Origin of the sequence: Trichococcus paludicola (assembly GCF_003052295.1) — a bacterium.
GTDB classification, from domain to species: domain Bacteria; phylum Bacillota; class Bacilli; order Lactobacillales; family Aerococcaceae; genus Trichococcus; species Trichococcus paludicola.
In genome coordinates this window covers 57,672-288,357 of sequence record NZ_QBLC01000002.1, presented here as the reverse complement: position 1 = coordinate 288,357, position 230,686 = coordinate 57,672, and the positions used below count along the sequence as shown (strand labels likewise).

The following is a 230,686-nucleotide window of genomic DNA, read 5'->3' as shown; positions in this document are numbered from 1 at the left end:
CCTGACAAAGAGGTTTTCGGAACAGCGCAACTGTCCTACGATGTTTTGGCGGAAAGGTTCCGGGAATCAGCTTTTCTGCTGAAAGGCTTAACCATCACGCTAAAGGATGAACGAACCGAACAAAGCGATACTTTTTTCTTCGAAGAAGGAATCAAGGAATTCGTTACTTACTTAAATGAAGAAAAGGATACACTGCATGATGTCGTGTATTTCAACGGGGAAGCCGATGGAATCGAAATTGAGTTCTCATTCCAGTACAACGACGGCTATTCGGAAACGATCCTGTCATTCGTCAACAACGTCCGCACAAAGGATGGCGGGACCCACGAAACCGGTGCGAAGACAGCCATCACAAAAGCCTTCAATGAATACGCCCGAAAAATGAACCTGATCAAAGAGAAGGAAAAGAATCTCGAAGGCAGCGACGTCCGCGAAGGACTTTCGGCAGTATTGTCCCTGCGTGTACCGGAGAATCTGCTCCAGTTCGAAGGCCAGACGAAGGAAAAATTAGGCACGCCGCAAGCGCGGGCAGCCGTCGATAGCCTCATCAGCGAAAAATTGAGCATTTACTTGACAGAAAATGGCGAAACAGCCCAAATGCTTTCCAGGAAATCACTTAAAGCAAGAGAGGCCAGAAATGCAGCGCGCAAAGCCCGTGAAGAGACGCGGAACGGCAAAAAACGCCAAAAAAACGAATCGCTGTTATCCGGTAAACTGACGCCTGCGCAAAGCAAAAATCCGAAAAAGAACGAACTGTACCTCGTCGAGGGTGATTCCGCCGGCGGATCCGCCAAACAAGGGCGCGACCGCAAATTCCAGGCGATACTTCCGTTGCGTGGGAAAGTCATCAACACAGAACGCGCGAGCATGCAGGATATATTGAAAAACGAGGAAATCAACACGATCATCTACACAGTCGGTGCAGGGGTAGGTGCAGATTTCGACATTAAGGATTGCAATTACGACAAAATCATCATCATGACCGATGCGGACACGGACGGTGCCCATATTCAGATTTTGTTGCTGACTTTCTTTTACCGTTACATGAAGCCGTTGCTGGAAGCCGGAAAAATTTATTTAGCGCAGCCGCCCTTATACAAAGTATCCAAGGGTGTCGGCAAGAATGAAAAAATCCAGTATGCATGGACCGAAAAGGAACTGCAGGAAAAAATCGACATCATCGGCAAAGGCTATATTCTGCAACGTTACAAAGGGCTGGGGGAAATGAACGCAGATCAACTGTGGGATACAACAATGGATCCTGAAACCAGGACGTTGATCCGCGTGCTCATCGATGACAAGGCCCAAGCGGAGCGCCGGGTCACGACACTGATGGGGAATAAAGTCGAACCGCGAAGGAAATGGATCGAGAAGCATGTAGAATTTTCGATGTCCGACAATAAGAGCATTCTGGAGGAAGATATTGCGCCGGCATCCGACAGCGGGGAGGCGCATCTGCAGGATCAAGTGAAAAAAGAATCTTCAGATCAGCAGGCCGCTCATGATATAGAGCAAATTTCTTTAGATTTTGAAAGTGGTGAACAATAGTGGATAATCTGGAAATTAAAGAGCTGATGCTTGAAAACGTAATGGGAGATCGCTTCGGACGATATTCGAAGTACATCATCCAAGATCGTGCCTTGCCTGATATCCGCGACGGACTGAAGCCTGTCCAAAGGCGGATCCTTTATGCGATGGATGTTGCCGGGAATACTTCTGACAAAGGCTTCCGTAAATCGGCTAAAACAGTCGGGAATGTCATCGGTAATTACCATCCGCATGGCGATTCCAGTGTCTATGAAGCGATGGTTCGGTTGAGCCAAGATTGGAAGATGCGGGAAGTATTAGTCGAAATGCACGGCAATAACGGGAGCATGGATGGGGACTCAGCCGCTGCGATGCGGTATACCGAGGCCAGGTTGTCAAAAATCTCTGCGGAACTGTTGCGCGACATCGACAAAGAAACAGTAGACTTTGTGCTGAACTTCGACGATACCGATCAGGAGCCGACCGTATTGCCGGCTCGCTACCCGAATCTTTTGGTTAACGGCGCCACCGGCATATCCGCCGGTTACGCGACCGATATTCCACCGCATAATTTAGGCGAGGTCATCGATGCGACCTTGCATCTGATCGATCACCCTGAGGCGGAGCTCAAAGCGCTCATGAAATATGTAAAAGGACCCGATTTCCCTACCGGGGCGATTATACAGGGTTTGGATGGCCTGAAGGACGCTTATAACACTGGCAAAGGGAAAGTTGTCGTTCGTTCGCGCACCTCCATTGAGAGTATCCGCGGCGGCAAACAGCAGATCGTCATTTCGGAAATCCCTTATGACGTCAATAAAGCGACGCTTGTCAAGCGAATGGACGAAATCCGCATCAACCGCAAGATCGAAGGGATCGCCGAAGTGCGGGATGAATCAGACCGCTCTGGGCTGCAAATCGTTATCGAACTGAAAAAAGAAGCGAACGCGGAAGGGATCCTCAATTATTTGCTCAAAAATACGGATCTGCAAGTGAACTACAACTTCAATATGGTAGCAATCGACGAGCGTCGTCCGAAGCAGGTAGGCTTGCACCAAATACTGAAAGCCTATATTCGTCACCAGAAAATCGTCATCACCCGCAGGACGAATTACAGCCTGAAAAAGGCAGAAACGCGCCTGCATATCGTGGATGCATTGATCAGAGTCATTTCAATTCTCGATGAAGTCATCCAATTGATCCGTGACAGTAAAGACAAAAAGGACTCCAAACAGAATCTGATGAAGCAGTATGCATTTTCGGAACCGCAATCGGAAGCGATTGTATCCTTGCAGCTTTACCGGTTATCGAATACGGACATCACCGCCCTCCAGAACGAAAAACTGGAACTGAATGAGCAGATTGCGACTTACCACGAAATCCTGAAACAGGAAAAAACGTTGTACGCTGTGATGAAGACAGAACTAGCCTCAGTCAAAAAACAATACGCGAATCCTCGCCGGACTACAATCCAGCATGAAATCGAGGAAATCAAAATCGACACGGAAGTTCTCGTGCCTGTGGAGGAAGTCGTTGTCGTGATCACGAAAGAGGGCTACTACAAGCGCACCAGCCTGCGCTCATTTGGAGCCTCGACAATTGCCGAAATCGGCTTGCGCGAAGGAGATAAGCCGCTATTTGTCGGGAAAGCATCTACCCTTGATGCGATCGTGATGTTCACTAATAAGGGAGACTATCTTCATTTTCCGATCCATGAATTGCCGGAACTGAAATGGAAAGATACGGGTAATCATATATCCCAAAACATTCCCTTCGCTCCGGAAGAAAAAATCATCAGCGTAGAAATTCTCCCGAACAACAGTGAACCAACCGGGACAATCCTATTCGTGTCAAAAGAAGGCTACATTAAACAGACACTGATGAGCGACTTCCGGACTTTCCGGGGCTACAGAAACAAAAAAGCGGTCGCTATGAAGCTGAAGAGCGAAACGGATGCGATTGTCTCCATCCAACGCTTGGAGGATCAACAAAATTACGATGTTCTCCTTGTGACCCATTTCGGATTCAGCCTGCGTTACGCTGTGAATGAAGTAGGCATTATCGGTACGCGCGCCAGCGGGGTCAAGTCCATCAATCTGAAAGACGGAGACATTGTGGTCGGGGGTGCCGCCTTTAAAGAAGGTGATGAGGACTTCCCAATCCTTGTGGTCACGCAAAGAGGGAACATCAAAAAATTCAAATCCGGCGAAGTCCCAATTTTGGGCCGCGCGAAACGGGGATTGATGCTGCTTAAGGAATTGAAGGCCAAGCCGCACCGCATCATCTTTATGGATTGCAATCTAGCATTGCCTAACCGATATGCGATCCGCACCACAGTTGGGAATAGCGTTGTGGTGGAAAGCAAAGAAACACCTTTCAGTCCTAGGTATTCGAACGGCAGTTTCGCTATCAACGAGAAGACGGATGGCGAAGTATCGGACATCGAGAAAGAGTTTGATTTTTCACAAATTAGAATTTTCTAATTAACTGTTATAAACAAAAAGCCAAAACGGAAACTGTGTAATAATACAGTTTCTGTTTTTTTATGAAACAGATTTTTCATCAAAATAAAGGTTTCACTAACTAATCGGAAGCTCTCTTCGTTTTTTTAACTTCAAGAACGTTGTTATATCAACGTTTTTAAATATTTTTCGAAAAGTTTACAAAAAGTTCGAAAAAAAGATTGATAGTTGTTGCACTTTCATCTGTACGTGTTATAATATTCATGTAGAAACCTGTTACACATATCACAATGTGAAAGCACTTTATAGGAGGAATATATAATGGAACAATGGCAAGGGTTTAAAGGAAAAACTTGGAAAGAAGAAGTCGACGTAAGAGACTTCATCATCAACAACTTCTCTGAATACACAGGCGACGAAAGCTTCTTGGCTGGTCCTACTGAAACAACAACTCTATTATGGGATCAAGTTATGGATCTTACTAAGCAAGAAAGAGAAGCTGGCGGCGTATTGGACATGGATACTAAAGTTGTATCTTCCATCACTTCCCATGCAGCAGGCTACCTGAACAAAGAAAAAGAGCAAATCGTCGGTTTCCAAACTGAAAAACCACTTAAACGCAGCTTGATGCCTTACGGCGGTATCCGCATGAGCGAACAGGCTTGTGAAGAAGCTGGCTACAAAGTTGATCCAGAAGTTTCTATGATTTTCCGCGACTACAGAAAAACACATAACCAAGGCGTATTTGACGCTTACACTCCAGAAATGCGTGCAGCAAGAACAACCGGCGTCATCACAGGCTTACCGGATGCATACGGCCGCGGCCGCATCATCGGCGACTACCGTCGTGTAGCTTTATACGGTGTGGACTTTTTGATGCAAGACAAATTAAATGAATTCGCTAAAATCGGCGACGGCACGATGACTGAAGAAATCATCCGTTTGAGAGAAGAATTCAGCGAACAATATCGCGCTTTGAAAGAATTGAAAGAATTAGGAAACATCTACGGATTTGATATTTCCAAACCAGCAACAACCGCTCAAGAAGCTTTCCAATGGTTATACTTCGGTTACTTGGCTGCTGTTAAACAACAAAATGGTGCAGCAATGTCATTAGGTCGTACTTCAACTTTCTTGGATATCTATATCCAACGCGATCTTGAAAACGGAACATTGACTGAAGAAACAGCTCAAGAAATCGTTGACCACTTCGTAATGAAATTGCGTATGATCAAATTTGCACGTACGCCAGAATACCAAGAATTGTACTCAGGAGATCCACAATGGGTTACTGAATCAATCGCCGGTATGGCACATGATGGCCGCTCAATGGTCACAAAATCAAGCTTCCGTTTCTTGAACACATTGACTAACTTAGGCGCAGCTCCAGAGCCTAACTTGACAGTTCTTTGGTCAACTAGATTGCCTGACGGATTCAAAAAATACTGTGCTAAAATGTCTATCGAAACAAGCGCTATCCAATACGAAAATGATGACATCATGACTCTTGAATGGGGCGATGACTACGGAATCGCTTGCTGCGTATCCGCGATGAGAATCGGGAAACAAATGCAATTCTTCGGAGCGCGTGCTAACTTGGCTAAAACATTGCTTTACGCAATCAATGGCGGGATTGACGAAACTAAGAAAAAACAAGTTGGACCTAAATTGCAACCAATCACTTCAGAATACCTTGATTACGCTGAAGTTACTGAAAAATTCGATGTAATGATGGACTGGATCGTAGCTTTGTATGTGAATACATTGAACGTTATCCACTACATGCATGACAAATATTCATACGAATCATTGGAAATGGCTTTGCATGATACACACGTTGTCCGCACATTGGCAACTGGTGTGGCTGGATTCTCAGTTACAATCGACTCACTTTCTGCTATCAAATACGCGAAAGTTAAACCAATCCGCGACGAAAACGGCATTGCTGTTGACTTCGAAATCGAAGGCGACTTCCCTAAATATGGTAACAATGATGATCGTGCTGACCAAATCGGTATCGACTTGTTGAAACAGTACATGGGCAAAGTTAAGAAACACCAAACATACCGCAACTCTATCCCTACAACTTCTGTCCTTACAATCACTTCTAACGTGGTTTACGGTAAGAAAACTGGTAGCACGCCAGACGGACGTAAAGCCGGCGAACCATTCGCACCTGGTGCTAACCCAATGCACGGAAGAGATACTCACGGCGCTTTGGCAAGTTTGTCTTCAGTAGCTAAGATCCCTTACAAATATTCATTGGATGGTATCTCAAATACATTCTCAATCATCCCTAAAGCTTTGGGACGTGAAGAAGAAGTTCAAAAAGAAAACTTGACTGCAATGATGGATGGCTACATCGCTAAAGGCGGACACCACTTGAACGTCAACGTATTCAACCGTGAAACATTGCTTGACGCTATGGATCACCCAGAAAACTACCCACAATTGACGATCCGTGTTTCCGGATACGCTGTTAACTTCATCAAGTTGACTCGCGAACAACAAATGGACGTTATCAACCGTACAATGCACGAAATGATGTAATCTGCTTCAACTTGCATATTAATCGTATAAATTTAAACGGATGGATCATTTGATTCATCCGTTTTCTATCAAAGGGAGCGAAAGGTCGCTCTTTTTGATAGGAAATATTCCTTATGCGAGATACAATGAGATTAAGAAATAAACGACAGAGGAGTTTTTTTAAATGACTGAACCCTTAAAAGGATTTGTGCATTCAACAGAGAGTTTCGGTTCCGTTGATGGTCCCGGAATCCGTTTTATTATATTTATGCAAGGCTGCCGCATGCGTTGCCAATTCTGCCATAACCCGGACACCTGGAACATCGGTGGCGGCAATGAGATGACAAGCGACGAATTGCTGAACATGGCCTTGCAATACAAGCCTTTCTGGGGACAAAAAGGCGGCATCACCGTCAGCGGCGGCGAACCGTTACTGCAGATCGACTTTTTGATTGAATTGTTCACAAAAGCCAAAGCCCAGGGCGTGCATACGACACTGGACACTTGCGGCTTGCCGTTCACTTATGATGAACCATTCTTCAGCCAATTCAACAAACTCTTGGCTGTGACCGATTTGATCCTGTTGGACATCAAACACATCGACAGCGGGAAGCACAAAGAATTGACAATGTGGCCGAACGAAAGCATCATCGAATTGGCGAAATATTTGTCGGAAATCAATCAACCGATTTGGGTCCGTCATGTGCTGATTCCGGAACGGACAGACTATGATGATTTCTTGATCCGTCTGGACGCTTTCCTGAAAACATTGAAAAACATCGTCAAAGTGGAGATTCTGCCTTACCATAAAATGGGCGTCTACAAGTGGGAAACATTGGGAATCCCTTATCAATTGGACGGAATCGATCCGCCAACCGCCGAGCGCGTCGAAAATGCCAGAAAACTTCTGCATACGGAAGACTACAAAGGTTACTTGGATCTGTAAAATAATACTATTTTTAAAGGAAGAAAAGAGAATTGCCATTGCTCTTTTCTTCCTTTTTTATTATGATAAATTTAGACAATGGAAGAGAGAGTGAATTGAATGAACAAACTGTTAGTTTTTGGGCACCAAAATCCGGATACGGATGCGATCACATCCGCTATCGCATATGCTTACTATCTGAATCAAAACGGAATCGAAGCCGAAGCCGTTGCGTTGGGCCTGCCGAGTGAGGAAACAGCCTATGCTCTGAATCAATTCAAGACAGAGGCTCCGCGCGTCATCGCGACTGCGGCAAACGAAACGGATACGGTTGCTTTGGTCGACCATAACGAAGCGCAACAAAGCGTCAGCGACATCAAAGATGTTGAAGTGTATGCCGTCGTGGACCACCACCGCATCGCGAACTTCGAAACGGCCAACCCGTTGTATTACCGTGCAGAGCCAGTCGGTTGCACGAATACGATCCTTTACAAAATGTACAAGGAAAAGAACATCGCAATCCCAGCCGACATCGCCGGCTTGATGCTTTCTGCCATCATTTCCGATACGTTATTGTTCAAATCGCCGACCTGCACGCCGGAAGATGAAGAAGCGGCAGCAGCTTTGACGGAAATCGCCGGTGTTTCCTTGAATGAATATGGCCTTGCAATGCTTAAAGCCGGAACGAATCTGGACGATAAGTCGATTGCTGAATTGTTGACTTTGGACGCTAAATCCTTCCCTATGGGCGACAAAAACGTCCGCATCGCACAAGTGAATACTGTCGACGTTCAAGATGTTCTGAATAGACAAATTGAGCTTGTTACCGCCATGGAAGCTGAAAACGGCGCGCAAGGTTATGATGTCTTCTTATTGGTGATCACCAACATCATCGACAGCGATTCTGCTTTATTGGCTGTAGGTTCGCATTTGGGCACAGTCGAGGCAGCATTTGGTGTCTCGTTGAACCAAAATGTTGCGTTGCTGCCGGGCGTTGTTTCACGCAAAAAACAAGTAGTGCCGCCATTGACGGAAGCATTCTCGAAATAATCACTGCGAAAGGGCGGAGCTGCAACTCAGTTAATCTGATATGCATCTTCGCTCTTTTTTACACCATCATTAAGGAAAAGGAGGGGGTTGAGGACGTGAAAATTGGTGTATTGTCGGATCTGCATATAGACTCTAATGCGAAAAGGCTGGCGCCAGGGCAAACGTTTGACCATCTCTTGGCGGAGCTGCTCTATAATCAAGAAATCGACTTGCTGTTGTTGGCGGGGGACGTCTCTTCTGATTACCACGATACCTTTACTTTCTTGGATCGCATGCGTGACCATAACGTTTCGAAAATCCAATTCGTGCCCGGAAACCATGATTTCTGGTCCATCCGCAATCACGAAGAGGATACGGACCGCATCTATCAATTGTTCAAGGAACGGGATGAAAATCCTGTCGGAAATCCGTTTCTGATCGGGGATAAATGGGCAGTGGTGGGGAATCCGGGTTGGTATGATTATGGGTTCGCCAGTGACCGCTATACAATAGAAGAGTTTTCCAGGAAAAAGCTGAAAGTCGGCGGTTGGAATGACCGCCAATATGTGCATTGGTCTAAGGATGATCGCGCAGTTGCAGCAGCCATGCAGGAGGAACTGGAAAACGACCTGAAGGAAGTCAGCGACCGGAAAATAATCATGATGACACATGTTGTGACGCATCCGCAATTCGTCATCCCGCTCCCGCATAAGGTATACGATTACTACAATGCTTTTCTCGGCAACAAAAGCTATATGCAACTGTATGATCGCTACCCGATTACGCACAGCATCATGGGCCATGTCCACTTCCGGAAAATGCTGCATGAGAATGATACGACCTTCTATTGCGCCTGCCTAGGCAATGCGCGGCATTGGTATACGGAGGACCCTTACATCGAAATGGCTTATACAATGGAAGAAATCATGGTTGACATGTAAAGGGCAGCTTTCACTTGGTGATTCAGGGACCGGATTGCACCCAGCCTTTGAGAGAGGGTTATTGCTTTCCTTTTGGCAAAAATAAGTTATGCTTATCTTGTGGGCACGAACATATAGCACATTCAGAATACAACAAGTTAGAGGTGGGTTTCAATGAGAGCATTCGACTTGTCGGATAAAGGAGTATATACGCAAACGAAGGACTGGAAAGCGGCCGATTGGATTCATGTGGAGAATCCGAGCAGCGATGATGTAGAGGATTTAATGACAATTTTCGGCATTCCAAAGGACTACATCATGGATTCGTTGGACGAATATGAGATCCCGCGACAGGAGAAGGTCAAAAATGGGGGAGGGGACGATATTAATCTTCTGATCGTCCTCTTCCCAAAAATGCGATCGGTGCAGGAAAAATATACGGAGTATCATACGTATCCCCTATCGATCATAACTATCAATGGGACCTTGATCACGGTTTGCAAAGAAACGCCTTTCTTTATGACACGCATTATGAAGAACGAGTCCTTCAAAAATGAACCAGCAACAACGCAACAGCATATTATTTTATACATACTATGGGAATTGACGAAGAGTTTTGTTCACCATCTGAGGGAAATCGATGGCATCATCGAAGATCTGCAGATTCAAATAACCAGCGCCACCCATAATGAATACTTTTATAAGCTGATTGCCCTGCATAAGAGTTTGGTGTATTTTGAGACATCCATCAATAAAAATCATCCTTTGATAACAGAGTCCATCCATGAGGCGGTTTTAGGGGATGATGTACAAAGCCAGGAGTTGCTGCGTGATATCATCGATATCTCAAGCCAAGCAGAAGTGATGGTCACCGAATCAAGCAAAATGATCGATCAGCTGAGCGAAGTGTTTTCGAGCGTGATTACAAACAACTTGAACAACATCATGAAAGTTTTGACTTCGATCACCATCGTCCTGACAATCCCGACCATCATGGCAGGGTTCTGGGGCATGAATGTCGATCTGCCTTTTGAAAATCATCCCTGGGCGTTCGGCATCACTAGTCTGATCACAATCTTCATCTGTTTTTTAACGGTCTATTGGTTGAAGAAGAAAGATTACTTCTGAAATGGCGTGTGAATATTGATGAGTAACATCATTCTAAGCGTAGTCGGCAATTATTTCTGTCGGTTACGCTTTTTGCTGTACCATTTGGGTACAGGAAATCTGCCCGGGTTGGTATACTATAAGAGGGAGGTGATGCGAGATGGTGGAAGATTTTCAGGGATGGTTGGAGAGCTATGATTTAGAGAAACTCTTCAGCGACAAGAGGGATAGAGAAACAATCGACAAGGAAATGTTTCTCTTCGTCCGATCGAATGATTTTGACAACTACTTTTCTTATGACGGCGCATTGGGAGCGCTGTATGAAAAAGAAGGCACGCTATTGAGAATCTGGACCCCAACAGCCAAATCCGTGGAAGTTTGGATTTATGCGGACGCTTCCCTCAAGGGCAAATCAAAAAAAATATCGATGGTGCAGAAACCAAAGGGGATATTCGAGGCTTACCTGCCAGGTGATCAGCACGGTACTATTTATGTCTACAATATTTTGTTCCTGAACAATCATGAAACCATCACGGTTGATCCCTACGCCCGCGCTACGACGGTAAATGGAATAAAATCGGTCATTACGGACTTGCTCAGGACAAATCCGGTCGGGCGGGGGGGACGTCTGCCTGCCTTCGGTCTTCCGGAAGAATCAATCATTTATGAGCTGCATATTCGGGATTTTTCCATATCCGAAACGAGTGGGATCGTGAACAAAGGGAAATTCCTGGGTTTGACTGAACAAAATACAAAAAACCCCAGTGGGATAAGCACGGGTTTGGATCACCTGATTGATTTGGGAATCACCCATGTCCAGATTTTACCCATGTTCGATTATGCCACAGTCGACGAGGCGAATCTGACGAAACCGCAATACAATTGGGGCTATGACCCGCTGAACTATAATGTGCCGGAAGGCTCCTATTCCAGCAACCCTTTCGACCCATTCAACAGGATCATCGAATTGAAGGAAATGATTCAAACGCTGCATGCCAACGGTTTGAGGGTGATCATGGATGTCGTCTACAACCACGTCTACGATCCAAAAGATCAAGCTTTGGAAAGGTCGGTTCCGGGCTATTTTTACCGTTACGACGCCGATGGGGCGCTGGCGAATGGTACCGGCGTCGGAAATGATACGGCGTCGGAAAGACATATGATGCGCAAATACATCATCGACAGCGTAAAATACTGGGCAAACGAATACCATCTTGATGGTTTCCGCTTCGATCTGATGGGAATCCACGACTCGGTCACAATGAATGCGATCCGGGAAGCGTTGGATAAAATCGACCCGTCCATTATCCTCATCGGTGAGGGATGGGAAATGAGTACGCCACTCCCGGAGGACTTAAAAGCTTCCCAGAGAAATGCCCAAGCGATGCCAAGAATTGCCCATTTCAACGATTCAATCCGGGTAGCTTTGAAAGGCAGTGATTTGGGTGACGAAAAGGACAGGGGCTTCATCAGCGGCAAAAATTATCAGGAAGATCTACTGATCCGAAACATAAAAGGCGGCATGCATCTTTCCAGCCATAGCAATTTCATCGACCCTGAACAAGTCATCCAGTATGTGGAAGCGCATGATAATTTGACGCTTTACGATAAATTATTGCGGTCCAATCCGAATGACAGTGAAGAGGTGCGCATAAAAAGACACACATTGGCAACGAGCATTGTGTTGCTGGCGCAGGGGATTCCCTTTATCCATGGCGGACAGGAATTTCTAAGGACAAAGGAAGGGGTAGCCAACAGCTATCAGTCTCCCGATGAAATCAACCAGTTTGAATGGGAACGGATGACAATGTTTCAGCAATCAGTGGCCTACGTAAAAGGTCTGATTGCGCTGCGCAAAAGCGAGTATTTGTTCCGCATGCATACCCACGAAGAAATTGAAGCGCATTTCACACCGCTCAGCGAAAATTTCAATATCGTGGCCTTTGCTTTGCACGATGAAGACAAAAAGTATATCGTCGTTTTCAATGCGAATCAAAATGATACGTTTTTTCGGATGGAAAAAAGAAAATATGCCACCCTTGTTGAAGACAACCAGGTATTTTTGGATCGAAAGTTTGAAGCAGCCGTGATGGATACAGTTCTAGTCAAAGCTCATACGACCTCCGTATTTTATGCGGAAAACCAGAAAGAAAATGATATTTAAACAGGATTGTGTACGTATTTTTTTTGAAAACGATTAAATATCTCTTTATCATGCAAATATACCAACATTCATATATTAAATCAATGTTTCTTAATAAACAAATGTTCATACCTTGTTTTTGCCGTTTTGACAACATTTGGTTTCGCTTACAAATATTTTTAAATGTTCTAACATGACGTGTTAGATTCTCAATATATATCTAATATCCGTAAATATACTCAAGATAAGTGTAAATATGAATATGTTAATCTAAATTTAATCAATTTATTAAATTACCAAACTTGATTTTAATATCAGTCAGAACTATAATTAACCTTACTATAGAAATTATAGAAACAGTGGGAATGGGGGAAAAGAAATATGGGCAACAAGAAACTTTCATCTTTAGTGTTATTATCTTTAAGCTCCGCACTTGTATTAGCTGCATGTGGCGGAGAGGGAAGCACGGCCGATTCATCAGAGTCTGCAGGTGCAAAAGACAGCGATCAGGTGTTAAATCTGATTGAAAGCGCTGAAATCCCTACAATGGATTCTGTGCAAGCTACGGATACAGTTGCGTTTACTGCTTTAAGCAACGTAAATGAAGGTCTGTATCGCCAAGGTTTGGATGGAACGGTTGAATTAGGTATCGCAGCAGAAGATCCTACAGTCAGCGAAGACGGTTTGGTATACACTTTTACTATACGTGATGAAGCGAACTGGTCAAACGGTGAGCCTGTTACGGCAGAAGATTTTGTTTATTCATGGCGTAAATTGGTGGACCCTGCATCGGCTGCATCTTATTCATACATGATGGCAGGTGTTGTTGCCAACGCAACTGAAATTATCGATGGCGCAGTTGAGCCTGAAAAATTAGGCGTTAAAGCAGTCGATGAAAAAACGTTGGAAATCACGTTAGCTTCTCCAGTGCCATACTTCAAAGATCTTTTGACATTGGCTATGTTCTTCCCTCAAAATCAAGCTTTTGTTGAAGAACAAGGCGACCAATACGCCTTAAGCAGTGATGCTTTATTGTACAATGGACCATTTGTATTAGCTAACTGGGATGCAGCAAGCTTGTCATGGACGTATGAACCAAATGCTGAGTACTGGGATAAAGACGCTGTAAAATTGGATGCAATCAACGTAGAAGTCATCAAAGAAACTTCCACTGCTTTGAATCTGTATGATACAGACGCGATCGACCGTATGATTTTGACTGGAGAATACGTAACACAAAGAACCGGTGATGCTGAATTGCACACAATGCCGACTTCTTCAGTATTCTACTTGAAATTCAACCAACAAAGAGAAAATACACCGTTACTGAATGCTAATATCCGTAAAGCTTTAGCTATGGCTTTCGACAAAGAAGCATACGCTGATGTTGTCTTGCAAAATGGTTCTATTCCTGCAAATGGATTGGTTCCTGAAAAACTTGCTTTGGACCCATCAACAGGCGAAGATTACCGTGAACAAAATGGCGATCTTTTGACTTTCAACGCTGAAGAAGCTAAAACATACTTTGAAAAAGGTTTGGCTGAATTGGGTGTTGAGTCAATCACTTTGGAATTGTTGAGCGATGACACAGAAAATGCGAAACGTTCTTCTGAATTCCTGCAAAGCCAATTACAGACAAACCTGCCTGGCTTGACTGTAACATTGCGTAATGTACCTTTCAAAGTCCGTCTAGAAGCTGATACTGCCGGCGAATACGATATCGCTTTATCCGGATGGGGAGCAGACTACGCTGACCCAATCAACTTCCTGGAATTGTTCCAGACAGAAAACGGCAACAACAAATCAGGTTACTCGAACGCTGAATACGATGCTTTGATCGATGAAGCACGTACAAACGTGACTGACCTTGATGCAAGATGGGCTAGCCTGCTTGCTGCTGAAAAGATCTTGATGGAAGATGCGGGAATCGCACCTCTATATCAACGTTCTTATGCAGTTCTGCAAAAACCGTATGTCACAGATTTGGGCGAGCACTTAGTCGGTGCTGACTACTCATATAAATGGGCCTCAAATTCTGGAGCACAGAACGTGGATTAATTAAGGCAATAAAAAATCCATCTGGCATACATTCATGCCAGATGGATGTTTTATTTATAAAATATAATCCCAGAGACAGATCATGCTGATCCCCAACAATAACAGACCGATAGTCAAGATATTTTGATAACTTTTCCCGACGGAAGATGATAAAGCATGCGGATTCAATGGTTCTTTGAAGCCATCCTCCTTTGGATCTCTTCTGAGCGTTTTTCTGACGCTGTAGTGGAAGAAATCGAAACTTCCGGAAGCCAACACGAGGCCGGATAAACCGATAGTCAACAAAATACCCGCTATCATGAACAGGATGTTGGATGTTTCGGTCCAACTTAAGGATCCATATTTAATCAGTTGATATACCAGTGCACATATAAAAATGAATAATGAAACAAGTATGTTTTTTTTTGTGAAGTTCACTTATTTTGGCTCCTTTTTGTTTTCTCAATTTTAAATGTACAAAAAAAAGAAAGAAAACTCAATTAAAATATGATTTGATTTTGTGTTCATTTTCTTTTTTGTATATTTAAATATGATATACTATCAGGTGCTATTTACAAAATAACTAAATAATGGAGGATGACAAACGATGAAAAGTTATGCAAAGTACATCGGCAAGCGTATTTTATACATGGCAATTACTTTGTTTTTGATTGCATCGATAACTTTTTTTCTGATGAAAGCTTTGCCGGGTACACCATACAGTAACCAAGACAAGTTATCTGAGGAACAAATTTTTATCATGAATGAGAAGTATGGGCTGAATAAACCGATTATGGTCCAATACGCAGTCTACATTTTTGGACTACTACGTGGAGACATGGGTGTTTCATTCCAATTCAACAATACACCGGTTACGGATTTGTTGAGCAGCAGAATTGGACCCTCCATGCAATTAGGGCTTCAAGCAGTTATCATAGGAACGATCCTCGGTATTGTGCTGGGGGTAATCGCAGCAATGAGACAGGGTACTTGGGTGGATACAGTTGCCACTTTGACAGCCATTGTCGGCCGCTCGATCCCTAACTTTGTTTTTGCTGTTATTCTTCAATTGGTATTCGGCGTATGGCTGAAAATCTTGCCGATCGCACTATGGAATGAAGGCTTCCGTTCTTCGATTCTGCCTACGATCGCGTTGAGCATTTCACCTCTAGCCGATTCGGCCCGGTTCATGCGAACCGAAATGGTCGATGTCTTGGGCAGCGACTATGTCGAACTCGCGAGAGCAAAAGGCCTGAGCCGTTGGGAAGTCGCGTTCAAACACGGTATCCGTAATGCGCTGATTCCTTTAGTAACTATCATAGGCCCGATGACAGTCGGTTTGATGACAGGTTCGATGGTTGTTGAAAATATTTTTGCCATCCCTGGAATCGGGGAACAGTTCGTAAAATCCATCCTGACAAATGATTATCCGACAATCATGGGCGTTACGATGATGTATTCGACCATGTTGGTGATCGTCATTTTGTTGGTTGACATCCTTTATGGTATCATCGACCCTCGTATCAGAGTCGCTACAGAAGGAGGGGAATAAGAATGAGTGAAAATGAATTACGCAGTACAACAACTATGCCGACAGTCACGAAAGATCTTTTCGAAACGGCATCCGAGTCCAGTATGCAGGACAAAGAGAAAATCTCAGCGCCTTCCCTGAGCTTTATGGCAGATTCTTGGCGTCGTCTGAAAAAAAATAAAGTTGCCATGGTCAGTTTGATCATCTTGATCATCATCAGCATGTCCAGTTTGTTGGCTCCTGTCATCGCACCGCATGACCCGAATGCGCAAACGGTTCAGTACGCTAATATGCCCCCGAAGATTCCCGGTATCGACATCAATGGATTGAACGGAACCGTGAAGCAGAATGGCGTCGTCATCGATAAGTACGAGGCGTCCAACGTTCCTGAGGATGTTTACTATTATCTTGGTACAGACAGCTTGGGTCGCGATTTGTTGTCGCGTATCCTGTACGGGACTCGCGTATCTTTATTCATTGCTTTTATGGCAGCCTTTTTCAATCTTACCCTCGGTGTTGTCTATGGTCTGACATCCGGCTGGTTAGGTGGAAAAGTCGACAATATCATGCAGCGAATTCTTGAAATCCTTTCGGGTGTGCCTAACTTGGTAGTCGTTATTTTGATGTTGCTTGTTTTGAAGCCCGGCATTAGTTCCATCATTATTGCTTTGGCTTTGACTGAATGGCTTTCGATGGCGCGTGTCGTCCGCGCACAAACCTTGAAATTAAAAAATCAAGAATACATCCTGGCTGCCCGCACGTTGGGTCAATCACCGATGAAAATTGCATTCGGACACATTTTGCCTAACTTGGCAGGTGTCATCATCATTCAAGTTATGTTCTCTATTCCATCGGCTATCTTCTTCGAAGCGTTCTTGAGCTTTATCGGTATCGGTATTCCAGCTCCCAACGCATCGCTGGGTACATTGATCAACGATGGTTACAAGACATTCCGTTTCTTGCCGCATCTGATGTGGTATCCAGCCGGAATCATGAGCGTCATCATGATTTGCTTCAACTTGTTGGCTGATGGACTCCGTGACGCGTTCGATCCAAAAATGAGAGATTAGGAGGTAACCAGATGGAAAATATATTGGAAGTAAAAGACCTACAAATTACTTTTGATACCTATGCAGGTAAAGTAAAAGCTATCCGTGGCGTCAGTTTTGACCTGAAGCCAGGTGAAACATTAGCCATCGTTGGTGAATCCGGCTCTGGTAAATCAGTGACTAGCCGCAGCATCATGCGTCTATTGGCAAACAACGCCAACATTGAACACGGTCAAATCTTGTTCAAAGGCGAAGATTTAGTGCACAAAACCGAAAAACAAATGCAGAAGATCCGTGGTTCGGAAATCGCAATGATTTTCCAAGATCCGATGACTTCTTTGAATCCGACTCAAAAAATCGGCAAGCAGATCGCTGAACCAATCATCAAACATCAAAACATCAGCAAGGAAGAAGCCTATAAAAAAGCTGAAGAATTACTGCAGCTAGTAGGTATCCCAAGCCCTGCCAAAAGAATGAAGCAGTACCCACACCAATTCTCAGGCGGTCAACGCCAACGGATCGTCATTGCGATCGCATTGGGTTGCAACCCGGATATTCTGATTGCGGATGAACCGACTACAGCGCTTGACGTTACGATCCAAGCGCAAATCCTGGAGTTGATGAAGGATCTGCAGCAGAAAATCAAGACATCAATCATTTTCATCACCCACGATTTGGGTGTAGTGGCGAACGTCGCTGACCGTGTAGCCGTTATGTATGCCGGCAAAATCGTCGAAGTAGGGACTGTCGATGAAATTTTCTACAACCCGCAACACCCTTACACTTGGGGGCTGTTGAGCTCGATGCCTACATTGGACACTGCAGGATCGCTGTATGCAATCCCTGGAACACCTCCGGACTTGTTGGATCCTCCGACTGGAGATGCATTTGCGCCACGGAGTGAATATGCAATGAAGATCGACACCATGTACGATCCGCCATTCTTTCAGGTATCTGATACCCATTCGGCCGCTACCTGGTTGTTGCATCCTGACGCACCGTCTGTGAATCCTCCCCTAGGCATCATGAACCGACGTGCGACTTTCTCCGAAATGAAACTCGCACCATCCGATGAATTGAAAGTAATGGACACATCAGACAAGGAACAGGCTGTATTGCCTCACGGAAATGGCCCTGCCATCGATCCGAAAATCACTGAGAAAGGAGGACTGCTGTAATGTATGACTCAACAGGACAGAAAAAGATTCTGGAAGTAAAAAACTTGAAGCAATATTTCAACGTCGGCACAAAGAATGAAGTACGCGCAGTTGATGATGTTTCCTTTGATATCTACGAAGGCGAAACACTTGGCTTGGTAGGCGAATCCGGTTGTGGAAAAACGACAACCGGTCGTGCAATCATCCGATTGTACAACCCGACTTCCGGTGAAATCTTTTTCGATGGCACCGAAATCCATACGCTGCATGACAGAAAAGAGCAACTGGCTTTCCGTAAAGATATGCAGATGATTTTCCAGGATCCTTATGCATCTTTGAATCCCCGCATGAAAGTGCGCGATATTGTTGCGGAAGGTTTGAAGATCCATGGGCTTGCGACTACTGAGAAGGAAGTCGATGACCAGGTTGCGGAATTGTTGGATTTGGTCGGATTGAATAAAGATCATTCTTCCCGTTATCCGCATGAGTTCTCTGGCGGTCAAAGACAGCGTATCGGAATCGCAAGAGCCTTAGCGGTAAATCCAAAACTCATCATTGCCGATGAGCCCATTTCCGCGTTGGACGTATCCATTCAGGCGCAAGTGGTCAACTTGCTGATGGAATTGCAGAAAAAACAAAAACTGACTTTCTTGTTCATCGCGCATGATCTGTCGATGGTCAAGTACATCAGCAACCGTATCGGCGTTATGTACTTCGGCAAATTGGTCGAATTAGCGCCCGCAGACGACGTTTACAACAAACCTTTACATCCTTATACGGAAAGCCTGTTATCGGCCATACCGCTGCCGGATCCGGTCTATGAGCGCACCCGCACCCGCTTCACCTATGTCCCTCGGGAAGAGAATGGTGAGCCGGAAGCAATGAGGGAAATCGTTCCAGGGCACTTTGTATATTGCCGCGAGTCCGATGTTCCCGTTTTGAAAGAGAAATACGAAAATTATTGATACAAAAAGCCCGGAACTTGTTCTGGGCTTTTTTTGCCATAGAAAATTAATTAAATGAAGAAATGATGAAATTATTGTGATGATATTCCCCATTATTTATAGAATATCCGGATTATTTATAGTATAATATTAGAATACGAATAGAAAAAGGGGAGAGATACATGAGGAGATTGAAAAGTTCTTTCATTTTAGCTACAACAGCAGTCATCTTGGCGGCTTGCGGAGGAGACGGCGCAACGGACGACAGCACAGCAAACACAGCAGGTGAAGGCTCCAGTGGACAAGTAGTCAATTATACAGCGCCGACCGAATTGGCAACGTTGGATACAACACTGATGACGGACATCAACAGTTCAAATTATATCAGCCATGCGATTGAAGGCTTATTGAAAATCAATGCAGACGGAGAGCCTGTACCTGCAATCGCTGCGGAAGCCGGCACTGTTTCGGAAGATGGCCTGACTTATACTTATAAACTCCGCGATGATGCTGTCTGGTCAAACGGAGAGCCTGTTACAGCGAACGATTTCGTATTCGCTTGGCAAAGATTGGTGGACCCGGAAGCCGGCGCATCATACGCTTACTTGGCTGAGACCGTCAAAAATGCCAATGAGATCATGGCCGGAGAAATGGATCCTGAAGAGTTGGGCGTAAAAGCGGTTAGCGACACTGAAATCACAATCGAATTGACGCAGCCGACGCCATACTTCGAATCATTATTGGCGTTCAGCGCATTTTTCCCGCAAAACGAGGAATTTGTGACTGAAAAAGGCGATAAGTACGGAACAAGCAGCGAAAATGTTTTGGCTAACGGACCTTTCACTATCGAGAACTGGGACGGCACTGGCCTGACTTGGGATCTGGTGAAAAATGAAGATTACTATGCGGCTGACGAAGTGCAGTTGGAAGAAGTCAACGTTCAAGTAATCAAAGAAACGAGCACTGTTGTGAATCTTTTCCAACAAGGATCAGTAGACAACGCACAAGTGACTGGCGAATTGGTTAAACAATTGGCGACTGATCCTAACGTAGTCGTTCAGAAAAAAGCCCGCACGGCGTACATCGAATTTAACCACGACAATGTCTACCTGCAAAATGCGAAGCTGAGAGCTGCCATCGGACTTGTCATCAATCGTGATGAATTGGTCGATAGCGTCATCGGAGATGGTTCGACAGCAATCGGCGGCTTCCTGCCGGCTGATTTTGTCAGCAACCCTGCGACCGGCGAAGACTTTGCCGCTGAAGCCGGCTCTTATCTGGACTATGATCTGGAACAAGCAAAAACGCTTCTGGCTGAAGCGAAAGCTGAATTAGGCGTAGATGAAATCACGTTCTCCTTGGTCGGGGATGATGATGAAAAGAACAAAAAAATAAGCCAATACATCCAAGGCCAAATCCAAAACAACTTGGAAGGCATCACTGTAGAATTGCGCAATGTACCGAAGAAAAACCGTTTGGAATTGGCGAATCAAGATGAATTCGACTTGTTGCAGACCGGTTGGGGTGCGGATTTCGCCGACGCAATCAACTACATGGACTTGCTGTACAGCACATCCGCTTACAACGAGGGGCAATATGCGAATGCAGAATTTGATGCTTTGATCGATTCTTCAAAAACCACAAACGCAAACAACCCTGAAGCGCGTTGGGCTGACCTAATGGCTGCACACAAGCTGATTATGGAAGATGCAGCGATCATCCCACTGTACCAAGAAGCAGAAACACAACTCAGAAACCCTAACCTGAAGGGCATCATTTTCAATTCAGTGGGTAATGAATTTGACCTGAGCAGAGCGTATCTCGAAGAATAAGAATGTTCAGCACACACAAAAGGGCCGACTCCGTTGAGAGTCGGTCCTTTTGTGTGTTGTGCGGCCGCTGGTAACATCGCGCCGAACCAAATCAACAAAACAAAAAAACTGACGCAACCCACTCAAGTGGCTCACGTCAGTCTCTTTAGTTACTTCACAAGAATTGGTACGGATCAGATCAGGAATGAATACAGTTTGGAATTTTCGTTCACCGAAATGTAATGCGGATCGAATTTTTCGAGCCTGCTGAGCAGGCCTTCGATATCGTCCTTATTTTTCAACAAGATTCCGATCAGTACAGGTCCTTCGCTGCGGTGAACCTTTTTCGTATATTCGAACTTGGTGATGTCATCGTTACTGCCCAATATGTCATTCACGAATTCCTTCAACGCGCCGGCCCTTTGCGGGAAGTTCACGATGAAATAGTGCTTCAGACCTTTATAGAGTAGGGAGCGTTCATCAATTTCAGCCATGCGGTTGATATCATTGTTCCCGCCGCTGACGATACAGACAACCGTTTTGCCTTTGATTTCTTCTTTGTATTGTTCCAAGGCAGAAACGGAGAGTGCGCCGGATGGTTCCGCTACGATAGCTTGTTTAGTGTATAAATCGATGATGGTTCCGCAAACTTGTCCTTCAGGCACTAACAAAATGTCATCTACATTTTGTTGGCAGTGTCTAAAAGTCAAGTCACCGACAGTCGCTACGGCTGTCCCATCACAGAATTTATCAATATCAGTCAAAGTCGTCACTTTATTCGCATCAAGCGAAGCTTTCATGCCAGGGGCGCCCATGGACTCAACGCCGATGATCTTTGTTTCGGGCATGGCTTCCTTCATGTAGCTGCTGACGCCTGAAATCAAGCCGCCGCCGCCGATTGCCGCGAATACCATGTCAGCCGTTTCGCCTTCAGCAACGAGATCCTGGTGGATTTCCACTGCTAAAGTGCCTTGCCCGGCGATCACATTGCGATCATTGAAAGGTTCAATGAAAGTCAGATTGTGTTCATCCGCGTAGGCATGGGCGGCTTCATTCGATTCGTCGAAGGTATCGCCGATCAGTTTGATCTCAACATACTCTTTCCCGAAATAACGGACTTGGTCTATTTTTTGGGAAGGGGTTGTCGACGGCATGAAAATGGTAGCGTTGATGCCCAAATGATTGCATGTGTAAGCTACCCCTTGCGCATGGTTGCCGGCTGAGGCGCAGATTACTCCGGTCTCCGTTTCGGCTTCGCTCAGCTGCGAAATGGCATAATAAGCGCCTCTCAATTTGAAGGAACGGACGATCTGAAGGTCCTCCCGTTTCAAAAAGATGTTGGCATGATACTTCTGCGATAGATACGCATCATGCTGCAAAGGTGTCTGCTTGACCACGTTGCGCAGTACTTTATATGCTTTAAGCACGTCTTCTTTGTTCACTAACTCATCCGTCATTCTATCTGCTCCTAATCTATTGAATACAATGATGAAGAGAGAAGGCTTAAAAATAAGGATGCTCTCAACCTACACCTGATTCATTATTGTTGTTCATTCACGAAAGGCATCATTTTACGCAATTCAGCACCGACTGCTTCGATCTGGTGGCCTTGTTGCTCAGCGCGCATTGCGTGGAAGTCAGGGAAGCCAGCTTTGTAATCGTCAGTGAAGCGTTTAGCGAATGCGCCTGTCTGGATGTCAGTCAAGACGTCCTTCATGCGGTCTTTCACGTCTGAAGTGATGACGCGTGGTCCTGAAACGTAGTCGCCGTATTCAGCTGTGTTTGAGATAGAGTGGCGCATTTTTTCCATGCCGCCTTCGTACATCAAGTCAACGATCAATTTCAATTCGTGCAATACTTCGAAGTAGGCGATTTCTGGTTGGTAACCAGCTTCAACCAATGTTTCGAAACCAGCTTGAACCAAGTGAGTCGTTCCGCCGCATAGTACAGCTTGCTCACCGAACAAGTCAGTTTCAGTTTCTTCTTTGAAAGTTGTTTCCAAAACGCCTACGCGTGTAGCGCCGACTCCTTGTGCCCAAGCAAGAGCGATATCTTTTGCGTTGCCTGTTGCATCTTGGAAGACTGCGAACAAAGCAGGCACTGCCGATCCTTTAGCGAATTGACGGCGAACCATGTGGCCTGGGCCTTTTGGAGCAACCATGAATACATCGATATCAGAAGCAGGTGTAATCGTACCGAAATGGATGTTGAATCCGTGACCGAATGCGATGGCATTTCCAGCTTCCAAGTTAGGAGCGATTTCAGCTGCATAAACTTCAGCTTGCTGCTCATCAGGGATAAGGATCATTACTACGTCAGCTTGTTTTGTTGCTTCAGCAACAGAGAATACTTCGAATCCGTCTTCTTTTGCTTTGTCTGCAGATTTACCTGCACGGATTCCGATGATGACATCATTACCGTTGTCGCGTAGGTTTTGTGAATGTGCATGTCCTTGAGAACCATATCCGATAACGGCGATTTTTTTGCCCTCTAGTGCTTTTACTGTTACGTCTTGATCGTAGTATACTTTAGTCATATTGAAATGACCTCCTTATTTTTTTTATATTCTCAATGCTTTTTAAGCAATTTGATTCGGTCAGTAGGGTGGTGCGGTTGGTTGGGTTTATGCTCTTAAGCCTAAACGTTTTTCGGTGATGTCGGTTGCGCTGATGACGTCTACTTGTTTTTCCAACTGTTTCGTCAATAATTCAGCTGCTTCCAAGGTATCGAAGTTGAGGCCGACTGTGATCAAGGATACGTCGTAATCTTCCGTACCTGTCAGAGTCAAGGTATCGATATTGTATTGCGGCTTCAGGATAACTTGCGTGATGCGGTTCAAAACGCCGGGTTTATTCACGACTTTGGCTTGGATTAATCTTAGCATCGTCCTACACACCTTCCATTTCGTTATTTGGCCTGCCTGAAGCAACCATAGGGTATACCAATTCATCTTTGGAAATCAGGATATCCAAAACATAAGGACCAGGATAATTCAAGGCTGTCTGGATCGCTTCATCCACTTTATCGGGATCGGATACTCTCGCAGCTGTGATGCCGTAAGCATCAGCAAGTTTAACAAAATCAGGAGAATCCGGAAGCTCGGAATGAGAGTAACGGCCTTTGTAAAATTTGTTCTGCCATTGATGAACCATGCCCAGTACTTCATTATTCAGAATGAAGTACTTCACATTCAGCCTGTTGGCATTCAGGATCGCCAATTCTTGGTTAGTCATCTGGAAGCCGCCGTCGCCGACGAAGCAGACAACCGTTTTGTCAGGATAAGCCATTTGAGCGCCGATCGCTGCCGGAATGCCGAAGCCCATCGTTCCCAAGCCGCCGCTTGTCAGCAATTGCTTGCCGTACTTGAACGGGTAATATTGAGCCGCCCACATCTGATGTTGGCCTACATCGGTTACGACAATGGCTTCACCGTCCGTCAATTCGCCGACATACTCGACTACATGTTGCGGTTTGATGAACGTATCGGATTTTTCATAACGGAAAGGGTGTTGCTTTTTGTTGTCCATCACGTGGCTGAACCAAACAGAGTGGTCGGGCACTTCAGCCAATTTTGTGTCGTTCAGCATGATCAGAGCCAATCTGGCATCAGACAATACCGGGATATGCGTGTGCATGATTTTACCGATTTCAGCATTATCAAGGTCAACATGGACAATGACAGCATCGGGTGCAAAATTAGTTGGGTCGCTTGCTACACGGTCATCGAAGCGAGCGCCGAAGTTCAAGAGCAAGTCGCATTCCATCAAAGCCATATTCGAAGCGTAAGAGCCGTGCATACCGCCCATGCCCAACGCAAGTTCATGTTTGATAGGGAAGCTTCCCAGACCCAATAGCGTGTTTACAACGGGAATTTGGTAGTATTCAGCGAAAGCCAGCAATTCTTTCTCAGCTTTTGCATGGATCACGCCATGACCGGCCAAAATGATCGGTTTCTTGCTTGCTGCAATCGCTTCGTTCACTTTTGCGATCTGTTCCGGAACAGGCAGACATTCCGGTTTGTATCCCGGCAGATTTTTTTCGGGTTGATTGTAATCTTCGTAGGCGACTTCCTGGACACCGATGTTTTTCGGGATATCGATGACGATCGGTCCTTTTCTGCCCGTATTCGCAAGGTAGAAAGCTTCATGGATGATCCGCGGAATATCCTTGGCATCACGGATTTGATAGTTGTATTTCGTCACAGGTGTCGTCATGCCGATCATGTCCGTTTCCTGGAAAGCATCTTTGCCGATGCCTGCTTCATGCACTTGGCCGGTGATCACAATCAATGGAACGGAATCCATTTGAGCAGTCGCGATACCGGTCAAAGCATTTGTTGCGCCGGGCCCGCTTGTAACGATGCAGACGCCAGGTTTGCCGGTAGCGCGGGCATAGCCGTCAGCCGCGTGGACAGCGCCTTGTTCATGCCTTGTCAATACGTGATTCGATTCGGACTTGTAGAATTCATCGTAGATGTGAAGAACAGAGCCGCCTGGATAGCCGAACAGAACTTCAACACCTTCATTTTTCAACGCTTCAACAAGAAGGGTTACGCCTTTTTTTGTTTTAGTCTTCATTTCAGATTCCATTTTAATCTCCCCGTTTCTCGTTTTTCCTTTGTCCGTTTGCAATATGGATAAAAAAAAGCATCCTCATCAATCAATGATGGGATGCTTCATCCCATTTGATTACCACAAATAGGACTTAAACAATCTGCAAAAAATTTCTACAGTGTTTAACTCCTAGATCATTAAGACGATAATAATGTTTAGTGGATTCATCGTTTTCATATGGGATACCTGATTTCTATATGGATTTGTTATTGCTTAAGTGATTGATATAATCATATAAGATTTACATGAGAGTGTCAACGGTAATTTTCATATTATTTTCACTTATTTCTAATAATTGCCCAAAATGAATACGCTGGGTGATTCTTTTGTGCGGATCATCGTCTTGCCAAAAAGTCCCGCAAATCAGGGAGCTGCCTTTCCGAGGCGCGTTCGGCATACTGATAATAGGCATCCAGACGCTGCACATTACGTTCCATCCTGCCGATTGCAAGCTGGTCTGGCGCGATCACAAACGCCTTGCCTTCCTTTTCCAGTTGCTCAATCAACGCCATCGATCGGTTGTAGGCGATGTGCCGCTGTTCAATGGCTGCAATAATTTCGGGATAAGCCCGCAGATGGCGCCGGATTATGGCGCTGAAGCGCTGCTTTTCCTTGATGTAGCCACGCGGACGCGTCAGCAGGATCACGTGCTTTTGGTTGCCGTCTGCTATCGCTTTTTCGATCGGAAGCGAGTCGACGATGCCGCCGTCCAGATAGAATTTGCCGTTGATTTGGGTAGGGGGCATCAGCAAAGGCACCGTGGAGGAGGCCCTGATTTTGAGGCCCAACTCTGCACTGGTTGGGATGTCATCCTTATCGAAATAAACAGGCTTAGCGGTTTCCATGTCCGTCACGACGATCTTCATTGAAGCTGGATTTTGCTTGAATGAATCGAATTGAAAGGGAATATCGGTCGTGATTGCATCTTCATAAATATATTTGGTGTTGAAATATCCCTGCCCGTTGAGCAGATATTTCATTCCCGAAAAAGCCGGATTGGCGGCGATATCAACAAATGATGCTTTCGTGCGGACCAGGTCACGGCTGACATAATTGATGCCGTTGGCCGATCCGGAAGAGACACCGATGACATAATCCAAGTAGATTTCTTGACGCAGCAAAGTGCTGATGACCCCTGCGCAAAAGACGCCCCGCATGGCCCCTCCTTCTATGATCAAGGATACTTTTTCTTTATTCTGTTCCATACATTTTCCACCTCATTCTATAGTATAGATGACATTGCGGTGTGATGCGATGCTTTTCTCATTTTTTGTTGTGTAAGGTGTGTGGTGGCGAAAGCCTTTTCCGGATGGGGCAAATGTGGTATATTCGCACTAAAGGATGCCCAATAACCACAATACTATAGATGGGGTGATGTAATGATCAGATTCGACCACGTGAACGTCATTCGCGAAAACCGGAAAATTTTGAACGACATCAATTGGCAAGCAACCAAAGGCGAACACTGGGCCATACTCGGATTGAACGGTTCCGGCAAGACAACCTTGCTGCAACTGTTGAACGGCTATCTGTGGCCTAGCAGCGGCAAACTGATCGTGTTGGGCGAGACTTTCGGGCAAACGGCCATACCGGAATTGCGCAAACGGATAGGCTGGGTCAGTTCGGCGCTCCAACAACAGCTGAATCCCAACGACATCGCCGAACACATCGTCCTCAGCGGAAAGTTCGCTTCAATCGGCGTCTGGACCATCCCAACTGAAGCTGAAAAACAACAGGCGCTGGATCTCTTGATAAAATGCGGCGGAAAAGAACTGATCGGTTTTCGTTACGGCATCCTATCTCAAGGCCAACAACAGATCATTTTAATCGCCCGTGCTTTGATGGCCGAACCGGAAATCTTGATATTGGACGAGCCCTGCAATGGCCTTGATCTGTTCGCAAAAGAGAAACTTTTGAATGATATCCAGCGGATAGCTGATGAACCTGAAGGGCCGACGATGATTTATGTCAGCCACCACACCGAGGAAATCCTGCCGTGCTTCAAAAAACTGATGCTGCTGAAGGACGGTTCCATCCATAAGACAGGCAAAACAAGCGACTTGCTGAAAGAGGAAATCCTGAATGATTTCTATGAAAAACCGGTGCAAATAGTCCGCATGTCCAAAAACAGGCTGGCGGTCTTTCCTAAATGAAGAATTAGAGTGAAGAGAAGACAGCAGCGAAACCAATATGCAGATATTTGGTTTCGTTGCTGTTTTTTTCTGAATCTCCATGCCAAAAAAAAGATTGTGCGAAAAATATAAATGTTTCCCGTGAATCATCTCGAATGTAAATAAGAATATTGTTAGAAAGCCTTGTTTATCAAATTATCCCTGTACAAATCATGATAAAAAAAATACAATGTAAAAGTAAGTAAAAGAAGTGGGGGAGTAAGAATGAAAAAGAGAATAGGCTTAATATCTGCTTTAAGTATGTTTATGTTGTTATCCGGTTGTGGAGCGAACACGGACAACGCAGCAGACTCAAGTGTTGCTGTTGAAAGTGAGGAATCGATTGCTGCAAGTTCTGAATCAGTGGAGGCTGTGACAGGCGCATCAGAGGTTACCTATACTGATCCTGAAGAACTGAAGAAAAGCTATGATGTCATCATTATCGGTTCCGGCGGCGCTGGTTTGACAGCGGCTATTTCAGCGAAGGATGCCGGCCTAAATCCGGTCATCTTCGAAAAAATGCCAGTCCACGGCGGAAATACAATGAAGTCTTCCGCAGGCATGAACGCATCCGCAACGAAATTCCAAGCGGAACAAGGCATCGCAGACTCAAATGAATTATTCTATGAAGAAACATTGGCTGGCGGGAAGAGCACAAACAATCCCGAATTATTGCACTATCTTGTCGACAATTCCGCATCCGCCATCGATTGGTTGGACACAATGGGCATCACTTTGAATAACATCACCGTTACAGGCGGAATGAGCGTGAACCGTACGCATCGTCCATCCGATGGTTCAGCAGTCGGTCAATACTTGGTTAAAGGTTTATACGCGAATGTCATGGAACGCGAGATTCCATTGTTCGTGAATTCGGATGTAAAGGAAGTCATCGTGACCGACGATAAAGCAAGCGGCGTCAAAGTCGACTTCAACAACGAAGGTGAAATCACGGTTTCCTCTGATGCAGTCATCATCGCAACCGGCGGATTCGGAGCTGACTTGGAGATGGTCACAGAACTTGCACCTCAACTTGAAGGCTATGTCACCACCAACCAACCAGGATCGACAGGAGACGGCATCAAAATGGCGCAAGCTATCGGAGCCGCAGTCGTCGACATGGATCAAATCCAGATCCACCCGACCGTGCATCAGGAATCTTCTTACCTGATCACTGAAGCGATCCGCGGCGAAGGCGCTATCCTTGTGAATCAACAAGGCGAACGTTTCATCAATGAAATGGAAACCCGCGACACAGTTTCAGCAGCAATCAATGCTTTAGAAGAAGGCTATGCTTACCTTATTTTTGATGCAGGCGTGAAGGACCGTGTGAAAGCAGTCAACACGTACATCGAAAAAGGCTTTGTCCAATCGGATGAAACAATCGAGGCTTTGGCAGGTCAACTGGGAATCGACGGCGCAACATTAGCGCAAACATTGACTACATGGAACGAAACAGTCGCTTCTCAAGTGGATGGCGTGTTCAACCGTCAAACAGCCCTGAATAACCCGTTAGCCACGGCACCTTACTACGCAATCCAGATTGCGCCTGGTATCCACCACACAATGGGCGGATTGAAAATCAATGCCAACGCACAAGTCATCAGTACGGAAGACACTGTCATTGAAGGTCTTTACGCTGCCGGCGAAGTTACCGGAGGCGTACACGGCAGCAACCGTATCGGCGGCAATGCTGTAGCGGACATCATCGTATTCGGACGCCAAGCAGGGAATCAATCAGCTAGTTACGTCCAATCTAAGGAATAAATGAATCACCGATAACAAACAAGAACGGCAACCCAATCGCTGGGTTGCCGTTCTTGTTTTTTCTTTAGTTACTTTTGAGGATCACTGGTCGATTCCCAAAAACTGAGCCTCGTAGAGGCGACGGTAGGTTCCGTCCTGAGCCAGCAATTCCTTGTGCGAGCCTTGTTCGGAAATCCCTTGTTCATCGACGACGATGATCCTGTCGGCATGCTTGATGGTCGTCAAGCGGTGCGCGATGATCAGAGTCGTCCGACCTTTAGACAAGTTATCCAAGGATTCCTGGATGACTTGTTCGGTTTCGGTATCCAACGCGGAAGTCGCCTCATCCAAAATCAGGATAGGCGGATTTTTCAGGAACATGCGCGCAATCGAAAGCCGCTGTTTCTGCCCGCCGGACAATTTGACGCCGCGTTCTCCGATCATCGTATCGAATCCAAGCGGCATCTCCGCGATGACCTTGTCGAGATTGGCCATCTGGGCTGCTTGTTGGATTTCCGCATCGGTTGCGTCCAATTTCCCATAGGCGATATTTTCCCTGACGGTTCCCGGGAAAAGGAAGACATCCTGTTGCACGACGCCGATTTGGTTGCGCAAGGATCGGAGTGTCAGATCCTGGATATTGATGCCGTCGACAGTGATGGTCCCTTCCGTTGCTTCGTAAAAGCGGGGAAGGAGGTTGCACAAGGTCGTTTTCCCCGCGCCGCTTGGACCGACGAAAGCGACCGTTTCGCCGGCCATAATCTTCAGATTGATCCCATCCAACACTTTTTTGGAACCGTCATAGCCGAATGACACTTGGTTGTAGATGATATCGCCTTTCAGATGGCTCACTTCGATAGCACCGGGTTTATCCAGAATATCCGGGGTGCGGTCCAACTCTTCGGTGAAGCGTCTGAAGCCGGCGATCCCTTTCGGATAACTTTCGATCATCGTGTTCACCTTCTCGATCGGACGTACAAAGATGTTGGACAAGAGGATGAAACCGACGAACTCGCCGTAGGAAAGCTGGCCTTGGATCGTGTAGTAGGCTCCGAAGAACAGCGCGAACAGGTTGATCAGCCGGATTAGCAAATAATTATAGGAAGAACTGATGCCCATCATTTTGTAGAAGGCCATTTTGGAACGGCGATAAGCCTGGTTCAACCCCTCGAACCGTTTCGCTTCATAGGCTTCGTTTGCGAATGCCTGCACCACGCGGATGCCGCTGACAGATGCTTCAATCCCCGCGCTGAATTCCCCCAGCTCTTCAAAAATGCGGGTGTTGATCTTCGTCATTTTCTTGTTGAAAAAGACGAGCGCAATCGTAATGAAGGGAATCATGACGAAAGTGGCGATCGCCAACGGCACATGAATCTGCAGCATCAACAAAAACGATCCCAACAAGGTGATGATGGTGATGAAGATATCTTCGGGTCCGTGATGCGCTACTTCGGAGATTTCGAACAGATCAGTCGTCAGCCGCGACATCAATTTGCCGGTCTGTTGGTCATCATAGTAGCTGAAAGGCTGCTTCTGCATGTGGCCGTACAGTTCCCGGCGCATATCGGTCTCGATGTTGACCCCGAGTACATGCCCGAAATAGACGACGATATACTGCATCGCCGTGTTGACGATGTACAAAATCAACAGCCCCAGCGAAACCAAGAGGATCAGATTCCACTCCCCGGAAGGCAAAATGGAGTCAATGATGCTGTTGACGACGACCGGGAAAGAAAGTTCCAGGACAGCCGCCAAAATAGCGCAACAAAAATCAAGCATAAAAAGCTGCTTATAGGGTTTATAATAGCCGAAAAAACGTTTAAGCATAGGTACCTCCTCTAAAATCATTCGAATATAGTTATAACACAAATTATTTAGTTGCGGTATTATTTGTCCTCGAACTTAAGCATCAAGAATTCTATTAGCAGAATTGGAAATCGTGAGAATTTCAAATTAAGATATCTCTTTAAATTATATTGGTTCGGATTATTTTAGTGGTAAGATTATATTAAAATATTTTCAATAAAACTGTTTATAATATAATCTTAGTAAAGGTGGAGAAATAAATGGAAAAAGAATTTAGAACTATTACGTACAGTGCTGCTTTGAAAGATGGTGCTATGAGATTGAAACTAGATACTGGAAAAGGAAAGTTTATTCAAAAAAATGTTGAAGTAAAGGCAAATGTTAATCTAGAGACTGGGGAAGTTCATTTTTTCGTAGATAAAGCAGATTTGGATAAGTTATCTGAATAGTACAATATGAAGTTTAAATAGAAATAAATTCCATGACTTAGTTAAATTCACTTTCAAGAACAATTACAATAAAATATGTATAAAAAAGAGGCTAGGATTGAACTAGCTGAAATGAATATAAAAAGGTTCCAACCACTACTCTTCAGTGATTGGAACCTTTTTTTGAGGATTTTGGTACAACTTTGGTATACCATTTTGAAAATGGTATGCTTTCTTTTAATAAATTTCTACAACTGGAATCATGTATCTTCCGAATGGCGTTCGCCGACTTGGAAGTCGTCAGCATTTTCGAACATGTATTTCACTGTGATGGCTTCTTCGCCGGTCAGTTGTTTGAAATCATCCGTGAAGTTGTCCATCTTGCCTAGGCGGATAGCTTCTCCGAAAGTGACCATGCCTTCAGAAGAGAAGGGTGCTTCGGAGTCTTTTTTGAATGCACCTTCTGTTGTTCTCGGCACGCCCATTGCGTCAAAGATAGCGTAGTTTTCTTCATCAGAGATGGCTTGATAGCTGACGTTGTTGCCTGTCGCTTCATTGCCGTAATTCACGAAATCCGTGATGGTCATCAATTCAGGTCCGTTGATGTTCAAAACCGCATCGTGGTATTTGTCGGTAGCCAGAGCATGCGCAACCGCTTTGGCGCAATCCTTGCGGGAAATGTAGGCCATTTTGCCGTCAGCTTGGTTATTCTGCATCACGCCGCCCATTTTTACGAAAGTGAAGTAGTTGGTGACCATGGCTTCGGCATATTGGGAATTGCGCAGGAAAATATGATCCATTCCGACTTCATTGATGTAGTCCTCTGTGAAGATATGGTCGATTTTTTCGACGCTTGGGTTGGATTCGTCAGCCGCATTGACCAACGAAGTGTAAATGATCTGCTGAACACCGGCTTCTTTGGCTGCATCCACCACATTTTTATGTGCGTTTTGGCGTTTTTCGCCAACAAAAGGCATCGAAATCAATGCAACTTTATCGGCATTTGAGAATGCTTCAGCCAAGCCATCCTTGTGATTAAAGTTTGTGACGTGCGTTTCAATACCAAGGTCCGCATATTTTTTTAGGGCAGCCTCGCTGTATGCACAGAAAATCAGTTGATCTTTTTCAACCAAATCCAAAAGGTATTCCGCCGCCTGATTTCCTAGGTTTCCATCAACGCCTGTCAATAATAATTTACCCATATTTGTATCGTCTCCTGTCTGTTTTTAACTATCTTTATGATATGTGAAACAAAGAGCAAACTCCAATACAAAAAGCGAATGGGTTATTCGGAAATCGAATAATGCGCTTTGATGGAACGGATCAGCGCTTGGATAGCCGGCTTGGCATTGGCGGATAAATATCCCAAGACAATCTCGAAAGTATGGAAGGAGCCTTCAATCGGAATAATGCGGATTTCGTCTGAGGAGTAATTCAGATTGTAATTGTCCGGAAAGAAGCCAATCAGGTTTTCGGTCCGGATCGCGAACAGCTCGGTTTCGACATCATCCACAGTTTTGGCAATCTGCGGCTGATAACCGTCTTTTTTGGCATGCTGCAGCATCAGATCATAGGAGGCGCCGATGACGGAAGGGTCCAGCATGACGAGCGGGTGCTGATAAAGTTCATCAAGGGTAACCGACGTTTTGTCGAACAAGGGATGGCCTGCACTGACGACGGCCTGGTATTTACCAGCATACAAAGGCACTGTCGTGATGTCCTTTTTGCCCTCGAATTCGGAATCGAAAGCGATGGCCGCATCATAGATGCCTTTCACGAGATAATCGGAAATGTTCTTCAACAGGACTTTATTCAGATTCAGTTCGACGAGCGGGTTTTCTTTCCGGAAAGCCGGGATAACGGAAAGCAACGTCTGGATGTCCGTCATGGCTGAATATTCTATCGACAACGTTTCCCGCTGATTGGCCTGGAAATTGCGCATTTTCTGCTGCATGCTTTGGTATTGCTTCCACAGCACCAGCGCTTCCTCGTAGAAAAGCTGACCGGCTTCCGTCGGCTCGATCGGCGTCTTTTTGCGGTTGATCAAACGGATCTGGAACGTCTCCTCCAATGAAGCGACAGTCTGGCTGATGGTGGTCTGCGACACATAGTTCCGCTTGGCTGTCTCCGTGAAGCTGCGGCACTCAACCAAATCTATGTAGTATTTGATTTTTTCGATATTGATGCGATTCGCCTCCAATCAAAAATACTTCTGTCTGTAAAGTACCATATCCTACTGTTAAGAGGCAATCAGAGATTTTGACAAGAATGTGTCACGAATTCGAGTCTGAATGGAAGCGTACAGACAAATTTATTTCAACATAAGCGTTTCGCCTGTCATTTTTGGATGAGTGGCATATACTTACGGTAGTTATCGAGGAGGTATTCAAATGAAAATAGAACATATCGGTCTTTGGACTGCAGATTTGGAAAAAATGAAAGAATTTTACTGTGATTTCTTCAAAGCAACGGCAGGTGAAAAGTACCACAATCAGAAATCAGGCTTCCAATCCTATTTCTTGTCCTTCGCGGATGGTGCCAGATTGGAAATCATGCATCGCGAAGATGTGATCAAAGGTTCCCATACAAATGAAATATTGGGATTTGCGCATCTGGCCATCGCGGTCGGCAGCAAAGACATAGTGGATGCTTTGACGCAAAAACTGGTGGATGCAGGCTATCCCTTGTTGAGCCCGTGCAGAGTGACTGGCGACGGCTACTATGAATCGGTCATCGGCGATCCGGAAGGAAACAGAATCGAAATCACGATTTGACAATAAATTATGAGGTGAACTGAATGGATCTGAAAGCAATCGTTTTGGACATCGACGGTACGTTATTGAATGACCAGAAAGAAATCAGCCCGAGAACACGGAAATCGTTGTTGAAAGCGCAAGAAGCCGGAATCAAAGTCGTGTTGGCGTCGGGAAGGCCAATCTCCGCAATGGAGCGGTTCTCCAAGGAACTCAAAATGGAGCAGCACCACGGCCTGCTTTTGTCCTACAATGGGGCGTGCGTGACGGATTGCGCAACAAACGAGACTTTGTTCAGCCAAAGCATGTCCGACGAAGTGGGCATGGAAATTCTGGCGCATCTGGCGAACTTTGAAGTGAAGCCGATGGTCGCGCACAAGGACTACATGTACGTGAACAACGTCTACGACTGCATGATCACCGCACCGCCGCATGGATTGAAGAACATCATCGAGTACGAATCGCGCAGCGGCAATTTCAAATTGTGCGAAGTGGACAACCTTGCCGAGTTCGTCCATTTCCCCTTGCACAAAATCCTGGTCGCGGGGGAACCGGAATATCTGGAAGAAAATTGGAAAGAAATCATGCTGCCGTTCGAAGGACGCGTGAGCGGGTATTTCTCCGCGCCGTTCTACTTCGAATTCACCGACAAAGGCATTGATAAAGCCTTTGCGCTGGATAAATCCCTGCAACCGCTGGGGATCAGCAGCGAAAATGTCATTTCCTTCGGCGACGGAGAAAATGATACCTCGATCATCGCCTACGCAGGAGTTGGTGTCGCGATGGGGAATGCGATCGATGCGCTGAAAGCGAGCGCAAACGAAATCACGTTATCCAACAATGAGGACGGCATCGCGCACATGCTGGAAAGATACTTGTGAGAACAGAATATACCGAAAAGCCAGACCGCATCCTGAACTTTGGATGGGCTGGCTTTTTTCTACAGAGATATTACCCGGTGAGGAGCGCTTCGCCGGGTAATATCCGCTAAAATGAGGAATTCTTTTCCGGCGAGGGCAGTTTCACCGGGAATTATCAGCCAGATGAAGTCGGAATTACCAGAGAGGACTTTCTCACCGGTAATTCGTGTCCGTAGCGGTTGATCATGTTAGTTAAGAATTGTTTAAAAGAATAAATATTTATTGTAAAACAATAAATTGTAGACTAAACTAACAGTAACAAATCCAAATGAGGTGTTGAAGATATGAAACGAGAAACATTCTTTTTGAAGGCGGTCGTCGTTCTGATGGGGCTTCCGGTAGTGGCGCTATGCATTTTTATTATCCCGGAAATTGCGGCTTTCTTGGTCGAACTGGTCCCAAGCCTTATTTATTTGCAATATCCATTTATGATCGGACTGTACGCATCTGCCGGTATCTATTTCGTCGCCTTGTACCAAGTCTTTAAACTGCTGGGCTACATCGATAAGGACTTGGCTTTTTCCGATTTGACGGTGCACGTGCTGAAGAACATAAAACTCTGTGCAGCTGCGATCGGCGGGCTGTTCTTCCTGTTCATGCCGCTCATCTTTATGATGGGTGATATGGATGACGCTCCCGGTATCGTCTTGATCGGATTAATCATCATATTCGCCTGCATGGTGATTGCCGTATTTGCCGCTGTCCTTCAGAAACTCCTGCAAAATGCGATCGCAATCAAGCAAGAAAACGACTACACGATATGAGGTGTGCAAAATGGCAATAATCATCAATATAGACGTCATGTTGGCAAAACGAAAAATGAGCGTCACCGAACTGTCGCAGCACGTCGGCATCACGATGGCCAATCTCTCCATCCTGAAAACCGGAAAAGCGAAGGCAATCCGCTTCTCGACCTTGGAAGCCATCTGCAAAGCGTTGGACTGCCAACCCGGCGACATTCTGGAATACCGAGAGGACGCAGAAAAGTAGCGGTTCTGCGCAGCATGACCTGAAAATACAGGGGAAACCCTTAGTTCGATATAGTGCGAACATTCACAATCCGTGGTAAAATAGTAGAAAATAATGGAGGTTTACCATGGCTAGATACGAAGAACAACGCAATTTTCTGAAGTCGGATTTCAAAACATTCAGCGCGATCGAAACGGATAAACAAAAGGGGATTCCACAGCCGCCCATCGTAAAAGCTAACGACGCGGATGCAAAAATCGTGGACCTGCCTGCCGTCGATGGCGGGGTTGTGAAGAAGGAAAACATCTACGAAATCATCAAGGAACGAAGAAGCGTCCGCCATTATGCGAAAGATGCGCTCACTTTGGACGAATTGTCCTACCTTTTGTGGAGCACGCAGGCCATCACAGGCACAAACAGATCAGGCATCACTTTCCGCACGGTTCCATGCAGTGGCGGCACGCATTCGTTTGAGACCTATCTGTTCATCCTGAACGTGGACGGTTTGGAAAAGGGCGTTTACCGTTATTTGGCGGATTGCCACAAACTGCTGTACCTGAGCGAAGTCAACGACATCGATGAACAGGTCGACAAAATGACACTCGATCAGCCATTCGTGCCGAATTTCGCCAAACGCGCATCGGTCATCTTCTCATGGAGCTGCATCCCGTACCGCTCTGAGTGGAAATACGACATCACTGCCCACAAAAAGATCCTGATCGACATCGGTGCGGTCATGGAAAACTTGTACCTGACGAGCGAATCAATCGATGCCGGTACTTGCGCATTGGGCATCTACGACCAGGACATGGTGGACGAGCTGCTGCATTTGGACGGCGAAGATGAATTCACGATCTTCCTGGAGGCTGTCGGCAAGAAAGTGGAGAAGAAGTAGCATCAGAATTGAATATATGATCAGAAGTAGCCCGCCAAAAGCATTTTGGCGGGCTACTTCCGTTCCAAACACAGTGAGAAAAACCGCGAAAAGCATCTTGACGGGGTATCTCGTGTTGCCCTTGGACATTTTACCCCGCTAAATGGGCTTTCGCGGGGAAAGTCTTAGCACATTACATCAGCATAAAGGGAGCCATTTCTTTCGAACATGCCCTCGGCGAACGGGCAGCGAGGAATGATTTTTTTGTTTTCCTCCCTTGCCATTTCCACCACGCGATCAACCAATTGCGCGGCAATTCCCTGGCCACGGTAATCGTCATTCACATAGGTACGGTCGATGCTGATTTTACTGCTGTCTGCAGCAGAATAGATTATTTCGCAGATCAAGTTTTCGTTTTCGTCATATTTGTAGAAACGTGAGTCGCCGCTATCAAAGTTCATAGTGTAATCCCCTTTTAAATTTTTGATGTATTTCCGCCACTGAGTACCCTGTTTTGATTTCATAATATTCCTGCGGTTGATGCCCGTCAAGCGATTCGCCTTGAAAAGATAGTCTCGACGTAAGGCAACTTCCACTTGTAAATCATCGATGAAACGGTATACAATAAAAATATTGTACAGGGAATTAAATGTTATAATCGTTGAGTGCTAATCTCGGCATAGCTTTGTTCATAATTTCTTAATTTGTGGCGTGACCGACCATCCATGGTCGATTTTTTTATCAAGAAAGGGGAAATAATATGGTTTCGAAAAGATTTTATGCAGTTGTATTCACATCTTTGTTCGTTTTTAGCCATGCCTCACTAACTACTGAGGTAATGGCGGCCGAATCGCCAGCCCAAGCAGCAGCAACCCCGAATAACTCGGCCGATTTTCAGGATGTCATTGTACGGTTTAAAGACAAACCTGGTCAGGCGGAATTGCATGCATTTAAGGGGTTGGGTGGCGATGTCAGCAATGTTTTCACCATTATTCCTGCGATTTCCGGAAGACTTCCGGCGAAAGCCATCGAAGCCCTGAAAAATAATCCTCAAGTGGAAGTAGTCGAATTGGATTATGCCGTGCAGGCACTTGAATATTCGGCAGAAAACGAGCTTGGAAACAGTTGGGGCGCCGATCACATCAATGCCGATGCAGCTCTTGCATCCGGTTATTCAGGCGAGGGGGTCAAGGTTGCCGTTTTGGACTCCGGAGTGAATTTCAATCACTTCGACCTTCGGGATAACTTTGACTTTTCCGCAAATGAATTAGGATACGATTTTGTTTCGGATGATTTCTTCCCCGAGGATGTTTATGGGCATGGCACGCATGTAGCCGGCATACTTGCTGCAGCGAGCAACGGATTTGGGGTTGTCGGAGTTGCACCAGACGCACAGCTTGTAGCACTCAGAGTTCTGGATGACAATGGGGAAGGCACCGCAAGCAGGATCATCGAAGCCTTGCAGTGGATTCAGAATTACAATGCCGCGCATCCCGATTCACCGATACGCATCACAAACAACAGTTATGGCACCGGATCCAATTCGTCCCAGCTTGGGGCAGCATTTGATGTGTTGGCCAGCTCCGGGGTTCTGCACATAGGCTCAGCAGGCAACGACGGGCGCGCTGCGGGCAATGGCAATAATGTCAGTTACCCTGCTAATTATGAATCAGTGGTGGCCGTTGCGGCTCTCGACAAAACCAATCAGCGGGCCAGTTTTTCCAGCACGGGCTCGGACGTTGAAATAGCTGCGCCGGGGGTAGCCATTCTGTCGACATGGAAAGACGGTCTCAACATTGCGGGCCCGCTGCCGTTTTCGTTCGAAGGTTACGCAGGCGAGTACTTCAATGAAGCAAACGGAACCTCAATGGCTTCACCTCATGTTGCAGGAGTCGCAGCTTTGCTGATGGCATCTGATCCGAACTATACTGCGGAGGCAGTCCGCAACAAAATGAATCAGACGGCTTTGGATTTAGGGGATTCTGGGAGGGATAACCAATACGGTTACGGATTAGTGGACACTTCCTCAGCGCTGGGTATTGTGCCTGTTACCAATATGCCCCCTGTCGCGTATAACCAGGCGGTTCACACAACGAAAAACACTTCTGTAAATATCACGCTTGTCGCTGCAGATCCAGACGGCGATCCGCTGACCTATACGATTGCATCCGCTCCGGCAAACGGAACAGTCAGTGGGGCAGGACCAGATATCACCTATACTCCGAACATAGACTTCACAGGCGCGGATGCCTTTACCTATGAAGTGAAAGACACCGCGGGCGCAACTGCAACCGGAACGGTGACTATAAATGTTGCACCTGCAGCTGCAAGGACTGTGGATGTGCTTGTCGAGATGAGCGCCACTACCAGAAAAATAAACAAAATAAATCAGGTTTGGACTACAGCTAAAGTGAAGGTCATGGAAGCCGGAGCACAAGTAGCCGATGCAACTGTCACTGGCCACTGGGAAGAAGCAACATCAGGCCTCAATTCTGGTAACACCGGAAAAAGCGGGACGGTATCATTCACATCCGAAAAAGTGATCCAGTCGACTGAACAACAAACTTTCACATTTGTTGTCGACAGTGTCGTTATAGGCGATGCTGACTGTACGCTTAGCGGCCAGACGACAAATTCGATAACGAAATGATAGAGCGTCCAGCTATCCTTGATGGGGAATAGCTGGACATTCATAGCTACAATGCTAATAAAAAGACTTGAACCTTCACTTGCCGAAGGTTCAAGTCTTTTTTTCTGCGTTCAGCTGATACATTTTACCTAGAAAAATGGTCAAAACAGCATTTGGCTGTTCGGTAAAACCTATCAACTGTGTTCGATTCTCCATAATATTCATTTATTGGCAGTCATGATACCATATGTGAATAGAAATTCAATGGAAAAAATACGACAGAAAATTTCTGTTTTAATCATCTATTTACGAAAATAATATCTTGTTAAATTGATGTAAGCAAACAGTGAAAGCTGACAAAAGCGCTAAAGTAATCGTTTCTTCCTGAAAATATTGGGAAGTGTTTTTATTTGTGAGGTGATGATCAGAAACTGTAAAAAAAGCAAGAAAGGATTGGAGGTAAACAATGGATTGGGATTTTATAAGAAAGGCTATCCCCATGTATCAAGAAGCGGCCATCCTTGTGTTGCGCATTGGTGGGATCGGGATCATCTTTGCCTTTGTCATCGGCCTGATCATCAGCATCGTGCGTTATTATAAATTGCCTGTCTTATCGCAGGTTTTTGAAGGATACATCGAAATGTCACGGAATACCCCATTGATGATCCAGTTGTTTTTTCTGTATTTTGGTTTGCCGCAAGTAGGCATCCAGTTGAGCGCCGAAGTCTGTGGCATACTGGGGTTAATTTTTTTGGGAGGCAGCTACTTTGCGGAAGCGATACGAGGCGGTTTGGAATCCGTCCCGAATATTCAGATGGAATCAGCGTCTAGTCTGGGTTTGTCAAGCACTCAAACTTTCCTGTACGTTATTTTCCCGCAGGCGATAGCAAATTCCTTTCCCAGCATCGGCGCGAACATCATCTTTTTGCTGAAGGAAACTTCCGTGTTCAGCGCAATCGCATTAGCCGACCTGGTTTTTGTCGCAAAAGATATCATGGGATTGTATTACAAAACCAATGAAGCGCTATTCTTGATGGTCATAACCTATCTGGTGTTTTTATTACCGATATCCCTTTTGATCCATTTCATCGAAAGGAGGTTGCGCTTTGCAGGATTCGGGAATTAACATTTTATTTGAAGGCCAAAATCTGCAGCGGATCTTGGAAGGCCTGGGGCAAACCATTTTTATCGCAATCATATCAGTCGTGCTTTCATTCGTATTGGGACTTTTGGTCGGAATGCTCATGACAAGCAAAAATATCGTTGTTCGATTCGTCACAAGATTCTATCTCGAAGTCGTCCGGATTGTCCCCGTATTGGTGATGCTATATTTGCTGTACTTCGGCATTACACGTTGGACCGGCATTCATATTGATAACAGGGTGATCGCCATTTTCGTGTTTACCTTTTGGGGTACGGCTGAAATGGCCGATATCGTCAGGGCATCCGTCACTTCCATACCTAAAATCCAATGGGAAAGCGGCCAGGCATTGGGATTGTCTGCAGGGCAACTCTATGTGTATGTCATTATTCCCCAGACAGTACGGCGCATCGTTCCGCCGGCCATCAACTTGGCTACCCGAATGGTGAAGACGACTGCCTTGTTGCCGCTGATAGGGATTATCGAAGTCATCAAAGTCGGACAGCAAGTGATTGAAGTATCCGTGAAGGACTACCCGAGCGCGTCCTTCTGGATCTACGGGTTGATTTTCTTCCTGTACTTCATCGTCTGTTATCCGTTATCGAAATTATCCAAAAAACTTGAATTGAAATGGCAAGAGTAAGGAGGGGTGAAGAAACCTTGGAAAACCCAATATTAACGTTGAATCATGTAAACAAATATTACGGAGAAACGCAGGCCTTGGCTGATATCCAGTTGGATGTCGCTAAAGGAGAAGTTGTGACCATCATAGGCCAGTCAGGCTGCGGTAAATCGACTGCTTTGCGTTGCATCAATGGTCTGGAGGAAATCCAGTCAGGCAGCATCTTGCTGGATGGAAAAGAAATTGCCGCAGCAGGGACGAATTGGAAAGAAGTCCGGCAGAAAATCGGCATGGTTTTCCAAAAGTATGACCTGTTCCCGCACATGTCGGTTCTTGACAATGTCCTGTTGGCTCCTTTGAAAGTCCAAAAGCGCAAGAAGGATGAGGCAGTCGAAGAGGCCATTGCGTTGCTGAAACGGGTCGGCCTTGAAGATAAGGCGCACAGCTTCCCACGGCAATTGTCCGGCGGGCAGCAACAACGTGTTGCGATCGTGCGCGCGTTGATGACGCACCCGGAAATCATGCTCTTCGATGAAGTAACCGCAGCACTCGATCCGGAGATGATCAGGGAAGTACTGAATGTCATCCTCGATCTGGCAAAAGATGGCATGACCATGCTAATCGTCACCCATGAAATGGCTTTTGCAGAGGCAGTCAGCGATAAAATCGTCTTTATGGAAAAAGGGAACATCGTTGAAGTTTCAGACGATCCGGAAGCTTTTTTCAAGCAGCCACAATCGCAAAGGGCCAACGAATTCATCAACACATTCAGGTTTCAATAGAAAGACAATATAGAAAAAACATTGGAGGAATGAAGAATGAGAAACAAATTTATCAAATCTTTAGCCATATTATCAGCGATAGTGGGTCTAGCGGCTTGCGGCGCAGGCGCAACAAGTGATTCTTCAGAAGGCTCCGTTGCCAATATTGAAGATAAAACGACAGTGGACACAATCAAAGAAAATGATGTCATCCGCATCGGCGTTTTCGGCGACAAACCGCCATTCAGTTATGTGGATGCGAACGGAGATAACCAAGGCTTCGACGTTGAGGTTTCCAAAAAAATCGCAGAAGATCTGCTAGGGGACTCTTCAAAAATCGAATGGGTCATCACAGAAGCGGCAAACCGTGTGGAATATCTGGAAACAGGCAAGGTAGACCTGATGATGGCCAACTTTACCGTCACACCTGAACGTGCAGAAGTAGTTGATTTCGCCAATCCATATATGAAAGTATCCATAGGCATCGTATCCCCCGAAGGCGATGTCATCACTGATGTTTCCCAATTGGAAGGCAAACAACTGATCGTCAACAAAGGAACAACCGCTGAAGCTTACTTCAGAGAAAATTACCCTGATATCGAGCTGTTGGTCTATGAACAAAACACAGAAACGTTCCAAGCCTTATTGGATGGCCGTGGCGCCGCTTTGGCACACGACAACACTTTGATCTTCGGATGGATCAAAGAGAATCCTGGATTTGTGGCAGGTGTGGAAGCCATCGGAAACGAAGACACCATCGCACCTGCAGTAGCTAAAGGCGACACCGCATTGTTGGAATGGGTGAATGAAGAGATCGACACGTTGAATGAAAATGGCTTTATCGCAGAAGCATACGAAAAGACCTTAGCCCCAGCGTTCAGTTCTGATATTGATCCTGCATCCGTCCTGATAAATCAGTAAGTTCAAGAATTACAATTAGCTGATTAGTCAGCGATAAAAGTATTCTCAATACTCAAAAAGGTCGGGACTTCGGTTCCGGCCTTTTTGTATTTCTCATATATCGTGAAAATAAATCAGTTAATCTGTTTATATAAAATGAAAATATAGCAAATTATACTGAAAGTTAATTAGAATTCAAGAAAAAGTTGAATTTCAGACAATATTTCAGAAAAACGTTGTTGTTACAGTATAGAAAGCGGATTCTGTGAAAATTTTCCCGTTTGACATGTCGGGTGGACTCTCTATAATGAGGGATGTTGGTTTGGATGTCTTCTGATAATGAATCTATACAAACTACGTTAATTAGTTTCAGTACATTTGTTAGCTACCTGAAAAATTGCCTTCAAATGAAAACACATGTGAATAATGCCTCGCAAATGAAAGCGGTATTTCTGGTGTGGATAAATATAATTACATTACAGGTTGACTATATTCCCTGTAATAGGGTATATCCAGTTACAGATGGTGGTTTAATTTTTAACAACACAAAAATATAAAATTGTGAGGAGCGTTTTACTTTGTCGAAAAAATATATACGGATTATCATTGCCGGTATGCTGTTGATGCTAGGTGTAGGGATTCCGATGAATGGTTTGGCTTCATTTTTCAAACCCGTAACGGAAGCAACCGGATTTTCAGTTTCTCAGTTCAGTTTGGTGGGCAGTTTCCTTAATTTGACCGGAATTGTAGCGGTACCTTTAGTCACCAAATTTTTGCTGCCTAAAATTGGCTTGCGAAAAACCTCCATCCTGGGAGGAGTTTTCGGAGCGTTAGGATTCATCCTGCTGGCCAACGGAAAATCCTTGTTTGCATTCTACTTGGCGGCAGTCGTCATCGGCTTGTTCATGATGTCGTCGACAGCTATCGTTGCCGTAACGCTTGTGAATAATTGGTTCCGCAAAAGCCATGGCCTGGTTATGGGGCTCGTGGCTGCATCAATCGGCTTAAGCACAGCGATCACGAGCGCAGTTGTCCCGTCTTTTATCCAAAATTATGGTTGGGAAAAAGGATTCTTATTACTAGGCGGCATGTACGCTGTTGCTCTGTTCTTGGGCGCGTTCCTGTTGATCGGAAAACCCGCTGATGTCGGCATGTTGCCTTATGGCGTGACTGAAGATTCGCTTGCAGCCGAAGCAGAGCTAGCTACGAATGACTCTTCTTCGACTGTCATCAAGCACAAAGATACGGATATGACCTATGCGCAAGCATTGCGTTCACCGGTATTCTATTTATTGGCATTGTCATTCGTGTGTTTCGCAATGATTTCTACATTCACGCAACAAATTCCGATATTCTTTACGACAAAAGGCGCTACTGATGTTCAAGCGGGTATGATTCTGTCGATTGCGGCCATCGTCATGATCGCGTCCAAAATCATCATGGGCATCATCAGCGACAAGCTGGGTGCAACAAAAGCATTCTACATCTTCACGATTATCTACATCCTTGCATTCTGTGTCTTTGCCGCATCGGATAACATCACACTCCTGATCGGCGCAGCGATGATCTATGCAGTGAGCACAGGTGTTCCTGCCGTAATGAACCAATTAGTGACGTTTGAGGTTTTAGGCAAAAAGGAATTCACCGCTATCTGGGGCATCTTGTCTACAGCAAGCAGCCTAGGCTTGGCTCTAGGCGGCCCGCTGCTGGGATACTTCTATGATGCAAGCGGCAGCTACAACACGACGATCATCGTCAGCACCGCCTTCATGGTTGTATGCTTAGCATCGTTCTTCGCCGCAGTAACATTAAGAAAACGCGAGCTTAATAAGGCTTAATAGACTATTAATAATCAAAAATAAGGTCGGGACTTCGGTTCCGGCCTTTTTACTTATAAATTATTTAGTTGTTGCTCAATATGTCAATCATTGAGATAATTAAAATGTCATTAAGAAAAAATATCGTATAGCAACAAAATAGGCTGTTGTTGAGAGTCTATGATGAAAACTGAGGCAGAGGCGGAGTGCAAAATGAATAAGGATTGGGAAAAAATAAAGCGGTCAAAGGATGGTATTCCAACTTATGATTCACTTTATCCATACATATTATTGGTTTTGAAGGATAAATCTGAAAAAACGAATAAACAAATTTCGAAAGCAGTTTTTGAATTTTTAAACATTCCATCTGAAATTATTGGAATAAAATATCCAAAGTATCCTGATGCAGACGGCGTGCTTGAGAATCGATTCAGTTTTGCTCTAACTGATTTATATAGAGCAGGAGCTATCGCAAGACCCAGAAGGGCTACTTACACGATTACCGAATCTGGAATTAATTTATTGAGCAACAATAAGGATGCATTGACGAAAGACATTTTGAAAAGGACTCCCGAATATATAAAGTATGAAGAAGAGATGAATGTCAGAAATGAGAGTGACAACATTTTAGCCGATGAAGTCAATGATGAGGATCCCATTGATGAGCGCATCCGCATTATTGAGTTTGCAAAAAAAGTAAACAATGAAGTCGCTACAGAATTGTTGGACAAAGTTAGGAGCATCAACCCTTATTTCTTTGAAAAATTAGTAATCGATTTACTGGACACCATGGGCTATGTTGGACCTAATGGTAATGCGATGGTTACAAGTAAGTCAAATGATGGAGGTATCGATGGCATTATTAATCAAGATCCATTAGGCACGAATACTGTTTATGTACAAGCGAAGAGATATAAAGAAGATAACATCATTCAACGACCAGACATTCAAAGTTTCTATGGAGCTTTAGCGGGCATCAACGCTGATAGAGGCGTGTTTATTACAACTTCACGATTTTCCAAGTCGGCGATCGAGTATGCACTGCGTCAAGGAATTGTTCTTGTTGATGGCATTCAATTGACCGATATGATGCTGAAGTACAAGGTGGGTGTCCAAACGCATAAAAAAATAGAATTGCTTAAAATTGATGAAGACTATTTCGAGGAGAACAATCTTTATTAGGGGATAGTGACCTATGACATTCAAAAGGGGATGCAAATATGATTGCTGAAATTAAAGGCAAACTGTGGCAAACAGGCCATAATTTGAATGAAAGTTTAGAAGATAACCTAACTGGGAATTTTTTTGGAGCATTGAGGTACATCCCGTTTGATTTAGCATTGCGGAAAATATTATCAGGTGGAGTGTATCCAAGCAAAATAGGCGATCTAATTGGGAAAATTAGCGCTGACTTTTGGAGCGATAAAATAGAATTTTGGCCTTACGATAAAGAAGGCGAAATTGATGCTTTGCTGAATTTCGATGATTCGGTTATCGGTATCGAAGTGAAGTACGCAAGCGGGCTTTCCTCTGATGATGATATAGATAACTTTTCTATGATAGATAATAAATCCATCGAGGCGGAAGATAGCAAAAATCAACTTGTACGAGAGTCCCGGATCGTTTCAAGAAAAGGTGAAGGGAAAACGAAGATTCTACTTTTTATTGCAAACAGTGAAGCCTGCCGAAAGGTCTATAACAATGTAGTAACCCGGAACATTATCAGCAATGATGTTCAGCTGGCTTATATTACCTGGCAAAGCATTTTAATAGAATTGGAAAAATTAAAACTTGATGATCGGTATTACCAAGTTATTATCGACGATCTCATTTCCTTGCTGATGAAAAAAGGATTCGAAAGTTTCAAAGACATGCAAGTAGATTTTGATGTGGATATCGACCAAGAAAGGTTTTATTCATTATATGCAACAGATTCGCCAGATTCTGACTTTGAAACGAACAGCACGATTAAGGGGGCAAATACATTATGAACTCAGTTGATGAAAATATCCGGAATGCCTTTATTGCAGTACACGAGACTCATAATAATGTTAATAAACTTATGGAATATTGCCGTACCATTGCCGGTGAGAAAACTAACTACATAAGTGTCAATGGAAAATTTTTAAAGTGGCAGTCAAGCAGCAACTACTATGGATGGTGTATTGATGATTTTATTCTGTTGTTCCAAAGAGAAACTGATACAATGCTAAAGAATGGGTGGCGTGATGGTCCAATATACGCCATGGAGATCATGTTAAGTAATGATGAGGACCTCGAACAGCTGCCCACCATTTACTTGTCAAAATTCGAATATGAAGATATCGCCTCGTGGGAAAAGGAAACTTCACCTTCAAATCATCAGCATTTTTATTATCCCACAAAAGCAGAAGATATGGATATACAAATGATTGGAGAGGAAATATACTTAGCTACTCCCAAAATGAAAGAAACGGCAGATCAATATTATGCCGGAGTCAGAAAAGTAAGTTTCGTGCAATTACCATTGATGAGTGTAAATGCTGAAAATGTGGTAGAGACAATATTTGGTAATTTTGAGAAACTGTATCCGTTGAATTAAAGTAGCCAGAATTAACGTTAACAATTAAAGTTATACCAACAAATACGATTAGGTGCCTCTATTAATAATCAAATATAAATTGTGTGACAAGTAGAGTCATCATCCGACGAAGGTGATGGCTCTTTTATTGGTCTAGGTGTCTATCTGTTCCAACCATTAAGAACTTTGCCATTTTTTTATTCGCAGCATAGTGACATTTTCTCTAGGGGAGTCTGAGAATCCAAATGGAACATTTTGCAGTTACTATTTGCAAATTCCCTGATTGACTTAATACAAAGATTATTTTCCAATCACAGCCAGATGGGCGGGGAAGGATAGTTTTTCTGAAATACAAAAAAATCATGTCATGGCAAAGGGCGTAATCTTATTCTATGTCGATCCCGTAGATTCGGCAGAAAGTTCTAGGAGCTAAAATAAGATTGAATAAATGATGGAATATTGAGATAATGAAAAAAGACAATCAAGTGATATTGAGTGCCGGATGGGAGGGGTAGCATGGCCTGTCAAAGTGAATCAGCATTAGAAAACAAACTAATCGAACAACTAGTCTCAAAAGGCTACCAATGGGTACCGGAAGTCAGAAGCGAAGCAACGATGATTGCAAACTTCCGAACCATTCTGGAAACACGAAACAGCGCCAACTTTTGACTTTCGGGAAAACAGAAAGCCGTGAACCAAATAAAAGAAAAGCCAAGAGCGGTAGAAGTGAAAGCAAAGGAAGCTGCCTGTCTTGGTAAACCAAAGTTTGATTTTAGGAACAAAGAAATCATAAAGGGAATTTCAAATTCGTGAGTGGTGGGGTCATTTGGGTTTCGCATGTATAAATTGTGATATTTGTACTTATCGTTAAAGGTTGAAACGCCGAGACTTCAAAGAGATTTGAATTAAGTGCCTTGCATGATTATTTCAGAAAAGCAGAGGAGACGCTATGAGAGATAGAAGTGCGGTCAATACAATCAGAGGATACTTTTACCAATTTGATTATTCTATTATTAAGATTCTTGAGTTAGAAAATGCTTCAGATTCAATAATGATAGAGGGAATTGAAGATATTGACGTATCTTCTGCATCAGAAGAAACTGCAATACAGTGTAAGTACTATGAACATACAGAATATAATCATTCAGTGATCGCCCCGGCTATTAGATTGATGCTTGCCCATTTTAAAAAAGTTGTTGAAGGAAATGCAGTGCCGATAAATTATAGATTATACGGTTACTACAAATCAGGACAGGCAAAGCTGGATTTGCCAATTGATGTCGATTTTTTAAAAAACAATTTTCTGTCATATACTGAGAAAAAAGTTCCTCATAAAGTACATGAAGAGCTGGGGCTAACAGATACAAATCTGAAAGACTTTTTAGAAAAGCTGACTATTGATATAAATGCTCATAGTCTAGACAGTCAAGAATCTCAAGTAATGGAGTTATTGATTAAAGAGTTTTCGTGTAGCAAATCTGATGCAGAGGTATTATATTATTGCAATGCTCTTGCAAAGATCAGAAGCATAGCAATAGAACAAAATGATGCAGAACGCAAAATTACAAAATCTGAATTTGTGAAGGCTGTTAATGTTAAACAGCTTTTATTTAATGAATGGTACATTGCACTCAAAGGAAAACAAAAGTGGCTATCCCAATTGAGAACGCAGTATTTTTCAACCCTTAACGCCTCGCCATTTGAGAGATTTTTCTTAATAGAAGTACCACGTGCAGAGTATTCTCGCTCGTCTTTGAAGGAATTAATTCATATACTGCACAGAAAATGGGCAAAAATATCAAAACGAGAAAATCAGCCTTTTTGTCCATATTTATATATACACGGTATTGATGAAATTGAATTAGTTGAATTAAAAAAAGAGCTAGCTAGCGAGGAATTTTCCTTTGTTGACGGTTATGACTATATGGGTGCATCGTTTAATCCAAAATCAATTACTCGCACAGCCAATTTTCACAATCAAATCAAAATCAAGTTCATTAACTGCTTAGAAAATGTGCAAGATGTTATTAACATAACAGGGAAGACAAAGGAAATCTATCAATTTTATTTTTCAGAACCAATACTATCTGAAAATTACATTAACGTTAAACAAGTCGCAATCCAAATACAAGAATTTGTGGATATTAAGGGGGTAATATGATGATTAGTGAAGAAACCAAAATTAACGCAGAAGTGATTTCGGTCTACCCAGACAGAGTCAAAATATCAGTTGATAAATTAGAAGATTTCAAAATTGCTGAAGAGTCATTACGAGTCGGTTCTTATTTAAAAATATCGGATAATGAAAATGTAATGCTAATTGCGATAATAGAGAATTTTTCGATTGAAGTAAATGACAAGGGTGAAAAGAAATACTTAATCGAGGCAAATCCTTTGGGAGTTCTTAAAGATGGGAAGTTTATTCGTGGTGGTGATTCTATTGCTATACCTCCCAAAAAAGTCGAACCTGCGACGGAAGATGAAATAAACACAATTTACTGCAATGCATTTTCGGAACAAGAAAAGTTTGTATTCTCCTCATTGGCATCAAACGAACGGATCAGAATCCCGATAAATGGCAATAAATTTTTTAATAAACATATAGCGGTCGTTGGTTCTACCGGGTCGGGAAAGTCCCATACTGTAGCTACTATTATTCAAAAGGCTGTAAAGGCAAAGAATGGAGAATTTCAACTTAATAATTCACACGTAGTAATATTTGATATTCATTCAGAATATAAGTCTGCCTTTCCGGATGCTAACTTTATAGATATAAGCAATTTAGTTTTGCCTTATTGGCTACTAAATAGCGAAGAACTTGAAGAAATTCTTTTAGAAACTGGCGAACGTGACAATTACAATCAATCTTCTGTGTTCAGAACTCTGGTTACTGAGAATAAGAAGAAGCATAATCAAGGACAAACAAAAATATTCTACGATAGCCCTGTTTATTTTGACATTGATGAAGTCATAAATGCAATTAATAATTACAGAAATGAAACAGTAAATTCAAAGTGTTCTGACAGATATATGATTGATGACAATACATATACTATAATCGGTGGGAGTACTGATGTAAATTCGGGAATAAAAATGACAAGTTCAGAAAGAATAGCGATGTATTTTGAGGGTGAGCATGTTTTTCATCCTACAAAAAACCAAAACATCACAAAAGGTGACTATGCCGATGGAACTCTCGATAAATTTTCAATTCGTTTCCAATCAAAGGTATCTCAGGATAGACTAAGCTTCTTGTTTGGCCCTGAGTCTAAAACAGTAACGTTTGAAAAAATTCTACTTCAATTATTAGGGTATGCACCTGATAATCATGCAAACGTAACTTTGATTGACTTGAGCGGAGTTCCATTTGAAGTGTTAAGCATAACTGTTTCGTTAATTTCTAGAATTATTTTCGAATACGGTTACTTTTATAAACGATTGAGAAATCGCGCAAAACCTGAAGAAAAGATAAATAATGATATCCCGATTCTCTTGGTTTATGAAGAAGCACATAAATATGTTCCTAATAGTGATTTATCAAAGTATCGATCGGCAAAACAATCAATTGAAAGAATAGCCAAAGAAGGACGAAAATATGGTGTGACACTATTATTAGCAAGTCAAAGACCGTCAGAAATTTCAGAAACTATTTTTTCTCAATGTAATAATTTTATTGCTATGAGATTGACGAATCCAAACGATCAAAATTATGTAAAAAAACTTTTGCCGGACACTCTCGGGAAACTAATTGATAAAATGCCAACATTAAAGGCAGGGGAAGCGCTATTAGTAGGAGAAGCCATTATACTTCCTTCAATTGTTCAAATAGATGAATGTGAAAATCCACCTTCGTCAAATGATATACCGTTTTGGGAACTGTGGAAAGAAGAATGGAAGGATCTCGCTATAACAGAAATCAAAGCAGAATGGAGAAAGTGAGCAAACGGTAATTAATAGCTCAACTTTCGCACTTAAAAAATCTATTTAACCCTTTGATATATCAACGTTTTTAAAGAATTAAATATCAAAAACGTACGCAAAAAGACACCTCTCTTTGGTAAAATGTAGTTACCACACAACACATACGAAAGAGGGATGTCTTATGGCTACTATTTTACCAGAAAATCAAATCAATCAGGAATTTAATTCTTCCGTTCATCAATTTTTTCGCGATCAGAAACTGGGAACATTATTGAATCAATCCAATATCCGGAAAGAAGCGGGCATCTCACCGGTCATGCTGGTCCAGTTCATCTTTTCATTGGTCCTTCATAAGAAAAATTTGTATCGGACATTGGAATCCGGACGGGAGCCAGAGGCTCCTGCCAAGGATGCGGTTTATCGCTTGCTCAACAACGCAACCTATAATTGGCGAAAATTTCTTGTGCTACTGAGCCGGAATGTCATTACCCAGAAATTGTTCCTGCTTGTCTCAGAAAACCGCGAGCGCGTCCTGATTTTGGACGAGTCTTTATACAGCCGTGCGCGAAGTAAATCAGTCGAGATGCTTGCGCTTGTTCATGATCATACCACTGGGAAGTTCGTCCGTGGCTTTCGCATGCTGACTTTTGGGTGGTCAGATGGAAACACTTTTGTGCTGCTTGCCTTCTCTTTGTTGAGCTCAGAAAAACAAACGAACCGTTTCCAGGAAATCAATCCCACCATAGACAAGCGCACCGTGGGCTACAAGCGTCGGAAGGAAGCCGTCAAAAAGGCGACGGAAGCGCTGTTCGACTTGCTTGATGATATAAATCCGCTCCAACTCTGCGCTCAAACGTTACTTTTCGACAGTTGGTTCGCATTTCCAAAAGTAATCAAGCGCGTGGTTTCGGAGTATCCACTTCAGGTGATCTGTATGCTGAAACGCATGCACCGCGTATATTACACGTATGAAGGACAAAAGTAGTTGTATCAGATTGTGCGCAAAAAACGTGGTCATGCCAAGATTCTCGCATCTGTTGTCGTCAGATTAGGACTGGATGATAATGAAAAAAGAAATTCAAGCCCGTATTGTCTTCGTGCGTGATCGAAACCGCTCCAAGAATTGGCTTGCACTCTTGTCCACGGACATCAACCTGCCTGAAGAAGAAATTGTACGTCTCTACGGCAAACGCTGGGATATCGAGTGTTTCTTCAAGGTGGCAAAGTCACAGCTGGTGCTAGGAAAAGAGTTCCAATGCCGCAGTTACGATGCGATGGTAGCCCACAAAACGATTGTCTTCACCCGTTACATCATGCTTGCCCTTCGGATACGCGAAGAACAAGATCCCAGGACCATTGGACAGCTGTTCTTCGCGTGTTGTTTGTGATGAGCTGGAGGACATCCGCTTTGCAGAGGCAATTCTATTAATATTGGACTGTCTGAATGCTTCCCTGACGGAAGAACCTGTCTTGTCCGAAAAAATGGTGCAGTCCCTTCTGGACAGAGTTTTCGATAATTTTCCAGCTTTCTTGAAACGAGCATTTCCTCAACCGGAAAAGCAACTTCCAAGTGCTTTAGCGGCATAATATTATAGCTGAAAATGTTGATGTATCAAGTCTTGATGGTCTTTTTTAGTGTTCGAAAGTTGAGTTACTTACCCTTAACCTCAATGCTTCACCAAACTATTATGGTAAAATATCCATATTTACATACACGAACAGGAGGCGATCCGATGGGGTTGCAGTTTATTTTAGGCAAGGAATCAGCGGACAAGAAACAAGCAATATATGAGCGGATTTCGGGGATCATGACGGAGGAGCCGGATGCCGAGGTATTTGTGCTGGTTCCGGAGCATGCGAAGTTTGAGGCGGAGATGTCGATCCTGGAAAAGCTTTGGCAATTCGAGGCATTCCGGGATCAGGACATGATGGGCTCAATGAATCTGCAGACGTTCAGTTTCAGCCGTTTGGCGTGGTATTTGCTGAAGAAATCGCCTATTTTCCAACAGCAGCAATTGTCGGAAGCCGGCCTCAGCATGCTGGTGCGGAAGATTCTGATGGACAAGGAACAGGAACTGATCCTTTTCCGCCGGGAAGCCAACAAAGAAGGCTTCATCAAGCAGCTGACCGATCTGTTTCTGGAGCTGCGCAGCGGCCGCATCGAAGAGGAAGATTTGCAGGGGATTTTGGTGAATCAAGCCGAATCCGGCAACGAAGCCGATTTCCAGCTGAAGCTGACGGAATTGAAGGAGCTTTACCATGCCTTCAACGAAGCGCTGCTGGACAAGTACCTCGAAAAGGAAGTCATCCTTGAGGCGCTGGCCGGCGTCATCGAAACGCTTGATATGCAGAACACCTATGTCTTCATCGATGGCTTCTACCGTTTCACGGCCCGCGAACTGCAGATCGTCACAACGCTGCTGCGCTCCGCAAAACAAGTCACGATCACGTTGGCGCTGGACAAAGCCTATGTCAACGAACCACCGGCCATGCATCAGCTGTTCTATACGGCCGGATCGACGTATCACACGCTCTATCATTTGGCGCGCAGTCTGCGCGTACAGGTCATGAAGGACCACTGGATTGCGAAAGACACGGACGGCTACAAGGATGCGCTTTTGACCCTGGAGAATTATTGGATCGCGTCCACCGATGCGACAGCCAACAAAGTCCAAGGCTCGTTCGAGCTGACTGCCGACCAGAAGGAAGATATCCGGGTCTGGGGCTGCGAAACGAAACAGGCGGAAGTTTTTCACGTGGCCAACGAAATCAAAAAACTGGTCGCCGAGGACGGCTACCGCTACAAAGATATCCTGATTTTGGCGCGGACGGTCGAAGAATACGAAACGATGGTGAAGCCGGTCTTCGACAAAGACGGGATGGACGTTTTCTACGACAAAGCCGACGCAATGAAGCACCATCCATTCATGGACTTCATCGATGCGCTGTTCCGCATCCGCCGCCATCATTGGCGCTATCCGGACATCATGCGCTTGCTGCGCACGGAACTGTTGACGCCGGCCAACCACGACAATCCGGCAGGGATTGAGGAAACCGCGGCAGCCGTGCTGCGCTTCCGCGAGCAGGTCGATGTGATCGAGAATGTCTTGCTGGCATACGGCTATGAAGGCAACAGCTGGCTTTCGAAAGATGACTGGTATTTCGCGACATTCAGGGACGAGAACGGCAACAACAACCAGAGCACCGAGGACAGGCGGATGCAGGACACTTCCAACGAGGTCCGCAATTATCTGAGGGATCTGCTGCTGCCGTTCTTCCAGAAGATGGCGAAGGCCAAAACCGGCCGGGAAGCGGCGAGGAACCTGTATAATTTCCTGATCGCCGCCAAAGTTGACAAACAGATGCTGTTCTGGCGCGATGAAGCATTGGCGCAGGGGGACCTGATCCAAGCGCGGCAGCAGGAACAGATCTGGAAAGTTTTCCTGAACCTGTTGGACGAATACGTCGAAATTTTGGGGGACAGCCCCTTCCAGGCGGCAGCTTTCCATGAGATTCTTTTGACCGGTTTCCAGAACGCGACTTTCAGCTTGGTGCCTCCGAGCATCGACCAGGTCGTCTTCTCGAGCATCGAGGGGGCGCGCTTCGAGCCGGCCAAGGTGGTCTTCCTGATGGGGATGACCCAGGACCATATGCCTGCGCAGAAAGAAAATAAATCGCTGCTGACGGAAGAGGACCGCGAGCGGCTCAGCGGTTCGTTGAATAATAATGAAGAGAAGTATCTGCACCCGACGACCTCCGAATCGATGGCCGCCGAACCGTATGTGGCTTACCAGGCTTTCCTTTCGGGGACTGAGAAGGTCATCTTCAGCTATCCGATGAGTGCAGACGACAGCAAGAAATCGCCGAAGATTTCGCCTTATGTGTCGCGCGTAGCCAATGCGCTGCAGATCCCTGTCGAAATCAAGCATCAGGACATCGCCGATGCGGAGGACACGACGGCCTTCCTCGGCAGCAAACAACAGAACATCAGCCAATTGGTTCATCTGCTGCGCCACCAACGCGCGACGAACGAGCCGGTGCCGACGCTGTGGAAATACATTTTGGCCTACATATCCAAGGATCCGCAAGCCAAACGGATTATGCAGCAGGTGTTCGCCAGCCTCTGGCACAAGAACGTGCCGAGCAAGCTGACTGCGCCGGTTGCCGAACAGCTCTACGGGAAAGAGCTGTATCTGTCGGTCTCGCAGCTCGAACGCTATTTCGAAGATCCGTACAGCCATTTTCTGCAATACGGCCTGAAGCTCAAGGAACGGGCGAAATACGAGCTGTCCGCTGCCGGTACAGGCGAATTCTTCCATGAAGCCTTGGAAAAGATCGTCAACCAGCTGAAGAGCAGGCTCATCGATACCGCTGACCTGAGCGAGGAGACGGTCAAACAGATTGCCGATGCCGTCCTGGATGAGCTCTACGGGAGTGAAAAATTCAAAATTCTGAGGACCTCCAACCGGATGGCCTTCATCCGCGACCAATTAGGCGAAACGATCCAGAAGATGGCTTGGGTGCTCAACCAGCACAGCCGACGGACGGCGCTGAAGAACATCCGTACTGAAGCGGTCTTCGGGCAAATGGGCGGCGAACAAATGCTGGACGGGTTGGACATGCCGCTGAACAACGGCGGCACCCTGCATATCCGCGGAAAGATCGACCGGATCGATCTGGTGAATGCCGGGGATGCGAATTACCTGACCATCCTCGACTACAAATCGAGCGCGCACAGTTTCGATTTCTCCGACGCTTACTACGGCTTGGCGATGCAGATGATCACTTACTTGGATGTGGCTTTGCTGAACGCCGACAAGCTGTTGGCCGGGAAAACCTTGCCGGCAGGTGCCTTTTACCTTCACGTCAAGAACCCGTTCATCAAGCAGAACAGTTTCATGACGCTCGAGGATTACCAAAAGACGATCATCACCGATTACAAGCTGAAAGGGCTGTTGCTGAACGACACGGCCGTTTTGGACCTGATCGATCCGTCTGTCGAAAGCGGTCAGGCTTCGGAGATCTTCACCTTCAAAAAACTGAAGGCAGGCAACCTAGGAAAAAATGACGATTTGATCACACTGGATGATTTCAACCACCTGATCGCCAAGAACCGGGCAAACATGGTGGAAGCCGGCGACAAGATCCTTTCCGGCGACCTGAAGCTCGACCCAATCAAGGAACGGCCATATACGCCGACAGTCAGCGGGCCTTACCGCGCCATTTCGCAGTTCGACAACACACTGCCGGAGAACCGTTACCGCAAATTCAGCAAGTTGACGAAGGATGAGGTCTTTTCGAAGATCAAGGAAGAACTGAATGGGCATGATGGGAATAATCAAGAATCCAACGAGGAAGGGGAGGAGCAATGATGACGGGCATACCGGCACGCACACCCAATGAAAAATTCACGGAAACGCAATGGCAATCGATCTACCAGACCGGGGACAACATCCTCGTCTCCGCCTCGGCAGGCTCCGGCAAAACGACGGTCCTGATTCAGCGGATCATCGAAAAAGTGAAGAGCGGAACGAACGTCGATGAACTGCTCGTCGTCACCTTCACCGAATCGGCAGCCAAGGAAATGAAGGAGCGGATGACAAGCGCCATCCAGACCGCCATCAACGAAGCCCAGTCGCAGGAACAATACCTGCACCTTATCAAGCAGCTCTCGCTGATGCCGCAGGCGAACATCTCCACGATCCACGCCTTCTGCCTGAAGGTCATCCAGCGCTATTTCTATCTGATCGATCTGGATCCGGTCTTCCGCTTGTTGGCGGACACGATCGAAGTCGAGCTGCTGAAGGAGGACGTCTGGGAAGAGGTCAAGGAGGAGCTTTACGGGGAGCCGGATACGCACTTCAAGAATCTGGCCAAGGCCTACTCGAAGGACCGCAGCGACGACGATCTGATGAAGCTGATCTTCTCGCTCTACGATTTTTCGCGCGCGAATCCGATTCCTTACCGTTGGCTGGATTCTTTGCCGTCTTTGTACAACACCGAAGACGGGTTGACTAACAGCGTGCTCTACCAGGAGTTGCTGAAGCCGCAGCTGCTGAGTCTGATCGAAGGCATCCGCTACGACATCGAACAAGCGCGGCATCTGGCCGGGCAAGATGTGGAGACGGCTGGCCAACGGGAAATTTTCGAAACAGAACAGGGCTATGCCGACCGGCTGTTGGTAGCTGTCCAGCAGGATGACTACGAATTGGCCTACACGATTGCAAACGAACAAGTGCAGTTTGCGCGTTGGCCCAGCAGCAAGAAGGCCGACCCAGATGAAGTGAAGGATCAAAAGGCGCTGCTGAAAAACCTGCGCGACAAATACAAGAAGGATTTCGCCGCATTGAGCGCGCAATACCTCAACCGACCGCTTGCGGAACAGGAGGAAGTGTTGCAGGGAATCCACCCGTACGCCGAAGAGATGGCCCGGGTGACGAAACGCTTTTCCGAAGCCTACTGGGAACGGAAATTGGACGACAATGTGCTCGATTTCAACGACCTGGAGCATCTGACGCTGCAGATCCTGGCGCCGATTGCTGCTGACGGGGAACGCAAGATGAGCGACGCAAGCGCCTATTACCGCAACAAGTTTGAGGAAGTGCTGATCGACGAATACCAGGACGTGAACCAGCTGCAGGAGAGCATCCTCTATTGGGTGACGCGGCACCAGCCGGAAACCGAGAACCTGTTTATGGTTGGGGATGTCAAACAGTCCATCTACGCCTTCCGCTTGGCCGACCCGAGCCTGTTCCTGCGCAAATACGCGGCCTTTGCCGACAAAACCGGCGGGGAACGGATCATTCTGGCGGAAAACTTCCGATCGCGCGCAGAAGTCATTCATTTCACGAATTTCATCTTCGAACAGCTGATGGACGAAAAAGTTGGCCAGATGGACTACGACGAAGCAGCGAAGCTCCAGGCCGGCAACAAATCCTTTCCGGAGAGCGAGCGCAACCAGACGGAACTGCTGATCTACCTGTCGGAGAATGCCGACAACGGCGAGGAAGCCCTCACGCCGGAGAACGATCTCGAAGCCGACCTGACGATCGACGACAAGACAGCCGGGGAAGTCACGATGGTGGCGCAGAAAATCAAGGCGCTGATCGACGAAAAGTTCCTGATCTACGACAAAAAGAACAAGGAAGAACGGCCGCTTTCCTACCGGGACATCGTGCTGTTGACGCCGACGAAGAAGAACAACCTTGTCATCCTGGAGATCTTCAAGGATTTCCAGATACCGGTCATCCTGAACGACACAGAAAGCTATTTCCAACGGACTGAGGTTTCGATCATCCTGTCCTTGCTGAAGGTCATCGACAACCCGCGCCAGGATATCCCGCTGGCGGCAGTGCTGCGTTCGCCAATCGTCGGTTTGGACGAGAAGCAGCTGGCATTGATCCGTATTCAGCAGAAGAACGGCGATTTTTACGAAGCCGTGCAGCATTTCATCAAAATTTGCGAAGCTTCTGGGATTGACCAGACTGCGGAAATCAAGGACGCGCACAGTAAATTGGCGCTGTTCATGGGCCGCTTGCACGAATGGCGCAACACGGCCAGACGGAGCAGCCTCGTCACTCTGATCTGGACCATCTACAACGACACCCACTTCCTCGACTACGTCGGCGGCATGGTCGCCGGCAAACAGCGGACGGCCAATCTGCACGCACTCTACGAGCGGGCCAAAAAATACGAGGAAACGAACTACAAAGGGCTGTTCCAATTCATCCGCTTCATCGAGAAGATTCAACAGCGCGACAAGGACTTGGCGGAGCCGACTTCCTTCAGCGACGACGAGGATGCCGTCAGGGTCATGACCATCCACGCCAGCAAAGGCCTGGAGTTCCCGGTCGTTTTCCTGATGGATCTGTCGAAGCGGTTCAACCTGAGCGACACCCAAAGCAAATACATCTTCTCCGAGACGCAAGGACTCGGGACCGATTATTTCGACGTCCAGCAACGGGTCCAGTATCCGTCCTTGGCGCGCCAAGCATTGGCGATCGAAAAGAAAAAGAAATTGCTGGCTGAGGAGATGCGCAAATTGTATGTGGCATTGACCCGCGCCGAACAGAAACTGTTCCTGGTCGGCTCCTACAAATCCGAGGAGAAGCTCTGGGCCGATTGGCAAGTGGCTGATGGGACTAGCGACAAGCTGCTGCCGGATTACCTGCGCCTGCAGGCCAGCTCGATGATGAAATGGCTCGGCATGTGCCTATACCGGCATGAAGATGCCGAGAATGACCATTTCCACAAGGAGTACCGGGGCGAACTGACGCATTATCCGGTGCACTTCAGCATCCAGACTTACCGCGAGGAAGACCTACTTTCCTACATCCCGGTCGCCATGGAGGAAATCAACGAATCGCAGTGGAAAGATGAAATCGAGCAGATGGCGACGGCGAAAGTTGAAGCGCATGAATATTCTCTGGCGGAGGAGATGAAATTGGCCGTTGCCCTGATGGAGGCGCAATATCCCCACGAAGCGGCAACGACGACAACCAGTTACCAATCCGTTTCCGAGATCAAGCGCCTGTTCGAGGACCCGGACGAGAGCCATATGCTGAAGCTGGACCTTTCCGACACCAAACGGGTCTCCCGCTATGTGGAGCCCGAATTCCCGCGTCCGCGCTTCATGCAAGAGACGGTGATGCCGAACAGCGCCGAAATCGGTACCGCGACCCACTTTGTAATGCAGTCCGTGGATTTGGAAAAGGAAATCACCGCAGCCTATGTGGCGCAACTGTTGCTTGAATTGGTAGATGATGGACTGCTGGAGAAGGCTGTTGCGGAGAAGCTGGATGCGGAACAGATCGCGTTGTTCTTCCAAACCGAGTTGGGGCAGGAAATCCAGGCGAATGCCGACAGAGTGAGACGGGAAATGCCGTTCTCGTTGCTGATCCCGGCAAGCAGGATATTCGCTGAGATGCCGGAAGACTCAACCGACAATCTGCTGATCCACGGTATCATCGACGGCTTCATCGAGTACGACGATCACATCGTCCTCTACGACTTCAAAACCGATTTCGTGGGCGATCAAGCTCCGGTATTGCCCGAGAATATCGTCGACAAGTACCGCGGCCAGATGAACCTGTACAAGAAGGGCCTCGAGACCATCCGTCAGAAACCAGTCAGCGCGGCATATATCGCGCTGCTTTCGAACCATACGAATGTGGTTATCTGATTACGGCGGTATGTTATTGAACGACAAACAGAAGGTGCAGCATCCTTGGTTTTCGCCAAGTGTGCTGCACCTTGTTCGATACCACTTTCCTTTATCGTAGTCATATTTGAATATTCTACAGAATTTTTAAAGGAGCGGTTTTAGTGTTGAAATCTATTTTAATTTTCCCGAAATTTGATAACATAACAAAAATAGAGTCTATTAGAGAGAAATATGATAGTCTGTACACGAATATTCGCCCCCACATCACTCTCGTTTTTCCTTTTGAAAGTGCATTGAACGAAAAAGACATTTTAGAAAATATTAAAAAGACGCTAGCAAACACCAAAGAATTTTCAGCCAGTTTTCAGCAAGTATCTGGGGACTTCAAAAATGGCTATGTTTGGTTAGAAGCTGGTGAAGGGAGAGAAGATTTTATCCAAATGCATGACTTGCTTTACCAAAATGAACTTTTTAAACCTTATCAACGTAAAGATATACCATATATTCCTCATATAACTGTTGGTCAATCATTAAGTCAAAGTGAAGCTACATGGCTAGCTAAGGATATTGGAAAAAATATCGGTGAGTTTAATACAATTATTAATAAAGTTTCGGTTGAAAGAATTTTAGATAATAATAATTCAGAAGAAATTGCGCAGATTGATTTAAAAACCATCTCTTTGTCAAATAATATGGATGGGCTAAATTAAGTTAGAGAAAAAAATTATTCTAAGCGGCGTAATTATTTTACTCACTTGTCGTTTGCGACATTTGAAATGGTGAACGCCTTGCATTTACTGGTACAATTCTATGCGCTTAGTGGTAAAAAGTATTGCAGAGGTGGTACATAATGCTGTATTCACGAGCGAGGCAAAATTATCGAATATCATGATTGCATTCGACAATTTCGAAACTTATCCGTACCCCAGGACGATACCGGCAACAAAAATAAGGTGCAGCACCCCCTGGCTTTTCGCCAAGTGATGCTGCACCTTTTTCTGATTTTTCGACAATTGTGCGCTAACGTCTATTCCAAAACAAGCTGACTATTGGCTTGGATCTTACCAAGAATTGTCCGGGACATAGGCCCAACAATCAACAGTTGTAATGGCAATGCGACAATAACATTCATTCTCCAGGCTTCGCTGTAGGCCGCCCATAAATCATCAGGGATGCCGCCTTCCATCAGAACTCCGAATAATGACATGAAAGTGACCATCCCTAGAACCATCAAACTGGAGATTGTCAAAATTAACTGCAGCTTATTTTCTTTTTTGATGGGTAGTCGAAAAGCAATTTTCTTTGCGATCACACCAACAACGAATACGTCCAAACTAAAAGCGACAACGAACCCAGGTACTAAGCCTGTCAAAAGTGGTATAAGAGCAAAATTGTCATGTAACAGCAGATTGTATAGGCTCATTCCTAACACCATCATCGAGCACATTATCGTCGTGAAAAAAATTCCTTCTTTTTTGTTTGTGGGCATATAAACACTCCTTCTAATTTTTTGCAACGTCAACCATGGTATCACAAAAATAGAATGCGTGTAAGAAGTATTTTCATAAATAGTTTAAGTATTTTGAAATTCAGTATATGGCTATTGTGTAAGTGTCTTCTGAGCCTTGCTCTCAAAGGCTACTTTAAATGCTACTATCAGAAATCTGTTTCCTTCATCATTTCATCAAAGGAAAGAACTTGAGGGTTCCGAATGTGTTGTTTCATGGCAGTGTGGTAGAGTTCCAGATCGATTTCATTTTCAATTTTTTCCAGCACCGCATTCCTTAAGAGGGCGGAGACCGTTATATTATTGTCTTTCGCATATTCTTTGATAAATTTTGCATCTTCTTCGTCCATCCGCAACGATATCGTGCCCATTTCGACCACTCCTTTGTGTATAATGTATTATAAAGTGTGCTGCTATTCAACAATTATCAAATACAGCGCTAGATACGGTGAGCCATTCTCCTCAATTTTGGAAGCTTTAGAAAAGGAGGCTTTTAACAGTTAATAAAAATCTCCTCAAATGCATTCAAATCTTTTATTATTGATTCCGTTTCCTCTATACTTTGCGTATAGAAAGGGATGATCCGAGATGATGTTGACCAAGAAGGTCCGTTTGATTGTGACAGACGAAACTTCCAAACTTTATCAAGCGGCTGGTGTTGCCCGCTGGGCGTACAACTACACGATCCGGATGCAGGAAATGAATCACCGCTTCGGCGGGACGTTCATCAGTGACAATGAGTTGCGCAAGCACATCACCAAGATGAAGAAGCGCAAAAAATACGCCTGGTTGAACGACGTTTCCAATAATGTCGTCAAACAAGCGGTCAAGGATGCCTGTAAAGCATACAAATCCTTCTTCAATGGGCAAGCCCGGCATCCCCGGTTCAAGACCAAACGCCGCTCCACGCCGAGTTTCTACAATGACTGCGTCAAGCTGAAAGTGAAAGGCAACCGCATCCTGTTGGAAAAGATTGGTTGGGTGAAAACCAACGAGCCCTTACCCGTAGACTGTAAATACTACAACCCGCGCATCAAGTTCGACGGCAAATACTGGTATATGACGGTTGGTATCGAAGTGAACCCGAAAATCGTCAAATTGGAAGATCGGATTGTCGGCGTGGATGTCGGCATCAGGGAGTTGGCTGTCACCTCCGATGGTGTTTTTTACGAAAACATCAACAAAACAGCCTCCGTGAGGAAAGCGGAGAAACGCCTCAAGAGATTGCAGAGGCGTGCAAGCAAAAAATACAAGAAAGGAACGCCTAAATCTAAACATCTCCTAAAACTAGAAGGTGAAATCCGAAAGCAACACAGACGCTTGGCCAACATCCGAACCAATCATGTCCATCAAGCAACGGCGGAGATCGTGAAATCCAAACCCTCCCGCATTGTGATGGAAACACTGAGCATCAGCGGCATGATGAAGGACAAGCATTTGGCTAAGGCGGTCGCAAATCAGAAACTCTCTTTCTTCAAACAATGCCTGCAATACAAATGCGAACTGCATGGCATTGCCTTTGTGGAAGCGGACCAATGGTTCCCGAGCTCCAAGTTGTGCAACAACTGCGGAACGCTCAAAAAGGACCTGAAACGCAGTGACCGAGTCTACCACTGCACGTGCGGCCATCATTGCGACAGAGATCTGAACGCAAGCTACAATCTGAGGGACTACCAAGCAAGCTAACGGTAGCTCGGATATGTACGATTCGTTGCATCGGAATTTACGCCCTCGGAGTGCTGCATCAAACGAAAGTAGTCTGTCAGGACCAAATCGGGCACGAAGAACAGGGAAGCAAACATAAACTAGATTTAGTTAGATTTATGGCAACGGTAGTTGAATGAAAGTCAAATTGAAGGTTACAACGACGCGTACTTCTCGAATGGAAGAGTTGGTAAAGGCTTCTAATTTTTATACAGCTACCAAATTTCCGGACAGAAGTCCTCATATGAGGGAACCAAAAAAAGCAGAGATACTCGAGTCTTGGGAGAAACGTCGTAACGGTTTTAAAATAGGGAATATATAAGCGGGAATTAGAAGAGGGAGTAGGGGGATAACCTTCCTACTCTTTTTTTCTGTATTCTCAGCGTAGATTGTCGAATGTCTTCTAACATTCGAAGATTTAGTCGTGCACTGCAATAAAATTATCGAATATCCTGCCTGCATTCGACAATTTCGGCCTTGTCGGACACCGGACTATCGTCAACGCACTGAAAAAGGAGGCAGTGGAATGCCACTTTTCGTAAGCTTCCTCTTTCGTTTTTTTTTGGACTGTGGTACTTTTAGGGTGATGAAGGAAAAGGAGGGGTGTCGATGAAACGAATTGACAGAATCTACGAGTATATCAAAATCCGCTCAGAGGAGTGGACAGAAGCTGCTTTTGAGCAAGAGGACGACGGCGTGACGACGCAGGAAGTCGTGATGCAGCTCGATATCAAACGGCCCAATGCCAGCAGCGACTTAAATGAGCTCGTGCGTCAGGGAAAACTGATCAAATCCTCTGGACGACCGGTCAGATATGCGGATCACTCTTTGAAAAGCCAGAAGCGACCACATAAAAAGCTGCACTCATATATAGAAGACCAATCAAAGTCAACAGCAAGGGCAACCAACGAAACACGCGTGCCTAGTTCTGAAATTTCTCGTGTTCCCGCAACTCGGGAGGGAAAGGCTGTGGGCAGCCGCGATAAAAATAACGAAGGATTTGCGAATGTAGTCGGGTCGAATGACAGTATGCGGACCCAAGTTGATCAGGCAAAGGCCGCGATCCTCTATCCTCCCAAAGGTTTAAGCTGCTTGATCACCGGACCGACAGGAAGCGGGAAAACCTTTTTTGTGCATTCGATGTTTCGTTTCGCGCAAGCAAATCAAGTATTTGCAGCTGATAAGGAGCTGGTTGTGTTCAATTGTGCCGACTACGCGCACAATCCCGAATTATTGATGGCTCACTTGTTCGGATACCGCAAGGGTGCTTTTACAGGAGCGACGGAAACGACGGACGGCTTGATCCAACGGGCAGACGGCGGGATGCTCTTTATGGATGAGGTGCACCGCCTGCCGCCTGAAGGGCAGGAAATGATTTTTTATCTTCTGGATCACGGAACTTATAATCGCTTAGGCGAAACCGATAAAGCCAATAAAGTCAACGTCCGTCTTGTTTGTGCAACGACGGAAGATCCCGCTTCCAGTTTGCTCCAGACCTTTGTGCGACGCATCCCGATCGTCATCAAATTGCCGCAATTTTCGGAGCGTCCGATTGCGGAACAGGTGGATTTGTTGAAGCGAATGGTCGCGATCGAAGCCAATCGAATCCAAAGAAGCATCCATGTGAAACAGGATGCTGTGAAAGCTTTGATCGGCAGCGTAACCTACGGGAACGTCGGGCAGCTGAAATCGAATGTCCAGCTTGTGTGCGCGCGGGCCTTTTTGAACTATATGAATTCCAGTGAAATTTCGATCACGCTGGATGAGCTCACGCCGGAGATCCAAAACGGTCTGCTCAATCTGGCGAATAATCATCGCGAGCGCTTGAATGAGCTCACTCGGATGCTGGAGCCCGTGCTGACGTTGGTGCCGAATGAAGGAGCGGAAAGTCCGCTCATAACCGATTCCTATGAGCTACCTTATAATTTGTATGAAATTATCGGGAATAAGGCCGCGCTGCTGCGGGATGAGGGGCTTGATAAGGAATCCATCAACCATTATATTACGACCGACATCAATGTCCATCTGAAGTCTTTTTATCGCGATACCGGTTTGACCTTTGACACGGAGAAAAAGCTTTCCGAAATCATTGATCAACGCATTATCCGCTTTGCAAAAAATATGTTTGAGTATGCCCAAGATCATTTGGATTATCACTTCCAACGGAATTTCGTCTATGCAATGAGTCTCCATATCAGTTCGTTTTTAAAGCGGATTCAACTGGGGGAAAGCAGCCGGACGCTCCATGCAAGCATAAAAAATATGGTGGAGGATTATCCCCAAGAGTTTGCGGTAGCTAAATGGATGAAGCAGGAGCTGCAAAAAGAATACAGCATTAAAATTCCTGAGGTAGAAACCTATTATCTGACGTTGCTGCTTGTTTCATTAAAGCAGGACAAGGCCACAGGGCGAGTGGGTGTTGTTATTGCAGCCCATGGCAAGAGTACAGCAACGAGCATGGCGGAGGTTGTCACGACCTTGTTGGGTGTCGACAATATCCGCGCTGTCGACATGCCTCTTGAGATGAAGCCCCAAGTGGCGCTCGAAAAAATTATTCATTGTGTCCAAGAAATCGATCGAGGGAGCGGCGTCATTTTGTTGGTCGATATGGGCTCGCTGGCGACATTTTCGGAAAAAATCACAGAAAAAACAGGGATTGAGGTCAAAACGATCGATATGGTCACGACCCCGCTCGTATTGGAGACGGTACGCAAGACGGATCTTGTTGAAACGACACTTGATGAAATTTATCGCTCGCTCCAATCTTTTCGTGGGTATGCAGGCAGCAACGTGACCACGCGCGAAGAGAACGGCCATTCTTTAAAGCGCAAAAAGGCAATCATTGCGATCTGCGCTTCGGGTGAAGGAACAGCGCAAAAGATGAAAGAGCTCATCGACAAGCATTTGGAGAAATATTTCGATGTGGAAATCGAGGTGCTGCCGATTTCGGTGATCGAAATGGATGAGCAGTTGGTTAGCTTGCAACAGAAGTATGAAATCCTTGCTACAACAGGGATCGTCAAACCCAAAATCGATGCCGTTTACATTCCAATGGAACATTTTTTCAATGGGGATGCCGAAAAAGTATTGGACTATTTAGTGGAAGAGTCCGAAGCCTATGATGACAGTGAGTTGACAGCGGAAAAGGCTAAGCAGATATGCGTGGAATACATGACGGAAAGCTTTACATTCTTGAACCCGCAAAAACTGATCGAACCTTTGTGGAAATTCAGTCGTTCCTTATTGAAAAATGAAGAAAATTATTCCCAAGCAATCAATCAATTGATGCACATCGCGGGAATGTTTGAGCGTTCCCTGCGCCAAGATACATTGATCGCACCGCAAGAAGAACTGGAAATGACGGAACAGACAGAAACATTTAAACAGCTGGAACAGTCCATGAATCTCCTCAGCAGCACCTTCCAAATTGAAATGCCGAAAGATGAAATATACTATTTGCAGCAATTGTTGGCCTACCAAGACTAACGCTATTAGCGATACAGTGTCTGATACACTAAAGCCGAACAAAAAAATACACTAAAACACTGTGGGTTTTAGTGTATTTTTTTCGCTTTTTTATCCAAAGGAATGGGCCATACACTAAGTTGGCACGCTTTTTGCATATAGTATTATGTCTGGTAAATGGCCTGCCAAGTTATTTATCCAAACAGTCACAAAATACATTCAATAGGAGGTAAACAAATGGTAGGAATTATCCTAGCAAGTCACGGGGATTTCGCTGAAGGCATTATGCAATCTGCCTCGATGATTTTCGGCGAACAAGAAAATGTCAAAGCAGTGACCTTAGCGCCTAGCGAAGGACCGGCCGATGTCAAAGCTAAAATGCAAGAGGCCGTCGCATCTTTTGACAACCCAGAGGAAGTATTGTTCTTAGTCGACCTATGGGGCGGAACACCGTTTAACCAAGCCAACAGTCTTTATGAAGCACATAAAGACACATGGGCAATCATCGCTGGAATGAACCTTCCAATGGTCATCGAAGCGTACGCAGCAAGGTTGAGCACTGACTCAGCACTTAAAGTTGCCGCACAAATTCTTCCAGCAGCGAAGGATGGCGTAAAAGCTAAACCGGAAAGCCTGGAGCCTGTAAAAGTGGAAGCGGCTTCTAAGGGGCAAGCGCTGAAAGGCAGCCTTCCCGCAGGGACAGTCGTTGGCGATGGCAAAATCAAGTTATCTCTCGTTCGTTTGGATTCAAGGTTGCTTCACGGACAAGTGGCAACAACCTGGGCGAAAACAACTGGAACAGATCGGATCATCGTGGTTTCGGATGATGTATCAAGAGATGAATTGCGGAAAAACCTTATCGTGCAAGCGGCTCCTCCAGGAGTCAAAGCCAATGTAATTCCAATCAAAAAAATGATTGAAATTGCTAAGGATCCACGTTTTGGGAACACGCATGCTCTGTTGCTTTTTGAAAACGTGCAAGATGTCCTTCGGGCGTTGGAAGGTGGCGTGAATATTGAGCAACTAAATGTTGGATCAATGGCTCACTCTGTCGGCAAAGTTGTTGTGAATAAGGTCTTGTCAATGGGACCTGCAGATGTGAAAGCATTTGAAGCATTGAAAGAAAAAGGTGTTAAATTTGATGTCCGGAAAGTTCCGAATGATTCATCGGAAAAAATGGATACGTTGCTGAAAAAAGCTAAAGAAGAATTAGCTAAGGCATAACAAGAAAAGAGGAGGTATATTATGTCAGTCGTTTCAATTATTCTTGTCATCATCGTGGCATTCTTTGCCGGGATGGAAGGCATTTTAGATGAATTCCAATTCCATCAACCGCTCGTTGCATGTACACTTATCGGACTTGTCACTGGTAATCTTGAAGCTGGTATTATTCTTGGCGGATCATTACAAATGATCGCCTTAGGTTGGGCAAATATCGGAGCTGCTGTAGCTCCTGACGCAGCACTTGCATCTGTTGCATCGGCAATTATTTTAGTTTTAGGTGGTCAAGGCGTAAATGGCGTTTCATCCGCTATCGCCATTGCGATTCCTCTGGCTGTTGCTGGATTGGTATTGACAATGTTCGTTCGTACACTCGCTGTTCCTATCGTTCATTTGATGGACGCAGCTGCAGAAGAAGGCGACTATCGCAAGATTGAATGGCTTCAAATGGGGGCTATTGCCATGCAAGGTTTGCGTATCGCAATTCCTGCTGCTTTGCTTCTGTTCATCCCTGCTGACGCTGTCCGTTCTGGGTTGGAATCAATGCCAGGTTGGTTGACTGATGGAATGGCAATCGGTGGCGGTATGGTCGTAGCCGTTGGTTATGCAATGGTAATCAATATGATGGCCACCAAAGAAGTATGGCCATTCTTCATCATTGGTTTCGTTGTTGCCGCTGTATCACAATTGACGTTGATCGCATTAGGAGCCCTAGGTGTTGCAATGGCCTTGATCTACTTGAACCTTTCCAAAATGGGCGGTTCCGGTAATGGCGGTTCTGGCAATACTGGCGATCCACTTGATTCGATACTCAACGACTATTAGGAAAGGAGACTGCAAACATGGCACAAAATACGGTAGAAAAAAAATTCGTATTAACTAAAAAAGATAGATTAGCTGTTGCTTGGCGTTCCACTTTCATTCAAGGATCATGGAACTATGAACGGATGCAAAACGGTGGCTGGGCTTTCGCAATGATTCCAGCAATCAAGAAACTTTATCCAGAAAAAGCAGATCGCGTCCTAGCATTGAAACGCCACTTGGAATTCTTCAATACACATCCATATGTGGCCTCTCCAGTATTAGGAGTAACGCTAGCGTTGGAAGAAGAACGCGCAAACGGAGCTCCAGTGGATGATGTTACGATTCAAGGTGTGAAGGTCGGAATGATGGGACCTCTAGCCGGTGTTGGTGACCCTGTGTTCTGGTTTACAGTCCGTCCGATTCTTGGAGCTTTAGGTGCTTCTTTAGCCTTAACAGGAAATATCTTAGGACCTATCCTATTCTTTGTTGCATGGAACATTATCCGTTGGGGATTCATGTGGTATACCCAAGAATTCGGTTATAAGGCTGGATCAAAAATCACTGAGGATTTGTCTGGCGGAATACTTCAAGATTTGACAAAAGGAGCTTCCATTCTTGGGATGTTCGTATTGGCTGCCTTGGTGCAACGTTGGGTATCCATCTCGTTTGCTCCGATCGTTTCTTCAGTGAAACTTTCAGAAGGTGCGTTTATCGATTGGGAAAACCTGCCAAGTGGCACTGCTGGCATCCAGCAAGCTCTGGCACAGTATACTTCAGGCTTGTCCCTGACTGATACAAAAGTAACGACTTTGCAAAATAACTTGGATCAATTGATCCCTGGCTTGGCAGCGTTGCTGTTGACATTCTTATGCATGTGGTTGTTGAAGAAGAAAGTTTCTCCAATCGTGATCATTCTTGGTCTGTTCGTTGTTGGTATCGGCGGACGCTTGATCGGATTGCTGTAATTTTCAAATGCATCAAAAAAAATGACGTTTGTGAGGCTCAGGCAAAGCTGCCTGAGCCTTACTTTTTCTTGTAAAAAGCAATGAGTGTATATTATACTCAAACCAGACGAAAAGAGAGAGGGGCATATACAATGGTTGAATCCCTGAATGCAAAGGTTGATATGGTAGTGGATGGCACTTCTTATATGGGGTTAACGGACTACGGTAAAATTATGATAGGAGATCAAGCGTTTGAATTTTATCATCATCGTGATCCACGAAAGTTCATTCAAATTCCTTGGGAAGAGGTCGATTATGTCATGGCATCCGTGATGTTCAAAGGAAAATGGATTCCACGTTTTGCGCTTCAGACAAAGAAAGATGGTACGTATACTTTTTCATCAAAAAATCCCAAGGACGTGTTACGTGCGATTCGCATCTATGTAAACCCAGATCATATGGTTCAATCATTGGGTTTCTTCGATGTTTTGAAGAATGCCTTCAAGCACATGTTCAAAAAGAAAGCATCCTAAATTGCGGCGGGAAATCAAGATGCATTCTGTTGGCGGTTGCTGGATGGGCGATTTAAGGAGGTGCTAAACAGTGGTAATGGATATTCGATTAGTGCGAATCGACGATCGTTTGGTTCACGGACAGGTGGCAACCGTGTGGACGAAGATAAGCAAAGCAGAGCGGATTCTTGTCATCAGTGATGAGGTGGCGCAGGATCATCTGCGTAAGACACTCTTGCGTCAGGTTGCTCCACCAGGTGTGAAGGTCAGTGTGATTCCAGTAGAAAAGTTTGTCGAAATTTACTTTGATGATACGCTTAACCAATTTCGGGCGATGCTCTTGTTTACGAACCCTACCGATGTCGCCCGAATCGTGCAAAAGGGCGTCAAAATCGATGCCGTCAATATCGGCGGCATGAGCTATTCGGACGGTAAGAAAATGATTACAAACGCCGTAGCGGTTGGCAAACGCGATATTCAGGCTTTTGAGTACTTGAACTATAAGGGCATCCATTTGGATATCCGGAAAGTCGTCGCTGACAATAAACTGGATCTCATGCAAGTGCTGAAAAAAGAAGGATTAACTTAAGGGCTAAAGTATCCATGAGGTGACAGAATGCTAAAAGAAGCATGTGCAGAAAACTTTACGAACGTTCCGGAATTCATCGCACGCGGGGCTAAACGGATCGAACTGTGTGACAACCTGGCGGTAGGGGGCACAACACCCAGCGTCGGCGTCATCAAAATTGCAACGGAGTATTGTTCCGAAAAAGGTGTATCCCTTATTGTGATCCTGCGGCCACGAGGCGGAGATTTTGTTTATTCGATTATGGAAAAAGCCATCATGATGCGGGATTTGGAAGAAATAATTGCCTTGCAGGCCAATGGTATAGCGGTAGGAGCTTTAACCGCACCCAACGAGTTGGATAAACCCTTTTTGGAAGAAATAGCCAAGCTGGCCAACGATAATGGGATTGAACTTGCTTTCCATATGGCGTTTGATGAAATACCGGAAGATAATCAAAAAGACGCATTATTGTGGTTGGGAGAAATTGGGTTCACACGGATTTTGACGCATGGCGGTCCAAAAGAAAACACAATTTTCGACAACGCAGCGCATCTCGGCGAACTCGCGGTAATCAGTCCAGACATGACGATCATGCCGGGCGGCGGCATTACGAAAGACAATCTCGCAGACCTTGAAAAAATATTGGAATTCACCGAAGTGCACGGGACAAGAATTGTGTAGGATTCTCTATTACGGAATAGCCGACAATCGGTGACAAAAAGCTCGGCCGGGAAATTTTCCCGGCCGAGCTTTTTGTTATGCATTATTAATAAGTGTAGTTGTTCAACGCATTCCACAACAGGAACTCGTTGACGCCGGCATCATACAGTGCCTGTACTTGAGCATCGACTTGCTCTTTGCCGTAGGTTTGGTAGAATCCGGATCCCAAGTAGGAAGCGGTAAAGTCCTGCAGCCAAGGACGGCTGATTGGCGGAGTCTCAAGCGTTGCAAGCAACTCGTTTTCGACTATCATGTATTCGGATACCAGTTCATAAGGGTACAGATCCGGCTTGTAGATGCCAAAGTAATCGGTGCCCCAGTGGCTCGGGTAAATCATCGAAGAGATAACATCGACATTCTCGGAAATCTCAGGGAAATTCTGGCCGATGCCGGATGCTTCAACGACAGAGGCGGTATAGCCGAAGATATCAACGGATACGTCCACGCCGTAAGGCATCAGTTTTTCTTTCGCATAAGCGGTAAAATCGGTGATGGCCTGCACACGTTTTTCGTCGTCGGTCATATTCAGATCAGCGTATTCGCCCATGTCGTAATTCAATGTATCTCCCCAGACTTCAAAGCCTTCCGGGAAGCGGACATAGTCGAACTGGACTTCCTTGAATCCGACTTTGGCAGCTTCGATCCCGACATTGACGGCATAATCCCAAGTCTGCTTCAGGAATGGGTTGATGAATGATTCGCCATTGGATGCAACCCAGACGGAGCCATCGCTTTCGGTGAAGGACATTTCCGGCTGTTCGTTAGCCAACAAGGTATCCTTGAAGGTCACGATGCGGGCGATTGGATAGATCTGTTTCTCTTCCATCACGTCCATCAGCTCATTGACATCCGGGATATACTCTTCCGTATTTTCCTGGATGTGGGTATCATCGGAGTTGAAATCAGCCGTCACAACACCCATGTCGTCCTTGATGTCGATGACCATCGCGTTCAGGTCGTTCGAATCGACGTAAGCGAGCAATTTGTTGAATTTTTCTTCGTAACCGACCGAGTAGGCCGTCACATAGATTCCTTTGACACCGTCAGCTGGATAGGCGATTTCGACGCCGCTGTCGTAGAAAAATTTCTTCGGCAGTTCCTTAGCTGTGGGTGTCTTCAAAAGGGCACCTTGGCGCAGCGTAAGCGCTGTAGTGGTTGTGGCTGCTGTTGTTTCCGCGGTTGCGCTGTCGCTGGCAGCGGAGCTTTCGGTTTCGCTGGCCAATACGACTGTCGTACCTGATAGGAAAAACAATAAACTGGCGGCAGCGAGTGTCTGTTTAAAATAGGTCATCATTACATTTCCTCCCGTTCAGGCGATTCGATCACATTCGGGTCTACGATTGTGATATCTTTCGCGCGCAGGCCATCGATGATGGCAGCGATCGCGTCGTTTGTCCATGGGCGATCATGCATCAGCAAGTTCGCGCCGTCTCCCAGGTACTGTGAGTTCACCATAACGTCGGCTAAAGCAGTGCCTTCCATGAACTCTTCCACCCAATCATAGCCGTAGGTCCAGTTCATGATTGTCATGCCTTCTGCTGCAGCGATTGCGATGGTGTCGTCATTGTACTGTCCGTAAGGGGCGCGCAGGAAGCGCGGACGCTCGCCGGTGATCTCTTCGATCAGATCATTTGTTGATTTGATTTCTTCCAGTTGCTGATCGTAGGTCAAGCTTTGGAAATCCGGATGAGAATAGGAATGGTTACCGATTTCGAAACCCATGTCATAGACGGTCTTGATGTCTTTGCGCGCCTGTTCATTCGTGAGGAATTGTCCCATCACGAAGAAAATAGCGTTGGCGTCCTTCGATTTGACGGTTTCGGCAATTTCCACGGTGTAGCTGTTCGGTTGCTGCGGTGCATCATCGAAAGTCAACAAAGCGACTTGCGTGTTGCCATCCTCAGCAATCGGTTGGACTGTGGAAATCTCCGGATTGATGCGGTATTCATAGCTTACGGGTTCAACTTTTTTTGCTGGTTTTTCTGCAGCGGCAGTCTCTGAGGATTCCGCGGTGGCGGCAGAAGAATCGGCGGCTGTGCTTCCTTCCGTCCCTATTGCGGTGATGGCTGCTTCCAATTCAACCAATTGTGCATCCAGAGTCGTCAAATTTTCAGCGACGGGCGCAAGATTGGTTTGGTTTGTTTCGGCACTCAGATTGATTGCTTCGATTCCCGCAAAGAAGGTATCGAAAGTGGCATCGTCCGCTCCAAATCCGGTCAACAGTTCTTCTTCTTTATCCAAGCTGTCTCGATAGGCAGCCAAGTAAGTCAATGAATTTTCGCTGAACAAATCCAGCGTTTCGCCGATTGCCTGCATCTGATCCAGTGGTAGGGTTTCTTCGTCGAACGCAACGAAGTCGGCTTTCGTCTCGGATAAGCCTTCCAAAGCGCTTTCAATCGAATCGGCTAAGGTTCGGCGTTCTTCCAAGTTGCTGAACACGGCTGCAGAGCCATCTTTGAAATTCTTCAATTCTTCATCGCTGGCCAACGATTCATCGAATGATTTCTGTAACGCGGTCTCCAATTGTTGCAGCTCATTCAATTGGGAAACAATTTCGGTTTCCTCGGTTTTGATCTGGGTGATCGTCTCTGACGTTTCTTTCACTTGGTCTGCGCAAGCTGACAATACCAGAGCACCGGCAAAAACTAATCCAATCTTCTTACCTCTCAACATAAACAAGCTCCTTTATTACGTGATATATAACAATACAAGCTTCATTATACCGAAAATGGCTATTCTTTATCAAGGTAGATTGCCATATCTTCGGAAAATTGTTAAAGAATCATTAAAAAAGGGTCACAATTGCCATGATGAGTCAGCTTGTAGGCGGAAATGCCGGAATCAATGACTATACAATTTGAAAAATTAGTTTACAATAGATAGAGGCAAAAGATACGGAAAAACGTTAATTTCAGAATAAGTGAGGCTATCGGATGATTATCTATTATATATTGGCCATCTTGCTGTTGGTCCTGGACCAGTGGAGTAAAATTGCCATCGTAAATAATTTTGCATTGCACGAAGTGAAGGAAGTGTTACCGGGCATTTTGTCCCTGTTCTACATTCAGAACGAGGGCGCTGCCTGGGGGATATTTGAAGGAAGAATGTTCTTTTTCTTCATCATCACTGTAGTTGTCGTGGGCGCAATGGTCTATAATGCGCACAAGCAGGGATTCGACAAAAAAATCGTGGGCATCAGTTACGCTTTTCTTTTGAGCGGTGCTCTTGGCAATTTCATCGATCGGATGCGTTTGGGGTATGTGGTGGACATGTTCCGCCTGGACTTCATTGATTTTCCGATTTTTAATGTGGCGGATGTTTGTTTGACGATAGGCGTCATCCTGATGACGATCTATATCCTTTTCATGGAAGAGGAAGAAGAAAAAATAAGTTCTAAAAATAAGCTAAAGTAAAGTGGGATTCAAATGACAGAAAAAATCGTATTTAACATTGATGGTCAAACCGGCAGGATTGATAAGATCTTGGCGGATTTCATGACAGGCACCAGCCGTTCGCAAATTCAGGCGTGGGTCAAAGACGGCAATCTGATGGTGAACGACAAAGCCGTCAAATCGAATTACAAGGTCCAAGAAGGGGATCTTCTGGAATTGACGATTCCGGAACCGGAACAGATCAACGTCACTCCGGAGGACATTGCATTGGATGTCATCTATGAAGACGATGCGCTGTTGGTCGTCAATAAGCCAACCGGCATGGTCGTGCATCCATCCAAAGGGCATCTTTCCGGTACCTTGGTCAACGGCTTGTTGTTTCACGTAAACGCGCTATCCGACGGCACGGCAAATATCCGTCCAGGGATCGTTCACCGCATCGATATGGACACATCCGGCTTGTTGGTCGTCGCCAAGACGAACGAAGCGCACCAGAAATTGGCGGAGCAGTTGGAGAACCACACGATGGAACGGGCCTATCTTGCTTTGGTCCATGGCGTGATCCCGCATGAAGACGGCACAATCGATGCGCCGATCGCCCGGATGTTGATTGACCGCAAAAAACGCACAGTGGCTGACGGCGGCAAAAAGGCAGTGACGCATTTTGATGTCATCGAGCGTTTCCGTGATTTCACTTTGCTGAAATTGCACCTTGAAACCGGCCGTACGCACCAGATCCGTGTCCATATGAAATACATCGGCCATCCAGTAGCTGGCGATCCTATGTACGGACCGGCTGAAACACTCAGCGGCCATGGCCAATATTTGCATGCGTCCACTTTGGGCTTCATCCACCCGACGACGGGCAAGGAAATGCGCTTCGAAGCACCTTTGCCTGATTTCTACAGCGAAAAACTGGCGGAACTGCGCAAAAACTGATTGACAGCAACGCCTCTATTCGTTATCATTACAGTAATATTGAAGGAACCTTTAAAATAGTCCAGAGAGGCTAAAAGGTGCATCACATTTTGTATAGCGTCACGTGACTGTACCCTTATGCCCACATGCATAAGGGTATTTTTTTTCATTTTGGCGATGAAGGAGTAGTGGAAATGTCAGAAGAAATCGAAATCATGGATGCCCAGACGATGAAACGCGCGCTGACCCGCATCACACATGAAATATTGGAAAAGAACGACGGCACCAAGAACCTGATTTTGGTGGGCATCAAGACGCGCGGCATCTACCTGGCCAAGCGCATAGCCGAACGGATCAAAGATTTTGAAGGAGTAGAGCTGCCGGTAGGGGAATTGGACATCACGCTTTACCGCGATGATGTGCACCGAGATACGAATGACAACCCTGTGCTGCACGAAACGAACATTCCGTTTTCGGTTGCCGGCAAGCATGTCGTGTTGGTGGATGATGTCCTGTTCACCGCCCGCACGATCCGGGCCGGCATGGATGCGGTGATGGATCTGGGGAGAGCGAAACGGATCACAGTCGCGGTCCTGATCGACAGAGGCCACCGGGAACTGCCGATCAAGGCGGATTACGTCGGGAAGAACATCCCGACATCCCAGGCAGAACAGATTTCCGTTCAGTTGGATGAAGTCGACGGCATCGAAAAAGTTACATTAATCAGAGCGTAAACAATAGGTCGGTGATTCTTTAACTGTGTCCAGAGAGACACAGAAGAATTTGCTTTGAAGCTTGCTCCATCGCATTTTTTTAGATCACCTTTTTTGTCAAAATTAAGGAGGAAAATAATTATGAGTCAAGCTATGATGACAGTCGTCAGCCAGACAGAAATCGCAAAGGATATCTTCGAATTGCGCCTGAAAGGCGCGTTGGTCAATGAAATGGGAGCACCGGATCAGTTTTTGCATATCCGTGTCCCAGGGGATGAACTGCTTTTGAGACGCCCCATCAGCATCGCTTCAATCGATGCCGAAAAGGAAGAATGCGTCATTATCTACCGTACCGAAGGAAAAGGCACCACAATCATCAGCCAGCTTACAGCAGGCGACGAATTGGATATCCTGGGGCCATTAGGCAACGGTTATCCGATCGACATGCTTAAAGAAGGGCAGAATGCTCTGCTGATCGGCGGCGGCATCGGTGTTCCTCCGCTTTATGAATTGGCGAAACAATTGCATGCGAAAGGCATCAATGTGGTGAGCTGCTTCGGTTTCAAAAATAAAGAAGAAGTTTTCTATGAAGAAGAATTTGCAGCATTCGGCAAGGTGAATATCGCGACGGATGACGGCAGCTACGGCAAGAAAGGCTTCGTGACGCAATACTTCGATGAACTGGACGGCTTCGTTCCGGACGCAGTCTTCGCTTGCGGTCCGAAAGGCTTGTTGGTTGCGGTAGCGAAGACATTCGACCCGAGCAAAACCTACCTTTCGCTGGAAGAGCGCATGGCCTGCGGTATCGGAGCCTGCTACGGCTGCGTCTGCGACAAGAAAGACAGCACATCAGCTTATGATAATTTCAGAGTCTGTGTCGAAGGACCGGTCTTCAGAGCAGAGGAGATAGTATTATGAATCGATTAGCAGTCAGTTTACCCGGTTTAGAATTAAAAAACCCAATCATCCCTGCAAGCGGATGTTTCGGTTTCGGCGAGGATTACGGCAAGTTTTACGACTTGAGCCTATTGGGCGCCATCATGACGAAAGCGACAACGTTGGAGCCCCGCAGAGGCAATCCTACACCGCGTTTGGCGGAAACACCATCCGGCATGCTGAATGCCATTGGATTGCAGAATCCTGGTGTTGAGGTCGTTGTTGCACAGAAGCACACAGCGCTTGAGAAATACGATGTGCCTTTGATTTCGAACGTCGCCGGAAACACAGTCGATGATTATTACCAAGTCTGCAAAGCCGTTTCCCAATCACCGAACGTCAAAGCGATCGAATTGAACATTTCTTGCCCGAACGTCCATAAAGGCGGACTGCAGTTCGGCACCGATCCGGAGATGGCAGCTGCCGTAACGCGTGCGGCTAAAGAAGGTGCAACCGTTCCGGTTTACGTCAAATTATCACCGAACGTTACGGATATCGTCGAAATCGCCAAAGCGGTTGAAGCAGCCGGCGCGGATGGTATCTCAATGATCAACACTTTGGTGGGCATGCGCATCGATCTGCACACACGCAAACCGATCATCGCCAACAAGACGGGTGGCCTTTCCGGTCCTGCCATCAAACCGGTAGCGATCCGCATGATCTATCAAGTGGCGCGTGCGGTCAATATTCCGATTATCGGGATGGGCGGCGTCTACACGGTGGATGATGTGCTGGAAATGTTCATGGCTGGAGCAAGCGCAGTCGGCGTCGGCATGGCCAACTTCACCGATCCATTCGTTTGCCCGAAATTGATCGAACAGCTTCCGCAACGCATGGACGAACTGGGCATCAATAGCCTGCAGGAATTAATCAATGAAGTGAGAGAAGGCATCCTCAATGAACGATAAACCGATAATAGCGTTGGACTTTTCAACGAGTGAAGAAATCAAGGACTTCCTTTTGCTATTCAAAGATGAGTCGCTATATGTAAAAGTGGGTATGGAACTGTATTACCAACACGGAGCGGAAATCGTGAAAAAAATCAAGGAAATGGGCCACGAAATCTTCCTGGACCTGAAATTGCATGACATCCCCAACACTGTTCACCGCGCCATGAAAGGCTTGGCCGCATTGGATATCGATATGGTCAATGTCCATGCAGCTGGCGGTTCGGAAATGATGAAAGCCGCTAAAGAAGGTTTGATCGCAGGCACCCCGGCAGGAAGCGCCGTTCCGAAACTGATTGCGGTCACACAATTGACATCCACTTCCGAAGAAGCGATGCAGTCAGAACAGTTAATCAAAGTCAGCCTGCAGGAGAGCGTCCTGCATTACGCAGACCTTACCTGCAAATCCGGACTCGACGGCGTCGTTTGTTCCGCATGGGAAGCGCGCATGATCAAGGATCACACGAATGATGACTTCATCTGTTTGACACCGGGTATCCGCCCGGCCGGTAGTGCGGTTGGGGACCAAAAGCGTGTCGCGACACCAGGGCGCGCAAGAGAAATCGGCTCAACCTTCATCGTAGTTGGTCGTCCGATCACCCAGGCGGCCGATCCGGTTGCAGCCTATCACGAAATCAAGAACCAATGGAATGGAGCGGAATAAAATGACGATAGCAAAAGAAGTAGCAAAATCATTATTGGACATCAAAGCAGTGAGCTTGAGCCCGCAAGACCCGTTTACTTGGGCATCAGGTTTGAGAAGCCCGATCTATTGCGATAACCGTGTGACAATGAGCTTTCCGGCAGTGCGCAAACAGATTGCGCAAGGATTGGCTGATCTGATCAAAGAAAAATACCCGGATGCAGAAGTGATCGCCGGAACTGCGACTGCAGGCATCCCACACGCAGCTTGGATCGCTGACATTTTGGACTTGCCGATGGTCTACATCCGCAGCAAAGCGAAAGACCACGGAACAGGCCGCAAAATCGAAGGCAAAATTACTGAAGGCCAAAAAATGGTCGTAGTCGAAGACTTGATATCCACTGGCGGCAGCGTCATCGAAGCTTCCAAAGCAGCTGAGCTGGAAGGCGCAAACGTATTGGGTTGCGTCGCTATCTTCACTTATGAATTGGCTAAAGGAACGAAAAATTTTGCCGATGCCGGTCTTGCGATCGACACGTTGTCCAACTACAGCACATTGCTGGAAGTTGCCCATGAAACAAACTACATCTCCGAAGCAGAATTGGAGTTATTGAAAGACTGGAGCAAAGACCCTGAGAACTGGTTCAAGGGTTAATCCTACGTCCGAATAGTTGCCATGTCAAACCCGGCAAACAAGATCTGGAATCTTGTTTGTCGGGTTTTTTGATTCATTTTTTGCAAGTAAGCGCTCCAATGGTGGTATACTGGTTCCATGTATTTTTAGACACAGAAGACCAGAACAGAGAAGAGGTGATAGTGATGGCGAGGCAGGAATTCCAGCTGAAGCAAACGCAACAACAATCGATCAAGATGACGCAGCAGTTGCGACAGGCATTGCACATTCTGCAGATGCCCATGTCGGAACTATCCAGCTACATAGAGGACCAGGCATTGGGTAATCCGTTGATGGACATCAAAAAGCGGGCATCGGACACGGGCGCTGTGGCCGTCTCCAATGTATACACGGCGGATAATCAGACGCCCTGGTATGAACGCATGGAAAGCAAGAATCAATCCCTCTATGATTTTCTGCATGAACAGATCTATCTGAACATGAAAAACACGCCGCTCAGGCAGCTGGTTCTGTTTCTCATCCGATACGTGACGGATGACGGCTATTTGGATATCAAGCTGGAAGAGGTTGCGGAGGCAACTGCGGCCGAGGAAACGGAAGTGTTGGATGCCTTAACGCTCCTGCAACAGTTGGATCCTCCCGGTGTCGGTGCCCGAGACCTGCAGGAGTTTCTGATGCTGCAAACCGAAAGGGACGAACAGTCGCCCCCGCTAGCCTACTACATACTGGAAAATTATTTCAAGGAGCTATCTACCTATCGCTTGGAGTCGATTAGGGACGTCGAGGAGATCGAACATGACGAACTGATCGAAATCATCACCTACATGAGCAAGCTGCAGACGAAGCTGCAGTGGGAGACCGTATTCGAGGAGACGGTCTTCATCGAACCAGACATCCATGTAGCAATAGCCGAGGACAACTCACTGGACGTCTCGTTCAATCAAAGCGGTCTGCCATCGGTTGCGTTCAACGAAGACTATTACAGCGAATTGCTGGCGTTGGCGGATAAAGATATGAAACGTTATCTGGAAGAAAAAAAGAAAGAAATATCCTGGATTCAGCAGTGTGTTCTCCAACGGACACAGAACGTCATCAAAATAACGGAAGCCATCCTGCAGCTGCAGACGGATTATTTCTTGGAAAAAGCCTCCTCGATGAAGCCTATGACGATGAAAAACATCGCCAAACTGACGGACCTGAGTATTTCGACGGTAAGCCGGGTCGTGAACGACAAATACATGGCGACCCCGAAAGGCATCTTTGAATTGCGCTTTTTCTTCCGGAGCGGTTTTATGAAAGAGGATGACGGAGATCAGGTAGCCATCTCATCCATCGTCATCCAAACCGAAATAAAGCAAATAGTCGGCAGCGAAGAAAAGTCAAAGCCGGTTTCCGACCAGGTGATTGCCGATCATTTCACCGCGCAGGGAATCGACATCTCCCGTAGGACAGTGGCAAAATACCGCATGGGTTTGGGCATTCCCTCCAGTTCGAAAAGAAAAAGGCCATAATTATGTCAATCGGTGAGTGGTTAACAAGACGATTAATGGATGAAAGTAGGGATGATGCGATCATTTGCAGGCATATGAAGAGGCCCGAGAAATATTTCTCGGGCCTCTTTGCACGCTTTAGGAGAAGCGAACTTTGTATTATCGATTTTGCGATGCAACGGTAATCTGCTCTCAATCGGCCTTCAGCGTCCGGACCAGTTCCTTATCCGGTGTTACATAAAGGGTTTTTTGCCCTTCGTAGATGACGAAGCCGGGTTTCGCACCGTTTGGTTTGCGTATGTTCTTGACCACAACGTAGTCGACAGGCACGTTCGAAGAATTCTGGAACTTGGAATAATAAGCGGCCAATGTCGCCGCTTCAAAGAGCGTCTCCTCGGAAGGGTAATTGCTTTCGATGATGACATGCGAACCGGGTATGTTTTTCGTATGCAGCCAAATATCCGATTTTTTTGCCGTCTTCAGCGTCAGCTGGTCGTTCTGCACATTGTTCTTTCCGATCAGGATGGTCGTGCCGTCCGATGACAGGAATTTGTGGGGCTTGCTGGTTTTGTGTTTTTTCTGTTTACCTTTGTACTTTTTCTTCAAATATCCAGATTCGCGCAGCTCGTCCTTTATGTCCTCCAAGTCCTGCGGGTCGGAGAGTTGGATCAGCGTTTCGATGGATTCCAAATATTCGTTCTCTGCATGGGTATGTTCGACCTGCTCATTCACGTATGCGACGGCAGTGGTGAGCTTCTGATATTTGGAAAAGTATTTTTGGGCATTCTGGGAAGGGGTCAGCGCTGGATTCAAAGCAATCGTTATCGGATTCTCATCATCGTAGAAGTTGTTGAGCGTCACTTCCATATCGCCTTTTTTCATTTGATGCAGATAGGCCGTCAAGATCTCTCCCTTGATCCGGTAGACATCAGCTTTTTCCGTCTCCAACAGCGTCTGGTCCAGCTTCTTCAGCTTCAGCTGATTCTTCTTGCGTTCCGTGTTGACGACATGGAGCAGCTCGGAAGCCACTTGGTTGATGCGGTCCCGGGATGCTTTTTCATCATAGTAGGCGTCCAACAATTCGCTGAGGCTGTCGTAATGCCTTTTCTCTCCCGGAAGACTCCGGAACGGGAAGGGTGTAAAATGTTGTTTCTTTGCGGATTCCTCGGTCAATGTAGGGATAGCTGTGTCCAGCTGTTGTTTAAATGCGAGAATCGCATCCGCTGCAGACAACCCATCCTGCTCCGTATAGTAGCTGATTTCCATTGCGGAATCGCTGCCCAAGCCCTGAAAAGCTCCTTGCAATGATTTGAACAGCGGTAATTCATCGTTGAATGTGGCTGAGACAGATGCCAGTTCCTCCTTTTCCATCTCAAAAGGGTTCGCTTTGTCCTGATGGGGCGGCAACTGATAGGCGACGCCTGGATGCAGCGGACGGAAACTGTTTTGGTAAAACGGCACATGCTTCAGACAATCGATGATCATCCTGGTTTGCTTATCGATCAGGAAGATGTTGCTGTGGCGACCCATCAATTCGATGATCAATTCCATCTGGCGCTGGTCGCCGAGTTCATCGAAATTTCGGAATGAGAAAATGATGATCCGGTCGTTGCCCAATTGTTTGATGTCTTCGATGTAGGCACCCTCCAGATTTTTGCGCAGCACCATACAGAAATTGGGCGCTGAATCGGGGTTGGATAAGTTATCATTGATTACTTGTATCCGAGCGTAGGATGGGTGAGCTGACAGCAATACCCGTTTGTTTTTCCGATTGGCCCGTATGGTAAGAATAATTTCGTGCTGAAACGGCTGATAGACCTTACTGATCCTTCCGTTTTCCAGGTCGCGGTTCAATTCCTTGACCATGGCACGTGTAAATACACCATCAAAAGACATGAAAACACCTCCTAGTACATGTCAATATACGCCTTTCATTATACCATATCATCTCCGCCGTCTGGCGTGTTTCTTCATTGTGTCATATTTTGGTGCAAACCATAAGGGAAGGCGCACTTGGTATGTACCTATATTATCATTCACCGGATGACAGATATCCAAAACGGCATGCGGAAAGACAATGTACAACCCTAACAACGGAAAAATACACAAACATAAGTTTCGTTATTTTTGGTAATCTCAGAATAAATAAGAAACGTGCGAAAATATTCGGGTTTTTACTTTTATTTTTCTAAAAGAGGTAGATTTAGAAATAAACACATGTTGTAAACGAACGGTCGCTAAAAAATGCGACAACTACAAAGTGTATTCAAACAAGAATAGTATCAATTCGACGATGGGCTCCAGTTACTGCTGGTCGCCAAGTGCATCGAAGTTCTGAAAACAGAAAATGAGGATCCGGTCATTGCCTAATTAGTGAATCTCTTCGATGATTTCTCCTTCGAGTTTCTTTCGGAGCACCATACAGACGTTCCAACGTCCTGAAAGGCAAGGGGAGTTATTCGTTTTTTTGACATTCAAAATTCGGGAGGGGGGTGGATGAAAACAAAATACTGTTAGTTTCCCAAGCGAATACTCAACATAGTGCTATTATATTTGATTTTCAGAGTTTGCCGATTTTTAATAAACAACAATGCAAGTTGTGTTGGATATCTCATTCAAAAAATGTAAAATCCTCGTGAACAAAGTGTAAAGATAGTATGATGAAATGCTTATACATAGGTATCGTCAGCATTCCCAACTGATTTTCCGGGTGGATAGATCTCGAGAAATCCGTTTTATCAAATGACACCATATAAATTGAATCCTGGACAGGCATCAGGCTGATTTTTGCGACTGATTATATAAAAGTAAATAAAATAACATTTAATGTTGCATTTACGATTATAGTGACTTATACTAAGAAAGTAATCGAAACATGAATGCAATTGTAAACGCTTACTGTACGGTATTTTTGAATGTCAGCACCACTATGATTGGAGCCCGTCATAATGGGGGCCTGTTGTTCATTCCTAATAATCAACAGATAGTTATTTACATGTAGCTTCATGCGGTGTTGCAGAAGAAAAGGGTTGCGATATCCAAAATGAAACCATCGCGACAGCTTAACTTGGCGGCTTGTCGCATATCAACAATCTCATTACTGTGTATGGTAATGAGGGATAACCTTGGGGGGATGGAGTACGTAATGGATGAATCAACAAGATTGCAAGGTGTGGAGTTTTGCTCAGTTATTCATAAGCTATATTTTGCAGATGTATACTGCCATTATTCAATGCATATCCGTCTTTTATTCTGCACACTTCGATTACACGTACACGCGAAACAGGTAAGATCATCTCGAAAGCCAATATCAACTTCCCCCACGAAGTTTTTTTGGGCCATTCAAGGGAAAAAAATGACCGCAGGAGGTTTCCTGGGTCATTTTTTTGTTTTTTTTTAAGGGTGGGGAAGGTAATATGAGAATACCTCATCTTTTTCTAATCCTACTCTTGACTTTGTTTTTCGCATTGGTTACTATTAAATTATCAATCATATAGAGGAGCAATCATTTATGTCAACATTTACTCGCGTTTCCAAAGTGAATTTTTTCGATTGGCAAAGCCACGTGGAGTAGGTTGTTCTTTGTGACGTATTGATTGTCCGTAGATACAGCCTCAGATGAAACATCTGAACAGTATCTATGTGGATTACTAAAGATATTTAAGCCGCCACATAGACAATATCGGTCTGTGTGGCGTTTTCTGTATTCAGCCGCCATACTTGGGTTCAGATGGCGGCTTTTTTATCACCTTTTTACAGAATAAGAAGCAGAAAAATTGGAGGAATCAGAAATGAAAAAACTATTCAGAGCACGGGCAAGTATCTTGACCCTAATGGCAGCAACAGTATTGATGGCATGCGGCAATACAGAAGGCAATAATTCGGACACCTCTTCAGACGGTTCCGCAGCAAGCTCAACCGACAGCATCAATCCGGATTTGCCATACATCGGCATTATGCAATTGACGACCCATCCGGCACTCGATCAGATTGGGGAAGGCATTATCGACCAATTGGAAGAAGCCGGTTATGTGGACGGCGAAACGGCAACAATCGATTTCCAGAATGCGCAAGGCGATCAGTCCAATATGCAGTCGATAGCAGAGCGGTTCGTTTCGAATGACGCGGATATCATGATCGGCATCGCTACCCCTGCAGCACAAGCGTTGGCTAATGCATCCAGCGATATTCCGATCATTTTGGGAGCCATCACTGATCCGGTAGCTGCCAGTCTAGTGGCATCTATGGAAAAACCGGGCGGCAACATCACCGGCGTCAGCGACAAGACTCCGGCGCGCGATCAATTTGTTCTGATTCAACAATTGCTTCCTGAAGCCAAAACGATCGGTATCCTTTATTCATCGGCTGAGGACAATTCAATCAGCTCCGCTAAAGAGGCTGAGGAAATTGCTGCTTCATTAGGCTTGAAGACAATAACAAAAACTGTCACTTCAACGAACGATATCGCGCAAGTCGCTGAAAGCCTTGCTTCTGAAGTGGATGCCATCTACGTACCGACAGACAACACCATTGCAAGTGGATTGGCGACATTAATCCCGGTTGCGGATTCTTACAACATCCCGGTGTTCCCTGCTGTGGACACAATGGTTGAAGAAGGCGGGTTGGCGACAATCGGTTTGAATCAATATGCATTGGGCACCCAGACTGGTGCTGTGGCAGCTGATATCTTGGCGGGAGCCGATCCAGCTACTTATCCTGTACAATACGCGACAGGCATTCAATTGGTCATCAATCAAGCGAAAGCGGACCAATTGGGTATCACGATTCCCGATGATGTCGCACAGAACGCCATCTTTGTAGGTAAAGGAGAGTAGACTGAATGAATATGATTATTTCCGCCGTCTCCCAAGGATTGCTTTGGAGTATTCTGGCGCTTGGTTTATTTGTAAGTTTCCGTATTTTGGATTTGGCCGACATGACAACCGAGGGTGCGTTTCCCCTCGGCGCGGCTGTGGCTGTTCAAGCCATCACTTTAGGGGCGAATCCTTATATCGCTATTATATTTGCCATCATTGCTGGCAGCTCAGCTGGCTTGATCACTGGTTTTTTAATCACAAAATTGCAGATTCCCAGTCTTTTGGCAGGTATTTTGACGATGACCGGACTCTATTCCATCAACCTGCGCGTGATGGGGAGAGCAAACATCAGTCTGTTGGGTAAAGATACGATTTTCACAGTTTTCAAAAATATGAATCTTCCCAGACATTTCGACACGATCACAGTGGGCTTGTTGGTGGTAGTCCTGATCATCGGGCTCTACGTCATCTTTTTCAAAACGGAATTCGGTCAAGCTGTCATCGCAACGGGTGACAACGAAGCAATGGCCCGCTCATTGGGCATTTCCACCAACACAATGAAAATCGTCGGCTTGATGATTTCGAACGGGATCGTCGCTTTGGCGGGATCCATCATCGCACAGGACAATGGCTACGCCGACATCAGCATGGGTATCGGAACGATCGTCATCGGTTTGGCTTCGATCATCATCGGCGAAGTATTGTTCACGAATGTCTCTTTCAAAATGCGTTTGGTTTGCCTGATGCTCGGTTCGGTCCTGTACCGCCTGATCATGGTCATGGTATTGGAAGCAGGTATGAACCCGAATGACTTCAAGTTGATTTCAGCTGTATTGTTGACCTTCTTCTTGGCGTTGCCGAAAATCAAGGAAACTTACTACATGTACTCATTGCGAAAGAAGGTGAAGCGAAATGACTAATCAGGAAGCGATGTTGACGATGTCACATGTCTCCAAAACGTTCTACCCTGGTTCACCAAATCAGGTCAACGCACTGCAGGACGTCAATCTGACTGTCAGACAAGGTGATTTCATCACTTTGGTCGGAGGCAACGGAGCCGGCAAATCAACCCTGTTGAATGCCATTTCCGGGAACTTTCTGCCTGACACAGGCGATATCATCGTAAACGGACAAAATGTTACCTTCTTCAAAGAAGACAAACGGGCGCCTTACATCAGCCGGGTCTTTCAGGATCCCAAAATGGGTACCGCTCCACGGATGACAGTACAGGAAAATTTATCCTTGGCATACCGCAGAGGGCAAAAACGGACGCTGCGCTTCGGGACATCACAGGAAGAAAAAGGATTCTTCAAAGAGGAACTGAAAAAATTAGGCTTAGGACTGGAAAACCGGATGGGCTCAGAAATTGGGCTCTTGTCCGGTGGTCAGAGACAAGCTATCGCTTTACTGATGGCAACGATGAAACGCCCGGACATCCTGTTGTTGGATGAACATACGGCAGCTTTGGATCCGAAAACGGCCAAATTGGTTCTGGAATTGACGAATCAACAAGTGCTCGACAACAACCTCACCAGCATCATGATCACCCACAACCTGCAGGACGCCATTCAGTACGGCAATCGTATGCTGGTGCTGCATCACGGTCAAATCATGAATGATTATGACGCTGAAACGAAGAAAACATTGACGCCCGAAAAAATATTTGCTGAACTTCAGGAATTATCCATCCAAGATATCTTGCTCTGACAGAAAGGTAGTGATCTTTATGTGGCATCCGGGAGATGCGATCGGCTTCATCAGCTGTTCGAACGGATTGACGAATAATGATCGCTCGCAGGAAATCGTTTCGTCGCTAAGCCGGAAACTCAAGAATGATTTTGGCCTTGAGACCTTAATGAGTGACGTCCTTTTTCTGGATAAAGAGACACAGCAAACCGAGGCCCCTGCATCCCGTGCAGGGGCTTTATTGTCCCTTTACTCTGATGCGAGCGTAAAAGCGATATTTGATTTATCCGGTGGGGATTTAGCCAATGAAATATTGCCTTATCTCGATTTTGAGATCATCAAAAACAATCTCAAGCCTTACTTCGGCTATAGCGACAATACTGTAATCGTAAATGCAATTCAAGCCAAAACCGGCATCCAGAACATCCTCTATAACCCGAAAGTGCTTGTGAGTAAGGCGGAAGCGTTCCAAACTCAAGCCCTACGTGATTTGATCGACCAAATCGATGCTGATTGGACTGGAGTATTTAAAATAGGCGATCATCGCGCCTCTAAGCAATCTGCAACAGTTTTTGCAGGCGGGAATCTGCGTTGCTTCCTGAAGTTGGCAGGGACCCCTTATTGGCCGGAATTGGAAAACAAAGTGCTTGTCCTTGAATCGGCAGGCGGCAGATACGAAGCGATGTGTAGCGGTTTAGCGCAACTGGAGCAGTTGGGGGCATTCGGAAAAATCAACGGCATGCTGATCGGACAATTCACACAACTGGCTTTGGACGATAAAATGCCTGCCTTTCTGAAAGTGTGCCGAAACTACGCATCTCGGTACGGGTTCCCGGTATGGGAAACGGACCTCATCGGACATGATGACTATTCCAAGCCGATACGCATCGGCTGAAGGGATTTTGTTTTGCCTGATTGAGAAAAAACACAACATCCGCTTAGCCAGCATTGACAAAAGCGATTGTGCGCGTTATTATTTTAGCAACAGAATGAATTTCCTTTAACGAGAGTCCAGAGAGACTACTAAGGAGCATATCAGGCCTACTGCGCCTTTATCATGACTTTATGCCCATTGTCTCTTTGACCATGGGCTTTTTTTCTGGAGATTTATCCTATCGCACAACTTAATAGCGAATGTGAGACTTTAAGGGGGTCCAGTGAGGCCCGCAAGGTCACTAGATGGCCGCTCTGTATCCAAATATGCGAGCGGCTGGCCTAGAACCTGAAGAACTTACAAATTCTTCGGGTTCTTTTTGCCTCCATTCACAAAAAACTAATTGGAGGGCTTTAAAATGATGCAGACAACAAATCAGATTGCATTAAAAAACTTTGTAAGTGTCGAGGAACTCACGAATTTGGAAATCATGTCCCTGATCCTGCGTGCATCCGAATTCAAAAACGGCGTCCTCCCAGATCGAAATTTGACGGAGGGCATCTACGCTTCAAACTTGTTTTTCGAGAACAGCACACGCACACACAAAAGTTTCGAAATGGCGGAACACAAGTTGGGGATGCAAGTCATCGGCTTTGACACTTCGACTAGCAGCGTCAGCAAAGGCGAAACACTGTATGACACAGTCCTGACTTTGTCGGCGATCGGCGTGGATGTGGTCGTTATCCGCCACAGCGCGGAAGCCTACTACAAAGAGTTGATCGAAAGCCCGGGCGTTACAGCTTCCGTCGTGAATGGTGGAGACGGTGCCGGCCAGCATCCGAGCCAATGCTTGCTGGACTTATTGACGATCTATGAAGAATTCCATACTTTCAGCGGAGTGAAGGTAGCCATCTGCGGCGACTTGTCGCACTCACGTGTAGCCAAAACAAACATGCAGATGCTGCAACGACTTGGAGCGACAGTCTATTTCACGGGTCCTAAAGAATGGTACGATCCTACTTTTGATCAATACGGCACGCATGTGGAAATCGATGACATCATCGGAGAAGTCGATGTCATGATGCTGCTCCGCGTCCAGACGGAACGCCATGGCGGAAAAGCAATGCGCTATACAAAAGCAGAGTATCTCGATCAATTCGGACTTACAGTCGCACGCGAAGCCCGTATGAAGGAATCAGCCATCATCATGCATCCAGCTCCTGTCAACCGCGACGTGGAATTGGCAGACAGCCTAGTGGAATGCCGCCGCTCACGGATCTTGACGCAGATGAAGAATGGCGTCTTTGCGAGAATGGCCATATTGGAAGCCATCGTAAACGGAAGAACAACGAACGTATAATCATAAAAATTCACCAGTGGAGGGATCACATGTCAGTTTGGATAAAAAATGCGAAAATGTTGGGTCAAAAAGAGGAACTTATTCCTGTAGAGATATATGTGAAAGACGATAAAATTGCCGCAATCGGCCAGGATCTGCAAGGAACAGCTGCGGATGCAACAGTCATCGATGCCAAGGGCGGTCTGGTAACTCCCGGATTGATCGACGTGCACGTGCATTTGCGTGAACCAGGCTTCACTTATAAAGAGACGATCGAAACAGGAACACAGGCAGCCGCTCGCGGAGGTTTCACGACAGTCTGCGCAATGCCGAACCTGAATCCAGTTCCGGATACGGCTGATAAATTCGCTGCTATCCAACAACTGATTAAAGACACAGCTATCATCAAAGTCAAACAGTATGCGCCCATCACCGAGAATTTGCGCAGTGACGTCTTGACCGATCAGAAGCAATTGTTGGAAGCTGGCGCTTTCGCCTTCACCAACGACGGTGTGGGAGTCCAAACAGCCGGAACGATGTATTTGGCAATGCAAGAAGCCGCAAAGAATAATGTCGCGCTTGTTGCGCATACAGAAGACGACTCGCTGTTGTTTGGAGGCGTGATGCATAAAGGCACCCGTTCCGACGAATTGGATTTGCCGGGAATCTTGAGCGTGACGGAATCGATCCAAATCGCCCGCGACGTGCTTTTGGCGGAAGCAACAGGTTGTCATTACCATGTCTGCCATGTTTCCACGAAAGAGAGCGTACGCGTCATCCGTGATGCCAAACGCGCTGGGATCCATGTCACTGCCGAAGTCGCACCGCATCACTTGATTCTGATAGATGGTTCCATCCCGACGGATACTGCCATCTACAAAATGAACCCGCCGTTGCGTGGAGCTGAGGACCGTGCAGCCTTGATCGAGGGCTTGTTGGACGGCACGATCGACTGCATTGCAACTGATCACGCACCGCACGGCGAAGAAGAAAAACAAGGCGGCATGGTAGGCGCTCCATTCGGCATCGTAGGCATCGAGACAGCTTTCCAACTGATGTACTCCAACTTCGTTTTGGGCGGCGTTTTCACTTTGAAACAACTGGTTGATTGGATGACCGTCAAGCCTGCTGCACTGTTCGGCATGGAATCAGGAACACTGGATATCGGATCCCAAGCGGATATCGCCATATTCAACTTAGATAACGAATACGAAATCCGCAGCGAAGATTTCCTTTCGAAAGCTACAAATACGCCATTCACCGGCTGGAAAGTCAAAGGCGAAACGCTTTATACACTAGTGGACGGCAAAGTCGTCTACTCAAAATAAATAGATGATCCGGAGTAAGCAACGAATTGCAATTCGTTGCTTATTTCTTTATAATGACAAGGCAGAATAATGAATGGACAGGTGAAAAAATGAGGAAACATTTAAAGAACATGCTATTGGTCATCGTAGCGGTAATCATAACCGCTATCGGAGCAAGCGTAACAGTAAAAGCCAATGTCGGCGTGGGTGCCTACGAAGCCCTTAACATGAGCATCAGCCAACTTTCCGGCATCAAAATCGGAACACTGGCGATTATACTGAATATCATATGTGTAGTGATCCAATGGTTTTTGATGAAAAAAGATTTTTCACTGAGACAATTATTTCAGATTCCTGTCACATTGATCCTCGGCCAAGTGATGAACCTGATGCTTTACACGGTATTTTCAAGCGTGACGATCGACCATTACTGGGTGAAAATCGCGATGGTCATTTTAGGGGGCATTATAGCAGCAATCGGTGTCGGATCAATGATGGCCTTGAATTACATCAATATGCCTTTGGAGGGCGCTTGTATGGCCTTCAGTAGCCGCTTTGGCTTCAACTTTGGAAAAGTGCGCCAAATAGTCGATATTTTGTTGATCGCATCCGCATTACTGATCGCATTTTCTACCGACACCCCTATTACGGTGCGTGAAGGGACCATCATCAGCATGCTTTTCTTCCCGCCAAGTATGAATTTCGTTTATGAAAAACTCAAAGCATCGGCCGCTGCACAAGAACTTTCCATCGATCTGGACTGATTATTTCCGCTCTGAATCACTATATATGGTTTGTTTTTTACAAAATAATACTGTATGATGTATCCATAAGCTTTATTCGAAAAGAGAATTCTTATCGGATAACCAATGGAGGAAACTATCATGTCTAACAAGAATGTCACAGTATATACAAAACCGAATTGCATGCAGTGCAATTTCACAAAGAAATTTTTGGATGATAACAGCATCCGTTATGAAATCAAAGACATTCAGGAATCCGAAGTGGCCTTGGCCGAAGTCAAAGAATTGGGTTTCCAATCTTTGCCGGTAGTCGTCTTTGATGGCGTTGAGCCATTTTTCGGCTTCAGACCTGATCTGCTTGAACAGTTGATCACGGCTTAATTTCGCAACATCCGACAGCACCAGATTTCCCTTTAGGGGACATCCGGTGCTGTTTTTTTCAGCCAAATGCGGTGAATCATGTTAAGATATAGGAAAGCAAAAACAATATCCGCGGTTAGAAAGGGGACATATTTGTTATGAATAAATCGTTATACCATACGGAAGTAATCAATGATCAAGGATTGAACGGGACTGCCTCCGTTTCGGATGGAGAATCCCTGCAAACATCAGATCCATTGAAGGATTTAGCCGGCTTCAATCCGGAACAACTATTCGGATTATCATGGTCAACTTGCTTGAATGCGACCATCGAAGCCTTACTGAAGGCGAGGGGAGCCGCGGCCAGAAGCAAAGCCGAAGTTCATGTAGATTTCTGCAGGGAAGCAGATGGCAAAGGTTTTTATTTCGATTTAAAGGCATTTATTTCGGTCGAAGGCATGGAGTTTGCAGACGTCGAGAAACTTGCGCAATCCGCCCATAAACGCTGTCCTGTTTCAAAAATCATCGGTGACTACAATCATGTCACGCTGGAAGTAGTCCCGTACGCGGAATAAAGGGCTTCAAACCCGTTGCTTCAATCAGCAGCTAAACCGTATCCCTTTGTTCCAGTCTGTTTTATGATAAAATAGTGAAAAGCAGAAAAGGTGGCGTAGCGTATGTTAAAAGATTTTGATTTTGACAAAAAAGACACGACATTATCCAGCACAAAAAGGTCTGAACTCGGCAGTGAATTGGCTGCTTTGCAAAGAAAACTGGTCAATAGCGATTCATCCATGTTAATCATCGTCGATGGCTGGGAGTCCTCAGGTAAAGGGCATATATTGAAGGACCTGACGAGGGAATTGGATCCGCGTTATTTCGAAGTAAGTGTCTTTGATGACGCGCTGGACGATGATGCAGATCATCCTTTTTTATGGCGCTTCGCGAGGGATTTGCCCGGAAAAGGCAGAATAGCTTTTTTTGATCGCAGTTTCTATTCTGAACTCATGAACGATTTGAAAGTGAAAAATGAACGCTTGGAACATCATCTTGGCTATATCAGCTTTCTGGAACGCATGTTGGTTGCCGATAACACAATCGTCCTGAAACTGTTTTTGCACCACTCGGAAAAAACGATGGAAAAACGGATTGAGAAGTTGAAAGGCGATCCGTACAGAGAGTTTCTGATCACGAAAGACGATGAAAAACAACTCAACAAATACAATAAATATTTGAAACACTTTGATAAAATATTGGAAATGACCAGTTTCGAGGCGTCACCGTGGCACGTGCTCTCATCAGAGGATTTGAAAGATGCTTCCCGAGAAGCGATAAGCATTGCAAGCAGCACTTTGAAGAGCCACCTTGAGCAAACCGAAAAGAAACCACCAGTGCCGATTCGTTCCGGCCTGAAGGAAAAGCCACTAGCCAAAGTCGATTTGAAAGCTGCAATAACAGAAGAAGAGTATGAAGCTCAGCTTGCGAAACTGCAGGAAGAAGCAAGTGAATTGGTATACGAAATGTGGTTGAAAAAGATACCGTGTGTCCTGGTATTCGAAGGGACGGATGCTGCCGGTAAGGGCGGAGCAATAAGCCGCTTGACAAGATTGATCGATCCCCGCAGTTATGACGTCGCCACGACAGCAGCACCTACGGAAAATGAGAGCCGTTATAACTATCTTTGGCGCTTCTATCAGACATTACCGATAAAAGGGAAGATGACCATCTATGATAGAAGCTGGTACGGCCGTGTACTGGTGGAACGGGTGGAAGGCTTCACGCCAGAGCATCGATGGGCCGCTGCCTATGAAGAAATCAATGAAATGGAACATAATTTGGCCCACGATGGTTTGTTGATCATCAAATTCCTGATTGTGATAGATAAAGAAGAGCAAAAGAAACGCTTCAAAGACCGGGAAAACGATCCGGAAAAAAACTACAAACTGACCGATGAAGATTGGCGGAATCATGAAAAATTCGAGCAATACGAAAAAGCGATGAACGAAATGGTCGCCAGAACGGACACGAAAGATGCTCCGTGGATTATTGTCGAAGGGACTCAGAAAGAATATGCCCGCATCAAAGTGTTGAAAGAATTCATCAGCCGGGCAAGAGCCTTCATCGCTATCCAAGAGGGCAAAAAGCAAGGAAAATAGTCGAATGTAAGCGGGGCGTATAATTTGTTAACAAACAAGAGAGTAACCATCTATGTAACGGGCGGCATTGCAGTCTATAAAGCAGCCGATCTCGTCAGAAAATTTATCAAAGCGGGCGCCGTAGTTAAAGTCGCGATGACCGCTTCAGCTCAGGAATTCGTCACACCGTTGACTTTTCAAGTATTGAGCAAGCATGACGTATATACAGACACCTTCGATGAAAAAGATGCGCAGTTCGTCAGTCATATCCATTTAGCTGACTGGACTGAGCTTGCCGTCGTAGCGCCGGCAACAGCAAACATCATCGCAAAAATGGCGAACGGCATTGCCGATGATTTTGTGTCGACTGCGCTATTGGCGACGACGGCTCCAAGGCTAATCGTTCCTGCCATGAACCAGCATATGCTGGAGAATCCGGCTACGGTCCGGAATATGGAAGCTCTGAAAAGTTATGGTTATGAAATCATGGAACCTGACACGGGCTTTTTGGCTGAAGGCTACGAAGGCAAAGGGCGCATGCCTGAACCGGAAAATATTGTTGAAGCAGCGCAGCTGATCGTTTTGAATAATGCCAAAGAACTACCTTTGAAAGGCAAAAAGGTGCTCATCACAGCAGGTGGGACGAAGGAGCGCATAGACCCGGTCAGATTCATAACCAATGATTCTTCCGGAAAGATGGGCTACAGTTTGGCGAAAGCTGCCCGTGACTTAGGTGCTGAAGTGACATTGGTCACCGCAACGAACCTGTTGCCGATTCCTTTCGGGGTCGAATCTATATCCGTGCAATCGTCCAAAGAGATGGAATCAGCAGTTTTAGATAAATTTCACAATATCGATATGGTCATCATGGCAGCGGCTGTATCAGATTACAGACCAAAAATGCAAGCAACAGTCAAAATCAAGAAAACCAATGAGGATTTGACCCTGGTGTTAGAGAAAACGACGGATATCTTGGCTGAACTTGGAAAAAGAAAAACGGATCAATTTTTGATCGGTTTTGCGGCTGAAACGCATGAAGTCGAACATTATGCGCTGGATAAGCTGAAACGCAAAAACGCTGATATGATCGTAGCAAATGACGTTTCAAAAGAATATGCAGGATTCAATAAAGACACAAACGAAGTGATCATTTACCAAGTGGATAAAGAACCAATCCAAATTTCGGTGAGATCAAAAGATTTAATTGCTGAAGAAATATTGTATGCAGCCATCGAATCGATGCATGATGAAGGCGGATCAAACTAAGTCGTAAAAACAAAAAAAAAAACATAATGTAGCAAAATTGCGAAAATAGTTATTATTTCGCAATTTTGCTATTTTTTCATGGTGCGGTTAGGTTAAATTTGATTATTGCGGTTTCTTATAACTTCTATATATAACTTCGTATAATATATATTATGTAAACTAGAATATGGAATTTTTACAGTTGGGCTTTAGATCGGCCGTAACCCCCTGTTTTTCAAGGGTTTGTCGGTCCAAATTCACCTCAGGTTATCGACTCACAATTATCGCTTATTATTCATGCCTATCTGTTAGATTCAATGTAATTAAGGGTTATTCAAGCCATATATGCTGGCGATCCAACAAAATAATTAGTTGGACAGTCAGCTAATACAAGCATTTATGGATTACATTGACACGAACATAATCAGATCGCGTTGTAGATAATTATTGTTGAAAGACCAGCTGATTCAAGTTATTGATCCACGATTAAAGGAATCTTAAGGCACAGGAAGGTTTGCAATGGGATTCGGGTCATTCGACGGAATGATGAGATTTTTCATATATAGCTGAGCCTAAATATAAATAGGCTTATCTGAGCTGAATAACCGGAATAAAATCCCGCCAGAATCACAGATAAGCCAGATCATACATCATAATTGTCAATCGAAATATTCAAAAAGCTTTTCTTTGACTTCATCAAGGAATTCCAAATCTGACGCAACAGGATTTTCGATTTCCAGCAAGGTGAGATAATCATCCGTATCCACGCTGTTGATAACCAGTTCGGCTAAAGAACCATGGGGAAATTTATTCATGCGAATGTCGAGCCCAGCTTCCAGATAAGCACGATTACAACCTGAATAGGACTGAAGCTTTCTGATTAAATCATCATAATTCACGTTTTTTCTTTGCTCCGTGATGATTTCTTCCATGAAGGTCAGAATATCTTGTTCCGTTTGACTCTTGTATTCCGGAGTCACCCTTTCTTTCAGAACCAGCAAAAACTGCTCCAATTTCAACCTGTTGACTGTTACGTTTTTCATGGTCATTCACTCCTCACTCCAAACAGGCTACCAGTGTCGTTTACACCTATATATTACCACCATGGAAGCTGATTGGACGAATGATAGCATTTGGAGGATAGGCAACAAAAAAGCGAATGCGCCCTTTTCTTCTTTCAGGAAATGGACGCATTCGCTTCTATTTTTTTATTTTAGCTTCTTACAGGCACCGCCTGCAGCATTTGGTACAATTCTGATGGAGATGGCACGTCGCTTATGTTTTCAGAGTAATGGCTCAAAACAACTTGCCCTTTTCTATCGAGGACAATGCTCGCTTGCAGTTGCAGTTCATTTCCCTCAAAACGTTGACACTCGATCCCATAGTATTCGAATTCCAGCAGTTTTTCTTCGGAAACGCCGTAAACAAGATCGCGCATGGATTCCGAAGAAGGGATTTCAAAGTGTTCATACACGGACTGCTCTGGGTCTGCTATGACCGTAAATGGTATTTTCATTTTCGCTGTTCTTTCTGCAACGGCAGCTTCTGCACCTTGGATCACCATCATGATCTCGATCCCCTGATCTTTGAGGAATTGATAGGCATCACGGTATTTAAGCATATCCAGTTGACTCATGCCGCACCCCAGATGTCTAAGGAAAATCACCGCAGTGAAATCGCGTTGCAGCTGAGATCGAAAACTTTGACAATTTCCATTCTTCGTCAAAAATAAAAAATCTTCTATTTCTGTTCCTTCGGTCAACTTCACTTGGCCCACCCCTTTCGCTTTTCCCCGCACCAGGTTGTTTCTGATGCAATTTTCCGTTCAATTACACAATTTGTTGACTCTATGTAAGAATATCTTACCGTTTCTTTCAGATTTTGTCGATGATATTGTTACATTATTCGTCAGAAAATCTGACATATCTTTTTCTGAGGGCTGTAAGTGTTATCATATTTATCCAATGGCTTTAAATTGACAGCGCTTACTCACTGTGATAGATTGACTTTGATGAGGCGAACAAGCACTCAAGGAGGTGTATGTATGGCAAGAGGAGGCGGTGGCGGATCACGGGGCGGTGGTGGTTCTTTCGGCGGAAGCCGTGGTGGCGGAGGCCGCAGTAGCGGCGGTCGCGGCAGTTCTTTTGGCGGTGGCTCTTTCGGCAGCAGCAAAGGCGGTCGTGGAGGCGGTGGCGGATCTTTTGGAAGTGGCGGGTTTAATATCCCCCGATCCGGTTCAAGTGGTTCGATTTTCCGAAGCGGCCCTATTATTAGAGGGCCATCTTCCGGTGGGCCAAATTATTCCGGAGGAAGTCCCAGAGGTGCTCCAGGCTGCGGTTTAGGTTGTGGAACGATCGCATTGGTACTGATCATTCTGGCTGTGGTGTTCGGTTTGATTTTCTCTTTCAGCACAGGTTCTTCGCTTTCCGGTTCGAGTGGGAACAATGAAATCACCCTTTCTACAGTGGAACGGGAGCCCCTTCCGGATGGTTCAGTCACCGAAACGGATTATTACACAGATACGATTGGTTGGATCGGAAACCGTTCTGAATTGACCTCAGGAATGAAACATTTCTACGAACAAACCGGTGTGCAACCCCACCTATTCTTGGCGGATGACATAAATGGTTCCACAAATCCTTCATTGGAGGATTTGGAAAACTTCGCAAACGAAAAATATGACGAACTTTTTGCGGACGAAGCCCATCTGTTGCTGGTATTCTTCGAATACCAGTCCGGCATGTACATGGATTATTATGTGGTCGGCACGCAGGCTGCCACTGTCATCGATACAGAGGCTGGAGATGTCTTGCTTGATTACATCGATTCCTACTATTATGATGACAATAAAACGGATGAAGAATTTTTCAGCGACGCATTCCGGGATTCAGCTGATCGCATCATGAAAGTAACGCGTTCCCCATGGATTGCTGTTCTGATTGTGTTCGGAGTCATCATCCTGTTCGCCCTCCTGTTCTTATGGTGGCGGCATGCCAAAAAGCAGAAGAATCTGGAAGCGCAGCAAACGGAAGACATACTTAAGACGCCGTTGGATACGTTTGGCAATACAGAGGCGGATGAATTGACGAAAAAATATGATGCCGCTGTCCCGCAGCAAGTCGATACCAGCCCTACCCCGCAGGCAGAAGACGAACCCCAGGAAGACACGACCCCATAAGGAGGAAACAGAAATGGCAATACTAGAGAGATTCTCGGATATCATCAGTGCGAACATCAATGCTATGATCGACAAAATGGAAAATCCGGCAAAAATGATCGACCAATACCTGCGCGACATGATGGAAGATTTGGCTGAAGTGAAAAGAAGCACGGCCGGTGTCATGGCCGAAGAGACTCGGACCAAGCGATTGGTCGATGAAAACCAGGCCGAAGTCATCAAATACACGGATTACGCCAAAAAAGCCTTAGAAGCCGGCAATGAAAATGATGCCCGCATCTTCCTGACCAAAAAGCAGGAATTGGAAAATGTCGGTTCAGGATTAGCGACTTCATATGCTTCAGCACATGAGAATGCCGTCAAGATGCGCCAGATGCACGATAAACTGGCAACCGACATCGAAACGCTCAAATCTCGCCGCGAAATGATCAAATCCAAGATAGCGGTCGCCAAAACGCAGGAGACTCTGAACAAAGCGACGGATTCCATTGCCAGCACGAAAGGTGCCATGAGTTCCTTTGAACGTATGGAAGAAAAAGCCGACAAAATGTTGGATCAGGCGAATGCGATGTCCGAGCTGAACATGAAGCCGATCGATGAAGCGAAAGCGCTGGAAGAAAAATATGCGAGCCAAGGATCGGCATCTGTAGAAGAGGAGCTTGAGAAAATGAAAAAAGATATGGGCGTGTAATCCCATTCCAAATTTATGAAAAGTGCACCCTGCCCGTTTTCGATGGCAAGGTGCATTTTTTGCTTGTTTTGCGGAAACGCATTTTGAGGCGATTTCAAATGGAAAGACGTACCGACCATCACGAAACTATCTCAAAACGCGTTATTTTTTTGAACGTGTTAAAACCCGAAATCGACCCGCTTGTATACGTTGTTGATGTTCTCTTGGGTGATGTCGATATAGCGGAGTGTGACCGCCTGCGAAGAATGCTGAAAGATTGTTTGGAGCAAGGAAATGTCCACACCCTGCTTGTAGGAGTGATAGCCGAAGCTCTTCCTAAGCGAGTGGGCGCTCAACGTGATGCCGATCATATCTCCGGCATGCGCGATGATGCGGTGGGCCTGTGTACGCTTGATATGGCTGTTCCTGTCGGCGTTGGAATAGAACAAATAATCAGCTGTAGCTAGCCCTTCCCTTTCCACATAATCCGAAATGGATTGTTTCAAGCGGTCATGGATGGCCAGTTCTTTCTTCTTGCTCGTTTTCATCTCGACGATCTGATACGACTCTTTCCCCAGCACTTGCCCTACTTTCACGTTCAGGATGTCGCTGATGCGCAATCCGGTCCGGATGGCGTACTCCAGCAGCAGGCGATTTTTGGAATATGGCGGATAAACATCCATCAATGTTTGGATTTGGCTGATGTCTTTGATTGCGTGGGTGGTATTCACTGAAATGTCCTCTTGTTTCCTCTATTTTGTGCCCTCCGATATCCGGGGCTTTTCGGATGATTTCGATAAAAAAAGCATACCATTTTGATGTTGATAAATCAACGTTTTATGAGGAACACAATTATACATGTGTTCCTTCTTTCAGCGTCTAAACCCATAATTTAGCAAGCTGCAGAAACGGCTTTTCAGACGATTTCGGGCATGATTGCGGCCAACTGTGCGTGAAACGGCGCGACAGGCTCATCTTAGGGAATGCTTTGACTTTGCGTCGCGGAAGCTTCATAATTAATTAAAGAAATCATAATACATTTCGTAGGTTATCTTTGATACAATGCAAGCATGCTACGAAAGAAAGAAGGTTTAATCATGAAACTGAAGAAATTTATTACAGTGGGTCTGGCTTCATTTACCTTGTTGGGAATTACCGCTCCGGCAGCGTTCGCCGATAAAGTCGCAATCGAACCGATCTTCACTTACGGCGAGAGCCTGAATGCCGCCCAACTGGAGGAAACCAGAGAAACACTGGGAGTAGCCGAGGGGACGAACGAGTTGATCGTGGCAGTCAATGAATTGAATGGCTTGCTGCAGGATGATTATCCTTATAGCCAAGTCTATTCCAGTACGTACATCACGCCTGCCGACAGCGATGGTGCTGTTTCGGTGGAAATCCTGACTCCTGAAACCATCACTGCCATCACGGAGGCGCAATACAAGAATGCAGCCATCACAGCTGGTGCAGTGGATGTGGACATCAAGGTAGCATCCGCCGTCACAGTTGACGGATCCGGTGCATTGGCCGGAGTTTACAAAGCCTTTGCTGATTCAGGGAACACACTGGACGCAGCGGCTGTTGAGGTCGCCCAGGAAGAATTGGCTGTCACTTCTGCAGTAACCGAGGAAAACGAAGCCAATAGCGGCTATTCGGATGAATTGATGAACGCGGCGATCGTGGAAATGAAACAGGATATCCAAGAAGCGAAGGATGCCAACAACGGCAACATCAGCGCTGACGACATCCGCCAAATTGTTGAGGATGTGCTGAAGAACTATAACCTTGACAGCATCCTTTCCGCGGACAACATCACGAACATCCAGAATCTGATGATCAATTTTGGCGACATCAATCTGACAACTGAGCAAAAAGAACAAATCGCCGCTTTTGGTGAAGAGCTACAGGCGACGGGCGGAGAATTGTTCGAGCAAGCAAAAACGGCTTGGAGCAATGTCGATCAGGAACAACTGAAGGAAGACAGCATGGGCATCTGGGAATCCATCGTCCAATTCTTCACGAACCTATTCGGCGGGAATGACAGCACAACGACTGAAACCGAATAACCCAAGCTTTACCAGCTGCATAATGAAGAAGCCTCCCTTTCTGATTTTATCGAAAGGAAGGCTTCTCTCTATTTATGGGTTCAATTGGAATTAATCAAGGTAGTTCCCTATCCTCTTCACAAAAAATAAAATTTGCATGTTAACCGCTTGGAAGAGTGCTGAAGCATGTAACGATAGGAGGTATAGTAAGATGGACCTTCCCTTATTGATTGTCCTCTTTATTGCGGTGGCCTATTTAACCTTTTCCGGCCGCGGCATGCTTGCGTATACGTTCGGCATTTATCTCGACCTCCCCAACGTCATCATCCATGAATGCGGCCATGCTCTGACGGCGCGCTTGTGGGGCGGAAGCATCCAGTCGATTAAATTCAATGTCCTTCCCTCAATCGTCAGAAGCGGCGGCATCCTCGGTTTGGCCGAAATCGGAAACCGCAGCGGGTTAGGGATGTTCTTTAGCCTGCTGGGTGGTTATGTGTCGCAGGCGATGTTCTTTGTCGTGATATCCTATCTCTATGTACAGGGACTGTTGCTTTGGATCATTCCGCTTTTCTTGGGCATCTATTTGCTTACTAATTTATTGGCGCGGGAAAAGAGCTTTTGGCAGAACCTGATCATCCTGATTGTGATCGGCGGTTCGATTCTGATTTACCGGAACGACTCCAGCGTTCTGGTGAGGATCTATCAATCAGTGGATGTCATCACAATCGGTTTCGTCATCTGGTATATGCTTGGACTGGCGCATCAATTTTTCATCGTTTTGCTTTTGAAAAATGACAGCCATTGGGACGGAACAGCCTTGGCGACAAGGACGTTTATCCCTACCTTCATCTGGAAAGGTCTCTTTCTGCTTGGCCTAGGTGGAGCCTATTTCGCCCCCTCTTGGCTGCAACTACTGTTGGTTTAAATCAGATAATCCAAAAAGCTGAATAAACGCTCTTATAGAGGCGTTTCTTCAGCTTTTTTTGTGTTTTTATTGTTGGGCCAGATGCGCTTCAATTTTGGCAATGTCGATCTGATCTTTTTCCCGGCCCAGTTGTTTCTTCATGACGATGACTGATTCCAGGCTCGCGACCGGAACCTCCTCGATCATCGTGATAGCTCCTCTGTGCCAATCCTCAAAAATTTCCACATCATCGCAGTAGATCACTTTGCGGGCAAAGGCACCCTGTTTGATCGGGTATCCTTGAGCCGCTAAAATATGGAACGCTTCCTTGGTGCAGCTGATGTCGATATCTTTTGTTTCCTCTTTTATGCCATGCATAACCAGTGCCGTTCCGGTGATGACGCAATAGTCTCCCGGCTTCAATGGAAGCGCCGATACGCTTTCCTTGATTGTTTCTTTTCGGAACATGTATTTCACCCCTCGTTTGTTCATCCAGGGAACATTATATCATGCAGTCAGATCAATTTATTGAAGCGAAGCAAAAGAAAGACGAGCCACCGAACAGTTTATGTGCTCGTTGGCCCCTCTTATTTGATTCCGTTTATTTCACGTCTTTGAAAAGACCGGTGAAGTCGAACGTTGCAAAGTAATCCGCGGGTGTTTCCGCGCGACGGATCATTTCCGTGCCACCGTCTTCCTTCAACAGGATTTCGGCCGAGCGCAATTTTCCGTTGTAGTTGTACCCCATCGAGAAGCCGTGCGCTCCTGTATCATGGATCACGACCAAGTCACCGATGTCGATTTTAGGCAGCATGCGGTTGATGGCGAATTTGTCGTTGTTTTCGCACAATCCGCCGGTCACATCATATAGGTGGTCTGCTGGCTGATCTTCTTTGCCCATAACGGTGATGTGGTGATAAGCGCCATACATTGCCGGACGCAATAAATTGACTGCGCTGGCATCCAGACCGATGTAATCTTTGTAGATGTGCTTTTCGTGGATGGCCGTTGCCACTAAACAACCGTATGGCCCAAGCATGAATCTGCCCAGCTCCGTATAGATCGCGACATCGCCCAAGCCGGCGGGCACCATGATCTCTTCGAAGGCCTTTCGGACACCTTCACCGATTTTCGCTACATCCGCAGCTTTTTGATCCGGAAGGTACGGGATGCCGATTCCGCCTGAAAGGTTGATGAACGTGATATCCGCTCCGGTTTCTTCCTTCAGTTCAACGGCAGTCTGGAAGAGGATGCCTGCCAGGATCGGATAGTACTCATCCGCAACGTTGTTGCTTGCTAAGAATGAATGCAGGCCGAAGTGTTTCACGCCTTTTGCCATCAACTTTTTGAAGCCTTCCGTCAATTGCGGACGTGTGAAGCCGTATTTTGCGTCTTCGGGTTTGTCCATGATTTCATTATTGATCGTGAACTCGCCGCCTGGATTGAAACGGCAGCTGACCGTTTCCGGCAATCCGGCTGCCTCTTCCAGGAAATCGATGTGGGTTATGTCGTCCAAATTGATGGTCGCATTCATTTTGCGGGCGAATTGGAAATCCTCCTTAGGCGTCACGTTCGAGGAGAACATGATTTCATCGCCTTTGAAGCCGAGCGCATCTGACATCATCAGCTCTGTGTAAGTCGAACAGTCAACGCCGCAGCCTTCTTCCTTCAGAATCTTCAGAATGGCCGGTGTCGGTGTTGCCTTCACAGCGAAGTATTCCTTGTAGCCTTTGTTCCAGGAGAAAGCCGCATTCAATTTGCGCGCATTCTCACGGATACCTTTTTCATCATATAAATGGAAGGGAGTCGGATACTGTTGTACGATTTCTTCCAATTGCTCTTTTTCAACAAATACTTTTTTTGTCATTTCGCTTCAAATCCTCTCATCATTTCGACTACTTTGATTTCGTTCTGCAACGATTCTTTCAATAAATCAACTACATTTTTCTTCCCGGAATACAGGCAAGTGGAAAACTCACCCTCATCGATATCACCAGTCAGAACGGTCGTGGAATCCACGATGATCCGTACTTGCTTCTTCGGCTTCTCCAAAACATGAACAGTCATGCCTTCCTGAGGGAAAGGCGTATCGGTTATGACGACCATTTTGATGCCACGCTGATGCGCAGCCTGCATTTCCGTCAAAAGTTCCGGCAGGATATTCCCGGACACGGACAAGTAGACGCGAGACTTCGATTCTGAAATCATATTACGCATTTTGTCCATTATGCGGTGTTCGCCTGTGATGGTAATGTACCCCTCCGCATCTTCTCTTCTTTGGGGGATATTCTTGATCAATTCCTGCTTGGATTCCTGAAGGGATCGAATTTTGTTCCCGCAGAATTCCTCCACAGGTACCGGGGTATAACGGGTCGTCTCCCCTTCGATGATGAAGGCCGCTCCTTTTTCAACCAACGAAGCCAATGATGCATAGGCGTTCGAGCGCGAAATACCGGTTATTTTTGATACTTCATAACCGTTCAGGTCCCCGTCTGAAAGCAAGGTTAGGTAGATGGTCGCTTCATGCCTGGTCAGATTAAATCGCGTCAACAATTCTGTGTTATCCACTGAATAAATCCTCCCATTTCGGTGCTTGTTCGGCTTTTTTGTCAGTAGTATTACTGCATAGGAACACTATATACTATTTCCGTTTTCTTGTCTATTTCTAATGCTTTTTTCATGAAATGTTTTTTTGGGATTTATCTATTGGAAACGTACCGCTCTTTAGACATGATGGTGGCTATAGTGCTCAACCAAGTCCCCGAGCATATCGGTGGCGATGTCGTTCTGGCCTCCGCGCGGCACGATGATGTCGGCTTGGATTTTGGACGGCTCAATGAAGGCATCATGCATCGGTTTGACGGTCGTCAGATAGCGGGCAATCGTACTCTCATACGTGCTGTTCCGTTCGCGGATATCCCTTTCGATTCTTCTGATCAGGCGAATGTCCGGTTCGGCATCGACAAATATTTTGATGTCGATCATTGATACCAACTTGGGTATGGCCAAAATCAGGATCCCTTCCAGGATGACGACCGGCTTCGACTCGATCGGGGTCGTCTTTTTCGAACGCGCTTGCAGACCGAAATCGTAGATCGGCGCCTCAATGTCTTGTCCGGAACGGAGTTTTGCCAAATCAGCTATCAACAGTTCGTTATCGAAGGCGTTTGGGTGATCGAGATTCAGGTTTTCGCGCTCAATTGTACTCAGATGCGTCTGATCTTTGTAGTACCAATCCTGCGATACATAGACGACATTGCCCTTGCCCAGTCTTTTCGCGATTGTTTTTGCTACGGTTGTTTTGCCGGCTCCCGATCCTCCGGTAATCCCGATGATGATCATCTTTATCGTCCCCCGTCATATGTGATGGTTGTATTCCTTCTACATCCATTATAAGCTTTCACCGGGGCATAGGCGAACACGAGGCGACAAAAAAAGAAACAAGATTCAGCTTCTGCAGCAGATTCTTGTTTCCGTATATAGGATTCAAATCAAAAATAATGATTTCAGGACCGTTATGAACACAACCAAACTGAACATCGAAAAGATGGTAGTGAAAACGACGATTTGACTCGCCAAATCCGGGTCCCCGCCCATCTGTTGCGCCATAGTGTAGCTGGATACGGCTGTCGGACCGCCCAGCATCGTCATCATCGGCACCAAATTTTCTCTGGTCAATCCATAGAGGACAGCAAGCGTCAGACCGATTATCGGGATCAAAACCAATTTGAAGAATACAGTCATTGCCAGTTGGATCCGCGCATTATTTAAGGCATCAAAGCGGAAAGTACCGCCCATGACAATCAGTGCTAACGGTGTGACCAGCCCTTTGATACCGCTCAGCGTATCGTCGAAGAACAGAGGGAATTTCAATCCAGAAAGGCTGATCAGGATCCCTACCATCGTACCGATGAACATCGGATTCTTCAGGATATCCAAGAGGATGCGAACGGGTTGGATTTTATGATCCGAATAGATGGAAAGCGCCACGACGGACAGGACATTATTCAAAGGAACGATCACCGCAATCAGTATCGATGTCATCCCCAATTGGCTTTCCGACAACAACGATGTAGCGATCGGCAACCCGAACAGGACAAAATTGGAACGGAATGTCCCTTGCAGCATCACCCCGCGTTTGGCATTGTCCTTTTCGATCCGCGGAATGAATAAAGAAAAAAGCAAGAAGAAACTTAAAGTAAGCCCGACAGCGAAAAAGAGCACATCGACTCTGAAGGTGCTTCTGACATCCGCTTCGTAAACGTTCATAAGGAGATTGATCGGCAAAAAGAACCGGAAAATGGCATTATTCAATTTTTGATAAGTCGTGCCATCCAACAGTTTGGCCCGCAATAATCCCTGCCCAATCAACATGTACAACAATAAAGGCATTACTGCATTCACTGCAATGGAAAAATTCCCCAATAAATCATCTCCTTTATGTGGAAGTATAATTACTAATACGTAGCCTTTTTGAGTAACGAAAGGCTGAATTAAGCAACACTATCAGTGTACCATAGATCTCCGGTGATGGAATATTGATTGCTCAACCTTTGCATGGCTACTTCATTTCTGTTCAAGTGCCTTTATTAAAAGCCGTGCGTTATTCTTTGCTCGTACCCTTAATAAAGCGTTATACTTGAGTAAAGCAGAGAACAGGGGTGGTCAAGATGATTTATGAATTCAGGATTGCTGTCCGAGACATCGGCGTGCCAATTTGGCGGGATATCCAGGTGAACAGCGATGAGACTTTCTACGACTTCAACAGCATCATCCAAGCGGCATTCAGTTGGAGCGGGTTTTTTGAACACCGTTTTGAAATCACGCGCTCCGGCGGCACAGACCTGCTTCCCATCATCATCGAGGAGACACCGTTGGACACCTTGGAAGATTATACGGACGAGAGCGACCTCAGGGAATATTCCGATGAGGAACGTGAAGACGTGGATGAAATCGAAGAAAATGACTACGACTATTACGATGAAAACGACAGCGCAGAAAATGAGGACCAGACGCTTCAGAAATTTTTCACCGATATCGATGATGCGGCGACCTACATCTATTTCACGGATGCAGTCCTAGAAGTGGATATCCACCTCACGGAGATGGTTGTGCCGCGAGAAGATTGTAGCTATCCGATTTGTGTAGCCGCGGAAAATGCCAGTCCCGACGAAATGGAAGACCGCACCACAATTCTGCAGAATCGGGATAAATTGAAACTGACGGACACACAAGAGTTGATCCGTTTGATTAACTTCGCATTATCCCAGTTGGGCGACTCGGATATTTTCGACACGGAATATGAAGACTTTGGGTCAGAATATGCGATCGATACAAGTTGGGATGATGCATTGCCTGATGAGACGGAAGATTCGCCGCCCAATTATTGAAAGTTCAAAAAATTACAGCAGGCCACCCGTAAAAAGTGGTCTGCTGTTTCTGTACCAATTGATATTGTAGTCGCGCTTTATCTCAAACAATAATTTGGCTAGGTCATACTTTCTTAACAAAATAATCGTCATTCCGAAACAAATGCATCATAAATCTGTGTTATGATGTCCATTGAATGCTCCTGAACAACAAAAGCAGTTTCGTTGCAACTATTGTTTTGAGCAAATAGACATACAAGGGGGAATAGGTATGACCTACCCGATCATCTTCGTTTTTATTCTCGTCCTGACGTTTATCCATATCATGAAAAAACGCAACGGCAAGGAATCCAGATTTCCATTTACATCAGTATTTCTCGGCGTACTCTTCGGATACCTGCAGCAAGCCACTGCTGTCGGCAGCATCATCGGCATTCCGGATCTTGGCCTCTATCTTTCGCTCGCCTTTTTAAGCTTGGCCACTCTCCAGGTCTTGGTTGGGAAAAGCAGGCAGAAACGCGAAGCGAATGCCCGATTCCGCAGCGGCGTATCCGGCTTGATTCTTGGGACCGGTTTCCTCTATCTGCACACCCAAACAGCCAGCGATCAACTGATAACTGCCAGAACAGGCATTTCCGATTTGACACTCTATTTGGCTATCGGTTGCTACGCACTGGCGTTCCTTTCCTTCTCGGCTAATCTGAATAAACTGCTGAAGAAGCAAGGCACTCATATCAGAAACGGCGTACTCGGCGCACTGTTCGGCACATTGTTTCTTTTTCTGGATACGCAAACGATGGCCGGCGCCTTATTGGCGAACATCACCGGGCAGAGCAGTCTGCTTCTGTATGCCGCACTCATCAGTTATGCGATTGCTGTCTTCAGTATTCTTATGGAGGGCAACAAACGCTTGAAAGTGACCAGCGGCAACAGCAAACGAGCGATCCTGTGCGCAGGTTTGGGGGCACTGTTTAGATACATCCATCTCCGGACAACGCTGGACGACCTGTTGGGTGTTTCCGGCTGGATGGGCACCCTCTCGTACGGTCTCTTCATCGCAGCAGCGGTCTTCCTTGTGCTGGATCTGTTCAAATCGGGCAAATTCAAAAGCAAGAAGCGCCCTACCGTAAAACCTGCCAAGCAGCACCCCAAACAACCGAAAGCTGTCTTCACACCGGAACAGCCGGCTGTCGAAAATACGGAAGCAAACGGCCTCTCGCGTTCAGAATACCGACGCCAACAAAACCTGTAAGCCCATCAAATCATCACCTTCAAAAACGAAAAAAGCAGCGGGCTCTTCAAAAGAGAGCCCGCTGCTTTTTTCAATCCTCGTCCTTGATGTCAGGATCTTCTGGCAAAGGCGTATTTAAATAGGCCTCCAATTCGTGTTTGTACTTTTCCCTTTGCTCGATGAAAAAATTGAACTGATCGCGGTTCAGCAGTATGTCATCATCCACGCTGATTGTGCGGATTTGACGCTCGCGGATCAAACGATGGATTTCGCTGATCGGCACTTCCAGATAGTCGGCTGTTTCTTGAATATTCAGATACATAATAACACCTTCCATAAACTTCATTTCATTCATTTTACACCAAGTCCGGAAATTTGGGGGAAAATTTTCTGTCCCATCAGCGCAGGCGATTGATATCGGGATTGAAGAAGTTCTTCCGCTTGACCCAGACCGGGCCGTCCCCTTTTGTGATTAATAGCACATCGATCGGTCCGCCGACCGTTTCCATGGAAAAGGAAATTTTCCCTTTGAAGGAAGTGATATTGACCAACGTCTCCGCAATCAAAGCAAGTTCCTCTTTCGGCATCGAATCGATCGTCATTAATACGGGGGTCAAATGCCGTTCCTGTTTCATGTTTTCGAAGGCATTCAAGCCCGATTCGATCAGCGTCGCCTTTAATTTGCTGATTTCCGGAGCATCGCTTTCCTTCAACAATTTTTTCTCGGTCAATTCCGAAACAAATTTTTCAAGTGTGGCGCGGAGCAATTCCCCGAGGTCAGCCTCCAAATCAGGCGCTATGCCGTTTATGACCGTATGGACCATATCCTGCTGCGCAAACGGGACGATGGCTGAGGAACACCTGTCTTCTGCGAAATCGTTCATCACAATCTGGCGCACAGTCAGCCGTTTTTTGATCACTCTATCGACGACGCCGGATATGTCGTACTGGTATATGCTGGGGAACAACTCGTTGTAGCCGAAGCCGGCGATCACCAGACCTGAGTACGTGTCGGGATAATAGCTGTCGCTGTAAACATAATTCCGCACGATTTTGTAAAGATCCGGCTTGAATTTATCGTAGAGGTTCAAGCCCAAGAATACGGTATCGAAAAGTTCTTTAAAAACTTCATCCAGCTTCTCCCCGTAACGGTCAGAGAAGGCTTTGAGCGGCGCCTTTTTGGTGATGCTCTTCATCTTTTCGCTTTCTTTCAGCAACGCCGGAATTTTTTCCTCGACAGCCTTTTGGTAATCGCCCAGAGTGAATGCACCGGGTGAAGGTATATAAGTCGTATTCTCCAAAATATTGCTGACATTCTCTGCATACCCGATGATGAGCACTTCGGTAAAGATCGTGGAGTAGATTTCATCCACACTCTCTAGATAATTGAAGAATTCCGTGCAGTAATCCCAAACTGTATTCAACGGCCGTGCCCCAATTTTCTGATGGAAGCCAGTTACGATGATTTCCCATGGAATCCCCATGAATTGGACATTCCCGAACATCATGATACCAATCGAGTGGCTCGGTCCGAGCGAAAAGATCTTATTGCCGGAATTGAATATTTTCATTTGTTCGCTGTTCCCCATCGTCAAAGCGGAATCAGCCGCCAGTACCAATCCGTTCGCGTTCAATATCCCTACTTCTGCCGTCATGATGCTTCCTCGCTTCCTTTGCAAAACCGTTCTCCAAAAGCGCTTTCTTTCCTCCATTATAGCCTTACCTGTCGCTTTTCTCAAAACATTACGGACGCAGTCGTAACTTTGGACGCTTGACTGAACGCGAAAAAAGAACCAGACACCACGATTAGGCGGTGTCTGGTCCGGATTGGAGCTAGTCAGTATAAGAATCCAAGCGTGCATAGGACTGATAACGGTCTTTTGCTGCCAGGAGGCTTTCATCGAAGATCGCCTGTACATGTTCAGCATCATACTGGTTATATAATGAAGAGTAGCGGACCTCTTCCATCAGGAAATCCTGGAATCGTTCAAATTGTGGTTCCTTGGAATCCAACTTGAACGGGTTTTTCCCTTTCAGTTTGTTTTCCGGGTGGAAGCGGTAAAGATGCCAATAGCCGACATCCACAGCATCTTTTTCGTGTTCCTGCGATACGGTCAACCCGCACTTGATGCCGTGGCTGATGCATGGCGAGTAGGCGATGACGATGGAAGGACCATCGTAGGCTTCCGCCTCGGAGATGACTTTCAGCGTATGCCTAGGGTTTGCGCCCATCGCAATCTGCGCGACATAGACATACCCGTAATTCATCATCATCATGCCCAAATCTTTTTTGCGGACGGATTTTCCGCCGGAAGCGAACTCGGCGATGGCACCCAGGTTGGATGATTTCGAGACCTGTCCGCCTGTGTTGGAATAGACTTCCGTATCCAGCACGAGGATGTTCACATCTTCCCCGCTTGCGAGAACATGGTCGATTCCGCCGAAGCCGATATCATAGGCCCAGCCGTCTCCGCCGATCATCCAAGTGGAACGTTTCATCAGATAATCTTTATAGTCCACTAGCTCGTGGACCAATTGTTGGATTTTCGGATCCGTTGTGTCAGCAGTTTCCAAAGCCTTGATGTACGCTTCGGCTAACTTGCGGGCGCTGTTTTTGTCGTTGAATCCCTCAGTCCAAGCTGTGGCGGCCGTTCTGAGCGAATCGTCGATCTGCAGGTTCAGAAGCTCACCTGTCAATTCCAGTGTCCGTTGGCGCAATTGTTTCGTTGCATGGTGCATCCCAAGGCCGAATTCCGCATTATCCTCCAGCAGGGAATTTGCCCATGATGGCCCGCAGCCGGATTCATTTGTCGTATACGGTGTGGAAGGGGCCGATCCGCCGTAGATGGATGAGCAACCTGTCGCATTCGCTATCTGCATGCGATCCCCCACCACTTGGGTGACCAGTTTGATGTATGGCGTTTCGCCGCAGCCAGCACAGGCACCTGAAAATTCGAACAACGGTTTTTCGAATTGGCTGCCTTTCACCGTGTTGATGCCGACAGGATTTTCCTTGTGCGGCAGACGGATCATGTAATCCCAGTTATTGTTTTCCTCCAGATGATCCTCGCGGTTTTTCATCTCGATCGCTTTTTTGCGGGCAGGACAAGTCAAGACGCAGATGCCGCAGCCCGTGCAGTCGGCAGCGGACACTTGGATTCGGTATTTGTAGTCTTTGTATGGGCGCATCCCATCAAGGAATTCCACGCCTTCAGGTGCATTGGCTGCCTCGTCTTCGGTAGCCAGGAACGGTCGGATGGCGGCATGCGGACAAACAAAGGAGCATTGGTTGCACTGGATGCATTCCTCGGGATTCCAGATCGGGATCTGGACAGCGATTTCGCGTTTCTCGTATTGTGTCGTCCCCTGAGGGAAAGTTCCGTCAGCCCGGTCCAAAAAGGCACTGACAGGCAATTGGTTGCCTTCCATCCGCTCCATCATGTTGGCGATGTTGCGGACAAAATCCGGGTGGTCATTCAATACCTCGGGCTCATCCTGTGCATCTTTCCAGCTTTCCGGAATGCTGATTTTTTGGACTGCTTCCATGCCGGCATCTATCGCTTTCTCGTTCATGGAGATGATTGCTTCGCCTTTGTGCCCGTATGACTTGTGGGCCGCTTCTTTCATGTACTGCATGGCCTCTTCAGCAGGTATGACCGGCAGTATTTTAAAGAAGGCTGCTTGACAGATTGTATTGATCCGTCCGCCCAGGCCGATTTCCTTGGCAAGGTTGATGGCATCGATCGTATAGAAGGCAATCTCGTTTTTGGCGATGTACCGTTTCATCTTGGCAGGTAAACGCATTTCGAGATCCTCTGCGCGCCAATTGGTATTCAACAGGAAAGCGCCGCCTGACTTCAGGTTCTTCAGCATGTCGTATTTTTTTACGTAGGCATGATTGTGGCAAGCCACGAAATCAGCCTTTTCGATCAAATACGGCTCATGGATCGGCTCCTTGCCGAAACGCAGATCGGAAATGGTGACCCCACCCGATTTTTTCGAATCGTAGGAAAAATAAGCCTGTACGTGCATATCGGTATGATCCCCGATGATTTTGATCGAATTTTTATTGGCCCCGACTGTCCCGTCAGAACCGAATCCCCAGAACTGCGCCTCGAACGTGCCTTCCTGACGGACGTCGATCTGTTCATCGATCGCAAGCGATAGGTGGGTGACATCATCGTTGATGCCGATCGTGAAGGGATGTTTCGGTTCCTCCTTCTTCAGGTTTTTATAAACCGCGAACAGCTGCTCTGGCGTTGTGTCCTTCGAACCCAAGCCATAACGGCCGCCGATGATCATCGGACGATCGATTCGATTGTTGAAGGCCGCCACAACATCCAAAAAGAGCGGTTCGCCGATGGAGCCGGCTTCTTTCGTGCGGTCAAGTACCGCAATCCGTTTTACTGAGTCCGGTAAAGCCTTCAAAAAGTGTCCGACGCTGAATGGACGGTAAAGATGCACATTGAGGACACCTACTTTTTCCCCTAAGCGATTCAGGTAATCTGCCGTCTCGCAGGCTGTTTCATATACGGAGCCCATACAGATGATGACCCGCTCTGCATCCGCAGCACCGTAATAATTGAACAGGCGGTAGTCCCGGCCGGTCAACTGGTTCATTTTTTCCATGTATCCTTCGACAATTTCCGGAACAGCATCATAATATCTGTTCGCGGCTTCTTTGGTCTGGAAAAAGACATCTGGATTCTGGGCCGTTCCCCGCAATGTCGGATGGTTCGGGCTGAGACTGCGGTCACGGAAGGCTTTCAAAGCATCCTGATCCAGCATTTCCGCCAGGTCGTCATACGATTGAACCTCGATTTTTTGAATTTCATGCGAAGTCCGGAAGCCATCGAAGAAATGCAAAAATGGCACGCGCCCTTTGATTGCCGCCAAATGGGCGACAGCTGCCAAGTCCGTCGCTTCCTGTACGCTCGAGGAAGCCAATAAAGCATAGCCGGTCTGTCTGCAGGCCATCACGTCCGAGTGATCTCCGAAAATAGAAAGCGCATGGCCCCCCAGCGCACGCGCGGCTACATGGATGACGGATGGCAACAATTGTCCGGCCATTTTGTACAGGTCGGGTATCATCAGCAATAATCCTTGCGATGATGTATAGGAACATGCCAAAGCGCCTGCTTGCAGGGCGCCATGCACAGTACCCGCCGCGCCGGCTTCAGATTGCATTTGGGTCACTTTTACGGTTTGACCAAAGATATTCTTGCGGCCTTCCTGCGCCCAATGATCGACAGAATCGGCCATCGGGGAAGAGGGTGTAATGGGATAAATCCCTGAAATTTCAGTAAAAGCATAAGATGCATAGGCTGCGGCTGTATTTCCGTCGACAGTCATATACATTTTCTCGTTGGACATAAAGGATTCCTTCTCTCAAATCGTATAGTTCACATATAGGTGATAAAACAACTGTTTTTTTCGGCCATATCCTGCAGAATGGCATCAGCTGATGCATTTGCATGATTTTATTATAGCAAAATAGTAAGTGCTCCGGTACACAAAGAACTGCGTTTCTTCCCGGATTTCTGAAAGCTTAAGGGTTCTTTATCATTTCATTTGGAATGAGGATAGGGATTTGCCTTCTGACGGAGGCAACGCGTTCGAGATCTATCTCCACAATCGCGATATCTTCCTCGAAACCCAGCTGGGTCAGAAGGCTTCCCCATGGATCCACTACTAGCGAGTGGCCGTAAGCATGATAACTGAAATCGAGGTCACGAGCAGGACTGACCCCCACCATGAACAGCTGATTGTCGACTGCGCGGGCTCGGAACAGCAATTCCCAATGGGCCGGCCCGGTCGTCATATTGAATGCACCGGGTACAATGCAAACGAGGGCTCCTTGTTTTTGGAGCAGCTGCCAGTCGCTTTGGAATCGGACATCAAAGCAGATACCCAAGCCGAACAGTCCGAATTCTGTCTGAAACACGCCCAGCCCGTCCCCGGGAGTCAACGTATCGGATTCTCTGAACGCTTGCCCGCCCTCTACCTGGATATCGAATAAATGGGTTTTGCTGTAGTCGTGGATTTCGTTGCCTTGGCGATCAAATGTATAGTTTGTGTTGTAGATGTTGTTTTCCTTGATCTGAGGAACCGATCCGCCGACCACATAGATGGCATTTTCTTTCGCCATCTCTGCGAGCCTTCGGTAGGTTTCTCCGCCTTTCGGCTCTGCGTATTCTCTGAAATAAGCATTATCATAAGGACAATTGAACATTTCCGGGAGCACCGCCATATCCGCTCCACCCTGGGTTGCTTTTTTGACCATTTCCTCTGCACGTTTCAGGTTCGTTTCCTTATCCGCTGTGACCATCATCTGAAGCAAGGCTATTTTCATTCCCATCACCCTCCTGATTGTTTCCATAAGTATAACGTTTTACTGCCCTAGTGTCACAAAAAGCAGAGACGGCTGGATTGCCCATCTCTGCTTTTAGAAATCTAATAGACAACAACTGGTGTACCAACCGGATAACTGTAATACAACGTCCGGACAGCTTCATACGGTGTGTTGACGCAACCATGCGATCCGTAGTAGAGGTAGATATCGCCGCCATAGCCATGCGTCTGCCAAGGCGAATCGTGCAAACCCACCATGTTTCCCACGAACGGTATCCAGAAGCTGACGGGTGAAGCATAGTCCTCACCGATCAGAACGGATGGCGATTGTTTAAACGGCTGAATATAGAACAAGCCTCGCGGCGTTGCGTTATTGGCCGATGGTTTACCGGTGATGACCGGAGCGGAAACAAGCATCGTCTCGCCTTTATAGGCCCAGACGCTCTGTTGACTCAAGCTGACGATGATATAACTGTTGCCAATGTAGTAATTGACACCCGAATTGCTACGGAAATATCCGTTGATCACTGTCCAATCCGGACCTTTTGCATAGGTTGGCAAACCTGAAAGAGCGGCTTTGTCCACCCAACCGATGTAGCTGCCGTTCAGGGAAAGAAGGACATAATGACCGTCAGCGGATTCCCTGATCGCATCGACCTTCTGTCCGACATAGCTGTCCGTGCTCGTACGCCATTGGTAACCAGCATAGCCCCATGGCAAGGTATCGACCGAAAAACCCGCTTTAGCGATTGTCGGTGAATAGCTCACGGCGGTTCCGCCGGATATATTCTGTGCCTGGGATCTGTAGCTGAAATCCCCCAAAGCTTTTTTATCGATCCAACCTAATTTTTTGCCGTTCAGGGAAAGTAGCACATACGATCCGTTGGCTGCTTCTTTCACCGCCTCAAATCGTTGTCCGAGATAGTCGGTTGAAGTGGCCATCTGTTGATAGCCGGCGTAACCCCACGGCAGACTGTCAATCGAATAGCCCGGCGAAGTGATGGCTGCCGTATAAGCAACAACGACTGCAGAGGCTACATCCTGCAGTTTTGGCGTAATGGCGATATCGGTGAGTGCTCGTTTATCAACCCATCCCAATCGGGTCCCATTGGAAGAAATCAAAACATAAAGTCCATTCAGCGACTCTTGAATAGCTTGGATTCGTTCTCCGGTATGGTTGCTGGTCGTATCAATTTGCCCATACCCGGCATAACCCCATGGCAGGCTGTCGATAGAAAATCCAGGGGCTGCTATAGTCGCTTTATAATCTACGGATATCCCCGTTGCCAACTCCTGTACTTTTGGTTGGATATAGATATCCGTCAGTGCCCGTTTATCTATCCACCCCAATCTGTTGCCGTTCAATGCGATCAGCGCATAGAGGCCGTTAGCGGTCTCCTTGACTGCCTTTACACTTTGGTTCAAATAAGCCGAACTCGTTGTCATCTGAGCATAACCGGCATAGCCCCACGGCAAGCTGTCTATGGAAAAACCGGCTGCGCCAATCCGGGCGGCATAGTCCACCGTCAGAGCTGATGCAATATCCTGCACTTTAGGCTGACTGTAAATATCCGACAGAGCGCGCTTGTCGATCCAACCCAACTTTTCTCCATTGAGGGAAATCAGCACGTACTGACCATTTGGGCTTTCTTTTTCGGCCTGAATTTTTTGATTCAAATAAGTTGCGCTCGTCGTCATCTGCATGTACCCCGAGTAACCCCATGGCAGACTATCAATCGAAAAATTTGCTGCGTTAATGCGTGCAGTGTAATCCACGGCAATCGCTGATGCTAGGTCTTGTACCTTAGGAATGACGACTACATCGGATAAGGCGCGCTTGTCGACCCAACCCAACTTTTCTCCGTTCAGCACTGCCAATGCGTAAAGACCGTTCTGCGATTCTCTGGTCACCTCGATTTTTTGACCTACAAAATCGTTCGTCATGTAGCGGAATGCATAGCCTGAGTAGCCCCAAGGAAGACTGTCGAGAGTAAAATCCCCTTTGGCAATGACGGCTGTGTAAGAAACGGCAATGTCAGAAGCACTTTCCATCACTTCGGGTAAAGTTGATGGCGCTGCCGTCATTTCCATTGCGGGTGCAGACTGAATCTTAGTGGGATCGCTTGATTGAGTACTGGATTCGATAGCTGCTGGAATTGATTCGCTTGTTGTAGGAGTGTCATTCTTGATTGCTGATATATCTTCTCCAGGTTCTTCCGAAGAGCTATCCGAAAGGGCATCTTCTGAAAGATTCGGTATTGCAGTTACTGTTTCCTCTGAGGGAATAGCAGTTTTGTCTGTATCCTCAGAGAGGATGGATGATTGCACAATTAAATCCGGTGTTTCTGTTTGGGACGACTCGCTCCCAATGGTGCTGCTTGCATTCGCTCCGGTAGTTTCCGCAAAAACTGAAGGTGCCGGTGCCGCAGTCAGCATAGCTGCGGACAGACCGCAAACCAAAACGGCACACCATTGAGATTTGACTTTACGCAATTTTTTCATGACTTACCCCACCAATCTGTTTGATATTGTAAAGGCTTACATATATTCACGCAGAAAATTTAGTGATAGCGATTCGAAAATCATCTTTATACTTCTAGTATATCAATATATTTTGTATCTTCAATATATTTCATCAAATCCCTGCTTTTTATTGAAAAATTGGCTGCCGGACATATGAAAAGAGCCGAGCTGAAACCGATCGGGTCCCTGCTCAACTCTTCCTTTCAGCTAAAATACACGCGACTATCCTCTCAAGGATACATCATTCTAAGTCGTACTCGTCGCTACTGACGCTGCCGTACCGGTCACTTGCAGCTTGAGCAGCTTCGATGCTCTTGTTGTATTTTTCCAGTTTCTGTTGGACTTTACGGAAGACGCTGCCTTCCGTGAAATTTCCGTCCGATTCGCGTTTTCCGCAATTCAGCCCCGTCAACAGCTCGATACCTTCCGAAACTGTTTTGACGGAATAGATATGGAATTTAGCAGCATTCACTGCCTCGATGATTTCCTCCTTCAGCATCAGATCGTCCACATTTTGATTCGGAATGATGACCCCTTGCTCTCCAGTCAAACCTTTCGCCTCACAAAGATCGAAAAAGCTTTCGATCTTTTCGGTGGCACCGCCTATTGGTTGGATTTCACCTTTCTGATTGATGGAACCCGTGACAGCAAGATTCTGTCTCAGTGGCGCATCACCAAGGCTGGACAGGAGCGCATAAAGTTCAGCACTGGAGGCACTGTCCCCGTCGACACCTCCGTAATTCTGTTCAAAAGTCAATTGGGCGCTTACTGCCAGCGGTTTTTCCTGTGCAAACTGCCCGCCGAGAAAGCCTGCCAACGTCAATACCCCTTTTGAATGGCTACTGCCGCTCATTTTGGTTTCGCGCTCAATGTTTGTCACTCCGTTCGAACCGATATAGGTACGGGCTGTGATCCGCGTCGGGTGGCCAAAAGCGTATTCTTCTGTCTGGATCACTGAGAGGCCGTTCACTTGACCGATGACTGAATCCTGAGTATCAATCATGATTTTGTCCCTCAATAACATTTCCTGGAATTTCTCCTCGATCATATTTGCCCTGTATTTCCTGTCAGCAAGAGCTCTTTTCACGTGAATATCCGAAACCATCGGTGCCCCCTCGTATTTGGCGATGGCGCTGGATTCATGGACAATCTCCGTGATTTCGTTGAATTGAGTGGATAATTTGGTCTGATTGCCCGCAAGACGTGATCCGTACTCAATGATTTTACCTAAGCCGCTTCGGTCAAAATGGAGGATTCCTGTTTCCTCACAGATTGAGCTGATGAATGAGACATATTTTCTGATATTCTCTCCGTTGCGGTCCATACTGATATCGAAATCAACTTTTACTTTGAACAGTTTCCTGAAATCTTCATCATAAGTCAGCACTTTGTAGAATATCGGACTACCGATCAAAATGATTTTGACGTTCAATGGAATGGTCTCTGGTTTCAGAGTCACGGTCGGCACATAGCGGTACTGCTCGCCGATGTTCTCGATCAAGGCTTGTTGATGTTTCAAAACTTTTTTCAGGGCATCCCACATGAATGGATCAAAAAGGACATCTTTGGCCTGCAGCACCAGATATCCGCCGTTTGCCTGATGGATAGCGCCGGCTTTTACCATAGTGAAATCAGTGGTCGTGTACATGAATTGATTTTTGTATTCGATTTTCCCGAAGATATTGTAATAATTCGTAAAAGGTTCAATGATCGCGGGAGCGCCTTTACTGTTTTCATTGTTCACAAAGAGGTTGACTTTGTATTTTATGAAGGGGTCACCGTCGTTTTCCGGCAGTTGAAACGGATTTTGCGCTTGCGGTGCATCGGCCAAACGGAAAATGATGTTGTTTTCGGTGATGTCCGTCTGCACTTTGTCGAGGTAATCCTGGATTTTTTCCGAATATGCGTATTTTTCTTTTAATCTGGCGATGGGAGGCTCTGTCGCAAATCGGGTTATCTGCCTGTCCAATTCCTTGAGCTGTTTGTCGGCCTCTTTTTCGAGTGCACGGGATCCGCGGATGATTTCATCGAGCCTCTTTTCAAGCTTGTAGGTATTTTCATCAATGGTTTTGCGTTCTTCAGCCGAAAGAGCTTTATATTCTTCCGGGGAAAGCTGCTTGCCATCTTTGATCGGTATCAAAGCCACGCGTCCAGGTGCTTGCCGAACGACGAATCCCGATTTGAGAGCCTCCTGTTCGATGCTCCGAAAAACAGCATCCACCTTTTCTTGAACCACTTGGATAATGGTGCCTTTCTGTTGATCATAATCACTGCTCTCGAACGTTTTCGGAATGAGGCTACGCATGTCCTCAACAAACTCGGTCATGTCATTGCGGAATACTTTGCCTTGCCCTGGTGGCAGAGACACCGCGATTGGTTTGTCCCGATCGGCAAAATTATAAATATAGCACCAATCATCAGGCGTAATGCCTTTTTCGGCCAATCGGGATACTACCGTCTGGACGTAGGTGCTCTTTCCGGTTCCTGGTGGGCCGGAAACGAAAATATTGTAGCCAGGCACTGTCATTCCCAAACCGAAGTCCATCGATTTCACGGCCCGATCCTGGCCGATGATGCCTTGCAAGGGAGGGACATCCCTGGATGATTCGCAAAAATTCAGTTCGCCGGTATGGAGATAACTCCAGCGTAGCTTCTCGACCGGAATACGGTATTTTTCTTCAAGCGACATGCAAAGGACTCCTTTACTGTTGGATTGCGCTGTTTGTGCCGGCAAAAGTCATCTTCTGACACCGATTCGTAAGCGCTAACATTATCCAACTCTATTGTATAACAATTTTGCTGAGATGTGGAATGTTTTCCTTTTTGATTTGATTATTACACCCGCAATTATTGCGCAAAAAAACATTAGCGACTTTTCAGGTATGGATTGCTGCGCTATACTGATGCAATAGGACGGAGGGACTCACGAGCATGCGTTTTACTTTTAACACCAAATTTGCAGTTTTATGCCTCTGGATGGGCGTCATTTTTCTTTTGTCGCACCAAAATGGTCAGGATTCATCCGAAACCAGCGGCATCCTTTTGGAGTTGCTGAAATTCATTGGGATCGGGCCCGGCAGTTCCGTTCAGGGCGCTCTCAGTTTCCTGGTCCGCAAAGCAGGTCATTTTACTGAATATTTGATTTTGGCTATCCTGTTTTTGCGTTATCGGAAAGAACGAGGACCATCGGGAAAATCAGCTTTCTATACAGTGCTGTTCGTATTTCTGTATGCCTCATCGGACGAATTCCATCAATCCTTCGTTCCGGGGAGAGGTCCAGCCTTTTCCGATGTATTGATCGATACAGCCGGGGGACTGACCGGCATCATTCTTTATGAATGGAAACAGAGGGTGATGGAGCGGAAAAATCAGATTTGCTTCAAAAAATAAACAGGCATCCGTCATTGCTGATGGATGCCTGTTTTGAAATGATAGGAGCTTTATCCCGCAGCCCTAATCGACAGCGTCTTTGGGCTCGTTGAATACGTAGATGTTCAGGTCGACCGAATCATCCGTGACACTCTTCGCCATGATGTGCAGCCCTTCGCAGATCAATGCATCATCTTTGAAAATCGGCGTTACCCGATAGCGGACCGTGGTGCCCGACTGGATTGCTTCACTGACAATGAATTCCGAGGCGAAATACATTGCCGGATAGTTCGCGTTGCGGTACAACGTCACCAGATTGCGCCAGTCCTCACCGCTTCCGCCGAGCACATCCGCCAGCAGATGGCCGCGGTTCAGCTGTTTGGGATTCGAATCATTCTGATTGCTTTTCGACCAGCCAGTCGGTAGGATGCGGCTGTCTGCATCGGTTCCCGTCTGATACATTTCCGGTGTGATCATGGCGTTCATTGTCGTTACGCGGTTCAGCTCATCCAGATCGCCGTAACTGATCCAGCCTTCCCCTTCAAAGTGCAATTCTGAATCATCAAAGGTGCTCTTTCCACCGTTTATTTCAAGAAAGTCCGGACCTGTATATTGAGGCGCATCATCCGCGGACAGGATTACTGACGTGTTGGTTGGGCCGTCCTGGTTTGAAGTCGGATCGACTCCTTCATGTATCTCTATCCAGGTAAGGATGAGAAACCATGTAAACAGCAACAGCAGCCGCAACAGTTTGTGCTTGCCTGAGGTTTTTCGTTTTGCCATTTCTACCCCCACTGTCAAAAATTGAAAAGTCGTTCCGTATGGATAAAGAATGGCTTCATCCAATGAACGCATTCCTTCATTCTATTAGTCAACCATTAGGAGTGCAAACCAAATTCTGTCAACTATCAAATCGAATCCCATAGTTTTTAAAGCTTTTTTTGCAATAAAAACGACTCTTCTATACGAAAAGAAGAGTCGTTTGGGTAAGATTACACTGTTGCCTCTTCATTTTTGACACTCGCCCGGATATCGAATTTTCCGATCGGATCCGGTCCGCGCATGATTTCCCGTTTGATCTGGAGCATTCCATCCTCATTCACCCGTGTTTTCCATCTGACCAATTGGATCTGGCCCGCGGTAATCTCGATGGCAGTGATGCTTGTTGGATAGATGCAGCACCCCGAATTGAAGTAAGGCAAATCTTTAGTCTTCGGATATTTAAAACGGTGTGTGTGGCCGCAGATCAGCATTTTTTCATGCTTCTGAATCCACTTCACGTAGTTTTTTTCGATTTTGTGCCGTTTGTTCATATTTTTCACAGGACTTGTCGGGCTCTTGACGCCGAATGCGTGCAGGAACCGCCAAAAGTACTTCAGGGAAAGCATCGTTGGATACCACAGTTGATCGTTCGGCAGATCGCCCTGCATTCCGTGGACGACGAATATTTCCTGTTTCGTCTTCCGGTCCTTCAAAACCAAGGCTTCGATTGGTCGGATTCCAGGGAGGAAATCATAGAAGAACTCGGTATACTCATCGTAGTTCCGAAAGTAATTTTGTTCCACATACCATTGATTTTTCAGAAAGATATTGTGGTTCCCGTAGATCATGATCAGACGTTTTTCGTCATAAAAACGTTTCAGGATAGCGAATACCTCCGGATGAGCATTTTTGATGTGCTTAAACTCGTGGTGTTCCCACAGTTCATCACCGTCTCCGTTTTCAACGTATATGAATTCATTCTTATAATAGTACTCCATCGCATGCAAAAAAATATTTTTGTTCCGTGAAAATTCATCAGAGAGGCTCCCATCACCTCTGTGGCAGTCACTCAAAAAAACATAATTGGATGTATCATCGATGTATTCCACTCTGGCTTTCTCGTAGGCCTCTGTCAGCCGTTTATCCGTAAACATGCACTTTACCTCATCTCATTAAACAAGTTAACTCTATTATAGTTCTCTGAGGCCAGAAGTGCCACTATTTAGAGTAAATGGCAGGATGCCCAAAAGGACCATACCGAAGCCAACGATGTAAAAACAAGGGAGATTGACTGAATCAGTTCCGGCTATTTCGAGAATCCCCTTCAGGAAACTGCCTATCGTGAGAGTGGCGATCCCCGAATGGTAGTGGTTGGAAAATCTGCGGAACCGCTCAGCATCGCTGCTACCAACCTTAGCGAGGCTCACGAGATAAATGAGCAGTCCTCCTGCTAAAGGATACAGGAACATCCAAGTCATTGACGCTGAGGTGACGCCGTGGCCGAAAAGCCTGTAAATTTTTTCGATGATGACCGTGACAACCGTCAAAATGAAATAGGTGATGCCCGTTTTCTTTGATGCCGAAAACTTGTTATTCATATCCAAAATAGACAATTTCGCTCACTTCCCTTTCCTCTGTGTTATTGCCATTTGTCGGATTATTGATGATTTCGCCGTTGAAGTATAGTGTTGATGAACCGCCGCCATCCAAATTGTAGGCCGTGACAGCCCCTCTGTTCTGCATTTCTTCTGCCAACTGCAACAGCGAAAAGCCTTCGCTTTCATCAGTACGGCCATCCGATACGATGATGATGTAGTGCAACGGCGAGATTTGGCCGATGGCAGTCCGCGGAGCCCCCCTCATTTCCTCGAAATCCATACGAAGAATTGCGGAAAAAAAGTAGCGAAACACACACAAATAAAAGCCGCCACCAAATCTGGCGCGCAAAAAAAAAGTGCCCCAACCACATCAGGAGAAATTCCTGTGGTTGGGGCACTATCATTAGTCTATATGATGCTTAATTTTGAAACACTGGTGTGGAAAGGTATCTTTCGCCATTGTCCGGTGCAATCGTCACTACCGACTTGCCTGCGCCCAGTTGACCAGCCAAGGCGATAGCGCCTACAACTGCTGCACCGCTGGAGATGCCTACAAGAATGCCTTCTTCCTTGGCCAATCTGCGGGTCATCTCGAAAGCTTCTTCACTCGAAACCTGGAACACGCCGTCGAAGACAGCTGTGTCCAAGACTTGCGGAATGAAGCCAGTACCGATTCCCTGGATCTTATGCGGTCCTTTTTGGCCGCCGCTCAATACCGCTGATTCGGAAGGTTCCAAGGCATATATGCCCACATCCGGATTCGCTTTTCGTAAGGCTTTGCCTACCCCTGAGATCGTGCCGCCTGTTCCGACAGCCGATAGGAAGGCATCCGGGCCGATGCCATCGAAAGCTGCAATGATTTCCGGACCGGTTGTCGTTTCATGGATAGCTGGATTGGCTGGGTTTTCAAACTGCAATGGCAGAAAATGGCCAGGTTGGGCTGCAATTTCTCTGGCTTTTGCGATTGCTGTAGGCATCCCCTCAGCCCCTGGAGTCAACACGAGCTCAGCGCCATAAGCCGAAAGCAACAGACGCCGCTCGATACTCATCGTATCCGGCATCACAAAGATGGATTTATAGCCTTTCGCTGCCGCCAACATCGCCAAGCCTACGCCTGTGTTGCCGCTGGTCGGCTCAACGATCGTATCGCCCGGCTTCAAGATTCCGTCTGCTTCCGCTGTCGCAATCATATTCAAGGCAATGCGATCCTTTATGCTGCCGCCGACGTTGAACGCCTCCAATTTCAAATACACATCGGCGAAGCCTGCCGGTACGACTTTGTTTAATTTGATGATTGGCGTATCTCCGATCAACGCTGCTACAGACGATACTATTTTAACCATGCTGAATTCCCCCATTGAGTTTGTTATTTATGAATACATGTGCCAAAATCCGAGAATGATGTCACTTCTCTGAACTTGGTGATAGGGGTAGCATAACACGCGAAAGCTTCCGTGAAAATCAGACATAAACGAACAAGGGTGATCGGATTTCCCGAACACCCTTCACCTTCGATTATCATTGTTCTATTGTTTGTGCCCCATCAATAGATCTATCGCTGCTTTTGCTTGTTTGTAACGGGCATAATAGCTGAATTCGTCCTTCTCGCCGATCCCTTTCGCATCCAGCATGACGACTTTATCCATGTTTCCGCTGCTTGCGATCTCCTCAAGCATCATCTCGTGGATGGTCGTCAAAAACGCATTCTCAGAAAATTCCATATTGCGGTAGCCGTCGTCGACATATTTCAGTGTCGGTGGCACAACCAGGATCAGATCCCACAATTGGCGCGCAATGAAAGCGTTGGCCGACTGCTCCACTATCGCATATTCATCCGAAGTGATAGCATAATCTTTATCTTCCGCGCCTAGGCGAGCGTATACTTTTGTGACCATCACATCTGTATCCAAAATTGCCATCCCTTGGCTGGCGGGATCAGCTATCGTGTCCCGGTTCAGCTGGAACTGACCGGTGACCAACCGTTGATAATCCATGCCATCCAGTTCAAAATCATTCACATTCGATTCCTCTTGGTACTGACGTGAATATTCGAAACTGTAGGGACAGGAATACAGTTTAGCCAAATCCTTAACAAGTGTCGTTTTGCCGCCGCTCGGGGCGCCCAAAACCAGCACTTTTTTCGTGAATGCGCGCCGAAAAGGCAATGCGATGGCGTTAAAATAGCGCAAGGCATCATTGCGGATATTCAGGCCGGTTACCGGATAGAGACTGGTGTCCACCAAATGGACTTCATCGGTGGACTCGTTTCCCAACGCCTCAGCTTGCGCTGTTTTTCCGGTATACCATATTTTTTGAGCATCGTTGTGCTGAAGCGAATCAGCTATCTTGAGGTTGATGATTTGCAACCAGGACTCCCACTCGGTTTCTTTTTGCGGGATAGCTTGGCCCGCTGCCATCACGACATAAATCTGGTTATCATCCGCAAACAATTCACGCATATAGCGGAATCTTCTGTAGACATCCAGACCGAACGGCTCGCCGAAATCGCCCTCCTGGCCGCAGACGATCACGACGCAACCGTCATTCTCCTTCTTGGCCTCCAAGATGACTTCCAAATGACCGATATGGCAAGGCGCGAAGGCTCCGAAAACGATGCCGATCCGGCTGCCGCTTAATTTATCCTTGTACAGATTCCCCATCTCGATTCTCCCTTCTGCAGAACGTATTCTCTACGGTACTTAACCTACCTTTTATATACATTCTACAACTTCCTCCCCGCATCGCATAGCACGAATGTCCTCTTTCAGGCTGATTCAACTACAAAAGCAAACGCTCAGATCGGGATGATCCTTGCGCCTGCTTGCTTATCGTCGGAACAGAACAGCCTCATATCCGCTTTGATTGATCGCATTCTTTGTGGTTTCTCCGATGGCGAAGAAAAGGAGCGATTTTTTGTCGGTTTTATTGTAGACCGAAAGAAATCTTTTCCATGCCGATGGGCTGGCGAAGTAAACAGCGGACAGTTCGCCCAAGTTGAGCAACTCCGCCAATTCCGCTTTGCGTTCCTCCAGGAAGACATTGCGGTACAGGACCGAACCGATTACCTCATTTTCAATCCCCAAGAGTTTTTCGATAGAATCATCGGCGAGCTGGCTCTTAGGGTAGAAAATCGATGTCCCCGCCGGAAATTGTTCTTGCCAGGCTGAAACAAACTGTTTTTTTGTTTCCTGTGGGCTGACGAAAGCCACTTCGAATCCGCAGGACCGGACCATTTCACCGGTTTTTTTGCCGATAACGGCAATCAACGGGCAATGTCCCTTTTCGATGACTGCCAGAACACTTGCTACAGGCGCTTGACTCGTAAAGAAAAGCCACTCGGCCGCATTGATTTTTCTTTTGATGGCTTCCGTTATCGGCAACGGTTTGATTGCACATAGGGGGATTTCATAAAACTGTCCGAACCCTTGCGCACGGAACCGAATTTGCTCTTCGGCATTCATGGCTAGCGGTCTCGTCAACAACATTTTTTTCGTCATGGCAATAATTCGTCGGCTGCTGTTTCCGCCAGTTTCAACGGATCATCCCCGATGTAACATCTCGTGACTCCGGGTTCGTCGATCGAACCAGCCAAAAACGCCAAAAATTCCCATTTCCCATCGTCCAATCGATGCGCATACCCGCCTATCGGCAAGTCGCAGTTGCCATTGGCGCGATGCAGGAAGAAACGCTCCGTAAGACAAGCTAATGAAGCAGCTTCATCATTGATGCCTCTGAGCAGCTCAATCAGTTCCTTATCCTCCTCACGGCATTGGACAGCCATGATTCCTTGTCCGATCGCCGGAACACAGACTTCCGGTTCAAGCATGCGCGTATGCAGATCCTTCAGGTAGTCCATCCTTTCAAGGCCTGCCGCCGCCAACACGATGCCGTCCAATCCTTCCTCCTTCATCTTCCGGAGGCGGGTCTCGATATTGCCGCGGATCGGCACAAACGACATGTTCGGATATGCAGACTTCAATTGGTTGATTCGGCGCACACTGCTCGTTCCTATCACCGTAGGCGCTGTTGTACCCAAAAAAGGTTTGTCGTCGTTCCAAATCAAGCAATCGAGCGGATTAGCCCGCTTGGGTGTCGCGACGATGGTCAAACCTTCCGGCAAACGGGCAGGCATGTCCTTAAGGCTGTGCACAGCAAAATCAATTGTCTTATCCAACAATTGGGCCTCGACTTCCTTTACAAATACACCCTTGCCGCCGATTTGCGTTAAAGGCACATGCACCAGCCTGTCCCCTTTGGTGGTGATGCCGACCACCTCGACAGTCACTGTGGGGTCCACTCTTTTCAGAGCCGCAATGACCAGCTCGGTTTGTTTCAGGGCCAACGCACTGCTGCGCGTCCCTACTTTTAGTGTCTTCATGCAGCGACCTCCCTTCTTTCACTATTATAGAGGACTTTCGCTTGTAATCAAACGGATATCGTTACTTTTGCATACCGATTCTGTATGCCAAGAAATAGAGTCCGCCCATGAAGAAACCGCCTCCTACCAGATTTCCGATCCAGACGATGCTGATGTTCAGCATAAATTCCCCCCAAGTCGCCCCACCGGCAAAAATCCCTGCCGGAATCAAGAACATGTTTGCGACGACATGCTGATAGCCAGCGATCACAAAAGCCATGATCGGCAGAAACGTACCGAAGATTTTCCCAATGAAATCCTTGGCTGCATAATTCATGTAAACGCCCGTGCAGACCAAAATATTGCAAGCAACCGAAGAGAAGAACAGTTGCGGGGGTGCTACATCGATCCGTCCTCTGGCAACAGCAATCGTCCTATCGACAAACGCGCCTTGCAGCGTACCGGACAGATAGCCAAAGAAGTAGGCTACAAAAAGGGCTCCAATCAGGTTGAAGAGTGTGACGACCGCCATGTTCTTCAGCCATGATTTCCCGGATATTTCTTTTGCGAACAATGCGAGTGATACGGACAACATATTCCCTGTCACCAATTCACCACCCACCAATAGTAGGCAGATGAGTCCGACCGGGAAAACCATCGCTCCAAATAAATTGACGAGCGTACCCCATTCAGCCGGCATCGATCCCATCGTGCGGATCATGGCAACACCCGCCAGCCCGATGAAGACACCCGCCATGATGCCCAATGTAGCCATCGTGATGAAAGTGTACTCGGTTTTATGTTTGCCTCTTAGAATGGCTTCTTCTAATAATTCTTTCGGGCTCAACGCTCCCATAATGGCTTCACCTTTTCCGATTCATATATATTTTTTGCTGCTGCATCATCAAAAATGATGGTCTCGAATTGCTGTTCTGCCAAGTAGTGGCTGTTTACTGCATCAAAGCGGCGGTCCCGCCCATCGCCTACTTGCAGCCACCAGACATCCGCGCCTCTTTGCGTCTGTTCCAGCAAGGCTTCCATAGCCGGCTTCCGGGTTGAGACATAAAGCTTAGCTTCGCCTTTTTCCGGCAAGTCCGAAAACCAGTCGAAGCGTTCCCCGGCGTGGACGACTTCCCCAAGGATGATCATGGCCGGGTTTTCGATTTTTGTATCGCTGATTTTTTGCCTGATGTCCATAAGCGTTCCTTGAATTTTCGACTGCCTGCCGTATGTCCCCCATTGCGCGATCAGGACGGGCATTTCCGCTTGCATCCCTTGCGCAAGGGCCGCCTCCACGAAGCGGTCGAGCGCCTCGATGCCCATATAAAGGCAGACGGTCTGGCCATTCAATAATTGCCGGAAAGTGTTTTTCTCGTTATCGATCAGTCTGCCGGTAGTGAAAGTCACCGAAGTGGCTACGCCTCTTTGCGTCAGCGAAATGCCGCTGTAGCTGGCTGTGCCGCTGGCGGCAGTGATTCCTGGCGTGATGTCGAAACCGAAGCCCGCAGCTTGGCAAGCCTCCAATTCTTCGGTCAGACGCCCGAAGATGGCTGGATCGCCGCCTTTCAGACGTACGACACAGTCATTGGTGCCGGCGGTTTCGATCAGTTTCGCATTGATTTCTGCTTGTTTGATCGATTTTCGATCAGGTGTTTTGCCGACATAGATGAAAAGGCAATCCTCCTTGCAATGAAAGAGCAACAATGGATTAACCAGCCGGTCATAGATGACCGCATCGGCATGCTGCAACAGCCGCACACCTTTGGCAGTCATCAATTCCGGATCGCCCGGTCCGGCGCCGACGAAATGGATCATAAGGAAGCGCCCTTCAAGTATATGTTCCCGTCTTCAAGCAACAGCTCATACACCTTTAAGTGGCCTTCATCTGGATCCTGGATGCGCCCGTCCAGCAAGGAAATTTTATAATCCCGCAGTGGTTCGTAGAGATATTCCCCTGATACAATCCCTTCCAGTACAGGCCCATTTGTCAGCGGACAAAAATCTTCGATGGCTGTGATGCGGCCGTCGGATAGTTGGAACAGGGCTATCTTTTTATTCCCGATTGATACGGAGCGTCCGATTTGCGGAAGCAAGGCGTTTGTTGTTGTCAATAATATTTTTTCTGTCATCTTAATCACCCACCGTCACAAGTTCTCTTCTGTCAATCGAATACAATTTTTCCTGGATGTCGCGATCGCCGACAATTTCATGCCATGGATCTTTCCGTTTCACTGCTGTTGCCACATCCAGTGCCTCAATCAAGTCTTTCCGTTTTTCAGCATCGCTCAGGATATGTTTGACAGCTTCAAATCCTAAGCGTTCCATCCATGGTGCGGTCCTTTCGGCATAAATGCCTGTTTCGCGATAGTACTGAAGCAAAGCGCCGCAATATTCGATGACTTCTTCTTCCGTTTCCACTGTCGTAAGCAGCAGCGCTTCTTTGACTTCAGTACCGCCATTTCCGCCGATATAGATCTGATAGCCGTTTTCCACACAGATGATGCCGAAATCCTTCACGCCGGATTCTACGCAACTGCGCGGACAAGCCGATACGCCGACTTTGAATTTGTGCGGTGTGTCGATGAACTCAAAGCGTTCTTCCAGTTTGATGCCCAGCCCCATCGAATCCTGGGTGCCGAATCTGCAGAAGTTCTTGCCGACGCAGGTTTTGACCGAGCGGAAGGCTTTCGCATAGGCTTGCGCAGAAACCATGTCCAATTCTTTCCAGATGGCCGGGAGGTCCTGCTTCTTGACGCCGTAAAGGCCGATCCGTTGGCTGCCTGTGACTTTCACCAATGGCACGCTGTATTTTTCGGCTACTTTGGCGATCTGCAGCAATTGCTGCGGATTCGTCTGGCCGCCCCTCATTCTCGGAATGACCGAGAACGTTCCGTCCTTTTGGATATTGGCATGCATCCGCTCATTCACGTAGCGTGATTGGCGTTCATCTTTATGTTCAGTGGGGAAGGCGACATTCAAGTAGAAATTGACTGCCGGTCTGCATTTCGCGCAACCCTCAGGATTTGCGAAATGAAGTTCCTTGAATACATCCGAGCTGGTCGTCAGATGCTTCGCATAGATCTGTGTCATGACCTGGTCCCTGTTCAAATCCGTGCAGGAACAGATGCCGGTTGAAGCTGTGACGCCCTCGCCCAGTTCATGCTCCAACAAAGTTTGGATCTGCGGTTTGCATTTCCCGCAACTGGTCCCGGCTTTGGTTACTTTGCCGACTTCAGCCACATTCGTTAATCCTTTATCGCGGATGCCTCTGATGATGTCGCCTTTCGTGACGCCATTGCAGCCGCAGACGGTCTCTTCATCATCCCAAGCAACGACGTCATCACTGACTGCGTCTTCACCTACGGCTTGCAAGATCGCGATGGATTGCAGATCAGCGATTTCCTGGCCTTTTTTCATCATGTTGTAGTATCGGTTGCCGTCAGCTGTTTCGCCGTAGAGGACGATGCCCTCGATGCGGTTGTCCTTGATGAACACTTTTTTGTAGTTCCGGTTGACGCCATCAAAGGCTTCGATGCTCTGCATGCCTTCAGTCTCCATAATGTTCCCGGCCGAATACAGATCGCATCCAGAAACTTTCAAGGAAGTGAACGTCTTGGAACCTTGGTATGGTTTGGCTTCGATGCCGGTCAATACGTCGGCAAGCACTTTCCCCTGTTCAAATAAAGGGGCCACCAATCCGTAGGTTTTCCCGTCATGCTCGACACATTCACCGATTCCGTAGATTGAAGGCAAATTGGTTTCCATGAAGTCATTCACGACAAGACCGCGGTTCACTTCCAGACCGGCTTCGCGCGCCAACTCGGCAGCTGGTCGGATACCGATCGACATGACGACAAGATCCGTATCGAGCGTGGTTCCGTCCTTGAAGCGCAGGCCGGTGACGCGCGCGTCACCCAATATTTCGGTTGTCGCATATTCCAGCAGGAATTTCAATCCCTGTGCCTCCAGATCGCCCTGCAATAATTTTCCGGCTCTTTCATCCAACTGTGTTTCCATCAACCATTTTGCCAAATGGACTACTGTGACATCCATTCCCTGCAGCTGAAGGCCTTTTGCGGCTTCCAACCCAAGCAATCCGCCGCCGATGACGACAGCTTTCTTGTACTTGCCTGCAGCTTCCATCATTTCAGCTGTATCATCGATGGTTCGGAAAGCGACTACTCCATCCTTCTGCGAACCGGGTATTGGCAAAATGAACGGATGGGAACCTGTGGCAAAAACCAATTTATCGTAAGGGATTTTCAGCCCTTTTTCGCTTGTGACAAGTTTGTTCGCTGTATCGACGCCGACCGCCGGATCTTCATTGATCAGCGTGATATTGTTCTCTTCGTACCATGTATAAGGATTGGTGATGATTTCATCCACCGTCATTTTATTCTGCAACACATTGGATAGCATGATACGATTGTAATTCGGGTAGCATTCCTTCCCGATGATGGTGATATCATACCGTTCCGGATCCCTTTCCCGAATCTCTTCAACCAAACGAACCCCTGCCATACCGTTTCCGATCAAGACCAACTGTTCTCTCATTTGCGCACCCTCTTCTATTCGTTGTTATAAAATTCACAATAAAGGTTTTAGGAATCATTTAATATTAGGGAAACGCCTATGTTTTGAGGGATGCCATATTTTGGACAAAAAATGTTGTGCGCGGGCGCAACGGAGGAACAAAAGGAGCAATCTGGATCCGGCCCAATTTGCCTAACTCCGGTTAAAGGCAAGCCGGCCGGAGTTAGGCCGTTTTTCACCATGTTCAGCTCCGATTAAGCAGCCTTCGCCGGCGTACCGCCCGTAAAAGAGTCGTGACCCCCTGCGAAGCGGCGCTCGTCGGAGGTACAGTATCGTACCACCTGGTTTCCCGTGGTCGTCACCGCTCCGCAAAGCTCCCGCCGTAACAAAAAAACTCAAGCACTAGGCTTGAGTCGGATTTGTGTTTTCAGCTATTTTTTCGGCTATTTCATGAAGTATCTGTTTGGCTTTCCGCGGGTCGTTCCCGTAGGTGGAGACAGCCACGAGATAGTCATCTTGGCGCAGCGTCGCGAGATTGATGAAGTCGCTGTTGCTGTGGTCGGTCGTATCATTAAGGAGCTGATGCGGACCGGCGTCCGATCGTACCGCTTTGTTTGTTGCCGGATGATCCGTGCAGATGAAAATGAAATTCGCCCCTGATAGATCGCCGGTTTGGTAGGCGCGTCCGACCAGTATTGCTTTGCCACTTGCTGCCCACTCCTGGATTTCCGGACTGACGGCAGGGGCGATGATGGTCGGCTTAGCGCCGCAAAGAATCAATTCCTTCAATTTCCGCGTAGCAATCTTGCCGCCGCCTACCACCACGACTTTCCGTTTGCTGATGTCGACCATCATCGGATACATCCAGCATCCTCCAACCGTTCCTTAAGGGCCTTATGGACTGCCTCCGAATCGAGCAACTGCTCCAGCAGCACATCCTGAGGCCGATTTTTTTCGAACCAGAATCCTATTTTTTTGGCCAAATAGCCGTCTGTAAAGAACAGCCTTTGGATGATGAAGGGGTCTTCTCCGGAAATCGCCTGATAATGCGGTTCCCCCAAATGATTGGTCGCGTAAACTTCGCGCCCCAAATCGGAGCTCAAAGCCGACGCGATCCTATTTAGTTGTTCGCCGGGTTCAGGATAATGGGTCGTGCCGTGCGCGACCAACATGACCGGGAACGTAGGGTGGCTCTCGGCGGCTTCCTGCAACCGGTCTTTCAACCAGTCATAGATTGCTCTCGTCGTCCCCAGTGTCTCGCTGATTTCAAACGGAACCGCAGCGCATGACTGCATGCGCTGCGGGATATCCTCGCGGGCGTGCGTGGCCGGGAAAAGCAGAACAGGAACAACAATGATTTTGTCCACCTTTTGTTTTTCCACCTCTTGGATTGCGTCCTCCAATGTCTGTTGTTGCCCTTCCAGCATTCCGATCGCTTGGGGCAGATCCAAGCTGTCACTGAAATCTTTGACGATATCAAAAAGTTTTTGAGGTATGCTGGTTTTTCTGCCGTGAAGCACGTATATAATTCCGATTTTCATCTTATTCCTCCTAGAAATCGACCAGATGGTTTTTCACACTATAACGCAAAAGATCGGCGTAACTGTCGACCTTCAGTTTTTTCCTGATGTTTGCTTTATGGACTTCTACCGTTTTGACGGAAATGTACAGTTTTTCGGCTATTTCCCGATTGTTGTGCCCTAAAGCGACGAGCGGAAGGACTTCTTTTTCACGTTTCGAAAGACTCGCGTAAAGACTGTCGCCCTCAAACGTATCCATCTCATCCAACCTGTCGCTTGGATAGCCACTGTAGTAACGTTGATTGGCATGGACTTTCCGGATGCCGTCCAATAAGATGTCGTCGGTTGTGCTTTTGAGGATGAAACCATCAGCTCCCGCATTCAAAGCTTCCCTCACGTAACTTTCCTCATCATGCATCGTCAAGACAATCACTTTGACATCCGGATGCGTTTCTTTGATCCGACGCGTTGTATGCAAACCGTTTTCCCCTGGAGGCATGCTGATGTCCATCAACACCAGATCCGCCAGCGTATTTTCCAGCTTCATGAAAACTTCATTGCCGTCAGCGGCGTCCCCGACGACTTCCATGTCCGGTTGCGCGTTCAACATGAAGGTCAGCGCGTTACGCACCAGTGCATGATCGTCTGCAATAATGATTTTCATGCCAACCCCTCCTTATAAGGCACGCTCATGGTGATGCGTGTCCCTTTTTCTATACCTGTATCGACTTCTATTTTTCCACCTACAGAGTGGGCGCGTTCCCGCAAATTCAGCAGACCGAATCCGAGATGATAAGGATCGTAAATAAACCCTTTACCTTCGTCCGCAATCGTGACACGCAGTTCCTCTTGGCCAAAATTAAGGGTGAGGCTCGCTTCGTTCACTCCGGAATATTTCAAAGCATTTGAGATTGCCTCTTGAATACTGCGGTAGATGACAACATTCCCTCGTCCGGTGAGAGCATTCCGCTCCCCGTCAACGTTAACATGGATGACGAATCCTGTCATTTCCATTGTCTGTTCGACAAACTGATTTATCGCCGGGATAATCCCGACATCATCCAAAATGCTCGGTCGCAATTCGGTAGCCAAACTTTTGATTTCCAATAATACGTCCGCGAAATGACGGTCGATTGCTTGAAGCTTTTGCTGATGATCTTCAATAGGCGTCCACTTCAGCCCTCTCGTTTCAAGCATCAAGCTGTAGATGCTCTGGGCAATCCCATCATGGAGTTCGCGCGCAATCCTTTTTTGCTCACTCTCTCGTGCTTCGTTCAAGTATGTCAGCATGCTTTTTCCCTCCGATTCGAAGGGTTTATCGATATAGCGGATCTCGAGAATCCAATGGTGTTCCCTTTTTACAAGTTTTCCGAAAAATTCATAAGACACCCCGTCGCGGCCCATAAAAGTAATGGGAAAACCATCCGAGGCAGCCCATTTATTCTCGAGCGGACAGTTTTTGCATGCTGTTTTATCGGTATGGAAAGCGCAACAAGTGCCCTTGGCTACCTGCACCGCATATTCCATTAAAACAACATAATCTTTCTCGAACTTTTCTGCCTGGGCATTTTTTTCGACTACATTATAGTCAGCATCCATGAGCCAAGTCGGTTGGGGCAAAAATTGGGGAATGCGTTCCTTCAGATTAGTCATCTATTTGCCCCTCCTCTTCCAACAGGGCCGTTAAACCTGGCAAACCTGCATAGACAGCAACCACGTCTGGCCTATCGGAATCGATCGGTTTGCGGTACCCCAGCAACAAAACTGCTCGGATGATGCCGTTCTTCATTATCGGAATACCGATTGTCATATCTAGCTGCTCGAGCCTTGCGATTGGATACTTCAAAAGATTTTGACTGTCTGATTGAATATCAGTGGCGCGTTGTTCCCTGCCTGTGCGCCAAACTTCACCAGCGATGCCCTTGCCGATCCGCAAGCGAATGGATTTGTAGTGATCACTTGTATTTCCGGCTACATGCGTCCAGCGCAATTCGGTTTGTTGGCAGGGCGGGGCAACATCCTGGGCCAAACCCAAAAAATCCGCCTGCCATTCCTTTCTTTGCTCTTCCAACCACACATCCATTTGTGACATAGTTCACTACTCCAATTCCCTATATTTTTCGAAATCTGTGGATTTCTGTTGCCCTTTATCCAAAAAGTTACTATGATGATACCAATTGTTGGAAGTAAATTATTTACTAAGGAGTTTATTATGAAACAAATCAAAAGTCTATCATTTTTCAATCTGATTCTGATCATCGTCATGACAGTATACTCTTTTTCAAGTATGTCGTCCTCTTTTTTCATGATGGGTCTGAAAGCATTCCCTTGGTTTTTGATCAGCGCGTTTTTTTATTTTATCCCCTATGCCCTTATTGTATCAGAATATACGCGAAGTTATTCGAATCGCACCGGTGGCATATATGCTTGGCTGAAAGATGCTTTTTCGCCCAAAGTCGCCTTCATCACGGCTTTCCTGTGGTACTGCAGCTATTTCACATGGATCATCAGCCTATTCATGAAATTGTTGATTCCATTTACCATCATGCTTTTCGGACAGGATTTGACCTCCGCCGAGCAATGGTTCGGAATCGACACAGCGTACTGGATCATGGTGCTCTCGCTTTTCGCCGTATTCTGCATGACTTGGGTGATCAACCGTGGACACCAAGCCGTCTTTTCATTTCTGAAGACAAGTAGTTATGCAATGGTCGGTCTGTTGCTCATTTCCGGGATTGGCAACCTGTTGCTGATGGTGAACAATCCGCAACTCATCATGCAAAACATGCAACAGAGTTTGGCCGCCCCGAGTTTCTTCAAAGGAACCAGTGACTCATTCCTTTCGCAGTTGCCCTTCTTTATTTTCGCCATCACCGCATTCGGCGGGCTCGACACAATCGCCAGCCTGGTCGACAAATCCGGCGAACAAAGAAAGAAATTCCCAAAAGCGCTGATCATCAGTGCCGCGATCATCGTCGTCCTCTATTTCGGTGGCATCATGCTTTGGAGCGGCGCAAACAACCTGAATGTGCTGCGCGAAACCGATCAATTTCACCTGGGGAATCTGATGTACGGCTTGATGGGTAGCCTGGCCAATAACATCAGCATTTCATTCGGTCTTTCAGCAGCCGCTCAGACGTTCCTTTATCAAGCGTTCATACGCTACACTGCCTTTACCTTGTTCGTGGCCTATATTGGGTTGTTGTCGTCCATCACCTACACTCCGTTAAAAAGTTTGATTCAAGGAACGCCAAAGGAAATCTGGCCGCAATTCCTGACAAAAATCAATCAAAAAGAAATGCCGCAAACGGCGCTTTGGATCCAAGCCGGGGTTGTTTCTGTATGCATCATTGGATTATCTTTAAATAGTACCATTTTAGGTGCATTATTCAATCAATTGACCTATATGACAAATGTAGCCCGCGCCATTCCATATTTCGTCGTAGCCGCAAGTTATCCGTTCTATCGCATCAAGAACCCTGGACTGCTGAAGCATTCATTGATTGCTTCGCACTGGCAAGGGTACCTTTGCTCGCTGAGCGTCTGCACGGCTACCTTGATCGCCATCACTTTCCAAGTGTATCAGCCGTTCCATACCGGAGAATATGTCCAAGCCTTGTTGCTGATCATTGGACCGATTCTCTTCGGGCTTCTCGGCAGCGGTATTTACCAAAGGTTCGAAAAGAAACGGGCACAATTATTGTTTGAAACTAATTAACGGATTTTACTGAAACAAAAAAGGAACCGCTCAGCTGACTAGCTTGAGCGGTTCCTTTTTTGTTTCTGCACCAGCCACTAAATCGTGGCGCGTCTTAAGCTGTAGAAGTATTGCACAATCGGATGCTTCATTTTTACGGATTTTTCCATGTCCATGATCCGCTTTTTGCCGATGCGCCTGTCCAGCAACGCCAAACAATTCAATAATATATCCGTACTGGCAAGACTGGCTTCGATGGGTTGGGTAAGAAACACATTTGCGGTTTTGTAGAAATCAGATTTGCTTAAAGCCACTTGGGCGGCAATCGTATCCTTCGCGTAAGCCAACAGTTTGCGGTCCCTCGCGATCACTGCCAACCGTTCTTCCGGCACTTTTCCGCCGGTTTCCTGCCTGATATGCTCAATTTCGGCCTCGCTGAGCGGAATCACGACGGCGGGATCATTTTTGATATCCTGTTCCGACTGGTACCACTTCATCCCAGTCGTTCCGTCCTTCATGTTGAAGATTTTTTTATTGTCCACGGCTATGCAGCACTGGCCGTTTTTATCGGGTGAATAGCGGTAGCTAGTGGATAGGTACCCCACTCTGTCCGCCATCGCAGGCGCGAGGAAGTTCTCCAGCAGCGGCTTCATCTTACTCCAGATCATAATATCCTCCATCAGACAACTTTATTGTTGTCCATTTATTCTTCAATCTGACTTTTATCATTATGGACAATAAAGATAGGGTAGGTCAATCCTATTTTAACATCAAAATCGTATTTTTTTTGAAAGTCGATCGGCAGAACTTTATCCTGACCTGGGAACAGATGGACAAACAAGCCATCTACATTGCAGCAGGGACGCCCAATCAGACGGAAACGCAGACAAAAGAATAGGATTCCGGTTTTATCCCGGAACCCTATTCTTTTCATTTTTTCAATAAGTAGAATCAATAATCGACTTCAAAGCGTTTGGAAGCCTTCGAAAGCGTGTGGCAAATGATCCAGTACAGGAAAGCCATGATGACGTACATCGGCAATACATAGGCCGAATCCATCGAATAGATGATCTTTGAGCGGTAAGTCAGCTCCGAAAACGAGATGATCGTCGTCAGGGAGGTATCCTTGATCAAAGATATGAATTGCGACACCAAAGACGGAACCATCGAACGGACGCCTTGCGGTATGATGATGTGCCGCATCGTCTCGGCAAAAGTGAACCCAGTCGAAAGCCCCGCTTCCATTTGCCCCACTGCGACTGATTTCAGTCCGGCGCGTACGATTTCTGCGATCATGCATGATTCGAACACAACGAAGGCGATCAATGCCGCTCCAAAGGCACTGAAACGATAGCCTAACTGCGGAAAACCAAAATAGAAGACCACGATAATCAAGAGCAAAGGCACGCTGCGGATGACGTCCATAAGGAAGCCGAGAGCATTCGACGCGACCGGAACCTTCATGTAACGGATGACCCCGAGTCCTAAGCCGATGATGAAACTGATTGCGATGGCCAGCACGGAGAAAGATAGTGTGCTGCCTACGCCCTTCATCAGATAAATAAAATTGCCATTTGACAAGGCACCTGTAATATCAAACATCTTCATTGTCCCCCTATGCCATTTCCATTTTTCGTTCAATATGCGCCATCAGGTAATTCAAAGGCAGCGTGATGATCACATAGAACATGCTGATGACCAGATAGGAGCCCATCATATTGAATGTTTCGCCTGCTATTAGGTCCCCGTAATACATCAAATCCATTCCGGCTACGAAGCCTAAAACCGAGGAATCCTTCACCAAGGTAATGAATTGATTCCCTAACGGCGGGATGACGATTTTGAAAGCTTGCGGCAATACGATATGGTACATCGTTTCCCAGTAGGAGAAGCCTGAAGCAAGCCCAGCTTCCAGCTGGCCGGCCGGTACCGCTTGGATTCCGGTCCTCACGATTTCCGCGATGAACGAGGTCGAGTAGATGACCAAGCCGATCGCCCCGGCAATCATTCCGTTCACTTTGATGTCCAACGCCATCGGAATGGCAATGTAGAAAAACATGGTGATGACCAGCAGCGGAATATTTTTGAAGCATTCCACGTAATAGCCGCTGATTTTATTCAAAGTCTTGTTCTTGGCAACATGGAACATGGCCAAAATGGTTCCGAAAAGCAAACTCAGCAGCATCGAAACCATGCTGATGGCCAAAGTGTGCCAAAAAGCTGTTAGTAATGTACTATAATGCTCCGTTAATATTTCAATCATTTCCCGCACTCCTTAGTAATAGTCGCCGAACCACTTATCTTCGATTTCCGCTAAAGTGCCGTTTTCTCGAATGGTTGCGATTGCTTCGTTTAATGCTTCCCGGAATGCGTCCTCATCCTCGTTGAGCGCGATTCCGTATGGTTCATCGGTGATTCTTCCGCCGGCAAATCGGAAACCGGACGTTTTCGACATCATCCCCATCAAAACGACATTGTCGGATGTGTAGGCATCAGCTTGGCCGGCAATCAAAGTCGTAAAGGCTTCGGATTCCGTGTCATATTCCCTTGTCGGGGCTTGCGGCGCAATCGTCTTCATATTGATCATCATCGTTGTTCCTTTGGCTCCTGCGACAATCGTGTCGGCAGTCAAATCTTCGATCGCTTGGATTTCGCTGTCCTCGGGCACGATCAATGCTTGACCGCCGATATAATAGGAGTCCGTAAAATCAACTTGCTTTTCTCTTTCGTCTGTAATCGTCATCGTACTGATGACGGCATCCGCTATGTTGTTCTTTACAAATGCCACCCGGTTCTGACTAGATACCTCAACAAAAACCGCATTTTCAGCAGACCCAGTGATCACTTCAGTCAGCGCGCGCGCAACATCAGAATCATACCCGGCTACTTCACCTGTCTCTACATTCAATTGCCCTACTAAGGGTGTGGTAACGTTGGTGGCCCAGACAATTTTCTTGTCCCCGCTTTCTATGCGCTCCATCACGCTTTTATCCGAAACTTTCATGCAGCCGCTCATCAGAAGCAGCGACAGCGCACTTGTCAAGAGCACTTTTTTCTTCGTAACTTTCATCATACCATTGCTCCTTATTTTCGACTTTAAATTAGTGGTTGATAACTTTGCTGAGGAACTGCTTGGCTCGTTCGTCTTGAGGATCCAAGAAAAAGGACTCGCTCGGGCGGTCTTCCAGGATTTCGCCATCTGACATGAACAACGTACGGTCGGAAACCTCGCGCGCAAAGCCCATTTCATGGGTCACCACAATCATCGTCATCCCCTCTTTGGCAAGGTCCGACATGACCTTCAATACCTCTCCAATCGTTTCAGGGTCCAGTGCAGAAGTCGGCTCATCAAACAGCAGCACTTTCGGATTCATTGCCAAACCGCGCGCAATTGCGACACGCTGTTTCTGCCCTCCGGACAACTGATTCGGATACATGTCCTTTTTATCCAACAGCTGCACTTTGTCCAAAAGTTTTTCGGCCTGCTCGATAGCCTCTGTTTTGGATTTCTTCAACTTGAAGATCGGAGCCAAAGTGATATTTTCCAACACTGTTTTATGCGGATATAAATTGAAATGCTGGAACACCATACCGACTTCCTGACGGATCAAGTTGATGTTGGTGTTTTTGTCGTGGATATTAACCCCTTCGATCAATAATTCGCCTTCGGATATTTCCTCCAATCCATTGATGCAGCGGATCAAGGTGCTTTTACCGGAACCAGATGGACCAAGTATGACGGTCACTTCTCCTTGATTAAACCTGACATTGATATTTTTCAAAGCGTGGAAACTGCCGTAATACTTGTTGACATTCTTAAATTCAATCATTTTTTGGATCTCCCCATTGTGTAATATTTAACTTTTATTAAAGCAAAGTTAGAAACAAATTACAATAGCAATTTCTTAATGTTAATTCGATTATTCACAAAATAATTCGTATATAGCGCTTCCATTTTTGGTTTACGGATTTTTACCTTCACATCATTCGCAATTTGTACGATACTCTAGGCCGGATCGATTAAATGGATAATTGGCGATCAGTTGACTTTATGGCAGTTTCACCACTTAATGATTAGAAAATCCCAACCAATCAGATTGCTTCCCGCAATCAGGAGCTGTCCAGAATATTTTTTTAATTTTGCCATATCCTTCTTTTGCATTTTCCAATATATGGCATTTCGGTTAGAACAGATTGGACCCAACTCTAAAACCCGCTAAATTTGATCTGTAAGCACGTATAGTCAAACGACGCATTCTGGAGTCAATGCGCTCGCAAAAATCTACTCCGGGCAATTTTATGTGCCTTTAGGAGCTGATTTGTGATCGTTATGCAAAAAAAGACAGACACAATGATCATTACAATCGTTGTGTCTGTCTTTTAGTGCGAAAATATGAAATCTATTTTTTTTCGTCCTCGTGCATCTTGCGGATCAATTCATCGATCTTGCTGCCGTAAGCCACCGATTCATCTCGTTTGAAGATCAATTCTGGTGTCTTGTAAAGTGTCAGACGCGTCCCTAGTTCCTTGCGGACAAGGCCAGTAGCCTTATCCAATCCTAGTTGCGTTTTTTCACGATCGCTGGCAAGTTCCGACAATGTGCTGTAATAGATGGTTGCTTGTTGCAAATCACCGGTGATTTCCACATCAGTGATGTTCACATTCGCAACACGCGGATCTTTTACACGCTTAGCCAGGATATCATTCACTTCGCGTTGTATTTCTTGCTTTATTCTTCCGGCTCTGAAATTAGCCATATCGGTTCACCTCTCACTTGCTTTATTGCTGTTGCGATTTATTTCTTGATTTCAACCATATGGTATGCTTCGATGACATCATCGATGCGGATATCATTGTAATCTTCGATCATCACACCACATTCGAAGCCTTTTTTAACTTCTTTGGCATCATCCTTGAATCGCTTCAAGCTGGCAAGTTTGCCGTCGAAAATGACGATGTTGTCGCGGATGATACGGATACTGCTGCTTCTTCCGATGTAGCCATCCGTTACGAAAGCTCCACCGATTGTGCCGACTTTAGAAACTTTATAAGTTTCACGGATAAGCGCTTGACCGGTTACTTGCTCTTCGAATTCAGGATCCAACATGCCCTTCATCGCTGTTTCGATTTCATCGATGGCGTTGTAGATGATACGGTGCAGACGGATGTCCACATTTTCACTGTCCGCTTGGATTTTCGCCTGAGGAGTCGGACGGACATTGAATCCGATCATGATCGCGTTGCTGGCTGCCGCCAAGGTAACGTCACTCTCGTTGATTGCGCCTGCCGCCGAGTGAACAATCTTGACGCGGACACCTTCGACCTCGATTTTTTGTAAGCTCGCAGCCAAGGCTTCAACTGAACCTTGCACGTCAGCCTTGATGATGACATTGACATCTTTGAGTTCTCCGTCTTTCAAGCTGGAGAACAAGTTATCCAAAGTCACGCGATTCTGCGTTGAACGTTGTTCCATAAGGGCACGTTTCGCACGTTCTTCACCGGCCTGACGCGCTGTCTTCTCATCTTCAAAGACAACAAAGTGATCCCCGGCTTGCGGTGCTGCATTCAAACCTGTGATTTCGACAGGCATTGCAGGTCCAGCCGTTTTTACGCGTCTGCCTTGATCGTTGGTCATTACGCGGACGCGACCATGAGTATAACCGACTACGATCGGATCGCCAATTTTCAAAGTACCTGACTGCACCAACACGGTAGCAATCGGTCCTTTGGATTTATCCAAACGGGCTTCGATTACGGAACCGATCGCTAAACGATTCGGATTAGCTTTCAATTCCTGGACTTCAGCAACCAACAAAATCATTTCCAACAATTCTTCGATCCCTTGACCGAACTTAGCTGAGATGTTGACGAAAATCGTTTCGCCGCCCCAAGCTTCCGGAACCAAACCTTGGTCGGATAGTTCCTGCATAACGCGATCTGGATTTGCAGTCGGTTTGTCGATTTTATTCACGGCAACAATGATAGGAACATCAGCCGCTTTTGCGTGGCTGATAGCTTCGATTGTCTGTGGCATCACACCGTCATCAGCTGCGACAACGATGATCGTGATATCTGTGACATCCGCTCCGCGGGCACGCATGGTCGTGAAGGCAGCATGTCCAGGTGTATCCAAAAATGTGATCGGCTTGCCATCGATTTTTACCTGATAAGCGCCGATATGTTGCGTGATTCCGCCTGCTTCGGTTTGGATTACGTTTGTATTGCGCAGTGAATCCAAAAGCGTCGTTTTACCGTGATCGACGTGACCCATGATAGTGACAACAGGTGGTCTTGAGACTAAGTCTTCCGGATTTTCTTCGATTTCGAAATAGCTGTCCAAATCGGAAATATCCTGAACGACTTTTTCTTCGGCTTCGATGCCATAATCAGTAGCCAACAATTCCAAAGCGTCTTTGCCTAATGCTTGGTTTTGAGTGACCATGATGCCCATCAGGAATAATTTTTTGATGATTTCCGCTGGTTCACGGTGCAGTTTTTTGGCAACTTCCATTACATTCATGCCGTCTGTATAGACGAAAGTTTCCGGTAACTCGCGGAATTTGCGTGGCGGTACTGCCGGTCCTTGCTTGGTGGCGCCTTTTTTGAATTTTGAGCGCTTATTTTTGTTGTAGGGATTATTGCCTCTCCCTTGATTTCCTTGACTGCGTGGATTGGATCCGCCTGAATTTTGACCGTAAGATGGACGGCTTGATTTGGCTGGCGCATTAGTAGTAGTATTAGTGTTTGCAGTTTTCTGCACTGGTTTATCATTTGATTTGTTTGGCGAAACAGAGTCAACTCGATTCATTTTAGTATTTGGACGATTTTGTCCAGCTTGGCTTGTGGCTTGCGCCGGCCGATTTGTATTCTTTTCTGAAGCGTTTCTTGCTTGTCCTTTATTTTCGGAACCGTTTTTTTGATTCGGAGAAGGATTCGATGGTTTATCTTTCATGTCTGTTTTTTTCCTCAGTTCACTCTTATCAGTAGGTTTATGTGTTCCGGTTGCAGGCGACTTTTTGTTGTCTGCTGGTTGCTTGTTCTGTGTCGCATTGGTTTGCGGTGCACTTGGCTTGGCAACCTGGTTTCCCGCAGGGGAAGAGATGGATTGGTTCAACTTTTTGATGTCTCCGTCTTCCATGGTTGACATATGGCTATGATAATCGATCCCCAATTGTTTTGCTTTATCCAACACCGTTTTACTTGGTATCTTGTGTTCGTTTGCATACTCGTAGACACGTTTTTTTTCCATGTCATCACCTTCCCTTATCTCATTACTTTGTTCCTTTCAGCCGCATGAAACTTTTGGCGAATCCTCTATCGGTCAAGGCGCAAATGGAACGGGACTTGCCTATTGCTTGACTGATTTGTTCCGAAGTGAAATGCACTAGGAACGGGACTTCATAATAGCGGCATTTGTTTTCTAATTTTTCTTTGGTGTTATCGCTGCAGTCCGTCGCACAAAGGACGAAGACTGCTTCATTTTTTTGGATGGACTTGATGGTCATTTCTTCACCTGTGATCAATCTGCCGGCGCGCAATGCCAAGCCCAGCAAATTCAACATCTTATCTTCAGGTGTCATAATAAGCTCCTTGCTTTTTGGTGTTCAACATAATCGAACAACTCTTGATAGAAAGCATCACTGATCGCGGTCTCAAGATGTTTGTCCAAAATGTGTTGCTTCCAAGCTTTCTGCACCAATGCAGGTTCCAGAGAGACATAGGCTCCACGACCATTCATGCGGCCAGTAGGGTCAATGGCGATTTCACCTGCTTGATTTTTTACGATTCGGACTAATTCTTTTTTTGGTTTCATCTCGTTGGAGACGACACATTTCCTCATCGGAACTTTTCTTGTCTTCATAAACCTTCACCTCACTGATTAGTCTTGATGGTCCTCTGCTAGTTCATCATAGCTTTGTTCCGGATCTGTCTCGACTTCCGAGATCAGCTGCTCTACATCTTCAGGATCAAGGATTTGTTCATCATTTTCGTATGCTTCCGCATAATCCGTTTCTTCCGCTGGAACAGCGATATCTTCAGCGACTTCCTCAGCCGGGAACATCTTATCCAAGCCAGCGAAAGAATGAAGCATATCAGCATCTTCATCATCGACTGCAACTTTTTGAGCACCGGATTCCATCAATAACTTATTATACTCCGTTTCGGACTTGATATCGATTTTATAGCCTGTCAATTTTGCCGCCAAGCGCGCATTTTGACCTTTTTTACCGATTGCCAATGATAGTTGATAATCCGGAACGATGACAGTACAACTGCCGTCCGCTTGATGAAAATCTACATTCACGACTTGTGCTGGATTCAATGCATTTCCGATGTAAATCGACGGATCTTCATTCCATTCAACGATATCCATATTTTCTCCGCGCAATTCGTTTACGATTGCTTGGACACGCTGACCTCTTGGTCCTACGCAGGTTCCGACAGGGTCGACGTTCTTATCGCGTGAGCGCACGGCTACTTTTGAACGGTCTCCAGCTTCACGGGCGATCGAAACGATTTCGACTACACCATCGAAGATTTCCGGAACTTCTTGCTCAAACAAGCGCTTCAGCAAGTCGGGATGACTGCGGCTGACAAAAACTTGCGGCCCTTTCGAGGTGTTTTCGACTTTTGTGATGTACACTTTGATGCGGTCGTGCGGCTGGAACGTTTCATTCGGAATCTGCTCCTGCTTGGACAATACCGCTTCAATTTTCCCAAGGCTCACGTAAATGTACCGGCTGTCCATTCTTTCGACGACACCCGTCAAAATGTCATTCTCATATGCGATGAATTGATTGTAGACGATGCTGCGTTCCGCTTCACGGATACGTTGCATGATGACTTGCTTGGCTGTCTGAGCGGCAATCCTTCCGAAATCTTTGGGAGTGACCTCAAAACGGATCTTGTCGCCTAATTCGTATGCTTTATTGATCTGCAAAGCATCCTCCAGACTTACTTCCAAAGTCGAATCAAACACCATATCCACTACTTCTTTAACAGCGTAGACATGGATGTCCCCTTTTTTCGTATCGAATTCCACTTCAACGTTTTGGGCCTGACCATAATTACGTTTGTATGCAGACACAAGCGCAGCTTCCAACGCACTGATGACAATCTCTTTTGAAATACCTTTGTCTTTTTCCAACACTTCAAGAGCACTTAACATTTCTTTGCTCATATTATTCGTTCACTCCTATCTCAAAAAAATGATTAAAATTGGATAGCCAATCTTGCGTTTGCGATCTGTTTTCTTTCGATTTCGATATCTTTTGTTCTGGTTTTGATTCTGATCGTCAATACGACGGACTCGTCATTTATTTCCTTCAACGTTCCTTCGTAGAATTTCTCACCATCAATCGCCTGATAAAAGGACAGATGCACGTATTTACCGATGGCATTCTGCATATCTGCTTCAGTCTTTAATGGACGCTCTGCTCCTGGTGAGGACACCTCCAGGAAATACGCTTGCGGGATCGGGTCAGGGTCGATGGCATCCAACGCTTCACTGACCTTTTCGCTGATCAATGCACACTCTTCGATATCGATGCCGCCTGGCTTATCTATATAGATTCTGAGGAACCAGTTTTTCCCTTCCTTCAAAAATTCCATATCCACTAATTCTAAATTCTGTTCATCAACTATTGGTTGAACCACTACTCGAACTTCATCTACTACACGACTCACAGAAATCCTCCTTTATCAATCCTACACCACTGTCATACATTGGCTGACTGCGTAAAAAGAGTGAGCGTTTCCGCTCACTCCATCCGACGACTTATTCTCATATAATCATACACCATTGTGTCAGTAAATGCAAGGACTTACCAATCTAATGGCTTTGGAATAGCCTTCCCCTAAAAATCAAATAAAGAAAGTTGATTTTCGTCCGGCAAGTTTTTCAACACGCCATTTTCATTCATGTAATCGATGATCGTCTTCGAAACTTTCCCTCGCGTGGCCAAGTCCTCTTTGGATAGGAACGGTTGGGATTCCCTCGCTTGAACGATCTGGTTCGCCACGTTGCCGCCCAATCCCGGAATAGCCCGGAATGGTGCAATCAGCGTATCCCCTTCTATCACGAAATTATTTGCATGCGATTTATCGAGATCGACCATCTTGAAGGTGAAGCCGCGCTCGACCATTTCGTTCGCCAATTCCAATACGGTCAGTAAACTTTTTTCCTTGACCGAGGCTTCCAAACCCTTATCCATGATTTCTTTCATGCGGGTCTTGATCATTTCTTTCCCTTGCGTCATCGCGACCAAATCGAAATCCTGCGCGCGCACGGAGAAGAAGGCACAGTAATAACGGATCGGCTGGTGCACTTTGAAATAAGCAACGCGCAAAGCCATCAAGACGTACGCGGCAGCATGGGCTTTCGGGAACATATATTTGATCTTCAGGCACGATTGGATGTACCATTCGGGTATTTCTTTTGCCCTCATGTCCGCCTGCCAATCATCAGGGATCCCTTTCCCTTTACGGACACTTTCCATGATTTTGAAGGCCAGACCGTCATCCATGCCGTGATGGATCAGATATACCATGATGTCGTCACGACAGCCGATAACGTCCGCCAGCGGGATGTTGTTCTCACGGATGAGCGTTTCGGCATTGCCCAGATAGACATCCGTCCCGTGGGAAAGGCCCGAAATTTGCAGCAACTCTGCAAAGGTGTTTGGACTCGTTTGCTCCAACATTCCCCGGACGAAGCGCGTACCAAATTCAGGTATTCCGAGGGTTCCGGTTTTACTGAATATCTGGTCCGGCGTGATACCCAACACTTCGGTGCCACTGAATATCTTCATGACATCCGGATCATTAGGCGGGATTGTTTGCGGATCAATTCCGGATAGATCCTGGAGCATGCGGATTACGGTTGGATCGTCGTGTCCCAGTATATCCAATTTCAGCACGTTATCATGGATGGAGTGGAAGTCGAAGTGGGTCGTTTTCCACTCAGAATCCTGGGCATCTGCCGGGAACTGGATAGGTGTAAAATCATAGACGTCCATGTAGTCCGGAATGACGATGATGCCACCGGGATGCTGTCCGGTCGTCCGTTTGACGCCCGTGCAGCCTTTTGCCAACCGATCGATTTCAGCCGATGAGAATCTGAAGTTATGATCCCGTTCATAGGCTTTTACATATCCAAAGGCCGTCTTGTCCGCAACGGTACCGATCGTCCCGGCACGGTACACATACTCCTCCCCAAAAAGCTCCTTGGTATAGGCGTGGGCTTGCGCTTGATATTCCCCTGAGAAGTTCAAATCGATATCGGGTACTTTGTCTCCGTAGAAACCAAGGAAGGTTTCGAACGGGATGTCGTGCCCATCGCGGTCCATGTCTGTCCCGCATTTCGGGCAGTCCTTTTTTTCCAAGTCGTAGCCGGAACCAATCGATCCGTCTTCATAGAAATAGGAATATTTGCATTCCGGACAGCGGTAATGCGGCGGCAAAGGGTTGACCTCCGTTATCCCGGTCATGGTGGCTACGAAACTTGAGCCGACCGAGCCCCGGGAACCAACCAAATAGCCGTCTTGGTTGCTCTTCAGCACCAATTTTTGGGAAATCAGATAGATAACCGAGAAGCCGTTGCCGATGATCGAGTTGAGCTCCTTCTCCAGCCTCTTTTCGACCAGTTCTGGGAGTTCTTCGCCATAGAGACGCTTGGCTTCGTCATAGGAAAGTCGCGTGACTTCCTCGTTCGCACCTTCCATGTTCGGTGTATACAATTGATCCTTGATCGGAACGATCACTTCAGTGCTGTCAGCAATTTTTTGGGTATTATATATGACGATTTCCTTGGCCTTCTCTTTTCCCAGAAAAGAGAAGCAGTCCAACATCTCATCTGTCGTCCGGAAATGGACTTCCGGCATATGCAGAACTTTCCCTTGGTTCACTTTCAAGGACCCAATCAATATTTCCCGGTAGATGGCGTCCTCCTTGTTCAGATAATGGACATTCCCGGTTGCGACGACCGTTTTTCCCAGTTCATCCCCGATGGCAACGATTTGAGTGATGATATCCTCCAGATCGCTTTCATTCTTGACTAATTCCTTCGTGATGAGCGGTGCATAAACCTCTTTCGGCATGACTTCGATGTAATCATAGAACTTGGCTTTTTCCTTTGCCACCTCTGCCCCTTTTTGCATCATCGCCTCGAAGATCTCGCCTGCGCTGCAGGCAGAACCGATCAATAAGTTTCCTCGAATCGCCTGCAGGACGCTGCGCGGAAGACGCGGTGTCCGGTAATAATACTCGATATTTGAAGCTGATATGATTTTGAACAGGTCCTTCAGCCCATCTTGATTTTTTGCCAGAATCGTTGCATGGAACGGCCGTGCACGTTTGTAAGAATCGCCGCCGCCAATATATTTGTTGAGGTCATCATGAAACAAGATGTTATGCTCTTCGCGTGCTTCCTTCAGGAATATCCAGCAGAGTGCCCCGGTTGTTTCTGAATCATATACTGCTCGGTGATGCTGTTCCAAGCCGACACCATAGCGTTTCGCCAACGTATTCAAACGATGGGATTTCAACTGCGGATGCAGGAAACGGGACATTTCTAATGTATCAATCACCGGATGTGGCGCCTCTGGCATACCATGGCGTTCATAACTGTTGTTCAGGAAGCCCATGTCAAAACTGGCATTGTGGGCTACAAGAATGGATCCTTCTGAGAATGCCGCGAATTCCTCCAACACCGTTTTTTCCGGTTTGGAGTCGCGCACCATGTCATCGGTTATGCCGGTCAATTGAATGGTCGTCTGAGATAACGGATGCCCTGGATTGATGAACTCTTCGAATGTCTCGATGACATTTCCTTTGTACATTTTTACGGCAGCCAACTCGATGATCTTATCGTATACTGCCGACAAGCCCGTCGTTTCCACGTCGAAAACTACATAGATTGCTTCGCTGAGATCCTCATGGACCGGATTATAGGCAATCGGAACACCATCATCGACGACGTAAGCTTCAACCCCGTACAATATTTTCACGTTATTCGCTTTCCCGGCTGCATGGGCGTCGGGATAGCCTTGCGCGGCGGCATGGTCAGTCAACGCGATGGCTTTGTGCCCCCATTTGGCTGCCTGTTTGACAAAATCACTGATGCCATTGGTGGCATCCATTTGACTCATATTTGAGTGCAGATGCAATTCGACCCTTTTTTCGTCCTCAGGCGCACGATCTTTCCGTTCCGCATGCGCCACCTCATTGACGTCGCGGCCATTCACAACCAAGTCACGCATGAATGTGTCTTCTTGGACACTCCCGCGTACGCGCACCCAGATGCCTTTTTTGACCAGCTCGAAGTTCTGTTCATCTGTTTCATTTGACGAGAACAGCTTCACCGAAAACGAGGAAGTGTAATCCGTCATTTTGAATACGAGCAGTTTTCGGCCGGAGCGCAGTTCACGGATTTCGCTGTCGAAAATGTAACCTTCGATGACAACGGAACGCTCTTCTTCGGTGATCGAAGCCATCTGCTTGATTTCTTCCTTGCCTGAAATTTGTCTGCCGATCAGCAGGGGACCGTTGTTGCCGCCTTTCGACTGCGAGCCGTCGCTGCGTTGTCTGTCCTGTTGGTTTTGTTTGATGGCTTCTTCTGCTTGTTTGACCAACATTTCATCCTGCTCTTGTTTTCTTGCCAGATATTGCGCCATTCTGGCTTCGGATGCTTCTTCGTCCACTTCAATCGTAATCTGGAAACTCGGGAACCCCAAGACGAGATAATTTTGTTGGATGACGGACAGATAGTTGTCCGCTAAATGATTTTTGGTGATCTCATTTTCAACATTGATCACAACTTTGTTGTTCAGGACGACGGGCGTGTGTTTGGCAAAAAGCGTCTGGACAAGCGGCGAGGATATGTTGCTTCGCTGGACGACCGTTTCCCAATAATCCAGAATACTCTCGTTCGTCAAGATTGGTTTCCTTGTTTTGATTTGAAAATCGATCGTTGCAATGGATTGGAACTTTATTTTCATATGGTTCATCAAAGCATTGAACACTTCGAAAGGCAGGACGTTGTCAAAAACGAACTGGAAGGACCATAATTTGGATTTTTTATGCACGATGACCTGTTCGATTTCCCCGTTTTCGAAATACGGCAGATACTCCGGCTTGTGATGCAGATTTATCTGTTCCAGCATCTGCTGGAACAATTCATGTTTCGATAATGCCATTTGATCTCTCCTTCTTAACTAACAAACAAAAAGATCCAAAGAATGAACTTTCCTTTCTTTGAATCTTCTTATTAACTTCCTACTTATTGCCCAAAGAAAAATCTTTGGATGTCGTTCCAAGTGACGATGACCATCAGAAGGAGCAAAAGCCCCATTCCGATAGCAGTGATGATGCCTTCCTTCTCAGGATCCAGCGGCTTGCCTCGGATGCCTTCCACCACGTTCAGCAGCAGTTTCCCGCCATCCAATGCCGGAATCGGCAATAGATTCACGACACCGAGGTTGATGCTCAAATAGGCCAAGAAACTGAGCACGCTCAGAAAGCCATAATCAACGACTTGTTCCGTTGCCGCATAGATGGCGACAGGCCCGCCGAAAGAATCGGCTTGGAAGCCGGTCCTGAACATGGAGAAGACCAATCCAAAGATGGAAGTGGCTATCAACCAAAATTCTTCAAAACCGTAACTGATTTTAGCCATCACCGTGCGATCCATAGGAGGAGCAACACCGATCAGCCCATAATCATTGCCTTGTTCATCGGTTTTCGTTTCGGGCGTGATAAGCACATCACGCGCTTCTTGATTTTCAGTCACAACTGTTAGTGTGATTTCATTGCCCGGATTAGCTTGGATGGATGCAACCAGTTCCGTCCATTCAGCGATTTCTTCGCCATTCACAGCCAAGACTTCGTCATCCTCCCGCAATCCGGCTGCTTCCGCCGGGCTGTCAGGTTGGATTTCGCCTAGGCGATTATCGTTGACCGTAACGCCGCCTTGCACGAACGCAATCGTGATGAATACCGCAATACCCAAAATAAAATTATTCATCGGTCCGGCAAAGTTTGTCATCATCCGTTTCAGCAAGGGAGCTGATTGGTATTGCACATCGATGGGCGCGATCTGAACCTCTGTTCCATCCGCTTCGATGATTGTCGCATCGCGTTTGACTTCATAGGTAACGGGTTCCGAACTTCCCGGAATGATGCCCTTAATGAAGAGCGCCTGTTCCAGATCAGCTTCCAGTAATTCTATCGGAACAGTATGCAAATGCTGTTTATTGCTTAAATCTATTTGAGTGACTTGTTGTGCCTCGTCAAGCGATATGTTAAGCGGCATACCGGGTTTTAACTCGGTATCCTCATCTCCGATGCCTGCCATCCGCACGTATCCGCCTATAGGCAGCATTCTGATCGTATAGGTCGTTCCGTTTTTGCGATGAGAGAAGATTTTCGGCCCCATACCGATTGCGAATTCACGAACCAAAATACCCGCTTTTTTCGCAAAATAGAAATGGCCGAATTCATGGATGATCACTAATATGCTGAACACGATAATGAACGTTATGATTGTCTGAAGCATGTAATCCCTCCCTTTCTGTATCTTGACTTCCCGTTCTTAAAATATGAAATGCAGAAAAATATGGAACACAGGCATCACAAAAAGAGTGCTGTCAAAACGATCGAGCATACCGCCATGTCCGGGCAATATCTTCCCGGCATCCTTGACGCCAAAGTGGCGCTTGAATGCCGATTCGACCAAATCACCCATCTGCCCGCAGACCGAAAGCAGGACTGCCAACATAATCTGGAGGCCCATCGATAAACCCAACGGATTGTAGTAGTGGAAAAACACGATGGCGATCAGCACTGCCGCGATCGATCCGCCGACTGAGCCTTCGATCGTTTTATTGGGGCTGATTGCCGGTGCCAATTTGTTCTTGCCAATTTTTCTTCCGATCATATAAGCGCCGATATCCGTTCCCCAGATGATGAACAGCACTAAAAGCACCATCCAAAATCCGATATCCCTTGTCTGCATAAAGTAATAGAATCCTCTCCCGACATATAAGGAAGTCAGAACGGAAGCAGCTGCATCGTCGAAGGTGAAATCATTTCTTGAGAACACTGTGAATACGAACAGGATCAATGCTTCCAAATAAATCAAAAGCATCGCATCGATGCCGTCTGGGATGAAATGCAAGTAGGATTCCGGCAACATCAAAAGGACGGTCGCCAAAGCGGTGATGATTCCCTCCACGCTGAAAATGGTCAGCTTTTTCATCTTCAGTAATTCTTGGACAGCTATCAATCCTATTGCTGTCATAAGCAGTTGCAACGCCAGTCCTCCAACCCATAAAAATGGGATAAAAACGGCGGCAGCCACTATGCCTGTGATTACTCTTTCCTTCATGGTATCCTCCCTATATGCCGCCGAAGCGGCGATTGCGATGCTGATATTCTGCTAGCGCAGCCCGCAAGCTGGCTGTTGAAAAATCAGGCCAAAATTCTTCCGTGAAGTACATTTCACTGTACGCAGCCTGCCAGAGCAAAAAGTTGCTTAACCGGATTTCCCCACTGGTGCGGATCAGCAAATCGGGATCCTGCCATTCACCAAGCCCGCTCGTGAATAGGTATCCGGCGAATATTTCATCGGTGATTTCGTCTGCCGAAAGCTTTCCCGATGCGACATCACCCGCAATCATTTTCGTCGCTTGGAGGATTTCAGCCCTGGAACCGTAATTCAATGCGAAATTCAGAATCAAGCCGGTATTGTCTTTCGTTTTTTCAATCGCATTTTGCACGACTTTCAGTGTCTTTTCGGGCAGTTGATCGATCCAGCCGATGGTCGTCACTTTGATGTTGTTCTGCATCAATTCCGGCATGAACACATCAAAAAAATCGATGGGCAAACCCATTAAAAAATTGACTTCATCAGTCGGACGTTTCCAGTTTTCTGTTGAAAAGGCATAGAGCGTCAACACTTTTACATCAAGGCGGCTTGCTTCTATGGCTATCCTTTTCACGGTGTTCATGCCCTCTTTATGTCCATAGACACGCGGCATCAATTTTTTCTTTGCCCAACGGCCATTTCCGTCCATGATGATGGCGATATGGGCTGGAACGCTGCCGTTTTCATCGAACGGCAATTCTGTTTTTGGATTCTCACTCTTGAATAGAGCCATGCTTTATCCCTCACTTTTTCATAACTCTCTATATTTTAACAAAAACCCGCCTGAATTCCTATGATTAACAGGAAATTATAAAATTTTTAAGTAGGAGGGCTGATTTAAAAAAGCCAGGGCACAAATCATTCGAAATGATTTGTGCCCTGGCTCTTTTTCAACGGATGAAATTTTAAACGTCCAAAATTTCTTTTTCTTTGTCCGCTGTTATTTTGTCGATTTCTTTGGAAGATTTATCGGTCAACTCTTGCACTTTCTTTTCATAGGTGCGCAACTCATCTTCTGTGATTTCTTTGTTCTTTTCTGCTTTTTTCAACGCTTCGATGGCATCGCGGCGAATATTACGGATAGAGACCTTAGCCGCTTCGTTTTCTTTGCCGACGGTTTTTGCCAACTCTTTGCGTCGCTCTGAAGTCAGTGCCGGGATCACCAAACGGATGACACTCCCGTCATTGGCTGGGTTGATGCCAAGGTCACTTTGGTAAATCGCGCGTTCGATATCACCGATACTGGATTTATCGTAAGGTGTCACCAGCAACATGCGTCCTTCAGGAATCGTGATGGAAGCCAATTGATTCACCGGCGTGTTCGTTCCGTAGTATTCCACTTCGATGCGATCCAATAGACTAGCATTCGCGCGGCCTGCCCGAATCGAGCCAAGTTCGCGGATCAATGCAGCTTCTGTTTTTTTCATTCTGTCGGTCGCATTATCCAGGATTTCTTTAACCATGATTATTTCCCCCTAACAGTCGTTCCGATATCTTCTCCAAGTATAACACGGCGAATATTCCCTTGTCTGTTTAAGTTAAACACAACTAGCGGGATGTCGTTATCCATGCTTAATGAGCTTGCTGTAGTATCCATTACTTGCAGTCCTTTGGAAATAACATCCAAATGAGTCAATTCAGAGAATTTTGTTGCGTTCAAGTCCTTCATCGGATCGGATGAGTAAACCCCATCAACATTGTTCTTAGCCATCAAAATAACATCAGCATTGATTTCAGCGGCACGAAGGGCTGCTGTCGTATCAGTAGAGAAGTAAGGATTGCCGGTACCGGCAGCAAAGATCACAACGCGTCCTTTTTCAAGATGACGGACAGCACGTCTGCGGATGTAAGGTTCGGCAATTTGTCTCATTTCGATGGAAGTCTGAACACGGGTCGGAACGCCTGCATTTTCCAGTGCATCCTGCAAAGCCAAAGAATTCATGACAGTCGCAAGCATACCCATATAGTCGGCTTGCGCTCTCTCCATGCCCATTTCAGCGCCTGTCGTGCCGCGCCAAATATTGCCGCCGCCCACAACGATAGCCATTTCCACGCCCAAGTCATGTACTTCTTTGATTTCTTTAACGATTTCTTCGATCGTCGGCGGATTGATTCCGAAACCAGTGTTGCCCGCTAAAGCTTCACCGCTTAGTTTTAAAACAACGCGTTTGTATTTTGGTTCACTCATTCTATATTTCCCTCCGTAATTGGCTGACCCCTGATCAATCAGGCTTATGACTATGATAAAAAAGCCCCAATTAAGGGGCAATTTTCATTATTTTTTAACTTGGCTCATTACTTCTTCTGCAAAGTCCACAGAGCGTTTTTCGATACCTTCGCCTACAGCGTAGCGAACGAATGATTTAACAGCGCCGCCTTTAGAAGCAGCAAATTGTCCAACTGTTTGATCTGGATCTTTAACAAAAGGTTGATCGTTCAATGAAATTTCGCTCAAGAACTTGTTCAAACGGCCTACGATCATTTTTTCAACGATATTGGCTGGTTTACCTTCGTTCAATGCTTGTTCAGTCAGAACTTTCTTTTCATGTTCAAGTTCTTCTGGAGAAACTTCGTCGCGCGAAACATATTTAGGATTGATGGCAGCGATGTGCATAGAGATGTCTTTAGCAGCATCCGCATCAGCAGATCCTTCCAATAATGTCAATACAGCAATACGTCCGCCTTGGTGTAAGTATGCACCGAAAGCATCAGCATCCGTTTTTTCAACGATAGTAAAGCGACGCAAAGTAATTTTTTCGCCGATTATTGTAGTAGCGCTCAAGATAACATCGTTTAATGTACCTTCAGCAGTTTCGATTGCTAAAGCAGCTTCCACAGTTTCTGGTTTGTTTTTAGCGATGATTGCTGTAATGTCAGCTACCAAGTTTTGGAATTTGTCGTTTTTCGCAACAAAATCAGTTTCTGCATTGATTTCAGCGATTACGGCTGTATTTCCGTCAACAAATACGTTTGCAAGTCCTTCAGCAGCGATACGGTCAGCTTTTTTAGCTGCTTTAGCCATACCGTTTTCTCTTAAGTAGTCAACCGCTTTGTCCATGTCGCCATCGACTTCTACTAGAGCTCTTTTAGCATCCATCATGCCTACGCCTGTCATGTCGCGTAATTCTTTAACCATTTTAGCTGTTACTTGTGCCATTCTATGATTCCTCCTGAATATTCTTTTTCATAAAAAAAGCTGTCCCAAAGAGAATAGAAAAGATGTCGGCTGCCAAATTGGCTATATCTTTCTTCTTTTCTGAGACAGCTCGTTACTTCAAACTAAATAGGAAATATTATTCGTTGTTGCCTTCTACAACTTCAACGATTTCTTCTAATGAAGTTGCTTCGTCAGCTTCAGCTGCAAAAGTTTCTTCAACAGAAATTTCAACTTGATCTTTTCCTTGGTTGCCTTCGATGAAAGCATCAGCCATTTTAGCAGTGATCAATTTAACTGCGCGGATAGCATCATCATTTGAAGGGATTACTACGTCGATCTCATCTGGATCACAGTTTGTGTCAACCATAGCGACGATAGGAATGTTCAATTTGTGAGCTTCTTGAACAGCGATTCTTTCTTTTCTTGGGTCAACGATGAACATTACATCCGGGATTCTAGGCATATCTTTGATACCGCCTAAGAATTTTTCCAAACGTTCTTGTTCTTTTTTCAAGATAGAAACTTCTTTTTTAGGAAGTAGTTCGAAAGTGCCGTCTTCAGACATAGCTTCGATTGATTTCAAACGTTTGATACGTTTTTGGATAGTATCCCAGTTAGTCAAAGTACCACCTAACCAACGGTGATTTACGAAGAATTGACCTGAACGGATCGCTTCGTCTTTGATTGAATCTTGCGCTTGTTTTTTAGTCCCTACGAATAAAGCTACGCCGCCTTCTTCAGCAACGTTAAGCATATATTTGTATGCTTCGTCGACTAATTTTACAGTTTTTTGCAAGTCGATGATGTAGATACCGTTTCTTTCTGTAAAGATGTATCTCTTCATTTTTGGGTTCCAACGACGAGTCTGGTGACCGAAGTGTACGCCTGCTTCCAATAATTGTTTCATTGAAATTACTGCCATGTTTGTTTCCTCCAAGTTTGTTTTTATTTTCCTCCCCCGATTTCTTCTACAGCAGAAACTCATCTTCCGATAAGCAACGTCTGCCGTATCGATCAAGGTGTGAAATGTGGTTTTGCACCGTTGATAATTATATCCAATTATACTGAAAGAAGCAAGTGTTTTTTCTGGAAATGGATATCAAACAGCCTCATCACTGGTTATTCTCGGATTGAATCCCCAAAATCTGCTTGATGTCATCGTTCGTCAACCGTTGTCGGCTGAGCGCCTCTTCCCCTTCGGATACGATCAACTGATCAAAGAGCATCTTTTTGTCCTGCTGCAGCTGATTGATTTTCTCTTCGATGGTTCCCTCAGCGATGAAACGGTACACCTGCACGTTTTTCTTTTGGCCGATGCGGTGTGCTCGCCCGGCGGCTTGCTCTTCTACTGCCGGGTTCCACCATAAATCGAAGAGGATGACGGTGTCTGCGCCGGTCAGGTTCAACCCGGTGCCGCCCGCTTTCAGTGAAATCAAAAATACATCCGTGTGGCCTTCGTTGAACTGGTTGACCAACGTAATCCTTTCGGCTGGAGGGGTTTTTCCGCTGAGATAGAGATGGCTTAAATTTTGCTTGACCAACTCTGCTTCGATCAACTTCAACATGGATGTGAATTGTGAAAACACCAAAACATGCTGGTTGTTCTCTTGAGCATTTTTCAATATTTCGACCAGTTGCTCCAATTTCCCCGAGCCGCCTTCATAGGCTGCATCCACCAAACGGGGATCGCAACAGATTTGACGCAGACGGGTCAGCCCGGCCAAAATCTCCATTCGGTTCCGTTGGAAATCTTCACTGTCATAATCAGATACCTTTTCCTGCAATTGTTGGAGATAAGCCAAATACATGATTTTCTGTTCGCGATTGAGACTGCTATACAGATCGGCTTCGGATTTTTCCGGGAGATCACCCAGAACATCCGCCTTCAGCCTACGCAACATGAAGGGTTTGGCTGTTTTCGAAATATCTTCGAGCGACATTTTTTTGAATTCTTGTAATTTCGGGAACAATCCCGGCAAAATCAATTGGAAAATCGCCCAGAATTCCGTCACGCTGTTCTCGATCGGCGTGCCGCTCAACGCAATATTGACCCGGGCATTCATCTTCGCTATGGCACGGAACGTCTTCGTATTGTAGTTATTGACATACTGGGATTCGTCCAGGATCATCGCATAGAAATCACACTTTTGATAAGATTCGATATCCTGCCGGAAACTTTGATAAGAGGTTATCGCAATGCCGTTCTCGGGCAATTGAGACAACTGCTCTTCTCGCTCCTTCTTCACGCCGCTGATGACACTTATCTGAAGCTGGGGCGCAAATTTTTGGAATTCGTACTTCCAGTTGTAGATCAGTGAAGCCGGCGCAATCACCAAAGCGGGTTTGGCATCATTTTTACCTTCCTCTACTTCGCTGAGCAAGAAGGTGATCAACTGGAGCGTTTTGCCGAGTCCCATTTCATCAGCCAAAATACCGCCTAAGCCGTAGTTGGCGAGAAATTTCAGCCATTTGAAGCCGGTCACTTGATACGGACGCAAATCCGCTTGCAACGTTTTTGGCAATTCAGCCGGAAACTCATTCGGGTGCTTGATGAAATGATACAGTTCGTTAAGGAAATCTTGGCTGCCGACTTCAGGGTTCAGATCATTGATTTCTTTTTCGAGTGTCATGCTCTTGATCATCGGCATGGATATTGTTCCATCATGGAGCTGAGACTCATCTTTGATCAATGAAAGGAAACGATTCATCTCTTTCATTGTTTCCGTCTCCAAAGATAAGATGCGACCGTCTTCCGTCTTGTAATAAGCGTCATTTTTTTTGAGGCTATTCAATAATCTGTCGATCTCATTTTCCGAAATGCCACCGACATCAAACCGGATATCCAAAAAAGAATCCCTTGTCCTGCGTTGAACCGATGTTGAAACTTCAGTATTTTCCACTATCAGATTCTGCAGATCCGGACTTAATTCGACCTCGGCATAACGGCGCAAAACAGGTATTTTCCTGTAAAGAAAGCTGAATAGATCAACATCCTTCGAAGCCAGGAAGGCTATTTGGTTTTCGATTATGTTGAAATCCAGATTTCCCAACACCTGCAGGATCCGCTCTTCACCTATCGTATCCCTGATCAGGAATTGGGACTCCGTTTTCGAAGCACGGTTCTGACGGAAGACCGTTTCCCCGTATTTGAAGAAAATTTCACCTTTTATGCGCTTGGCCGGACCTCGGAAATGGATGGAGACGGTCAGCGGCTCATCAACGATGTTGCGCTCCAGTTCTTCACTGAAGTGCACCGTTCCAATCTGTTTCAGCAAGGGAATAACATAGGTCAGCAAATCCGATACATCTGGTTCTTCGATTCCGATCACATTTGAGTCTTCAAAACGTTTTTCAAAGAACGAGAGGTACCCCAACAGTTTATGTTGCTGCACACTGAGCGGATGGACTTTGTTGCCCTCGATCAACCAGTCGTAATCCAACAGATGGATGATGTTGTCGCACTGGATGCGAAGTTCTATTCCCTTGCCTTTTTTCCCCAAAAGGAATTGATAGCCGGGTTTTTCGGGACTGATTTGCACATCCGGATACGTTTGTTCGCCGGCAATCCATTCGACCCTGCCAGTTTGGATCAAATCCTCCAGAATGGAGTGCGCTGAACTCGGCGGAAGGATCAGGTAGGAATCCAATTTTCTGGCCGTAACATTCAGCAATTGCTTGTTCAATGCAGCGGGTTGCTCCTCCAGCAGTTTATGCAACCGGTAGATGATGGGCTGGTCCATTTCCTGTATCTTCACTGTCCGGAAATCGATCCCATCGCCGAGACGGTATTCCCATTTTTCTTGTTTGATGAATTGTTCCGTAAATTGTTCGATATTGGTGACCATGTAAGGTTTATCGACCCCTGCACGCAAGGAAAGAGCCAATACATGCTCACCAGTGTTTTGCATCAGACTGTTGGGTTTCATGCGCAGAACTTGCAGCGTATACTGCACTAAAAAATCTGCTTGGGTGTTCAGGCTCTGGGCGCCTTTGTTTTCTTGGAAGAAAATCTGCGTCAAATCGTTCACAAATTCTTGACCGGCAGTTTCTGCATCGACCTGAAACTGTTCTGCGCTGCTTTCCGTCAGAATACGGGTACCGCATTTCTCCTTCAGATACAATTCAACAGCGATCGTATGCTTGCAATACTGATGATTTTTCCAGTACTTGCACTGACATACATCCTGTTCCCTGGCTGTCCCATCTAAGGTGACATGATACATTTTACTGCCGAGCACCTCACAATGCCAAACCTGGCTGTGGAAATCCGGTTGCACGGATAGCACGCGATCCTCATTCACATATTCGCGTCCCTCTTGTATCAACTTGTCCGGCATACTCCATTTCACGCTATCACTTCCTCTGCTTCTTGCTGTCCATCCTTTATTGTACTGCAATTTCGTCGAAAAATATACCATCTTCCCCATTGATGGCGGTCCGAACTGAATATTTAACTTGAAATATTCAACAAACTATCTCATACTGATTAGCATAATGCCAAAGCAAAAGGAGCCCTGTCATGTTTTTTAAAACAGTCGTCATCATAGTCAGATTTCTGGTCCGTATCCTGAACGGCAAGACCGAAATCCAAAACAAAGAGTACATTCCGAAAGACACAGTCTATATCCTTGCAGCTCCGCACAGAAGTCTGTTGGATCCCATTTTCATTTCGTTTGGCGTGTATCCGCACGCATTTTCATCAATGGCGAAGCAAGAACTGTTCAAGGGGAAATTCATGAACTGGCTGCTGACTCACATGAACGCTTTCCCTGTCAATCGTGAAAATCCGGGCCCGAGCGCCCTGAAGCAACCTGTTTCGATCCTGAAGGAAGGCAAAACCAATCTGTTGATCTTCCCGACCGGGTCGAGGCATTCCGCAGAAATCAAAGGCGGCACTTCTTCCATCGCCAAGCTGGCCAACGTTCCGATCCTTCCAGTAGTCTATCAAGGTCCACTCACACTCAAGGATCTTCTGAAGCGCAAAAAAGCGACGGTCCGCTTCGGCAAGCCCATCTATCTGCCGAATGAGAAACGCATCTCCAGAGACGAACTGGCTGCCTATGACGAACTGCTCGGAACAACCTTCCGCCAATTGGATCAGGAAATCGATCCGAATTTCGTCTACATCTCAAAATAAAAAACCTGATGTCCGTTACCGGGTCTTCATCATCTCGAAAACAACCAAAAAAAACAGCGCCGGAAAATTTTTTTCCGGCGCTGTTTTTTTGAATTGCTGTTCAACAAGCGGTCAGTCGTTCATCGACTGCAGCATGTACATGTCATAATAGGTACCCTGTTTGGAGATCAGTTCTTCGTGTGTACCTCGTTCGATGACGCGCCCTTTCTCCAATACCAAGATCAGATGGGCATCGCGGATGGTGGACAGACGGTGAGCAATCGCAATCGTCGTTCGGCCTTCACGCATTTTCCGCATGCTTTCTTGGATCAGGAGTTCTGTTTCTGTGTCGATATTAGCCGTGGCCTCGTCAAGGATGAGCACTTTCGGATCACGCAAAATCGTTCGGGCGAACGAAATCAATTGTCTCTCACCACTCGAATAACTGGCTCCGCGCTCGATCACTTTTGCATGATAGCCTCCAGGCAGCGACGCGATGAATGAATCGGCATGCACAAAGGCAGCCGCGCCTTCGATATCGCGGTCGGTATAATCCTTGTTCATTAAACGGATGTTATGCGAAATGTCCCCGTAGAACAGGAACGAATCCTGCAGGACCAAGCCTATTTTTGAGCGGATCTCCTCGATCGGGTACGTCTTGATAGATTTTCCGTCAATCAGGATGTCGCCTTTCTCGAACTCATAAAAACGCAGCAAAACATTGATGATCGAACTTTTTCCGCTGCCGGTGTGGCCCACCAGCGCGACCGTTTCGCCTGGATTGGCGGTGAAGCTGATGTTTTTGAGCACATCCTGCTTCCCGTCATAGGAGAAGGAAACATCTTTGAATTCGATCCTTCCCTGCGCAATTTCCAATTCCGAATCCCCAGGTTGGCTTGGCGCCAACTCGGCATTATCCAATACGCTCAGTACCCGCGAACTGGAGACGATGCCGTCCTGCAAGGCGCTGAGGTTGTCCATCATCATCCCCATCGGACGGAAGAAATTTTGGATATAGGTTGTGAACGCATAGATGACCCCAAGCTCCACGACGCCGTTCAACGTCTGATAACCGAATAACCATAGGACGATCGCCAACGCGATGGCCTGCAACAGATTGACGACCGGCATCAGCATCAAGGCGTTCATCTGGACCATCGCTACGCGCCCTTTGCTGTAGTCTTCATTGATCGCGTCAAATTCCGCGCGCAGCCGTTTTTCCTGGCGGAACTGCTGGATGATCGCCATGCCGGAAATCGATTCATTCAATTTCGTGTTCAGTTGGCTCAGTCTTTCGCGCATTGTGCGGTAAACGCGCGTGCTGTACTTTTGGTAATACCAAATCAGACCGGCCATGATCGGGACAAAAACGATGAAAAGAAGGGAAATCTGCTTGTCCAATGTCCACATTGCGATGAACACTGTGATGATGCTGAAGATCCCCTCTGCCAGAGCCAAAAATACATTCCAGAATTCCTTGATCGTTTCGGTGTCATTCGTGACGCGCGAAACAATCGATCCAGCCGGGGTGGTGTCATAGTAGCGCATCCCCAATTGATTGACCTTACGGAAAACGGCATTGCGGATATTCTCAACGGTTTGTTCGGACGCCATGCTGAAAATATAGCGCTGCAGATACGTGACCAACATCTTCAGCAGGACAACTCCTACATATGCCAGCGCAAATAGCACACTGATGTCGGTCGTGACATTCCCAACAGCCAGATAGTCATCCATGTAAATTTGGATGATGCGCGGCGCCACCACATTGACCAGCGACAACGCGATGCTGAAAAGCAAAGCGATCAAAAATTGATTGCGGAAAGGATGGGCAAAGTGGAAGATTCGTTTGACTACCCGGAGTTGTTCCTTCAATGAGATTGTTTTAGACCATACTGATCCACTCATGCTTCATCCGCCCCTTCCAATTTGGTTTCGAGTTGTTGTTTTTCGTACATTCTGCGGTACCAGCCGTCCAGTTCCATCAACTCATAATGCGTCCCGCGTTCGACAATGCGCCCTTCATCAAGGACAATGATCTCATTTGCATGCATCACGCTGCTGATCCGATGGGCTGCGATGATCGTTGTCTGATCGGCTCGCTTTTCCTTAAGCCCCGTCAGGATCGCTTCCTCCGTCTTCGCGTCCACCGCGGATAAGGAATCATCCAGGATGAGCAGCTCAGGTTCAGTCACTAAAGCCCGCGCAATCGCTATCCGCTGTTTTTGTCCACCGGATAAGGAAACGCCCCTTTCGCCAACCAACGTATCGTAGCCCTCGGGAAAACCAAGAATGTCATGATGGATGGCGGTCAAGCGCGCTGCCTCTTCAACCTTTTGTTGGCTGATTGATGGATCAGCGAAACGGATGTTTTCCCTCACGTCAGAAGAGAACAGGAAGTTGTCTTGGGGAACGTAACCGATTCCGCTCAGCAATGCATCCAATGAGTAATCACGGATATCGATCCCGTTGTAGTTGATGCTGCCGGCATATTGATCATACTCACGCAACAGCAGACGGAAAATCGTGCTTTTGCCCGATCCGGTTCTGCCGACAATCCCTAATGTTTGTCCCCGCTCCAAATGGAAACCGACGTCCTTCAGGCTGATTTCTTCACTGTTCGGGTAACCGAAGGAGGTTACCTGAAAATCCAGATCGCCTGTAACCGGAGTCCGGACAGCATTTTTTTGCTCCTGGATCGTTGATTTTTCCTTAAGAAGCTCATCAATCCTGCTGTAACTGGCACTGCCTCGTTCCAGCACATTGAATAATCTACCTACTGCCAACATCGGCCACGCCATCATGCCGATATAACTGATGAACGAAACCAGCTGGCCGATACTGATGCTGCCTTCCACGACAAAACGGCCACCAAAGATGATCGTCAGTGCGAAAGAAAGCCCCAAAATAAGTTGGATCGCCGGGTCAAATAAGGCATCAACCAAGTAGACAGCTTTATTTTTCACGACGACATCCCTCGTCATCGCTTCGAAATCACGAATATCTTCTTCTTCTTCACCGAACGTCTTGATTACCTTAACGCCGGAGACACTCTCCTGCGTTTTGTCATTCAGATTAGAGAAAGCAGCTTGTGCCTTGCGGAAACGCTTGTGCATCTTCTGTCCGAGGATTCGTGACACCAGCGTCAAAGCCGGTAACGGAATCATGGCGATAAGCGTCAAACGCCAATCAATCAAGAAGAACATTGTGAAAAGCGTGATCCCGCCTGAAGAAATCGAATCCGCCAATGTGAGTATGCCTGCGCCTGCGACCATCCTGATCGCATTCAAGTCATTCGTCGCATGCGCCATCAGATCGCCTGTCCTGTATTTCTGGAAAAAGACAGCGTCCATTTCGGTGAAATGCTTAAACAATCGCGAACGCAGTATCTTTTCTAACTCTGCCGAAGTACCCCAAATCTTCATCCGCCAAATATAGCGGAAAAGGTACTGCAAAATGCCTGCTATCAATATGATCGCCGACCACTTCCACAAAGAAGCCATCGTTAGGGTCCCTAAGGCAATTTCATCGATGATGATTCCGACAACGCGCGGCGAAACAACCTGAAGTATCGCCACAATGATCAGGAAAAAGACGCCTACAAAATACGATTTCCATTCTTGACGGAAAAACCAACTCAATTTTTTGAAAATACTCACGTTTATTACTCCCTTCTTACCTGTATTCGGACAAAATAAAAATGTGGAACCGTAGAGATCCACATTTTGTATATTATTTCATTATTCTATTTCTTTTTCTTTGTTGATTGTGTTTTCATAGAAGCCATGATTTGTTTTACTTTTCTTTCGGATGGTTTTTGACCCATCTGCATCATCATAGAACGCAACATTTCTTCATTGATTGGTGGATTTTCTTCAAAATATTTTACCATATAACGTCTTGCAAGGAAAAATCCGCCAACCGCGCCTATTACTATTCCTAAAATGACCATCATTACCCATGCTGTTGTTGACACGTATTCATCCCCCTTTCCAAAGCATTCATTCATTAATTGTACTAAAGATTATGAGAAAAAGAAATAGCAATCACGGATAAATTTAGCGAATTTTCGAAAACGCTTCAGCGGTTGCCGGTTTCAGGATAATTTTAAGCATATTCTCGCGTCACTCCCGAGAATATGCGAACATCTGTTTGATTTTTTAGATGATTAATGGTATTCTAAACTTATAAATTTAGGATTACGGAGATGATGATCTCATGGTTAAAAATAAAGATTCACGCCAAGTTGAAGTGCTTCAATACATTTATGAAGAAGTCCAGGAAAAAGGCTATCCGCCGACCGTAAGGGAAATCGGGAATGCAGTCAAACTTTCCTCAACGTCCACAGTGCACGGCCATCTGTCGCGTCTAGAAAAAAACGGTTTTATCCAACGCGACCCTACAAAACCACGTGCGATCGAACTGACCCAAGCAGGTCTGGATAAACTCGGGATCATGTCGGATAAAATGCCGCTATTGGGTACCGTCACAGCCGGTGCTCCCATCCTGGCTGTCGAAGAAGCAACAGATTATTTCCCGGTTCCGCCGGATCTGAAATCCTCTTCCGGAAGTTTGTTTATGCTTAAAATCCGCGGAGAAAGCATGATCGACGCCGGTATATTCGATGGCGACTCAGTGATCATCAGAAAACAATCCACGGCCGAAAACGGTGATATCGTCATAGCTATGACGGATGATGATGAAGCGACCTGCAAACGATTCTATAAAGAAAACAACTACTACCGTCTGCAACCTGAAAATGCCAGCATGGATCCGATCATCTTGGATTCCGTCATCATTCTGGGAAAAGTAGTCGGTCTGTACCGGAACCACATCATATAAGGGTCAGTCCCCCGACTGCCACAAAAAGGCTGCCAACTTTTGGCAGCCTTTTTGCGTGTCCGTTCATTTTCGGATTATTTATTGTTCTTAGTATTCCATCAGCGTGAAGATGTCATACCCTTGGATCAGGTCACGGCCTTTTAAATCCAACAGCTCGATCAGGAATGCCAAACCGACGACTTCTCCGCCTAATTTTTCCACCAACTCGATGGTTGCGGCTGTAGTGCCGCCAGTTGCCAATAGATCATCGCAAACCAACACTTTGTCACCAGGCAGGATGGCATCTTGGTGCAGTTGCAGTGTTGCTTTTCCGTACTCCAGTCCGTAGGATACTTCCACCGTTTCGCGCGGCAATTTGCCTTTTTTACGGGCCATTGCGAATCCACAGCCTAATTCCACTGCGACCGGACAGCCGACCATAAACCCACGCGCTTCGGGTCCGACTACTTTATCGACATTCAAGTCCTGGGCATATTTCACGATTTCTTTGATCGAATAACGGTAAGCTTCTCCGTTCGCCATCAAGGGTGAAATATCGCGGAAAATGATGCCTTTCTCCGGGAAATCTTTGACATCAGCAATATATTGTTTCAAGTCCATTTTGTGTTCCTCCTAATTATTGTACCATCATCTGTTCATTCAACCAATTCGTCAACTGCGAAAACGGGCTGTAGATGAATACCTTTTCAGCTTCCATTTTCTGCAGGCGATCTTTGTATACCTGGGTGTCGTCCAAAGCTCTTTTGACAGGGTTTTGGACCTCATTGATGAAACCATTGTCTATTGTAACAAATCCCGCCTCCAAAAACACTTGAATCATAAAAATGGCAAGATTTTTTTTGATTTTTAAGTATTTTGCTAAGGCATCTAACCGATTTCTCACATCGATATCCTTATGGGAACGGATATATTGGTAGAATTTCGCAAACTGGTCTTTAGGAGGGACTCCGTCTGCGTAAATGCTGTTTGTTTCATGAGAGACGACATACACATTTTCGAACTGATTGCTCTTTAAAAGATCAGCCAACAAATCCATCTTTAAGGGGCATTCGAAGAGCACCAAGTTGCTGGCACTGACATCCTGAAGAGCATCCGCTGTATTGTCAGTGAGTAACGCAGCGTTCGAACTGTTCGGGATGCGCTCATAAAATTGTTTCATGATACCGGAAGTCGAAAATAGATACAGGGCATCTTCCACAGCCAATACCGATTCTTGGATAATCGAACTCCGTTTGTCGAAAAACTGGACATGTTTGTTTTTGATGTCCTTCAGTTGCAGTTGCGGTTTCGCGCTATCCCGCCAAACGTTGATCGAAAGTTCTCCGATCAGAGAAACGACATCCGCCTCGTTCAAGTGGTTGCTGATGCTTCCTTTGTTGAAGCCAATCACATCCAGAAAGAGGTTTTTGTCCTTAAGCTTGAATTTCAGATGTTTGTTGTCCGCACCGATCTGTCTGATATCTGTCAACGGTACATTTTGGAAGCCGAATATAGGCTTTTGATTGTCGGTCCCGTATGGTTTGAGCAATTCCAATTCCTTCAAAAACGGCAGTGTGACATCAGCAAGCGGCAGCATGGCGTCTATATAAATGGATTCGCCCAACACGATCGCATCATGATAAATGGTCGCATAGTTGTTTATTTTTTCTCTGAAGGCTGGCAAATCGGCAGCGGGAAGGCTCATGCCCGCTGCCATTTTGTGCCCTCCAAACTTCGTGAGCAAGTCTTTTGAATCGGTCAGTGCCATATAGATATCCAACGCTTCCGTGCTGCGGGCCGATCCTTTTGCGATGCCGGTTTTTTCGTCGATGCGGAATAAGACAGTTGGACGCCCGAATTCCTCGACCAACTTGCTTGCAACAATTCCAAGTACGCCCTCGTGCCAATTCGTGTTGCCCAACACTACAATATCCGGCAGGCTTTCGTTATTCGCCAGTTCGGCACTGGCTTCTTCATGGATGGATTGGACAATTCCCTGTCTCTCGACATTCTTTTCCTGTATGTAAGCAACCAGTTCAGCTATTTTTTCCTCATCGAATGACAGCATCAGTTCAGCGCCTGGACCCGCATCCTCCAACCGACCGACTGCATTCAAACGCGGACCGATGATGAAACCGATGCTTTCCTCGTCCAAATTAGCCGCGTCTATTCCCGCGGCTTCCATCAGCGCAGCCAAACCGAGCCGATGCGTTTGTTTCATGACTTGCAGTCCCTGCTTCACGATCCAACGATTCTCGCCTGTTAAACTGACGAGGTCCGCAACGGTACCGATAGCTGCCAAATCGAGCGATTCATAAGGCATTTCCCCCAGCAAGGCCGCTGCAATTTTCAGAGCGACACCAGCTCCGGAAAGATCCGGGAAAGGATAGGATCCGGCAGGATGTTTCGGGTGGATGATGGCATACGCGTCCGGCAACGCATCTGGCAATTCGTGATGGTCGGAAACAATGACATCCACGCCCATTTTTTTAGCCATCGCTATCGGTTCGTGGCCTGAAACCCCGTTATCGCAAGTAAGAATCAGTTGTGCCCCATTCTCGATCAATTTCTTGAATGCAGCAGCATTGGGGCCATAACCATCCGTGAAACGATTCGGCAAATAATAGCCGACATTGCCGCCCAATACTTCTATCGTTTCCACGAGAATGCTTGTGCTTGTGATGCCATCCGCATCATAATCCCCATAAACGACGATTTCTTCTCCAGCCTCAATAGCTTCCATCAAGCGGTGGATTGCTTTATCCATATCATGCAGCAGATATGGATCATGGAATTCCATTTCTGCCCCATCAATGAAAGCTTTGATTTGCTCTTTTGTTCCCAAGCCTCGCTGCATGCAAAGCGTAACAAATTTTTCTGATAAGCCTGTAGCCTGACTGATTTCCCTGCTTACAGAATCATCAATTTCTGATTTGCGTATTTTCCAATTCATCTTTGACGATAACAATTTATCGACTCCTAACTATTTAAACTGTACGGGTGCACCTAGGCCCCAGTAATTCAAAAAAGACTAGAAGCTGAAATCGTTCTAGTCTTTCTTTGCAACTGAAAGTGGCCGATTGGATAAATCTGCCACTCTATTTTCGTCAAACGCTTGGCTGATTCGGGTTACCCACTGTAAACTGTTTGACCAATTCCTCTTCAAGGGATTTGATTTTGTTGTCTTTCTGAGTCAGTTCCGCTCTCAGATCGGCGATTTGCTGTTCATACCCGACTTTCGTAGCATCGACTGCCGCTTGGATTTCTTTCCCTTTTGTATCAATCTCAGTGCGCATCTGTTTAAATTCTTTATTCTTCTTCGTTGCACTGCCTGTCGCAACCAACAAGGTGATGAGCGAGCCCATCAGTAGAGAAACAAGGATGACAATGATAAGAGGTCCATCCACAACTGCGAACCCAAAATTGACTGGCACAGCATCGACATTGAAAACGGCAAATAACACAATGATGATGATTAAAATTATGCCTGCTACTAATCTCCATTGATTTTTCATTATAATCGCCTCACTCATTTTGATATATCCCACTCTTATTATCATCTTTTTGCCGATGGATAGTCAACTTGCAACACTTATCAACGGAATGATTCTCAGAGGATCAAGCTTCAGGGGATCATTTCGTCAGCGCTATTTCGAACTCATCATAATCGTTGACGAGTTTCGTGTCAGGAAAGACTTTGCGTGCATCCCGCTGCAACTGGTGCGCATTGCCGTTGAGGTAACGGGCGCTGATGTGGGTCAAATAGAGTTGCTTAACATTTGCTTCTTTGGCTACTTTAGCTGCATCGATGCATGTGGAATGGAAATAATCCGACGCAATCGCTTGGTCTTCCTTCCCGAAGGTGCTCTCGTGAACCAGCACATCGGCATTTTTAGCTAAAACCACTGTGTTTTTCGTTCTTCTTGTGTCGCCCAGAATCGTTACGATACGTCCTTTAGTCGTTTTCCCGATAAAATCCAGCCCATTGATGGTTCTGCCGTCCGGTAAAACAACAGTCTCCCCATTTTTTAGCTTTCCGTAGAGAGGTCCCGCTGGAACATCCATCTCTTTCAGCTTATCGGCCTGCAATTCGCCCGGATAGTCTGCCTCTTCGACACGGTATCCGTAAGAAACGATGCCGTGATTCAGTTTTGCGCAACTCACGCGGAACTGCTCATCTTCAAACACTACGCCATCTTCGGTTATTTCATGAAAGAAGATTGGATAGCGCAAGTGGGACTGGGAAATACGCAGACTGGTCAAAATAAATTCTTTGATTCCAACAGGGCCATAGATGTTCAAGGGCGTATTGCCGCCTTGAAACGCCCTGCTGCTCAAGAACCCAGGCAAGCCGAATATATGATCTCCATGCAGATGGGTAATGAAGATTTTTTCGACTTTCCTGGGTCGAATCGTTGTTTTGAGCACACGTTGCTGTGTCCCCTCCCCGCAGTCAAAAAGCCAGATGGCATTGCGTTCATCCAATAGTTTCAATGCTATGCTGGAAAGATTTCTGCTGGTGGAAGGGACACCTGCTCCGGTGCCTAAAAATTGAATTTTCATAATCAATTGCTCCCATTTTCATCATTTAATTCTTGATAGATTTCCTCAGCCACAAAAAGGGCTAATTGTTTTGCTCCCGTTGGATTCGGATGGACCTGGTCCTCCAGAAGCCACTCGTCATGCCCGCTGCTGTAGGTATTCCAATCCAAAATATGGACATTGGAATGGGTGCTTTCGGCAAGCGTCAACTGCTCGTTCACGCCGTCCTTCCAGATTCTCGGAACATTTGTCGTGAGGAAAAATAGATCCCGCGATGTCCCGATTTCCTTTATGAACGTTTCCATTTGGGTTTGGGTGAAAGTCCCATTGGAACCTAAGAATACCACGACGGTGTCATGCAATTGTTCCCGCTTCTCCAAAGCAGCAATGACCGCAGAAGTTTGGTAAAGCTGTCTGCTGACGGCACCATCCACAACCGCTTGACCGAATATCGTCACCAGTTGATCCGCGACGGAGAGTAATACAGAATCGCCTATGAAGGTAATATCTGCGCTGTGAGCAAACAACACGGTCTCCCGTTCGAGGCCTTCGATATTGTTGATGGCCCTACTGCGGGTGGACTCGTCACGATTCATGTCATCCATTTTACTTTGGCTGGCTGCAATCTGCTGTCGCAGTTCCTCCACAGCAACATTCTCGCCGGATTCTGCTTGGACAAATCCCGCCAGAGCGGTCAGCAAGAGGAAGAAACTGACGAATGCCGCAATTTTTGCCGAAAAATGCCTGACTGAGTCTGCCAATCCGGAAGCCTTTATTTGGGCAATCGTATCGGCAGGGCTACAAAACTGCACAGACGTCATCTTCCAACGTTTTTTTTCGAATAATTGGTAACCTATTTCGGAAAGGATAACCATGAAGGCCAGTTGGATCAAAATGTGGCGTCCGGGATCAACGCTCGTATCGATTACTTTCGCTTGATAAAGGGAAAGTACAGGATAATACCAGAGATAAAGCAGGAAACTCCGCCTGCCGAGCCACTGAATCGGCTTGAACCGCATCATTCTTGAAAGAGTCGTTGCCGGATGTGCTGTCAAGATTACCGCAACGCCGATGATGATACTGTTTAGGTACATTCCACCTCTGTAAGTGAATGTCTGACTATCAAGCATCCTGCTGAACATCAACCCGAGAATCGCGTAGCTGAAAAATCCTGCAAGCGTCAATCTTCGCTTCGTTCGTTTCGACACTGGCTCGTTCAATTTCGTTAACGGCCACACAACCGACAGCGCACTCCCTATCATAAATGAAAACAAGCGCGTATCCGTCCCATAATAGACGCGCGAGGCGTCCTCTCCTGGCACATACAGCATGGCCATCGCAAGGGCAGAAAACAAAGAAAGCCCGACAGCTGTGTAGAAGATGATCCGTTTATCCTTGAAAAGGGCCATCAGCAAAAGAACAATCAAAGGCCAGATGACATAGAATTGGCTTATGACCGAAAGGAACCAGAGATGCAGGAAAGGTGATTGCACATAGAATTGTTCGAAATAAGACCCGCCCACAGAAATTTGCCACCAGTTGTTGACCATCCCCAATGACGAAAGAAGCCATGGCCGCAAATTCAGTAATAAGTCCCTTTGGAACAAAGTGATGTAGGCAGTCACCGATACCAGCATCCCCAGTAACGGAAGGAACAACCTGTTGAACCTTCTGGCCAAATAGCGTTTATAAGCCAACTTCTCTTTTTGGCCGTATTCTTCAATCACCGACGCTGTGATGAAATAACCAGTCAAAACGAAAAAAATGTTTACAGCCAAGTAGCCGCCAGGCAAAACATGAGGCATCAAATGATAGAAAATGATGGCAAGAATCGCAAGGGCCCGCATTCCATCCAATGGAATGGAGCGTGTCTGTAATGTCACGATAATTATCCCCCATTTATTGGTTATGGTGATGCTTTTTAATCTACGAACTCAAAATGGTAGGTCATGATACGGACCATGTCCCCATCTTTCGCTCCCTTGGCTCTCAGTTTTTCATCCACGCCCATGGAACGTAATTGACGCGCGAATCGCATGATGCTTTCATCATGCGCAAAATTGGTCATGTTGAATAGTTTTTCTAATCTTTCGCCACCCAATACCCACGTGGAATCAGGATCGCGCCCGATAGTGAATTGTTCTTGATTTTCTTCGAATTTGTAAAGGACGGATGATTCAACTTCTTCTTCGTCGAATAATGGGAACTCAGGAGTATCCTTCAGAACTTCAGCAGTGTAATCCAATAATTCGGCTACGCCGGTAGTCGACCAGGCTGAGATCGGGAAAATTCTTGGTGCTTCGTCATCCCCGAATTTTTCGGCGATTTGCTGTTTGAAGATCTCAAGATTGTCTTCCGCTTCCGCCACATCCATTTTGTTGGCTACAATGACGGTAGGTCTTTCCAGCAAACGCAATTGGTAACTTTCCAATTCCTTATTGATTTTTTCATAGTCATCGAAAGGATCTCTGCCTTCTGTGCCACCCATATCGATGACATGCAGAATGACTCTTGTGCGCTCGATGTGGCGCAAAAATTGGATTCCCAGACCGACGCCTTGAGACGCGCCTTCGATTAATCCCGGTAAATCGGCCATGACAAACTCTTCTCCGCTGCGTGTTTGTACCATACCTAAGTTAGGCACAAGCGTAGTGAAGTGATAAGCTGCGATTTTTGGTTTCGCTTTTGATACGATCGAGAGTAATGTCGATTTACCTACTGATGGGAAGCCAACCAAACCGACGTCCGCGATGACTTTCAACTCAAGCTCCAACTCCAGCTCTTTCCCGGGTTCACCGTTTTCGGCGATTTCGGGTGCAGGGTTTCTCGCAGTGGCAAAACGGTTATTCCCGCGTCCGCCACGTCCGCCTTTTGCAACCACAGCCTGTTGTCCAGGTTCCGTCAAATCAGCGATGAGTTCTTTTGTTTCCGCATTGCGTACAATCGTACCAGGTGGAACTCTGACGATTGTATCTTTTGCACCGCGGCCGAACATGCTTTTGCTCATGCCGTTTTCGCCGGGCTTACCTCTGAAATTCCGGTTGTAACGGAAATCCAATAACGTGCGCAGACCTGGATCCACTTCAAATATGATGCTTCCCCCACGGCCGCCATCGCCACCTGCAGGACCCCCATCGGGAACATACTTTTCGCGACGGAACGCTACCATTCCATCGCCGCCTTTACCGGCTTTTACATGCACTTTTGCATGATCCAAAAACATTGACATCTTTTTTCCCCCTTGGAAAACTGTTCGGCACTCTTTGTGCCAAACAAAATGATTCGATTGGTCCAACTTTTTCAAAAGCGTTTCTGCAGTCAAAAATTTGGACAAGTATCCTTAATAAATAATTTGCGTTTCTTTCTTCTGAACCGCTCATTCTCCCCTCTTAATTTACCATATTAACCAAAAAACGAAAAGAAAATACAGTATTGAGGGTCTAGATCCTCCCCACACACGGTGGAAGACAAAATGATGGAGCCGGGAGTAAACAATGTTAGCCCCGCCTCCATCACTTCACTATTTAAGGATCAATTTTCTGACATCAGCAAACTGTAGAATGCTCAAAGTCAGGTTGCCAAGCGTGTTCAAGCGGTTGCTGCGGATAGCAATATCCTCGACCATGACCATATTTTCATCAAAATAAGCTTCAATGTATGGTGCAATCGCAGCTAAGGCGGCGTAATCCGCTTCAGGATCGCCGTGGGACAGAGCCAAATCGAGATGGTTGATCTGCACATACAAATTCTTCTCGCTGGCTGTTTCCAGCAGATCTTTCTGAACGGGAATCGATTCATCAGGATTCCCGGAAATGTTTACGACACGCGCAAGAGCTTCCATAACTACCTTGAATGATTCCTCTTCACTGTGCGCCTGCAATACTTTAGCGTTAGCGAACAAGGTGTTGATATCTTTTTCACCGGATTGAAGAACTGCTTCCACTATGTCATAACGGATGGCATAGGTTTGAAGTTTCTGTTGGATACGGCCATTTGCGAAAACGGTAAGTTCATTCATTGTTTTATCGAATGATTCTGCATCTTCAACCGCATAAACCTCCGTCAACAAGGCTGACAGCAGTTCTTCCAACGAGAATGCCCATTGGTATTTCTCGATGATCTGAATGACCCCAATCATTTGGCGGCGCAAAGCATAAGGGTCGTTCGATCCTGTCGGGACCATACCCTGCAGGAAGAAACTGATGATGCTGTCCAATTTGTCCGCCATCGCCAAAACTGCTCCGATTTGAGTTTCCGGCAATTCGCCCTCACTGGATACCGGAAGGTAGTGTTCGCGGACCGCGGTTGCTACAGCAGCAGCTTCACCTTGTTGCAATGCATAGACCTCACCCATGATGCCTTGCAGTTCCGTAAATTCGGAAACCATATTGGTCACCAAATCAAATTTGTAGATGGCTGCTACACGCAACAAATGCGTTTTGTCGTCCTCTTCCAGATCAAGCACATCAGCAAGATGGGCAGCGATTTTCGCTGTGTTGTCCATCTTATCATGAATGGAGCCGATTTTCGAATGGAATGTGACTTTCTTCAATTTTTCGACCGACTGCGCAATGGTGATGCGTTGGTCTTCGTTGAAGAAGAAAAGGCCGTCCTCAAGCCTTGCTGTCAGGACTTTCTCGTTCCCTTTTTTAACGTTATCGATGAATATGCCATTACCGTTGCGTACAGATATGAAGTACGGCAATAATTCCCCTGATTTGTCCTTCACTTCGAAATAGCGTTGGTGGTCTTTCATCGATGTGATCAATACATCCGCCGGCAACGTCAAGTATTTGCTGTCGTATTCGCCGAAGAATGCTGTGGGATATTCAACCAGTGAAGTGACTTCTTCCAATAAGGTTTCGTCGTTAGGGATGATCCAGCCATTTTCTGCTTCAATCTGTTGGAATTGGGCCCGGATCATATTTTTCCTTTTGTCCTGATCGGCGATGACGTGTTGTTCAGCCAATTTCTCCACATATTCGTCTGCATGAGCCAGCGTCACTTCTTCGCCTAAGAAACGGTGCCCGCGTGTGCTCCGGCCTGAAACGACATCCAACACCTGGAATGGGATGATTTCATCATCGGCCAATGCCGCAATCCAATGGATCGGACGGATGTACTTGAAATGATGGTTGCCCCAATGCATCGAAACAGGGAAAGTCAATGACTCAACGACTGTGTTCAATTCCTTCAGCACTTCGGATGATGCTTTTCCGTTGATTTCCTTCTTGACGAAAACAAACTCTACGCCCTTCAGTTCATCAAAGAAGATGTCTTCAGGAGTCAAGCCTTGTCCGCGGACGAAGCCCAGTGCAGCTTTTGACCAAGTACCGTCCGCCTGCAAAGCGATTTTTTTTGCGGGTCCTTTGACGACTTCAGCCAAATCCGCCTGTTTATCACTGACTCCGCTGGCGATGACCGCCAAACGTCTCGGCGTCGCATACATTTCGATCGCATCAAATCCGATGCGGTTTTCTTCCAAAAAAGCGGCCATTTTTTCTTTCAATTGGATACTGCTGCTGCGCACATATTTCGCAGGCATTTCTTCAAGTCCGATTTCTAATAATACAGTTTGACTCATCACGTTAGTCCTCCTTCAGGGCAAGTTCTTTTTGATCATCCGAAAGCAAAGGGAAACCCAGTTCTTTTCTCTTTTGGACAAAAGCTTTCGCCAATTGGCGCGCCATATTGCGGATACGTGCGAGATAACCCGCGCGGTCGGTCGCAGAAATGACCCCTCTTGCATCCAAAAGGTTAAAGGCATGCGAACTCTTCAGGACATAGTCATAAGCCGGATGCACGAGACCATTCTCAATCTGTTTCGTCGCTTCTGCTTCAAATGAATCAAACAGTTGGAACAACAAATCGACGTTGCTTTCCTCAAATGAATATTTGGAATGTTCATATTCCGGTTGGCCGAATATTTCTCCGTATTTCACGCCTTCGGTCCACTCAAGATCGTAGACACTGTTCACATCCTGGATATAGGAAGCCAGGCGCTCCAGCCCATAAGTGATTTCGCTTGTGACAGGGCTACATTCCAAACCGCCCACTTGCTGGAAATAGGTGAACTGGGTGACTTCCATCCCGTCCAACCAAACTTCCCATCCCAAGCCTGCGCATCCCAATGAAGGGTTTTCCCAGTTGTCTTCGACAAAGCGGATATCATGTTCGATCGGATTGATGCCCAATACTTTCAGGCTTTCCAGATATAGTTCCTGGATATTGTCCGGTGATGGCTTCATGACCACTTGGAATTGATGATGTTGGTACAGGCGGTTGGGATTTTCGCCGTAGCGCCCGTCAGCCGGACGACGCGAAGGTTCCACGTATGCAGCGTTCCAGGGTTCTGGACCGATTGCGCGCAAGAAAGTGTACGGGCTCATTGTTCCGGCACCCTTTTCAGTATCATAGGACTGCATCAAAAGGCAGCCTTGATCTGCCCAAAAATTTTGTAGCGCTTGAATCATCTTTTGCACAGTTAATTTGTTTTCCATCATAAATCTCCTCCACTTGAAATAATACATAAAAAAGTCCCTATGCATCAAGTCTCCTTGAAACATAGGGACGAATATTTTCGCGGTTCCACCCTAATTCCGGCAAATGCCGGCACTTCGTTACAGGACTCGGATATGCCTTTCCGCAATAGTCTCCCGCTTTGGCTCACACTATCCCAAATTCGCTTTTCGGTACTGACCAGAGGTACTTTTATCTTCAGCGTCCAGTATTTAGTTCTTCTCAATAGTAGCCTTGTTCCGGCAGAATGTCAAGAACTACTTGGATGGGACTGTTCGCCTTCGTTCGGCTTGTTCGACACCTCTCCAGAAGCGGAACGAAACGGAATTTCCACCTTTGTTTCCCAAGCGTACATCTGATCGATGAAACTCTTGCTTTTCAGGCGGATTCCGACATATTCCTCATAGAGCTCATCGATGAAGGCTCTGAGCGCCTGTTTCGTCTCCGATTTGATTTGGATATTCCTGACTTGCTTCGGCGTGACCAATTGGAAAATCCGCGCAAAATGGACAGCTGCAGGGCTTGCATGCGATCTTCTGGGATCTTCCCCGTAATGGTTCTGACACAAGGCACCGGAATATTTGACCGAATAATCGAAAGGTTCCTGCTTGCTGTGACAGATGACGCATTCCTGCAATTGCGGCGCAGCTCCAAAATATTTCAGCACCCGCATTTCAAAAATGTTCACCACGATTTCTGCATCCATCCCATTCTGCATAGCGACCAGGGATTCCTCCAACAAATCGTAGAGATCGGCGGCCTTGATGGCATCGTTGATTGCCGCATCGGCAAGGTTATTCAAATAGGTCGCATAGGCGTTCAGATGGATATCCGTCTGCATTTTGGAAAAGTGGATGATTTCACGGCTGTCCTGCAGAAAGCTTAGTCCGTCATCCTTGATACGGCCCAGATAAGTCGCTTTCGTGAATGGCAGCAACGCCGCTTTCAAGGAATGGTTCGGGTTTTTGATGTTCTTCACGAAAAACATCCGCTTGCCATGATCACGCGTAAATATTTTTACCAAAGCGTCCTTTTCCCTGTGTTTTCGGATCGATAAGACGATGCCATCAAATTCCTGATATGTCTCCATGTCGCACCCTTTCGAAAAGAGAAGAGTCCGGAAGGCAGCCTCCCAAACTCTTACTGATTGCTATTCATATATCAATTGAGCAATAACTGATCAATCGTAATCTTTTTGGCGGTATCCATAGTCCTGCAGATAACTCTGCTTGTCGCGCCAATCTTTTTGGACCTTAACCCAAAGCTCGAGGTAAATTTTATCGCCAAGCATCGCTTCGATATCCCGACGTGCCCGGACACCGATTTCTTTCAGCATTTTCCCGCCTTTGCCGATGATGATGCCTTTTTGACTGGCCCGATCGACGATGATGGTTGCATGGACGTGGACTTTATCGTCCTCGTTGCGCTGCATCGATTCCACGACGACAGCCACGGAATGCGGCACTTCTTCCTTGGTCAACTGAAGGATCTTTTCGCGAATGAACTCAGACACAACGAAGTATTCCGGGTGATCGGTCACTTGATCGTCCGGGTAGAATTGAGGCCCTTCCGGCATGTATTTTTTGATGGTGATCATCATTTCATCGACATTGTTCCCTTGGATTGCGGAAATCGGAACCACTTCATTGAACTCATTGTCTGAAGTATAGTCCATGATAATTTTCAGTAATTGTTCCGGCTTGACCTGATCTATTTTGTTGATGATCAAAAATTTCGGAGTGCGCAGGTTCTTGAGTTTTTCAAGAATAAAATTGTCGCCCGCTCCTCTTTTTTCTGCCGCATTCACCATAAATAAAACCAAATCCACTTCATTGAACGTGCTGTAAGCGCTCTTCAACATGAAATCGTTCAAGCGCGTCTGCGGTTTGTGGATTCCAGGCGTGTCGATGAAGACGATTTGGGAATCATCCGAAGTGACTACACCTTGGATTTTGTTCCGGGTAGTCTGCGGGACATCGCTCATGATGGCGACTTTTTGACCGACGATTCGGTTCAACAGTGTCGATTTCCCTACGTTTGGTCTCCCGATGATAGAGACAAATCCTGATTTGAAACCTTCTTTTTTATTCATAAAAAACTCCTCAAATTAACTTATAATATAATTCCACAAACTTGGGCAAAAAAATGATGGCCGCAATAAGGATGGCAAAGAATGCCGTAACCAAGACCGCACCAGCCGCAATGTCCTTTGCTTTCTTTGCGAGCGGGTGGTATTCGTAATCAGTCACCAAATCGACGACATTTTCAAATATCGTGTTAAGAAACTCCATAATGATAACCAGAAAAATGCAGAAGATGATCACGATCCATTCCGTTGGGCTCGATTCGAAGAACCAAGCCAACAAGAGCGGTATCAAGCCAACCAAGGCATGACTGCGCATGTTTTTTTCTTCTTTGAGGATAATGCCGATGCCGTCCAAAGCATGCTTCACTGAAGCAAAGAAGCTTGGATTCTTTCCGATTTTCCCCATCTTTTCCCTACTCGTCTCTTTTAAGTCCATAAGCATCCAGTATCTCTTTCTGAAGACCGAACATTTCCTTTTCGTCTTCTTCCGTCATGTGATCATAACCATTCAAATGCAGGAAACCATGCAACGCAAGGAAGCCTAGTTCTCTCTCGAAACTGTGACCATAGGACTCCGCTTGTTCAGCGGTCTTGTCGGTCGAGATGATGATATCGCCGATATTTGTCGGAAAGGCGCCGGTTATGCTTTCCATGTTGATTGGGAAAACGTCATCCATGTCATCGTTCAGCGCAAAGCTGATGACGTCCGTGGCCTGGTCTTTGTTGCGGTATTCACGATTGATTTCCCGGATGCGCTCATTGTCCACAAAAGTGATCGATAATTCGGTATCGGGCGTCAACTTCAAATACTCTCCTGCAAAAGCAATCAAGGAATGGACCAATTCAATGTGCTCTTTCTTTACAGATTCGGTTTCATCAAAAATATCTATTTCCATATAATCGCTCACTTTTCTATGTTGTGTTTTGTTTCCGCTTTGACATCGTATGCTTTGATGATGCTCGCAACGACCGGGTGGCGCACGACATCATAAGTATCAAAGGTAACAAAAGTGATGTCTGGGATCCCCTGAAGTTTCTTCTCGGCATCGATCAATCCTGAAAGGGCGCCTTTCGGCAAATCGATCTGGGTCTTGTCGCCGTTGATGATCATTTTAGACCCGAAGCCGAGCCGCGTCAGGAACATCTTCATCTGTGCAACAGTCGTGTTCTGCGCTTCGTCAAGGATGATGAAGGCATCTTCCAGTGTCCGTCCGCGCATGTAAGCGAGCGGCGCAATTTCGATGACTCCCCTATCCATCAAGCGGGTTGTGTGCTCGACGCCATAGATGGCATAAAGCGCATCGTAAACCGGTCGCAGATAAGGGTCAACTTTTTCCTTCAGATCTCCGGGCAGGAAGCCGAGGTTTTCTCCTGCTTCAACAGCCGGACGGGTCAGGATGATTTTTTTCACCTTACCGTTCTTCAGAGCCTCCACCGCCATCACAACGGCCAAGAAGGTTTTTCCGGTTCCGGCAGGTCCTATTCCAAATACGACATCTTTTTTCTTGACGGCTTGCACATATTGCCTTTGGCCGAAATTCTTCGCCCGGATAGGTTTGCCTGCGTACGACCTGCCGATTTCCTCTTCGTAAAGGTTAATGAAGAAATCAAGGCTTCCGCGCTCCGACATTTTTATAGCTGTGACGATATCTGTTTGTGAAATAGGGATGCCGCGCGCTAACAATTCCAAAAGTTGCTTCAACAGGGAACGGGCCTTGTCGACAGCTGGCTCTTCGCCACTGATTTCGATTTTCATGCCGCGGCTTGTAATGGTCACATGCAAAGCATCTTCCAGCATCTTCAGATGCTTATCCTGTGATCCAAATAATTGAGGCAAAACGGATGCATCCATCACTTCAATTTTCTCTGTTTTATTCACTTTATCGGTCAAACAAGCTACACTCCTCTTTTTGGGAATTTTTTTCATTGCTAATTGCTAATAGTATAACATAAAGCGGCTTGGCTTATGAAAATATTTATCCCCTTTTGATCTAGGCGCTTTTCTGGACAACAAAAAAATGAAATGATACGGAGATCATCCCATTCTTTATCGATTAGTCTCTAAGAATTTTAGAAAGTAAGCATCCGGCTATTAGAATTTACGCTTTCTAGCAGCTTCAGATTTCTTCTTACGTTTCACACTTGGCTTTTCATAAAATTCATGTTTACGAGCGTCTTGTAGAGTTCCAGTTTTTGAAACAGTACGTTTAAAGCGACGAAGAGCATCATCAAGAGATTCGTTTTTACGAACAACTGTTTTTGACATTAAATATTCCCTCCCTCCGAGCATTAAAAGTAACGTTTCCTTTTGAAAAAATATTAAAATCAAAATGAAATTGTTCTTTTGATATTATATCATAGGAGAAAGCAATTGCAACGTTTTATTGCAAAACTAAAAAGTGGATTATCCTATTGGGCAAAAGCTTCACTTCATTGGCCAAAGGGACGCCCTATGCATTTGCCAAACATTTCTTGCAGACTCCAAATATTTCGAAGCGATGGGACGAAATTTGGCACCCTTCCAACTGTTGCTCAAAGAAATCCATCGGACACATCTGCAAAGCAATTGTCATCCCGCATTGTTGACAAATAAAGTGATGATGATGGTGCCCCTCGTGCAAACAAGTTATCCGGAACAGCTTTTCGTTGTTCAATTCTGTTTCTTCCAAGATACCAACTTCCACAAAAGTATACAGGTTGCGATATATCGTGTCATAGCTGAGTGTTGGATATTCATCCTGTAACGCATGCAGAACAGCTTTTGCGGACAGATAGCGGTTAGCTTCCACAAAAACCGTAATGATATCTTCTCTTTTTTGGGTATATTTATAACCTTGTTTCTTTAATTGCTGCAGTGCAATGGTTACGGTATCTACCGGCATCATTTTCCCTCCCGACTCTATCAATTTCAAATTGACTATAGTATATTATTAGTGAGATTGCAATCATTAAGATTCAGGAAGGATGAAATTATATGGATCAACCAGAGCAACATGACTTGCATTTTGTGATCATATCCGATTCGGTAGGAGACACCGCCAGAAAAGTCCTCCAGGCTGTCTTGGCACAATTCCCATCAATAACTGTTCATATGTATCATTACCCGTTCATTCGAAAAATGAAAGACTTGGAGCCTGTATTGGTAGAGGCCAAAGAGCTGAAAGCATTCGTCATCCATACTTTAGTCGTCGAGGATTTAAGTGAATACACGGATAGTTTCTGCGCTGCAGAGGGCTTGCCTTGCTACAATATATTGAAAGCAATGGTCAGTGATATCACCGAAATGACCGGGCAGCAACCCATACGGAGAGCAGGCGCCCTACATCGGTTGGATGATGAATACTTTAACCGGATCAGCGCCATCGAGTTTGCCGTCAAGTACGATGACGGGAAAGATCCAAAGGGTTTCTTGGATGCCGATTTGGTCCTGCTCGGCGTTTCCCGCACTTCAAAGACGCCGCTCTCTATGTTTTTAGCGAACAAGACCATCAAAGTCGCAAACCTGCCGATTATGCCGGAAGCTTCAGTGCCAGACGAAATTTGGCAAGTGGATCCTAAGAAGATCGTCGGATTGACCAATGATGCAGAGGTATTGAATAATTTCCGCAAAGAGCGGATGATTGCCTACGGATTATCACCGGAAACCATTTATTCGGACATGGACCGCATCCGGGCTGAGTTGGAATACGCCTATGAATTGTACAACAAATTGGGTTGCATCGTCATCAACGTTTCCAAACGTTCTATAGAAGAAACAGCCGCCATCATCATGAGCAGCATCGAAATTTCCGATACTACCATAATACCCTGACATAAAAAGAAGAGGACCCGGATTAAAATTCCGGCCCTCTTCTTTTTGTTTTTATATTCATTGCTGCAACAGGTGCGTTAGAACCCTCTGCTGGATCCGCCGCCTCCGGAAGAACCGCCGCCTCCGAAGCCGCCCCCTCCGCCAAAGCCACCGCCTCCGAAACCGCCTCCTCCGAAGCCTCCACGATGATTGTTGCCGCGATAACCGCCTCCGCCTCCGCTAAGAAGCAACCACCACAACGGATTCATTCCACCACCACGTCCACCACGTCCACCGCGACCGCCTCTGCCGCCAAAAAAGAAGGACAACAGCAACAGGATGAACAGGAATTGGACGATTGACGCGAAGAACGATGAATCGCCTTCCGCGTATTGCGTTGGATCGACAGGATAGCCGGAGAAAATCACTTCGTCATCATATTGGTATTCCTGATTGACGACAACTGCCGCCTCAGTAAAGATTTCTTTCAGACCGCCATCGAAATCATTGGCCGAAAGATACTCCAGATGATTGTCCAGAATTCTACCGGTTCTACTGTCCGTTAAGGCACCTTCCAGGCCGTAACCGATTTCGAAGCGAATTTCCCTTTCCTCCAGAGCCAACAAAATCAGCACACCATTATCAGCATCCGCCTGGCCAATTTTCCACTTTTCGAACAAATCGACAGAATACTCCTCGATTGTCTCACCCTGCAGTGAATCTACCACTGCCACGACAACTTGGGGTTTTTCTTCGGTCAATTCATACTGCTCATTCACGCTCATGATGAATGTTTTTGTTTCTTCGGAGAGCGTACCGCTTGGATCATAGACATAAAATTCGGTTGTCGGATCAGGTAACTCCTGGGCGTTTTTGGATGGCGCGAACACCATCGAAACGAAGAATGCTCCTAAAACCAAAAGTAGTTGCCATCGTGCCTTTTTCCTCATTTGAAACAAAGCATCCTCAACCCCTCAATTATTCGTCGTCTGTATTCAGGTCTACACTAGGTGCGGTTTCAGCGCCGCTGACCGCTTCAAAATAAGATTTTTCATCAAATCCGAAAAGCCCTGCCATGAGCGATCCAGGGAACCGTTTGACTTTGTTGTTATATTGTTGCACAGATTCGTTGTAACGATCCCTTTCGACAGAAATCCTGTTTTCGGTACCTGCCAATTCATCCATAAGGGCCGTCACTTGTTCGTTTGATTTCAGTTCCGGGTAGTTCTCTACAATTACCAACAGACGCGAAAGTGCGGATTCCATTTCGTTGCTGGCTGTAACCTGTTCTTCAGTCGTCTGGGCACTGCCGATTCTTGCGCGGGCATCAGCGATTGCACCGAATACTTCCTGTTCCTGTTCCATAGCGCCTTTTACCGATTCCACCAAGTTGGGGATCAGATCATAACGTCTTTGTAGTTTGGTTTCCACATTCGCCCATTGTACATCGACATTGCTTTCCTCCGTCACCAAACCATTATAAGAGCTGATCAATGGCACTCCCAACAGCAACACCGCAATAAACACTCCAATTAAGCCTTTCAACCAACCTTTCATCATTCCATCTCCTTTATTCTTTCATTTTGTGCTTACATACAATTATCCCTGATTTAAGGTAAAACCGCATCCATCCAAAGATGTATTTCTTACTGGTTCAGTATGTCCTCCAATAAACGCGGATTGAATGTCTGCGACTTCAGCATATCCAATTCGAATCTGTAAGGCGCCTTCTTGTTCTTTTTGTCCTCACCCACAAACGGCGTTTCCAATATTTTTGGCAAATCCTGCAGTTGCGGATGGTGAACAATTTTATTTAAGGTTTCGAAGCCGATGGTGCCGAAGCCGATATTCGCATGTCTATCTTTGTGGGCCCCTCTCTCGTTTTTCGAGTCGTTGACATGGATCATTTTCAAACGTTCCAGACCGATGATGCGGTCGAATTCTTCCAAAACACCGTCGAAGTCCTCTTTAACGTTATAGCCCGCATCGTTCGTATGGCACGTATCCAACGTTACGGACAACTTATCGTTATAGATTACGCCATCCATGATGGCAGCCAATTCTTCAAACGTTCGGCCGATTTCGGTGCCTTTTCCGGCCATCGTTTCCAACGCAATCTGAGCGGTCTGGCTGGGCTCCAGCACTTCATTCAGGCCCTTGATGATCTGTTTGATGCCTATCTCAGAACCTGCGCCCACATGCGAACCAGGATGCAGCGTGATCTGTTTAGCGCCCAGCGCTTGCGCCCGCACGATTTCATCACGCAAAAATCCGATCGCGAACTCAAAATGATCCGGTTTTGTGGTGTTGGCCAAATTAATGATGTAGGGTGCATGAACGACCAGCTCGACCAAACCGTGCTTCGCCATATAGTCCATGCCTTCCGGAATATTCATCTCATCGACACTTTTTCTCCGGGTATTCTGGGGAGCGCCTGTATAGATCATAAATACCGACGAACCGTACGATGCTGCCTCCTCTGCTGATCCCAGCAGCATTTTTTTACCGCCCATAGAAACATGTGAACCTATCTTTAACATATCTTCACCCTTTTATTGTGTATTATCCTAAAAAGCATTTCCGTCTTATGCAAAACAAGAGACGAAAAAAAACAGCCTTATGATACGATTATTGTATCATAAGGCCTGTTTTCCTTACCATCAGATGCTCTTTTTAGTGCAATTGTTAGTCCAAGGTTAGTCTAGTGAAGCGATTTTCAGGCTCAGTTCTTTCAACTGAGCTGCGCTTACTTCACTTGGAGCGTTCGTCATCGGGTCGAAAGCTTTCCCGTTTTTAGGGAACGCGATCACTTCGCGGATATTCGATTCGCCAGCCAACAACATGACCAAACGATCCAGTCCTAATGCGATGCCGCCATGCGGTGGGAAGCCGTAATCGAAGGCATCCAACAAGAAACCGAACTCTTCTTCGGCATCTTCTTTGCTGAAGCCAAGTGCCGCAAACATCTGCTCTTGCACTTCCCTTGTGTAGATACGCAAAGATCCGCCGCCGATTTCATAACCGTTTAATACGATATCATAGGCTTGTGCATAGACTTCTTCCGGATGATCGGCTAATTTGTCAAGATCTTCATCATTCGGACGAGTGAATGGATGGTGCATTGCAGTGTAGCGTTTTGCGTCCACATCGTACTCAAGCAATGGCCAATTCACAACCCAAACGAAAGCAAATTGGGATTTGTCGATCAGATCAAGATCGCGGCCGAACTTCAGACGCAATTCTCCTAGCGCTTGATAGACGATCTCTTTTTTGTCAGCAACGAACACCAACAAGTCCCCAGGCTCGGCATCCATCAGTCTGATCAATTCTTCGCTGTCTTCGGTGAAGAATTTTGCCACGGCACCTTTCAGTCCGTCCTCTTCGACTTTCATCCAAGCCATGCCTTTTGCGCCGTATTGTTTGGCGTATTCGATCAGGTTATCCATATCTTTACGCGAATAGGAATCGGCTTTGCCTTTGACGTTCAATCCGCGGACTTGGCCGCCGTTTTCGCTGGTCGCTTTGAATACGTTGAATGAAGAAGTTTTCGCAAATTCATTCATGTCGATCAGTTCCAATGCGAAACGGGTATCCGGCTTATCGCTGCCGAAACGGTTCATCGCTTCATCGTAGGAAATACGCGGGAATGGAGCCGGAATGTCTTTTCCTAAAACGTCCTTCATGACTTTCTGAAGCATGCTTTCTGTAATTTCCTGAATCTCAACTGCAGACAGGAAGCTAGTTTCGATATCGATTTGGGTGAATTCCGGCTGTCTGTCACCACGCAAATCTTCATCACGGAAGCAGCGCACAATCTGGTAATAACGGTCAAAGCCTGCGCCCATCAGCATCTGTTTGAACAGCTGAGGGGATTGCGGCAGTGCGTAAAATTCGCCTTGGTGGACACGCGATGGAACGATATAGTCACGCGCACCTTCCGGAGTCGATTTCGTCAAATAAGGTGTTTCGATGTCCATGAAATTCAAGCCATCCAAATAGGTGCGGACAGTGCGCGTCGTTTTGTGGCGAATTTTCATGTTGTTCATCATTTTATCTCTTCTTAAATCGATGTAGCGGTATTTCATGCGCAATTCATCGGAAACGTTGAGATCGCCTTCGATATAGAACGGCGGTGTTTTAGCCTTTGCCAAAATCTCCACGGATTCCGCTTCGATTTCGATCGTGCCTGTGCCGATGTTCGGATTGATCTGATTTGCTTCACGAAGGACTACTTTACCTTTGACCTGCAGGACATATTCCCCACGGATCGTTTCCGCAATGCGGAACGCTTCTTCGTTGAACTCTGTGTTGAAAACGACTTGGACGATGCCTTCACGATCACGCAGATGGACAAAGATCAATCCGCCTAAGTCTCTTCTTTTGTTAACCCAACCATTGGCGACGACAGTCTGTCCAACGGATGCTTCCGTCAATAATCCGCAATACTCTGTTCTTCTATCCATTTTCACTACCCTTTTCTGTATGTTCTAGTCTTCTTTTCCGAAAAATTCATTAAAAGCCGTCATATCGGCTGTCTGTGTTTTGTACACTTTATCAAAATCCGCGTAAATCTCAGTCAACGCCACTTTCTGCTCTTTGCCGGTCGACATCACTTTGAATTGCACTTGTTTGTTGTTCAATTCATCTTCGCCGATGGTCAGCACTACTTTGGCCCCATTTTTCGTGGCGGTCTTGAATTGCGCTTTAGCTTTGCGGTCATGGAAGTCCCGGTCCGCGGAGTACCCTGCTTGGCGCGCATTTTGGACCAATTTCAAGGATTCGATGTTCGTAGCTTCACCCAAACCGACCACATATACATCCAATTCGGATAATTTCGGCACATCGACTTGCTGATCCTTCATCAAAAGGATCAATCTTTCCAAGCCCATCCCGAAGCCAAAACCAGGCACTTCCGGCCCACCGATTTCCTGGACCAAGCCGTCATAGCGGCCGCCCCCGCAGATGGTCGTTTCCGCCCCAAAGACCGCGGATGCACTCATGATTTCAAAGATTGTATCCTGATAGTAATCGAGTCCGCGAACCATGTTGCTGTTGATGGTGAAGGGAATTTCCAATACCTGAAGCATTTCCTGAACCGATTCAAAATGCTTCTTCGAATCTTCCGAAAGGAACTCCAAAATGCTCGGTGCCTGGGCAACGATTTCCTTGTCGCGTTTGTCCTTGCTGTCCAAAACACGCAATGGATTCTTGTGGAGGCGGGTCTGGGAATCTTTGCTCAATTCATCATGGAAAGGTTCCAAATAGGCGATCAACGCTTCGCGGTATCTGATTCGATCTTCCGTCTTGCCCAACGAATTGATGACCAATTTCAGATCGCTCAATTCCAATTCCTTCAATATATCCCATGCCAATGCCATCGTTTCGACATCGGTCGCCGGATTGATGCTTCCGAAAACCTCGACACCCAGTTGGTGGAATTGACGCATTCTTCCGCCTTGCGGTCTTTCGTAGCGGAACATCGGGCTGATATAATAGACTTTCAGCGGTTTCGGATGTTCGGGACCGAAAAGCTTATTTTCGACGTAAGCCCGGACCACTGGAGCCGTTCCTTCAGGTTTCAATGCGATGTGTCGTTCGCCTTTATCATAGAAGTCGTACATTTCCTTCGATACGATATCACTCGTATCGCCGACCCCTCTTGAGAACAGTTCATAGCTTTCAAACATCGGGGTACGGATTTCCGAAAATTGATAGTCATGCAGTAAGATCCGGGCTGTTTCTTCCACGTATTGCCAAATTTCTGCTTCCTGCAAAAATATGTCGGCAGTCCCTTTTGGTTTTTGTATCATTTTTATAACCATTCCTTTCGCTTCATACTGTCTTTTGTCTGAAAAAAAGCAAAAAAATAGCCCTCTTTCCATCATGGAAAAGGACGATTAGTCAGACGTGGTGCCACCTTTATTCGAAAGCATAGCTTTCCTTTAACGAGTAACGTTCGTGGCGTAATAGCTTTTCACTATTAATCCTCCAACCTGTCTTTCGAATAAACGTTTGGGAGTGCTCTCAGCCTCGGCAATCCTCTCTGAATCAAACCAATCTATTCTACTTCGATCTTCACTGGACATTTATAATTTCCTTAACGATACAAGATAAGTACTGAATTGTCAATACTGTTTTCATCATATTTTCACATTCCGGGTTAACGCAGCGGCACGCCTGCTTCTGTGGTGGTTTCCGGAACAATTGCGCATGCCATGTTGAAAGGTTGCGATGCGGTTCTGCCTTGTTCATAAATGCAACACATCTATAATTTCTGAAAAGGCTTTGCATTGGATACCGTATCTTTGCTATAATGATAGAAGAATTGAACAATTTTTGTAAATTTTATGCATCCCAAACCAGAAAGGAGACAATCAGTGAAGACTATCGCAAAAAATAGACACCTGTTCTTCTTGGCGCTTGTTTTGCTATTTGTCGGATTGGGCTCCTTCGGTACGGTAGCATTAGCCAACTATACAACAGTCAGCATTTCCGCCAGCATTGTAAATGTTCGATCCGGTCCAGGATTGTCCTATGACATTATGACGCAAATTCAAGGCGGTTCCTCAGTCAATGTTCTGGCCGATAAGAACGAATGGTATAAAGTCCGCCTATCGGACGGAAGAATCGGATGGGTGGCCAGTTGGCTGATCAACAACACTGAGATCGCGGCAACATCCGAATTACTGGCAACAATACTGGTGCCCTCAGCCAACGTTCGTCAAGAGAACAATGAAACATCCGAAGTTATCGGAACGGCCAGTGAAGGCGAAAAATTCGCTCTGCTATATGAGGAGAACGGTTGGAGCCAAATTCAATATAACAATAAAGTCGCTTGGATTCTGTCAGAGCTGATCGAAATTTCTCCTGGCAGCATCCAGTTGGCGCCGGAAACAGTCGATACTACAGCGGTTGTAGCAGACGACGCCAATCCAAAAGTCCTCATTACGATGGATGGCGTAAATGTTCGCAGCGGGCCTTCTACCGGTAGTGACATCCTGTTCATTGCCGAAAAAGATGAAGAGTACGAATTGATCAGCGAATCCGGTGATTTCTATAAGATTCTTTACGAGGGAAACAAGGAAGGTTACGTCGCTTCCTGGTTGGTGGAAACATCCGAGTCGCTCAATACACCGGTCACTGCATCATCCACCACCACGCTTGCCGAAGCGACCATCGTGATCGATCCGGGCCACGGAGGAGAGGATCCCGGTGCAGAAGGAACTTATATTTACGAGAAGGAAGTAACACTCAAAACCGCTGAAGCGGTGGCAGATAAATTACGCAGTGCCGGAGCCAACGTCATATTGACGCGCACCTCTGATGTCTATGTTACCTTGGAAGATCGAGCTGAAATGAGTAATGTCAATAATGCCGATCTGTTCATCAGTCTGCATTATGATTCGACTGCAAGCGGTGCTTCCGCGACAGGCTTCACGACTTATTACTATGCTGATGCGGATATTCCGTTGGCAAATCTCGTCGATAATCACCTGGCTGACACATTACCGCTGCAGGACAATGGTTCCAAATTCGGCGATTTCTTGGTCACACGTGAAAATGATCAGCCCGCCTTGTTGTTGGAGCTCGGCTATATGAATAATGACTCCGACGTCAAGACCTTCAATTCCGATTATTATCGCTCGCTGGTGGCAGAAAGCCTCTACCAAGCACTGACCGAATATTTCCAATAAAAAAAGCTGAATAAAAACAGAGTCGGCAGCTTGAACCTCGAATGGTTCAAGCTGCCGGCTCTGTTATTTGTTTTTGGAATCGATGAGGATGGTTACGGGTCCATCGTTGTTCAAACGGACAGACATGTGTGCACCGAACTTACCCGATGCCACCTGAAAGCCTTCTGCGCTTAACAACTCGTTGAACGCTTGGTAGATCGCCTCCCCGGTTTCCGGAGGGGCTGCATTAGTGAAGCTTGGGCGATTCCCTTTTTTGGTATCAGCGAACAAAGTGAATTGGGATATCGAAAGGATGGCTCCAGAAACATCCTTCAAGGATCGGTTCATTTTGCCTTCCTCATCCTCGAAAACCCTGAGATTCGAAATTTTACGGACGAGGTAGTCGACATCGTCTTGGGTGTCATCTTTGCCGATGCCGACCAAAAGCATGAAGCCCTCACCGATTTCCCCGATGATTTCATCATCAACAGAGACGGATGCTTCCGTCACTTTCTGTACAACAACACGCATATAACTGCCCTCGATTCATTTTGATTAGGATGTGACCCTTCTGACTGTGTAGACATCCGGAATATTTTTGATTTTATCAACGATTTTATCCAGTTGACTCAAATTTTGGATCCCGATTTTCAACGTAATGACAGCGATTTTATTGCTGTCGACCTTTCCGTTTACGCTGCTGAGATTTTTGGTCATCGTATTGACGACATGCAGGATCTCGTTCAACAGACCGGAACGATTGTAGCCCTCAACCGTCAATTCGGTTTCGTAATCAATATTGGAGGTGCCGGTATCTTCCCATTCAACATCGATCAAGCGGTCGCCGTGTTCTCCGGATACCTGAACATTTGGGCAATCTTTCCGATGGACGGAGATGCCTCGCCCTTTTGTGATGTAGCCGACGATTTCATCCCCCGGAACCGGATTGCAGCAGTGGCTGATACGGATGAGCAGATTGTCCACTCCTTGAATGACAACGCCGCCTTCATGGCGAATCTTCATTTTAGGATTGTCTTTTTTCGTTTTTTGCTCGATTGTGTCCAGATGTTGTTCCGCTTTATGTTTATCGCGTTCACGGCGGGCTTTTTCGGTCAAACGATTGGAGACGATAAATGCAGACAGTTCGCCGAAGCCGATTGCCGCATAGAGGTCATCTTCCGAATTCACATTGAAGCGATTCAACAAATCTTTGATCGCTAGTTTGGTCAGGAACTCTTTTGGCGAAAATTCCATTTCAGTCAATTGTTTTTCCAGCATATCCCTGCCTTTGATCACATGTTCATCGCGGTCCTGCAGCTTGAAGTAGCGTTTGATTTTATTTTTTGCTTTGCTTGTGGAAACAAGGTTGACCCAGTCCCTGCTTGGACCGAATGAGTTCGGGGATGTCATCACTTCGATGATATCGCCATTCTGAAGCTTGTAATTTAAAGGGACTATCTTTCCGTTGACTTTCGCCCCAATGGTTTTGTGACCGATTTCGGTATGGATGTTATAGGCAAAATCCAACGGGCCGGCACCCGATGGCAATTCAACGACATCGCCTTTCGGAGTGAAGACATAGACTTTGTCCTTGAAGATATCCTCCTTGACGCTTTCGACGAATTCGCTGGCGTTTTTGGAATCATCTTGCAAGTCGATCAAATCGCGGAACCAATCGATCTGATGGGGCATTTTATCCGGTTCGATTTTTTTGGTGATGCCCTCTTTATATGCCCAGTGAGCCGCAACCCCATATTCAGCGACTTGATGCATTTCGATTGTCCGGATTTGGATCTCAACGGGCGTTCCCTGCGTCCCGATGACGGTCGTGTGCAGCGACTGATACATATTCGCTTTAGGCATGGCGATATAATCTTTGAATCTGCCTGGCATAGGTTTCCATTTTGTATGGATGGCACCCAAAACGGCATAGCAATCTTTGATGGAATGGACAATGACGCGGATAGCCAGCAGATCATAGATTTCCGTGAATTGCTTCTTTTGGTCCTTCATTTTTCGGTAGATGGAGTTGATGTGCTTCGGTCTGCCGTAGATATCTGCCTCAATCTCCAATTCATCGATTGAATCTTTGATTTTGTTGATCGTATCTTTGATGTACAGTTCCCGTTCATCGCGTTTGCTGTTCATCAGATGCACAATCCGGTAATATTGCTGCGGATTCAGATATCTGAGCGACGTATCCTCCAGTTCCCATTTGATCCGGTTCATCCCTAAGCGGTGGGCTAAGGGTGCGTAAATTTCCAGTGTCTCATTGGAAATGATCCGTTGTTTTTCCGGCGTATGGAATTTCAGGGTGCGCATGTTGTGCAGTCTGTCCGCCAGCTTCACCATGATGATCCGCAGATCCTTCGCCATGGCCATCAACATCTTGCGGTGGTTTTCGGCCTGTTGTTCTTCATGGGACTTGTACTTGATCTTCCCCAGTTTTGTGACGCCATCCACTAAGATGGCTACGGTTTTGGAGAATTCCCGTTCGATATCCTCTAATGTATATTCTGTATCCTCCACAACATCATGCAAAAATCCTGTTGCAATCGTTTCTGGATCCAATTCCAAATCTGCCAATATCGCGGCGACTTGGGTCGGATGAACGAAGTACTCCTCACCGGACTTCCGCATCTGTCCGCTGTGAGCGTCCCTGGCAAAGTCGCAAGCTTTTTGGACAAATGCCACATGGGTTTCATTCATATATTCCGCGCATAGCTGCACAACCTCTTCAGGCGAATAGTTTTTGATTTTCGGCATGTTGTCACTCCTGACTCTTAAGATTATGTATTTACTTACTGCGATTCCGTCCACAAACGGAAAAGATGCTGAATATATCCTATTCTGCACACAAAAAAGTGAATATAGTTCCCTTTATTATACTTTAATTCGGAACGAAGCGCCATCAACATTTATCCTCTGTTTTCAACCTCAAACCTCAAAAAACCTTGAAGGATCGCTTCATAAAAAAGAAGTCCCTCAAGGTTTCCTTGATCATTCGATTATTCGGATGCAGATGGAGCATCCCTTACATTTATTTTGCAGCAAGCCAGCCTTCGACGATTTTCTTGCCGCTGGAAGTGCCCAAGCGAGTCGCTCCGGCTGCGATGAAGGCCAATGCATCTTCATACGAGCGCACACCGCCGCTTGCCTTTACATCCATCACAGGTCCGACTGTCTTGCGCATCAGTGCGATATCCTCCAATGTTGCGCCACCTGTTGAAAAACCGGTAGAAGTCTTGACGAAGTCGGCGCCTGCCTTTTGAGCCAACTGGCAAGCGATGACTTTTTCTTCATCGGTCAACAGACACGTTTCGATGATGACCTTCAGGATTGCCTTGTCTTTGACAGCTTCGACCAAAGCTGCGATTTCATGTTCGACTGTTTGGTAATTGCCATCCTTCAAAGCTCCTATATTGATGACCATATCCACTTCATCGGCACCGTTCTGCACCGCCTGTTTCGCTTCGAAAGTCTTCACTTCTGCTGTATTGGCGCCATGAGGAAAACCGACGACGGTGCAGACAAGCACATCCGAACCGGTCAGGAATGCTTCAACCTTTTTGACCCAACAGGGCTGTACGCAGACGGATTTGAAGTCATATTCCCTCGCTTCTTCGCAAAGAGCTTTGATTTCCTCTTCTATCGCATCTTGTCTTAATAAAGTGTGATCAATATATTTGTTTAATTTTTCAACCATTTTTATCCGCTCCCTTTCTTAATTCCATTTCATAGGACACTGCCGTCAATGCATATAAAGGCGCTGTTTCAGCCCGCAAAATCCTCGGCCCTAAGGCACAGCTCTTATGGCCGGCTTGTCTGAATGCCGCCAGTTCTTCCGGCGCCAAGCCGCCTTCAGGCCCGAACACAAACAACAACGAATCGCCTGATTCAAGATTTTCAAGCGTGTTCACCAAGATGCTGCCCTCACCGGCCTTTGCATCCTCTTCATAGGCAATCAACACTTTGCTGTATTTTTCCGCTTCCGCCAGCAACTCTTTGAGATTTTGGACAGGATACACAAAAGGCTCTTTTTGGCGGTGCGATTGCTCCGCTGCCTCTTTCGCAATTTTTTGCAGGCGTTGCTGTTTTTTCGTACTTTTGTCCGCTGTCCACTTTACAACCGCATTTTTTGCTGCGAATGGGATGAAGGCTGCCGCGCCCAACTCTGTGCCCTTCTGTACGATGTATTCCAGCTTGTCGCCCTTCGGCAATCCACAGGCGATCGCAATCTTGACCGGAAGTTCGGTGGAGCGGTCTTCATCCGCCACCCACTTCAAACTGACCGTGCTTGCGGATATGTCGGTGATTTCCGCAACAAACGAAATGCCCGAGTTGTCGGCTAAATAGACTTGCTCCCCTTGCTTCATGCGCATCACATGCACCATATGGTGATGGAAATCATCAGACAAAATAATCGCCTGCATTTGGTAATCTTTTGCTAGAGGCGGAATAATGTATCGTTGCATGCTTCAATCCTCCAGATTTTTAGTGCAGATCAGGCAAACCCAATCTTTCATTTGCTTTTCTTGCTCGATCTCAAAACCATTGCTTACCAAAGCTGCGATCAGCTCTTCTTTCTTAGAATCGATGATCCCCGAAAGGATAAAATAACCATCATCCTTGAGGTTGTTGTAGGCATCGGGAAGCAACAGCAGCAGAATCTCCGCCAGTATATTTGCAACGATGATGTCCGCTTGCTGATCGGCAATCCCCACCAAAAGGTTGTTCTCTTTGACGATCACATCCGAAGCATAGGCATTATAAGCGATGTTCTCTTTAGAAACGCGTGTGGCGATTTCATCGATATCATAAGCATAGACTGTGTCCGCTCCCATTGCCTTGGCCGCGATGCTCAACACGCCTGACCCGGTTCCGACATCGATCACTTTTTCACCGCCCCGCATCACTGCTTCAAGCGCTTCGATGGACAGACGCGTCGTAGGATGCGTGCCGGTTCCGAAGGCCATTCCCGGATCCAACTGAATCAGCATTTCTTTTTCATCTTCAGGCGTATATTCTTCCCAATAAGGTACGATCGTTAAAAAACGCGTCAAGCGGATCGGATGGAAATATTCTTTCCAGGAGTTTTCCCAATCCTCTTCTTTCACCTGGTTGATCTGCATCTCATTTTTCCCGATTTTCAGATCAATTTTTTCCAGCTCCGCCAATTGCTCTTTGATGAACAACACGGTGTCCTGGAAACCTGCGTTGTTTGGATAATAAGCCATGATATAGACTGCATGACCTTCTTCAGGCAACGCACGTTCCTCTTTTATCTGTCCGAACCCATCATCCTGCAGATTGACGAAGTCCAATTCGTCATCTATCGCGACGCCTTTCGCACCCGCCTCCATCAATATATTTGATACAGCCTCAACTGCTTCGGTAGCAGTCACAACCTTCACTTCATTCCATTCCATTTGCATTCACCTTTCCTATCATTATGGATAACGATAATACGTTTCATCATATCTTCCTATTTCCTTCAGTGTTTCAATTGTCTGAACAAAATTCTGCTCATTCCAATGCAATTCGAAGCTGGAGTCTCCTTCATTATTCAGAAAGTCCCTGAGCTTGCTGTTAGCCTCACCTACTGTCAAGCGTATATTTTTGACCACTGCTTCGGCCAATCCGCCTTGAATCCCTTTTTTCCGATCAAAGGGAATACCGGTCAAGTACTCCTCTGTTTTTATTTTTGAAGATGCACGATCATAGAACAGCACAGAATCTTCAAAAATGAACCGATCTTCGTGATTCGAATGGCCAAATATATCAGAAATACTGTTATCTGGAGGATAACTGACTTCTAATAATAACACAATTTCGATTGTATGGAAGGGTTTATGCCACTCCAATCGCCAGTCGCAAGGCAAGTGCTGTTCTTCCAATTCCTCATGGATTTTGTCGATCATACTTTTGTCCATTTTCTTCCTCCTCATATCTTCGTTTCGGCGTTGCCTTAGCGGCTGTGTATCGCCTCCGGGTGATGCTCTCAATCCATTGTAGCAAAAAACGGGAAAAAGATATATTCCGGGCTACGCATCAGCTGGTCATTTGCCGTAAAAGGGCTCACGATTTGCATGGAAGGATTTCTATAAGGGGTAGTTTGTGATATATTTAGGATAGGCAAAAAGTTGGAGGGATATTTCATGACAGAACAATCAGAGATCAGACAATCCATCGATTACTTAGTGACGCGCATCGCCCGTGATTACCAAAAAGAGGAATACCAAGAAAACTTAAAAGTACAGATTCCATTCGGTCGAAGAGCTGAAATACTTTTGACTGATGATTACCTGACAGCAGATGAAAAGATCATTTTCGAAGATGGCATCGATCCGGTCACAAAAAGCGAATTCTTCAAAGAAGTCCTGCAATCCAAAACGGATAAAGTCTTCAAGAGTTTCCTTTTGGAAATATTCGGTAAGCAGCCTGTTCTTAATGAAAATTTATCCATCACGACAACCAACTCCGGAAACAAGCACTACATCATCATCAATTTCCAAGGAGCCATGCCCTATTAGGCTTTCCAATCACTTAGGTCTTTCCTGAACACCGGCGGAGACAATAAAAAATTAGGTTGAGTTTATGCGAAAAGCCTGATATGATGTTGATTAGAATATTTGCTTATTAATATTACTGTTTTATGCTATACTGTTTAGGTAACAAGGACAACTAACGAGGTGTGCAAATATGGCAGATAAAAATCTAACAACTAAAGATATTCTGCAAAAAGAATTCAAAAGCGCTATGAGAGGCTATAATGTTGCAGAAGTCGATGAATATCTGGATATGATCATAAGAGATTATGAATCTTATCAAAAAGACCTTTCTTATCTTCAAAGCGAGAATGAACGTTTGATGAGCCGTGTGGATGAGTTGACGAAGCAAGCAGTTTTAGCTAAGCCGAACCAATCGAACGTATCATCAGTCGGCAGCGGAGTAACGAATTTTGATATTCTGAAACGCCTTTCCAACTTGGAGAAACATGTATTCGGTTCAAAACTGGATGAAACCAACGAAGAAGCAAACTAGCATCAAAAGACATTTGTAAATTTCGGGTAATTGCGGTCTCCTTTATGGAGGCTGAGGAAAGTCCATGCTCGCACAAGCTGAGATGCTTGTAGTGTTCGTGCTTAGCGAAACAATAAGCTAAGGCAATCGATAGATTGACGGCAGAAAAAAAGGCTAAGGGCTCTGCCTATGCCTGAGTATTCTTGAAAGTGCCACAGTGACGAAGCAGACGGGGAAACCTTTCTGGTGGAACGCGGTAAACCCCTCGAGCGAGCAACCCAAACTTTGGTAGGGGCACTCTTTCCAAGGAAATGAACGAGGGAAAGAGGCAGAAATGCAGATAGATAATTACCTCCGCCATCAGAGGCCTGGCTCCGATGGCGCGACAGAACATGGCTTACAGAAATTTACAAATCAGGCTTTTTTTCTTCAAAATGAATACGATCGAGGATGGGACAAGCTAATTTTTGTCCCATTTTTCGTTGCATTATCCGGCAATTTCTAAGGCAAAACAATAAGGAGCACTAAATGAAAACATATCAATTAATGGCTACGGCCGCAAGCGGCATCGAAGCCATCACCGGCAGCGAGCTGAAGAAAATGGGCTACAATGTCCAGGTAGAGAACGGCAAAGCCTACTTCTCCGGTACGGAAGCGGACATCATCACCACCAACCTGTGGTTGCGGACCGCTGACCGCATCAAAATCGTGTTCGGCAAATTCGAAGCAAAAACTTTCGATGACCTTTTCGAGCAGACGAAAGCTTTACCATGGGAACAAATCCTTCCGATGGATGCGGAATTCCCTGTTTCCGGCAAATCGCAAAAATCGACTTTGTACAGCGTGCCCGATTGCCAAGCTATCGTCAAAAAGGCCATTGTAAACCGTCTGAGCGAATACTACCACCGCCGTACCCGTTTGCCTGAATCCGGCGCCCTCTATCCTATCGAAGTAGCCATCAATAAAGATGAAGTGATCTTGACGATCGACACGAGCGGTTCCAGCCTTTTCAAACGCGGTTACCGTTCCGAAAAAGGTGGCGCACCATTGAAGGAAAATATGGCAGCCGCTTTGGTCATGTTGACCAATTGGTTCCCTGACCGCCCCTTCTATGACCCGACTTGCGGGTCCGGCACGATTCCGATCGAAGCAGCTTTGATCGGCCTGAACATCGCCCCTGGATTGAAGCGCTCATTCCCTTCAGAAGAATGGAACATTTTCGAAGAAGGTTTATGGGACCGCATCCGCAATGAAGCAAAAGCTGCTGCGAACTTCGATGTGAAAATGGATATCGGCGGCTCGGACATCGATCCGCATGTCATCGCCATCGCGAAGAGCAATGCTGAAAAAGCAGGCGTTGCGGATTATGTCACTTTCAAACAATTGGCTTTGGCCGACTTCACGACAACCAAGGAATACGGCACGATCGTCTGCAACCCGCCATACGGTGAACGTCTTTCCGATCAGGATGAGATTGAGATACTCTACAAAGAGATGGGCCAAGTTTTCCGTCCGATGAAGACATGGAGCAAATACATCCTGACAAGTGAATTGCTTTTCGAAGAATTCTACGGCGAAAGAGCCACGAAAAAACGTAAACTCTACAACGGCAGATTGCGTACCGATTTCTTCCAATATTGGGGAACGCGCCCGCCAAGAATCAAAAAAGAGCTTGACGTCAGCGAAACCAAAGAAAAATAATTTTTCAAATAAAATAAAGCAGTCCGGATACCCTCGTTGATGCGGGGGCGTCCGGACTGCTTTATTTTTTGTATAGGATACGTACTTTCTGTGGTAAAGCTATTGATTAAGGTCTGATCAGCACTTTCAACGCTACGCGATTGTCCATGGCTTTATAGCCATCCGGGACACCATCCAGGTTGACTGTCACATCAAAGACACGGCCAGGCTCCAGTGTTCCGTCAAGGATATCGGGCAAAAGCTCTTCCATGTAGGCACGTGTTGGTGCCGGTCCTCCGGTAAGCGTAATGTTGCGGCCGAAAAGACTCGCAAAGCCTACTGGCGCTTCGACATACTGCGGAACCCCGACACGGCTGATGACACCGCCGGCACGGACAGCCTCAAGACTCATCTCGTAAGCAGGCATCAGACCGACACATTCGAGTACGACATGTGTGCCTTCCCCGTTAGTCAACTCCTTGACCTTCGCGATCCCCTCTTCGCCTCGTTCAGCGATGACATCCGTTGCGCCGAAGTCGATTCCAAGATCGGTACGATCTTTGTGGCGGCCCATCAGGATGATCTTCTTGGCACCGAGTTTCTTCGCCGAAAGGACAGCCAGCAGTCCCACAGCACCGTCACCGATGACCGTCACGGTCGTATCCTCGTTGACGCCGCCCATAACGGCCGCATGATAACCAGTTCCGTATACATCGGACAATGTCAACAATGAAGGCAACAGCGGCGAATTTTCGTCAATGTCGTCGGGTAATTTGAACATGCTGCCTTGCGCTTGCGGAACCCGAACGTATTCCGCTTGGCAACCGGTCATGAAGCCGCCGTTTACGCAGGAAGTCATCAAGCCTTCTTTACAAAACGGACACGTGTTGTCGCCGTATGCGAAAGGAACAACGACCAAATCGCCTTTTTTGAATCCAGAAACTTCAGAGCCCATTACATCGATTCTGCCTAGTACTTCATGCCCCATCGCTTCGCCTTCACCGTGCGCGTGCGCATGCATTTTGTGGTATGGATGCAAGTCACTGCCGCAGATGCAGGCAGCCACTACTTTCAGGATCACATCCGTTGGCTTCTGTATTTCCGGTACTGGAATTTCTTCGACGCGCACATCTCCTGCCGCGTACATTATGTTTGCTTTCATCTATTTCTCCACCTTTTCTTGAGAGTCACTTGCTCTTGCTTAAATAAGGGTAACACTTAAAGTGCACATTAAGGCAAGCATTTTCTGGAATCACTTAAAATTGAACCAATTTGAACCAAGATTATCTGCACTATATCGAATTGACTACTGCCTTTATTTTTGCCACACGCCGAACTGCCCAAGCGTTTTTTCTTCTGAACGCCCTGTTGCCGGTTCCGGGGCCAGGGCAAGCGAACTGACTTCTGCACGCAAATCGGGCGTCATCTCAAAATCGGTTGCCGCCAAGGAATCCTCCAATTGGACCAGATTCCGGGCCCCGATGATCGGGGCGGTAACTGCCGGGTGGCTTTTTGCCCACGCCACCGCCAATGTTGCCGGACTGACGCCCAGTTTATTGGCGAAGGCCGCAAAGCGATCCGCAAGTTCCAGGTCATTTTGATAACGCAAACGGTTCAGTTCGCTATCGACGAGACGGCCGGAATCCGGTTGTTTAGCCGATCCGTATTTCCCTGTCAGCAATCCTGCTCCAAGCGGGCTGTAAGGAATGACCCCGATGTTCTTGGCTTCAGCCAAAGGGAGCAGTTCCACTTCGGATTGCCGTTTCGCCAAGTTGTACAAAGGCTCCATGATTTCGAAGCGACTGAGCAACTCCCTTTCCGAAATGCCAAGTGCATCCATGATCTGCCACGCGGCCCAATTGCTGACGCCGGAATAAAGGATCTTCCCCTGTTTTTGCAGGTCATCCAAAGTACGCAAAGTCAATTCGATATCGGTAGTCGGGTCGAAGTAATGCAGGATATAGAAATCGATGTAGTCTGTATCCAAGCGTTTTAAACTGGCATCGATGCTTTTCAGGATATGTTTACGGGAAAGACCGCGATCATTGACCTTCGGATTTTTTGAAGTCGGGAAGAAGACTTTGCTCGTGATCACAAGCTCCTCCCGCTGACCCTTCATCAATTTCCCGAGAATTTCTTCGGATCGACCGTGCGAATACATATCTGCTGTATCAAAAAAGTTGATTCCAGCCTCAAGACAGCGGTTATACAAGGCTTTTGCCATTTCTTCATCTGCGTCGCCGCCAAAAGACATGGCACCGAAACACAATTCAGAAACTTTGATGCCTGTTCTGCCAACTGATGTATAGTTCATTATTTGTCATCCTCTCATTGGTGGCATAATGGATCTAATTGATCATTCCGGACGATTGATGCCTACACTTTCACGGACATAAAGGGTAGGATCGGCAGCAAGACGAACGACAAGATCCGCGATGCTTTTCCTGGATACGTCATGTCCGCCGAATGGCTCGCCCTTGACGGTAATTTCATAATCGGTATCGTTGTTGCTGTCGAACCAGCCTGGACGTATGATCGTATAATCCAGATTGGATGCTTCAATGACGTCCGCCGCATCACGGTATGTCTGCAAAACCGGATTGGAGCGAAGATTGCCGGAAGAGCCTACGGAAGCCGGAATTTCGTTATAGATACCCATCGAAGTGATAAAAATCAAACGGTTGACTCCAACGCGTTTCATCGATTCGACAATCGCTTTGGCCATTTTCCCTAAGTTCCCTGTCAAAGATGCAAACACTACGTCCTGTACAGAGATGACCTTGTCCAGATCGGCTGCGTTCATTACATCGCCTGAAACGGCAACTTCTCTCATTGAATCAATTGGCTTGAGTCTTTCCGGTAGTCGCGAAAAAAGCGTCAGTTCATCATTTGTTTTTTCAAGGAACCGTTGTCTTGCAGCGCGACCGACTGAGCCGGTTGCGCCGATAATAACTATTTTTGTCAACATTTCCACCTCAAATTTCTCTTTGATACGAACATGGTATCACTTGGAGTTCACTCCAAGTCAAGCATGAACCGACATCTTTATTTTCCGGACGTTGAATCCAGCCTTTGAATGGTTAATCCAGCACCGTAAATGTATAATTAAATTAATCCACCAATCGTACTGTATTATTTTTTTATAAACAATGCGCTTGACTTGGAGTCCACTCCAAGAGTTATAGTCAGAATAGAAATGAGATGGAGGCAAAAATGATGAGCAAAACATGGATGATTACAGGTGTGAGCAGTGGTTTTGGCTACGAACTGACCAAACAGTTGCTGGATAAAGGCGATACGGTGATTGGAACGGTGCGCAATAAATCCAAAATTTCTGATTTGATTGCGGAGTACCCGACGCTGTTCGATTGCCAGATCCTTGATGTGACCGATACGCCCACTGTACATCAAGTTGTCAAGGAATCTTTTGAAAAACACGGAGAAATCGATGTCATCATCAATAATGCTGGCTATGGCCTGTTCGGTGCTGCAGAAGAGTTGAGCGACGAGCAAGTGGATCTCATCATCGCGACCAATTTGACTGGCTCTATCCAAATGATCCGTTCCGCGCTTCCGTTCTTACGAAAACAAGGTCACGGCCGCATCATCCAAATATCTTCCTATGGCGGACAAGTCGCTTTCCCGGGCAATTCCATGTACCATGCCACGAAATTCGGGATCGAAGGCTTCTGCGAATCCGTTGCTCAGGAAGTGGAACCCTTTAATATCGGCGTGACCATTGTAGAGCCAGGCGGCGCACGGACAGAATTCCGCTACGGAAGCGCACAAATGGCTGACCTGATGCCTGAATACGATGGCAACCCGGCGCACAGCTTTCTTGCGATGCTTGATTCAACAAAGGTACTGGCTCCCGGAAATCCTGCGGAGATGGCAAAACGGATCATTGAAAGCGTGGATATCACACCCGCGCCGCTTCGCATGGTCCTCGGCTCGCAAGCGCTGGCCAGCACCATTTCTACGCTTGAGAACCGCTTAGCCAATTTCCGGACGCAAACAGAATTGGCCGCCTCAACGGACTACAATGAATAATCCCTATATCCTGAACTAAGGCAACACTACTCAGCACACTCATCAGGATACGAAAAAGAAAGCCCGAATGGAATCCTGCAGCTAGGTATCCATTCGGGCTTATTTGTTGTTTAATGATTTGTGTACAAGAGCTTTTTAGTTGTGCCCCATTATATGATGAGGGATGTATGGTTCTTCCAGAGAAAGGATGTCCTCCGCGGAAAGCTTGAAGTCAAGAGCCGAAATGGCGCTGGTCAGATGGCTTTCCTTTGTCGCCCCGATGATCGGTGCAACGACTTGATCGTTCTGCAGCAGCCAAGCCAAAGCAATCTGAACCCTCTCGACGCCATATTTTTCGGCAATCGCTGCAACCCGTTCCACGATGACGCGGTCCTGGGCTTCGGTCGTATCATACTTATGCTTCGCCACCTGATCCATTTCGAAGCGTTTCGTAGTGGCCGACCAATCACGGGTGAGCCTCCCTGAAGCCAGCGGGCTGTATGGCGTTACGGCAATCTTTTGATCCGTGCACAACGGCAGCATTTCCCGCTCTTCCTCCCGGTACAAGAGATTAAGGTGATTCTGCATCGAAACAAACTTTGTCAGACCGTTTTTTTCGGCAACAGATTGCGCTTTGGCGAATTGCCACGCGAACATGGCGGATGCGCCGATATAGCGGGCTTTGCCGGATTTCACGACATCATGCAATGCTTCCATCGTTTCCTCGATTGGTGTGTGGTAGTCCCAACGGTGGATTATGTAGAGATCCACATAGTCCATGCCTAACCTTTCCAGACTGTGATCGATTTCAGTCAGGATTGCTTTGCGGGAAAGGCCCCCTCCATTCGGTGCCTGGCGCATCTTCTGATGTACTTTTGTCGCCACCACGATCTCATCCCGGTTGGCGTAATCATTCAAGGCTTTTCCGAGTATGCTTTCACTGGCTCCGTATGAGTAGATGTTTGCCGAATTTCACATAATCCATCATCATCTCTCCATTTCTTTAGGATAGGACCACTGCCGATCGATCGCAGTCGGTGCCTGTTTCCTTAGCTCATCTTTCGGACATTAACCACGGTTCACCAGCATTTCGACCAACTTCGGATCGTAATGCGAGAAAAAGGCACTCTCTTTCTTGTCCAGTCCTTTAATCGTTTCCATATCCTCTTCAGTCACACTGAAGTCGAAGACATCCAAATTTTGGATCATCCGGACTTTGTGCGTCGTTTTCGGAATCACCACGACTCCCCGCTGCAACAAATAGCGAAGCGCAACTTGAGCAGTGGTTTTGTTGTATTTATCTCCAATCATGCGTAACGTTTCATTCGTGAACAGTTCATTTCTGCCTTCAGCGAACGGGCCCCAAGATTCGATTTGCGTGCCGTATTTCTGCATGATCTCATGCGCATCCAGCTGCTGATTGAATACATGTGTCTCCACTTGGTTGACGGCCGGTACAACATTTGTGAAACGAACCAAATCGATGTACCGGTCGGGATAGAAGTTGCTCACGCCGATGGCACGGATTTTGCCTTGCTCATAAAGTTCTTCCATGGCGCGATACGTTCCGTAATAATCACCGAAGGGCTGATGGATCAGGACCAGGTCCAGATAGTCCAATTGAAGTTTCTGCAGCGATTCGGCAATCGAAGCTTTGGCTTTTTCATACCCGGCATTCGTTATCCAGACTTTTGTCGTTATGAATAGTTCTTCCCGCGCAACACCGCTTTTTTTAATTGCAATACCGACTGCTTCTTCGTTTCCATATGCTTGGGCGGTATCAATCGATCGGTAGCCTACCTCAATCGCATCCAGCACGCAGCGTTCGCATTCTGCGGCATCGGGTATCTGATACACTCCATATCCCAAAATCGGCATCTTGATGCCATTATTTAAAGTTACATATTCCATCAATACTTCCCTCCAATTCAAATTTGATGACATAGAAGTTTACTATGTTGCCGATAGTATACTCCTTGGAGTGGACTCCAAGTCAAGGATAATCAATGACTTGCTTGCACGAAACAGCGAATGGAGGCAAGCAAAAAGGCCCTCCACGTTTCATATAAGAATGGAGAGAGCCTTTATCGAATGATGAAAATGGCATTTTGGATTCTGAATGATAGCCCATCCAGAATCATTTGTTCTTTTTTGTAAGCTGATAGAGCGCTTTTTTGGCGAGATTATCGGCTCCTTTGTTTTCCTTTTCCGGAATCCATTCCAAGTAAAAATTGGTGAATATGGCCAAATCCTGCAATGCCTCTTCCAGATACAGTTTGTGTTCCGCTTTTTTTGTATATCTTTTTCTGATCGAATCGGCAACAAGTTTACTGTCGGTGTAACAAAAAACGAGCTGATCCTGTTTGTTGCGTGCCCTCAGATGACGCAATCCGTACAGGAGCGCTTCGAACTCTGCCCGATGGTTATCCATTCTTGCCTCTAGAGGCAAGCCTATCTGCTCTTGTACCCCGTCCTCAACGACCAAAATCCCGATGGCAGCATATCCTTCTTTTCCGGTAGCTGCCCCATCCACAAATAATTTTATCACCTGATCCACATCCTAAAAAACAAAGGTGAAAGAAAATCCGGAACGGATGCCCTTCACCTTTGCGATTTACTGTTCTTTTTTATGATTCTGCCAAGACCATCACATTAGTAGCCTGTGGTCCCCTGATGCCTTCAGCGATATCGAACTGAACGCGTTGCCCTTCTTCAAGTCTTTTGAAGCCTTCTCCAGCTATACCGGTAAAATGTACGAAAATGTCGTCATCCTGTTCATCGAGTTCAATAAAACCATACCCTTTATCATTATTGAACCACTTTACTTTGCCAAATTCCATTGTACATCCTCCTTCAACACTCATTTCTTTGGAACTGCTTTCACAAAGACGGGTTACCCCTCATTATAGAGAGGAAACCCTATAGAGTCAATTATTCTGATAGCCTCGTTGGCACTTATTCGAAAAACCCAAAAAAATCAGCCAGCTTATTTTCCAATTTTTCGATTTCATCGCGGATGCTCTTTTCGCTTGGTTCGCCCGTCGATTCGGTCCCGTTGTAAATGCGGTAGAGCACCTCCAACCATTCCTTCACGGCTGGGATCGTCCTTTGTTCGAACGGATAAAGGAGGGATAATTGCATGAAGAAGGCATTCTCCATGGCATCCGCCATAGTCGGGTTTTTATTGGCGATTTCTTCTTGGATGTATGCCATTCCTTCTTTGTACGTTTTCGAGTCGATCAATGGGACCACTCCAGCCAGATCCAATTTATCTACGGTTCCGTCCAATCTGACAGTCACCGTCGGATGGAGCCCGCGTGCAAGAAATTGATGGATGATCTCTGTCTTTAGCATCCGGTGGAGATTGCTGTTCATGAGCAAACGTTGCGCTATCTTGCCGAATTGGTCATTCTCCAATTCTTTCAATTGTTGCGCGTAGAGTTGTTGCTTGTGGAACGGTTGCGTATCTATGGTTTTTTCGGCCTGGAGGATTTCTGAACTTTTTTTCAGCTTCTTCTCCAAAGTCTTAAGTTCAACTTTTTCGACTTCAGCCTCCAATTGCTCCAAAGCAAATTGATGTTCCATCGACAGACCAAAAGTATTTTTGCGTGCTTCGATTTGTTCGCGGGCCATGACGAATGATCCGGAATGCAGCAAGCCTTTCAAGAAAAGGAAATCGATGTCGTCCACCGAAATGGCGGAAGCAATATCCGGACGCATTTCGGTTATCATTTCCAGACTCTTCTCTGCTTGATCGGTCTCCTGCAGCAACATGAGATAGAGCGGGAGGATATCGTCTGCCTTTTTGATGGCAACAGCCTTGCCGATCCATTCTTCCGCAAGCTGCAGATTCCCCTCTTCAAATGCCAATAGTCCTTTTTTTAAGTATCCCTCGTAATTTAGTGGAAAAACAATTTTTTCTCCCATTTCCATCACCCCAATCTAAGCTGATTTCCTGTTAGGTCATTATATCATAAAAGCGGACGCGAAAAAAACCGCCCGCACAACTGCTGCTGTGCGGGCGGTCCATAGCTGTTCTTGAATCAATAATTACGGAATCGTTTTTGGCGTTGCTCAACCAATTCTGCTGGAGTCAGTTGCTTCAGCTCTTTCAGCTTAGCACTTAATTCCCGCTTCAGTTCCAGCATCACATCATCCGATTTCCGGGCCACTTTCCTGCGAGTTTCCATAATGATTTTATCGATGACGTCCAATGAAAAAAGATCATCCGGCGTCAACTTCATTACTTTGGCTGCTTCATCGGATCGCGAGGAATCCTTCCATAAAATCGAGGCGAAGCCTTCGGGGGATAGGACAGAATACATGGTATTCTCCAACATCCAAACCTCGTTGCCCATCGCCAGCGCCAATGCACCGCCGCTGCCTCCCTCGCCGATGAAGATGGCGATGAAAGGAACTGTCAGTTGACTCATCACTAAAAGCGATTCAGCGATTGCTTCACCGATGCCTCGGTCCTCAGAATCGACATCGCAAAAAGCGCCTGAGGTATTGATGAAAGTGACGATTGGACGATTGAATTTCTCCGCCTGCTTCATCAAGCGAATCGCCTTCCGGTAGCCTTCTGGATGCGGAGATCCAAAATTCCGGTAGACATTCTCAGTCACATCGTGGCCCTTTTGGGTTCCGATGACGGTAACCGGCATGTCATCCAGCAATGCAATCCCACCGACGATAGCAGGGTCGTCACCAAATTTTCTGTCGCCGTGGAATTCAACAAAACCTTCACAGATGGCATGGATCATTTCTGTCGCCGTCAGACGGGAGATGCTTCTTGCAGAGGTGATAATTTCTTTGACATCCTTCACTGCACTTCACCCGCCTTTTCTGCAGGAGCATGCAGCAGCAATAGATGCTGCAATGCTCTTTTCAAATCTTTTCTGGCAACAATTTTATCGATAAAGCCGTTTTCCAGCACCTTTTCAGCTGTCTGGAAACCTTCAGGCAATTTCGCTTTGATTGTCTGTTCAATGACGCGTTTGCCGGCGAAACCGACAGTCGCGCCTGTTTCAGCCAGGATAATATCCCCTTGCATCGCAAAGCTGGCCGTTACGCCCCCAGTCGTCGGATCGGTCAAGACTGTGATGTACAACAGCCCTGCTTTACTGTGATTGGAGACCGCAACGCTGACTTTCGCCATCTGCATCAAGGACATGATTCCCTCTTGCATTCTGGCGCCGCCCGAAGCAGTGAAGACAATGATCGGGAGCTTTTCTGACGTTGCGCGTTCAAACGCGAGCGTCAGCTTCTCACCGACAACTTTCCCCATGCTTGCCATGATAAAGTTCGAATCCATCACACACAAAGCAACTTTATGCTTATTGATGAATGCCGCGCCGGTTACAACCGCCTCGTCAAGTCCCGTTTTTTCTTTGGCAATCTTCAGTTTGTTCTCATACCCCGGAAAAGCCAATGGATTTTCTTCGGGCATGAGCGCGTTCCATTCATCAAAAGAACCTTCATCAACGATATTGGAAATGCGTTCATATGCCGAAATCCTGAAATTATAGGCACAATGCGGGCATACTTTATCTTTCCCCAAATCCTTGCTGTAGATCGTCTTTTGACAATTCGGGCATTTTTCCCATAAGCCTTCAGGAACGATCGGTTTCTGATCGTCTGTTTTTGAAGCGGGAACTTGAGCTATCGGAATGTAAGGACGCTTACGAAATAATTTCATTTCCTCACCTCTAGTGTGACTTCTTGACTAATTGATTTATACACTTTCCTCTTCTTCAGGTGCCCACGTTTTCAGGAACACGTTCTGAAGATATTCCGTATCGTAATCTCCGGAAATGAAATTAGGATCCTGCAGAATATCTTCCTGGAAGAATTGGTTCGTGTCGACTCCTTCGATGACCAGTTCCTGAAGCGCACGCCTCATTTTAGCGATTGCTTCGCTTCTGTCGTCGCCTTTTGTGATGATTTTGGCGATCATCGAGTCATAGAATGGCGGAATCATATATCCGCCGTACATGGCGCTTTCCACACGCAGTCCATTCCCGCCGCTTGGCAAGAACAGGTAGTCGATTTTACCGGAGGAAGGGCGGAAACCCAAAGCCGGATTTTCAGCGTTGATACGGCACTCGATAGTGTGACCGGTGATGGCAACATCATCCTGCGTAAAGGACAAAGGCTCACCGCTCGCGATGCGCAATTGTTCCTTGACGATATCGATGCCAGTCGCCATTTCGGTTACCGGGTGCTCCACTTGGATACGCGTGTTCATTTCCATGAAATAGAAACGCTGTTCCGTGTCGACAAGGAATTCGATAGTGCCTGCATTCGTGTAGCCAACATGTTTAGCCGCTCGGATGGCGACGTCCCCCATGGCTTTGCGGGTCGCTTCGGTGATGAACGTGGACGGACTTTCTTCCAACACTTTCTGATGATTGCGTTGGAGAGAGCAATCACGCTCACCCAGATGGACGACATTGCCGAATGAATCCCCTAAAATCTGCACTTCAATATGACGAGCCGGTGTGATGATCTTTTCAAGATACATGCGGTCGTCCCCGAAGGCAGCCTTTGCTTCAGCTTTCGCTTGGTTGAAGGCTGCTTCCAGACCATTTTCTTGGTAGACTTTCCGCATCCCTTTACCGCCACCACCAGCGGCAGCTTTCAGGATGACCGGATAACCAATCTTCTCTGCTTGCGCCACGGCATCTTCATATGAAGAGATGTAGCCTTCGCTTCCCGGAGTGACAGGTACGCCTGCTGCGATCATCGTTTTGCGGGCGTTTGCTTTGTTGCCCATCAGGTCGATGATGGTGGAAGAAGGTCCGATGAATCGGATATTCATTTCTTCACACATTGTGGCGAATGCACTGTTTTCCGAGAGGAACCCGAAACCTGGATGGATGGCTTGGGCTCCTGTAACGACTGCCGCACTCAAAATGCTCGTCATATTCAAATAGGAATCGCTCGCTTTGGCAGGACCGATACAAATGGCCTGAGTGGCCAACTGTGTATGCAACGCTTCGCGGTCAGCTTCAGAATAGACCGCTACCGTCTGGATTCCTAACTCATGACAAGCACGAATGATCCTTACAGCAATTTCTCCTCTGTTTGCGATCAATACCTTCGTAAACATGTTATCTACCAATGATGAAGGTCATTTCAACTTCACAAACTTTTTTGTCTCCGACAAAAGCTTGTCCATAACCGATTCCCGCAAATTTTTTCAATTTGATGATATCCACTTGCAGACGCAAAACATCGCCAGGAACAACTTTTTGACGGAATTTGACTTTATTCAATCCGCCTAGGTAAGCTGTTTGTCCTTCGAAATCCGGTAATGTCAACAATGGGATAGATCCTGCTTGAGCCAATGCTTCAACGATCAATACGCCTGGCATTACTGGTTCGCCTGGGAAATGCCCTTGGAAGAAAGGCTCGTTGATTGTAACGTTTTTGTAGCAGACGATGTGCTCGCCTGGTGTCAACTCTTCAACTTTGTCGATGAAGAAAATTGGGTAGCGGTTCGGGATGATAGCCATAACTTCTTGTGCGCTTAATAAACTCATTTTAATAGTCTCCTTTTTTTAGACGATGCGGAACAGCGGTTGGTTGTATTCAACGATTTGTTCATTTTCGACCAACACTTCAACGATTTCCCCATCGAATTCGCTTTTGATTTCATTCATAAGTTTCATTGCTTCCACCAAGCAGACTACATCGCCTTTAGCGATGATTTGGCCTTTAGTGGCATACGGTTTCGCATCCGGAGTCGGTGAAAGGTAAACAACGCCGACAATCGGAGAAGTAATGATCTGTCCTTCTTTTTTCGCAGTCGCTTCAGAAACGGCTTCTTTGATGTTTTGGACCGGAGCAGTCACTGCTGGAGTTGGAGCTGCTGCCGGAATGCTATCGTTTGACGGTTGCTTCGATTGGACCGACTTATTCTTGGACAACAAAAGTTGAAAGTCGCCTGTCTGATAATGCAATTCAGTCAAGGTTGATTCATCGATCAAGGAAATGAGGCTTTTTACATCTTCAATATTCACGTATTAAGCCTCCCATTTTTTGAAACATAGTACGGCATTATGGCCGCCGAAGCCCAAAGAGTTGCTCAATGTGTAAGTGACTTCTTTTTCACGACCGACGTTCGGGATGTAGTCCAAATCACAGCCTTCGTCAGCCACTTGGAACCCGATTGTTGGCGGCAGGAAGTCGTCCTGAATGGCTTTAACGCAGACTACCGCTTCGATACCTCCGGCAGCGCCCAATAGATGCCCCGTCATGCTCTTTGTGCTTGAGATAGCGACTTTGTATGCTTCTTCGCCGAAAGCGTATTTGATGGCAGCCGTTTCGCCTGAATCGTTTGCTGCCGTGCTCGTTCCGTGAGCGTTGATGTAATCAACTTGTGCCGGAGTGATGCCCGCTTCTTTCATAGCTTGAAGCATCGCTTTGCCAGCTCCGCTGCCATCCGCTGATGGAGCAGTCATATGGTAAGCATCACAAGTAACACCATATCCGACAACTTCACCCAAGATATTTGCGCCGCGTTCCAATGCGTGATCAAGATTTTCAAGCATCAAGATGCCGGCTCCTTCACCCATTACAAAACCATTTCTTTCTTTATCGAAAGGAATGGAAGCGCGATCTGGATCAGTGCTTGTGGACAAAGCAGTCAGTGCCGCAAAACCAGCGATGCCGATTTCACAGACCGTTGCTTCTGCTCCACCTGCAAGCATCAGGTCTGCGTAACCATGTTTGATGCTGCGGAAAGCTTCTCCGATTGAGTTTGTCGCGGAAGCACAAGCAGTGACAATGTCCATGCTCGGTCCTTTTGCTCCGAATTTGATGGCAGTATTCCCTGCCGCCATGTTTCCGATCGCCATCGGTACGAACATAGGCGGTACGCGTTTCGGTCCTTTTTCGTGCATTTTGATGATGCCGGATTCCATTGTGATGAATCCGCCGACACCAGAGCCGATGGTAACGCCAAAACGATCCGCATCGATTTTCTCCATATCGATACCGCTTTGCTCAACGGCTTGAGCGGAGGCTGCTACCGCGTATTGCGAAAACAGATCCATACGCTTGTACTCTTTGCGGTCCATATATAAGGTCGCATCGAAGTCTTTCACTTCGCCTGCGACAGAAATGCCCGTTTCGGATGCATCAAAATTAGTTATGGCAGCAATGCCGTTTTTACCGTTTTTGATGCCGTCCCAATATTCAGTGACTGTATTTCCTAAAGGTGTGATAGCACCCATACCTGTAATTACAACGCGATTCATATTTATCCTCCTGTCTTACATGTACATTCCGCCATTGACACTGATGGTCTGGCCGGTGATGTAAGTATTCTCACTTAAGAAGACAGCAGTGTTTGCCACTTCTTCGGCTTTTCCAAATCGTTTCAATGGGATTTGCGTCAACATTTGTTCCTGAATCTTCTCTGAAAGAACATCCGTCATTTCCGTTTCGATGAATCCTGGAGCAATGGCATTGCAAGTAATGCCTCTTGTTGCAGCTTCACGGGCGACAGATTTCGTCAATCCGATGATTCCGGCTTTGCTGGCAGCATAGTTGGCCTGCCCTGTATTTCCGGTTTCGCCGACGACGCTTGAGATATTGATGATGCTGCCGGCTCTTTGCTTCAGCATAAGCGGCAAAGCGTGGCGGATCATATTGAAGGTTCCCTTCAGATTCACTTGATAAGTGGCATCGAAATCCTCTTCATCCATGCGCATGATCAATTTGTCGCGGGTGATCCCTGCATTGTTAACCAAAACATCAACGGAACCGAACAGTTCTTTGGCTTGGCTGACGATTTCTTTGGCAGTCTGAAAATCGCTGACGTCACCTAAGAGTGTTTTGACAGTGACGCCGTAGGATTCCAGATGCGCAATTTTTTCTTCAGCAATCGGTTTGCGTGCGTTCAGAACGATATTGGCTCCACGTTTCGCATATGCTTCAGCGATGGCTTCCCCGATTCCTCTTGAACTACCAGTGACGATGACCGTCTTTCCTTTTAAATCCAAGACTATCCCTCTTTTCTTGTCTGATCTACTTATTTTTGCAATGCTTCAAGGGTCTTCGTGAGGGATTTCAAATCCTCCACATTATATACAGCGACCTCTTTGTTGATTTTTTTGATGAATTTGCTTAAAGTCGTGCCTGGGCCGACTTCCACGAAGGTGTCCACACCCAGTTCAACCAGCTTGCGGACGCTGTCTTCCCATAATACCGGCGATTCGATCTGACGCACCAGCAGACCCTTGATGGCATCCCTTGCTACGATGGTCGCTTCGGTATTGCCGACGACAGGTATCTTCGGTTCATCCACGTTCACCTCAGCCAAAGCCACTTCCAACTTTTCTGCTGCAGGATGCAACAGAGCTGTATGGAAAGGACCGCTGACATTCAACGGGATGATGCGTTTCACGCCTTTGGACTCAAGGATTTCGATGGCTTTATTAACGCCTTCGATTTCCCCGCCGATGACGATCTGCGTCGGCATATTGTAGTTGGCAGGCGCGACATAAGCGGTCTCGCTTGCTTCCCGGCAAGATTCTTCGATCACGGAGCGTTCCGCATTCATGACGGCGGCCATTTTGCCACGGCCGGCCGGCACTGCCTCACTCATGTATTTGCCGCGTTTCGCTACGAGCGAAATAGCCTCATTAAAAGAAAAAGCATTGGCTTTCACCAGTGCTGTATATTCTCCGAGGCTCAATCCTGCAACAAAATCTGGCTGAATTCCCTTTTCAGCTAGTAATTGATCAAGGGCGTAGCTAACCGTTAAGATTGCTGGTTGTGTATATTCAGTTAAATGAAGCTTGTCATTCTCTTGGAAACATAATTCTGCAACATCGTAACCAAGCGTTGCTGAAGCCTCATCAAAAACAGTGCGCACAACGGCATACTCGTTATAAAGTTCTTGACCCATTCCGAAATATTGCGCACCTTGACCACTATAGACAAAAGCTGTTGCCATTATTTCACCTCTATAAATTTGTTACTCAGCCCACAATTTTGCTTGGGCCAAGATAACTTCTTTGCATTCCGTCATATACTCTTGTATGATATCGTGACATGTCTGTTCCTTCGAAATCAAACCAGCAATCTGGCCGGCCATCATCGAACCGTAGTCTTTATCACCATCGACAGTCGCTCTTCTCAGAGCGCCTTTGCCCATTTCTTCAAGTTTTGCGAAGTCCGGATTTTCCTTGCTCGTCTCTTCTTTCTCGACTTGCAGATATTCTCTGGTCAATTTATTGCGCAACACACGAACAGGATGTCCGGTAATCTGACCGGTAATGACTGTGTCGATGTCTTTCGCTTTAAGGATGGCATTCTTGAAATTTTGATGTGCATTGGATTCTTTGGCAACAACAAAACGGGTCCCAACTTGAACAGCAGATGCGCCCAACATGAAAGCAGCTGCCATCCCACGTCCATCACCAATACCGCCTGCAGCGATGACTGGAATCGACACGGCATCGACAACCTGAGGAACCAGGGCAATTGTCGTTGTTCTTCCGATGTGACCACCGGATTCCATGCCTTCGACAACGACAGCGTGCGCGCCGTCTTTTTCCATTCTTCTCGCTAAAGCAACGGAAGCAACAACCGGGATGACCGTGATGCCTGCTTCTTTGAATTGGCTCATAAAACGGGCTGGGCTTCCGGCACCGGTTGTGACAACCTTAACGCCAGAAGCGATCACTGCTTCAACAACAGCATCGACCTGCGGATTCAAAAGCATGATGTTTACGCCAAAAGGTTTATCCGTCAATGCTTTCATTTTGGAAATTTTTTCCTTCGCTACATCCACACTATCATGTCCTGTCCCTATAAGACCAAGCCCACCAGCATTGGAAACGGCACTTGCCAAATCAGCATCCGCTACCCACGCCATTGCTCCTTGAATGATTGGATATTGGATGCCTAATAATTCACATAATTCTGACTTCATACAAGGCCTACTTTCCTTTTACTGCTTATTCTGCTAATTGAGCGTCAACGTATTTAACTAAATCTTCAACGGTGTTGATGCCTTCGTCTGATTCGATTTTGATGTCAAATTCGTCTTCGATGTCATTGATGATTTGGAATAAGTCCAGGCTGTCTGCGTCCAAGTCTTCTCTGAAGTTAGTTAATAATTGTACTTCTGATTCTTCCTTGTCCAATTGGTCCACGATGATTGCTTTGATTTTTTCGAATGTCATAATAAATTCCTCCAAATATTTTTTTTTAGTTTAATGATACTACGATGGCTCCCCAAGTGAGGCCGCCACCAAATCCTGTCATCAGCACCTTATCTTTGGTGCCGAGTTGAATTTCCTTGGTTTGAACAAGCTGATCCAACAGTATCGGAATGCTTGCTGCTGAGGTGTTGCCCGTTTCCGCAATGTTTGTGGCAAACAATGAAAATGGCAATTTCACTTTTTTGCTGATTGCCTCCAATAAGCGCACATTCGCTTGATGAGCCAAAATCTTCTTCAGATCGCCGTCAGAAAGATTTCCTTTCTCCATCACTTCGCGTATGACGCTTGGCACACTGCGGATTGCAAAATCGAAGATGGCTCTGCCATCCATCGTAAGGAAAGCTTGATCCTCCTGAGAGGAGTCTCCATACGGGTTTTCTACTTTCATTGTGTTCGCCACTAATGCCATATGGCGTCCACCATCAGAATGGATCGCTTCTGCAACGAAGCAATCATCTTCCGTTCGTTCCAACAACACGCCGCCTGCGCCATCCCCGAACAGGACAGCCGTAGAACGGTCTTCCCAGTTGACGACTTTGGACATTGTCTCAGCCCCGATGATCATGCCATATTGATAGAGACCGCTCTGCATCATATGGAGGCCGGTGGACAATGCATAGACAAAGCCGGAACATGCTGCATTGATGTCGAAACAGAAAGCATTTACTGCACCTATCTGTTCTTGCACTAAGCAAGCTGTCGATGGGCTAAGAGCATCCGGCGTCATTGTTGCTACTATAATGAAGTCCAGTTGGTCTGCAGTGATGTTGCCGTTTTGCAAAATTCTTAGGGCCGCTTTGCTTGACAGATCAGAAGTATTCTCATTCTTCGAAATGTGTCTACTGCGAATGCCTGTCCTTTTGCTGATCCACTCATCACTCGTGTCCATGATTTTAGACAGATCATCGTTCGTGATGATCTGTTCAGGAAGATAGTGACCTGTTGCGCTAATTTTTGAACCCAATTCCATCAACCCTGTTCCTTGATATTTTGAACTAACCCAAATAAGAAACCGTGAAGATTGTTTAGGCCTTTCAGCAAAACTTTCACTTCCTGATCTTCCATATCGCGAATGGTATTCTTTACCATCTCTCTATGGAACTTATCATGAAGACGATACAATAAGCGTCCTTTTTTGGTTAATCCTAGTTTTACGACTCTGCGGTCTTTCTCCATCCGAATGCGTTCGACATACCCCTTTTTTACCAGAGCGTTTATGGCCACCGTTAAAGTTCCCGCAGTTATGTTCAATTTTTTTGCTACTTCTGAAGTTGTATGAGTTTGATACATGCCGATTGCCTCGACAGTGTGCATCTCCTTGATGGATAAATCAGAAAATGTGCTGACACGCAAAGCACGCTCTTCGATATCCAACACTTCATTGAAGACAGCTACGAGATAAGAGTTAATTTTATCTATGGAATGATCCAAAGATAGCTCTCCTCCTTTCGATGCCCAATCAAACCACATTAGTTTGAAGGTCAAAATAGTTTGATGTTCAAACCTTTCGACTTTCAAACTATATAAAATTTTATACAACCTGTCAAGCATTTCGATAATAAATTTTCTCTTATATCTTCCGGTGTAGCAAGATTCATTGATTCCTAACTACTTTAAAACGGTTACGGCAAACTGCAGGATAAATAGCCTGCTTGGTACGGACTGTTGCGACAAAAAGAAGCGACGATGAGCGCCGCTTCTTTCCATATATGTATTAATCAACTTTAACAAACTCTTCAATGTCTTTGAAATTCACAATCGTTTTATCTTCACAGATATCCTTCATTGTGCCGGAGGATAAATCCCAATAAATTTCTACGACGGCGCTATTAGTCAATAATTTTCGGATTACCCCTACCATTTCCTGCTTGCGGAATGTAAATTTTATTTCATCACCGATTTCAGGGCGTATAGATTCCTTGATGGCATCAACGACCTCCAAAGCCTGCTCATACGACACGCCAAGTAGATTCGCAATACGTGAGTTGCTCGTACCTTTACGTAATTCGCTCTCAATCATGGTTTTCGTTTCGTTAGTAATATTTCGTACCATTTCCATTATCGCCTCACTTTTAAGAACCAGGAACTGCAACAGACTTACAAGTAGTAGTATACCACACTTTTCATGATTTAGCCTAAATTTCCACTTATTGCCTTTAACATCGACATATAACTTTCAAATTATTGACTTGTGCCCGCAATTTCATTTTATAAATGTATTAATTATCTGCTTGCTATGATGTATAATGGGGATGTGAAGAGTTTAACATTCTGTTAAGGAGGGATTTATGATGTTGAATGACCTTATTACGATACTGAAATATGAATACACAGTTCATCCAGGTGAGTATTTCAATGTGGATACCTACTGGGTGAAGAGCATGTCTGAAGTGAAGACTGTCATCATTGACCAGGATCATGTATTCACGAAAATGGTCAGTTTCTACCCGAAAAATTTTGTCATTTATTTGGAGCAGTTCCCTGATCAAAGCATCTACCGCACAAATTTCCCATTGAAGAAAATTGACAACAGCGACTCGCATGAAGTTATTTTCGACGAAGCGACAAAAAACGTCTTTGAATATCTGGATTGATTTCACAAATCATTAAAATCATTGTCACAGAAAAAGCCCGCTGTAAGGGTCACACTCCTTACAGCGGGCTTTTTTTGATTGATACGTCTCAAGAGAGATTCGAACTCCCGACCGTTCGCTTAGAAGGCGAATGCTCTATCCTGCTGAGCTATTGAGACAAAGTTGATATTCGGCAAAACAAGTTTGAATCCATTTCAAAACCGGTGTCACAAGAAATGATTATACAGCAAACCGTTTAAATTGTCACCATGATTTTGATTTTTTATCAAATAAAGTTTCACAATCGCAATAAACGGACAATTCCGCCGCGGTTTCTATCTATCGACAAGTCCATATGGCTGTAATAAGAAAAAAAACGTCGCATCCGCTTCTTCACGGATGCAACCGATTTTCTGTCATGGACTTATGATCTTAAAACAGATATGACGTCTCAAGAGAGATTCGAACTCCCGACCGTTCGCTTAGAAGGCGAATGCTCTATCCGGCTGAGCTATTGAGACAAAATTTTGAGCCGTCTGAATGACTCACAACATTTAATAGTATAGGCGGAATCGAGCTTAAAGTCAACACTTTTTCGCGGGAAGGTTTCGATGTTGGACATTTTCAGGAATTCCTTATTCCCATAAATGTGATTTTTGGGCTGAATGTGCGTGCTATTCAGCCCAGAATCACAAATTATTGTGCGAAGAACGTATCCTTCACTGCTGCAGTGACTGCCAATTTGACATGTTCATAAGTAAGTCCACCTTGAACGTATAACAGATAAGGCGGTCTGATCGGGCCATCTGCCGTCAATTCCAAGCTTGCGCCCTGAATGAAGGTTCCGGCAGCCATGATGACATCATCCTCGTAACCGGGCATATAGGCCGGAATCGGTTTGACCGCTGCGTTCACGGGGGAATATTTCTGGATCGTCTGAGCAAAAGCGATCATAGCTTCCTTGCTTGGGAGTGCGACCATTTGGATCAAATCAGTGCGCGGGCTGTCCCAAGCAGGGGTGGAAGATACGCCGCATTCTTCCAAGAGTCCAGCAGTATAGACTGCACCCTTCACCGCTTCACCGACAACATGGGGCGCCAGAAACAAACCTTGGTACATCTCCAGAAGGCTGTATAAGGAAGCTCCGGCTTCACGGCCGATTCCTGGAGTTGTCAGACGGTAGGCACACCGTTCAATCAGGTCTTCCCTGCCGGCGAGATAGCCGCCCATCTTCACGATGCCACCGCCCGGATTTTTGATGAGGGAGCCAGCAATCAGATCGGCCCCGACTTCGATCGGCTCCAGCGTTTCGACAAATTCCCCATAGCAATTGTCGACAAAAAAGACGGCTTCCGGCCCCACATGCGGCCGGATCGCTGCAATCATCTCTTTTATTTCATCGATCGTAAAGGAGGGTCTGGCTGCGTAGCCACGCGAGCGTTGAATCGCGATCATTTTTGTTTTGGGACCTATTTTCTCCAGAACCGTCGGAATATCCACTTTGCCGTCTGCACACAGATCGATATGCTGATAAGCGATATTGTACTCCTTTAAAGAGCCGATCCCGTTCCCGGTCAGACCGACAATATCCAAAAGGGTATCGTATGGTTTGCCGGTCACGTACATCAATTCATCCCCGGGCCGCAACACTCCGAAGAGCGCGGTTGAGATAGCGTGCGTTCCGGAAATGATTTGCGGCCTGACCAGAGCAGCTTCAGTTTGAAAAACCTCCGCATAGACTTTTTCCAGCGTATCGCGGCCGTCATCGTCATAGCCATAGCCTGTGCTCGGGTTAAAATGGTAATCGCTGACACGGTGCTTTCGGAAAGCCTCCAGCACCTTGCCTTGATTGAATAAAGCTTTTTCCTGTATCCCTTTAAAAACGGGCTGGATTTTGTTGTCTACTTTTTCGACTAACCCAGCCAGCCTTGCTTCTTTATTCGTCGCCTGCATCCGTTGCTTTGTCCCCTAACCATTTTGAATTGCTCTTAGCGTACCCTCTTAAACGGTAGGCGTTTGTTTCTTCTATATATTCGATGGATTCCACGAAGGTCTCTTGCTGCATTTTATTCATCGTGCGGGCTTCAGGGCCGCTGGCATCAAGGTCTTTGGTATAAGGAACCAACATTTTCGCGATTTCATCCCAGATGAAGTCCTTCAAACGGTTGATGTCGTCATCATCAAGTGCTGAAATGACGATATTTGGAAAGAGGCGCGGCTGGAAATCCGGACCGGCAAGATCGCGTTTGTTGTAGATCGTCAACATCGGTGTCTTGTCCATATCCAAATCCTTCAACAGGTCCAATACGGTTTTTTCATGTTCATCGATGAAGGAAGTCGAAGCATCGACCACGTGCAAAAATACATCCATATTACGGCTCTCTTCCAAGGTTGAATGGAAAGCATGGATCAACTGTGTCGGAAGATCCTGGATGAAGCCTACGGTATCGGTTATCGTAGCCTGGAATTGATTCGGCAACGTCAGCTTTCTTGTCAAAGGATCCAGAGTCGCGAACAACTTATCCTCTTCGAGCGTTGCTGCGTCGGTCAATCGATTGATGACCGTGGATTTCCCTGCATTCGTGTAACCGATCAAACCAATCTGGAAGACTTCGCTGGCATGGCGTTTTTCTCTTGCCCTTTGGCGGTGCAACTCTGTTTCTTCCAGTGTCTTCTTGATTTCCTGCATCTGGCTATGGATGTGTCTGCGATCGGTCTCGAGTTTAGTCTCACCGGGTCCTCTTGTTCCGATTCCCCCGCCCAGTCGGGATAAATTGGCGCCTTGGCCCATCAAACGCGGCAACAGATAACTCAACTGCGCTAAGGCTACCTGAAGTTTCCCTTCTTTGCTGCGGGCGCGCATCGCAAAGATGTCCAATATCAGTTGAACGCGATCGATGACTTTGCAATCGACACTCTCTTGGATGTTGCGTACATGTTTAGAAGAGAGTTCTTGCTGGAAAATGACGGTGTCCGCCTCCAGCTCTGCACACAAATTCACCAGCTCTTCCACTTTGCCTTTGCCGATGACTGTCCGGGAATCTTTGCGATCCCTCTTTTGGGTCAATACTCCGACAACTTCCCCTAACGCGGTTTCGGTCAATTCCGCCAGTTCTCTCAGTTGATATTCAAAGGCTTCATCTGTTTGAGTCGTCTGAACGTTAACCAGAATAACTCTTTCTTTCGTATTTTCCATAAAATTTCCAACTTTCTTTTTTCGTTCTTTTCAAACATTAGGCTAAGAACGACTCGACTGAATCTTCGATTTTCTGCATCTCTTGGTCGTTCTGAACCAGATCAAACCAAAGGATGCCGCTCATTCTGTTCCGGAACCAAGTCAACTGCCGTTTGGCATAGCGCCTTGAATTTTGCTTCAGCAGTTCTGTGGCTTCATCGAATGAGACCTCACCATTGAAATAAGCGAACCACTCCTTGTATCCGATGCCTCTTGTCGCCTGCGTCTTGGCCGGCAGCTGCTTGTCAAAGAGTGCTTTTGCTTCTTCAACCAATCCGCCTGCCACCATCAGATCAACGCGCCGGTTGATGCGCTCGTAAAGGACGCTTCGCTCGGTGTCAAGACCGATCAGCAGCGCATCATAATGAGGATCTGCTTCCCTGTCAGTCTGATCCGAGAAGCGTTTCCCGCTGAAGTGGATCACTTCCAGAGCCCGGATCACCCTTCTGCTGTTGTTCGGGTGGATCTGTTCGGCAGCTTTGGGATCCAGCTCCTGTAATTGCTTCCATATGTGCATGGCATCGGTCCGTTCCAGTACTGCTTCCAGTTGTTTCCGGTAGTTGAGATCTTCGGCAGCAACCCCGCCGAACTGCATATCGAACAAAAGTCCTTCTATATAAAGTCCCGAACCCCCGACCACAATCGGAAGCTTGCCTTTTGCGATGATCGACTCGATGGACTGTCCCGCATCCCGTTTGAAGTCGGACGCAGTGTAATCCTGCTCTACCGGAACAATATCCAACAGATGATGCGGGATGCCCTCCGCTTCTTCCTCGGTCACTTTCGCGGTCCCGATGTCCAAGCCTTTGTACACCTGCATGGAGTCCCCATTGATGATTTCGCCGTTATATTTTTTTGCCAAACGGATGCTCAGTGCGGTTTTCCCGACTGCTGTCGGACCGACAATGACCATGATTTTAGCTAACTTTTCTTTTGTTGTTTCAGACACCCTGAATCACCTTTCTCATTTGCAGTGCGCGTTCCGGATAATCGGTGATCATCGAATCGATATTTTTGCGCAGACAGACCTGCATTTCGACTTTCCGGTTCACCGTCCAAACGCGAAGCGGGATCTTGGATTGTTCGAAAGGCGGCAGACTGCGCAAAATCGAGAATTTCGGATGCCACCCCTCTACAGGGATGCCTTCGCCCAGTTCCATTTGTTGCTTCCCCTTTTTACTGAAAAGCAGGGCAATTTTCGAGTCCTCGCGCAACGCCTTGATTTTTTTCAAGGTCTCATAATGGAAACTGGAGTAGATGACCGAAAAATGGGCAAGATAAGGCTCTGCCAAAGCAAGCACCTTTTCTTCGATTGCGGGGTATTGGAACACATCCGTCTTCAATTCAACATTCAGAACGCCTGTAAAATGATTCTCGGCCAAAAGGGTCAACACCTCTTGGAGTGTCGGGATGCGGGCATTGCTGTATTGCGGGTCGAACCAACTGCCGGCATCCAATTTTTTCAATTGATCCAACGTCATATCTTTGACATAGCCTTTCCCGGATGTCGTGCGGTCCACGGTCTCGTCATGGATGACCACGACCTCACCATCTTTAGTCAGATGGACGTCCAATTCTATGCCATCGCTTGCAACTTTCAGCGCTTCCTGAAAAGACTCCAGCGTATTTTCTGGTCGTGTCCCGCGACTTCCCCTGTGCGCGATAATTTTAGTGTATGCCAATCTCCCCACTCCTTCCGGTCTGCTCCTCTGCGCAGTTCTTCATTCAAGTTCTCAGGCTTTGTTTTTTTCGGTATCGGCCAACTCCAACAATTCTTTTGCGTGGGCCAATGAAAGTTCCGTGATATCGGTACCCGCCAACATACGTGCAACTTCGTTGATGCGTTCAGGCCCGAACAGCGGTTTGACATGTGTCTTTGTCCGTTCAGCGATGATCTCTTTTTCGATATAGAGATGCTGATCCGCCATAGCTGCCACTTGTGGAAGATGCGTGATGCAGAGCACTTGCGAGTAACTTGCCACCAAGTGGATCTTATTGGCGATTGCTTGTGCTACCCTGCCCGAAACACCGGTATCTACTTCATCAAAGATGATGCTGGTGATGCCTTGCGTTTTGGTGAAAATGGCTTTCATCGCCAACATCATCCGCGAAAGTTCACCGCCGCTGGCCACCTTAGCCAATGCTTTCAGGGGTTCCCCGACGTTCGTCGCGATATAGAATTCCACGTGATCCAACCCGTTATCCGTAATCGCAATCTTCCCTGGCTGCGCATGGAAAACAGTCTTGAAAAGGACCTTTTCCATGTACAGTTCCTTTAACTGCAGTTGGATCTGTTCTTCCAGAATGACTGCAGCTTTTTCGCGGAGGGCTGTCAGTTGTTTGCCGATGGCCAGAATCTCTTCTTTTGCCTTGTTATAGTCCACGTTGAGTTTCTCGAGGTAACTTTCCCGGTTTTCGATCAGATCCAGCTCGCGGGAAATTTTCTCGTAATGCCCCAGTACCTCGTTGATTGTGTTTCCGTATTTCCGCTTCAGCTGTCGGATCAATTCCAATCGGTTCTCGATTTCGTTTAAGCGCCCTTCATCGTAGGACAATTGCTCGATCTCCGACAGTATGTCCCCGGCGCATTCCTGCAGCTGGTAATACGCTGCCGAAACCGAGGCTGCGATTGTTTGATAGACTGGATTGATGTCCTGGACTTTCTCCAACGCCGCCATGCCGAGGCCGATTTTGTCGATGCCGTTCTCTTCGCTGTTCTGCAATGAATCGTAAGCACTCGTCAAAGCTTGCATGACTTTTTGATAATTGACGAGTAGGTTCCGTTCTTCCTCCAGTTTTTCATCCTCGGCAGGATCTATTAACTGCGCTTGCTCGATTTCCTGGATTTGGAAAGTCAGCAGGTCAATTCTTTGGACTGTTTCTTTCTCGTCAGTCTTCAATTGGATCAATTGCTTGCGTGTATCCACATATTGGGAATAGGTATGGATGTAAAGCGTTTTGACCTCTTTCAGTTCATTCCCGGCAAATTGATCCAGCAGATCGATATGTTTTTGCGGATCCATCAATTCTTGATGCTCGTTCTGCCCATGGATATCGATCAGCGTTTCACCGACCTCGCGCAGAGTCGCGACCGTTACGATGGTTCCGTTGACGCGGGAAATATTTTTTCCGTTCCGGGAAAGTTCCCGCTGCAGCAGAACTTGGTTCCCATCCGCTTCGATTCCATACGATTCCAGCACAGCCAGTGTCTTGGCGTTTTCGGGAATATTGAATAGCCCTTGAATGACCGTCTTGTTTTCGCCGTATCGAATCAAATCGTTGGATCCTCTTCCGCCGGCCAACAGACCTACGGCATCAATGATGATGGATTTCCCGGCTCCGGTTTCCCCCGTCAGCACGGTCATCCCCTCATCAAAACTCACTTGAAGATTTTCAATTATCGCAAAATTTTTAATGGACAACTCTTGTAACATTCCGCATTCCCCTTCGCAACAGTTCCTTGAAACACCTATTTATCGGAAATTGAGATCGATTTGCTTTTCAGCTGCAGATAAGCCTCTTTAACCACTTGCGGGCTATCGATTTCTGGAGAGATGATACCCGGTGCATGACCATTGGCCTGCAAATGGACCAAAAATTCGATGTTTCCGGTTCCTCCAGTGATAGGCGAAAAGCTCAGATTTTTCACATCAAATCCGGTCAGGGAAGCAAACTCCAAGATATCCCGCAACACTTCATTATGGACTGCCGGGTCACTAACGATGCCTTTTTTGCCGATTTTCCCTCTTCCGGCTTCGAATTGCGGTTTGATCAGTGCAACGACGTCTCCGCCGACTACGATGATTTCCTTCAGAACCGGCAAAATCAGTTTCAAAGAAATGAAGGATACATCAATGGAAGCCATCTCTGGCTGTCCTTTTTCAAAATCCTGCAATTTGCTGTAACGGAAATTCACCCGTTCCATCACCTCAACCCGTTCATCCTGGCGCAATTTCCAATCCAATTGATTGTAGCCGACATCCAACGCATAACAAAGCTTAGCCCCATTTTGAAGCGCGACATCCGTAAAACCGCCAGTCGAGCTGCCGATATCCAAAAAGATTTTATCCCTGGGATCCACTCGGAATAATCCGATTGCTTTTTCAAGCTTCAATCCGCCACGGCTGACGTATTTCAATGTTTCTCCCTTTATGTGGAGGGTTTTCTCGACGGAAATTTTTTCGCCCGGTTTGTCGTAACGCTGGTTGTTTTCGTCATAGATTTGCCCTGCCATGATCAATCTTTTGGCTTTTTCACGGGAATCTGTCAAGCCTTGTTGTACTACAAGTAAATCCAATCTTTCTTTTTCCATGGTAATCTCCCGTTATATTCTGACGTAATCCAATAATTGGCGGAATACATTTATTTTATCCTCGGCATCGCCATAGGACAGCGCCACTCGATCCAGACAGTCTTCTGCTTGGTGGATGACGCCGTTCAGTTCCTGGATGGCTCCGGTGACACCCAATAAGGATGGGTATGTATTTTTATTCAACTCGGCATCGTGATGGATGGTTTTGCCTGTCTCAGCCTCATCCAATACGACATCCTTCAGGTCATTGTGGATCTGGTAAGCCAAACCCAAGTATCTGGAAAACTCTTCCATTTCGGTTGTGAATGGTTCATCCGCATCCGCGATGAGGCATCCCGCTGTGACAGCGTATCTTATCAATGCGCCGGTTTTTTTATCGTGCACTTGTTTCAATTCTTCGAGTGTCAGAGTCTTCTTTTCGCCCTCAACATCATCCATCTGTCCTGCGATCATTCCGTTCGGACCTGAGGCTTTCGCCAACAAGCCGATCAGTTTGACTTTTTTGTCTGCCGAAATGACAGAGGATTCCGCAAGGGTCTCGAAAGCAGCCGTCAACAAGGCGTCACCCGCAAGGATTGCGGTGGATTCTCCGAATACCTTATGCGAAGTCAAACGTCCGCGTCTGTAATCATCATTATCCATGGCCGGCAGGTCATCGTGGATCAGGGAATAAGTATGGATATATTCCAAAGCGGCTGCGGCTGCAAAGCCATCCGAAATCTCGCCGCCTGCCAGCGAAAGGGTCGCCAACACTAAAAGAGGGCGAATTCTTTTTCCGCCCCCCATTAAAGAATACGCCATCGCTTTGTGCAGATTTTCTTGCGAAGGCACATATGCATCCAATTCCGAGTAGAGGTAAGCATCGAATCGAGGCATCCATTCCGATTGAAATTCGCTGAGATTCATGCTTGTCATTCTCCTTCAGTTTGGGCTGTCTGCTCTTCAAAATTCGCTTCCGAACCATCCGGGTTGACGATTTTCGTCAACGTCTTTTCTGCATTGTTCAAAGTGTCTTGGCAATACTTGCTGAGGTCCATCCCGACCTTGAATTGCTCCAATGCCTCTTCCAGTGGAACATCACCTGCTTCCAGTCTGGTTACAATAGCTTCTAATTGGTTCATTGCTTCTTCAAAACTTACTTTCTTTTCGGCCATAATCATTTTCCTCCACCACTTGTTTTACTTCTGCGTCGGCATAACCGTCTGAAAAATTCACTTTCAATTTATCGCCGCTACGCAACTCTTTGACGGATGCGATTACGTTCCCGTCTTTTGTCGTATACGTGTATCCGCGCGACATGATCTTCAATGGACTCAACAAGTCCAATGATTGCATAGATGATATCATGCGTATTTCCTTCTGTTTCAGATAGCGATCCATGGCCCTTTGCAGTTCACCGGTGATCTGTTGCCTGCGATTGCTGGCCAGCTGCACTTCCCTTGCAGGATTGCGGTTTTCAAGGCGCAACTGCAATCGCTGCAGCTCATTGGAGCGCAAATGGATCTGCTGCTGCATTTGATTGGTCAGGCGTTGTTGTACCTGGTCCGCTTTGATGGCATAACCTTCATACATCCTCTCCGGTTGTCTGAAGATATAGGATTGTAGGGCACGATTCAAGCGTTGCTGTTGCATCGTGTGCAGATGCCGCATCTTTTGATAGAGCCTGTTGTCGATCTGATGGATATAACGGATGACATCGTTCAACACCGGCACAGACAACTCCGCCGCTGCTGTTGGAGTAGCGGCGCGTACATCCGCAACAAAGTCGGCCAACGTTGTATCTGTTTCATGCCCTACAGAAGAAATGACCGGGGCACTCATGGCCGCGATTTGGCGGACGACTGTTTCCTCGTTGAAGGACCAAAGATCTTCGATGGAGCCGCCACCCCTTGCGACGATGACCACATCAAAATCACCTTTATTCTCAATTGCTTGAAGATTCTTTATGATGTTGGCGGCGGAATCCTTTCCTTGCACAATGGTCGGATAGAGCACGAGTTGGACAATCGGATATCTTCTTTTCACAGTCGTCATGATGTCCCGGATGACTGCACCGCTTGGGCTGGTCACAATGGCGATGCGTTTCGGAAATAGTGGGAGCTGTTTCTTCGGCAGGGAAAACAACCCTTCGCGCGCTAATTTCTCCTTCAGTTCCGAGAACGCTTGGTACAAAGCACCGACGCCATCGGGTTCCATATGTTCGACCATGATATTGTAGGTTCCGCCCGATTCGTAGACATTCACCCGTCCGATGAGCATGACCTTCATCCCTTCCTTGGGTTTGAAGGTCAACTTGTCGAATCTGCCTTTGTACATCACTGCTGAGATGACAGCATGGTCATCCTTCAGGCTGAAGTATTGATGGCCCGGACGCGGACGATAATTGGATATTTCACCAGTAAGGTAGACACGCTCGAGATAGGGATCGGCATCAAATTTTCTTTTGATGTATTTGGTTAAAGCGGTGACGCTGAGATAGACAGGTTCCAACTTTGTGCCTCCTTGATTATTTTGCTTTATCGATTGTTTGTTGCAACAGCATCGTGATGGTCATCGGACCGACACCACCTGGAACTGGTGTGATGTGGCTTGCGATGCCCATTGCAGCAGCAGTATCCACGTCGCCGATCAATTTGCCTTCCGCACTGCGGTTCATCCCTACATCGATGACGACTGCGCCCTCTTTGATGAAATCAGCAGTGACGAAATGGCCTCTGCCGATCGCCGCAACCAGAATATCGGCTTCTTTAGCCAATTCTTTCAGGTTTTTAG

The 230,686-nt window shown here is 46.4% G+C and carries 206 protein-coding genes, 2 tRNA genes, 1 other RNA gene and 3 pseudogenes (2 of these 212 only partly in view); 84 read left to right on the top strand and 128 right to left on the bottom strand.

What is annotated here, in order from left to right:
* The 9 genes from parE to C7R56_RS04095 all read left to right on the top strand — a co-directional run.
* Positions 1–1,548 carry the 3' portion of a DNA topoisomerase IV subunit B gene (gene parE / locus C7R56_RS04135; protein WP_107995316.1) on the top strand. Its footprint begins 522 nt before the window's first position, so only the last 1,548 of its 2,070 coding nucleotides appear in the window; the start codon falls outside the window, past its left edge; it ends in the stop codon at positions 1,546–1,548.
* Between the two features lie 26 nt (positions 1,549–1,574).
* Positions 1,575–4,010 carry a DNA topoisomerase IV subunit A gene (gene parC, locus C7R56_RS04130; RefSeq protein WP_107995457.1) on the top strand — a complete coding sequence of 812 codons (2,436 nt, stop codon included), beginning with the start codon at positions 1,575–1,577 and terminating at the stop codon, positions 4,008–4,010.
* A 300-nt stretch (positions 4,011–4,310) separates the two neighbouring features.
* Positions 4,311–6,539, top strand: coding sequence for a formate C-acetyltransferase (gene pflB / locus C7R56_RS04125; RefSeq protein WP_107995315.1), 2,229 nt, complete (start codon positions 4,311–4,313; stop codon positions 6,537–6,539).
* 163 nt (positions 6,540–6,702) lie between these two features.
* On the top strand, positions 6,703–7,464 hold the full coding sequence (gene pflA / locus C7R56_RS04120) for a pyruvate formate-lyase-activating protein (RefSeq protein WP_107995314.1): 762 nt from the start codon (positions 6,703–6,705) through the stop codon (positions 7,462–7,464).
* 99 nt (positions 7,465–7,563) lie between these two features.
* On the top strand, positions 7,564–8,493 hold the full coding sequence (locus tag C7R56_RS04115; protein WP_107995313.1) for a manganese-dependent inorganic pyrophosphatase: 930 nt from the start codon (positions 7,564–7,566) through the stop codon (positions 8,491–8,493).
* Positions 8,494–8,588: 95 nt separating this feature from the next.
* Positions 8,589–9,413: a metallophosphoesterase gene (locus C7R56_RS04110; protein ID WP_107995312.1), complete on the top strand. Its 825-nt coding sequence runs from the start codon at positions 8,589–8,591 to the stop codon at positions 9,411–9,413.
* 153 nt (positions 9,414–9,566) lie between these two features.
* Positions 9,567–10,520 carry a magnesium transporter CorA family protein gene (locus C7R56_RS04105; RefSeq protein ID WP_107995311.1) on the top strand — a complete coding sequence of 318 codons (954 nt, stop codon included), beginning with the start codon at positions 9,567–9,569 and terminating at the stop codon, positions 10,518–10,520.
* A gap of 139 nt (positions 10,521–10,659) precedes the next feature.
* Positions 10,660–12,663, top strand: coding sequence for a type I pullulanase (gene pulA / locus C7R56_RS04100; RefSeq protein ID WP_107995310.1), 2,004 nt, complete (start codon positions 10,660–10,662; stop codon positions 12,661–12,663).
* Between the two features lie 360 nt (positions 12,664–13,023).
* Positions 13,024–14,700 carry a peptide ABC transporter substrate-binding protein gene (locus C7R56_RS04095; RefSeq protein ID WP_107995309.1) on the top strand — a complete coding sequence of 559 codons (1,677 nt, stop codon included), beginning with the start codon at positions 13,024–13,026 and terminating at the stop codon, positions 14,698–14,700.
* A gap of 54 nt (positions 14,701–14,754) precedes the next feature.
* Here the strand turns inward: C7R56_RS04095 and C7R56_RS04090 are convergent, their stop codons facing one another.
* Positions 14,755–15,117 carry a DUF3899 domain-containing protein gene (locus C7R56_RS04090; RefSeq protein ID WP_107995308.1) on the bottom strand — a complete coding sequence of 121 codons (363 nt, stop codon included), beginning with the start codon at positions 15,115–15,117 and terminating at the stop codon, positions 14,755–14,757.
* 169 nt (positions 15,118–15,286) lie between these two features.
* Between C7R56_RS04090 and opp3b the strand changes: the two genes are divergently transcribed.
* From opp3b to C7R56_RS04065, 5 genes are all read left to right on the top strand, one after another.
* Positions 15,287–16,231, top strand: a complete 945-nt coding sequence (gene opp3b / locus C7R56_RS04085) for an oligopeptide ABC transporter permease (protein ID WP_107995307.1) — start codon at positions 15,287–15,289, stop codon at positions 16,229–16,231.
* Positions 16,232–16,233: 2 nt separating this feature from the next.
* The gene (gene opp3C / locus C7R56_RS04080; RefSeq protein ID WP_234402574.1) at positions 16,234–17,280 is read left to right on the top strand and encodes an oligopeptide ABC transporter permease; all 1,047 of its coding nucleotides are present in this window, start codon (positions 16,234–16,236) and stop codon (positions 17,278–17,280) included.
* Between the two features lie 11 nt (positions 17,281–17,291).
* Positions 17,292–18,437: an ABC transporter ATP-binding protein gene (locus tag C7R56_RS04075; protein ID WP_107995306.1), complete on the top strand. Its 1,146-nt coding sequence runs from the start codon at positions 17,292–17,294 to the stop codon at positions 18,435–18,437.
* Entirely contained in the window at positions 18,437–19,381 is a 945-nt protein-coding gene (locus tag C7R56_RS04070; protein ID WP_107995305.1) for an ABC transporter ATP-binding protein, read from the top strand. Before C7R56_RS04075 ends, C7R56_RS04070 begins: the two co-directional genes overlap by 1 nt.
* Positions 19,382–19,542: 161 nt before the next feature.
* Positions 19,543–21,192 carry a peptide ABC transporter substrate-binding protein gene (locus C7R56_RS04065; protein ID WP_107995304.1) on the top strand — a complete coding sequence of 550 codons (1,650 nt, stop codon included), beginning with the start codon at positions 19,543–19,545 and terminating at the stop codon, positions 21,190–21,192.
* A gap of 173 nt (positions 21,193–21,365) precedes the next feature.
* On the opposite strand, the gene ilvA is transcribed toward C7R56_RS04065, so the two are convergent.
* From ilvA to C7R56_RS04040, 5 genes are all read right to left on the bottom strand, one after another.
* Positions 21,366–22,628, bottom strand: coding sequence for a threonine ammonia-lyase IlvA (ilvA, locus tag C7R56_RS04060; RefSeq protein WP_107995303.1), 1,263 nt, complete (start codon positions 22,626–22,628; stop codon positions 21,366–21,368).
* Positions 22,629–22,711: 83 nt separating this feature from the next.
* Positions 22,712–23,707 carry a ketol-acid reductoisomerase gene (gene ilvC, locus C7R56_RS04055; protein WP_107995302.1) on the bottom strand — a complete coding sequence of 332 codons (996 nt, stop codon included), beginning with the start codon at positions 23,705–23,707 and terminating at the stop codon, positions 22,712–22,714.
* Positions 23,708–23,794: 87 nt separating this feature from the next.
* Complete coding sequence (gene ilvN, locus C7R56_RS04050) at positions 23,795–24,055, bottom strand: acetolactate synthase small subunit (RefSeq protein ID WP_107995301.1); 261 nt, start codon at positions 24,053–24,055, stop codon at positions 23,795–23,797.
* Between the two features lie 4 nt (positions 24,056–24,059).
* Complete coding sequence (ilvB, locus tag C7R56_RS04045; RefSeq protein ID WP_234402573.1) at positions 24,060–25,748, bottom strand: biosynthetic-type acetolactate synthase large subunit; 1,689 nt, start codon at positions 25,746–25,748, stop codon at positions 24,060–24,062.
* Positions 25,749–26,119: 371 nt separating this feature from the next.
* Entirely contained in the window at positions 26,120–26,989 is an 870-nt protein-coding gene (locus C7R56_RS04040) for a patatin-like phospholipase family protein (RefSeq protein WP_107995300.1), read from the bottom strand.
* Positions 26,990–27,163: 174 nt separating this feature from the next.
* On the opposite strand from C7R56_RS04040, the gene C7R56_RS04035 reads away from it, so the two are divergent.
* Positions 27,164–27,937, top strand: coding sequence for an ABC transporter ATP-binding protein (locus tag C7R56_RS04035; RefSeq protein ID WP_107995299.1), 774 nt, complete (start codon positions 27,164–27,166; stop codon positions 27,935–27,937).
* Positions 27,938–28,180: 243 nt separating this feature from the next.
* Positions 28,181–29,722 (top strand): flavocytochrome c, encoded by a 1,542-nt coding sequence (locus C7R56_RS04030; protein WP_107995298.1) that lies wholly within the window; start codon positions 28,181–28,183, stop codon positions 29,720–29,722.
* Positions 29,723–29,803: 81 nt separating this feature from the next.
* Here C7R56_RS04030 and C7R56_RS04025 read toward each other — a convergent pair whose 3' ends face one another.
* Positions 29,804–31,528: an ABC transporter ATP-binding protein gene (locus C7R56_RS04025; RefSeq protein WP_107995297.1), complete on the bottom strand. Its 1,725-nt coding sequence runs from the start codon at positions 31,526–31,528 to the stop codon at positions 29,804–29,806.
* A 239-nt stretch (positions 31,529–31,767) separates the two neighbouring features.
* Here C7R56_RS04025 and C7R56_RS04020 point away from each other — a divergent pair, with 239 nt between their 5' ends.
* The gene (locus C7R56_RS04020; protein ID WP_107995296.1) at positions 31,768–31,956 is read left to right on the top strand and encodes a hypothetical protein; all 189 of its coding nucleotides are present in this window, start codon (positions 31,768–31,770) and stop codon (positions 31,954–31,956) included.
* Positions 31,957–32,195: 239 nt separating this feature from the next.
* Here the strand turns inward: C7R56_RS04020 and C7R56_RS04015 are convergent, their stop codons facing one another.
* On the bottom strand, positions 32,196–33,137 hold the full coding sequence (locus C7R56_RS04015) for an NmrA family NAD(P)-binding protein (RefSeq protein ID WP_107995295.1): 942 nt from the start codon (positions 33,135–33,137) through the stop codon (positions 32,196–32,198).
* A gap of 83 nt (positions 33,138–33,220) precedes the next feature.
* Positions 33,221–34,135, bottom strand: coding sequence for a LysR family transcriptional regulator (locus C7R56_RS04010; RefSeq protein ID WP_199902979.1), 915 nt, complete (start codon positions 34,133–34,135; stop codon positions 33,221–33,223).
* Positions 34,136–34,325: 190 nt separating this feature from the next.
* Between C7R56_RS04010 and C7R56_RS04005 the strand changes: the two genes are divergently transcribed.
* The 5 genes from C7R56_RS04005 (at position 34,326) to C7R56_RS03985 (ending at position 37,472) form a co-directional block, all read left to right on the top strand.
* Complete coding sequence (locus C7R56_RS04005; RefSeq protein ID WP_107995294.1) at positions 34,326–34,709, top strand: VOC family protein; 384 nt, start codon at positions 34,326–34,328, stop codon at positions 34,707–34,709.
* A gap of 23 nt (positions 34,710–34,732) precedes the next feature.
* On the top strand, positions 34,733–35,569 hold the full coding sequence (locus C7R56_RS04000) for a Cof-type HAD-IIB family hydrolase (RefSeq protein ID WP_107995293.1): 837 nt from the start codon (positions 34,733–34,735) through the stop codon (positions 35,567–35,569).
* Positions 35,570–35,892: 323 nt separating this feature from the next.
* Positions 35,893–36,372: a DUF2975 domain-containing protein gene (locus tag C7R56_RS03995; RefSeq protein WP_107995292.1), complete on the top strand. Its 480-nt coding sequence runs from the start codon at positions 35,893–35,895 to the stop codon at positions 36,370–36,372.
* Between the two features lie 10 nt (positions 36,373–36,382).
* Positions 36,383–36,598, top strand: a complete 216-nt coding sequence (locus C7R56_RS03990) for a helix-turn-helix domain-containing protein (protein WP_107995291.1) — start codon at positions 36,383–36,385, stop codon at positions 36,596–36,598.
* Between the two features lie 106 nt (positions 36,599–36,704).
* Positions 36,705–37,472 (top strand): SagB/ThcOx family dehydrogenase, encoded by a 768-nt coding sequence (locus C7R56_RS03985; RefSeq protein WP_107995290.1) that lies wholly within the window; start codon positions 36,705–36,707, stop codon positions 37,470–37,472.
* A gap of 164 nt (positions 37,473–37,636) precedes the next feature.
* On the opposite strand, the gene C7R56_RS03980 is transcribed toward C7R56_RS03985, so the two are convergent.
* A complete protein-coding gene (locus C7R56_RS03980) occupies positions 37,637–37,975 on the bottom strand; it encodes a GNAT family N-acetyltransferase (protein ID WP_107995289.1) in 339 nt (112 codons plus the stop codon).
* 236 nt (positions 37,976–38,211) lie between these two features.
* Here C7R56_RS03980 and C7R56_RS03975 point away from each other — a divergent pair, with 236 nt between their 5' ends.
* From C7R56_RS03975 to C7R56_RS03905, 16 genes and pseudogenes are all read left to right on the top strand, one after another.
* Positions 38,212–40,101, top strand: coding sequence for a S8 family peptidase (locus C7R56_RS03975; RefSeq protein ID WP_107995288.1), 1,890 nt, complete (start codon positions 38,212–38,214; stop codon positions 40,099–40,101).
* A gap of 445 nt (positions 40,102–40,546) precedes the next feature.
* Positions 40,547–41,206, top strand: a complete 660-nt coding sequence (locus C7R56_RS03970) for an amino acid ABC transporter permease (protein ID WP_107995287.1) — start codon at positions 40,547–40,549, stop codon at positions 41,204–41,206.
* Positions 41,187–41,864 (top strand): amino acid ABC transporter permease, encoded by a 678-nt coding sequence (locus C7R56_RS03965; RefSeq protein ID WP_107995286.1) that lies wholly within the window; start codon positions 41,187–41,189, stop codon positions 41,862–41,864. Before C7R56_RS03970 ends, C7R56_RS03965 begins: the two co-directional genes overlap by 20 nt.
* 17 nt (positions 41,865–41,881) lie before the next feature.
* On the top strand, positions 41,882–42,625 hold the full coding sequence (locus tag C7R56_RS03960; RefSeq protein WP_107995285.1) for an amino acid ABC transporter ATP-binding protein: 744 nt from the start codon (positions 41,882–41,884) through the stop codon (positions 42,623–42,625).
* A 36-nt stretch (positions 42,626–42,661) separates the two neighbouring features.
* Positions 42,662–43,525 (top strand): cysteine ABC transporter substrate-binding protein, encoded by an 864-nt coding sequence (locus C7R56_RS03955; RefSeq protein WP_107995284.1) that lies wholly within the window; start codon positions 42,662–42,664, stop codon positions 43,523–43,525.
* Between the two features lie 557 nt (positions 43,526–44,082).
* A complete protein-coding gene (locus tag C7R56_RS03950) occupies positions 44,083–45,342 on the top strand; it encodes an MFS transporter (RefSeq protein ID WP_107995283.1) in 1,260 nt (419 codons plus the stop codon).
* 192 nt (positions 45,343–45,534) lie between these two features.
* Complete coding sequence (locus C7R56_RS03945) at positions 45,535–46,503, top strand: restriction endonuclease (RefSeq protein ID WP_107995453.1); 969 nt, start codon at positions 45,535–45,537, stop codon at positions 46,501–46,503.
* Positions 46,504–46,541: 38 nt separating this feature from the next.
* On the top strand, positions 46,542–47,312 hold the full coding sequence (locus tag C7R56_RS03940; protein ID WP_107995282.1) for a hypothetical protein: 771 nt from the start codon (positions 46,542–46,544) through the stop codon (positions 47,310–47,312).
* Positions 47,309–47,902 carry a hypothetical protein gene (locus C7R56_RS03935; RefSeq protein WP_107995281.1) on the top strand — a complete coding sequence of 198 codons (594 nt, stop codon included), beginning with the start codon at positions 47,309–47,311 and terminating at the stop codon, positions 47,900–47,902. The genes C7R56_RS03940 and C7R56_RS03935 overlap by 4 nt, the downstream gene beginning before the upstream one ends.
* 495 nt (positions 47,903–48,397) lie before the next feature.
* A complete protein-coding gene (locus tag C7R56_RS09015) occupies positions 48,398–48,550 on the top strand; it encodes a hypothetical protein (RefSeq protein ID WP_159072153.1) in 153 nt (50 codons plus the stop codon).
* 280 nt (positions 48,551–48,830) lie between these two features.
* A complete protein-coding gene (locus tag C7R56_RS03930; protein ID WP_107995280.1) occupies positions 48,831–50,042 on the top strand; it encodes a DUF4297 family anti-phage-associated protein in 1,212 nt (403 codons plus the stop codon).
* On the top strand, positions 50,042–51,820 hold the full coding sequence (gene herA / locus C7R56_RS03925) for an anti-phage-associated helicase HerA (RefSeq protein WP_199902977.1): 1,779 nt from the start codon (positions 50,042–50,044) through the stop codon (positions 51,818–51,820). Before C7R56_RS03930 ends, herA begins: the two co-directional genes overlap by 1 nt.
* A gap of 163 nt (positions 51,821–51,983) precedes the next feature.
* Positions 51,984–53,389 (top strand): annotated as a pseudogene (locus C7R56_RS03920) (IS4 family transposase).
* A 146-nt stretch (positions 53,390–53,535) separates the two neighbouring features.
* The gene (locus C7R56_RS03915; protein WP_159072152.1) at positions 53,536–57,174 is read left to right on the top strand and encodes a PD-(D/E)XK nuclease family protein; all 3,639 of its coding nucleotides are present in this window, start codon (positions 53,536–53,538) and stop codon (positions 57,172–57,174) included.
* A complete protein-coding gene (addA, locus tag C7R56_RS03910) occupies positions 57,171–60,983 on the top strand; it encodes a helicase-exonuclease AddAB subunit AddA (RefSeq protein ID WP_234402571.1) in 3,813 nt (1,270 codons plus the stop codon). Before C7R56_RS03915 ends, addA begins: the two co-directional genes overlap by 4 nt.
* Positions 60,984–61,126: 143 nt before the next feature.
* Positions 61,127–61,675, top strand: coding sequence for a 2'-5' RNA ligase family protein (locus tag C7R56_RS03905; protein ID WP_159072151.1), 549 nt, complete (start codon positions 61,127–61,129; stop codon positions 61,673–61,675).
* A 317-nt stretch (positions 61,676–61,992) separates the two neighbouring features.
* Here the strand turns inward: C7R56_RS03905 and C7R56_RS03900 are convergent, their stop codons facing one another.
* Together C7R56_RS03900 and relB are read right to left on the bottom strand one after the other, a co-directional pair.
* Positions 61,993–62,454, bottom strand: a complete 462-nt coding sequence (locus C7R56_RS03900; RefSeq protein ID WP_107995276.1) for a DUF2798 domain-containing protein — start codon at positions 62,452–62,454, stop codon at positions 61,993–61,995.
* A 167-nt stretch (positions 62,455–62,621) separates the two neighbouring features.
* Positions 62,622–62,843: a type II toxin-antitoxin system RelB family antitoxin gene (gene relB / locus C7R56_RS03895; RefSeq protein WP_107995275.1), complete on the bottom strand. Its 222-nt coding sequence runs from the start codon at positions 62,841–62,843 to the stop codon at positions 62,622–62,624.
* Between the two features lie 217 nt (positions 62,844–63,060).
* Between relB and C7R56_RS03890 the strand changes: the two genes are divergently transcribed.
* From C7R56_RS03890 to C7R56_RS03855, 8 genes are all read left to right on the top strand, one after another.
* Positions 63,061–64,158, top strand: a complete 1,098-nt coding sequence (locus tag C7R56_RS03890; protein WP_107995274.1) for an RNA-guided endonuclease InsQ/TnpB family protein — start codon at positions 63,061–63,063, stop codon at positions 64,156–64,158.
* A 627-nt stretch (positions 64,159–64,785) separates the two neighbouring features.
* Positions 64,786–67,662: a sigma 54-interacting transcriptional regulator gene (locus C7R56_RS03885; RefSeq protein WP_107995273.1), complete on the top strand. Its 2,877-nt coding sequence runs from the start codon at positions 64,786–64,788 to the stop codon at positions 67,660–67,662.
* Between the two features lie 216 nt (positions 67,663–67,878).
* Complete coding sequence (locus C7R56_RS03880) at positions 67,879–68,865, top strand: mannose/fructose/sorbose PTS transporter subunit IIA (protein WP_107995272.1); 987 nt, start codon at positions 67,879–67,881, stop codon at positions 68,863–68,865.
* Positions 68,866–68,886: 21 nt separating this feature from the next.
* On the top strand, positions 68,887–69,687 hold the full coding sequence (locus tag C7R56_RS03875) for a PTS mannose/fructose/sorbose transporter subunit IIC (protein ID WP_107995271.1): 801 nt from the start codon (positions 68,887–68,889) through the stop codon (positions 69,685–69,687).
* Positions 69,688–69,704: 17 nt separating this feature from the next.
* Complete coding sequence (locus C7R56_RS03870) at positions 69,705–70,631, top strand: PTS system mannose/fructose/sorbose family transporter subunit IID (RefSeq protein WP_107995270.1); 927 nt, start codon at positions 69,705–69,707, stop codon at positions 70,629–70,631.
* Between the two features lie 131 nt (positions 70,632–70,762).
* On the top strand, positions 70,763–71,143 hold the full coding sequence (locus C7R56_RS03865) for a DUF956 family protein (RefSeq protein ID WP_107995269.1): 381 nt from the start codon (positions 70,763–70,765) through the stop codon (positions 71,141–71,143).
* Positions 71,144–71,213: 70 nt separating this feature from the next.
* A complete protein-coding gene (locus C7R56_RS03860) occupies positions 71,214–71,711 on the top strand; it encodes a mannose/fructose/sorbose PTS transporter subunit IIB (protein WP_199902976.1) in 498 nt (165 codons plus the stop codon).
* 27 nt (positions 71,712–71,738) lie between these two features.
* Entirely contained in the window at positions 71,739–72,371 is a 633-nt protein-coding gene (locus C7R56_RS03855; RefSeq protein ID WP_107995268.1) for a copper homeostasis protein CutC, read from the top strand.
* A gap of 85 nt (positions 72,372–72,456) precedes the next feature.
* On the opposite strand, the gene C7R56_RS03850 is transcribed toward C7R56_RS03855, so the two are convergent.
* Both C7R56_RS03850 and C7R56_RS03845 read right to left on the bottom strand, forming a co-directional pair.
* Positions 72,457–73,704: a putative glycoside hydrolase gene (locus tag C7R56_RS03850; RefSeq protein ID WP_234402570.1), complete on the bottom strand. Its 1,248-nt coding sequence runs from the start codon at positions 73,702–73,704 to the stop codon at positions 72,457–72,459.
* Positions 73,704–75,083: a polysaccharide deacetylase family protein gene (locus C7R56_RS03845; protein WP_107995267.1), complete on the bottom strand. Its 1,380-nt coding sequence runs from the start codon at positions 75,081–75,083 to the stop codon at positions 73,704–73,706. Before C7R56_RS03845 ends, C7R56_RS03850 begins: the two co-directional genes overlap by 1 nt.
* 260 nt (positions 75,084–75,343) lie before the next feature.
* Between C7R56_RS03845 and lspA the strand changes: the two genes are divergently transcribed.
* The 8 genes from lspA (at position 75,344) to rpoN (ending at position 82,104) form a co-directional block, all read left to right on the top strand.
* Positions 75,344–75,823, top strand: coding sequence for a signal peptidase II (lspA, locus tag C7R56_RS03840; protein WP_107995266.1), 480 nt, complete (start codon positions 75,344–75,346; stop codon positions 75,821–75,823).
* A gap of 12 nt (positions 75,824–75,835) precedes the next feature.
* Positions 75,836–76,741, top strand: a complete 906-nt coding sequence (locus C7R56_RS03835) for an RluA family pseudouridine synthase (protein ID WP_107995265.1) — start codon at positions 75,836–75,838, stop codon at positions 76,739–76,741.
* 173 nt (positions 76,742–76,914) lie between these two features.
* A complete protein-coding gene (gene pyrR / locus C7R56_RS03830; protein ID WP_106449538.1) occupies positions 76,915–77,454 on the top strand; it encodes a bifunctional pyr operon transcriptional regulator/uracil phosphoribosyltransferase PyrR in 540 nt (179 codons plus the stop codon).
* A gap of 120 nt (positions 77,455–77,574) precedes the next feature.
* Positions 77,575–78,351 carry a dihydroorotate dehydrogenase electron transfer subunit gene (locus C7R56_RS03825; protein ID WP_234402569.1) on the top strand — a complete coding sequence of 259 codons (777 nt, stop codon included), beginning with the start codon at positions 77,575–77,577 and terminating at the stop codon, positions 78,349–78,351.
* A complete protein-coding gene (locus C7R56_RS03820) occupies positions 78,348–79,277 on the top strand; it encodes a dihydroorotate dehydrogenase (RefSeq protein WP_086941438.1) in 930 nt (309 codons plus the stop codon). Before C7R56_RS03825 ends, C7R56_RS03820 begins: the two co-directional genes overlap by 4 nt.
* On the top strand, positions 79,267–79,980 hold the full coding sequence (pyrF, locus tag C7R56_RS03815) for an orotidine-5'-phosphate decarboxylase (RefSeq protein ID WP_107995264.1): 714 nt from the start codon (positions 79,267–79,269) through the stop codon (positions 79,978–79,980). Before C7R56_RS03820 ends, pyrF begins: the two co-directional genes overlap by 11 nt.
* 1 nt (position 79,981) lies before the next feature.
* The gene (gene pyrE / locus C7R56_RS03810; RefSeq protein ID WP_107995263.1) at positions 79,982–80,614 is read left to right on the top strand and encodes an orotate phosphoribosyltransferase; all 633 of its coding nucleotides are present in this window, start codon (positions 79,982–79,984) and stop codon (positions 80,612–80,614) included.
* 164 nt (positions 80,615–80,778) lie between these two features.
* Positions 80,779–82,104: an RNA polymerase factor sigma-54 gene (rpoN, locus tag C7R56_RS03805; RefSeq protein WP_159072150.1), complete on the top strand. Its 1,326-nt coding sequence runs from the start codon at positions 80,779–80,781 to the stop codon at positions 82,102–82,104.
* A gap of 171 nt (positions 82,105–82,275) precedes the next feature.
* On the opposite strand, the gene C7R56_RS03800 is transcribed toward rpoN, so the two are convergent.
* Complete coding sequence (locus tag C7R56_RS03800; protein WP_107995261.1) at positions 82,276–83,979, bottom strand: NFACT RNA binding domain-containing protein; 1,704 nt, start codon at positions 83,977–83,979, stop codon at positions 82,276–82,278.
* Between the two features lie 1,895 nt (positions 83,980–85,874).
* Here C7R56_RS03800 and trpX point away from each other — a divergent pair.
* The 11 genes from trpX (at position 85,875) to coaBC (ending at position 96,610) form a co-directional block, all read left to right on the top strand.
* Entirely contained in the window at positions 85,875–86,918 is a 1,044-nt protein-coding gene (trpX, locus tag C7R56_RS03790) for a tryptophan ABC transporter substrate-binding protein (RefSeq protein ID WP_234402568.1), read from the top strand.
* A gap of 5 nt (positions 86,919–86,923) precedes the next feature.
* Complete coding sequence (locus C7R56_RS03785; protein WP_107995259.1) at positions 86,924–87,820, top strand: ABC transporter permease; 897 nt, start codon at positions 86,924–86,926, stop codon at positions 87,818–87,820.
* Entirely contained in the window at positions 87,813–88,607 is a 795-nt protein-coding gene (locus C7R56_RS03780) for an ABC transporter ATP-binding protein (protein WP_107995258.1), read from the top strand. The genes C7R56_RS03785 and C7R56_RS03780 overlap by 8 nt, the downstream gene beginning before the upstream one ends.
* A gap of 19 nt (positions 88,608–88,626) precedes the next feature.
* Positions 88,627–89,481, top strand: coding sequence for an LD-carboxypeptidase (locus tag C7R56_RS03775; RefSeq protein WP_107995257.1), 855 nt, complete (start codon positions 88,627–88,629; stop codon positions 89,479–89,481).
* Positions 89,482–89,878: 397 nt separating this feature from the next.
* Entirely contained in the window at positions 89,879–90,820 is a 942-nt protein-coding gene (locus C7R56_RS03770) for an aspartate carbamoyltransferase catalytic subunit (RefSeq protein WP_107995256.1), read from the top strand.
* 29 nt (positions 90,821–90,849) lie between these two features.
* The gene (locus C7R56_RS03765; protein ID WP_107995255.1) at positions 90,850–92,127 is read left to right on the top strand and encodes a dihydroorotase; all 1,278 of its coding nucleotides are present in this window, start codon (positions 90,850–90,852) and stop codon (positions 92,125–92,127) included.
* An 89-nt stretch (positions 92,128–92,216) separates the two neighbouring features.
* Positions 92,217–92,870, top strand: coding sequence for a YczE/YyaS/YitT family protein (locus C7R56_RS03760; RefSeq protein ID WP_159072149.1), 654 nt, complete (start codon positions 92,217–92,219; stop codon positions 92,868–92,870).
* Between the two features lie 120 nt (positions 92,871–92,990).
* Positions 92,991–93,230 (top strand): glutaredoxin-like protein NrdH, encoded by a 240-nt coding sequence (nrdH, locus tag C7R56_RS03755; RefSeq protein WP_068559518.1) that lies wholly within the window; start codon positions 92,991–92,993, stop codon positions 93,228–93,230.
* Positions 93,231–93,367: 137 nt separating this feature from the next.
* On the top strand, positions 93,368–93,784 hold the full coding sequence (locus tag C7R56_RS03750) for an OsmC family protein (protein WP_107995253.1): 417 nt from the start codon (positions 93,368–93,370) through the stop codon (positions 93,782–93,784).
* A gap of 102 nt (positions 93,785–93,886) precedes the next feature.
* Positions 93,887–95,365: a phosphate:AMP phosphotransferase gene (locus C7R56_RS03745; RefSeq protein ID WP_107995252.1), complete on the top strand. Its 1,479-nt coding sequence runs from the start codon at positions 93,887–93,889 to the stop codon at positions 95,363–95,365.
* Positions 95,366–95,389: 24 nt separating this feature from the next.
* Positions 95,390–96,610 (top strand): bifunctional phosphopantothenoylcysteine decarboxylase/phosphopantothenate--cysteine ligase CoaBC, encoded by a 1,221-nt coding sequence (gene coaBC / locus C7R56_RS03740; protein ID WP_107995251.1) that lies wholly within the window; start codon positions 95,390–95,392, stop codon positions 96,608–96,610.
* A 638-nt stretch (positions 96,611–97,248) separates the two neighbouring features.
* On the opposite strand, the gene C7R56_RS03735 is transcribed toward coaBC, so the two are convergent.
* Complete coding sequence (locus C7R56_RS03735; RefSeq protein ID WP_107995250.1) at positions 97,249–97,632, bottom strand: hypothetical protein; 384 nt, start codon at positions 97,630–97,632, stop codon at positions 97,249–97,251.
* 170 nt (positions 97,633–97,802) lie between these two features.
* On the bottom strand, positions 97,803–98,357 hold the full coding sequence (locus C7R56_RS03730) for a redoxin domain-containing protein (RefSeq protein ID WP_159072148.1): 555 nt from the start codon (positions 98,355–98,357) through the stop codon (positions 97,803–97,805).
* A 276-nt stretch (positions 98,358–98,633) separates the two neighbouring features.
* Between C7R56_RS03730 and C7R56_RS03725 the strand changes: the two genes are divergently transcribed.
* Together C7R56_RS03725 and C7R56_RS03720 are read left to right on the top strand one after the other, a co-directional pair.
* Entirely contained in the window at positions 98,634–99,767 is a 1,134-nt protein-coding gene (locus C7R56_RS03725) for a hypothetical protein (protein ID WP_199902975.1), read from the top strand.
* A 13-nt stretch (positions 99,768–99,780) separates the two neighbouring features.
* Positions 99,781–100,458, top strand: coding sequence for a PspA/IM30 family protein (locus C7R56_RS03720; protein WP_107995248.1), 678 nt, complete (start codon positions 99,781–99,783; stop codon positions 100,456–100,458).
* A 158-nt stretch (positions 100,459–100,616) separates the two neighbouring features.
* Here the strand turns inward: C7R56_RS03720 and C7R56_RS03715 are convergent, their stop codons facing one another.
* Complete coding sequence (locus C7R56_RS03715) at positions 100,617–101,168, bottom strand: tyrosine-type recombinase/integrase (protein WP_107995247.1); 552 nt, start codon at positions 101,166–101,168, stop codon at positions 100,617–100,619.
* A gap of 366 nt (positions 101,169–101,534) precedes the next feature.
* On the opposite strand from C7R56_RS03715, the gene C7R56_RS03710 reads away from it, so the two are divergent.
* Both C7R56_RS03710 and C7R56_RS03705 read left to right on the top strand, forming a co-directional pair.
* Entirely contained in the window at positions 101,535–102,503 is a 969-nt protein-coding gene (locus C7R56_RS03710; protein ID WP_234402567.1) for a DUF1002 domain-containing protein, read from the top strand.
* Positions 102,504–102,693: 190 nt separating this feature from the next.
* The gene (locus C7R56_RS03705) at positions 102,694–103,407 is read left to right on the top strand and encodes a M50 family metallopeptidase (protein WP_159072147.1); all 714 of its coding nucleotides are present in this window, start codon (positions 102,694–102,696) and stop codon (positions 103,405–103,407) included.
* Positions 103,408–103,473: 66 nt separating this feature from the next.
* On the opposite strand, the gene C7R56_RS03700 is transcribed toward C7R56_RS03705, so the two are convergent.
* From C7R56_RS03700 to C7R56_RS03680, 5 genes are all read right to left on the bottom strand, one after another.
* Positions 103,474–103,854 (bottom strand): hypothetical protein, encoded by a 381-nt coding sequence (locus C7R56_RS03700; protein WP_107995245.1) that lies wholly within the window; start codon positions 103,852–103,854, stop codon positions 103,474–103,476.
* Positions 103,855–103,987: 133 nt separating this feature from the next.
* Positions 103,988–105,253 carry a diaminopimelate decarboxylase family protein gene (locus C7R56_RS03695; RefSeq protein ID WP_107995244.1) on the bottom strand — a complete coding sequence of 422 codons (1,266 nt, stop codon included), beginning with the start codon at positions 105,251–105,253 and terminating at the stop codon, positions 103,988–103,990.
* The gene (locus C7R56_RS03690; RefSeq protein WP_086627910.1) at positions 105,250–105,954 is read right to left on the bottom strand and encodes a TrmB family transcriptional regulator; all 705 of its coding nucleotides are present in this window, start codon (positions 105,952–105,954) and stop codon (positions 105,250–105,252) included. Before C7R56_RS03690 ends, C7R56_RS03695 begins: the two co-directional genes overlap by 4 nt.
* Before the next feature lie 156 nt (positions 105,955–106,110).
* Positions 106,111–106,728 carry a uridine kinase gene (gene udk, locus C7R56_RS03685; RefSeq protein WP_107995243.1) on the bottom strand — a complete coding sequence of 206 codons (618 nt, stop codon included), beginning with the start codon at positions 106,726–106,728 and terminating at the stop codon, positions 106,111–106,113.
* Positions 106,729–106,872: 144 nt separating this feature from the next.
* Positions 106,873–107,811 (bottom strand): AEC family transporter, encoded by a 939-nt coding sequence (locus C7R56_RS03680; protein ID WP_107995242.1) that lies wholly within the window; start codon positions 107,809–107,811, stop codon positions 106,873–106,875.
* 245 nt (positions 107,812–108,056) lie between these two features.
* Between C7R56_RS03680 and C7R56_RS03675 the strand changes: the two genes are divergently transcribed.
* A complete protein-coding gene (locus C7R56_RS03675; protein WP_107995241.1) occupies positions 108,057–108,776 on the top strand; it encodes an IS1096 element passenger TnpR family protein in 720 nt (239 codons plus the stop codon).
* 250 nt (positions 108,777–109,026) lie between these two features.
* Entirely contained in the window at positions 109,027–110,007 is a 981-nt protein-coding gene (locus C7R56_RS03670; protein WP_107995240.1) for a hypothetical protein, read from the top strand.
* 70 nt (positions 110,008–110,077) lie between these two features.
* On the opposite strand, the gene C7R56_RS03665 is transcribed toward C7R56_RS03670, so the two are convergent.
* The 6 genes from C7R56_RS03665 to C7R56_RS03640 all read right to left on the bottom strand — a co-directional run bounded on the left by C7R56_RS03665 (position 110,078) and on the right by C7R56_RS03640 (position 121,549).
* Entirely contained in the window at positions 110,078–110,308 is a 231-nt protein-coding gene (locus C7R56_RS03665; RefSeq protein ID WP_107995239.1) for a MerR family transcriptional regulator, read from the bottom strand.
* A gap of 76 nt (positions 110,309–110,384) precedes the next feature.
* A complete protein-coding gene (locus C7R56_RS03660; protein WP_107995238.1) occupies positions 110,385–111,641 on the bottom strand; it encodes an Ntn hydrolase family protein in 1,257 nt (418 codons plus the stop codon).
* A 178-nt stretch (positions 111,642–111,819) separates the two neighbouring features.
* Complete coding sequence (nifJ, locus tag C7R56_RS03655) at positions 111,820–115,359, bottom strand: pyruvate:ferredoxin (flavodoxin) oxidoreductase (RefSeq protein WP_107995237.1); 3,540 nt, start codon at positions 115,357–115,359, stop codon at positions 111,820–111,822.
* Between the two features lie 175 nt (positions 115,360–115,534).
* Positions 115,535–116,338, bottom strand: coding sequence for a carbon-nitrogen hydrolase family protein (locus C7R56_RS03650; RefSeq protein ID WP_199902974.1), 804 nt, complete (start codon positions 116,336–116,338; stop codon positions 115,535–115,537).
* A gap of 101 nt (positions 116,339–116,439) precedes the next feature.
* Positions 116,440–118,839: a L,D-transpeptidase family protein gene (locus tag C7R56_RS03645; protein WP_107995235.1), complete on the bottom strand. Its 2,400-nt coding sequence runs from the start codon at positions 118,837–118,839 to the stop codon at positions 116,440–116,442.
* A 262-nt stretch (positions 118,840–119,101) separates the two neighbouring features.
* Positions 119,102–121,549, bottom strand: a complete 2,448-nt coding sequence (locus C7R56_RS03640) for an AAA family ATPase (protein WP_107995234.1) — start codon at positions 121,547–121,549, stop codon at positions 119,102–119,104.
* A gap of 242 nt (positions 121,550–121,791) precedes the next feature.
* On the opposite strand from C7R56_RS03640, the gene C7R56_RS03635 reads away from it, so the two are divergent.
* Positions 121,792–122,250 carry a VanZ family protein gene (locus tag C7R56_RS03635; protein WP_107995233.1) on the top strand — a complete coding sequence of 153 codons (459 nt, stop codon included), beginning with the start codon at positions 121,792–121,794 and terminating at the stop codon, positions 122,248–122,250.
* Between the two features lie 63 nt (positions 122,251–122,313).
* Here C7R56_RS03635 and C7R56_RS03630 read toward each other — a convergent pair whose 3' ends face one another.
* The 17 genes and pseudogenes from C7R56_RS03630 to C7R56_RS03550 all read right to left on the bottom strand — a co-directional run bounded on the left by C7R56_RS03630 (position 122,314) and on the right by C7R56_RS03550 (position 137,091).
* Entirely contained in the window at positions 122,314–123,012 is a 699-nt protein-coding gene (locus C7R56_RS03630) for a DNA/RNA non-specific endonuclease (RefSeq protein ID WP_159072146.1), read from the bottom strand.
* Between the two features lie 209 nt (positions 123,013–123,221).
* Complete coding sequence (locus tag C7R56_RS03625; RefSeq protein ID WP_107995231.1) at positions 123,222–124,145, bottom strand: metallophosphoesterase; 924 nt, start codon at positions 124,143–124,145, stop codon at positions 123,222–123,224.
* Between the two features lie 36 nt (positions 124,146–124,181).
* Complete coding sequence (locus C7R56_RS03620) at positions 124,182–124,604, bottom strand: hypothetical protein (RefSeq protein WP_159072145.1); 423 nt, start codon at positions 124,602–124,604, stop codon at positions 124,182–124,184.
* Positions 124,582–124,848, bottom strand: a pseudogene (locus tag C7R56_RS03615) (phosphodiester glycosidase family protein); the annotation flags it as partial. The gene C7R56_RS03620 and the pseudogene C7R56_RS03615, both read right to left, overlap by 23 nt.
* 160 nt (positions 124,849–125,008) lie before the next feature.
* Positions 125,009–125,932: a cysteine synthase A gene (gene cysK / locus C7R56_RS03610; protein ID WP_107995229.1), complete on the bottom strand. Its 924-nt coding sequence runs from the start codon at positions 125,930–125,932 to the stop codon at positions 125,009–125,011.
* Positions 125,933–126,115: 183 nt separating this feature from the next.
* Positions 126,116–127,249: an AAA family ATPase gene (locus C7R56_RS03605; RefSeq protein ID WP_107995228.1), complete on the bottom strand. Its 1,134-nt coding sequence runs from the start codon at positions 127,247–127,249 to the stop codon at positions 126,116–126,118.
* 165 nt (positions 127,250–127,414) lie between these two features.
* Positions 127,415–128,086 carry a uroporphyrinogen-III synthase gene (locus tag C7R56_RS03600; RefSeq protein ID WP_107995227.1) on the bottom strand — a complete coding sequence of 224 codons (672 nt, stop codon included), beginning with the start codon at positions 128,084–128,086 and terminating at the stop codon, positions 127,415–127,417.
* The gene (gene hemC / locus C7R56_RS03595; protein ID WP_107995226.1) at positions 128,083–128,967 is read right to left on the bottom strand and encodes a hydroxymethylbilane synthase; all 885 of its coding nucleotides are present in this window, start codon (positions 128,965–128,967) and stop codon (positions 128,083–128,085) included. Before hemC ends, C7R56_RS03600 begins: the two co-directional genes overlap by 4 nt.
* A 61-nt stretch (positions 128,968–129,028) precedes the next feature.
* Positions 129,029–129,802, bottom strand: a complete 774-nt coding sequence (locus C7R56_RS03590) for a formate/nitrite transporter family protein (protein ID WP_107995225.1) — start codon at positions 129,800–129,802, stop codon at positions 129,029–129,031.
* A complete protein-coding gene (gene cobA / locus C7R56_RS03585; RefSeq protein WP_107995224.1) occupies positions 129,790–130,761 on the bottom strand; it encodes a uroporphyrinogen-III C-methyltransferase in 972 nt (323 codons plus the stop codon). The genes C7R56_RS03590 and cobA overlap by 13 nt, the downstream gene beginning before the upstream one ends.
* Positions 130,758–131,075 (bottom strand): nitrite reductase (NAD(P)H) small subunit, encoded by a 318-nt coding sequence (locus C7R56_RS03580; RefSeq protein ID WP_107995223.1) that lies wholly within the window; start codon positions 131,073–131,075, stop codon positions 130,758–130,760. The genes cobA and C7R56_RS03580 overlap by 4 nt, the downstream gene beginning before the upstream one ends.
* 1 nt (position 131,076) lies before the next feature.
* Positions 131,077–133,500 (bottom strand): nitrite reductase large subunit NirB, encoded by a 2,424-nt coding sequence (nirB, locus tag C7R56_RS03575; protein ID WP_107995222.1) that lies wholly within the window; start codon positions 133,498–133,500, stop codon positions 131,077–131,079.
* 381 nt (positions 133,501–133,881) lie between these two features.
* Entirely contained in the window at positions 133,882–134,343 is a 462-nt protein-coding gene (locus C7R56_RS03570) for a precorrin-2 dehydrogenase/sirohydrochlorin ferrochelatase family protein (protein WP_107995221.1), read from the bottom strand.
* On the bottom strand, positions 134,331–135,020 hold the full coding sequence (locus tag C7R56_RS03565; protein ID WP_107995220.1) for a sirohydrochlorin chelatase: 690 nt from the start codon (positions 135,018–135,020) through the stop codon (positions 134,331–134,333). The genes C7R56_RS03570 and C7R56_RS03565 overlap by 13 nt, the downstream gene beginning before the upstream one ends.
* Before the next feature lie 10 nt (positions 135,021–135,030).
* A complete protein-coding gene (locus C7R56_RS03560; RefSeq protein WP_107995219.1) occupies positions 135,031–135,663 on the bottom strand; it encodes a response regulator in 633 nt (210 codons plus the stop codon).
* Entirely contained in the window at positions 135,660–136,652 is a 993-nt protein-coding gene (locus tag C7R56_RS03555; RefSeq protein WP_107995218.1) for a sensor histidine kinase, read from the bottom strand. Before C7R56_RS03555 ends, C7R56_RS03560 begins: the two co-directional genes overlap by 4 nt.
* Positions 136,645–137,091 (bottom strand): GAF domain-containing protein, encoded by a 447-nt coding sequence (locus tag C7R56_RS03550; protein WP_107995217.1) that lies wholly within the window; start codon positions 137,089–137,091, stop codon positions 136,645–136,647. The genes C7R56_RS03555 and C7R56_RS03550 overlap by 8 nt, the downstream gene beginning before the upstream one ends.
* A gap of 120 nt (positions 137,092–137,211) precedes the next feature.
* On the opposite strand from C7R56_RS03550, the gene C7R56_RS03545 reads away from it, so the two are divergent.
* Positions 137,212–138,717: an amino acid permease gene (locus C7R56_RS03545; RefSeq protein ID WP_107995216.1), complete on the top strand. Its 1,506-nt coding sequence runs from the start codon at positions 137,212–137,214 to the stop codon at positions 138,715–138,717.
* Positions 138,718–138,794: 77 nt separating this feature from the next.
* On the opposite strand, the gene C7R56_RS03540 is transcribed toward C7R56_RS03545, so the two are convergent.
* Entirely contained in the window at positions 138,795–139,364 is a 570-nt protein-coding gene (locus C7R56_RS03540) for an SF0329 family protein (RefSeq protein ID WP_107995215.1), read from the bottom strand.
* Positions 139,365–139,426: 62 nt separating this feature from the next.
* Here C7R56_RS03540 and C7R56_RS09010 point away from each other — a divergent pair, with 62 nt between their 5' ends.
* Positions 139,427–139,594, top strand: coding sequence for a hypothetical protein (locus C7R56_RS09010; protein ID WP_159072144.1), 168 nt, complete (start codon positions 139,427–139,429; stop codon positions 139,592–139,594).
* Positions 139,595–139,647: 53 nt separating this feature from the next.
* Here C7R56_RS09010 and C7R56_RS03530 read toward each other — a convergent pair whose 3' ends face one another.
* From C7R56_RS03530 to C7R56_RS03440, 19 genes are all read right to left on the bottom strand, one after another.
* Positions 139,648–140,304, bottom strand: coding sequence for an amino acid ABC transporter permease (locus C7R56_RS03530; protein WP_107995213.1), 657 nt, complete (start codon positions 140,302–140,304; stop codon positions 139,648–139,650).
* A 7-nt stretch (positions 140,305–140,311) separates the two neighbouring features.
* Positions 140,312–140,959, bottom strand: a complete 648-nt coding sequence (locus C7R56_RS03525) for an amino acid ABC transporter permease (RefSeq protein ID WP_107995212.1) — start codon at positions 140,957–140,959, stop codon at positions 140,312–140,314.
* Positions 140,960–140,971: 12 nt separating this feature from the next.
* Entirely contained in the window at positions 140,972–141,769 is a 798-nt protein-coding gene (locus C7R56_RS03520) for a transporter substrate-binding domain-containing protein (RefSeq protein ID WP_159072143.1), read from the bottom strand.
* A 28-nt stretch (positions 141,770–141,797) separates the two neighbouring features.
* A complete protein-coding gene (locus tag C7R56_RS03515) occupies positions 141,798–142,526 on the bottom strand; it encodes an amino acid ABC transporter ATP-binding protein (RefSeq protein ID WP_107995210.1) in 729 nt (242 codons plus the stop codon).
* 570 nt (positions 142,527–143,096) lie between these two features.
* The gene (rbfA, locus tag C7R56_RS03510; protein ID WP_086627880.1) at positions 143,097–143,453 is read right to left on the bottom strand and encodes a 30S ribosome-binding factor RbfA; all 357 of its coding nucleotides are present in this window, start codon (positions 143,451–143,453) and stop codon (positions 143,097–143,099) included.
* A 38-nt stretch (positions 143,454–143,491) separates the two neighbouring features.
* On the bottom strand, positions 143,492–145,945 hold the full coding sequence (infB, locus tag C7R56_RS03505; protein WP_107995209.1) for a translation initiation factor IF-2: 2,454 nt from the start codon (positions 145,943–145,945) through the stop codon (positions 143,492–143,494).
* A gap of 22 nt (positions 145,946–145,967) precedes the next feature.
* Complete coding sequence (locus C7R56_RS03500) at positions 145,968–146,276, bottom strand: L7Ae/L30e/S12e/Gadd45 family ribosomal protein (protein ID WP_107995208.1); 309 nt, start codon at positions 146,274–146,276, stop codon at positions 145,968–145,970.
* Positions 146,273–146,557 (bottom strand): RNase P modulator RnpM, encoded by a 285-nt coding sequence (gene rnpM / locus C7R56_RS03495; protein WP_106449474.1) that lies wholly within the window; start codon positions 146,555–146,557, stop codon positions 146,273–146,275. The genes C7R56_RS03500 and rnpM overlap by 4 nt, the downstream gene beginning before the upstream one ends.
* A gap of 18 nt (positions 146,558–146,575) precedes the next feature.
* Complete coding sequence (gene nusA / locus C7R56_RS03490) at positions 146,576–147,877, bottom strand: transcription termination factor NusA (protein ID WP_107995207.1); 1,302 nt, start codon at positions 147,875–147,877, stop codon at positions 146,576–146,578.
* Positions 147,878–147,909: 32 nt separating this feature from the next.
* On the bottom strand, positions 147,910–148,383 hold the full coding sequence (rimP, locus tag C7R56_RS03485; RefSeq protein WP_107995206.1) for a ribosome maturation factor RimP: 474 nt from the start codon (positions 148,381–148,383) through the stop codon (positions 147,910–147,912).
* Between the two features lie 170 nt (positions 148,384–148,553).
* Positions 148,554–152,891, bottom strand: a complete 4,338-nt coding sequence (locus tag C7R56_RS03480; RefSeq protein ID WP_107995205.1) for a PolC-type DNA polymerase III — start codon at positions 152,889–152,891, stop codon at positions 148,554–148,556.
* 83 nt (positions 152,892–152,974) lie between these two features.
* Positions 152,975–154,249 carry an RIP metalloprotease RseP gene (gene rseP / locus C7R56_RS03475; protein ID WP_107995204.1) on the bottom strand — a complete coding sequence of 425 codons (1,275 nt, stop codon included), beginning with the start codon at positions 154,247–154,249 and terminating at the stop codon, positions 152,975–152,977.
* Between the two features lie 36 nt (positions 154,250–154,285).
* Positions 154,286–155,080, bottom strand: coding sequence for a phosphatidate cytidylyltransferase (locus C7R56_RS03470; RefSeq protein WP_107995203.1), 795 nt, complete (start codon positions 155,078–155,080; stop codon positions 154,286–154,288).
* A 10-nt stretch (positions 155,081–155,090) separates the two neighbouring features.
* Entirely contained in the window at positions 155,091–155,852 is a 762-nt protein-coding gene (locus C7R56_RS03465) for an isoprenyl transferase (RefSeq protein ID WP_107995202.1), read from the bottom strand.
* A 172-nt stretch (positions 155,853–156,024) separates the two neighbouring features.
* Positions 156,025–156,582: a ribosome recycling factor gene (gene frr / locus C7R56_RS03460; protein ID WP_107995201.1), complete on the bottom strand. Its 558-nt coding sequence runs from the start codon at positions 156,580–156,582 to the stop codon at positions 156,025–156,027.
* A 2-nt stretch (positions 156,583–156,584) separates the two neighbouring features.
* Positions 156,585–157,307, bottom strand: coding sequence for a UMP kinase (pyrH, locus tag C7R56_RS03455; protein WP_086627869.1), 723 nt, complete (start codon positions 157,305–157,307; stop codon positions 156,585–156,587).
* An 87-nt stretch (positions 157,308–157,394) separates the two neighbouring features.
* On the bottom strand, positions 157,395–158,276 hold the full coding sequence (gene tsf, locus C7R56_RS03450; RefSeq protein ID WP_107995200.1) for a translation elongation factor Ts: 882 nt from the start codon (positions 158,274–158,276) through the stop codon (positions 157,395–157,397).
* A 136-nt stretch (positions 158,277–158,412) separates the two neighbouring features.
* A complete protein-coding gene (gene rpsB / locus C7R56_RS03445) occupies positions 158,413–159,198 on the bottom strand; it encodes a 30S ribosomal protein S2 (protein ID WP_086627867.1) in 786 nt (261 codons plus the stop codon).
* A 190-nt stretch (positions 159,199–159,388) separates the two neighbouring features.
* A complete protein-coding gene (locus C7R56_RS03440; protein ID WP_159072142.1) occupies positions 159,389–162,625 on the bottom strand; it encodes a DEAD/DEAH box helicase in 3,237 nt (1,078 codons plus the stop codon).
* A 170-nt stretch (positions 162,626–162,795) separates the two neighbouring features.
* Between C7R56_RS03440 and C7R56_RS03435 the strand changes: the two genes are divergently transcribed.
* A complete protein-coding gene (locus C7R56_RS03435) occupies positions 162,796–163,413 on the top strand; it encodes a lysophospholipid acyltransferase family protein (RefSeq protein WP_107995198.1) in 618 nt (205 codons plus the stop codon).
* A 111-nt stretch (positions 163,414–163,524) separates the two neighbouring features.
* Here C7R56_RS03435 and C7R56_RS03430 read toward each other — a convergent pair whose 3' ends face one another.
* The 3 genes from C7R56_RS03430 to C7R56_RS03420 all read right to left on the bottom strand — a co-directional run bounded on the left by C7R56_RS03430 (position 163,525) and on the right by C7R56_RS03420 (position 167,368).
* Complete coding sequence (locus C7R56_RS03430) at positions 163,525–165,300, bottom strand: ABC transporter ATP-binding protein (RefSeq protein WP_107995197.1); 1,776 nt, start codon at positions 165,298–165,300, stop codon at positions 163,525–163,527.
* Positions 165,297–167,051, bottom strand: a complete 1,755-nt coding sequence (locus tag C7R56_RS03425; RefSeq protein WP_107995196.1) for an ABC transporter ATP-binding protein — start codon at positions 167,049–167,051, stop codon at positions 165,297–165,299. Before C7R56_RS03425 ends, C7R56_RS03430 begins: the two co-directional genes overlap by 4 nt.
* Before the next feature lie 86 nt (positions 167,052–167,137).
* Positions 167,138–167,368, bottom strand: a complete 231-nt coding sequence (locus C7R56_RS03420) for a YneF family protein (protein ID WP_199902973.1) — start codon at positions 167,366–167,368, stop codon at positions 167,138–167,140.
* 242 nt (positions 167,369–167,610) lie between these two features.
* Here C7R56_RS03420 and lexA point away from each other — a divergent pair, with 242 nt between their 5' ends.
* Complete coding sequence (gene lexA / locus C7R56_RS03415) at positions 167,611–168,234, top strand: transcriptional repressor LexA (protein ID WP_107995194.1); 624 nt, start codon at positions 167,611–167,613, stop codon at positions 168,232–168,234.
* Between the two features lie 87 nt (positions 168,235–168,321).
* Here the strand turns inward: lexA and C7R56_RS03410 are convergent, their stop codons facing one another.
* From C7R56_RS03410 to C7R56_RS03340, 15 genes are all read right to left on the bottom strand, one after another.
* On the bottom strand, positions 168,322–168,834 hold the full coding sequence (locus C7R56_RS03410) for an adenine phosphoribosyltransferase (RefSeq protein ID WP_107995193.1): 513 nt from the start codon (positions 168,832–168,834) through the stop codon (positions 168,322–168,324).
* A 16-nt stretch (positions 168,835–168,850) separates the two neighbouring features.
* Entirely contained in the window at positions 168,851–171,181 is a 2,331-nt protein-coding gene (gene recJ, locus C7R56_RS03405) for a single-stranded-DNA-specific exonuclease RecJ (RefSeq protein WP_159072141.1), read from the bottom strand.
* Positions 171,182–171,320: 139 nt separating this feature from the next.
* Positions 171,321–171,728, bottom strand: coding sequence for a LapA family protein (locus C7R56_RS03400; RefSeq protein WP_107995191.1), 408 nt, complete (start codon positions 171,726–171,728; stop codon positions 171,321–171,323).
* A 118-nt stretch (positions 171,729–171,846) separates the two neighbouring features.
* Entirely contained in the window at positions 171,847–172,776 is a 930-nt protein-coding gene (rnz, locus tag C7R56_RS03395) for a ribonuclease Z (RefSeq protein WP_107995190.1), read from the bottom strand.
* A gap of 2 nt (positions 172,777–172,778) precedes the next feature.
* A complete protein-coding gene (locus C7R56_RS03390; protein WP_107995189.1) occupies positions 172,779–174,638 on the bottom strand; it encodes an acyltransferase family protein in 1,860 nt (619 codons plus the stop codon).
* 38 nt (positions 174,639–174,676) lie between these two features.
* Positions 174,677–175,984: a GTPase ObgE gene (gene obgE, locus C7R56_RS03385; protein WP_107995188.1), complete on the bottom strand. Its 1,308-nt coding sequence runs from the start codon at positions 175,982–175,984 to the stop codon at positions 174,677–174,679.
* A gap of 291 nt (positions 175,985–176,275) precedes the next feature.
* The gene (glyS, locus tag C7R56_RS03380; RefSeq protein WP_107995187.1) at positions 176,276–178,339 is read right to left on the bottom strand and encodes a glycine--tRNA ligase subunit beta; all 2,064 of its coding nucleotides are present in this window, start codon (positions 178,337–178,339) and stop codon (positions 176,276–176,278) included.
* A 4-nt stretch (positions 178,340–178,343) separates the two neighbouring features.
* Positions 178,344–179,255 carry a glycine--tRNA ligase subunit alpha gene (gene glyQ / locus C7R56_RS03375; protein WP_086628188.1) on the bottom strand — a complete coding sequence of 304 codons (912 nt, stop codon included), beginning with the start codon at positions 179,253–179,255 and terminating at the stop codon, positions 178,344–178,346.
* Between the two features lie 269 nt (positions 179,256–179,524).
* The gene (gene recO / locus C7R56_RS03370) at positions 179,525–180,364 is read right to left on the bottom strand and encodes a DNA repair protein RecO (protein WP_107995186.1); all 840 of its coding nucleotides are present in this window, start codon (positions 180,362–180,364) and stop codon (positions 179,525–179,527) included.
* A gap of 90 nt (positions 180,365–180,454) precedes the next feature.
* Entirely contained in the window at positions 180,455–181,366 is a 912-nt protein-coding gene (era, locus tag C7R56_RS03365) for a GTPase Era (protein ID WP_086984756.1), read from the bottom strand.
* 10 nt (positions 181,367–181,376) lie between these two features.
* Positions 181,377–181,766 (bottom strand): diacylglycerol kinase family protein, encoded by a 390-nt coding sequence (locus tag C7R56_RS03360; protein ID WP_234402565.1) that lies wholly within the window; start codon positions 181,764–181,766, stop codon positions 181,377–181,379.
* A gap of 7 nt (positions 181,767–181,773) precedes the next feature.
* A complete protein-coding gene (ybeY, locus tag C7R56_RS03355; protein WP_107995184.1) occupies positions 181,774–182,256 on the bottom strand; it encodes an rRNA maturation RNase YbeY in 483 nt (160 codons plus the stop codon).
* An 8-nt stretch (positions 182,257–182,264) separates the two neighbouring features.
* Entirely contained in the window at positions 182,265–183,212 is a 948-nt protein-coding gene (locus C7R56_RS03350) for a PhoH family protein (protein ID WP_234402580.1), read from the bottom strand.
* 240 nt (positions 183,213–183,452) lie between these two features.
* Positions 183,453–183,626, bottom strand: a complete 174-nt coding sequence (gene rpsU, locus C7R56_RS03345; RefSeq protein WP_086627850.1) for a 30S ribosomal protein S21 — start codon at positions 183,624–183,626, stop codon at positions 183,453–183,455.
* A gap of 184 nt (positions 183,627–183,810) precedes the next feature.
* Positions 183,811–184,245, bottom strand: a complete 435-nt coding sequence (locus C7R56_RS03340) for a Fur family transcriptional regulator (RefSeq protein ID WP_281251181.1) — start codon at positions 184,243–184,245, stop codon at positions 183,811–183,813.
* Positions 184,246–184,334: 89 nt separating this feature from the next.
* On the opposite strand from C7R56_RS03340, the gene C7R56_RS03335 reads away from it, so the two are divergent.
* Positions 184,335–185,171, top strand: a complete 837-nt coding sequence (locus tag C7R56_RS03335; RefSeq protein ID WP_107995182.1) for a pyruvate, water dikinase regulatory protein — start codon at positions 184,335–184,337, stop codon at positions 185,169–185,171.
* A 77-nt stretch (positions 185,172–185,248) separates the two neighbouring features.
* Here the strand turns inward: C7R56_RS03335 and C7R56_RS03330 are convergent, their stop codons facing one another.
* From C7R56_RS03330 to hisS, 5 genes are all read right to left on the bottom strand, one after another.
* Complete coding sequence (locus C7R56_RS03330) at positions 185,249–186,100, bottom strand: TPM domain-containing protein (protein ID WP_107995181.1); 852 nt, start codon at positions 186,098–186,100, stop codon at positions 185,249–185,251.
* A gap of 28 nt (positions 186,101–186,128) precedes the next feature.
* Entirely contained in the window at positions 186,129–186,710 is a 582-nt protein-coding gene (locus tag C7R56_RS03325; RefSeq protein WP_199902972.1) for a LemA family protein, read from the bottom strand.
* Positions 186,711–186,796: 86 nt separating this feature from the next.
* On the bottom strand, positions 186,797–187,690 hold the full coding sequence (locus C7R56_RS03320) for a deoxyribonuclease IV (protein WP_107995180.1): 894 nt from the start codon (positions 187,688–187,690) through the stop codon (positions 186,797–186,799).
* Between the two features lie 156 nt (positions 187,691–187,846).
* Positions 187,847–189,613: an aspartate--tRNA ligase gene (aspS, locus tag C7R56_RS03315; RefSeq protein ID WP_107995179.1), complete on the bottom strand. Its 1,767-nt coding sequence runs from the start codon at positions 189,611–189,613 to the stop codon at positions 187,847–187,849.
* Between the two features lie 24 nt (positions 189,614–189,637).
* Positions 189,638–190,960 (bottom strand): histidine--tRNA ligase, encoded by a 1,323-nt coding sequence (gene hisS, locus C7R56_RS03310; protein ID WP_107995445.1) that lies wholly within the window; start codon positions 190,958–190,960, stop codon positions 189,638–189,640.
* A gap of 567 nt (positions 190,961–191,527) precedes the next feature.
* On the opposite strand from hisS, the gene C7R56_RS03305 reads away from it, so the two are divergent.
* The gene (locus C7R56_RS03305; RefSeq protein WP_234402564.1) at positions 191,528–192,844 is read left to right on the top strand and encodes an N-acetylmuramoyl-L-alanine amidase; all 1,317 of its coding nucleotides are present in this window, start codon (positions 191,528–191,530) and stop codon (positions 192,842–192,844) included.
* 63 nt (positions 192,845–192,907) lie between these two features.
* Here C7R56_RS03305 and dtd read toward each other — a convergent pair whose 3' ends face one another.
* The 6 genes from dtd to C7R56_RS03275 form a co-directional block, all read right to left on the bottom strand.
* Positions 192,908–193,354 (bottom strand): D-aminoacyl-tRNA deacylase, encoded by a 447-nt coding sequence (gene dtd, locus C7R56_RS03300; protein ID WP_107995177.1) that lies wholly within the window; start codon positions 193,352–193,354, stop codon positions 192,908–192,910.
* 24 nt (positions 193,355–193,378) lie between these two features.
* The gene (locus C7R56_RS03295) at positions 193,379–195,589 is read right to left on the bottom strand and encodes a RelA/SpoT family protein (RefSeq protein WP_107995176.1); all 2,211 of its coding nucleotides are present in this window, start codon (positions 195,587–195,589) and stop codon (positions 193,379–193,381) included.
* 274 nt (positions 195,590–195,863) lie between these two features.
* Positions 195,864–196,529, bottom strand: a complete 666-nt coding sequence (gene deoC / locus C7R56_RS03290) for a deoxyribose-phosphate aldolase (RefSeq protein WP_107995175.1) — start codon at positions 196,527–196,529, stop codon at positions 195,864–195,866.
* The gene (locus C7R56_RS03285) at positions 196,522–197,298 is read right to left on the bottom strand and encodes a 16S rRNA (uracil(1498)-N(3))-methyltransferase (protein ID WP_107995174.1); all 777 of its coding nucleotides are present in this window, start codon (positions 197,296–197,298) and stop codon (positions 196,522–196,524) included. The genes deoC and C7R56_RS03285 overlap by 8 nt, the downstream gene beginning before the upstream one ends.
* Before the next feature lie 3 nt (positions 197,299–197,301).
* On the bottom strand, positions 197,302–198,252 hold the full coding sequence (prmA, locus tag C7R56_RS03280) for a 50S ribosomal protein L11 methyltransferase (RefSeq protein ID WP_107995444.1): 951 nt from the start codon (positions 198,250–198,252) through the stop codon (positions 197,302–197,304).
* A 21-nt stretch (positions 198,253–198,273) separates the two neighbouring features.
* Positions 198,274–198,756 (bottom strand): DUF3013 family protein, encoded by a 483-nt coding sequence (locus C7R56_RS03275; protein ID WP_159072140.1) that lies wholly within the window; start codon positions 198,754–198,756, stop codon positions 198,274–198,276.
* Positions 198,757–198,981: 225 nt separating this feature from the next.
* Between C7R56_RS03275 and C7R56_RS03270 the strand changes: the two genes are divergently transcribed.
* From C7R56_RS03270 to C7R56_RS03255, 4 genes are all read left to right on the top strand, one after another.
* Complete coding sequence (locus C7R56_RS03270; protein ID WP_107995172.1) at positions 198,982–199,356, top strand: hypothetical protein; 375 nt, start codon at positions 198,982–198,984, stop codon at positions 199,354–199,356.
* 169 nt (positions 199,357–199,525) lie between these two features.
* On the top strand, positions 199,526–199,867 hold the full coding sequence (gpsB, locus tag C7R56_RS03265; RefSeq protein ID WP_107995171.1) for a cell division regulator GpsB: 342 nt from the start codon (positions 199,526–199,528) through the stop codon (positions 199,865–199,867).
* Positions 199,868–199,885: 18 nt separating this feature from the next.
* Positions 199,886–200,251: RNase P RNA component class B (gene rnpB, locus C7R56_RS03260), an RNA gene on the top strand.
* Between the two features lie 123 nt (positions 200,252–200,374).
* On the top strand, positions 200,375–201,547 hold the full coding sequence (locus C7R56_RS03255; protein WP_107995170.1) for a THUMP domain-containing class I SAM-dependent RNA methyltransferase: 1,173 nt from the start codon (positions 200,375–200,377) through the stop codon (positions 201,545–201,547).
* A gap of 106 nt (positions 201,548–201,653) precedes the next feature.
* On the opposite strand, the gene C7R56_RS03250 is transcribed toward C7R56_RS03255, so the two are convergent.
* From C7R56_RS03250 to C7R56_RS03240, 3 genes are all read right to left on the bottom strand, one after another.
* Positions 201,654–202,688 carry a zinc-binding dehydrogenase gene (locus C7R56_RS03250; RefSeq protein WP_107995169.1) on the bottom strand — a complete coding sequence of 345 codons (1,035 nt, stop codon included), beginning with the start codon at positions 202,686–202,688 and terminating at the stop codon, positions 201,654–201,656.
* 153 nt (positions 202,689–202,841) lie between these two features.
* Positions 202,842–203,840 carry an aldo/keto reductase gene (locus tag C7R56_RS03245; RefSeq protein ID WP_107995168.1) on the bottom strand — a complete coding sequence of 333 codons (999 nt, stop codon included), beginning with the start codon at positions 203,838–203,840 and terminating at the stop codon, positions 202,842–202,844.
* Between the two features lie 42 nt (positions 203,841–203,882).
* Positions 203,883–204,491 (bottom strand): NAD(P)H-binding protein, encoded by a 609-nt coding sequence (locus C7R56_RS03240; protein WP_107995443.1) that lies wholly within the window; start codon positions 204,489–204,491, stop codon positions 203,883–203,885.
* A 251-nt stretch (positions 204,492–204,742) separates the two neighbouring features.
* Between C7R56_RS03240 and C7R56_RS03235 the strand changes: the two genes are divergently transcribed.
* Positions 204,743–205,576 (top strand): SDR family oxidoreductase, encoded by an 834-nt coding sequence (locus C7R56_RS03235; RefSeq protein WP_234402563.1) that lies wholly within the window; start codon positions 204,743–204,745, stop codon positions 205,574–205,576.
* A 135-nt stretch (positions 205,577–205,711) separates the two neighbouring features.
* Here the strand turns inward: C7R56_RS03235 and C7R56_RS03230 are convergent.
* From C7R56_RS03230 to C7R56_RS03145, 18 genes and pseudogenes are all read right to left on the bottom strand, one after another.
* Positions 205,712–206,527 (bottom strand): annotated as a pseudogene (locus C7R56_RS03230) (aldo/keto reductase); the annotation flags it as partial.
* Positions 206,528–206,623: 96 nt separating this feature from the next.
* The gene (locus C7R56_RS03225; RefSeq protein ID WP_107995165.1) at positions 206,624–207,466 is read right to left on the bottom strand and encodes an aldo/keto reductase; all 843 of its coding nucleotides are present in this window, start codon (positions 207,464–207,466) and stop codon (positions 206,624–206,626) included.
* Positions 207,467–207,692: 226 nt separating this feature from the next.
* On the bottom strand, positions 207,693–208,103 hold the full coding sequence (locus tag C7R56_RS03220; protein WP_159072139.1) for a ribonuclease HI family protein: 411 nt from the start codon (positions 208,101–208,103) through the stop codon (positions 207,693–207,695).
* A gap of 79 nt (positions 208,104–208,182) precedes the next feature.
* Positions 208,183–208,395 carry a cold-shock protein gene (locus tag C7R56_RS03215; RefSeq protein WP_107995163.1) on the bottom strand — a complete coding sequence of 71 codons (213 nt, stop codon included), beginning with the start codon at positions 208,393–208,395 and terminating at the stop codon, positions 208,183–208,185.
* A gap of 115 nt (positions 208,396–208,510) precedes the next feature.
* The gene (locus tag C7R56_RS03210; protein ID WP_107995162.1) at positions 208,511–209,482 is read right to left on the bottom strand and encodes a hypothetical protein; all 972 of its coding nucleotides are present in this window, start codon (positions 209,480–209,482) and stop codon (positions 208,511–208,513) included.
* A gap of 116 nt (positions 209,483–209,598) precedes the next feature.
* A complete protein-coding gene (gene accA, locus C7R56_RS03205; RefSeq protein ID WP_107995161.1) occupies positions 209,599–210,381 on the bottom strand; it encodes an acetyl-CoA carboxylase carboxyl transferase subunit alpha in 783 nt (260 codons plus the stop codon).
* A complete protein-coding gene (gene accD, locus C7R56_RS03200; RefSeq protein ID WP_107995160.1) occupies positions 210,378–211,253 on the bottom strand; it encodes an acetyl-CoA carboxylase, carboxyltransferase subunit beta in 876 nt (291 codons plus the stop codon). Before accD ends, accA begins: the two co-directional genes overlap by 4 nt.
* 36 nt (positions 211,254–211,289) lie before the next feature.
* Positions 211,290–212,666, bottom strand: a complete 1,377-nt coding sequence (locus tag C7R56_RS03195; protein ID WP_107995159.1) for an acetyl-CoA carboxylase biotin carboxylase subunit — start codon at positions 212,664–212,666, stop codon at positions 211,290–211,292.
* Position 212,667: 1 nt separating this feature from the next.
* Positions 212,668–213,099 carry a 3-hydroxyacyl-ACP dehydratase FabZ gene (gene fabZ / locus C7R56_RS03190; protein WP_086984727.1) on the bottom strand — a complete coding sequence of 144 codons (432 nt, stop codon included), beginning with the start codon at positions 213,097–213,099 and terminating at the stop codon, positions 212,668–212,670.
* A gap of 18 nt (positions 213,100–213,117) precedes the next feature.
* On the bottom strand, positions 213,118–213,579 hold the full coding sequence (gene accB / locus C7R56_RS03185; protein WP_107995158.1) for an acetyl-CoA carboxylase biotin carboxyl carrier protein: 462 nt from the start codon (positions 213,577–213,579) through the stop codon (positions 213,118–213,120).
* 3 nt (positions 213,580–213,582) lie between these two features.
* The gene (gene fabF, locus C7R56_RS03180) at positions 213,583–214,818 is read right to left on the bottom strand and encodes a beta-ketoacyl-ACP synthase II (RefSeq protein WP_107995157.1); all 1,236 of its coding nucleotides are present in this window, start codon (positions 214,816–214,818) and stop codon (positions 213,583–213,585) included.
* Between the two features lie 15 nt (positions 214,819–214,833).
* Positions 214,834–215,565 carry a 3-oxoacyl-[acyl-carrier-protein] reductase gene (gene fabG / locus C7R56_RS03175; RefSeq protein WP_106449422.1) on the bottom strand — a complete coding sequence of 244 codons (732 nt, stop codon included), beginning with the start codon at positions 215,563–215,565 and terminating at the stop codon, positions 214,834–214,836.
* Positions 215,566–215,594: 29 nt separating this feature from the next.
* Positions 215,595–216,521 (bottom strand): ACP S-malonyltransferase, encoded by a 927-nt coding sequence (gene fabD / locus C7R56_RS03170; RefSeq protein ID WP_107995156.1) that lies wholly within the window; start codon positions 216,519–216,521, stop codon positions 215,595–215,597.
* 21 nt (positions 216,522–216,542) lie between these two features.
* Complete coding sequence (gene fabK, locus C7R56_RS03165; RefSeq protein WP_107995155.1) at positions 216,543–217,502, bottom strand: enoyl-[acyl-carrier-protein] reductase FabK; 960 nt, start codon at positions 217,500–217,502, stop codon at positions 216,543–216,545.
* 25 nt (positions 217,503–217,527) lie between these two features.
* Positions 217,528–217,755 (bottom strand): acyl carrier protein, encoded by a 228-nt coding sequence (locus C7R56_RS03160; RefSeq protein ID WP_086984721.1) that lies wholly within the window; start codon positions 217,753–217,755, stop codon positions 217,528–217,530.
* A gap of 25 nt (positions 217,756–217,780) precedes the next feature.
* On the bottom strand, positions 217,781–218,764 hold the full coding sequence (locus tag C7R56_RS03155) for a beta-ketoacyl-ACP synthase III (RefSeq protein ID WP_107995154.1): 984 nt from the start codon (positions 218,762–218,764) through the stop codon (positions 217,781–217,783).
* Positions 218,764–219,225, bottom strand: coding sequence for a fatty acid biosynthesis transcriptional regulator FabT (fabT, locus tag C7R56_RS03150; protein ID WP_108032660.1), 462 nt, complete (start codon positions 219,223–219,225; stop codon positions 218,764–218,766). Before fabT ends, C7R56_RS03155 begins: the two co-directional genes overlap by 1 nt.
* Positions 219,226–219,508: 283 nt before the next feature.
* Positions 219,509–219,847: a DUF2187 domain-containing protein gene (locus tag C7R56_RS03145; RefSeq protein ID WP_086628185.1), complete on the bottom strand. Its 339-nt coding sequence runs from the start codon at positions 219,845–219,847 to the stop codon at positions 219,509–219,511.
* Positions 219,848–220,082: 235 nt separating this feature from the next.
* Between C7R56_RS03145 and C7R56_RS03140 the strand changes: the two genes are divergently transcribed.
* On the top strand, positions 220,083–220,388 hold the full coding sequence (locus tag C7R56_RS03140) for a hypothetical protein (RefSeq protein WP_159072138.1): 306 nt from the start codon (positions 220,083–220,085) through the stop codon (positions 220,386–220,388).
* Between the two features lie 84 nt (positions 220,389–220,472).
* Here C7R56_RS03140 and C7R56_RS03135 read toward each other — a convergent pair.
* The 12 genes from C7R56_RS03135 to folD form a co-directional block, all read right to left on the bottom strand.
* Positions 220,473–220,546, bottom strand: a tRNA-Arg gene (locus C7R56_RS03135).
* A 268-nt stretch (positions 220,547–220,814) separates the two neighbouring features.
* A tRNA-Arg gene (locus C7R56_RS03130) sits at positions 220,815–220,888 on the bottom strand.
* Positions 220,889–221,063: 175 nt separating this feature from the next.
* Entirely contained in the window at positions 221,064–222,320 is a 1,257-nt protein-coding gene (locus tag C7R56_RS03125) for a methionine gamma-lyase family protein (protein ID WP_107995152.1), read from the bottom strand.
* Complete coding sequence (hflX, locus tag C7R56_RS03120) at positions 222,304–223,563, bottom strand: GTPase HflX (RefSeq protein ID WP_107995151.1); 1,260 nt, start codon at positions 223,561–223,563, stop codon at positions 222,304–222,306. The genes C7R56_RS03125 and hflX overlap by 17 nt, the downstream gene beginning before the upstream one ends.
* 37 nt (positions 223,564–223,600) lie before the next feature.
* On the bottom strand, positions 223,601–224,551 hold the full coding sequence (gene miaA / locus C7R56_RS03115) for a tRNA (adenosine(37)-N6)-dimethylallyltransferase MiaA (RefSeq protein ID WP_327229073.1): 951 nt from the start codon (positions 224,549–224,551) through the stop codon (positions 223,601–223,603).
* The gene (locus C7R56_RS03110) at positions 224,544–225,293 is read right to left on the bottom strand and encodes a glycerophosphodiester phosphodiesterase (RefSeq protein ID WP_407701476.1); all 750 of its coding nucleotides are present in this window, start codon (positions 225,291–225,293) and stop codon (positions 224,544–224,546) included. The genes miaA and C7R56_RS03110 overlap by 8 nt, the downstream gene beginning before the upstream one ends.
* Before the next feature lie 42 nt (positions 225,294–225,335).
* Positions 225,336–227,036 carry a DNA repair protein RecN gene (gene recN / locus C7R56_RS03105; RefSeq protein WP_107995149.1) on the bottom strand — a complete coding sequence of 567 codons (1,701 nt, stop codon included), beginning with the start codon at positions 227,034–227,036 and terminating at the stop codon, positions 225,336–225,338.
* 35 nt (positions 227,037–227,071) lie between these two features.
* The gene (locus tag C7R56_RS03100) at positions 227,072–227,914 is read right to left on the bottom strand and encodes a TlyA family RNA methyltransferase (RefSeq protein WP_107995148.1); all 843 of its coding nucleotides are present in this window, start codon (positions 227,912–227,914) and stop codon (positions 227,072–227,074) included.
* A 12-nt stretch (positions 227,915–227,926) separates the two neighbouring features.
* Positions 227,927–228,820, bottom strand: coding sequence for a polyprenyl synthetase family protein (locus C7R56_RS03095; protein ID WP_107995147.1), 894 nt, complete (start codon positions 228,818–228,820; stop codon positions 227,927–227,929).
* Between the two features lie 5 nt (positions 228,821–228,825).
* The gene (locus C7R56_RS03090; RefSeq protein ID WP_107995146.1) at positions 228,826–229,068 is read right to left on the bottom strand and encodes an exodeoxyribonuclease VII small subunit; all 243 of its coding nucleotides are present in this window, start codon (positions 229,066–229,068) and stop codon (positions 228,826–228,828) included.
* Entirely contained in the window at positions 229,043–230,404 is a 1,362-nt protein-coding gene (gene xseA / locus C7R56_RS03085) for an exodeoxyribonuclease VII large subunit (RefSeq protein ID WP_107995145.1), read from the bottom strand. Before xseA ends, C7R56_RS03090 begins: the two co-directional genes overlap by 26 nt.
* A 16-nt stretch (positions 230,405–230,420) precedes the next feature.
* Positions 230,421–230,686, bottom strand: partial view of a bifunctional methylenetetrahydrofolate dehydrogenase/methenyltetrahydrofolate cyclohydrolase FolD gene (gene folD / locus C7R56_RS03080; RefSeq protein WP_107995144.1) — the final stretch only. Its footprint extends 574 nt past the window's final position; only the last 266 of its 840 coding nucleotides appear in the window; its start codon lies beyond the right edge, outside the window; the stop codon is at positions 230,421–230,423.

Bases quoted from the DNA above. Each gene is read 5' to 3' on its own strand.
- C7R56_RS03980 (WP_107995289.1), bottom strand. From the start codon at position 37,975: ATGAAATCAAAACAGGGTACTCAGTGGCGGAAATACATCAAAAATTTA.
- opp3C (WP_234402574.1), top strand. From the start codon at position 16,234: ATGAGTGAAAATGAATTACGCAGTACAACAACTATGCCGACAGTCACG.
- parC (WP_107995457.1), top strand. From the start codon at position 1,575: ATGCTTGAAAACGTAATGGGAGATCGCTTCGGACGATATTCGAAGTAC.
- relB (WP_107995275.1), bottom strand. From the start codon at position 62,843: ATGGGCACGATATCGTTGCGGATGGACGAAGAAGATGCAAAATTTATC.
- rpsB (WP_086627867.1), bottom strand. From the start codon at position 159,198: ATGGCAGTAATTTCAATGAAACAATTATTGGAAGCAGGCGTACACTTC.
- C7R56_RS03140 (WP_159072138.1), top strand. From the start codon at position 220,083: ATGATGTTGAATGACCTTATTACGATACTGAAATATGAATACACAGTT.
- C7R56_RS03500 (WP_107995208.1), bottom strand. From the start codon at position 146,276: ATGACACCTGAAGATAAGATGTTGAATTTGCTGGGCTTGGCATTGCGC.
- C7R56_RS03665 (WP_107995239.1), bottom strand. From the start codon at position 110,308: ATGTATCTGAATATTCAAGAAACAGCCGACTATCTGGAAGTGCCGATC.
- C7R56_RS03650 (WP_199902974.1), bottom strand. From the start codon at position 116,338: ATGAAAATAGCCTTGCTTCAGATGATGGTCACAGCGGATAAGGAAACG.
- C7R56_RS04095 (WP_107995309.1), top strand. From the start codon at position 13,024: ATGGGCAACAAGAAACTTTCATCTTTAGTGTTATTATCTTTAAGCTCC.
- C7R56_RS03915 (WP_159072152.1), top strand. From the start codon at position 53,536: ATGGGGTTGCAGTTTATTTTAGGCAAGGAATCAGCGGACAAGAAACAA.
- C7R56_RS03770 (WP_107995256.1), top strand. From the start codon at position 89,879: ATGATGCAGACAACAAATCAGATTGCATTAAAAAACTTTGTAAGTGTC.
- pyrR (WP_106449538.1), top strand. From the start codon at position 76,915: ATGTCAGAAGAAATCGAAATCATGGATGCCCAGACGATGAAACGCGCG.
- C7R56_RS03720 (WP_107995248.1), top strand. From the start codon at position 99,781: ATGGCAATACTAGAGAGATTCTCGGATATCATCAGTGCGAACATCAAT.
- C7R56_RS03255 (WP_107995170.1), top strand. From the start codon at position 200,375: ATGAAAACATATCAATTAATGGCTACGGCCGCAAGCGGCATCGAAGCC.
- C7R56_RS03985 (WP_107995290.1), top strand. From the start codon at position 36,705: ATGGCTAGATACGAAGAACAACGCAATTTTCTGAAGTCGGATTTCAAA.
- C7R56_RS04105 (WP_107995311.1), top strand. From the start codon at position 9,567: ATGAGAGCATTCGACTTGTCGGATAAAGGAGTATATACGCAAACGAAG.
- C7R56_RS03590 (WP_107995225.1), bottom strand. From the start codon at position 129,802: ATGGGAGCGTTGAGCCCGAAAGAATTATTAGAAGAAGCCATTCTAAGA.
- accD (WP_107995160.1), bottom strand. From the start codon at position 211,253: ATGAAATTATTTCGTAAGCGTCCTTACATTCCGATAGCTCAAGTTCCC.
- C7R56_RS03785 (WP_107995259.1), top strand. From the start codon at position 86,924: ATGAATATGATTATTTCCGCCGTCTCCCAAGGATTGCTTTGGAGTATT.
- C7R56_RS04065 (WP_107995304.1), top strand. From the start codon at position 19,543: ATGAGGAGATTGAAAAGTTCTTTCATTTTAGCTACAACAGCAGTCATC.
- C7R56_RS03520 (WP_159072143.1), bottom strand. From the start codon at position 141,769: ATGATGAAAGTTACGAAGAAAAAAGTGCTCTTGACAAGTGCGCTGTCG.
- C7R56_RS03515 (WP_107995210.1), bottom strand. From the start codon at position 142,526: ATGATTGAATTTAAGAATGTCAACAAGTATTACGGCAGTTTCCACGCT.
- C7R56_RS03330 (WP_107995181.1), bottom strand. From the start codon at position 186,100: ATGAGGAAAAAGGCACGATGGCAACTACTTTTGGTTTTAGGAGCATTC.
- C7R56_RS03225 (WP_107995165.1), bottom strand. From the start codon at position 207,466: ATGGAATATGTAACTTTAAATAATGGCATCAAGATGCCGATTTTGGGA.
- rseP (WP_107995204.1), bottom strand. From the start codon at position 154,249: ATGCTTCAGACAATCATAACGTTCATTATCGTGTTCAGCATATTAGTG.
- C7R56_RS03990 (WP_107995291.1), top strand. From the start codon at position 36,383: ATGGCAATAATCATCAATATAGACGTCATGTTGGCAAAACGAAAAATG.
- C7R56_RS03630 (WP_159072146.1), bottom strand. From the start codon at position 123,012: ATGGCAAAACGAAAAACCTCAGGCAAGCACAAACTGTTGCGGCTGCTG.
- C7R56_RS03900 (WP_107995276.1), bottom strand. From the start codon at position 62,454: ATGCCCACAAACAAAAAAGAAGGAATTTTTTTCACGACGATAATGTGC.
- C7R56_RS03930 (WP_107995280.1), top strand. From the start codon at position 48,831: ATGAGAGATAGAAGTGCGGTCAATACAATCAGAGGATACTTTTACCAA.
- C7R56_RS04005 (WP_107995294.1), top strand. From the start codon at position 34,326: ATGAAAATAGAACATATCGGTCTTTGGACTGCAGATTTGGAAAAAATG.
- C7R56_RS03125 (WP_107995152.1), bottom strand. From the start codon at position 222,320: ATGCAGGCGACGAATAAAGAAGCAAGGCTGGCTGGGTTAGTCGAAAAA.
- C7R56_RS03735 (WP_107995250.1), bottom strand. From the start codon at position 97,632: ATGAAAAACGTAACAGTCAACAGGTTGAAATTGGAGCAGTTTTTGCTG.
- nusA (WP_107995207.1), bottom strand. From the start codon at position 147,877: ATGAGCAAAGAAATGTTAAGTGCTCTTGAAGTGTTGGAAAAAGACAAA.
- C7R56_RS03160 (WP_086984721.1), bottom strand. From the start codon at position 217,755: ATGACATTCGAAAAAATCAAAGCAATCATCGTGGACCAATTGGACAAG.
- C7R56_RS03780 (WP_107995258.1), top strand. From the start codon at position 87,813: ATGACTAATCAGGAAGCGATGTTGACGATGTCACATGTCTCCAAAACG.
- C7R56_RS03880 (WP_107995272.1), top strand. From the start codon at position 67,879: ATGGTAGGAATTATCCTAGCAAGTCACGGGGATTTCGCTGAAGGCATT.
- C7R56_RS03935 (WP_107995281.1), top strand. From the start codon at position 47,309: ATGAACTCAGTTGATGAAAATATCCGGAATGCCTTTATTGCAGTACAC.
- C7R56_RS03695 (WP_107995244.1), bottom strand. From the start codon at position 105,253: ATGACAAAAAAAGTATTTGTTGAAAAAGAGCAATTGGAAGAAATCGTA.
- C7R56_RS03660 (WP_107995238.1), bottom strand. From the start codon at position 111,641: ATGACGGCAGAAGTAGGGATATTGAACGCGAACGGATTGGTACTGGCG.
- C7R56_RS03750 (WP_107995253.1), top strand. From the start codon at position 93,368: ATGAATAAATCGTTATACCATACGGAAGTAATCAATGATCAAGGATTG.
- C7R56_RS03335 (WP_107995182.1), top strand. From the start codon at position 184,335: ATGGATCAACCAGAGCAACATGACTTGCATTTTGTGATCATATCCGAT.
- opp3b (WP_107995307.1), top strand. From the start codon at position 15,287: ATGAAAAGTTATGCAAAGTACATCGGCAAGCGTATTTTATACATGGCA.
- C7R56_RS03890 (WP_107995274.1), top strand. From the start codon at position 63,061: ATGATGTTGACCAAGAAGGTCCGTTTGATTGTGACAGACGAAACTTCC.
- C7R56_RS03675 (WP_107995241.1), top strand. From the start codon at position 108,057: ATGATTTATGAATTCAGGATTGCTGTCCGAGACATCGGCGTGCCAATT.
- C7R56_RS03825 (WP_234402569.1), top strand. From the start codon at position 77,575: ATGAGTCAAGCTATGATGACAGTCGTCAGCCAGACAGAAATCGCAAAG.
- gpsB (WP_107995171.1), top strand. From the start codon at position 199,526: ATGGCAGATAAAAATCTAACAACTAAAGATATTCTGCAAAAAGAATTC.
- pulA (WP_107995310.1), top strand. From the start codon at position 10,660: ATGGTGGAAGATTTTCAGGGATGGTTGGAGAGCTATGATTTAGAGAAA.
- C7R56_RS03195 (WP_107995159.1), bottom strand. From the start codon at position 212,666: ATGTTTACGAAGGTATTGATCGCAAACAGAGGAGAAATTGCTGTAAGG.
- C7R56_RS03760 (WP_159072149.1), top strand. From the start codon at position 92,217: ATGAGGAAACATTTAAAGAACATGCTATTGGTCATCGTAGCGGTAATC.
- C7R56_RS03275 (WP_159072140.1), bottom strand. From the start codon at position 198,756: ATGGACAAAAGTATGATCGACAAAATCCATGAGGAATTGGAAGAACAG.
- frr (WP_107995201.1), bottom strand. From the start codon at position 156,582: ATGGTTAAAGAAATCCTGGATAATGCGACCGACAGAATGAAAAAAACA.
- C7R56_RS03555 (WP_107995218.1), bottom strand. From the start codon at position 136,652: ATGACTAATCTGAAGGAACGCATTCCCCAATTTTTGCCCCAACCGACT.
- pyrF (WP_107995264.1), top strand. From the start codon at position 79,267: ATGAACGATAAACCGATAATAGCGTTGGACTTTTCAACGAGTGAAGAA.
- ilvB (WP_234402573.1), bottom strand. From the start codon at position 25,748: ATGAAGACTAAAACAAAAAAAGGCGTAACCCTTCTTGTTGAAGCGTTG.
- fabF (WP_107995157.1), bottom strand. From the start codon at position 214,818: ATGAATCGCGTTGTAATTACAGGTATGGGTGCTATCACACCTTTAGGA.
- C7R56_RS04030 (WP_107995298.1), top strand. From the start codon at position 28,181: ATGAAAAAGAGAATAGGCTTAATATCTGCTTTAAGTATGTTTATGTTG.
- C7R56_RS04040 (WP_107995300.1), bottom strand. From the start codon at position 26,989: ATGGAACAGAATAAAGAAAAAGTATCCTTGATCATAGAAGGAGGGGCC.
- C7R56_RS03605 (WP_107995228.1), bottom strand. From the start codon at position 127,249: ATGGGGAATCTGTACAAGGATAAATTAAGCGGCAGCCGGATCGGCATC.
- C7R56_RS04115 (WP_107995313.1), top strand. From the start codon at position 7,564: ATGAACAAACTGTTAGTTTTTGGGCACCAAAATCCGGATACGGATGCG.
- ybeY (WP_107995184.1), bottom strand. From the start codon at position 182,256: ATGGAAATAGATATTTTTGATGAAACCGAATCTGTAAAGAAAGAGCAC.
- fabK (WP_107995155.1), bottom strand. From the start codon at position 217,502: ATGAAGTCAGAATTATGTGAATTATTAGGCATCCAATATCCAATCATT.
- C7R56_RS03350 (WP_234402580.1), bottom strand. From the start codon at position 183,212: ATGGATGCATCCGTTTTGCCTCAATTATTTGGATCACAGGATAAGCAT.
- C7R56_RS04020 (WP_107995296.1), top strand. From the start codon at position 31,768: ATGGAAAAAGAATTTAGAACTATTACGTACAGTGCTGCTTTGAAAGAT.
- C7R56_RS03270 (WP_107995172.1), top strand. From the start codon at position 198,982: ATGACAGAACAATCAGAGATCAGACAATCCATCGATTACTTAGTGACG.
- C7R56_RS03530 (WP_107995213.1), bottom strand. From the start codon at position 140,304: ATGAAGATGTTTGATATTACAGGTGCCTTGTCAAATGGCAATTTTATT.
- rnpM (WP_106449474.1), bottom strand. From the start codon at position 146,557: ATGAAGACAAGAAAAGTTCCGATGAGGAAATGTGTCGTCTCCAACGAG.
- prmA (WP_107995444.1), bottom strand. From the start codon at position 198,252: ATGGAATGGAATGAAGTGAAGGTTGTGACTGCTACCGAAGCAGTTGAG.
- C7R56_RS03580 (WP_107995223.1), bottom strand. From the start codon at position 131,075: ATGACAGAAAAAATATTATTGACAACAACAAACGCCTTGCTTCCGCAA.
- C7R56_RS03540 (WP_107995215.1), bottom strand. From the start codon at position 139,364: ATGATCTGGAGTAAGATGAAGCCGCTGCTGGAGAACTTCCTCGCGCCT.
- C7R56_RS03705 (WP_159072147.1), top strand. From the start codon at position 102,694: ATGGACCTTCCCTTATTGATTGTCCTCTTTATTGCGGTGGCCTATTTA.
- rbfA (WP_086627880.1), bottom strand. From the start codon at position 143,453: ATGGCTAATTTCAGAGCCGGAAGAATAAAGCAAGAAATACAACGCGAA.
- C7R56_RS03640 (WP_107995234.1), bottom strand. From the start codon at position 121,549: ATGTCGCTTGAAGAAAAATACCGTATTCCGGTCGAGAAGCTACGCTGG.
- infB (WP_107995209.1), bottom strand. From the start codon at position 145,945: ATGGAAAAAAAACGTGTCTACGAGTATGCAAACGAACACAAGATACCA.
- rpsU (WP_086627850.1), bottom strand. From the start codon at position 183,626: ATGTCAAAAACAGTTGTTCGTAAAAACGAATCTCTTGATGATGCTCTT.
- C7R56_RS03845 (WP_107995267.1), bottom strand. From the start codon at position 75,083: ATGTTGAGAGGTAAGAAGATTGGATTAGTTTTTGCCGGTGCTCTGGTA.
- C7R56_RS03970 (WP_107995287.1), top strand. From the start codon at position 40,547: ATGGATTGGGATTTTATAAGAAAGGCTATCCCCATGTATCAAGAAGCG.
- C7R56_RS03800 (WP_107995261.1), bottom strand. From the start codon at position 83,979: ATGTCTTTTGATGGTGTATTTACACGTGCCATGGTCAAGGAATTGAAC.
- recN (WP_107995149.1), bottom strand. From the start codon at position 227,036: ATGTTACAAGAGTTGTCCATTAAAAATTTTGCGATAATTGAAAATCTT.
- C7R56_RS09010 (WP_159072144.1), top strand. From the start codon at position 139,427: ATGGACAATAAAGATAGGGTAGGTCAATCCTATTTTAACATCAAAATC.
- C7R56_RS03635 (WP_107995233.1), top strand. From the start codon at position 121,792: ATGCGTTTTACTTTTAACACCAAATTTGCAGTTTTATGCCTCTGGATG.
- aspS (WP_107995179.1), bottom strand. From the start codon at position 189,613: ATGGATAGAAGAACAGAGTATTGCGGATTATTGACGGAAGCATCCGTT.
- obgE (WP_107995188.1), bottom strand. From the start codon at position 175,984: ATGTCAATGTTTTTGGATCATGCAAAAGTGCATGTAAAAGCCGGTAAA.
- C7R56_RS09015 (WP_159072153.1), top strand. From the start codon at position 48,398: ATGGCCTGTCAAAGTGAATCAGCATTAGAAAACAAACTAATCGAACAA.
- cobA (WP_107995224.1), bottom strand. From the start codon at position 130,761: ATGATCCATTTCGTCGGCGCCGGACCGGGCGATCCGGAATTGATGACT.
- pyrH (WP_086627869.1), bottom strand. From the start codon at position 157,307: ATGAGTGAACCAAAATACAAACGCGTTGTTTTAAAACTAAGCGGTGAA.
- C7R56_RS03465 (WP_107995202.1), bottom strand. From the start codon at position 155,852: ATGGCTCTATTCAAGAGTGAGAATCCAAAAACAGAATTGCCGTTCGAT.
- C7R56_RS03600 (WP_107995227.1), bottom strand. From the start codon at position 128,086: ATGACGAAAAAAATGTTGTTGACGAGACCGCTAGCCATGAATGCCGAA.
- C7R56_RS03095 (WP_107995147.1), bottom strand. From the start codon at position 228,820: ATGAATCTCAGCGAATTTCAATCGGAATGGATGCCTCGATTCGATGCT.
- addA (WP_234402571.1), top strand. From the start codon at position 57,171: ATGATGACGGGCATACCGGCACGCACACCCAATGAAAAATTCACGGAA.
- C7R56_RS03320 (WP_107995180.1), bottom strand. From the start codon at position 187,690: ATGTTAAAGATAGGTTCACATGTTTCTATGGGCGGTAAAAAAATGCTG.
- C7R56_RS03885 (WP_107995273.1), top strand. From the start codon at position 64,786: ATGAAACGAATTGACAGAATCTACGAGTATATCAAAATCCGCTCAGAG.
- lexA (WP_107995194.1), top strand. From the start codon at position 167,611: ATGGTTAAAAATAAAGATTCACGCCAAGTTGAAGTGCTTCAATACATT.
- C7R56_RS03400 (WP_107995191.1), bottom strand. From the start codon at position 171,728: ATGAAAAATCAATGGAGATTAGTAGCAGGCATAATTTTAATCATCATC.
- C7R56_RS03430 (WP_107995197.1), bottom strand. From the start codon at position 165,300: ATGAGTGGATCAGTATGGTCTAAAACAATCTCATTGAAGGAACAACTC.
- fabZ (WP_086984727.1), bottom strand. From the start codon at position 213,099: ATGAGTTTATTAAGCGCACAAGAAGTTATGGCTATCATCCCGAACCGC.
- C7R56_RS03940 (WP_107995282.1), top strand. From the start codon at position 46,542: ATGATTGCTGAAATTAAAGGCAAACTGTGGCAAACAGGCCATAATTTG.
- C7R56_RS03955 (WP_107995284.1), top strand. From the start codon at position 42,662: ATGAGAAACAAATTTATCAAATCTTTAGCCATATTATCAGCGATAGTG.
- glyQ (WP_086628188.1), bottom strand. From the start codon at position 179,255: ATGGAAAACAAATTAACTGTGCAAAAGATGATTCAAGCGCTACAAAAT.
- rnz (WP_107995190.1), bottom strand. From the start codon at position 172,776: ATGAAAATTCAATTTTTAGGCACCGGAGCAGGTGTCCCTTCCACCAGC.
- cysK (WP_107995229.1), bottom strand. From the start codon at position 125,932: ATGGTTAAAATAGTATCGTCTGTAGCAGCGTTGATCGGAGATACGCCA.
- C7R56_RS03625 (WP_107995231.1), bottom strand. From the start codon at position 124,145: ATGTTTACGGATAAACGGCTGACAGAGGCCTACGAGAAAGCCAGAGTG.
- fabD (WP_107995156.1), bottom strand. From the start codon at position 216,521: ATGGCAACAGCTTTTGTCTATAGTGGTCAAGGTGCGCAATATTTCGGA.
- nifJ (WP_107995237.1), bottom strand. From the start codon at position 115,359: ATGTCCAACGAGAAAATGTATATGACTGTCGACGGAAATACAGCCGCA.
- recO (WP_107995186.1), bottom strand. From the start codon at position 180,364: ATGGAGACATATCAGGAATTTGATGGCATCGTCTTATCGATCCGAAAA.
- C7R56_RS03995 (WP_107995292.1), top strand. From the start codon at position 35,893: ATGAAACGAGAAACATTCTTTTTGAAGGCGGTCGTCGTTCTGATGGGG.
- C7R56_RS04015 (WP_107995295.1), bottom strand. From the start codon at position 33,137: ATGGGTAAATTATTATTGACAGGCGTTGATGGAAACCTAGGAAATCAG.
- ilvA (WP_107995303.1), bottom strand. From the start codon at position 22,628: ATGACGGATGAGTTAGTGAACAAAGAAGACGTGCTTAAAGCATATAAA.
- nirB (WP_107995222.1), bottom strand. From the start codon at position 133,500: ATGAGAGAACAGTTGGTCTTGATCGGAAACGGTATGGCAGGGGTTCGT.
- herA (WP_199902977.1), top strand. From the start codon at position 50,042: ATGATTAGTGAAGAAACCAAAATTAACGCAGAAGTGATTTCGGTCTAC.
- C7R56_RS03865 (WP_107995269.1), top strand. From the start codon at position 70,763: ATGGTTGAATCCCTGAATGCAAAGGTTGATATGGTAGTGGATGGCACT.
- tsf (WP_107995200.1), bottom strand. From the start codon at position 158,276: ATGGCACAAGTAACAGCTAAAATGGTTAAAGAATTACGCGACATGACA.
- C7R56_RS04025 (WP_107995297.1), bottom strand. From the start codon at position 31,528: ATGCTTAAACGTTTTTTCGGCTATTATAAACCCTATAAGCAGCTTTTT.
- trpX (WP_234402568.1), top strand. From the start codon at position 85,875: ATGAAAAAACTATTCAGAGCACGGGCAAGTATCTTGACCCTAATGGCA.
- C7R56_RS03410 (WP_107995193.1), bottom strand. From the start codon at position 168,834: ATGGACTTGAAACAATATATTGCTGATGTCAAAGATTTCCCGGAGAAA.
- rpoN (WP_159072150.1), top strand. From the start codon at position 80,779: ATGGCGAGGCAGGAATTCCAGCTGAAGCAAACGCAACAACAATCGATC.
- hisS (WP_107995445.1), bottom strand. From the start codon at position 190,960: ATGATACAAAAACCAAAAGGGACTGCCGACATATTTTTGCAGGAAGCA.
- C7R56_RS04035 (WP_107995299.1), top strand. From the start codon at position 27,164: ATGATCAGATTCGACCACGTGAACGTCATTCGCGAAAACCGGAAAATT.
- C7R56_RS03325 (WP_199902972.1), bottom strand. From the start codon at position 186,710: ATGATGAAAGGTTGGTTGAAAGGCTTAATTGGAGTGTTTATTGCGGTG.
- C7R56_RS03435 (WP_107995198.1), top strand. From the start codon at position 162,796: ATGTTTTTTAAAACAGTCGTCATCATAGTCAGATTTCTGGTCCGTATC.
- C7R56_RS03875 (WP_107995271.1), top strand. From the start codon at position 68,887: ATGTCAGTCGTTTCAATTATTCTTGTCATCATCGTGGCATTCTTTGCC.
- glyS (WP_107995187.1), bottom strand. From the start codon at position 178,339: ATGAGTCAAACTGTATTATTAGAAATCGGACTTGAAGAAATGCCTGCG.
- hflX (WP_107995151.1), bottom strand. From the start codon at position 223,563: ATGGAAAATACGAAAGAAAGAGTTATTCTGGTTAACGTTCAGACGACT.
- ilvC (WP_107995302.1), bottom strand. From the start codon at position 23,707: ATGACTAAAGTATACTACGATCAAGACGTAACAGTAAAAGCACTAGAG.
- C7R56_RS03245 (WP_107995168.1), bottom strand. From the start codon at position 203,840: ATGAACTATACATCAGTTGGCAGAACAGGCATCAAAGTTTCTGAATTG.
- C7R56_RS03975 (WP_107995288.1), top strand. From the start codon at position 38,212: ATGGTTTCGAAAAGATTTTATGCAGTTGTATTCACATCTTTGTTCGTT.
- nrdH (WP_068559518.1), top strand. From the start codon at position 92,991: ATGTCTAACAAGAATGTCACAGTATATACAAAACCGAATTGCATGCAG.
- C7R56_RS03340 (WP_281251181.1), bottom strand. From the start codon at position 184,245: ATGATGCCGGTAGATACCGTAACCATTGCACTGCAGCAATTAAAGAAA.
- C7R56_RS03550 (WP_107995217.1), bottom strand. From the start codon at position 137,091: ATGTCACAAATGGATGTGTGGTTGGAAGAGCAAAGAAAGGAATGGCAG.
- lspA (WP_107995266.1), top strand. From the start codon at position 75,344: ATGATTATCTATTATATATTGGCCATCTTGCTGTTGGTCCTGGACCAG.
- C7R56_RS04000 (WP_107995293.1), top strand. From the start codon at position 34,733: ATGGATCTGAAAGCAATCGTTTTGGACATCGACGGTACGTTATTGAAT.
- C7R56_RS03285 (WP_107995174.1), bottom strand. From the start codon at position 197,298: ATGCAACGATACATTATTCCGCCTCTAGCAAAAGATTACCAAATGCAG.
- deoC (WP_107995175.1), bottom strand. From the start codon at position 196,529: ATGGTTGAAAAATTAAACAAATATATTGATCACACTTTATTAAGACAA.
- C7R56_RS03710 (WP_234402567.1), top strand. From the start codon at position 101,535: ATGAAACTGAAGAAATTTATTACAGTGGGTCTGGCTTCATTTACCTTG.
- C7R56_RS03545 (WP_107995216.1), top strand. From the start codon at position 137,212: ATGAAACAAATCAAAAGTCTATCATTTTTCAATCTGATTCTGATCATC.
- era (WP_086984756.1), bottom strand. From the start codon at position 181,366: ATGAATAAAAAAGAAGGTTTCAAATCAGGATTTGTCTCTATCATCGGG.
- C7R56_RS03480 (WP_107995205.1), bottom strand. From the start codon at position 152,891: ATGGCATTATCGAAACATGAATTGTTCCAGCAGATGCTGGAACAGATA.
- C7R56_RS04070 (WP_107995305.1), top strand. From the start codon at position 18,437: ATGTATGACTCAACAGGACAGAAAAAGATTCTGGAAGTAAAAAACTTG.
- C7R56_RS03870 (WP_107995270.1), top strand. From the start codon at position 69,705: ATGGCACAAAATACGGTAGAAAAAAAATTCGTATTAACTAAAAAAGAT.
- C7R56_RS03100 (WP_107995148.1), bottom strand. From the start codon at position 227,914: ATGGAAAAAGAAAGATTGGATTTACTTGTAGTACAACAAGGCTTGACA.
- pflB (WP_107995315.1), top strand. From the start codon at position 4,311: ATGGAACAATGGCAAGGGTTTAAAGGAAAAACTTGGAAAGAAGAAGTC.
- C7R56_RS03155 (WP_107995154.1), bottom strand. From the start codon at position 218,764: ATGGAATTGGGTTCAAAAATTAGCGCAACAGGTCACTATCTTCCTGAA.
- C7R56_RS03765 (WP_107995255.1), top strand. From the start codon at position 90,850: ATGTCAGTTTGGATAAAAAATGCGAAAATGTTGGGTCAAAAAGAGGAA.
- C7R56_RS03525 (WP_107995212.1), bottom strand. From the start codon at position 140,959: ATGATTGAAATATTAACGGAGCATTATAGTACATTACTAACAGCTTTT.
- C7R56_RS03775 (WP_107995257.1), top strand. From the start codon at position 88,627: ATGTGGCATCCGGGAGATGCGATCGGCTTCATCAGCTGTTCGAACGGA.
- C7R56_RS03670 (WP_107995240.1), top strand. From the start codon at position 109,027: ATGACCTACCCGATCATCTTCGTTTTTATTCTCGTCCTGACGTTTATC.
- C7R56_RS03470 (WP_107995203.1), bottom strand. From the start codon at position 155,080: ATGAAGGAAAGAGTAATCACAGGCATAGTGGCTGCCGCCGTTTTTATC.
- C7R56_RS03295 (WP_107995176.1), bottom strand. From the start codon at position 195,589: ATGCCGAAAATCAAAAACTATTCGCCTGAAGAGGTTGTGCAGCTATGC.
- C7R56_RS03090 (WP_107995146.1), bottom strand. From the start codon at position 229,068: ATGGCCGAAAAGAAAGTAAGTTTTGAAGAAGCAATGAACCAATTAGAA.
- C7R56_RS03570 (WP_107995221.1), bottom strand. From the start codon at position 134,343: ATGTATCCGATGATGGTCGACATCAGCAAACGGAAAGTCGTGGTGGTA.
- C7R56_RS03850 (WP_234402570.1), bottom strand. From the start codon at position 73,704: ATGATGACCTATTTTAAACAGACACTCGCTGCCGCCAGTTTATTGTTT.
- dtd (WP_107995177.1), bottom strand. From the start codon at position 193,354: ATGCGTGTTGTTGTACAGAAAGTGACGGAAGCATCCGTCTCTGTTGAT.
- udk (WP_107995243.1), bottom strand. From the start codon at position 106,728: ATGATCATCATCGGGATTACCGGAGGATCGGGAGCCGGCAAAACAACC.
- C7R56_RS03145 (WP_086628185.1), bottom strand. From the start codon at position 219,847: ATGGTACGAAATATTACTAACGAAACGAAAACCATGATTGAGAGCGAA.
- C7R56_RS03725 (WP_199902975.1), top strand. From the start codon at position 98,634: ATGGCAAGAGGAGGCGGTGGCGGATCACGGGGCGGTGGTGGTTCTTTC.
- C7R56_RS03215 (WP_107995163.1), bottom strand. From the start codon at position 208,395: ATGGAATTTGGCAAAGTAAAGTGGTTCAATAATGATAAAGGGTATGGT.
- hemC (WP_107995226.1), bottom strand. From the start codon at position 128,967: ATGAAGACACTAAAAGTAGGGACGCGCAGCAGTGCGTTGGCCCTGAAA.
- C7R56_RS03945 (WP_107995453.1), top strand. From the start codon at position 45,535: ATGAATAAGGATTGGGAAAAAATAAAGCGGTCAAAGGATGGTATTCCA.
- C7R56_RS03250 (WP_107995169.1), bottom strand. From the start codon at position 202,688: ATGAAAGCAAACATAATGTACGCGGCAGGAGATGTGCGCGTCGAAGAA.
- C7R56_RS04075 (WP_107995306.1), top strand. From the start codon at position 17,292: ATGGAAAATATATTGGAAGTAAAAGACCTACAAATTACTTTTGATACC.
- C7R56_RS03645 (WP_107995235.1), bottom strand. From the start codon at position 118,839: ATGAAAAAATTGCGTAAAGTCAAATCTCAATGGTGTGCCGTTTTGGTT.
- C7R56_RS03565 (WP_107995220.1), bottom strand. From the start codon at position 135,020: ATGAAAATCGGAATTATATACGTGCTTCACGGCAGAAAAACCAGCATA.
- C7R56_RS03235 (WP_234402563.1), top strand. From the start codon at position 204,743: ATGAGCAAAACATGGATGATTACAGGTGTGAGCAGTGGTTTTGGCTAC.
- C7R56_RS03745 (WP_107995252.1), top strand. From the start codon at position 93,887: ATGTTAAAAGATTTTGATTTTGACAAAAAAGACACGACATTATCCAGC.
- C7R56_RS03360 (WP_234402565.1), bottom strand. From the start codon at position 181,766: ATGGGGAAAATCGGAAAGAATCCAAGCTTCTTTGCTTCAGTGAAGCAT.
- C7R56_RS03700 (WP_107995245.1), bottom strand. From the start codon at position 103,854: ATGTTCCGAAAAGAAACAATCAAGGAAAGCGTATCGGCGCTTCCATTG.
- C7R56_RS03820 (WP_086941438.1), top strand. From the start codon at position 78,348: ATGAATCGATTAGCAGTCAGTTTACCCGGTTTAGAATTAAAAAACCCA.
- ilvN (WP_107995301.1), bottom strand. From the start codon at position 24,055: ATGCTAAGATTAATCCAAGCCAAAGTCGTGAATAAACCCGGCGTTTTG.
- pyrE (WP_107995263.1), top strand. From the start codon at position 79,982: ATGACGATAGCAAAAGAAGTAGCAAAATCATTATTGGACATCAAAGCA.
- C7R56_RS03855 (WP_107995268.1), top strand. From the start codon at position 71,739: ATGCTAAAAGAAGCATGTGCAGAAAACTTTACGAACGTTCCGGAATTC.
- C7R56_RS03560 (WP_107995219.1), bottom strand. From the start codon at position 135,663: ATGAAAATCATTATTGCAGACGATCATGCACTGGTGCGTAACGCGCTG.
- pflA (WP_107995314.1), top strand. From the start codon at position 6,703: ATGACTGAACCCTTAAAAGGATTTGTGCATTCAACAGAGAGTTTCGGT.
- C7R56_RS03210 (WP_107995162.1), bottom strand. From the start codon at position 209,482: ATGGGAGAAAAAATTGTTTTTCCACTAAATTACGAGGGATACTTAAAA.
- C7R56_RS03835 (WP_107995265.1), top strand. From the start codon at position 75,836: ATGACAGAAAAAATCGTATTTAACATTGATGGTCAAACCGGCAGGATT.